The sequence below is a fragment of the Streptomyces sp. NPDC101181 genome, from assembly GCF_044767975.1.
Classification (GTDB): Bacteria; Actinomycetota; Actinomycetes; order Streptomycetales; family Streptomycetaceae; genus Streptomyces.
In genome coordinates, this window is record NZ_JBIWOX010000001.1 from 1 (window position 1) to 230,686 (window position 230,686).

The following is a 230,686-nucleotide window of genomic DNA, read 5'->3' on the forward strand; positions in this document are numbered from 1 at the left end:
TTAAGCACGCCGCCAGCGTTCGTCCTGAGCCAGGATCAAACTCTCCGTGAATGATTACCCGTAATCGGGTGCACACACACGAGAGCGGAACAACCAGCCGGAATAAGACCAGTCGTTCACAGCGTCCTCGCTGTGTTCTTGCCTGCCCGGCCGCCGAAGCAGACCCGGCAGGGCTTTCAAAGGAACCACGTCCCAGCATGATGCTGAAGACGGGGTATCAACATATCTGGCGTTGACTTTTGGCACGCTGTTGAGTTCTCAAGGAACGGACGCTTCCTTCGACCCCGTATCACCGGGCCCTCCGGGCGCTTCCCTTCAGTCTTACCGTTCTTACGTTTCCGACTCTACCAGACACTTTCCAGTACCTGATTCCCGGCCGAAGCGGGCCATGCAGTTGCGCTTTCCAGGGAATGCACTTCCGCGCTTTTCCTTTCCGGCGATCCCGACTTTATCAGAGATTCTGCGTCGGAATTTCCGGCCCTTCGGGAGGCTTCCCGGCGCACGAGTGTGCGCGGCGCTTCCCGTTCAGGCGGAGCCGTAAACGTACTGGAGCGGGGCTCCTCGATGCAAATCGGGGGCCCCGCTCCAGGTCAGGCAGGCGTGAGGGGTCAGACCTCGACGACGACCGGAAGGATCATCGGGCGGCGGCGGTAGGTGTCGGAGACCCACTTGCCGACGACGCGGCGGACCATCTGCTGGAGCTGGTGGGGCTCCATGACGCCGTCCTGGGCCGACTTGTCCAGGGCATCCTGGATTTTCGGGGTGACGCCGACGAAGGCGCTGTCCTCGATGCCGGAGCCGCGGGCCTGGATGTGGGGGCCGCCCACGATCTTGCCGGAGGAGCTGTCGACCACGATGAACACGGAGATGATGCCCTCGTCGCCGAGGATGCGGCGGTCCTTGAGGGAGGTCTCGGTGACGTCGCCCACGGAGAGACCGTCGACGTAGACATAACCGGCCTGGACCTTGCCGACGATCTTGGCCCGGCCGTCGATGAGGTCGACCACCACGCCGTCCTCGGCGATGACGATGTGGTCCTTCGGGACCCCGGTCTGGGCCCCCAGTTCGGCGTTGGCCCGCAGGTGGCGCCATTCGCCGTGGACCGGCATCAGGTTCTTCGGCCTGCAGATGTTGTAGAAGTACAGCAGCTCGCCGGCCGAGGCGTGGCCCGAGACGTGGACCTTGGCGTTGCCCTTGTGGACGACGTTGGCGCCCCAGCGGGTCAGGCCGTTGATCACGCGGTAGACCGCGTTCTCGTTGCCGGGGATGAGGGACGACGCGAGAATCACCGTGTCGCCGGGAACGATCCGGATCTGGTGGTCGCGGTTGGCCATCCGGGAGAGGGCGGCCATCGGCTCGCCCTGCGAGCCCGTGCAGACCAGCACGACCTCGTCGTCCGGGAGGTCGTCCAGCGTCTTGACGTCGACGATCAGGCCCGCGGGGACCTTCAGATAGCCCAGGTCGCGGGCGATGCCCATGTTGCGGACCATCGAGCGGCCGACGAAGGCGACCCGGCGGCCGTACTCGTGGGCGGCGTCCAGGATCTGCTGGATGCGGTGCACATGGCTGGCGAAGCTCGCGACGATGATGCGCTTCTGGGCGTTCGCGAAGACCGTGCGCAGGACGTTGGAGATGTCCCGCTCCGGCGGTACGAAGCCGGGGACCTCGGCGTTCGTGGAGTCGGAGAGGAGGAGATCGATGCCCTCCTCGCTGAGGCGCGCGAAGGCGTGCAGGTCGGTGAGACGGCCGTCCATGGGGAGCTGGTCCATCTTGAAGTCACCGGTCGCCACGGCCATGCCCGCGGGGGTGCGGATGGCGACGGCGAGGGCGTCCGGGATGGAGTGGTTGACCGCGATGAACTCGCAGTCGAAGACGCCGATGCGCTCGCGGTGCCCCTCCTGCACCTCCAGGGTGTAGGGGCGGATGCGGTGCTCCTGGAGCTTCGCCTCGATCAGCGCGAGGGTCAGCTTCGAGCCGATGAGCGGGATGTCCGGCTTCAGGCGGAGCAGATAGGGGACGCCGCCGATGTGGTCCTCGTGGCCGTGGGTGAGGACGATGCCCTCGATGTCGTCTAGGCGGTCCCGGATCGTGGTGAAGTCCGGGAGGATCAGGTCGATACCCGGCTGCTCCTCCTCGGGGAAGAGGACGCCGCAGTCGACGATGAGCAGACGGCCGCCGTACTCGAAGACCGTCATGTTGCGGCCGATCTCGCCGAGGCCGCCGAGCGGGGTGACCCGCAGGGCGCCCTTGGGGAGCTTCGGCGGCGTACCGAGTTCGGGATGCGGATGACTCAAAAGACTCTCCTTACCACCCACGCCACGTACCGCTGAGGCACGTGGCGTGGGTGTCATTCGTGCACTTGCTGTTGTCTTGGGTGGTGCTGGGACGAGTCGCCTCGCCCGTCGTGCTGTTCAGTTGTGAAGTCTGTTGGTTACAGCTCTACCCCACCCGCGGCCAGGTCGATCTTGAGCTGGGCCGTCTCCTGGACGGTCAGTTCGACCAGTGGCAGGCGCAGGGGGCCGGCCGGGAGGCCCTGGAGGGTCAGGGCGGCCTTGGTGGTGATGACGCCCTGGGTGCGGAACATGCCGGTGAAGACCGGGAGCAGCTTCTGGTGGATCTCGGTGGCCTTCTGGACGTCGCCGCTCAGGTGGGCCTCGATCAGGGCCCGCAGGTCGGGGGTGACCACATGGCCGACCACGGAGACGAAGCCGACGGCGCCGACCGACAGCAGCGGGAGGTTGAGCATGTCGTCGCCGGAGTACCAGGCGAGTCCGGACTCGGCGATGGCCCAGCTGGCGCGGCCCAGGTCGCCCTTGGCGTCCTTGTTGGCGACGATCCGGGGGTGCTCGGCGAGCCGTACGAGCGTCTCGGTGTCGATCGGGACACCGCTGCGGCCGGGGATGTCGTAGAGCATCACGGGCAGGCCGGTGGAGTCGGCGATGGCCGTGAAGTGCCGCAGCAGGCCCTCCTGCGGCGGCTTGTTGTAGTACGGGGTGACCGCGAGGAGGCCGTGGGCTCCGGTGCGCTCGGCGGTCCGGGCGAGCTCGACGCTGTGGCGGGTGTCGTTGGTGCCGACGCCCGCGACGACGTGGGCGCGGTCGCCGACGGCTTCGAGCACCGCCCGTACGAGCTGGTCTTTCTCCGTGTCGCTGGTGGTCGGGGACTCACCGGTGGTGCCGTTGATGATCAGGCCGTCGTTGCCTGCGTCCACCAGGTGGGCGGCGAGCCGCTGGGCGCCGTCGAGGTCGAGAGCGCCGTCCGCCGTGAGGGGCGTGACCATAGCGGTGAGGACCCGCCCGAAGGGGGTCTGCGGAGTGGAGATCGGAGCCATGGGTAACACGCTACTCGCTGCTCATCGCCCGGGGTCCCCTCGGGGGGACGAGGAAGAGGAGCCCGGCACTGCCTGCTCGGGGGTTCAAGCAGTGCCGGGTCCGTTTGATCAGCCTAGATGAACTTCTTCAAACGCCGCAATACGGACACCGCCTATGGGGCGACCCGTCCATTTTTGTTGAAGGCGGCATGGGTGAGCGGCATGAGCTGCTGCCAGTGGGCTTCCATCTGCTCGCCCGCCATCTCGATCTCGCGCTGCGGGAAGGAGGGGACCTTCGCCAGCTCGTGCTGGGTGCGCAGGCCCAGGAAGTGCATCAGGGAGCGTGCGTTGCAGGTGGCGTACATCGAGGAGAAGAGGCCGACGGGCAGGACGGCGCGGGCGACCTCGCGGGCCACGCCCTCCGCGAGCATCTCCTGGTAGGCCGCGTAGGACGCCCGGTAGGAGTCCTCCATGGCGCGGGTCGTCACGTCGTACTGCTCCTCGGTGCCCGCGACGAACTCGTACTTGCCGGGGCGGCCCTGCTGGACCAGCTTGCGGGAGGTTCCGGGGACGTAGAAGACCGGTTCCAGCTCCCGGTAGCGGCCCGATTCCTCGTTGTAGGACCAGCCGACGCGGTGCCGCATGAACTCGCGGAAGACGAAGATCGGGGCGCTGATGAAGAAGGTCATCGAGTTGTGCTCGAAGGGGCTGCCGTGCCGGTCCCGCATGAGGTAGTTGATGAGCCCCTTGGAACGTTCGGGGTCCTTGGTGACCTCCTGGAGGGACTGCTCGCCGGCGGTGGAGACCCGGGCGGCGAACAGCACGTCCGCGTCGCGCGCGTCGCTCTTCACCAGCTCGACGGTGACGTCGCTGCGGAAGTGGGGCTTTGCGGGTTCGGGGGTGTCGGTCACCGACAGGGGTCCTTCCAGGGGCGGCGCGGGAGGCCCGGCGGCGGCTCTGTGGGCGCCGTTCGGGCGGCGACCACTTTACGGGGCGGTCCGGCGACGCATGCACGCGGCGGTCTCGGGCAGCCGTTCGTGGAGTTCCCCCAACAAGTACGGCGATTCGGGCACCGATTCGGCCGGTCGTACGTCTGACTCAATAGCAGCACCCGTCACTCAGATCAAGGAGAGCTTCCTCATGTTCCGCCGGCGTGAATCCGTCCCGTTCTCGTTCGTCGTGGAGTCCGAGCGGTTCCGCAGTAATGTCACTCCGCCTCCCGCCGCCCGTGCCTCCGTTCCCGAGCTGCTGGGGCGGTCCCTCGTCGGGCTGACCGTGGTCGGCGGTCTCGTGGGCTCCCTGTTGCTGGGGCTCCCGGCGCTCGACTCCGGGCAGGCCCCCGCGCACGGCAAGCAGTCCGAGGCGTCGCAGGGCCGCTGACCCGGACGGACCCCCTGGGGTGGTCGGGCCGGTGCGCCCTCGGTAGCCTCACCGGGCACAGCAAACGAGCGTGCTGGTGAGTGAGGATGAGTCGTGCCCCTGCCCTTTCTGACGGCCGACCGCGCATTCGACGCGAGCGCGGAGGACGCGGCGCTGCCGTTCGACGACCACGACAGCTGGCGGCGGCCCTACCGCCCGGGACCGTGGCGGGTCGCGGCGGCGGCCACCCTGTTGCTGCTGGCCTCGTTCGTGCTGCTCGCGGCGATGATCATCGCGTTCGCCGGGGCGCCGTCCGGTGCCCTTGTCTGTCTGCTGCTGGCCGGTGTGCTGATCGCGGCCGCGTTGCGGCTCCTGCGGGTCGGCGCGTGGGTCAGCAGGCACGGGGTGCGGCGCGTGGGGTTCTTCCGGACCTCCACGGTGCCGTGGAACGGCGCCTCCGCGGTGCGGACGGTCCAGCAGCCCGTGAAGTGGCTGGGCTTCCCCCGTACGGTGCAGGGCCAGGCGCTGGTCGTGGTCCGGCGCGGCGGTGAGCCGCTGCCGCCTCTGGTGACCGACCACAACGCGGACTTCCTCGGCCGTGAGGAGGCCTTCGAGCGGGCCACGGACGCGGTGGAGGCCTGGGCGGGCGAGTACCGCCAGGGGTGAGCGGAATCGTTTCACGGGTGAGCCCGGGGCCCTGACGGGTCCCGGGCTCAGTCGCGTACGGCGGGAGCCTTGTCCTCAGGCCCCGGACGGGCGGCCGGATGACGGGGCGGACGGGCCGGACACGCGGGACGGCCGGGAGCGGTGCAGGGCGATCGCCCGCTGCATGGCCTTGCGGGCCCTGGGGGTGTCCCTCGCGTCCTGGTAGGCGACCGCCAGCCGGAACCAGGCGCGCCAGTCGTCCGGGGCGTCCTCGGTCTCCTCGCGGCGCCGGGCGAAGACGGCGTCGGCGGCGTCGCGGTCGATGCGGCCGGACGGGGTGCGGGCCAGGTCGTCGACCGGCAGTCCCCCCTCGGCGTCCAGTTCGGCGGCGAGCGCGTTGGCGCGGCGGACGAACTGGGTGTTCTTCCAGAGGAACCAGACGCCGATCACGGGCAGGACCAGCACGGCGACGCCGAAGGTGATGGTGAGCAGGGTGCCGTGCCGGATGAGCATCAGGCCGCGGCCGCCGACCAGGACGAAGTAGAAGACCAGGACGGCGGCCGTGACGAGGTAGGTGATCTTTGCGCGCATGGTGGGCTCAGTCAGTTCAGGTCGAGGAAGTGTTCCAGGCCGAACGTGAGGCCGGGACTGGCCGGAACACGGCGGACGCCGAGCAGGATGCCCGGCATGAAGCTGCTGTGGTGCAGGGAGTCGTGGCGGATGGTGAGGGTCTCGCCCTCGCCGCCGAGGAGCACTTCCTGGTGCGCCAGCAGGCCGCGCAGCCGGATCGCGTGGACCGGGACGCCGTCGACGTCCGCGCCCCGGGCGCCGTCCAGGGCGGTGGCCGTGGCGTCCGGCTGGGGGCCGCTGCCCGCCCTGGCGCGGGCCGCCGCGATGAGCTGGGCGGTGCGGGTGGCGGTGCCGGAGGGCGCGTCGACCTTGTTGGGGTGGTGCAGTTCGACGACCTCGACGGACTCGAAGTAGCGGGCGGCCTGCTCCGCGAACTTCATGGTCAGGACCGCGCCGATGGAGAAGTTCGGGGCGATCAGGACGCCGGTCGCCGGGGAGTTCTCCAGCCGGGCGGTGAGCTGGGCGAGCCGTTCGTCGGTCCAGCCCGTGGTCCCGACGACGCAGTGGATGCCGTGCCGGACGCAGAAGTCGAGGTTGTCCATCACCGACGCGGGCGTGGTCAGCTCGACGGCCACCTGGGCGCCCGCGCCGGTGAGGGTTTCCAGCGTGTCGCCCCGGCCCAGGGCCGCCACCAGCTCCAGGTCGTCGGCGGCCTCGAGGGCCCGTACGGCCTTGGAGCCGATCCGGCCGTGAGCACCGAGGACGGCTACGCGCAGCTTGCTCATCTTGCTTCCTTAAAGGGGGGTGAAAGCGCTTCGGGTCAGGCGACCGCTTCGTGGAGCTGGTCCGCCTGCTTGTCCTTGAGCGGGCCGATGACCGAGAGCGAGGGGCGCCGGGAGAGGAGTTCGCCCGCCACTTCCCGTACGTCGTCGGGGGTGACCTCCGCGATGCGGGCCAGCATGTCGTCGACCGACATCTGTTCGCCCCAGCACAGCTCGCTCTTGCCGATCCGGTTCATCAGCGCGCCGGTGTCCTCCAGGCCGAGGACGGTGGAGCCGGAGAGCTGGCCGATGGCGCGGGCGATCTCGTCGTCGTCCAGGCCGTGGGAGGCGACCCGGTCCAGTTCGTCCCGGCAGATCTTCAGCACGTCGTGGACCTGGTTCGGGCGGCAGCCGGCGTAGACGCCGAAGAGGCCGCAGTCGGCGAAGCCCGAGGTGTAGGAGTACACGCTGTAGGCCAGGCCGCGCTTCTCCCGGACCTCCTGGAAGAGGCGGGAGCTCATACCGCCGCCGAGGGCGGTGTTGAGGACGCCGAGCGCCCAGCGGCGGTCGTCGGTGCGGGCCAGGCCGGGCATGCCGAGGACCACGTGGGCCTGTTCGGTCCTGCGGTCCAGAAGTTCGACCCTGCCCGTGGTGCGCAGGGTGCGGGATCCCTCGCGGGGCGCCGTGGGGACCGCGTCGTGGCGGGAGAGGGCACCGGCCTTCTCGAAGGCGCGGCGGACCTGGGCGACGACCGTGGCGTGGTCGACGTTGCCCGCGGCGGCGACGACGAGGTGCGTGGGGTCGTAGTGCTTCTTGTAGAAGCGGGCGATCTGGCCGCGGTTCAGGGCGTTGATCGTGTCGACGGTGCCGAGGACGGGGCGGCCGAGGGGGGTGTCGCCGAGCATGGTGTGCGCGAACAGGTCGTGCACGCAGTCGCCCGGGTCGTCCTCGGTCATCGCGATCTCTTCGAGGATGACGCCGCGCTCGGCGTCGACGTCCTCGGGGGCGATCAGCGAGCCGGTCAGCATGTCGCAGACGACGTCGATGGCGAGCGGCAGGTCGGTGTCCAGGACCCGCGCGTAGTAGCAGGTGTACTCCTTCGCCGTGAAGGCGTTCATCTCGCCGCCGACCGCGTCGATCGCGGCGGAGATGTCCAGGGCGGTGCGCCGGGCGGTGCCCTTGAAGAGGAGGTGTTCGAGGTAGTGGGTCGCGCCGTTGAGGGTGGGCGTCTCGTCGCGGGAGCCGACGTTCACCCAGATCCCGAAGGTGGCGGACCGGACGGAGGGCAGGGTCTCGGTGACGATCCGCAGACCGCCGGGGAGGACGGTGCGGCGGACCGTGCCGATGCCGTTGCTGCCCTGGAGAAGCGTTTGGGTACGGGCGACGGCCCGCCCCTCGGAGGAGGGGCGGGCCGTCGTCGCGGAACTACGGGACGTCACTTGTCGGTGTCGTCCTTCTTCTCGGACCCGGCGGCGGAGCCGCCATCGGACTCTTCGCCCTCGACGACGGGGATGAGGGAGAGCTTGCCGCGGGAGTCGATCTCGGCGATCTCGACCTGGACCTTGGAGCCGACGCCGAGCACGTCCTCGACGTTCTCCACGCGCTTGCCACCGGCGAGCTTGCGGATCTGCGAGATGTGCAGCAGACCGTCCTTGCCCGGCATGAGCGAGACGAACGCGCCGAAGGTGGTCGTCTTGACGACCGTGCCCAGGTAGCGCTCGCCGACCTCCGGCATGGTCGGGTTGGCGATCGCGTTGATCGTGGCGCGGGCGGCCTCGGCCTGCGAGCCCTGCTGGGCACCGATGTAGATGGTGCCGTCGTCCTCGATCGTGATGTCGGCGCCGGTGTCCTCCTGGATCTGGTTGATCATCTTGCCCTTGGGGCCGATGACCTCACCGATCTTGTCCACCGGGATCTTGACGGTGATGATCCGCGGGGCGTTCGGGGACATCTCGTCCGGGACGTCGATGGCCTCGTTCATGACGTCCAGGATGTGCAGACGCGCGTCACGGGCCTGCTTCAGCGCGGCGGCCAGGACCGAGGCGGGGATGCCGTCGAGCTTGGTGTCGAGCTGGAGCGCGGTCACGAACTGCTTCGTACCGGCGACCTTGAAGTCCATGTCGCCGAAGGCGTCCTCCGCACCGAGGATGTCGGTGAGGGCGACGTAGTGGGTCTTGCCGTCGATCTCCTGCGAGATCAGGCCCATGGCGATACCGGCGACGGCGGCCTTGAGGGGCACACCGGCGTTCAGCAGCGACATGGTGGAGGCGCAGACCGAGCCCATGGAGGTGGAGCCGTTGGAGCCCAGCGCCTCGGAGACCTGGCGGATCGCGTAGGGGAACTCCTCGCGCGTCGGCAGGACCGGCACGATGGCGCGCTCGGCGAGCGCGCCGTGGCCGATCTCGCGGCGCTTGGGCGAACCCACGCGGCCGGTCTCGCCGACGGAGTATGGCGGGAAGTTGTAGTTGTGCATGTAGCGCTTGCGGGTCACCGGGGAGAGGGTGTCCAGCTGCTGCTCCATGCGGAGCATGTTGAGGGTGGTGACGCCCAGGATCTGGGTCTCGCCACGCTCGAACAGCGCCGAGCCGTGCACGCGCGGGATGGCCTCGACCTCGGCGGCGAGCGTACGGATGTCCGTGACGCCGCGGCCGTCGATGCGGACCTTGTCCTTGATGACGCGCTCGCGGACCAGCTGCTTGGTCAGCGAGCGGTACGCGGCGGAGATCTCCTTCTCGCGGCCCTCGAAGGCCGGGAGGAGCTTCTCGGCGGCGATGTCCTTGACGCGGTCCAGCTCGGCCTCGCGGTCCTGCTTGCCCGGGACGGTGAGCGCCTGCTTCAGCTCGGAGGTGACGGCCTTGGCGAGCGCCTCGAAGACGTCGTCCTGGTAGTCCAGGAAGACCGGGAAGTCGCCCTCGGGCTTGGCGGCCTTGGACGCCAGGTCCGACTGCGCCTTGCAGAGGGCCTTGATGAACGGCTTCGCGGCGTCCAGACCGGCGGCGACAATCTCCTCGGTGGGAGCCTCGGCGCCGTCCTTGACGAGCTGGATGGTCTTCTCGGTGGCCTCGGCCTCGACCATCATGATCGCGACGTCGCCGTCCTCCAGGACGCGACCGGCGACGACCATGTCGAAGACGGCGTCCTCGAGCTCGGTGTGCGTCGGGAACGCGACCCACTGGCCCTTGATCAGGGCGACGCGGGTGGCGCCGATCGGGCCGGTGAAGGGCAGGCCCGCCAGGATGGTGGAGCAGGAGGCGGCGTTGATCGCGACCACGTCGTACAGGTGGTCGGGGTTGAGCGCCATGACCGTCTCGACGATCTGGATCTCGTTGCGCAGGCCCTTCTTGAAGGAGGGGCGCAGCGGGCGGTCGATCAGACGGCAGGTGAGGATCGCGTCCTCGGAGGGGCGGCCCTCGCGGCGGAAGAAGGAGCCGGGGATCTTGCCCGCGGCGTACTGCCGCTCCTCGACGTCCACCGTGAGGGGGAAGAAGTCCAGGTTGTCCTTGGGCCGCTTGGAAGCGGTGGTGGCCGACAGCACCATGGTGTCGTCGTCCAGGTACGCGACGGCGGAGCCTGCGGCCTGCTTGGCCAGGCGGCCCGTCTCGAAGCGGATGGTGCGGGTGCCGAAGGTGCCGTTGTCGATGACGGCCTCGGCGTAGTGGGTCTCGTTCTCCACTAGTGATGTCTCCATACTCGTCGTCTTTCGTCCTGCCGCCCGTGTGGCGGAGGACGGTGCGGGAGAGGCGCACCGTGGATGCGGGCCGGTCTTCGATCGAAGCTCCCGGGCGTTTTCCCGGGGGCCACTACCGAGGACCGGCGGCGGCGTCGCTGCGCCTCTCCCTCGTGTCGGTGTCCAGGTTACTGAGCTTGGCACCGGTCGTGCACGTACGGCAAAGGGAGCGGTCCCCTCAAACGCGGGAACCGCTCCCTTTCCACAGCGTCCTTACTTGGCGCCGCCGGCCGCGCCGCGGCGGATGCCGAGGCGGTCGACCAGGGCACGGAAGCGCTGGATGTCCTTCTTGGCCAGGTACTGAAGGAGGCGGCGACGCTGGCCGACCAGGATCAGCAGACCACGACGGGAGTGGTGGTCGTGCTTGTGCGTCTTGAGGTGCTCCGTCAGGTCCGAGATCCGGCGGGAGAGCATGGCGACCTGGACCTCGGGGGATCCGGTGTCACCCTCCTTCTGGGCGAACTCGGACATGATCTGCTTCTTCGTAGCGGCGTCGAGCGGCACGCGTACTCCTCTGGGTGTTCGAAGCGCCCACGAGTGCCCCTGGTCTTGTTCTCAGGGGAGCTTCCGTGACTCGGAGGCGGGGGTCCGATGAGCGCAGCCCCCAGGAAATCCGAGGACGCGTACACAAACGGCCACGGGCCAGGATACCAGCCGTTCGGGTCACGTCCGGCCGCTGATCAGCTGGTGAGGGCGCGAGCCCGGACGAAGACGTCGAGGACGGCCAGGCAGAGCGGGACCAGCGAGAGGAGCACGGCGCTCTCGGCCAGGTCCAGGAGGCGGCCCCAGAAGGGGGAGAGCCCCTTGCGCGGGATGACCAGGCCGACCGCGGTGAGCAGGGCGGCTCCCGCGGCGAGGGCGGCGCAGAGCCAGATCGTACGGAGGTCGAGGCCGCCGCGGTCGCCGTAGCGGGCCAGTTCGTGCAGCAGGCCGGCGGGCGGGTTCAGGGAGAGGCCGATGACGAGGAGGGCGAGGGAGCCGATGCCCGCCACCAGGACGCAGACCACCTGCGCGGTGTAGCGGAAGAGGCGGGCGCGCAGCAGCATGGCGAGCCCGGAGGCCAGGGCGAGGAGCCGGCCCCAGACGTTGTCGGAGAAGCCGAGGACGGCGGCGGAGGCGACGACGACCGCCGCGCAGCCGCCGACGAGGCCGAGGAGCATCTCATGGCCGCGGCGGGCCTGGGCGGCGACGCGGTCGGCGTCCACCGGCTCCGGGTCGCCCTCGGGGGCGTCCGGGTCGGCGTCGTCGTGGCCGGCGGGGGCGGTGCGCGGGGAGGCGTAGCCGATGGGCAGCCGGGCGAAGCGGGCGGAGAGGCCGGGCAGGAAGGCGACCAGGCCGAGGGCGACGGGGGCGCAGACGGCGGCGGTCGCGGTGGCGGAGGCCTCGGTGAGGATCGCGGCGAAGGTGGCGAGCGTCCCGGCGGTGGCCAGGAGGGTGGCCGCGACGAAGGGGGCGTCGCCGCTGGGGGTGAGGGCGACCAGGACTACGGAGGCGGTCAGCACGGCGACGCAGCCGAGCAGGAACTGGAGGCGGCCCATTCCCGCTCCGGCGTCGGGGCCGATGACGCCGGAGCCGGCGACGAGCACGAGCGGGAGGGCGCCGAGGCCGAGGGCGACGGCGGTGGGGCGGTCGCCATAGACCCGGGCGCGCACCCCGGCGAAGGCGGTGAGCAGCAGTCCGGCACAGCCCGCGATGACGGCGGGCAGGCCGTGCGTGTCGTGGCGCAGGGGGTCGGCGTACCAGAGGACGAAGGCCATCAGGACGAGCAGCAGGGCTCCGCCCACCAGGCCCGCGCCGCGCAGCAGTTCGTCGCTCCACAGGTGGCGGTCGCGGGTGACGGCGGAGGCCACGGCGTCGGAGACGTCGTCGAAGACCGCGGGCGGCAGTGACTGGGCGAAGGGACGCAGGCTGAGGATCTCGCCGTCGAGGACCCGCTGTCCGCCGAGGGTGCGGGCGCCGTCCAGGACGGTGCCGTCGCGGCGGACGAGGTGGTAGCCGGTGGGTGTTCCGGCGGCCTGGGTCTGGCCCGTGAGCCGCAGGATCTCCGGGTAGACGTCGGCGACGGCGATGTCCTCGGGGAGGGCGACATCGATCCTGCTGTCGGGCGCCACGACGGTGACGCGGCAAAAGCCCGTCGCTGCGGTCGTACTCACGTGTCCGGTCCCCCTGATTCGCGGATGCGCACGGTGCGCGCGTCACCCTACCGGGAGGGGTCCGGGCGGCCTGCCAGTAGGATCGCCGTCGCGCGGGGGCCGGTTGCGGGTACCCGCGGCAGCCACGGGGGCGTCGGCGCGGAGCAGGGCCGGCCTTCCGGCCGTCCGTACCGAGGGATTGATGTTCCGGTGAGCCAGATCGTCGTGAAACGGCCTCCGCGGGCCCTGCCGCCGGAGCTGCCGGTGGATGAGCTGATGCTGGAGGCCCCTCCGGAACTGCCGCGCGGGCAGCAGGAGGGCATGCTGATGCAGGTCCTGCCGGTGCTCGGCATGGGTTCGTCGGTGGTCTTCTTCTTCTCGCCGCAGGCCCCTCCGTTCATGCGGATCATGGGTGTGCTGATGCTCGTCTCGACGGTCGCCATGATCGTCGCCCAGCTGGTCCGCTACCGCCGGGGTACGCAGGGGCAAACGGCCGATATCCGCCGTGACTACCTCAAGTACCTGGCGCAGACGCGGCGTACGGTACGCCGTACCGCGCGCAGGCAGCGCGATGTGCAGTGGTATCTGCACCCGTCCCCGGAGCAGTTGTGGTCGGTGGTGGCGGAGGGGTCGCGGCTGTGGGAACGGCGGGTCGGTGACAAGGACTTCGCGCAGGTGCGGATCGGGCTCGGCGCGCAGGGGCTGTCGACGCCGCTGGTCGCCCCGGAGACGGCGCCGGTGGACGAGCTGGAGCCGATGTGCGCCGGGGCGATGCAGCGGTTCCTGGCGGTGCACGGCTCGCTGGACGGGCTGCCGATGGCGGTGTCACTGCGGGCCTTCTACCACGTGACGGTCTCCGGTCATCCGGAGTCGGCGCGGTCGGTGGCGCGGTCGATGGTGGCGCAGCTGGTCACGCTGCACTCCCCCGAGGACCTGGTGGTCGCCGTGGTGGCGGCCCCCGGGTCGGTGGAGCACTGGGAGTGGACGAAGTGGCTGCCGCACGCGCAGGTGCCGGGGCAGGTGGACGGGGCCGGGACGAAGCGGCTGTTCGGGGACGACCTGGGTGAGCTGGAGCAGTTGCTGGCGAGCCGCCTGGAGGGGCGGCCGCGGTTCGGGCGGGACAGCCGGCCGGTGCTGGACCAGCCGCACGTCGTGGTCGTCCTGGACGGCGGGGTGGTGCCGCCGGACTCGCTGTTCGCGGCGGCCGAGGGGGTGCAGGGGGTGACGGTCGTCGAGGTGGTCCCCGGCGACCTGGACGAGCCGCGCGGCGGTCTGTCGGTGGTGGCGCGGGCGGGGTCGCTGCGGCTGGAGTCGGGGGCGGGGCTGGCGTACGAGGGGGTGCCGGACACGCTGTCGCTGCCCGCGGCCGAGGCGCTGGCCCGGCAGTTGGCGCCGCTGCGGACGGGCGGGGGTGACGACGACGAACCGCTGCTGGCGAACCTGGACTTCACGGACCTGCTGGGTCTGGGGGACGCCGGTTCGGTGGAGGTGGGGCGCACCTGGCGGCCCCGGTCGGCCTCGGAGCGGCTGCGGGTGCCGATCGGGGTCGGCGAGGGCGGCCAGCCGGTGATGCTGGATCTGAAGGAGGCCGCGCAGGAGGGCATGGGGCCGCACGGGCTGTGTGTCGGCGCGACGGGGTCGGGCAAGTCGGAGCTGCTGCGGACGCTGGTGCTGGGGCTCGCGGTGACGCACTCGTCGGAGACGCTGAACTTCGTCCTCGCGGACTTCAAGGGCGGGGCGACGTTCGCGGGGATGTCGCAGATGCCGCACGTGGCGGCGGTGATCACCAACCTGGCGGACGACCTGACGCTGGTGGACCGCATGGGCGACGCGATCCGCGGTGAGCTCCAGCGGCGGCAGGAGCTGCTGCGGTCGGCGGGCAACTACGCCAACATCCACGACTACGAGAAGGCGCGGGCCGCGGGCGCGGCGCTGGAGCCGCTGGCCTCGCTGGTGCTGGTGATCGACGAGTTCTCCGAACTGCTCACCGCCAAGCCGGACTTCATCGACATGTTCATCCAGATCGGCCGGATCGGCCGTTCGCTGGGGGTGCACCTGCTGCTGGCCTCGCAGCGTCTGGAGGAGGGCAGGCTGCGCGGTCTGGACACGTATCTCTCCTACCGGATCGGGCTGCGGACCTTCTCGGCTGCGGAGTCGCGTACGGCGCTGGGGGTGCCGGACGCCTACCACCTGCCGTCGGTGCCCGGCTCCGGCTACCTCAAGTTCGGCACGGACGAGATGACCCGTTTCAAGGCGGCGTACGTGTCGGGGACCTACCGCGGTGGCGGGGAGGCGCCGCCGGTGGGGCAGTCGTCCGTGGAGCGGCGGCCCGCGGTGTTCTCCGCCGCGCCGGTGCCGGTGGTGTACCGGGCGCCGGACCCCGCACGGTCGGCGGCGGAGGCGGAGCGGGCGCGGGCGGAGGACGACGCGCTGGCCGACACCGTGCTGGATGTGATCGTGCGGCGGCTGGAGGGCCAGGGGGTGCCGGCGCATCAGGTGTGGCTGCCGCCGCTGGACCGGGCGCCGACGCTGGACCAGTTGCTGCCGGGGCTCGCGCCCACGGCGGACCGTGGGTTCTCGGCGACCGAGTACACGCGGCCGGGCGGTCTGGTCGTGCCGATGGGGCTGATCGACAAGCCGTTCGAGCAGCGGCGGGAGGTGCTGTACCGGGACTTCTCCGGGGCCGCCGGTCATCTGCTGATCGTGGGCGGCCCGCAGTCGGGCAAGTCGACGATGGTGCGCTCCCTCATCTCCTCGTTCGCGCTCACCCACACCCCGCACGAGGTGCAGTTCTACGGTCTGGACTTCGGCGGTGGCGGTCTGGTCTCGCTGGAGGGGCTGCCGCACGTCGGCGGGATGGCCTCGCGGCTGGATCCGGAGCGGGTGCGGCGTACGGTCGCCGAGGTCGTGGGCATCCTGAACCGGCGCGAGGAGTTCTTCCGCGCCCATGCGATCGACTCGATCGCCACCTACCGGCGCAGGCGCGCCCGGGGCGAGCTGCCCGGTGAGGCGTGGGGCGATGTGTTCCTGGTGATCGACGGCTGGACGGCGTTCCGGACCGAGTACGAGATGCTGGAGCAGACGGTCACCGATCTCGCCTCGCGCGGCCTCGGCTACGGCATCCACCTGGTCGCCACGTCGGCCCGGTACATGGAGGTGCGGGCGGCACTGAAGGACCAGATGCTGGGGCGGCTGGAGCTGCGTCTCGGGGACACCATGGACTCCGAGTTCGACCGCAAGGTCGCGGCGAACGTCCCGCAGGGGGTGCCGGGCCGCGGCCAGGTCGCGGAGAAGCTGCACTTCATGGGGGCGTTGCCGCGTGTGGACGGGGTCAGTTCCGCCGCGGACCTCGCGGAGGGCACGGAGGCGTTCGTCGCCACGGTACGGGCCCACTGGCCGGGTCCGGCCGCGCCCGCCGTACGGCTGCTGCCGCGGACGCTGCCGGCGGACCAGCTGCCCAAGGGGTTCGAGTTCCCGGAGCGCGGTATCGCGATCGGCATCGACGAGACGGCGCTGGAGCCGGTGTTCGTCGACTTCGAGACGGATCCGTTCCTCCTGGTCTTCGGCGACAGCGAGTCCGGGAAGACGAACCTGCTGCGGCTGATCGCCCAGCAGATCGCCGAGCGCTACTCCCCCGACGAGGCGAAGCTGGTCGTCGGCGACTACCGGCGGGCGCTGCTGGGGGCGCTGCCCGAGGAGCATCTGCTGGAGTACGCGCCGATGGCGAGCTCGATGCAGATGCACATGGAGGCTCTGGCGGGGGTGTTCTCCCGGCGGCAGCCGCCCACCGACGTGACGCCGCGGCAGCTGCGCGACCGCAGTTGGTGGACGGGTCCGCAGATCTTCATCATCGTGGACGACTACGACCTGGTGGCCACGAACGCGGGCAACCCGCTGGCCCCGCTCGCGGAGTACCTGCCGTTCGCCCGGGACACCGGGGTGCGGTTCATCATCGCGCGCAGTTCGGCGGGGGCGTCGCGGGCGATGTACGAGGGGTTCATGCAGCGTGTCAAGGAGCTGGGCGCCCAGGGCGTGGTCCTCTCCGGCGACCCGGCCGAGGGCGATCTCATCGGCTCGGTACGCGGCCGTCCGATGCCGCCGGGCCGCGGTTACTTCGTCTCGCGGCGGCGCGGGGCGCCGATGGTGCAGACCGGGTGGCTGCCGGAGCAGCGCTGAGAGGTCTCGCGGCAGGGGGCGGGCGGACCCGGCCGCGGGCGGTGCCGCTCTCTCCCGGAGGGACCTCCGCGGGGCGGGCGGCGGGGATAACCTGACGGCGGGGCGACGAGTACGTTCCCGCGGCACGCGAGAGAAAGGCGACTGATGGGCACCCAGCAGGAGAAGGACGAGCTGTACGCACTCGACATCTCGGGGGTGGAGTGGCTGAGCGCCCCGGGGACGGAGGAGGCGGAGGAGCGGGTGGAGATCGCTCATCTGCCCGGTGGCGGTGTGGCGATGCGGTCCTCGCTGGACCCGGAGACCGTGCTGCGCTACACGGAGGCGGAGTGGACCGCGTTCGTCCTGGGGGCGCGGGACGGGGAGTTCGACCTGAAGTAGCCGGGTGCGGCACGCGCGAGGGGCACGCTCCCGACGGAGCGTGCCCCTCTGCTGTGTCTCTGCCGCGCGCTGATGTCCCTGCCGCGTCCTGGTGCGGCTCTCAGCCGGACGGCGCCTCAGCCGGACGGCGCCCCGGCCGTTCGCGTCCGGGGACGCGAGCGGTGGCGCGAGCGGAGACTCAGAACGCTTCGGTGAACAGCTGCGAGGACTTGACGTCCGTGGCGCGGTAGCTGTCCTTGCCGCTCTCGATGATCTTCGCCACGCCTTCGAGGCGCTGCTGCATGCTGTCGGCCCGCCCCTTGTACTTCTTCTGGAGCTCGACGTACTGGGCGTGCGCCACACCGTCCCAGGTGGAGGTGACGACGCGCAGCGCGCTGTCCATCTCCTCCAGGTCCTTGATGATGCTCTTCGACACCAGGCGGATGCGGTTCGCCATCTCCTGGACGCTCTCGTACCTGACCTTGGTGTTGCCCGGGTCTGCGGCCATCGGTGTTCTCCTGTGTGTGCTGCGTGTGAGGTGGGCGGCGTGCGGGGCGAGGGCTCAGATGCTGTTGAGGCCCGAGGTGTTGCTGCCCCCGCCGGGAGAGACGACCGGGGCGAACGCCGCCCGGACCTCCTCGTCGTTGGCGTTGCTGAGGTTCTTGGTCTGGCCGACGGCGTTGAGGAGCACCTGGAGCAGGCGCCGGATCTCGTCGTGGTCCTCGTTGACGGTCAGCTGCGCCTTCTTGAACCCCTCGGCGCCGACGCCCGTCCAGCCCGCGCCGACGGTGGCGAGGATGTCGGCGAGTTCCCGGGCCTGCCGGCTGACCTGCTCGGCGGTCTGGGTGATGGTGTTCTTCGCCGTGACGATCGGGTCGTCGGCCAGTCCGAAACCGGCGGTGGGATTGGGGCTGCTCATCCGGAGATCCTCTCTGCTCACATTCCGGCCTGCTCGCGCCGCGCGTGCAGGCGTTCTCATTCCCCCGTGTGATCCGGATCAGGAGTGGGGTCCGGGCAGGTCCCGAAGGCACGTGGCAGTGTTCCCACGCTCCCGCGCGGGTCCGGCCGCTTCTCGTTCCCCCGTCACACACGTGAAGTCGCTACCACCCTAGTCACTTCGGCATCTCACCCCAACTGCGGTTTCCGGGGAGAGAGGTGTCTCACGCGGCGTCCCTCTCAACGCGAACCGCGCCGCCGCCGGACGTCGCGGACGACCGTCGCGGTGCCCGCCACGACGGAGACGATCACGGCCGCGAGGGCCAGTGCGTAGGTCGCGTAACGCTCGTCGCGTTCCTGCGGCGTCTCCGACACGGCCAGGTGGGCCGGTTCGGGAGCGGGGGGTCTGGGCATGGGCGGGTCGGGGCGCGGGGAGGGGACGGGGACGTCGTCCTCGTCCCCGGCCAGGGCGCGGACCGGGTCGACGACGCCCCAGCCGACGAACGGGTCGTGGCCGGTGATGGAGCGTTCGGCGGTCTGCTCGATGCGCGCGATGATCTCGGCGGGCTTCCAGGAGGGGTACTTGGCCACGAGCAGGGCGGCGACCCCGGCGACGTAGGGGGCGGAGAAGCTGGTGCCGTTGTCGCTGCACTGGCCGAAGCCGGGGACGGTGGAGATGATGTCGACGCCCGGTGCGGCGACCCCCACGAAGTCGCCGGACTGCGAGAAGGGCGCCCGTTCGTTGTTGCGGTCGGAGGAGGCGACGGCGAGGACGCCCGCGAAGGCCGCCGGGTAGGTGTTCCTGCGCTCGCCGTCGATGCCGTCGTTGCCCGCGGACGCGACGACCACGATGTCCGCCGCGACGGCCCGTGCGACGGCCCTGCCCAGGGCGGAGTCGGCGGTCAGCGGTCTGGTGGTGTCCTGGGAGATGTTGATGACGTCGGCCCGCTGCGCGATCGCGTGGTCGATCGCGGTGGCCATGGTGGTGTCCTTGCCGCTGTTCTTCTCGTCGTTCTGCCGGATGGGGATGATGGTGGCCTCGGGGGCCAGTCCCACGAATCCGGTGCCCTTTGCGGGTCGGGCGGCGATGATCCCGGCGACCTTCGTGCCGTGGCCGATCTCGTCGCCGGTGCCGTCCGCCGGGCCGCCCTTGAGGAGATTGCGGCCCGCGCCGGTGTCGACGGCGGGCTTGAGCTGGGGGTTGGTGTCGTCCACGCCGGTGTCGATGACGGCGACGCGGACGCCCTTGCCCCTGGTGTCCTGCCACAGTTCGTCGAGCAGCACCCGCTGGAGCGACCAGGGGCGCCCCTCGAACTGTCTCTCCATGGGGAAGGTGCACTCGCCGCTGCCGTTGACCCCGAAGTCGCCGCCGCTGCCCGGTCCGGGGGCCGCGTGGGCGGTGTGCGGCACGGCCAGGACCGCCAGGGCGGCGACCGCCGTCCCGGTCAGCCGTGCGGTCGTACGGTGCGGCATCTGTCCCTCTCCCCCGAGTAGTCCGGTGCTTCGCGTTCGTGCCCATCGGCCCGGCCGGTGCGGGCCGACGGGCGGTCAGGAACCCTGCGGCTGCCGGGCGCTGATGGTGTCGAGCCGAGGCCCCTTGGACAGCCAGTCCGACCACTCGATCGGTACGAGCGAGGGCGTCACCGTCTCGTAGCCGAGCCGGATCTGCGCCTGGCTGGGCTCGGGGCGGCCGTCCTCGGTCCGCCCGCCACCGGCGCCGATGTCGGACCGCTCGGCGTCGCTGTCGCCGTTGGCCTGCACGGCGTAGCGCAGTCCGGTGTCGGTGACCAGGAACAGCGATCCGTCCGGGCGGGTCTGCCCGGTCCGCGTCTGCGTGTAGAGGAGCCCGCTGCCCGGGGTGACGTAGGTGCTGGTGCCCCCGGCGTTGATGTCGGCGGGGTACTCCGTGCCCGCCCAGGTGGTCAGCGTGGTGCGCCCCCGGTCGTCCACATCGGTGAGGACGTTGCAGACGGTGTCCCGGCCGCCGGGGCCCCCGGTCGCGTTCGCCTGGACCGCCCGCAGCGCGGGCCAGCGCGACGGCTGCCCGGCGAACGTCCGCCCGTCGGGGACGAAGTCCTGGAGACCCACGGAGCGGGCCTCGCCCTCCAGGCCGAGCCGGGCGGTCTGCGGCGAGTTGATGAGCAGCCAGGCGGTGAACTCGGAGACGGGCTGGACCCTGCCCGCCAGGACCACGTAGTGCCGGGTGCCCTCACCGGTGCGGGTCCTCAGCACCATGCCGACCTGGTTCTCCTCGGCGGAGAGCTGCCCCTGGACGCCCGCGGGAACGCCGACGGCGCCGGGGATCCGCGGGAAGGCGATGGGGTCCCCCTCGTGCAGGGTGGCCAGCCAGTCGTCGGTGACGGGCTGCGGGGTCCGGCTGCCGACCAGGGCGTTGGTGAGGTGGCCCTGGTCGGCGGAGGCCTCGTCCACCAGGTACTTCGTGCCGCTCGCGTCGACCAGGTAGCGGGCCCGGTCCTTCTGCCCCTGGACGTACAGCACCTGGCCACCGCCGAGCCGCTGCCCGCCCTCGGTGAGCCGGTGGTCGCGGGCGGCGAGTACGAAGGCCGCCTTCTGCACGGTGTTGCCCTTGCCGCCGGGCTGCACGCAGACCGCCCAGCGCTTGGCCCGGCCGGCGTCCGACGGTTCCGGCAGCCGGTCGGGGGCGTAGGGGATGCCGAGGATCGGGCCGCGCGGCGGCTCGCCCGCGTCCAGGATGTCGTCGGCGACCTGGATGACCTCGAACTTCTGCGGGGTGAGCAGGAGGCGGGCCGAGGCCAGGTTCAGCACCGGGTGGAGGAGGTCCTTGCGCTCCTTGCCCTTGCCGGTGGGGAGCACCACGTACCGGGTGGTGGACTTCTCGCCCACGATCACGTTGGTGCCCGCCTTGTCCCAGCCCTTCGGGGCGGTGGGCTTGAACATGCCCCAGGCGCCGAACCCGGCGAGGATCAGCGCGCCGACGACCAGGCTCGGGACGACGGCCCGCAGCGGCCGGGGAGCGCCCTCCTCGGTGCCGGTGGCGGACGGTTGGAGGAAGGCGGCGACCGTGCGCTTCTTCGCGAAGGTGTACGCGTTGAGCTCGTCCCGCCGTGATGCCATGAGTCCGTCCGTCTCCCGTGTCTCCCCGCGTGGCCCGGGAGAGGGCGTCGCCCCTCGCTCCCGTGCCCGACCCCGGTCGCCGGACGCTGCCGCCGGACCGGCCCCCTACTATGCCTGCCGACGCCGGACCCCGGTGGGCCGGGTAGGGTGATCCAGCCTCCAAGCCCCCTGGCGGGGCAGGGGCGATCGGGTCGGCTTGGGGCGTGAGGAACGGGGGGATTCCGGAATGACGGCTTCCGCGACGCGGTCGCATCCGTCCGGGCGCCGGACCTCCCCGGAGCCCCCGGGAACCGGCGGACCGGCCGGCCGGGGCCGGGGGTCCGGGGCCACCGGGCAGGGCGTGCGGGGTGCCCCGGGCGGGGCCGGCGGACCGGTCGTCCTCCGGCTGAACGGACCCGCCGGAGCCTTCGGTTCGTTCCGACTGCAACAGCTCGTCCTCCTCCAGATCGCCGCCGGACTGCTGCTCACCGCCTGGGTCGTCGAACCGCTGCTGCTCGTCCCGGCCGGGGTGGTCGCGGCGGTCCTGGTCCCGCTGGCGGTGGTCCGCAGACACCGCCGCTCGCTGCCGGAGTGGCTGGGCACCGTCATCGCCCTGCGGGCGCGTAACCGCCGGGCGGCGTCCCTGGCACTTCCGCCGGACACCGAACCGGGGCTCGCGCCCGCCGTCGAATGCGAACCGGCCCTGCGGACCAGTTCCTTCAGCGACCGCGACCGGCGGCCGGTGGGACTGATCGGCGACGGTACGTTCGTCACGGCCGTCGTCCGGGTCGAGTCGGACGCCACCGCCCTGCGGCCGGACCGCTCGGCCCGCCCCCTGCCGCTCGCCCTGGTCCGGGACGTCCTGGAGGTCGACGGCATCCGGCTGGAGTCCGCGCAGATCGTCCAGCACACCCAGCCCGCCCCCGCCCCGCACCTTCCGCCGCAGTCCGTCGCCGCGCGCAACTACGCCCCGTTGCAGGCCCGGACCGGTTCACCGGCGCTGCGGATCACCTGGATCGCGCTGAAGGTCGACCCGGAGCTGTGTCCGGAGGCCGTCGCGGCGCGCGGCGGCGGTGTCGTCGGCGCTCAGAAGTGCGCGGTGCGCGCGGCCGACCAGCTGACCAGCCGGCTCACCGGTGCGGGCTTCCGTGCCACGGCGCTCACCGAACAGGAACTCACCGCGGCCGTCGCCACCTCGGCCTGTGTCAGCCCGATGGCGATGACGCACGCCAGCCGGGCCGAGACGCCGGGTCGGCGCACGCGGGAGACGGCCCGGACCTGGCGCTGCGACGACCGGCGGCACACCACGTACTGGGTGGCGCGCTGGCCCCAGTTGGGGGGCGGCGGCGCGTCGATGCCGCAGCTGGTGGCGCTGCTCACCTCGCTGCCCGCGCTGGCCACCACGTTCAGCCTGACCCTCGCCCGGGGCGACCGGTCCGGGGTCTCGGTCAGCGGCCATATCCGGATCACCGGCCGCAGCGACGAGGAACTGATCGCCGCGCTCCACGAGTTGGAGCGCACCGCGCGTGGCGTGAAGACGGCGCTGGTGCGGCTGGACCGGGAGCAGCTGCCCGGCGTCCTCGCCACCCTGCCGCTGGGCGGAACCCGCTGATGCCTCCGGGGCAGCCTTGGACGTACGGCGTCATGGCCACCGGCACACACGGGAGCAGGTACTGATGTCCCCTGCGGACAGGTCCGCGCCGACGGGCGGACGGCCCCGTCGCGGTTTCGGGCTGATCGGCCCGCGCCGCGACCGTCACACGATCCCGTCCGGCGACCTGGACGCGCTGGGCCTGCCCGTGGGCGACGACGGCACGGTGATCGGGGTCGACGCCCAGGGACGCCCCGCGGTCCTGGGCATCAACCGGCCCACCCCGTACGAGGTCACCCTCGTCGGCGGCCTCTGGACGGCACAGGTGCTGGCGCTGCGCGCCGCGGCGACCGGGGCGCGGATCGCGGTGGAGACGGGCCGGGCGCAGGTCTGGACCTCGCTCGCCCAGGCGGCGGGCGGCGGCCAGCCGTGCGTCTCGCTGCACGACGTGGGCCGGGTGCCGCCGCAGGGCGCGTCCGCCGGTTCGCCGGTCGTCGTGATCCGCGACTGCGGGATGCGCCCGCCCCGGGGCCGGGTGATGTCGGGGCCGTGGCAGTCCGTGGTGACCCTCCTCCCATATCTCAGCCCGGTGGCGCCGCGCCTGATGAGGAAGTCCGCGCTGGTGGGCGTCCAGCGGGTGTCCCCGGACGAGGCGGCGCAGGTCGGCCGGATCATGAACCTGTCGACGGCCGAGACCCAGGCCCTGTCCACCCTGGCCGACGGCGTGACGCTGTGGTGCACGGACCGCGACCGCCAGTTCGTGATGACCGAGGGGACGGACGCCGAGTCGGGACTGCTCGGCAGCGCCCGCCGGATGGACTGAGCGACCCCGGCGTAGGCGTGGGCCCCGAAGTCGGTGTGGGCGTCGGACGGGCGGGCCGGTCGGCCGGTGGTGCGGATTCCGGCGAAGTCCGGTGCATTCGACGGAGTTTTGCGCCTTACTTCCGCTCTTCACCCGTTCTCGCATGCTCTCTGTTCGTTCGCGGTCGCCGGATGACCTCACGGGTGACGTAACGGACAGGTTGAGCGATCCCGAACGCCCTGCCTGAGTCGACCCGATGGCGATTAGGGTGGGCGGGGGCGCGGCAGAGAACCTGGGAGCAGGTGATGCGCGCCGCGAGGGGGAGAGCCGGGCGGACCGGACCTCGGGAGCGGTCGCCCCCACCCACCACGGCACCAGGGTGCTCGACCACATCAGGAGGCAAAGTGAACGGCGATCGGGACGAGATCCGCGACGGTTGGGACACGCCCGTCGACGAGTCGTCCGACGCGGATCCCGCCGAGATGACGGGTGAGTTCACCATCGACTACACCCCGCCCGCCTGGTACACGCAGAACGCCTCGGGGGACTCCTCGGGGGGAGCGGGCTCGCACCTGGCCCCGCCCCCGCCGCCGAACGGGGCGCCCGTGTCCGCGCCCGGACTGCCTGCGCCGGGGGTGCCCCCTCAGGAAGCGCCTGCGCAGGGGGTGCCTGGGCAAGGCGTGCCTGGGCAAGGCGTGCCCCCTCACGGCGTGCCTGCGCAGGGCGTGCCTGCGCAGGGTGGCTTCGACCCCGCCTGGGCGACCACTCCCCCGCCCCCCGTGGACCCGGCCGCCCCGGCCGTCCCCCCGGCTCCGGCCTCACCGGCCGCGCCGGAGGCCCCCCACGCCCCCCATGGCCAGGCACCGGGCCGCTCGGCCGAGGAGCCCGGTGACACCGGTGCGTTCGGCGGCGGCGACGTGGAGAGCGGCGCGACGATGCGGTTCTCCCCGGCCGCGCTCCAGCGGGAGATCGCGGAGCGCGAGGCGGAGGCCGCCGCCGCACCGGACACCGGAGCCGACGTCACCGACACCGACGCCGCCACCCGGGCCGCAGCCGAGAGCGAGTCCGGGTCCGCGGCCGACGCCCAGGCCGAGGCCGGGGGCACCGGCTCCGGTTCCGCCTCGGGTAACGCCTCCGACGTGGACGCGGACGGTACGCCCTCCGACGACGCGTCCGGTGCGTCGGGCTCGTCCGGCACGATCTCCGCGTCCGGTACGTCCGGTACGTCCGGCCCGGACCCGGTGCCGGATTCGGCGGACGCCCCCGGGCCCTCGGACGCCCCGGCACCCGACAACGCCCCCGCACCCGAACCCGACGCCGCACCGGTGGCCGACGCCACGCCGCGAGACGCCGAGCCCCACGACGCCGCCCCGCAGGCCGCGCCCGCGGCTGGTGCGGACGCCCCGCAGGCCGCCGCCGCGCCGGTGCCGTGGTCGCCACCCGCCCAGGGCGGGGCGCTGCCGCCGCTGCCGCCCGCCTTCCAGCCCGCCGCCCCGGGGCCCTCCGCGCCGCAGCCCGCCGCGCAGTGGCCCGCCACCGGGCCTGCCGACGAGGTGCCCGGCGGCTACGGCTTCTCTCAGGGCGCCCCGGCGGACCAGGCCCCTCGGACACCGCACCCCCCGCAGGCACCCCAGGCCCCTCAGCCGTACCCCGAGCAGAGCGCACCGCTCCCGCCGCAGTCCCCGCCCCAGGCACAGCCCCAGCCCCAAGCCCCCCAGGGCGCGGGCGGCTACGGCTTCCCGCAGCCCGGACAGCAACCGGGACAGCCGGGACCCGGACAGCACCAGCCCGGACAGCACCAGCCGGAACAGCCGTACCCCGGACAGCACCAGCCGGGTCAGGCGCCTCAGCAGCCGCACCACCCGCACGCCCCCCTCCCCGCGCAGGTCCCCGGCACCCCGAACCTCCCCGCGCCGGTCGCGCACGCCAGCCCCGCGCAGCCCGCTCCGTATCAGCAGCCGCACCCGGCGCAGCCCCAGCCGCCGCACCTCCCGGCCCAGCAGCAGCCCGGCCGACAGCAGGCGGACCCCGGCGCACAGCCGCCGCAACAGCAGCCCGTCGACCCGCGTGCGGGCGGGGCCTGGCCCACTCCGGTCGCCCACGACCAGCGCGAGCGGTCGGTGCCGGGTGCCCCGCTCGGTTACACGGCGGCGGTCGAGCTGTCCTCCGACCGGCTGGTGCGGGGCAAGCAGAAGACGAAGAGCAGCCGCAATCCCTCCGCCGTCTCCCGGTTCAGGCTGGGCGGGAAGAAGGAGGAAGCCGAGCGGCAGCGCAAGCTGGAGCTGATCCGTACCCCGGTGCTGTCCTGCTACCGGATCGCGGTCATCAGTCTCAAGGGCGGCGTCGGCAAGACCACCACGACCACCGCGCTCGGCTCCACGCTGGCCACCGAGCGGCAGGACAAGATCCTCGCCATCGACGCCAACCCGGACGCGGGCACACTGGGGCGGCGGGTGCGCCGCGAGACCGGGGCTACCATCCGCGACCTGGTCCAGGCGATCCCGTACCTCAACTCGTACATGGACATCCGCCGGTTCACCTCGCAGGCGCCCTCCGGACTGGAGATCATCGCCAACGACGTGGACCCGGCGGTCTCCACGACCTTCAACGACGAGGACTACCGGCGCGCGATCGACGTGCTCGGCAGGCAGTACCCGATCATCCTCACCGACTCGGGGACCGGGCTGCTCTACAGCGCGATGCGCGGGGTGCTCGACCTCGCCGACCAGCTGATCATCATCTCCACCCCGTCGGTCGACGGCGCCTCCAGCGCCTCCACCACGCTGGACTGGCTGTCGGCGCACGGGTACGCGGACCTGGTGCAGCGTTCGCTCACCGTCATCTCGGGGGTCCGTGAGACCGGCAAGATGATCAAGGTGGACGACATCGTGCAGCACTTCGAGACGCGGTGCCGGGGGGTGGTCGTCGTGCCGTTCGACGAGCATCTGGCGGCGGGCGCCGAGGTCGACCTCGACATGCTGCGGCCCAGGACCCGTGAGGCGTACTTCCACCTCTCGGCCCTGGTGGCCGAGGACTTCGCACGGGCGCAACGGCAGCAGGGGCTGTGGACGTCGGACGGTCAGAACCCGCCGCCGCGGTACGCCCCGCCGATGCCCGGCCAGCAGGCCTACCCCGCCCCGGGGCAGCCCCGGCCGGGAGAGCACCAGCCCGGCCGGCCCGGCCAGGCGGCGCCGGGTGCGCAGGCTCCGGGCCACTTCCCCGGCCAGCAGGCCCCGGGGCAGCAGCCGTATGCTCCGCAGCAGCCCGGACCCGGCCTGCCCTACCCGCAGCAGCACCCCGGACAGCCGCAGGCCCAGGCCCAGCACCCCGGACAGCCCCATGCCCAAGCCCAGCCGCAGGCCCAGGCCCAGCCGCAGCCGGGCCACCCCGGAGCGCAGCCGTACCCCCAGCAGCCGTACCCCGCACAGCCGCCGTACGGGGGATATCCGGCGGCCGGTCAGCCGGGTGCACCCCAGGGCCCCTACCCCCCGCAGGGCGCGTGGCAGCAGACACCGCCCCCGCAGGGCGCGCCGGCCGCGCCCGGCGCCGACGCCCCGCAGCCGGGTCAGCAGGGCCGGCCAAAGGAGCAGGACGAGCAGGCCAACCCGGCAGGCCAGCCCGGTCTCCAGGGTCCGGTGCCTCCCGCCGGGTGGCGGCAGTCGCCTCAGCGGCCGCCGCAGACACCCCCGCGATAGGGGTCGAGAGGTAGAGACCAATGAGGGCTCGCACCGCTGACGCGGTGCGGGCCCTTCCGCTATTCCCGCAGCCCACACGCGGTTTGACAGACCGTTGACGAGGCCCGACCGCGCTGATAGACCTTCGCATCACCAACTGGCGAACCAGAGATCTGCCCGCCTTGTCCCAGCGAGTGATGACGCGAGGTCCCCGTCCATGGTCACAAGAGTCCCCGCCCGCTTCCTCCGGGCACACCGACGTCTGCGCCTGCTGGCAGGCTCCGGTGCGGTCGCCCTGGCGCTCGCCGCCGGGTCCGTCGTCCCGGGACATCCCCTCGCGCCCGTACCCTCCGAGGCCCGCGCCGACGACGGGAGGACGACGCTCACCGTCGCCGTCGCGCAGAGCGTCGACTCGCTCAGTCCGTTCCTCGCGCAGCGGCTGGTCAGCACGAGCATCCACCGGCTCATGTACGACTACCTCACCAACTACGACGCCAAGGACAACAAGGCGATCCCGGGGCTGGCCACCGCGTGGGAGTCCTCCGCGGACAAGCTGACGTGGACGTACACGATCCGCTCGGACTCGACGTGGTCCGACGGGCAGCGGGCCACCGCCGAGGACGCGGCCTGGACGTTCAACAAGATGATGACCGACGAGGGCGCGGCGACCTCCAACGGCAGCTTCGTCGGCAACTTCGAGAAGGTGACCGCGCCCAGCGAGGACAAGCTGGTCATCCGGCTCAAGGAGCCGCAGGCCACGATGACGGCGCTCGACGTCCCGATCGTCCCCCGGCACGTCTGGGAGAAGGTCGGTGACTTCTCGAAGTTCAACAACGACAAGGACTTCCCCGTCGTGGGGAACGGTCCGTTCATCCTGACGGACTACAAGGTCGACAGCTTCGTCAGGCTCAAGGCCAACAAGGACTTCTGGCGCGGCTCCCCCAAGTTCGACGAGCTGGTCTTCCGCTACTACAAGGACCAGGACGCCGCCGTGGCCGCCCTGCGCAAGGGCGAGGTGTCCTTCGTCGCGGGCAGCCCGAGCCTCACCCCCGCCCAGTCCGCTTCGCTGGAGAGCGCCCCGGACATCGAGGTGAACGACGCCCCGGGCCGCCGCTTCTTCGCGCTCGCCGTGAACCCCGGGGCCCGTACCAAGGACGGCACGAAGTTCGGGGACGGCCACCCGGCGCTGCTGGACCAGAAGGTGCGGCACGCGCTGTTCATGGCCGTCGACCGCAAGACCATCATCGACAAGGTCTTCCAGGGCCACGCCGTCGAGGGCGAGGGCTACATCCCGCCGCGCTTCGGGGACTACTTCTGGAAGCCGTCCGCCGGCCAGAAGCTGGCCTACGACCCCGGGAAGGCCGCCGCCCTCCTCGACGAGGCGGGGTACAAGAAGAACGGCCAGGGCAAGCGGGTCGGCAAGGACGGCAGGCCGCTGGACTTCCGCATCCTGTGCCACGCCACCGACCCCAATGACAAGGCGATCGGCAAGTACCTCCAGGAGTGGTGGGGCGAGCAGGGCATCGGGCTGAAGGTCGACTGCCTCGACAACGTCTCCGACCCCTGGTACGCGGGTGAGTACGACCTCGCCTTCGACGGCTGGTCCGTCAACCCCGACCCCGACTTCGTCCTCTCCATCCACACCTGTGCCGCCCTGCCGTCCAAGGCGAAGGAGTCGGCGGCGACCGACAACTTCATCTGCGACAAGCAGTACGACGAGCTGTACAAGAAGCAACTGGCGGAGTACGACCCCGCCAAGCGGGCGGATCTGGTGAGGCAACTGGAGTCGCGGCTGTACGACACCGGGTACATGAACGTCATGGCGTATCCCAATGCCGTCGAGGCCTACCGCACCGACCACATCAAGTCCATCACCACCATGCCGTCGGCCGCGGGCAACATCTACGGCCAGGACGGCTACTGGAGCTGGTGGTCGGCCGAGCCGGCCGCCGGGGCCTCCTCGTCGGCGTCCTCGGACTCCGGGGGCTCCTCCACCGGGGTGCTCGTCGGGATCGGGATCGCCGTCGTCGTCCTCGCCGGTGGCGGACTGCTGTTCGCCATGCGTCGCCGCTCCACCGCGGAAGACCGTGAATAGTCCATGAGCACTCAGAGCACTCCCGCGCTCCTGAAGGGCGCGGCGGGCGTGGAGAGCGACGGTCCGGCTCCGGCCGGGCCGTCGGGCCGCGGGCCCCGTTCCCGTACGACCGCCGCCTACGCCCGCTACGCGGCGGGCAAGCTCGCCGGGGCGGCCGTCTCCCTCTTCGCCGTCCTCGTCACCAGCTTCTTCCTCTTCCGGCTGATCCCCGGCGACCCGGTCAAGCAGATGACCGGCGGCCGTCAGGTGTCGACGGAGCAGATCGCGGCGATGCGCCGCGAGTTCGGGCTCGACCTGCCGCTGTGGCAGCAGTTCACGCAGTACTGCGGCAAGGCGCTGACCGGCGACTTCGGTACGTCGTACCAGTTCCGCGCCCCCGTCATCGACAAGATCACCGAGGCGCTGCCCGCGACCCTGCTGCTCACCGGCACCGCCTTCGTGATCTACACCCTGCTCGGCATCTGGCTGGGCGCCCGCTCCGCGTGGCGCAACGGCGGCGCCGGGGACCGGGCCAGCACCGCGTTCGCCCTGACGCTGTACTCGGTGCCCTCGTTCTGGCTCGGGCTGCTCCTCATCATCACGCTGTCGGTGGGGGTGGGGCCGCTCCCGGGTCTGTTCCCGACCGGAGGCATGGAGTCCGGGAACACCGAGGGCCTCGACCGGGTGCTGGACATCGCCCACCACCTGGTCCTGCCGGTCGTGACCCTGGTCGCCGTGGAGTACGCGCGCACCCTGCTGGTGATGCGGTCCTCGCTGCTGGACGAGATGGGCAGCGACTATCTGACGACCGCGCGCGCCAAGGGGCTGCGCGACGACCTCGTACGCCGCAGGCACGCCGTGCCGAACGCCCTGCTGCCCACCGTCACCCTGCTCTTCGTGAACCTCGGTACGACGGTGGCGGGGGCGATCCTGGTGGAGACGGTGTTCTCCTGGCCGGGGCTCGGCGGGCTGTTCTACCAGGCGCTGAGCGTGCCCGACCTGCCGTTGGTGCAGGCGCTGTTCTTCGTGTTCGCCGCCGCGGTGATCCTGATGAACACCCTCGCCGACGTGATCTATCCGCTGCTCGATCCCCGGGTGGGCCGATGACGACATCGATGGAGAAGTCCGCGGACACCCCCGGGACCCCGCCGGCGGAGGGCCCGCGCGCCCTCGCCCGCGCCCGGCGGCGGCAGGCCGCGCTGCGCTTCTGGCGGCAGTACCGCACGCACCGGGCCGGGCTCGTCGGCCTCGGCGTGCTCGTGGTGATCGCCCTGCTGGCGGTGGCCGCTCCGCTCCTGGTGGGTGAGGAGTCCCGGAGCGTGACCGGCGCGCCGGGCGGGCCGCTGGAGGCGCCCAGCGGGGAGTTCCCGCTCGGGACCGACCAGTTCGGCCGCAGCCTGCTCGCGCTGATGCTCTGGGGGACCCGGGTGTCGCTGACCGTCGGGCTGCTCGCGGCGTTCCTCTCGGTGGCGATCGGCACCCTGATCGGGATCACCGCGGGCCACTTCAAGGGCTGGTACGCCACGATCGTCATGCGGGTCACCGACTGGTTCCTCGTCATGCCGACGCTGGTGCTGGCCATCGCCCTGGCCACGGTGCTGTCCCGGTCGGTCTGGACGACGATCCTCGCGATCGGCGTGACGACCTGGCCGACGACCGCCCGGCTGGTGCGGGCCCAGACGCTGTCGGTGGAGTCCCGCCCGTACATCGAACGCTCGCGGGCGCTCGGCGGCGGGCACGGCCACATCATGACCCGGCACGTGCTGCCCAACGTGATGCCGCTGGTGCTCGCCCAGACCACGCTGGTGATCTCCACGGCCATCCTCACCGAGGCGACCCTCGCCTTCCTCGGGCTCAGCGATCCCACGATCGTCTCCTGGGGCGGGCTGCTCCAGGACGCCCGGGAGGCCGGGGCGGTCAGCTCCGGCAACTGGTGGTACCTCGCCCCGCCCGGACTCGCCATCGCCGTCGTCGCCCTCGCCTTCACGCTGTGCGGCCGTGCGATCGAGTCCGTGCTCAACCCCAAGCTGGGAGCGTCCCGTTGACGGCGACGACCACGACGGCCACTGCGCATCCGGACCCCTCCGCCGAGCCCGGTACATCCGGGCCGGTGGGCGATCCCCCGCTGCTGGAGGTGCGGGACCTCACCGTCACCTACGGCGGCGGGCCCGACGCCGTCCCCGCCGTGCGGGGCGTCGATCTGCGGGTCGAGGCGGGGCAGAAGCTGGGCATCGCCGGGGAGTCCGGCTGCGGCAAGTCCACGCTGGCCCTGGCGCTGCTGCGGCTGCTGCCCGCGACGGCGAAGCTGACCGGGCAAATCCTGCTGGACGGCGAGGACGTCCTGACCATGAAGTGGGGGCGGCTGCGGGCGGTCCGCTGGGCGGGCGCGTCCATCGTCTTCCAGGGCGCGATGCACTCGCTCAACGCGGTGCACCGGGTCGGCGACCAGATCGCCGAACCGATTCTGCTGCACAGCGGGGCCACCCCGGCCGCCGCCCGCGAGCGCGCCGGTGAGCTGCTGGAACAGGTGGGACTACCCGCCGCCCGCGCGCGGGCCTACCCGCACGAGCTGTCCGGCGGCCAGCGGCAGCGCGTGATGATCGCGATGGCACTGGCCTGCGATCCGCGGCTGATCGTGGCGGACGAGCCGACGACCGCGCTGGACGTGATGATCCAGGCGCAGATCCTGCGGCTGATCAACCAGCTGGTCGCGGATCAGAACGTCGGCCTGATCATGATCAGCCACGACCTCGCGGTGCTCGCGGACACCTGCGACCGGCTCTCGGTGATGTACGCGGGCCGGGTCGTCGAGGAGGGCCCCGCCCGGCAGGTGTACACCGACGCCCGCCATCCGTACGCCCAGGCGCTCTCCGCCGCGTTCCCGAGGATCGGGGACCCCGCCTCCCGGCACGCTCCGCGCGGGCTGCCGGGCGATCCGCCGGACCCGGCGGCGCTGCCGGGCGGCTGTACGTTCCACCCCCGCTGCCCGGTGCCGCTGGACTCCTGCGCCACCGAGGACCAGGAGCTGCGGGAGGCCGGAGGCGAGCGCCGGGCCGCCTGCGTACGGGTGGACGCCCCCGGGGCCCCGGACCCCGCCGCCCCGGCCCCGGCCTCTTTGGGGGCCGACGACACGAGGAGCACGACATGAGCACCGCCCCTCCGGCCGGCGCCGCGCCCCAGTCGGACGCCCCTCCGGCCGATGCCGCCCCCCTGCTCAGCGCCGAGGCGCTGGAGGTCGCCTTCCCCGGCCGCCGCGGGGCCGCCACCGCCCGCGCCGTCGACGGCGTCGACCTGGACATCCGGCCCGGCGAGATCGTCGCCCTGGTCGGGGAGTCCGGCTGCGGCAAGACGACGCTGGCGCGGTCCCTGCTCGGCCTGGTCCCGCCGACCGCCGGACGGGTCGCCTTCGCCGGGGCCCCGCTGGATTACACGGGCCGGGCGCTGAAGGCGTACCGCAAACGCGTGCAGCTGGTGCTCCAGGACCCCAGTGGCTCGCTCAACCCCCGGCACACGGTGTACGACGCGGTGGCGGAGGGGCTGCGCATCCACGGGTACGGGGGCGACGAGCGGGCGGCCGTCGCGCAGGCCCTCTCCCGGGCCGGACTCCGCCCCCCGGAGCGGTTCTTCCTGCGCTTCCCGCACGAGCTGTCGGGCGGTCAGCGCCAGCGGGTGGTGATCGCCGGGGCGCTGGTGCTGGAGCCGGAGCTGATCGTGGCCGACGAGCCGGTGGCCTCACTGGACGCGTCGGTCCGGGGCGAGATCCTGGCCCTGCTGCTGCGGCTCCGCGACGAGCTGGGCCTCTCGGCCCTGGTCGTCACCCACGACCTCGGTCTCGCCTGGAACATCGCGGACCGGGTGGCGGTGATGTACCTGGGCCGGATCGTGGAGACGGGCCCGGTCGAACAGCTGCTCACGGCCCCTCAGCACCCGTACACCCGGGCCCTGCTGTCGGTCCTGCCCGAGGCGGAGGGGGAACCGGTGGTGCTGGCCGGTGAGCCGCCGGACCCGTCGAAGGTGCCCGCCGGCTGCCGGTTCCACGTGCGCTGCCAGGTCCTCGCCTCGGGCGTGGCGGAGCGGGCCGGAGTGGCGGAGTCCTGCCGCACGGTGGACCTGCCGGTGCTGGGCGGCGGGGCGGACAGCCAGGTGGCGTGCCACTGGGCGGCGGCGCATGGCGGGGAGAGCTGAGGAGGAGCCCCCGAAGACTGCAAAGACTTCTTGGCAAAAAAACTTTGCAAAGAACTCTTTGCGGTCTACGCTCCCGGGTATGACCGACGCACCGGAAGGAGCGGGCTGCCCGCCTGCCCGCCCACGAGGACGCGCGGACACCGCGACGGGGAAAGCGCCGGCCGGTTCCGGCAGCCGGTCGTCGGCGCCCCTGGCCGGGGTGCTGGCGGCCATTGCCGTGTCCCTGACCGGCACCCGGGTCTCCCTGGTGGCCCTGCCCTGGTTCGTGCTCGTCACGACCGGCAGCGCCGCCCAGACCGGTCTCGTCGCCTTCTGCGAGATGACCCCCTACGTGGTGGTCAAGGCCCTCACCGGTCCCCTGGTGGACCGGATCGGCGCGAGGGCCGTCTCCTGGACCACCGACCTGGCGAGCGCGGCCGCCGCCGCGGCGGTCCCGCTGCTGCACGCCCTGGATCTGCTGTCCTTCCCGGTGCTGCTGGCGCTGGTCGCGCTGATCGGCGCGGCGCGCGGTCCGGGCGATCTGGCCAAGGAGGTCATGGTCCCTGAGGCGGCCGAATGCGGCCGGATCCCGCTGGAGCGGGCCACCGGACTCTCCGGCGTCGTCGAGCGGCTGGCCTCCACCGTCGGCCCGGCGGTGGGCGGCGCCCTGGTGGCGCTGCTCGGCCCGATGACCGGCCTGCTCCTCAACGCCGTCTGCTTCGCCCTCGGTTCGGTGATCGTCGCCGTGGTGCTGCCGCGCGGCATGGGACGCCCGGCCGCCGAGGAGTCCGCGCCGGGCGAGGACGGAGACCCGGGCTACTGGCGGCGGTTCGGCGAAGGCTTCGCCTTCCTGCGCGGTGAGCGGCTGCTGCTCGCCGTCGTGATCATGGTCGGGATCACCAACCTGCTGGACGCGGCGCTGACCTCCCTGCTCATTCCCGTCTGGGCCAAGGAGTCCGGGCACGGCCCGACGGCCGTCGGCCTGATCGGCAGCGCGATGGGGGCCGCCGCGGTCGCCGGGAGCCTCATCGCCGCGATGGCCGCGCACCGGCTGCGGCGCCGGGTGGTGTTCCTCGGCGGGTTCCTGCTGGCCGGGGCGCCGCGCTTCCTGGTCCTCGCCGTCGACGCCCCGCTGGGCGTGGTCCTGGCCGTCTTCGCCGTCAGCGGTTTCGGGGCCGGGTTCCTCAACCCCGTGCTGGGGGCCGTCCTGGTCGAGCGGGTGCCGCGCCGGATGCTGGGCCGGGTCAACGCCCTCGGCGACTCACTGGCCTGGTCCGGCATCCCCCTCGGGGGGCTGCTCGCCGGAGCGGCGGTGACCGCCGCCGGGCTCACGCCGGTGCTGCTCGTCTGCGGGGCCGCGTACTTCCTCACCACGAATCTGGCCGGACTGCGCCCCGAGTGGCGGGAGATGGACCGCCGGGACCCACCCGGCCCTCCGGCTCCCGGGGGTGGATCGCCCCCGTCAGCCCGCCCAGCGGCCGTCCCGTCCCGCCCCAGCGGTGCTGGATGATCTCGGCCGCGATGGAGACCGCCGTCTCCTCCGGCGTACGGGCCCCGAGGTCGAGGCCGACCGGGGAGGCGAGCCGGGCGAGCCCGGCCTCGTCCACCCCGGCCGCGCGCAGCCGCGCCAGCCGGTCGTGGTGGGTGCGGCGGCTGCCCATCACGCCGATGTACGCGGCGGGGGTGCGCAGGGCGGCGCGGAGGAGGGGCACGTCGAACTTCGGGTCGTGGGTGAGTACGCAGATCACGGTGCGGGCGTCGACCTCGGTGGACTCCAGGTAGGTGTGCGGCCAGGCGCGGACGACCTCGTCCGCCGTGGGGAAGCGCTCGCGGGTGGCGAAGACCGGACGGGCGTCGCAGACGGTGACCCGGTAGCCGAGGAACGAGCCGATGCGGGCGGTGGCCGCCGCGTGGTCGATGGCCCCGAAGACGAGCATCCGGGGCGGCGGGGCGTACGTCCGGACGAAGACGGCGACCTCCCGCATCCGGCGCTGCCCCCGCGCCCCGTACCACCGCACGCCGGTGCGCCCCTGGGCCAGGAGTCCTCTGGCGTCGTCGGTGACGGCGGCGTCCAGATCCGCCGCCCCGAGCGTGCCGGTCGTCCGCCCCCGGCCGCAGGGGCGGACGGTCAGCCGGGCCCCCGTCCGAGCCCCCGACAGGACCGTGGCCTCGGCCACCGGCTCGTCGGCGGCGACGAGGTCCAGCACCGCCGCCAGCTCCGCGCGCTCCGCGTCGGCCGCGTAGCCGCGCACCAGGACCTCGATCGTCCCGCCGCACGTCAGCCCGGTGGCGAACGCCTCGTCGTCGCTGATCCCGTACGCCACCACGCGCGGCCCGGCCCCGGCCAGCACCTCGCGGGCCACCTCGTACACGTCGCTCTCGACGCAGCCCCCGGAGACACTGCCGACGACGGTCCCCGCGGCGTCGACGGCCATGACCGCCCCCGGGTCGCGCGGCGCGCTGCCGCGCACGGCGACGACGGTCGCCAGGGCGAAGGGGACGCCGTCGGCGCACCGGGCTCGGAGGTCGGGCAGGATGTCGCGCACCCTGTCAGCATCGGCCGTCCCGGGGCGGGCCGCACGGGGAAGCGGGCCGGGTCAGTGGGTCCGGGCGTAGGCGGCGGTCAGCTCGCTGGAGCGCTTGACGTCGGCGGCCATCGCCACCAGCAGGTCGTCGATGGAGTCGAACTTCAGCATGCCGCGGACGTAGGCGAGGAAGTCGACGGCCACGTGCAGCCCGTACAGATCGAGGTCGACACGGTCGATGGCGTACGCCTCGACCGTCCGCTCGACCCCGTCGAACTGCGGGTTCGTGCCGACGGAGATCGCGGCGGGCATCGACTCGCCGTCCACCTCCAGCCAGCCCGCGTAGACGCCGTCGGCGGGGATCGCGGTGTGCGGCAGGGTCTCCACGTTGGCCGTGGGGAATCCCAGCTCGCGGCCGCGCTGCGCGCCGCGCACCACGATGCCCTCGACGCGGTGCGGGCGGCCCAGGATCTCGGCGGCCCCCGCGACGTCGCCCTCGGCGATCAGGGTGCGGGTGAGGGTGGAGGAGAAGGGCTGTCCGCCGCCCGCCTCGCCGGTGACGTACAGGTCGACGACCTCGACGGTGTAGTCGTAGGTGGCGCCCAGCTCGGTCAGGAAGGCGACGTTCCCGGCGGCCCGGTGGCCGAAGCGGAAGTTCGGGCCCTCGATGACGGCCTTCGCGTGGAGCCGGTCGACCAGCACCTTCGCGATGAAGTCGGCGGGCGACAGCTGGGAGAACTCGGTGGTGAAGGGCAGCACCAGCACCGCGTCCACGCCCAGTTCCGCCATCAGCTCGGCACGGCGGTGGTGCGGGGCGAGCAGCGGCGGGTGGCTGCCGGGGCGGACGACCTCGCTGGGGTGCGGGTCGAAGGTCACGACGACCGAGGGGATGCCCAGCTCACGGGCGCGCTCGACGGCCCGGCCGATGATCAGCTGGTGGCCGCGGTGCACGCCGTCGTAGGAGCCGATGGTGACGACGCTGCGTCCCCAGTCCTGGGGGATGTCCTCCAAGCCACGCCAGCGCTGCACTGTGACCGCTCCTCGCCCGAACCTGTGTACGTGTCGTCTGTCCCTTACGCAGGTCTAAGACTGCCATGCTCACGCCCCGCCGCCTGCATCGGCATCGGCATCGGCGGACGTGATGTCTCCAACGCCTCGACCGTGCGCCGGGCGCTCGGGCCGACGACCGCCGCCCACTCCTGCGGCGCGTCGGCGAGCCAGCGGGTGACGAGAGCGGCGAACCCGGGAACCTCCCGGGCCGCCGCGACCAGGCCCCGGTCGAAGCGGGCGGCGCCCTCGGAGGTACGGACGAGCAGCATCCCGGTGCGGTGGACGAGGGCGCGGGTACGGATCTCCGGGCGGCGCCCCGAGCCCTCGGCGGCGGCCCGCAGCAGGGCCTCCAGCACGCCCGGGTCCCGGCCGGTGGTCTGCTCGAACTCCAGCAGCACCTCCAGCAGCTCGGCCCGCAGCGGCCGGGAGTCGGCGCTCCCGGCCCCGGCCAGCACCCGGGCGAGCGCGGCCCGTACCGGCGGGGGCGCGGGACGGTCCCGGAGCAGCCCGGTCACCAGCGGCAGGAGCAGGGCGCGGGCGGCCGGGCCGTGCTCTAGGCGGAGGTCCACGTACTCCGCAGCGTCCGTGCCGTCCGCGGGGTGGGCGTCGATGTACTCCCGGACGAGCCCGGCGACGTGCAGGGCCAGCGCGGGCGTGTCGAGTCCGGCCAGGGCCCGCAGCACCGCTCCCCCGCCCTCGCCGGGGCGGGCCAGCCGGGCGCGGAGCGCGGCGATGACCGGCTCGGGGTGCGCGGGGAAGACCTCGGCGAGCAGCACGACGGGCAGCCGGGGGTCTCCGGCGGCGAACACCCGCAGGGCCACCGGCAGGTGGCGGTCCCGGGTCGCCGGGTCCCGGACGAGCAGGGTGAGCGCGGCCGCGTGCAGTTCACCGTCCTCCGGGCGGTCCAGCAGGATCTCGGCGGCCGAGCGGAGCAGGGCCCGGTCGCCCTCGGCGGCGACCCGGGGCTGGAGCAGTCCGGCGTACCGGGCGGCGGCGGAGCGGCGCGCGGGGCGGTCCTCGTCGCGGGCCCAGCGCTCCACGGCCCGGCAGAGCACGGTGGGCTCGTCCTCCGCGAGGGCGGCGAGCAGCTCACCCGCGCGCGGATGCGGGGTGGCGATCAGCGCGTCGGTGAGGACGTCGGGGGCGAGCTCGCGGCGGGCGTACAGCAGGGCCTGCGCGGCGGCGGCGACCGTGGGGCGCAGCGGCACCTCCGGCGCGCCGGGCCCCGCCATCAGGGGCCGCTCGTCGGTGAACCAGCGGCAGAGCAGCGGCATCACGGCGGCCGCGTCCAGCGCGAGGCGGCGGGCCACCGCGTCGAGATGCCGCTCGTCGCCGTCGGTGCGGGGCAGCCCGTCGGCGGGGACGAGGCGCCGCAGGAGGTCGATCCGGTCCTCCTCGGGCAGCCGCAGCCGCCGCCAGAACCAGGGGCCGAACTCCCCGTACGGGCCCGGCCCCCGCGGTCCGTGGGCGGCGGCGCCGCGGGTGATGCGCCCGGCGAGGACCCGCAGGACGCCGAGGTACGGGCGGGCGTCGGCGACCCGGAGCAGGCTGCCGCGGAGCAGGTGGGCCGCCCACCAGGCGGCGTCCTCGTCCCGGGGGCCGTCCTCTCCCCACAGCCGGTCCAGTGCCTCGATCAGATCGGCCATCCGGTGCGCCAGGGCGGCCGTGCCCTGACGGCGGCCCAGGAGGACCATGGCCTGGATCACCGGCCCGATGCGGTGCCGGGGCACCGGCAGGCTGCGGGGCTCCCGTTTGGCGCCGGAGCCGGTGTCCGGGCCCGGCTCGCCGCTCTCGCGGGGCGCCGCCGGGTCCGGGCCGGTGCTTCCCCGGTGCCAGCGGTGCACCAGGGAGCGCAGGGCCGCGTCCAGGTCCAGATGGGCGCCCTGGACCCAGTCGCCCAGCTCCTCGTGGGCGAAGCGGTAGCCCGCCCCGGCGGGGACGAGCAGGCCCTCGGCGAGGACGGCGGAGGCCCAGCCGGTGCGCCAGGGGAAGATCTCCTCGAACGCGGCCCGGTCCAGCTCCCCCTGGCCCGGTCCCAGGCAGCGGCGGGCCGCCTCGTGGACCTGGCCCGCCACCCGGGCGGCCAGCCGTCGCACGACGGTGCCCCGGGGTTGCTCGTCACCGTCGGCCGCGATCCGGACGGCGGCGCGCACGCACAGCAGGTCGAGGTGGGCGCCGAAGACGTCCTCGGTGTCGGGGCGGCCGGGGACCCCGGTCGGCAGGGCGGCGCGGACCTCGGCGAGCAGCCGCAGGGTGAGCGGGTGCCGGTCGTGGCCGGGTGCGAGGGCGGTGGCCGGGATGGCGAGGCGCTCCTTGGCCCGCTCGGCCTGCTCGGGGGTGAGGTCGCCGAGGCGGAGAGCGGGCGGCAGCCCCCGTGCGGGTCGGCTCGGGCGGTGCAGCGCGTGCGGCGGGTAGAGGGCGCCCGCGGTCTCCCAGTGCTCCGGGCGGCAGGCCACGACGAGCCGGACCCGGCGCTCCCGGAGCCAGGCGGCACTGGCGGCCGTCCACTCCGCGAGGCGGTGGGCCAGCAGGGGCGGCATCTCCTCGGGGCCGTCCAGGACCACCAGGAGGGGATGGCCCGCGTCGGCGGCGAGCCGGGCGACGCGCTCCGGGGTGGCCGTCGCCATGTCGCCGCGGGCCCCGGCGGCGGTGACGATGCGCGCGGACCGGTCGAGCGTGCGGCGGGCGGCGTCGGCGACGGTGGCGTCCTCGGCCAGCAGGTCGGCGCCGCGCAGCCAGAGCGTGGGAGCGGGCGCCGGGCCCTCGGCGCGGCGGGCGGCGAGGGCGGCCAGCTCGGTGGTGCGGCCGGTGCCGGGTGCGCCGACGAGGCCGAGCACCAGCCCCGTACCGGCCTCGAAGGCGGACAGCTCCGCGTGCACGTCCTCCCGGTCGACCGGGGCGGTAGGGGCGTCGGGGCCGCCGGCCGAGGCGACGGAGGTGGCGGTGAGCTGGAGCGCCCCGGCGAGGTTGAGGTCGGGGCCGAAGCCGGGGGCGGCCAGCGCGTTGCGGCGCAGCAGGGCGTCCAGCGTGTCGTCGGCGCCGCGGCTGATCGGCAGGGCGAGTCCGGCCGCCTCGTGCGGGGTGGTGAGGGCGGTGCACAGCACGCCGAGGACCGCGCCGGTGACCGGGTCGGTCACCGGTCCGCCGACCGCCGCGCCTCCGGAGCGCAGGGCGTCCCGGCCGTCGGTGCCCAGCGCCAGCTCCAAGGCGGCGGGGACCGGGTGGCCGCCGTCCGGGGTGGTGTAGGTGGCGGGGGTGGTGCCGAGCACCCGGGCCTCACGCCGTCCATGGGCGGCGATGTCGACGTAGCCGCCGGGCCCGGACCCGTCCCGTACGGCGATGGGCAGCGGCTCCGCGTCGAGCGCGTCGGGGCCGCCGGTGCGCAGCAGGGCCAGGCCCATCGCGGGCAGTGCGGTGATGTCGTCGGGGCCGACGGTGCAGGTGCGGCCGCCGGTGCCGTGCAGGAGGAAGGGGGCCGGGGAGACGACGGCCTGGTGGGCGGTGACGACCGTGCCCCGGTCGTCCGCGACGAAGCCGGTCCCTCGCGGCCGGCCGGCCTGATCGCAGATTCGTACCAGCTTCGACCGGTCCCCGCTACCCATGGTTCGACGGTAGGCGGCCGGTGATCCGCGCAGGCGCGCGGAGAGGGAAAGCGCCCCCCACGCCCCCGGCATTCACTCCGAGCGCCCGTCCATTGGGGTGAATGAGCGTGTCCCCCGGCGAGCAGGGATGGTGCCGGGGAGGGAAAGGTGAAGCGGGCACCGGTTGGGGGGTGGTGCCCGCTTCACACCGGACGGGCGCACGCCACCCGGGGTCCGCCGCCGGGGGGGGGGGGGCGGGGCGCGTCGGCCGGAGGTCAGGCGAAGACGGCGAGGCTCTTGGCCCTGCCCTTCTCCTGCTCCACGAGCACCAGGAACCTTCCGTCGGGTCCGAAGACGGCGACCGGTCCCGGCGGGTGGGCGGGCATGTCCAGCCGTACGCCGTTCAGGAGCAGCCTGGCCCGCTTCTCGTCCACGTCCCAGCGGGGGAAGGCCGCGGCGGCCGCCTCGGCGACCGGCATCACCGTCAGCTCCTCCTGGTGCTGGTCGAGCGTGCGAGCCGCGTCCAGGCCGTAGGGGCCGACGCGGGTGCGGCGCAGCGCGGTGAGGTGCCCGCCGACGCCGAGTCCGGCGCCGAGGTCCCGGGCGAGGGCGCGGATGTAGGTCCCCGAGGAGCAGACGACCGAGACGACCAGGTCCACCACCGGGGTGCCGTCCTCGGCGACGGCCTCGCGGACGTCGTGGACGCGGAAGGAGGAGACGGTGACCGGGCGGGCCGGGATCTCGAACTCCTCGCCGCCGCGCACCCGCGCGTAGGACCGCTTGCCGTCGATCTTGATGGCGCTGACCTTGGACGGGACCTGCATGATCGCGCCGGTCAGCGCGGCGACCCCGGCGTCGACGGAGTCCCGGGTGACGCCGGAGGCGTCGGTGGACGAGGTGATCTCGCCCTCGGCGTCGTCGGTGACGGTGTCCTGGCCGAGCCGGATCGTGCCCAGGTACTCCTTCTCGGTGAGCGCGAGGTGGCCCAGCAGTTTGGTGGCCCGCTGGACGCCGAGCACGAGGACCCCGGTCGCCATCGGGTCCAGCGTTCCGGCGTGGCCGACGCGTCGCGTACGGGCGATGCCGCGCATCTTGGCCACGACGTCGTGCGAAGTGAAGCCGGACGGCTTGTCGACAATGACAAGGCCGTCCGGCGTGGTGGTCTGCTCGGTCATGCGGAGGCCGGGCCCTCGCTCTTCTCGGAGGGTCCGTCGGTCTCGTCGTCCTCGTCCTCCGGCTTGCGGTACGGATCGGCCTCGCCCGCGTACTTCGCGCCCGTGGACACCTCGCGCACCTCCGCGTCCTTGGCCCGTGCCTTGTCCAGGAGGTCCTCGATGGTGCGGGCGTTGTCCGGGAGGGCGTCCGGCACGAAGGCCAGGGACGGCGTGAACCGGACCCCGGTCTGCCGGCCGACCTCGGAGCGCAGCACGCCCTTGGCGCTCTCCAGCGCCGCGGCGGAGGCGGCGCGCTCCTCGTCGTCACCGTAGACCGTGTAGAAGACCGTGGCCTCCCGCAGGTCGCCGGTAACCCGGGCGTCCGTGATCGTCACGAATCCCAGCCGCGGATCCTTGATTCGCCGGTCCAGGGTCTCCGCGACCACGACCTGGATGCGATCGGCCAGCTTGCGGGCCCGCGCGTTGTCGGTCACCGGTCCGTCACTCTTCCTTCTGATTTCGCTCGACTGTCAGTCTTCGTCACTGTGCAGCCGCCGTCTCACCGACAGCAGCTCCACCTCGGGGCGCGCGGCGACCAGCCGCTCGCACCGGTCCAGTACGTCCGTCAGGTGTCCGGTGTCCCCGGAGACCACGGCGAGGCCGATCTCGGCCCTGCGGTGGAGATCCTGCCCGCCGGTCTCGGCCACGCTCACCGCGTACTTGCGCTGGAGCTCGGCCACGATCGGGCGGACGACGGAACGCTTCTCCTTCAGCGACCGTACGTCGCCGAGGAGCAGGTCGAAGGACAAGGTCCCCACATACATGTGTTTCCGGATGTCCCGCCGGTACGGGTTCATGCCCCGCCGAAGCCTGCCGGGGACACCAGAACCGTACCGGAACGGCCGGGGCCGATCGACGGAAATTCGACCCGTCGACCGGCCCCGACCGTGGTGGAAGGGGCCGGGAGCACACTCCCGGAACCCCCTTCCGAAGCCCTGCGGGTCCTTTTGGACCCGAGGTCGATCAGCCTCGCGGCTTCTCGCGCATCTCGTACGTCGCGATGACGTCGTCGATCTTGATGTCGTTGAAGTTCCCGAGGTTGATACCGCCCTCGAAGCCTTCGCGGATCTCGGTGACGTCGTCCTTGAAGCGGCGCAGACCGGAGATGTTGAGGTTCTCCGCGACGACCTTGCCATCGCGCAGCAGGCGCGCCTTGGTGTTGCGCTTGACCTCGCCGGAGCGGACCAGCACACCGGCGATGTTGCCCAGCTTGGACGAGCGGAAGATCTCGCGGATCTCCGCCGTGCCCAGCTCGACCTCTTCGTACTCCGGCTTGAGCATGCCCTTGAGGGCCGCTTCGATCTCCTCGATCGCCTGGTAGATGACCGAGTAGTACCGGACGTCCACGCCTTCGCGCTCGGCCATCTGCTCGGCGCGCCCGGCGGCGCGCACGTTGAAGCCGATCACGATGGCGTCCGAACCCGTCGCCAGGTTGATGTCGGACTCGGTGACCGCACCGACGCCGCGGTGCAGGACCCGGATGTCGACCTCTTCACCGACGTCGAGCTGGAGCAGTGAGGACTCCAGGGCCTCCACCGAACCGGACGCGTCGCCCTTGATGATGAGGTTGAGCTCCTGGACCAGACCGGCCTTGAGCGCCTCGTCCAGGTTCTCCAGGGAGAACCGGACGCCCTTGCGGGCGAAGTTGGCGTTGCGCTCACGGGCCGCGCGCTTCTCGGCGATCTGACGGGCCGTACGGTCCTCGTCGACGACCAGGAAGTTGTCGCCCGCGCCCGGGACGTTGGTGAGACCGAGCACCAGGACGGGGGTCGAGGGACCCGCTTCCTGCACGTTCTGACCGTTGTCGTCGAGCATGGCGCGCACGCGGCCGTAGGCGTCGCCCACGACCATCGTGTCGCCGATGCGCAGCGTTCCGCGCTGGACCAGGACCGTCGAGACGGCACCGCGACCGCGGTCGAGGTGGGACTCGATGGCGATGCCCTGCGCGTCCTGGTCGGGGTTGGCCCGCAGGTCGAGCGAGGCGTCGGCGGTGAGGACGACGGCCTCCAGCAGCGCCTCGATGTTGAGGCCCTGCTTGGCGGAGATGTCGACGAACATGGTGTCGCCGCCGTACTCCTCGGCCACCAGACCGAACTCGGTGAGCTGACCGCGCACCTTGGTCGGGTCGGCGCCCTCGACGTCGATCTTGTTGACCGCGACCACGATCGGCACCTCGGCCGCCTTGGCGTGGTTCAGCGCCTCGATCGTCTGGGGCATCACACCGTCGTTGGCCGCCACCACGAGGATCGCGATGTCGGTCGACTTCGCACCACGGGCACGCATGGCGGTGAACGCCTCGTGACCCGGGGTGTCGATGAAGGTGATCTTGCGCTCTTCCTCGTTGACCTCGGTCGTGACCTGGTAGGCACCGATGTGCTGGGTGATGCCACCGGCCTCGCCCGCGACCACGTTGGTCTTGCGGATCGCGTCGAGGAGCCGGGTCTTACCGTGGTCGACGTGACCCATGACGGTCACCACCGGCGGACGGGAGACCAGGGCCTCTTCGCCGCCCTCGTCCTCGCCGAACTCGATGTCGAAGGACTCCAGGAGCTCGCGGTCCTCCTCCTCCGGGCTGACGATCTCCAGGACGTAGTTCATCTCCTCGGCGAGGAGCTTCAGCGTCTCGTCGGAGACGGACTGCGTGGCCGTCACCATCTCGCCGAGGTTCATCATCACGGCGACGAGCGACGCCGGGTTGGCGTTGATCTTCTCCGCGAAGTCGGTGAGCGAGGCGCCGCGCGACAGCCGGACGGCCTGTCCGTTGCCGCGGGGCAGCATGACGCCGCCGACCGACGGGGCCTGCATGGCCTCGTACTCCTGGCGCCTCTGCCGCTTCGACTTGCGGCCACGACGCGCGGGCCCGCCGGGACGGCCGAACGCACCCTGCGTGCCACCGCGGCCACCGGGACCACCCGGACGACCGCCGAAGCCGGGACGGCCGCCGAAGCCGCCGCCGCCACCGGGACGACCGGCACCGCCGCCGCCACCCGGACCGGCCGGACGCCCGGCGAAGCCGCCGCCACCGCCGCCACCGGGACGACCGGCGAAGCCGCCGCCACCACCGGGACGACCGCCGCCGCCACCGGGACGACCGCCGCCACCGGGACCACGGCCACCGCCGGGGCCACCACCGGGACGCGGGCCCGCGGCGGGACGCTGCGGCATCATGCCCGGGTTGGGGCGGTTACCGGCGGGGCCGCCGCCGGGACGCGGGGCCTGCGGACGGGGCATCCCGCCCGGAGAGGGACGGGCGCCGCCCTGTCCCTGACCACCCTGCGGACGCGGGGCGCCGCCGGGGCCGCTGCCCTGGGGGCGCGGGGCGCCGGGGCGCTCCGAGCCGCCACCGGGGCGCGGGGCACCGCCGGGACGGGGCGCCGAGGGGCGCGCCATGCCGGTGGAGCCGCCGGAGGTGAAGGGGTTGTTGCCCGGACGGGGACCGGCCGGACGGGCGCCGCCGGGGCGCGGGGCGCCCTGGCCCGCGGGACGCGCGGGACGGTCGCCGCCACGCTCGGCGCCGCGCTGGCCACCGTCGCGCTGACCGCCGGCCGGGGCCGGACGGGCGGGGGTGGGACGCGGGCCCGGGGTGGCGCCGGCGGGGCGCGGGGCCTGCGGGGCCGCGGGCCGCTCCGGGGCCGGTGCCGAGAACTCGGCGGCCGGGACCGGGGTGACGGGGGCCTTCGGCGCGGGCTTCGGGCCCGGACGGGGACCCGCCGACGGCGCGGAGGGCGCCGCGGGGGTGCTGCTCGGGGCCTCGGCGGCGGCCGGCTTGGGGGCCGGTGCGCCGGGCTTGGGGGCAGCGGGACGTGCCGCGGCGGCCGGGGAGGGCGCCGCGGGCTTCGCGGGCGACGCCTTGCGGGGCGCGCCAGGCTTCGCAGCGGACTTGCCGGCGTTGCCGCCGGGCCCCTGCAGTGCGTCGGTCAACTTGCGTACAACCGGCGCCTCGATCGTCGAGGACGCCGAACGGACGAATTCACCGAGTTCTTGGAGCTTGGCCATGACGACCTTGCTCTCGACGCCGAACTCCTTGGCGAGTTCGTATACCCGGACCTTAGCCACTTCGCTCCTTTTAGGTCCGGGTTACCGCCGGACCGTCGCTACTTCATGGGCGTACTCATCGCGTACTCATCGAGTGCTCATCGCAATCTCGACCTACTTCCAACTCGCGAGGTACCTGACCGCACGGGGTCCCGTGCCGTTCACTTTCCTACGGTGTCACCCGCTCGACGAACCGCGTCAGTGCCGCGGTGTCGAACGGCCCCTTGGCCTTGAAGGCCCGGGGGAACGCCCGGCGGCGGACCGCCAGGTCGAGACAGACAGAGGCGGGGTGCAGATAAGCACCCCGGCCGGGCAGCGTACCGCGTGGATCAGGGGCGCAGACGCCCTCGTCCACCACGATGCGCAGCAGCTCGCTCTTGGCCACTCGCTCCCGGCATCCCACACAGGTTCGCTCGGGACAAGCGCCAGCTTGCGTCCGGCCAGACACGTTTAAGTCTACCTCCCCGCACCGACCTCACCCCTTCGGGGCAAAGATCGAACGGATGTTGTCGTGATCTCAGCGGCGTACGGACCAGAACTATTCCCCGGACCGGCTCCGGGTCAACGCCTTTCCGAGCGCTCCCGGGCCCGCTCGGCCCGCTCGCGGTCGGCGGTCTCCCGCTCCGCGTCGGTCTCGGTGTCGGGCCGGATGTCGATGCGCCAGCCGGTGAGGCGGGCGGCGAGGCGGGCGTTCTGGCCCTCCTTGCCGATGGCCAGCGACAGCTGGTAGTCCGGCACGGTGACCCGGGCGGACCGGGCGCCGAGGTCCACGACCTCGACCTCGCTCACCCGGGCGGGCGACAGGGCGTTGGCGACCATCTCGGCCGGGTCGTCGGACCAGTCCACGATGTCGATCTTCTCGCCGTGCAGCTCGGCCATGACATTGCGGACGCGGCCGCCCATCGGGCCGATGCAGGCGCCCTTGGCGTTGAGACCCGACCGGGTGGAGCGGACCGCGATCTTGGTGCGGTGACCGGCCTCGCGGGCGATCGCGGAGATCTCGACGGAGCCGTCGGCGATCTCGGGGACCTCCAGGGCGAAGAGCTTCTTCACCAGGTTGGGGTGGGTGCGCGAGAGCGTCACCGAGGGGCCGCGTACGCCCTTGGCGACCCGGACGACGTAGGTGCGCAGCCGCAGGCCGTGGGTGTACTCCTCGCCGGGGACCTGCTCCTGCACCGGCAGGATGGCCTCCAGCTTGCCGATGTCGACCAGGACGTTCTTGGGGTCCTTGCCCTGCTGGACGACGCCCGTGACGACGTCGCCCTCGTGACCCGCGTACTCGCCGAAGGTCTTGTCGTCCTCGGCGTCGCGCAGCCGCTGGAGGATGACCTGCTTGGCGGTGGACGCCGCGATCCGGCCGAACCCGGAGGGGGTGTCGTCGAACTCCTTGGGCTCCTGGCCCTCTTCGAGGTCGGCGGGGTCCTCCGTGGCCCAGACCGTCACATGGCCGCGCTCGTCGATCCTGACGCGCGCCCGGCGGTAGCTGCCGTCGGTGCGGTGGTAGGCGATGAGGAGGGCCGATTCGATCGCCTCGACGAGCACGTCGAAGGGGATCTCCTTGTCCTGCGCCAAGCCCTTCAGAAGCTTCACATCGATGTCCACGGCTACGCCTCCTCTTCCTTCTTGTCCTTGCGGTTGAATTCGATCTCCACGCGCGCCTTGGCGATCTCCTCGAAGGCGAGGCGGCGGGCGGTGGGCTTGCGGCCCTTGACGCCGGGGACCTCCAGGTCGAGCCCGTCCTCGTCGACGGCGAGGACACGGGCGACCAGCTCGTCCCCCGCGGTCAGCTGGAACCGGGCCAGCCGGCCGGTGGCGCGTACGTAGTGGCGGTGCTCGGTGAGCGGGCGGTCCGCGCCCGGGGAGCTGACTTCGAGGACGTACTCGCCCTCGCCCATCGCGTCGGTCTCGTCCAGCTTCTCGGAGACCGCGCGGCTCAGCTCCGCACAGGCGTCCAGCTCCACGCCCTCGTCGGAGTCCACGATGATCCGCAGCACCCCGCGGCGGCCCGCCCGGGACACCTCGATCTCCTCCAGGTCCAGCTGGCGCGCGCTGACGAGCGGTTCCAGCAGCCCGCGCAGCCTCTCGCTCTGGGTGGTGCTCATCCGGGTGACTCCTCGGCCGCGTGTGCTGTTGTGGGATCGTCGTGCGTCAGGTCAAAGGGTATCCGGTCGTCAGGGGTGTTGCCGTCCGCCTCCCGCCGGTCACGGGTACGCTCACGTGCGGTGATCACATCAGGACAGATCCGGTCAGGACCGGTCCAGGCCCGAAGGAGAGACGTGCGGCGCACGGGGACGACGCGCAGGGGGGCGCTCACCGCGACGGGAGCCCTCGCCCTGGGTGCGGTGCTGACCGGCTGCGGGGGCGACGACGGGGCGGCGGACGGCGGTGGCTCCGCCCGCTCCGGCGGCCGGGCCGACGCGGTCCGGGAGGGGAACAGCCTGCGCCGGAAGGCGGCGCGCGATGGCGCCCAGCTGCTCGCCCGCTACGACCTGGTCGCCGAGGCCCACCCGGCCGCCGCGGCGGGCCTGGCACCCCTGCGGGCGGCCGTGGCGGCGCACGGGAAGGCACTGGCCCCGCCGCACGCCGATGACGCACCGGACGAAACCCCTCCGCCCGCTCCCGGCCCGGTCTCCGCCGACCTCGAGGCCGCGGTGCGGGAGCTGGCGGCGGCCGAGCGCGGCCGGGCCGACGCGCACACCGAGGCGCTGCTGACCGCTGAGCCCGAGCTGGCCCGGCTGCTGGCCTCGGTGGCGGCAGCCGCCGCGGCGCACGCGTACCTGCTGACCGAGCTGGCCGAGGAGACCGCCGCATGAGCATCCATAACGCCCGGCCGCCCGCCGGGGACGACGCCGACTCCCCCGCGCTGACCGCCGCCCAGGCGGCCCTGGCGGCCGAGCACGCCGCGGTCTACGGCTACGGCGCGCTGGGCGGCCGTCTCGACGGGAAGCGGCGTTCCGAGGCGAGCGCGGCGTTCGACGGGCACCGCGCGAGCCGGGACGCGCTGGCGCGGGCCGTCCGGGACCTGGGCGGCAGGCCGGTCGCCTCGGACGCCGCGTACGCCCTGCCGTTCGCGGTCGCCGACGCCCCCTCGGCGGTGCGGCTCGCCGCGGTGCTGGAGGACCGGGTCGCGGGCGCCTACGCCGATCTCGTACGGGCTGCCGAGGGCCCGCTGCGCGGCCGGGCCGCGGGCGCGCTGCGCGAGGCGGCGGTGCGGTCGGCCCGGTGGCGGGGCGGCAACGTAGCCTTTCCGGGGCTCGCCGAGCGGGCCGCAGGCGCCGACCCGGCCGCGACGGCCCCCGTCGAGGCCGCCGGGGCCGGCGGGACGCGCTGACACGAGGAACCGGAAAGGGACCACACGACGTATGGGTTGGGAACCGCCGCAGCGCCTGGTGCGCGCGCTCGGTGAGATGTACGGGGACGAGGCGACGGCCGACTGGCTCGACGGGCTCCCCGCACTGGCCGGACGGGCGCTGGCGGCCGGGGACGGCCTCACCGCGGAGCGGGTCGCCGCCCCCGGCGGGCGCAGCTCGATGGTGGTTCTGGTGCGGCGGGCCGACGGGACCGGGGCAGCGCTGAAGATCGCCCCGCCGGCCGCCGGGATCGAGCAGGAGCGGGCGGCCCTGGAGCACTGGAACGGCTGGGGCACGGTGCGGGTGCTGGACGCCCCCGGCCCGGACGTTCCCGGTGCGCTGCTGCTGGAGCGGCTGCACCACGAGGTGTCCCTGCGCTCGCTGCCGGAGGCGAAGGCGCTGCTGGAGGCGGCGGGCACGGTGCGGCGGCTGTGGGTGGAGCCGCCCGCCGGGCACCCCTTCGAGAGCGTGGCGGAGCGGACCGGGCGGCAGAGCGCCGGGATGCGGGCGGCCGCCGAGGCCGATCCGGAGCTGGCCCCGCTGGTCGACGCGGCACTCGCGGCGCGTGCCGAGCTGATCGAGGCGCCCGGCGAACTCATCCTGCTGCACGGCAACTTCCGGCAGAGCAAGGTACTGGCCGGGGAGCGGGCACCGTGGCTGACGGTGGGCCCGGAACCGGTGGTGGGAGAGCGCGCCTACGACCTGGCGCGGCTGGTGCGGGACCGGGTGGAGGATCTGATCGCGGCCTCCGGCGGACCGGCGACGGCGCGGCGGCGGGTCAAGAGGCTGGCGGAGTCGCTGGAGGTGGAGCAGGCGCGGCTGCACGGCTGGACGCTGTTCCGGGCGGTGGAGTCGGGGACCCGGGCGCTGGCCGAGGGGCGGCGGCAGATGGGCGAGGTCAACCTGGAGTTCGCGGGCTGGCTGTAGTCCTGTCCTGCGGCGAGGCCCCCCGCGCCGGGACGCGGGGGGCCTCGCCGCAGGGGCTGGTCAGCCCAGGTCGGACGTGAGGCGGGCGACGGCCTCCTCGACGGTCAGCTCCTCGCGCTCGCCGGTGCGGCGGTCCTTCAGCTCCAGCACCCCGTCGGCGGAGCGGCGACCCGCGACGAGGATCCGGGGCACGCCGATCAGCTCGGAGTCGGTGAACTTCACGCCGGGCGAGACGCCCGCCCGGTCGTCGACCAGGACCCGCAGCCCGGCCTCGCTGAGCTTCTCCGAGACCTCCAGGGCCAGTTCGGTCTGGAGTGCCTTGCCCGCGGCGACGACGTGGACGTCGGCCGGGGCGATCTCCCGGGGCCAGCACAGGCCCTTGTCGTCGGCGGTCTGCTCGGTGAGGGCGGCCACGGCGCGGGAGACGCCGATGCCGTACGAGCCCATCGTGACGCGGACGGGCTTGCCCTGCTGGCCGAGGACGTCGAGCTGGAAGGTGTCGGCGTACTTGCGGCCGAGCTGGAAGATGTGGCCGATCTCGATGGCGCGGTCCAGGGTGAGACCGGTGCCGCACTTGGGGCAGGGGTCGCCCTCCTCGACCACGACGACGTCCAGGTACTGGTCGACCTCGAAGTCCCGGCCCGCGACGACGTTCCTCGCGTGCCTGCCGTCCTTGTTGGCGCCGGTGATCCAGGTGGTGCCCGGGGCGACGCGGGGGTCGGCGAGGTAGCGGACCTTCTCCAGGCCCTGGGGGCCGACGTAGCCCCGTACGAGGTCGTCGCGGCCCACGAAGTCCTCGGCGGTGACCAGTTCCACGACGGCGGGCGCCAGATGCTCGCCGAGCTTGCCGAGGTCGACCTCGCGGTGGCCGGGGACGCCGACGGCGACGATCTCGCCGTCCACCTTGACCAGCAGGTTCTTCAGGGTGGCGGAGGCGGGCACGCCCAGGTGCGCGGCGAGGGTCTCGATGGTCGGGGTGTCGGGGGTGTCCAGCTCCTCGACCGGGCCGTGCGCCGAGCCGTCGACCGGGGCGAGCGCGAAGGTCACGGCCTCGGTGTTGGCGGCGTAGTCGCAGTTCGGGCAGTCCGCGAAGGTGTCCTCACCGGCGGCCGCGGGGGCCAGGAACTCCTCCGAGGCGGAGCCGCCCATCGCGCCGGAGACGGCGGAGACGATGCGGTGGTCCAGACCGAGCCGCTGGAAGATCTTGATGTACGCGGCCCGGTGCAGGGCGTAGGAGTGCGCGAGGCCCTCGTCGGTGGTGTCGAAGCTGTACGAGTCCTTCATCTGGAACTCGCGGCCGCGGAGCACGCCGGAGCGGGGCCGCGCCTCGTCGCGGTACTTCGTCTGGATCTGGTAGAGCATCACCGGCAGGTCCTTGTAGGACGTGCACTGGTCCTTGACGGTCTGGGTGAAGATCTCCTCGTGGGTCGGGCCCAGGAGGTAGTCGCCGCCCTTGCGGTCCTTGAGGCGGAAGAGCAGGTCGCCGTACTCCTCCCAGCGGCCGGACGCCTCGTAGGGCTCCTTCGGCAGCAGGGCGGGGAGCAGGACCTCCTGGGCGCCGATGGCGTCCATCTCCTCGCGGACCACGTTCGAGATGTTGTCCAGGACCTTCTTGCCGAGCGGCAGCCAGGTCCAGATTCCGGCCGCGTTACGGCGGACGTAACCGGCGCGGACCAGCAGCTTGTGGCTGAGCGTCTCGGCGTCCGCCGGGTCGTCGCGCAGTGTCTTGATCATCAATCGGGACATGCGCTGGACCTGGGCCATGGTGAACTCCTGCTCGCGAAAGTGGTGAGCCCGAGGTTAACCGGGGGGCGCGGGCGGGCGGAAATCCATTCGGCCCGGGGGGCGGAGCAGCGGCAGGGGCGCACCCATGACCGCGTACGGCTGCGGGGCGCTGGGGAACACGACCTGGCGGGCCAGGTCGCGGTAGCCGAGGGAGCGGTACAGGGCGCGGGCCGGGCTGTCCTTGTCGATCGCGGAGAGGATCGAGCGGGGCTGCGGGACGGCGTCGGTGATGGCGGTGATCAGCGTGCGGCCGATGCCGTGCTGCTGGTGGCGGGGGTGGACGTGGAGTTCGGTGATGACGAAGGAGTCGTCCAGCCAGTCGTCGGAGCCGGTGGCGCGCAGGTAGGGCTCGACGACGGTGGACCACCACTGGGCGCGGTCGTTGGGCAGTCCGTAGACGAAGCCGACGAGCCGCCCGGTGGGGGTGAGGGCACCCAGCGCACGGGCGTGCGGGTGCTCCAGGTGGCGCAGGACGATGTGGCGGCGTACGTCGATCTCGTCCTGGGTGAGCCCGAAGGCGGCGGCCTGGACGAGCAGGGCTTCGTCGACGCGGGCGGCCAGGTCGACGGGGCCGATCTCGACGTCGGGTGCTGCGGGGCCTTCTCCGGGGGCTGCCATGCCGGAACCCTACTGGCCGGGGCGGGCGCCCGGGTGGGCGAGGCTCAGGCGAGCGGCCCGCTCAGAACAGGACGCTCATGAACGCGCCGGTCTCGCGGAAGCCGACGCGTCGATAGGCCTTGCGGGCAGGGGTGTTGAAGTCGTTGACGTACAGGCTGACGACCGGGGCGACATCGGCCAGGGCGAAGCGCACGACGGCGGCCATACCGGTCTCGGAGAGCCCCTGGCCCCGGTGTTCGGGGGCGACCCAGACGCCCTGGATCTGGCAGGCCTGGGGGGTGGCGGCGCCGATCTCGGCCTTGAAGACCACCTTGCCGTCGTCGATCCGGGCGAAGGAGCGTCCGGCACCGATGAGTTCGGCGACCCGGGCCTGGTAGAGGAGTCCGCCGTCGCCGGCCAGCGGGGAGACGCCGACCTCCTCGGTGAACATCGCGACGCAGGCCGGCATCAGGACGTCCGTCTCGTTCTTGCGGATGCGCCGGACCAGCGGGTCGGGGGTGACGTCGGCGGAGAGGCTCTCGGTGACCATGAGCGGCTGGTTGGCGCGGACTTCGCGGGCGGGGCCCCAGCTCGGTTCGAGGTGCCGCCACAGCAGGGCGGTGGGTTCGGCGGGGCCGACGATGGAGGAGCAGCGGCGTCCGGCCCGGCGGGCCCGGTCGGCGAAGGCGCGGACGGCCTCGGGTCCGGCGCAGATGGGGACAAGGTTGGCACCGGAGTAGCACAGGGAGCGGAGCCTGCCGTCCGCGTACCAGCCCCACATCTCGCCGCCCAGGCGCCAGGGGTCGAGCCCCGCGACGTGGACGCGGGACGTCACGAAGGCGTTGGCCACGGGCTCGCTCTCCAGGATGGCGAGCGCTGCGCCGAGGTCGCTGGGTTCGAGGACCCGGGTGGTGGTCTGCGTCAACACGAGGGGGCCTCACCATGCGGTCTGCTGATTTCCGCACTGTAACCGACCCGGCTGTCGAACGCTGCCCGAGTCCGGGAGCCCGCTTCCGGACGCACGACCGCCCCGCCGGGCGCGGGCCCGGCGGGGCGGTCGGAGCGGGAGGGGCGGGGCCTGCGGGGCCCGTGGTCAGCTGATGGAGACCTCGGGTTCGCCGGACAGGACGCCGTCCTTCTCCATCTGCTCGGCGATCTTCATGGCCTCTTCGATGAGGGTCTCGACGATCTTCGACTCGGGGACGGTCTTGATGACCTCGCCCTTGACGAAGATCTGGCCCTTGCCGTTACCGGAAGCGACGCCGAGGTCGGCCTCGCGGGCCTCCCCGGGGCCGTTGACGACGCAGCCCATGACGGCGACGCGGAGCGGCACCTCCATGCCCTCCAGTCCCGCGCTGACCTGGTCGGCGAGCTTGTAGACGTCGACCTGGGCGCGGCCGCAGGACGGGCAGGAGACGATCTCCAGGCGGCGCTGCTTGAGGTTCAGCGCCTCCAGGATCTGGAGACCGACCTTGACCTCCTCGGCGGGCGGGGCCGAGAGGGAGACGCGGATGGTGTCGCCGATGCCCTCGGAGAGCAGCGCGCCGAACGCGACGGCCGACTTGATGGTGCCCTGGAACGCCGGTCCGGCCTCGGTGACGCCGAGGTGGAGGGGGTAGTCGCTCTGCGCGGCGAGCTGGCGGTAGGCGTTGACCATCACGACCGGGTCGTTGTGCTTGACCGAGATCTTGATGTCGCCGAAGCCGTGCTCCTCGAAGAGGGACGCCTCCCACAGGGCCGACTCGACGAGGGCCTCGGGGGTGGCCTTGCCGTACTTCTTCAGGAGCCGCGCGTCCAGGGAACCGGCGTTGACGCCGATCCGGATCGGCGTGCGGGTCTCGTTCGCCGCCTTGGCGATCTCCTTGACCTTGTCGTCGAACTGCTTGATGTTGCCGGGGTTGACCCGGACCGCCGCGCAGCCCGCGTCGATCGCCGCGAAGACGTACTTCGGCTGGAAGTGGATGTCCGCGATCACCGGGATCTGCGACTTCTTCGCGATGGTGGCGAGCGCGTCGGCGTCGTCCTGCGTGGGGCAGGCGACCCGGACGATCTGGCAGCCGGACGCCGTCAGCTCGGCGATCTGCTGGAGCGTGGCGCCGATGTCGGAGGTGCGGGTCGTCGTCATCGACTGCACCGACACGGGCGCGTCACCGCCGACCGCGACCGTGCCGACCTGGATCTGTCGGCTGACCCTGCGGTCGGCGAGCTTGGTCGGAACGGCCGGCATTCCGAGAGAAATCGCAGTCATGCGCTGTGCATCCCCAAGGTGTGGATCGAGGTCCCGAGATCGGCGGGCTCCGGCCTTCGAGGTTACGGCACCGGAGCCGGAGCGGACGCACCCGTGTCGACATGTCCACCGCTCGGTGAGCGGCCGGACACCATGGGTGTGCCCGGCCGTCACCTGAGGGACGGGTGGGGTGCGTGGGACGGTCAGCTGATCTTGACCGGGTTCACGATGTCGGCCACCAGGACCAGCAGGGTGAAGCAGATGAAGAGTCCGGCCACCACATAGGCGACCGGCATCAGCCGTGCCACGTCGAACGGGCCCGGGTCGGGGCGCCGGAAGACCTTGGCCGTGTTGCGGCGCAGCGACTCCCACAGGGCCCCCGCGATGTGCCCGCCGTCCAGCGGGAGCAGCGGGAGCATGTTGAACAGGAACAGCGAGAGGTTGAAGCCCGCCAGCAGGAACAGCATCATCGCGACCTGGTTCTGCGCCGGGATGTCGAGGTTCATCACCTCGCCGCCGATCCGGGCCGCGCCCACCACGCCCACCGGCGAGTCGTCGGCGCGCTGGCCGTCGCTGAAGGCGGCGTCCCACAGTGCCGGGATCTTGGAGGGCAGCGCGATGATCGAGTCGACGCCGTTCTGGATCATGTCGCCCATCCGGACGACGGAGTCGCCGAAGGAGAGCGGCACGATCTCGGTCTGCGCGGCGAAGCCCAGGTAGCCCGCCTTGACGAACTGGTCGGGGACGACCTCGCCCCGGGAGTCCTTCTTGGCGACGGCGTTCTCGCGCAGGACGGCGTCGAGGGTGATTTCCTGGCCGCCGCGCTCGACGGTGATGGTGGCGGGGCCGATGGTCTCGCGGATGCGGTCGGAGAGCGTCGCCCAGTCGTCGACCCGCTGCCCGTCGAAGGCGACGATCTTGTCGCCCTCCTGGAGACCGGCGGCCTGGGCCGGGGAGACGGGGTCGGTGTCCTTGCAGGTGTCGCGCTTGTCGCTCTGCGAGATGACGCACCGCTGGACGCCCGCGACCTCGGTGGTCTGGGTCTGGAAGCCGAAGGTCATCGCGACGCCCATGAAGATGGCGACCGCGAGGATCAGGTTCATGAACGGGCCGGCGAACATCACGATGACGCGCTTCCACGGCTTGCGCGTGTAGAAGAGCCGCTTCTCGTCGCCCGGCTCCAACTCCTCGAACGCGGCGGAGCGGGCGTCCTCGATCATGCCCCGCCACGGTGAGGTGGAGCGGGCTTCGAGACGGCCGTCGGGGCCCGGCGGGAACATCCCGATCATGCGGATGTAGCCGCCCGCCGGGATGGCCTTGATGCCGTACTCGGTGTCGCCCTTCTTCCTCGACCAGATCGTCGGGCCGAAGCCGACCATGTACTGCGGGACCCGGATGCCGAACATCTTGGCCGTGGAGAGGTGGCCCAGTTCGTGCCAGGCGATGGAGAAGAGCAGGCCCACGACGAAGACGGCGATCCCCAGGACCGTCAGCAGGACCGAGGTCAGACTCATGCGCGCGCCTCCGCTGTCGCTTTCGCCGAGAGTTCCCGGGCCCGTGCGCGGGCCCAGGTTTCCGCTTCGAGGACGTCCGCGACGCTGAGCGAGGTTCCCGGGGCGGGGGTGCCGTGTTCGGACACCACAGCGGTGACCGTATCCATGATTCCGTTGAACGGCAGCCGTCCGGCGAGGAACGCGTCGACGCATTCCTCGTTGGCCGCGTTGAACGCTGCGGGCGCGGTGCCGCCGAGGGCGCCGACGTGCCGGGCGAGGCCGACGGACGGGAAGGCCTCGGTGTCCAGCGGGAAGAACTCCCAACGGGAGGCCTGGGTCCAGTCGAAGGCGGGGGCGGCGTCCGGGACCCGCTCGGGCCAGCCGAGGCCGATGGCGATGGGGCCGCCCATGTCGGGCGGGGTGGCCTGGGCGAGGGTGGAGCCGTCGCTGAACTCGACCATGGAGTGCACGTAGGACTGCGGGTGGACCACGACCTCGATGCGGTCGAAGGGGATGTCGTAGAGGAGGTGCGCCTCGATGACCTCCAGCCCCTTGTTGACGAGCGTCGCGGAGTTGACCGTGATGACCGGGCCCATGGCCCAGGTCGGGTGGGAGAGGGCCTGCTCCCGGGTGACGTCGGCCAGTTCCTCACGCGTACGGCCCCGGAAGGGCCCGCCCGAAGCGGTGACGACGAGCTTGCGGACGTCGGCGCGGGTCCCGGCCGCCAGGGCCTGGAAGAGCGCGGCGTGCTCGGAGTCGACCGGGATGATCTGCCCGGGGGCGGCCAGCGCCTTCACCAGCGGGCCGCCGACGATCAGCGACTCCTTGTTGGCGAGGGCCAGCGTGCGGCCCGCCTTCAGCGCGGCGAGGGTCGGGGCGAGCCCGATGGAGCCGGTGATGCCGTTGAGCACGGTGTGGCACGCGCTCGCGGCGAGGGTGGCGGCGGCGTCGGGTCCGGCGAGGATCTCGGGAAGCGGCTCCCCGGCCCCGTACCGCGCACCCAGCGCCTCGCGCAGGGCGGGAACCGCGTCCGGGTCGGCGACGGCGACCGTGTCCACTCGCAGCAGGCGGGCCTGCTCGGCGAGGAGGGCGGTCCGGCCGCCGGCGGCCGAGAGCGCGGTGACCCGGAAGCGGTCGGGGTTGCGCAGGACCAGGTCGATGGCCTGGGTGCCGATGGACCCGGTGGAGCCGAGGATCACCAGATCCCGGCGGCCGGCCGCGGCGTCGAAGACGAGATGCGGATCGGCGAGGGGGGCGGGGCTGTCGCTCATGCCCCCCATTGTTGCCGCTCCGGCTGTGTACGGGGACAGCGCGTCCCGGTGGGGCGGGGATTCGTCCGCGCCCCGGCCGGAATCGGGGCGGCGCGGAAGCGGTACGGAGGAGGGGGCGGGCCTGGTGGGCCGGAAGCGGTACGCAGGGGGCGCGCCGGACGGGCCGGGAGCGGTGCGGAGGAGGGGGCGGCGCCGAGACGGTACGGCGGAGGGGGCGCGCCGGGCGGGCCCGGGGGCGGCTGGACGCCACTGGACGCGCCCCCTCCGGGGCGTACGTGGTCAGCGCACGGGCCGGTGCTGGTTGTCCTGGGCGGAGGGTCCGGGGGTGGCGTCCGCGATCCAGGGGCCTTCGCCGCTGGGGTCCACGACGCCCTCCTCCAGCCAGGTGTACGTCCCCGTCAGGACGCCGTCCACGACGCGCCCATCGAGGTCGTCGGTGTTGGACCACAGGCGGGTGAACAGCTCCTCCACCCGGATGCGGGCCTGCTCGCAGAAGGCGTCCGCGAGCTGGTAGGCCTCCCGGCCGTGGTCTCCCGCGCCGCGCAGATGCTCGGCGCGGACGCAGGCGGCGCTCATCGCGAACAGCTCCGCGCCGATGTCGACGATCCGGCCGAGGAAGCCCTGTTTGGTCTCCATCCGGCCCTGCCAGCGGGACATGGCGTAGAAGGTGGAGCGGGCGAGCTTGCGGGAGGCCCGCTCGACGTACCGCAGATGGCCGGAGAGGTCCCGGTGGCCGGAGGGGTGGAACGCGGCGTACGCCGTCGGCAGCAGGCCCGGACCCGTGACGAGCTTCGGCAGCCAGCGGGCGTAGAACCCGGCGGCGTCGGCACCCGCCCTGGCCTTGGCGGACAGCGGCTTGTCGGGGTCGATGATGTCGCCCGCGACCTTGAGGTGGGCGTCGACGGCCTCGCGGGCGATCAGCAGGTGCATGATCTCGGTGGAGCCCTCGAAGATCCGGTTGATGCGCATGTCGCGCAGCATCTGCTCGGCCGGGACGGCCCGCTCCCCGCGCGCGGCCAGCGACGCGGCGGTCTCGAACCCGCGCCCGCCGCGGATCTGGACCAGTTCGTCGGCGATCAGCCAGCCCATCTCGGAGCCGTACAGCTTGGCGAGGGCGGCCTCGATACGGATGTCGTTGCGGTCCTCGTCGGCCATCTGCGAGGAGAGGTCGACGACGGCCTCCAGGGCGAAGGTGGTGGCCGCGATGAAGGAGATCTTCTTCCCGACCGCCTCGTGCCGCGCGACCGGCCTGCCCCACTGCTCGCGTACGGCGGACCACTCCCGGGCGATCTTCAGGGACCACTTGCCGACGCCGACACACATCGCGGGCAGCGACAGCCGCCCGGTGTTGAGGGTGGTGAGGGCGATCTTCAGCCCGGCGCCCTCCGGTCCGATCCGGTGCGCGCCGGGCACCCGCACCTGGTGGAAGCGGGTGACGCCGTTCTCGATGCCGCGCAGCCCCATGAAGGCGTTGCGGTGCTCGACGGTGACCCCGGGAGCGTCCGCCTCGACGACGAACGCGGTGATGCCGCCGGGGTGGCCCTCGGATGCGGGGACCCGGGCCATGACGACCAGCAGGTCGGCGACGACGCCGTTGGTGGTCCAGAGCTTGACGCCGTCGAGGAGGTAGTCGGGCCCGTCGGGTACGGCGGTGGTGGCGAGGCGGGCGGGGTCGGAGCCGACGTCGGGCTCGGTGAGGAGGAAGGCGGAGATGTCGGTGGTGGCCAGCCGGGGCAGGAAGACGTCCCGTTGCTCCTGGGTGCCGAAGATCTTCAGGGGCTGCGGTACGCCGATCGACTGATGCGCGGAGAGGAGGGCGCCGATCGCGGGGCTGGCGGAGCCGACGAGCGCCAGCGCCTTGTTGTAGTACACCTGGGTGAGGCCCAGCCCGCCGTACTTGGTCTCGATCTTCATCCCGAGGGCGCCGAGCCGCTTGAGCCCGTCGATCACCTCATCGGGGATCTTCGCCTCGCGCTCGATGCGGGCGCTGTCGATCTCCGTCTCGCAGAACCGCCGCAGCCGCGCCAGGAACTCCTCGCCGCGCCGGACGTCGTCGGGCGGCGGCTGGGGGTGGGGGTGGATCAGATCGAGCCGGAAGCGGCCGAGGAACAGCTCCTTGGCGAAGCTGGGCTTGCGCCAGTCCTGCTCCCGGGCGGCCTCGGCGACCCGTCGCGCCTCGCGCTCGGTGACCCGGGGGGCCTTGGGGACCTGCGGTGTGTTGTGTGGTGCGGACATGAGGGACCTCACCTCGTCGCGCGTCGCGGGACGGGGGCCGCCCCCGGACACACGGGTCGCTAGTCGCTGCTACTGGTCCGTATGTAACCCCTGTACCCGCTGTTCGGCACCCGCACCGGCGTTCACGCGGGGGCGCGGTTCCCGTCCGCCGCGCCCGGCGCACGCGAACGGCCCGAGCCCCCGCACAGCGGGCTCGGGCCGCACTCCCCCGCCCGCCCCCGCTGTCCGGGCGGGGTGCGGGGGTGGGGGTGTCGCGCGTCGTTACAGGGCGAGGCCCGTGAGGACCAGGACGCGCTCGTAGGTGTAGTCGTCCATGGCGTAGCGGACGCCCTCGCGGCCGACGCCGGACTGCTTGGCACCGCCGTACGGCATCTGGTCGGCGCGGTAGGAGGGGACGTCGCCGATGATCACGCCGCCGACCTCCAGGGCACGGTGGGCGCGGAAGGCGGCCTGGAGATCGTGGGTGAAGACGCCCGCCTGGAGGCCGTACGGGGAGGAGTTGACGGCGGCGAACGCCTCGGCCTCGCCGTCGGCCCTCTGGACGGACATGACCGGCCCGAAGACCTCCTCACCGGCGAGCCGGACGCCCGCGGGGAGGTCGGCGAGCACGGTCGGCGCGTAGCTGGCCCCGTCGCGCTTGCCGCCGGTGAGCAGCTCGGCGCCGCCCCGGACGGCCTCGTCGACCCAGGACTCCACCCGCTCGGCCGCGTCCTCGCTGACCAGGGGCCCGACATCGGTGGCGTCGTCGGCCGGGTCGCCGGTGGCCAGGGCCTCGACGGCCGCGACGATCCGGGGCACGAGCCGGTCGTACACCGAGGCGTCGGCGATGACGCGCTGGACCGAGATGCAGGACTGGCCGCCCTGGTAGTTGGAGAACGTGGCGATCCGGGTGGCCGCCCAGTCCAGGTCCTCGTCGGAGGCGTAGTCCCCGAGGACGACCGCCGCGCCGTTGCCGCCCAGCTCCAGGGTGCAGTGCTTGCGCGGCACCGAATCCATGATCGCGTAGCCGACCGGGCCCGAGCCGGTGAAGGAGATGACCGGCAGCCGCTCGTCCTGGACCAGGGCGGGCATCCTGTCGTTCGGGACCGTCAGGACGGACCAGGAACCGGCCGGGAGGTCCGTCTCGGCCAGCAGCTCGCCCAGGATCAGCGCGGAGAGCGGGGTGGCCGGAGCGGGCTTGAGGATGATCGGGGCGCCGACGGCGATGGCCGGGGCGACCTTGTGGGCGCTGAGGTTCAGCGGGAAGTTGAAGGGGGCGATGCCGAGGACGGCCCCGCGCGGGAAGCGCCGGGTCAGCCCGAGGCGGCCGGTGCCGCCGAGGTCGGTGTCGAGCCGCTGGGCCTCGCCCCCGTTGAAGCGGCGGGCCTCCTCGGCGGCGAACCGGAACACGGACACGGCCCGGCCGACCTCGCCGCGCGCCCACTTGATCGGCTTGCCGTTCTCCGCCGAGATCAGCTGGGCGATCTCCTCGGTGCGCTCCCCCAGCCGCCGTACGACGTGGTCGAGAGCGGCGGCCCGTACGTGCGCCGGGGTCGCGGCGAACTCGTCGCGCACGGCGTGCGCGGCGGCGACCGCCTCCTCGACCTGGGCGTCGGTCGGCACACTGACGGTCCCGACGAGACGTCCGTCGTACGGGTTGGTGACGTCGAAGCTGTCGGCACCGGTGGCCTGGCGGCCGGCCACCCAGAAGGCGTGGGGCGAAGTCATGGAGTTCCGGCCCTTCGGAGGTCGTGAGGGGGTCCTGAGGAGGTCGTGACGGGGCGACGGGCTCCCCGGAGGGTGCCGCCGTGGTCCCACGGTAGGACGGGGACGCGGCCGGGGCGTTTGTCCGGCGTGTAGCGGAGGCGGGGCCGGGTGCTACGAAATGGCGGAGGCGCTGGCCGGGGAAGCCGGGTTCACCCCAACCCGGGCGGACCGGCCGGCGCCGGCCGGTCCGGCCCCAGCCGGGCGGGGTGCCGACGTCGGCCGGTCCGGCTCCGCCCCGGCGGGCCGCGCCCTCTTGGCGCCCTGGGCGGTCGGCTCCGGGCGCCCTCTTGGCGCGCTGCTCCGCCCGTGGGCGGCCCGCTACCCCTGGGCGGCCTGATCCCCTTGGGCCGAGGCCGCCGTCTCCGTCGCCTTCAGTGCGAGCCACAGCTCCATGCGGACGTCCGGGTCGTCCAGCGACCGGCCCAGGATCTCCTCCACCCGGCGCATCCGGTAGCGCAGGGTGTGCCGGTGCACCCCGAGGTCGGCGGCGGCCGCGTCCCACTGGCCGTGGCGGGAGAGCCAGGCGCGCAGGGAGGCGACGAGGTCGCCGCGCCCCTTGGCGTCGTGCTCGTGCAGGGCGCGGAGCATGCCGTCGGCGAAGGCCCGTACCGCGTCGTCGGCGAGCAGCGGGAGCACCGAACCGGCGGCCAGTTCCTCGTGCTCGACCAGCGCCCTGCCCCGGCGGCGGGCGACGGAGAGGGCCTGTTCGGCCTGCTTGTACGCGGCGGAGACGGCGACCGGACCGGCCGGGGCGGAGAGGCCCACCACGAGGTCGCCGCCCTCGGCGCCCCCGTCGCGCGGGGCGCGCTCGTCCTGGGCCTCGGCGTAGGCGGCGCAGGCGGCGACTGCGGCCCCGCCGTCCGCCGCGAGCACGACGACGCGCTCCCCCTCGGGGACCAGGAGCAGCGCCTCGCCGGAGCGGGCGGCGGCGGTCTCCATGGTCTCGGTGAGCGGTTCGGCCCCGGCGGGTGCGGCCGACTCGGCGATCAGCAGCCGGAAGGGGGCGTCGAGCAGGTCGCCGTAGAGGTCCCCGGCGACCGCCCGCGCGTGGTCGGGCTGCCCGGCGAGCAGCATGCGCAGGACGGCGGCGCCCAGGCGCTGTTCGGCGCCCTGGAGGGAGCGGGACCGGGCGGTGGTGAGGGTGAGCAGCGCGACGGCGGAGTGCACGGCGTACCGCTCGGCGGTCCCGAGCGCCGCGCCCGTACCGACGGCCAGCGCGCCGCGTGCGCGGCGCCCGGCGCCCAGCGACTGGAGCTCCACCCGGTCCTCGTTGTCGCCGACGACGACGCTGGCGGGCGCGGGTCTGTCCCGGAGGCGTCGGACGTCCGGGGTGAGCCGGGCGGCGCGGCGGGCGGCCCAGTCGGGGGCGGCGGCCAGCACCGCGCCGGAGGTGTCGTACAGGGCGGCCCAGCCGTCGATGTGCGCGGCGAGCCGGGCCAGCAGCCCGGCGGGCCCGTCCCCGGCGACGGCGGCCTTCGTCAGCTCGCGCTGGGCCTCGAAGCCCGCGGTGACCGCGCGGTACTGGTCGGCGGCGATGGCGGCCGACACGGCCTTGCTGATGGCGAGGAACGGGGTGCGGCGGGGCACTTCGAGGAGCGGCAGGTCCGCCTCCTCGGCGGCGTCGACGAGGGCGGCCGGGATGTCGTCGTAGGTGACCCCCACCGCGAACCCGACCCCGGCGACCCCGGCCCCGGCCAGCCGCCGTACATACCGGCGCATGGCCTCGGCGTTCCCGGCGTCCAGGTTGGTGGCGGCGACCAGGAGCAGTTCGCCGCCGTCCATGTACGGCACGGGGTCGGCCAGCTCGCTCGCGTGGGCCCAGCGCACCACCGTAGCGAGCCGGTCCGCGCCCGCCCGCACGGTGAGCTTGAGCGCCGGGTGCTGGACGAGCGAGGCGAGCGTGGGGGGCATGGGCCGGGCACCCTTGGGTCGGGGACGAGGTCGACGGACCGGCACGCGTGGGCGCCGCCCGCGGATTTCGCCGTCGCGTATGAACGGCTGTACCCGATTCTGCCAGGGCGGCAGGGTGCGGGTCACGGCCCTCGGGGGTGCCTGCTGACTGGTGGCGGTTATCAGTCGCCCAGGCGCACGAGGAGCGGAGGCGCGTGCTCTCCCTCGACCGTGGCCAGCCGGACGACGGCGTGCCCGGCCGGGACGGAGTACGCCAGCTCCGAGGCCGACCACCGTTCCTTCTCCACCTGCCGCACGGTCACCGCGTCCGTGGTCACGGCCTTGCCGGTGACGAGCTTGCGCAGGGCGTGCAGGGCCCGGGTGAAGGGCTGGTCGGCGAAGACGGTGTGCTGGGCGACCTCGCGGGTCTCCACCCACTCCTTACCCCAGGACTCCGCGAAGCGTTTGCCGTCCCAGGTGGTGATGCCGGAGAAGGCGGCCGTGCAGCCGACCGCGCCGAGCAGCGGGGTGTGCAGGGCTTCGGGGACGTCATCGACGGTACGGAGGGCGAGGACGGCCCCCGCGTTGACCGAGCGGAGCCGGCGGATGCCGCGTACGGTCTCGGCGGTGACCGCGTGGGTGGCGTCGTCCAGGACCAGGCAGGCGAAGAGCGTGGTGTCCGTGCGGGCCGCCGTGATCGCGGTGAACTGGGCGAGAAGCAGCCGGGTGAGCAGCCGAGACGCTTCGGCGTGGCCTCGCTCCGGGAGGTCGACGCGGACCCGCAGCGGGTGCTGGCCGAGCGAACGCAGCGCGAAGGGGCGGGCGTTCGGTCCGGTGGCGAAGAACCCGGCGAACGCGGGGCGGTCGAGGAGCGCGACCCGGTCGGCGAGGACGGGTCCGGGGTCGCCCGGACCGCCCGCCTGACGGGCCCGGACGTCCAGTTCGCGGAGCATCGCCCGGTGCCCGGCGGCTTCCAGGGCGGCGCGGAGTCCGGCGAGGGCTGCCGGGGTGGCGTCGAGCAGTTCGCGCAGTTCGGGCACGGACGGGAAGTGACCGTGGGCCGTCCGGTAGGGGCCGAGGAGCTGGGCGAGCACGGTGGCGGCGCGGCGGCTGTCGAGGCTGCCGACGTCCCCGACGAGCCCTTCGGCCAGCACCGCGGCGGCCTCGTCGGGGTCGCTGGTGCCCCCGTACAGGTCGATGTCGTGGGCGGACGCGGGGTCGCCGACGCGGACGACGACGTCGAAAGCCTCGTCCGGGCCGAGCGGCTCCCCGGCCGCGCCGACGGCGAGGACCGCGGCCTGTCCGGCGAGGGCGCGCAGCGCGAGGGCTTCGACGACCGGCCGGATCAGCCGCGTGGACTTCCCCGCCCCCGGCGGTCCCACGGCGAGCAGTGAAGTGCCCAGCAGGGTGGGGTCAAGGGCGAGGCCGGTGCCCCGGCGGATGTAGGGGTTGTGGTCGTCCTGGGCGCACCGGCCGATCCTGACCTGTCCGGTGAGGACGTCGTGGCGGGCGGTGCGCCGGGGCAGGTCCCGGTGGCCCGAGGGGTGCGGGGCGGCGGCGCCGCCGGTGCGCAGGACGGCCTCGGCGAGCGGGGCGAGGCGTTCGGGGCGCCGGGTCGCGTGCGTCCACGCGTGGCGCAGCCGGGCCACGTCCACGTCGTTCATGCGGCCGGTGCGGACCTCGGCGGTGAGGGCGTCCGCCGCGTCGCTCCAGCCCGCGGCGCGCAGTTCGGGCCACTGGTCGGCGGAGCTCGCGGTGGCGGGGCCCGGGGCGTCGCCGGGCGCGAGGGCGGCTCCGCCACGGCGGGCGGCGATCACCTCGCGCCAGCGGCCGAGGAGGGCGAAGGGCCAGAGCGCGGCGGCGGCGATGAATCCGTAGATCACGTTGACGACGGTCTGGCTCTGGTAGATCTCGCCGCCCGCGACGGAGGCGACCAGGACCAGGACCGGGCGGACGACCGGCAGGGTCTCCTTCCAGACGAGCAGCTGGGTCAGCCCCGCCGCCACGGCGGCCGCGACCGCGAGGAACGGCTGCCCCCGGCCCGCGACATGGCGGCGGAACAGCTCGGCGAAGTTGCCGATCCGGGCGCAGCCGTAGGCCAGCAGCCCGAACAGGATCGCCTCGTACACCGTGAGGGCGTCGCTGCCCTCGATGGTGCGGGGGCCGCCCGAGGTCCCCGGGTTCCACCACTCCCCGGGGGTGAAGAGCTTCAGCGGGACGAGCCGGTAGGGGAGGTAGCCGTTGCGCCACAGCGACCAGAGCAGCAGCGCGGAGAGCAGCGCGATCAGGGCCCCGACCAACAGCGACCGGTCGGAGACCCGCTCGGACGCCTCGGGCGGGGGCGGCGTGTATCCGAACCGCCAGACGCCCGGCTCCTCGGGCGGCCGGGGGGTGCGCAGCCAGGCGTCCACCGGCGCCCCGGGGGCCGGCTGCTCGCCCGGCGCAGCCCCGGCGGACCGCGGCGGGCGCTGTCCCGGCGCGGTCTGCGGGTACGGAGAGGGCCCGGCGGGTGCCGCGGCGGGAGGTGGTACCCGGGGCGGGGCTGTGGGCGGGGGCGGCACCGCCGGACCGGGGACCCTGTCCGCGCTCGTGCCCCGTGCGTCCCGCGTGCCGTCGTCTGCCATGAACCTCTGCCCCCTGACCTGCCGGTCCGTCCGCTGCCCCGGCCAATCTAGTGCGCGCGCACGGGGAGTTCAGCAACGCGCCCGGATGGAGTCCGTCCGGGCCCTCTCCGGACCCCCGCCGCTCCGGGTCGGTCAGCGCCGTGCCGGATCGGACAGGACCACACCGCCACCTGTCCGCAGCGGACAACGACACGCCCCCACCACTCCCGATCGGAGCATGCCCGCACCCCTCCCCCGCCCCTAGCCTGCGATGAGATAGAGCGTCCGCAACACCCCCAGGAGCCCCTCATGACCGCAATCCCGCAGGAGCGCCGCGTCGTCACCGCCATCCCCGGCCCGAAGTCGGTCGAGCTCCAGGCTCGTCGCAGTGTGGCCGTCGCCGCAGGTGTGGGCTCCACCCTGCCGGTGTTCACCGCCCGTGCGGGCGGCGGGATCATCGAGGACGTGGACGGCAACCGGCTGATCGACTTCGGGTCCGGGATCGCCGTGACCTCCGTGGGCGCGTCCGCCGAGGCCGTCGTGCGGCGGGCGACCGCGCAGCTCGCGGACTTCACCCACACCTGTTTCATGGTCACGCCGTACGAGGGGTACGTCGAGGTCTGCGAGCAGCTCGCCGAGCTGACGCCGGGCGACCACGCGAAGAAATCGGCGCTGTTCAACTCGGGCGCCGAGGCCGTCGAGAACGCGGTGAAGATCGCCCGCGCCCACACCAAGCGCACCGCCGTCGTCGTCTTCGACCACGGCTACCACGGCCGGACCAACCTCACCATGGGCATGACGGCGAAGAACATGCCGTACAAGCAGGGCTTCGGCCCGTTCGCGCCCGAGGTCTACCGCGTCCCGGTCGCCTACGGCTACCGCTGGCCGACCGGCGCCGAGAACGCCGGGGCCGAGGCGTCCGCGCAGGCCATCGACGCGATCACCAAGCAGATCGGCGCCGACAACGTCGCCGCGATCATCATCGAGCCGGTCCTCGGCGAGGGCGGCTTCATCGAGCCCGCCAAGGGCTTCCTCCCGGCGATCGCCCGGTTCGCCAAGGACAACGGCATCGTGTTCGTCGCGGACGAGATCCAGTCCGGCTTCTGCCGGACCGGACAGTGGTTCGCCTGCGAGGACGAGGGCGTCGTCCCGGACCTGATCACCACCGCCAAGGGCATCGCGGGCGGCCTGCCGCTCTCCGCCGTCACCGGCCGCGCCGAGATCATGGACGCCGCGCACGCGGGCGGCCTCGGCGGTACGTACGGCGGCAACCCGGTCGCCTGCGCCGGTGCGCTCGGGGCCATCGAGACGATGCGCGAGCTGGACCTGAACGCGAAGGCCAGGCGGATCGAGGAGGTCATGAAGGGCCGCCTCGCCGAGATGCGGGCCAAGCTCCCGAACGGCGAGATCATCGGCGACCTCCGCGGCCGCGGCGCGATGATCGCGATCGAGCTGGTGAAGTCCGGTACGAAGGACCCGCACCCGGAGGCGGCGGGGGCGCTCGCCAAGGCCTGCCACGCCGAGGGGCTGCTCGTCCTGACCTGCGGCACGTACGGCAACGTCCTGCGCTTCCTGCCGCCGCTGGTGATCGGCGAGGACCTGCTGAACGAGGGCCTGGACATCATCGAGCGGGCGTTCGGCACCCTCTGAGCCCGGTGGATGGCAGCGGAGTCCGGCAGGAATCGAAGGATTCCCGCATCCGGGTGACGGCCTGTGAAGAACGTGTGCGGGGGCGATGGCGGGTCGCCGGGGCCGCTGTCGGCCGCCCCGGCGCTGCCGTACGGTTCCTGCGGATGAGAGAAACACCTCGCCCGCGGGAAACCGTCGGCGAATCCGGGCCGGAGCTTCCCCTGCGTCGTCCCGGGCGTGCCTTCGCGCGCACCGGAGCCTCGGGCTCCGGGACTTCTCACCGATCGGACGGCCGCCCGCCCCACACCCCCCGGGGCGCGCGGCGAACCGGTCCCGTCGGCCACCCCGGAACAACCCCCCCTGTTCCCGGGTGGCCGGCCTCTTCCGTTTCCCGCGTCCTCGCGCCGCTCGGCCTGCTCGCGGCGGCCTTCGCGGTGATCACCTGGCAGGTCGTCGCCGAGGGGCCCCTGGTCCGGCTCGACGAGCGGCTCGGCGGGGACCTGTTCGGGCGTGGCCCGGCCGGGCTGACCCAGCTCCTCTCCGATCTCGGCGCTCTGCCGGTCGCGCTCCCGGTGCTCGGCTGCGCGATCGGGTTCGCGCTGTACCGCGGCGCCCGGCGGCTGCCCCTGTACGCGGCCCTCACCATGGTGGCGGTGCCCGCGGTGGTGATCCCGCTGAAGGTGGCCACCGCCCGGCAGGGGCCGCTCACGGAGGCGGTCAACTACTACCCGTCCGGCCATACGGCGACGGCCGCGGTGGCGTACGGGGCCTCCGCCCTGCTCCTCCTGGCCGTCCGCCGCCCGGCGTGGCCGCGCGCGTGGGTCCCGCCGCTCGTCGCGCTCCTGCTGACCGCGGCGACCGGCCTCGGGCTGGTCCTGCACGGCTACCACTGGCCCTTGGACGTGCTGGCGAGCTGGTGCCTGGGGCCGCTGCTGCTCGCGCCCCTGGGGTGGGCCTGCCGCAGGCGTCGGCACCGGTGATCCGGAGTCCGGCCCGCCGGTCCGGCTCCTGACCCAGAGCGCCCCGGGCGCGGGTCCGGGGCACGGGTCCGGCGTGACGGCATGGGTGATGCCCGTCGCCGCGATCCTCTTCACCCCGGCGACGGGCATCGGTTCGGTGGGGGCGCGGAGTTACGTCCGCGCCCCGGGCGGGGCGGTCGCCCCCTGGTGGGTCAGTTGCCGAAGTAGGAGTCGAAGTTGCGGCTGAACTCCTCGTTGTTGAAGCGGTCCCAGTTGATGGACCAGGTCATCAGGCCGCGCAGGCCGCTCCAGGTGCCGTGGGTCTGGTAGGAGCCGCAGTCGGTCTTCTTGATCAGGCAGTTGAGCGCCTTGTTGACCTCGGCCGGCGGGGTGTGGCCGTTGCCCGCCTGGCTGGAGGCCGGGAGGCCGATGGCGACCTGCTCGGGGCGCAGGCCCGGGAAGACGCGGCTGGTGTCGCCCGCGACCGGGAAGCCCGCGAGCAGCATGTCGGTCATCGCGATGTGGAAGTCCGCGCCGCCCATGGTGTGGTACTGGTTGTCGAGCCCCATGATCGGGCCGGAGTTGTAGTCCTGGACGTGCAGCAGGGTGAGGTCGTCGCGCAGGGCGTGGATGACCGGGAGGTAGGCCCCGGCGCGCGGGTCCTGGCCGCCCCAGGGGCCGGATCCGTAGAACTGGTAGCCCAGCTGGACGAAGAAGGTCTCCGGGGCCATCGTGAGGACGAAGCCGGAACCGTACTTCGCCTTGAGGGTCTTGACCGCGGAGATCAGGTTGACGATCACCGGTGACGTCGGGTTGCGGAAGTCGGTGTCGCCGGTGTTCAGCGAGAGCGAGTGGCCCTCGAAGTCGATGTCCAGGCCGTCCAGACCGTAGGTGTCGATGATCTTCGAGACCGAGGTGACGAAGGCGTCCCGGGCGGCGGTGGAGGCGAGCTGCACCTGGCCGTTCTGGCCGCCGATGGAGATCAGCACCTTCTTGCCCGCCGCCTGCTTGGCCTTGATCGCGGCTTTGAACTGCGCCTCGGACTCGACGTTCGGGCACTCCGCGACCGGGCAGAGCGAGAAGCGGATGTCGCCGGAGGTGACGGTGGTGGGCTCGCCGAAGGCGAGGTTGATGACGTCCCAGGAGTCGGGCACGTCGGCCATCCGGGTGTATCCGGAGCCGTTGGCGAAGCTGGAGTGCAGATAGCCGACGAGCGCGCGGGCCGGGAGCTGGGCCCCGCCGCCCCCACCGCCCGCCGTGGTGGTCGCGGTGACGGCGGCCGACTTCGCGGACTCACCGGCCTGGTTGGTGGCGGACACCTGGAAGCTGTACGCGGTGGAGGCGGTCAGTCCGCTGACGGTGGCCGAGTTCCCGGTGACCGTGGCCGCCTTGGTACCGCCCCGGTAGAGGTGGTAGCCGGTCGCGCCCGGTACGGCGTTCCAGGACAGGGTCACGGAGGAGGAGGTGACGGCGGTGGTCCGCAGACCGGCGGGGACTGCGGGGAGGGTGACGGGGTCACCGCCGGGGCCGACGAGGGTGAGGTCGTCGACGTAGTGGGCGGGGGTGCCGTACCAGCCGTGGGTGTAGACGCTCACCGAGGTGGTGCCGGGGCCGGTGGTGAAGGTGGTGGTGAGCTGCTTCCAGGCTCCGGGGGACTGGGTCCAGGTGGAGACGTCGGTGGTGCCGGTGCCGGTGGCGCCGAGGTAGACGTGGCTGCCCTGCACCCAGGCGCTCAGCGTGTAGCGGGAGTTGGGCTTCACCGTCACGCTCTGGGAGCACTTGGCGTTGTCGCTGCCCGCCGGGGTCGCCTTCAGCGCCTTGGTCCCGCCGTGCACCGGGGTGGAGACGACCGCCCCGCTCGCGGCGGTGCAGCTCCAGCCGTCGAGCCCCGACTCGAAGCCGCCGTTGCGGGCCACGTCCACGTCCGCCGCGCTAGCCGCCGGGGCCGTGGCGACCAGGGCCCCGGCGGCGAGCACCGCGGCCGTACAGGCGGCCAGCAGTCCGGAAAGTCTGACGGTTGGTCCGGTGCGTTCCACAACAGCCTCCGCGCAGGGGGAATTCGGGGAGTAGCGTGCGCACAACATGGTCCAGACCAATCGGGTTGTCAAGACCTCTGGCGGTCCGCCTCAGCCCTCGGTGTCACGCTCCTGGCGGGCGTCCCGGGCCGCCGCGCCCGCCGCCTCGTGCATCGCCAGCTCCAGCAGCCCGGCGTCGGTGAGGGTGCCCGAGCCGTCCGGCGGGATCAGCCACCGCACTCGCCCGGTGGCGCGGCCCGGGTAGGGGACGACGATCCAGGTGCCCGGCCCGCAGCCCCTGATCCCGGTCCCGACCCAGCGGGAGACGGTCCCCGGCTCCACGAAGAAGCCCATGCGGGACTCGCCGAAGTCGGCGAGGACGGGGCCCAGTCGGTCGATGAGGCGGGTGAGCACGTCGAGTGTCGGATAGCCCAGCTCACCGGGGAGGATCAGCACGTCCCAGCGCCTGCCGGCGGGGAGAAGAGCGACCCCTCGCGGGTTGCGCTCCCATTCCCACCGGCAGGCGCTGGGGTCCGGTGCCACCGATGTGAGCCAGTCGACCGCGGCTTTGGTTTCCGGTCCCGTCATGACCTGCCTCCCGTTGACGTGGGCACCGGCGGGGTTCCGCCGGTGCGTACACGTGCGAGAGCGCGCTGGGCCGCGACTATGACGCGGATTCGGCCCACCAGTTGGCAGTGAAGTGGGTCACACTGTTGGACAGCGTGTCAGCTGTCGAAGCCGAGCCCCGCCTTGTCCATGGCCCTGAGCCACAGGTTGCGCCGCCCGCCGTCCCTGTCGGCGCGGGCCAGGGAGCGCTTGGTGAGCTCGATCCCGGCCCAGGCGAACGGCTCGGGCGGGAAGGGCATCGGCTTGGAGCGGACCATCTCCAGCCGGGTCCGTTCGGTCTCCTCGCCGGCGAGGAGGTCGAGCATCACGTCGGCGCCGAACCGGGTGGAGCCGACGCCGAGACCCGTGTATCCGGCGGCGTAGGCGACCCGCCCCTGATGGGCCGTACCGAAGAAGGCGGTGAACCGGGCGCAGGTGTCGATCGCGCCTCCCCAGGCGTGCGTGAAGGTCAGCCCGGAAAGCTGCGGAAAGCACGTGAAGAACTGCTCCGCGAGTTTCAGGAACGTCTCCGGCCGCTGGTCGAGATCGGCGTTCAGCTTTCCGCCGTACGGATAGATCGCGTCGTATCCGCCCCAGAGAATCCGGTTGTCCGCGGAGAGCCGGAAGTAATGGAACTGGTTGGCGCTGTCGCCGAGCCCCTGGCGCCCTTTCCAGCCGACGGATTCCAGCTGCTCGGGCGTGAGCGGTTCGGTCATCAGCGCGTAGTCGTAGACCGGCACGGTGTACGGCCGGACCCGCTTGACCAGGGAGGGGAAGATGTTGGTGCCGAGCGCGACCCGGCGGGCGAAGACCCGGCCGTAGGGGGTGCGGACCGCCATGCCGGGGCCGGAGCGCGCGAGGTCCAGGCCGCGGGTGGACTCGTAGATCCGTACGCCCAGCTCCCGGCAGGCCCGCTTGAGGCCCCAGGCGAGCTTGGCCGGGTGCAGCATCGCGACGCCCCGGCGGTCCCAGAGGCCGCCGAGGAAGGTCGGCGAGTCGACCTCGGCGCGCAGGGCGTCGCGGTCCAGGAAGTCGACGCCCGTGATGCCGAGCTTCACGATCTCCTCGTGCCATTCCCGCAGCTCTTCGAGCTGGTGGGGCTCGGTGGCGACGTCGATCTCACCGGTCCGCTCGAACTCGCAGTCGATGCCGTAGCGGGCGACGGCGGCCTCGATGGCGTCGAGGTTCCGATCCCCCAGCTCCTCCAGCGTCGCGATCTCCTTCGGCCAGCGCTCCACCCCGTTGGCCAGGCCGTGGGTGAGGGAGGCGGCGCAGAAGCCGCCGTTGCGGCCCGAGGCGGCCCAGCCCACCTCGTGTCCCTCGATGAGGACGACGTCCCGGCCGGGGTCGCGCTCCTTGGCGATGAGCGCGGTCCACAGCCCGCTGTAGCCGCCACCGACGACCAGCAGGTCGGTGTGCTCGTCGCCGGTGAGGGCGTCAAGCGCGTCGGGTCTGGCCGGGTCGTCGAGCCAGTAGGAGACCGGCCTGGCGCCGGAGAGGGATTCTGCGGCGGTACGCATGGCAGCTGGGGCCATGGTTTCCAACTCCTTCAGGATTTCAGGTTCGAGCGTTGCTCTTGCGGCGGCTCGCGATGAGCTGTCCGACAAGAACCATCAGTACCGCAAGGACGAACATGGCGGTTCCGATGACGTTGATCTGTACGGGCGTGCCGCGCTGCGCCGATCCCCAGACGAACATGGGGAAGGTGACCGTGGAGCCCGCGTTGAAATTCGTGATGATGAAATCGTCGAACGAGAGCGCGAAGGCGAGCAGCGCTCCCGCCGCGATGCCGGGGGCGGCGATGGGAAGGGTCACCCGTACGAAGGTCTGCACGGGGCCCGCGTACAGGTCGCGGGCGGCTTCCTCCAGTCTCGGGTCCATCGACATGACGCGCGCCTTGACGGCGGTCACCACGAAGCTGAGGCAGAACATGATGTGGGCGATCAATACGGTCCAGAAGCCGAGCTGGGCACCCATGTTCAGGAAGAGCGTGAGCAGGGAGGCGGCCATGACGACCTCGGGCATCGCCATCGGCAGGAAGATCAGCGAGCTGATCGCGCCGCGCGCCCGGAAGCGGTAGCGGACCAGGGCGAAGGCGACGGCCGTGCCGAGCGCGGTGGCCCCCAGGGTCGCCCAGAACGCGATCTGGAGGGAGAGGGAGAGCGAACCGCACAGGTCGGCGACGCCGCAGGGGTCCTTCCAGGCGTCCAGGGAGAACCGCTGCCAGGCGTAGTTGAAGCGCCCGTTGGGTTTGTTGAACGAGAACACCATCACGACGATGTTCGGCAGGATCATGTACGCGAGGGTCAGCAGACCCGCGATGACGACCAGGTTCCGGCGTATCCAGCGCAGCACGGGCATCAGACCAGGTCCTCCGTCCCGGAGCGGCGGATGTAGAAGGTGACCATCAGCAGGACGACCGCCATGAGGATGAACGAGAGCGCGGCGGCCGTCGGATAGTCCAGGACCCGCAGGAACTGGCTCTGGATGACGCTGCCGACCATCTTGGTGTCGGTGGAGCCCAGCAGTTCGGCGTTGACGTAGTCGCCGCTGGCCGGGATGAAGGTCAGCAGGGTGCCGGAGACGACCCCGGGCATGGAGAGCGGGAAGGTCACCTTGCGGAAGGTGGTGGCGGGGGTGGCGTAGAGGTCGCCCGCCGCCTCGTGCAGCCGTCCGTCGATCCGCTCCAGCGAGGTGTAGAGCGGAAGGATCATGAACGGCAGGAAGTTGTACGTCAGACCGCAGACGACGGCCATCGGGGTGGCCAGGACCCGGCCCGGCTCGGTCCAGCCGAGCCAGCTGGTGACGTCCAGGACGTGCAGGGTGTCCAGCACGTCCACCACCGCGCCGCCGTCGGCGAGGATCGTCTTCCAGGCCAGGGTGCGGATGAGGAAGCTGGTGAAGAACGGGGCGATGACCAGCACCAGCACCAGGTTGCGCCAGCGGCCCGCCTTGAAGGCGATGAGGTAGGCGAGCGGGTAGCCGAGCAGCAGGCAGAGGATTGTGGCGGTGCCCGCGTAGAGCAGGGACCGGATGAACTGCGGGTAGTACTCGCGCAGCGCGTCCACGTACGTCGGGAAGTGCCAGGTGACCTCGAAGCCCTGCTCCAGGGAGCCGGTCTGTACGGAGGTGGAGGCCTGGTAGACGAGCGGCAGGGCGAAGAAGACGAGCAGCCAGAGGATGCCGGGGAGCAGCAGCCAGTACGGGACGAGCCGTTTACGGGTGGAGGGTTTGCGGACCACCGGGTCCCCGGGCCGGGCGGGGGGCGCGGGCGGTGCCTTGGTGGCGCTCACTCGGCGTCCTCCACGCTCAGCGCGCCCGCGTCGATGTCCTGGGCGGCGTCCAGGCCGAAGGTGTGGGCCGGGTTCCAGTGCAGGACGACCTCGGCACCGGGGCGCAGTCCCGCGCGCCGGTCGATGTTCTGCTCGTACACCTGGAGGGCCGCTCCGGCCGGGCTCTCGACCACGTACTGCGTGGAGACGCCGATGAAGCTGGAGTCGGTGATGCGGCCGGTGACCCGGTTGCGGCCGGCGGGGACGGCGTCGGCGTCGTCCGCGGGGGCCAGGGATATCTTCTCCGGCCGGATGCCGAGGAGGAGCCGGCCGCCCGCGGCCGTGGCGGAGGCCGAACATCGCTCGCGGGGCAGGGTGAGCTTCCCGCCGCCCGCGGCCACCACCAGGTCCTCGCCGGTGGAGACGATCTCGCCCTCGATGAGGTTGGAGGTGCCGAGGAAGTTGGCGACGAAGGTGGTGCGGGGGTTCTCGTAGAGGTCGGCGGGGGCGCCGAGCTGCTCGACGCGGCCGCCGTTCATCACCGCGACGGTGTCGGCCATGGTCATGGCCTCCTCCTGGTCGTGGGTGACGTGCACGAAGGTGATGCCGACCTCGGTCTGGATGCGCTTGAGCTCCAGCTGCATCTGGCGGCGCAGCTTGAGGTCGAGGGCGCCCAGCGGTTCGTCGAGCAGCAGGACCTGCGGGTGGTTGATGAGCGCGCGGGCGACGGCGACGCGCTGCTGCTGGCCGCCGGAGAGCTGGTGGGGCTTGCGGCGGGCGAAGTCGCCGAGCTGGACCAGCTCCAGCATCGCGTCGACCTGCTTCTTCACCGACTTGACGCCGCGCCTGCGCAGCCCGAACGCCACGTTCTCGGTGATGTCCAGGTGCGGGAAGAGCGCGTAGCTCTGGAAGACGGTGTTGACGGGCCGCTTGTACGGAGGCAGGTCGGTGATGTCCCGCTCCCCGAGGAAGACCGTGCCGGTGGTGGCCTCCTCCAGGCCCGCGATCATCCGCAGGGTGGTGGTCTTGCCGCAGCCGGAGGCGCCGAGCAGGGCGAAGAACGAGCCCTGGGGGACGGTCAGGTCGAGCGGGTGGACGGCGGTGAAGGAGCCGTACGTCTTGCTGATCCCGGCGAGGCGGACATCTCCGCCCGCGGTCTGCTGCTGCTGTGTCATGGGTCGCGGTCCCAGGGGTTTCGGGGGGTACGGGGAGGGGTCGGGCCGGCCGGGGGCGCGCCGGAGCCGGGTCAGGCGCCGATGAGTTTGGCGAACTTCTCTTCGTACGCCGTCTCTTCCTCCGTGGTCAGGGAGCGGAAGGAGCGGGACTTCGCCGCCATCTCCCGGTCGGGGAGGATCAGGGTGTTGGAGGCCATCGACGTGTCGATCTTCGCGAGTTCGTCGCGTACGCCGTCGACCGGACAGACGTAGTTGATGTACGCGGCGAGCCGGGCGGCGACCGGGGGCTCGTAGTAGTAGTCGATGAGCTTCTCGGCGTTGGCCTTGTGCCGGGCCTGGGCGGGGACCAGGAGGCTGTCGCTGGAGGTGATGTATCCGGCGGCCGGGATGGCGTACGCGATGTCCGGGTTGTCGGCCTGGAGCTGGATGACGTCCCCGGCCCAGGCGACGCACGCGGCGATGTCTCCCTTGCTGAGGTCGGCGGTGTAGTCGTTGCCGGTGAAGCGGCGGATCTGCTTCTTGTCGACGGCCTTCTGGAGGCGGCCGATCGCCCCGTCGAAGTCGGTGTCGGTGAACTTCCCCGGGTCCTTGCTCTGGTCGAGGAGGGTCATGCCGACGGTGTCGCGCATCTCGGAGAGGAAGGAGACGCGGCCCTTGAGCTTCGGGTCGTCGAGCAGCTGGGTGACGGAGTCGACCTTGCGGCCGCCGGTCGCCTTCTTGTTGTACGCGATGACGGTGGGGATGCCCGTCCAGGGATAGGAGTAGGCGCGGCCGGGGTCCCAGTCGGGGCTGCGGAACTGGGCGGAGATGTTGGCGAAGGCGTGCGGGAGGTTCGACGGGTCGAGCTTCTGCGCCCAGCCGAGCCGGATGACGCGCGCGGCGAGCCAGTCGGTCACGCAGATGAGATCGCGCCCGGTGTCCTGCCCGGCCGCCAGCTGCGGCTTGATCTTCCCGAAGAACTCGACGTTGTCGTTGATGTCCTCGGTGTACTTGACCCTGATCCCGGTGCGCCTGGTGAACGCCTCCAGGGTGGGGCGGCTCTTCTCGTCCTCGCTGACGTCCATGTACTCGGTCCAGTTGGAGAAGTTCAGCACCTTCTCCCTGGCCGAGTGGTCGTCGGCGGCCGCCGCTCCCCGGGCACGTCCGGCGGGCGGGATGCCGCACGCGCCGAGCGTGGCCGTGCCGCCGATCGCGAGGGCGCCCATGCCGGAGGCGCGCAGCAGGGAGCGGCGGGTGAGGGCGCCCCGGCCGCCGGTCAGGGATCGCCTCATGGCCGCCAGCTGGACGGGCGTGAGGCGCTCGGGCTCGTAACTCTCCATACGCGTGTGCCCTTTCGGGTGGGAGGCCGCTCGGGCCGTACGGCCCTGGTCGCGCGGCAGCTGCTATCGGTCCCCGAAGATCGTGCGGTGCCACTCCTTGCGGGCGACCGCGGTGTTGTCGTACATGACGTGCTTGACCTGGGTGTACTCCTCGAAGGAGTACACCGACATGTCCTTGCCGAAACCGCTGGCCTTGTATCCGCCGTGCGGCATCTCGGAGAGGATCGGGATGTGGTCGTTGACCCACACGCAGCCCGCCTGGATCTCGCGGGTGGCGCGGTTCGCGCGGTACAGGTCGCGGGTCCAGGCGGAGGCGGCCAGTCCGTAGGGGGTGTCGTTGGCGAGCGCGATGCCCTCGTCGTCGGTGTCGAAGGGGAGGACGACCAGGACCGGGCCGAAGATCTCCGACTGGACGGCCTCGCTGTCCTGGGCGGCGTCCGCGATGAGGGTCGGCCGGTAGTACGCCCCGTCCGCGAGCGCCCCGCCGGGGGCCTCGCCGCCGGTGACGATCCGGGCGTGGCCGCGGGCCCGCTCGACGAAGGCGGCGACGCGGTCGCGCTGGGCGTGGCTGATGAGGGGGCCGAGGTCGGTCGACGCGTCGAAGGGGTCGCCGAGCCGGACGGTCTCCATGAGCGCGGCGACGTCCCGGACGAAGGCGTCGTAGAGGGGGCGCTGGACATAGGCGCGGGTGGCGGCGGTGCAGTCCTGGCCGGTGTTGATGAGGGACCCGGCGACCGCGCCGTGCACGGCCGCCTCCAGGTCGGCGTCGTCGAAGACCACGAAGGGGGCCTTGCCGCCGAGCTCCAGGTGGAGGCGTTTGACGGTGGCGGTGGCGATCGCGGCGACCCGCTTGCCGACGGCGGTGGAGCCGGTGAACGAGGTCATCACGACGTCCGGGTGGCCGACGAGGTGTTCCCCGGCGTCCTCGCCCGCGCCGGTGACGATGTTGACGACCCCGTCGGGGATACCGGCCTCGGTGGCGGCCTGGGCGAACATCAGCGAGGTCAGCGGGGTCAGCTCGGCGGGCTTGAGGACGATGGTGTTGCCCGCGGCGACGGCCGGGAGGATCTTCCAGGCGGCCATCTGGAGCGGGTAGTTCCAGGGGGCGATGGAGCCGACGACCCCGATCGCCTCCCGGCGTACGTAGGAAGTGTGGTCGCCGTCGTACTCGGCGGCGGCCCTGCCCTCCAGGTGGCGGGCCGCCCCGGCGAAGAAGGCCGCGTTGTCCACGGTGCCGGGGACGTCGAACCCGGTGGAGAGCTTGAGCGGCTTGCCGCACTGGAGGGACTCGGCGTACGCGAAGTCGTCGGCCTGCCCGGCCAGGACGGCGGCGAACCGGTGCAGGGCGTCGGACCGCTCGCCGGGGGTGGCGGCCGACCAGCCGGGGAAGGCGGCGCGGGCGGCGGCGACGGCCGCGTCCACGTCCTTCGGGCCCGCCAGCTCGTAGCGGAACACGCTCCGCCCGGTGGCCGGGTCGACCACCTCGTGATGGCGGCCGGACGTGCCGGGGACCAGCCTGCCGCCGATGTACTGCGCGCCTTCCGCGAAGCGGTCCTGAACTGCGAAGCCCTTGCTCATGACGCTCTCCTCCGCCGCTGGACCCGGGGTGGGGCGGCGTAGCTTCTTCGTGAATTGAGTGCCGATCCTGACAGAGGGGTTCCGGCCCAACAAGTGATTCCGTTGTTGCCTTTTGGTTACGCGACGGAATCTGTCGACCATGTGTCGTGTCGGTACGGAAATCCCCGTACGGAGTGTCAGTGGCGGATGCCACCCTCACATGTCATGGGGCCGATGGCCGGGCTCGTGGCGGCCGTGGCGCGGGGCGGGCGGGTGACGTACCCGCGGCCTCGGGGGCGACGCGGGGTCGCGCCGTGCCTTCGGGGAAGCTCCGGCTCCCGGCCGGATCCGCATGCGCCACTGCCCGGGGTGCGGGAAGGGATTGCCTTCCCGCACCCCGGGCAGTGGCGCAGGGCACGTGGCGCGTGGGCCTCAGCGACCGCCCCCGACGACCAGCGATGTCGCGAACGGGTCGTCGTCGTTCGGGTCGTTCTCGTCGTAGCCGCCGCCGTCCTCCGAGTTCGCGGCGGCCCAGATGATGATCCCGAGGAGCACCGAGCCGATCACCATGCCGATGCAGCCGAGGATGACCCCCGCGAGCGCCATGCCCCGGTTGGTGGCCTCGCCCCGCTTGGCCCGGCCGAGACCGATGATGCCGAAGATCAGCGCGAGGATGCCGAGGACGATGTTGAGTCCGTACAGGCAGAAGCCGACCACGGAGATGATGCCGAGCACCATGGCGGCCGTGCCGAGGCCGTTCGACGGGGCGGGCGCCCAGCCGGCCGGGCCCATGCCGTAGCCCCCGTACCCCGGGTAGCCGCCGTAGGCGGGCGGGGGCGGCGCCGGGTAGCCGTAGTGCCCGGCGGACGGCGGAGGCGTCGGGTGGCCGTGGCCAGGACCGGCGCCGGGATTGGGGCCGTGCGGGGCGATCGGCGGCGGGGGGACGGAGGACGCCGGGCCGAAGCCGCCGCCCGCGGGTGCCGGGCCGGGGCCTTCCGCGGGCCCCGCGCTCGGCATCGACGTCACGGTCGGCTGCTCGTGGACCGTGGGCGGCGGGGTGTTCGCGCCCGGCTTGTCCAGCTCGACCCGGCTGTCCGGCGGCGCCCACGGGTCACGCGGTGCGGCCCCGCCCCCGGGCTGCTCTGTGTTGTCTGACATGGGCCTCCCCCATCGTGGTCCCTGCATGCTACGACCCGGCTCCCCGGCCCCGGACCCCGCCTACGATGATCGGTGCAGCCGGTACGCCCGGCAGACGTCACGCCGAACCGGGAGAATTCCGATGACCGATCCGCACCCCTTCATCGCCGGGCTGCCCAAGGCCGAACTCCACGTCCACCACGTCGGTTCCGCCTCGCCCCGCATCGTGGCCGAGCTGGCCGCCCGCCACCCGGACTCCCGGGTCCCCACCGATCCGGAGGCGCTGGCCGACTACTTCACCTTCACCGACTTCGCGCACTTCATCGAGGTGTACCTGTCGGTGGTGGACCTGGTCCGCACCCCGGAGGACGTCCGGCTGCTCACCTTCGAGGTGGCGCGGGACATGGCCCGGCAGCACATCCGGTACGCCGAGCTGACCGTGACCCCGTACAGCTCGACCAAGCGGAACATCCCCGAGGTCGCTTTCATGGAGGCCCTGGAGGACGCCCGTACGGCGGCCGAGGCCGAGCTGGGCGTCGTGCTGCGCTGGTGCTTCGACATCCCGGGCGAGGCCGGGCTCCAGGCCGCCGAGGAGACGACCCGGCTCGCGGTGGAGCGGCGCCCCGAGGGGCTCGTCTCCTTCGGGCTGGGCGGGCCGGAGATCGGGGTGGAGCGCCCGCAGTTCAAGCCCTACTTCGACCGGGCCATCGCCGAGGGCCTGCACTCGGTGCCGCACGCCGGGGAGACCACCGGGCCGCAGACGGTCTGGGACGCGCTGACCGAGCTGCGCGCCGAGCGCATCGGGCACGGCACCAGCTCCGTTCGGGACCCGAGGCTGCTGGAGCACCTCGCCGAGCACCGCATCCCCCTGGAGATCTGCCCGACGTCGAACATCGCCACCCGCGCGGTCACCGACATCGAGCGCCACCCGATCCGGGAGATGGTGCGGGCCGGGGTGCTGGTCACCGTCAACAGCGACGACCCGCCGATGTTCGGCACCGACCTCAACAACGAGTACGCGGTGGCCGCCCGGCTGCTGGAGCTCGACGAGCGGGGCATCGCGGACCTCGCGAAGAACGCCGTGGAGGCGTCCTTCCTCGACCCGGCGGGCAAGCGGAAGCTGGCCGAGGAGATCGACACGTACACGGCGAACTGGCTCCGGACCCCCGGCCGCTGACCCCGGTCGTCACAATGGCCCCATGGCCAACATCGTCTCCCGTGTCACCGCCGTCGCGCACCGCGGCGATCCCTACCGATTCCGCGAGAACACCCTGCCCTCGATCCGCTCCGCCGTCGAACAGGGGGCGGACGCGGTCGAGATCGATGTCCGGGTCACCCGCGACGGGGTGCCGGTCCTGCTGCACGACGCGACGCTGGAGCGGCTGTGGGGCCACGACCGGCGGCTGGAGAGGATCGACCACGCGGAGCTGAAGGAGCTGACCGGCGGCGGGGTGCCCACGCTGCGCGAGGCGCTGCTGGCCGCCGGGGCGCACCGGGTGATGGTGGACCTGCCGGGGTCGACGGACGCCTCGGTGAGGACGATCGTGGGCACGGTCCGGGAGTGCGGGGCGGGTGAGCGCGCGTACTACACCTCCGGGACGGCGGCGATGCTGCGGGTGCGGGCCGCGGACCCGTCCGCCGAGATCGCCCTGACCTGGACGACGCTGGCCCCGCCCCGCCCGGAGCTGCTGGCGGCGGTGCGGCCGCGCTGGCTGAACTACCGGTTCGGGCTGGTCAGCCGGGAGCTGACGGACCGGGCGCACCGGGACGGGCTGCTGGTCTCCGCGTGGACGGTCGACACGAAGCGCTCGATGCGCCGGCTGATCGAGCGGGGCGTCGACTCGATCACCACGAACCGGATCGACGCCCTGCACCGGCTGCGCGGCCCGCGCACCGGGACGGATCCGGAGCGCTGAGCCGGGCGGTCGCGAGCGGGGCTCACAGGCCGACGACGGCGTTCCACTTCTTGGCGAAGTCCAGCCGTTCCCCGGAGGTGATGTCGCGCGCGATGGCGAGCCGTTCGCGCATCGCGCCGTCGGGGAAGATCAGCGGGTCCTCGGCGAGCGCGGCCCGCTCCGCGTCCTTCGACGCGGCGAGGACGTCGCGGGCGGCGGGGACCGGGCAGACGTAGTTGACCCAGGCCGCCAGTTCGGCGGCGACCTCGGGCCGGTAGTAGTGGTCGACCAGCCGCTCGGCGTTGCGCTTGTGGCCGGCGAGGTTGGGGATCATCAGGGATTCGGCCCACAGTTCGGCGCCCTCCTCGGGGACGACGAACTCGATGTCCGGGTTGTCGGCCTGGAGCTGGATGACGTCGCCGGAGTACGCCTGGCAGGCGAGCACGTCCCCGGTGGCGAGGTCCTTGATGTAGTCGTTGCCGGTGAAGCGGCGGATGTGTTTCGAGCGGACCCGCTTCTCGACCTGTTCGCACATCGTGTGGAAGTCGTCGGCCCTCCAGCGGGTGATGTCGACGCCGTTGCCCTGCATGAGCAGGGCGAAGGACTCGTCGAGCCCGGCGAGCAAAGTGACCCGGCCGCGCAGGTCGTCCGCCCACAGGTCGGCCGTGGAGCGGAGCTCGCGGCCCAGCTTCCGGCGGTTGTAGGCGATGCCGGTGATCCCGGACTGCCAGGGGACGCTGTGGCGGCGGCCCTCGTCGAAGGCGGGGTGGCGCAGCTGCGGGTCGAGGTGGCGGGCGACGTTGGGCTGCTCGGCCCGGTCCATCTCCTGGACCCAGCCGAGCCGGACGAAGCGGGCGGCCATCCAGTCGCTGATGACGATGAGGTCGCGGCCGGTGGCCTGGCGGTTCATCAGGGCGGGGCTGATCTTCCCGAAGAACTCGTCGTTGTCGTTGATCTCCTCGGTGTACGTGACGGAGATCCCGGTCCGCCGGGCGAAGGCGTCCAGGGTGGGGCGCCGGGACTCGTCCTCGTCGTCGGTGTCGATGTAGAGCGGCCAGTTGGCGAAGTGCAGGGTGTGGTCGGTGTCCGAGCTGTCGCGCCCGGCCCGGTCCCCCGGCTCGACGAAGGCGGCGGGGACCCCGCAGCCGGCCAGGGCGGCCCCGGCGGTCCCCGCCCCGAGGGCGCGGAGCAGGGAACGGCGGGTCATGGTGGGGTTCTTCGGGATCGCTCGCACCCGCGCAGGATGCCGGGCGGGCGGCGGGGCGGGCAATGGACCAACCGTCCAGCGGGGCGGCCCCGTTCCGCACACCCTGTACATCCGTGCGCCCGCTTCCCCGCCGGGAGCCGCGGGCGCACGGCAGCGGCCCCGGGCCTCAAGCCCGGGGCCGTGCGCGGCGTCGACGCGGAGGTCAGCCCTCGATGGACGTCATCACGTGCTTGATGCGGGTGTAGTCCTCGAAGCCGTACGCGGAGAGGTCCTTGCCGTAGCCGGACTTCTTGAACCCGCCGTGCGGCATCTCGGCGACCAGCGGGATGTGGGTGTTGATCCACACGCAGCCGAAGTCGAGGTTCTTGGAGAGCCGCATGGCGCGGGCGTGGTCCTTGGTCCACACCGAGGAGGCGAGCGCGTACTCGACGCCGTTGGCGTAGGTGACGGCCTGCTTCTCGTCGGTGAAGGACTGGACGGTGATGACGGGGCCGAAGACCTCGTTCTGGATGATCTCGTCGTCCTGCTCGAGGCCGGAGACGACGGTCGGGGCGTAGAAGTAGCCCTTGTCGCCGACGCGGTGGCCGCCGGTCTCGACCTTGGCGTGGGCGGGGAGCCGCTCGATGAAGCCGCTGACCTGCTTCAGCTGGTTGGCGTTGTTGAGCGGGCCGTACGCCACGTCCTCGTCGTCCGGCTGTCCGGTCCGGGTGCCGGCGGCGGCCTCGGCGAGCGCGGTGACGAACTCGTCGTGGACGGACTCGTGGACCAGCACGCGGGTGGCGGCCGTACAGTCCTGGCCCGCGTTGAAGAAGCCCGCCTCGGAGATGCCCGCGACGGCGCCCGCGATGTCGGCGTCCTCGAAGACCACGCAGGGCGCCTTGCCGCCGAGCTCCAGGTGGACCCGCTTGACGTCCTTGGCGGCGGACTCGGCGACCTGCATGCCCGCCCGTACCGAACCGGTGATGGAGGCCATCGCCGGGGTGGGGTGCTCGACCATGGCGCGGCCGGTGTCCCGGTCCCCGCACAGGACGTTGAAGACGCCCTTGGGGAGGATCTGCCCGATGATCTCGGCCATCAGGACCGTGGAGGCCGGGGTGGTGTCGGACGGCTTGATGACGACCGTGTTGCCCGCGGCGAGGGCCGGGGCGAACTTCCACACGGCCATCATCATCGGGTAGTTCCACGGCGCGACCTGGGCGCAGACACCGACCGGCTCGCGCCGGACGATGGAGGTCAGGCCCTCCATGTACTCGCCCGCCGACCGGCCCTCAAGCAGCCGGGCGGCACCCGCGAAGAAGCGGATCTGGTCCACCATCGGCGGGATCTCCTCGCTGCGGGTGAGGCCGATCGGCTTGCCGGTGTTCTGCGACTCGGCGGCGATCAGGTCCTCGGCCCGCTCCTCGAAGGCGTCCGCGATCTTCAGCAGGGCCTTCTGGCGCTCGGCGGGCGTGGTGTCGCGCCAGGCGGGGAACGCGGCCGCGGCGGCCTCCATGGCGGCATCGACGTCGGCCCGGCCGGAGAGCGGGGAGGTCGCGTAGACCTCTTCCGTGACCGGGCTGACCACCTCGATGGTCCGCCCGTCCGCGGCGTCCCGGAACTCTCCGTTGATGTAGTTGCGCAGACGGCGCACCTCGGTGGTCACAACCACCCCTCCTGTCGGCTGTCCGATGGGTGAGACATCCACCCTAATCGCTCCGGTGACGCTTTCGACATACCCAACCGTCCCCAACTTCGGATTCAGTCAGATCCAAGCATCGATACAACGAATTTCATCGATCTGGGGTTGCGAGACGGAGGAGGAGCGGTGCACAGTGGAACTGTGGCCAGTCGCAGCGCAGACTCCAGGAACGGGAACGGATCGCCGTCAGCGGTCGATGCCGTGTCCCTCGCGATCATCGAGCAGCTCCAGGAGGACGGACGCCGTCCGTACGCCGCGATCGGCAAAGCCGTCGGCCTCTCCGAGGCGGCCGTGCGCCAGCGCGTGCAGAAGCTGCTCGACCAGGGCGTGATGCAGATCGTCGCCGTGACGGACCCGCTCACCGTGGGATTCCGCCGCCAGGCGATGGTCGGCATCAACGTCGAGGGAGACCTCGACCCGGTGGCCGAGGCCCTGTCGGCGATGGCCGAGTGCGAGTACGTGGTGATGACCGCGGGCTCCTTCGACCTGATGGTGGAGATCGTCTGCGAGGACGACGACCACCTGCTGGAGACCATCAACCAACGCATCCGGACCCTTCCCGGGGTGCGCTCCACCGAGAGCTTCGTCTACCTCAAGCTCAAGAAGCAGACCTATATGTGGGGAACCCGATAGCCGTGAGCAAGGACCTCAGCCGAACCGCGTACGACCACCTGTGGATGCACTTCACCCGCATGTCGGACTACGAGAACGCGCCCGTTCCCACCATCGTGCGCGGCGAGGGAACGTACATCTTCGACGACCGGGGCAAGCGCTACCTGGACGGCCTCTCCGGCCTGTTCGTGGTCAACGCCGGTCACGGCCGTCACGAGCTCGCCGAGACGGCGTACAAGCAGGGCCAGGAGCTGGGCTTCTTCCCGGTGTGGTCCTACGCCCACCCCAAGGCCGTCGAGCTCGCCGAGCGGCTGGCCGGCCACGCCCCGGGCGACCTCAACAAGGTCTTCTTCACCACCGGCGGCGGCGAGGCCGTCGAGACCGCCTGGAAGCTGGCCAAGCAGTACTTCAAGCTCAAGGGCAAGCCCACCAAGTACAAGGTCATCTCGCGCGCCGTCGCCTACCACGGCACCCCGCAGGGCGCCCTGTCCATCACCGGCCTCCCCGCCCTGAAGGCCCCCTTCGAGCCGCTGGTTCCCGGTGCGCACAAGGTGCCGAACACCAACATCTACCGCGCCCCGCTCTTCGGCGACGACCCGGAGGCCTTCGGCCGCTGGGCCGCCGACCAGATCGAGCAGCAGATCCTCTTCGAGGGGCCCGAGACCGTCGCGGCCGTCTTCCTGGAGCCCGTGCAGAACGCGGGCGGCTGCTTCCCGCCGCCGCCGGGCTACTTCCAGCGGGTCCGCGAGATCTGCGACCAGTACGACGTCCTGCTCGTCTCCGACGAGGTCATCTGCGCCTTCGGCCGGCTCGGCACGATCTTCGCCTGCGACAAGTTCGGCTACGTACCGGACATGATCACCTGCGCGAAGGGCATGACCTCCGGCTACTCCCCGATCGGCGCCTGCATCGTCTCGGACCGGATCGCGGAGCCGTTCTACCGGGGCGACAACACCTTCCTGCACGGCTACACCTTCGGCGGCCACCCGGTGTCCGCGGCGGTGGGCCTCGCCAACCTCGACATCTTCGAGCGCGAGAACCTCACCCAGCACGTCCTCGACAACGAGAGCGCCTTCCTCACCACGCTCCAGAAGCTGCACGACCTGCCGATCGTCGGGGACGTCCGCGGCAACGGGTACTTCTACGGCATCGAGCTGGTGAAGGACAAGGCGACCAAGGAGACGTTCACCGAGGAGGAGACCGAGCGCGTCCTGTACGGCTTCCTGTCCAAGGCGCTGTACGACAACGGCCTCTACTGCCGGGCCGACGACCGCGGCGACCCGGTCGTCCAGCTCGCCCCGCCGCTCATCTCCGACCAGTCCACGTTCGACGAGATCGAGGGCATCCTGCGGAACGTGCTGACGGAGGCCTGGTCCAAGCTCTGACCACCGCCGCACCTCCTGGACGATCACCGTCCAGCGGTCATTTCATACGGTCCACCGGCCCGGATACCCCCCGTTCGAGTGAGAAGGGGGTATCCGGGCCGCGTGCCGTGCGCCCGGACCGGTCCGACTATCTACGGTGCCCAGTGACCGATCGGCCGCGTCTTCGTTCCCCCGTACGGGGGAACGGGAAATCTGACCTGAACCGAGGTGTACGCCATGGTGGCCCCGCCGGACAACGACGTGATCTGGGCGCGTTCCCTGCACCACTCCCACAACGGCTCGCCCGGTCTCGGCGGTGTCTCGGTCGGTGTCCGGGACGCCGAGATCCTGGCCGTGACCGGCCCGCGCGGCAGCGGCAAGACCACCCTGCTGCACTGCCTGTCCGGCCGGCTCGTACCCGAGCAGGGCGAGGTCTGGTTCAACAGCGTCCCCCTCCACACCATGTCCGCCCGGCTGCGCGAGCGGCTGCGCCGTGAGCGCTTCGGCTGGATCGGCGCCGACCCGGAGCTGGTCCCGGAGCTGACCGCCTGGGAGAACACCGCCCTGCCCCTGTTGCTGCGGGGGGTCTCCCACCGAGCCGCCCGGAAGGCCGCCACCGAGTGGCTGGAGCGCCTGGACATCGCGGCCTTCGCCAAGAAGCGGCCGCACGCCCTGCTCCAGGCGCAGCGCCAGCGGATCGCCGTGGCCCGCGCCCTGTGCGCGGCACCGACCGTGATCTTCGCCGACGAGCCCACCGCGACCCTGTACCGCGCCGACCGCACCCAGGTGCTGCGCACCCTGGCCGCCGCGGCCCGCTCGCACGGCATCACCGTCGTCCTGGCCACCCATGACGCCGAGGTCGCCGCGCTCGCCGACCGGACCGTCCCGCTGCTGGACGGCCGCCGCGTCGCCACGGCCTCCCTGCCCGCGGAACCGGAAGCGGAGGGCCGCGCGGCGTGCTCGCTCTCCGTCTAGCCCGCGGCTCGCACCCCCTCGTCCTGGTCCGGCGGCTGCTGGTCGCCGCCGCCTCCGCCGGGGTCGGCTTCCTCCTGCTGGCCGCCCTCGGCTACGCCTCCGCCCACCCCGCGTCCTCCGGTTCGGTGCTGCGGCTGCTGTGGTGCTTCGTCCCGCTGGCCGCGACGGTGCAGTTCGCCGTGGCGGTGGCCCGTACGGACCCGAGCACCCGGCCCCGGCCGGGGCTGTCCTCGGTGGGGCTCGGCCCGGTGCGGCTCTCGGTGCTGGCCGCCGTGTCCACGGCCGTGTCCACCACGCTGGGCTCGGTGGTGGCGCTGCTGTTCTTCCTGCACCTGCGGGGCGAGCTCAGCGGAATGCCCTTCGACGGCGGTGCGGCGGAGTTCCTCGGCGCGGGCACCCCGCTGCCGCCCGCCGCGGCGCTGATGCTGCTGGCTCTCGTCCCGGCCGCGTCCGCGGCGGCGAGCGCGCTGGCCCTGCGGTCCCGGCCCGACCCGGCCCGGGACGCCTCCGGCTCCGAGGAGCCGCCCGCCCCCGCGCCCGCACCGGCCGGGCTGCCCTGGGGCGTGGCCCTGACCGCCGCCGGGCTCGCGGTCGAGGCGTACGCGTCACGGGAGGCGACGGGCAGCGCGTTCCCGCTGCCGGGCCGGTTCGACTCCACCCCGGTCGCGGTACTGGCGGGGTGGACGCTGACCGCGATCGGCCTGGCCATGGCCGGACCGGCGCTGACCCACCTGTGCGGCAGGGCGCTCCAGGCGGTGCGCCCGGGTGCGGCGCGACTGCTGGCGGGCCGGGTCCTGATGGACGAGGCGCGCCGGATCGGCCGCCCGCTCGGGGTGGTCTGCGCGGTCCTGTCCGCGGGGATCGCCGCCCTGGCCCTGTACGGCGGCGACGAGCGCCCGTACGGTCCGCTGACCGCTCTCGGCGCGGTGCTGGTCCTCGGCTGCACGGCGGCGACGCTGCTCACGACGGCCCTGGAGGCCAAGCACGCCCGCGCGCACACCGCGCAGGCGCTGCTCAGGATGGGCGCCCCGGCCTCGACGCTGCGCGCGGCGACGGCGCTGCGGGCGGGGGCGCTGCTCGCCCTGTTCGCCCCGCTGACCTGGGTGATCGCCGAGCTGGCGGCGCTTCCGCTGGCGAAGTGAGCCCCGCGTCCACGTGACCGGCGGCCCTGCGGGCACGCCCCGGGCCGCCGGTCACTCCGGTGGCCCGGGGCACCCCGCCGGAAGGAGTCCGCAGCGCCGGGCGTCGGCCCAGAGGGCGGCCGGAACCGGGTGGGCGAGCCAGTCCGCGCTCTGCTCGACCTGCTCCGGCGTCCGCGCGCCCACCACGACCGAGGCGACCGCCGGGTGCCCGAAGGGGAAGCGCACCGCCGCGGCGAGCAGCGGCACCCCGAACCGCCCGCACAGCTCCCGCCAGCCCTCGATCCGCGCCGCGGTCCGCGGCGGCACCGCGGTGTGCGCGTGCGGGGTCCCGGGACCGGCGTCGGCGAGGAGACCGCCGTGGTAGACGCCCGCAGCGAGCACGGCGACGCCGCGTTCGGCGCAGAGCGGCAGCAGTTCGTCCAGGCCCGACTGGTCCAGCAGCCCGTACCGGCCCGCGAGCAGCACACAGTCCGGGCCGGGTGCCGCGGCCTCCCGCAGGAAGCGGGCCGCGACCGGGGCGTGGTTGACGCCGATCGACACCGCGCCGACCGTGCCGCGCTCCCGGAGTTCGGCGAGCGCCCGGTACGCCTCGCCTACCGCCGTGCCGAACTCCTCGTCGGGGTCGTGCACATGAAGGACGTCGACCCGGTCCAGCCCCAGCCGGTCCAGACTCTCGGTGACGCTGCGGAGCACCCCGGCGTAGGAGTAGTCCTTGCGCGGACCCACCCCCGGTGGCGGGTCCGCCCAGATCGGCTGGGTGTCGGGCCCGCCCGGTTCGATCAGGCGGCCCACCTTGGTGCAGAGCACGAACGCGTCGCGCGGACGTCCGGCGAGGGCCGCGCCCACGCGCCGCTCCGAGCGGCCGTAGCCGTAGACCGGGGCGGTGTCGTAGAGCCGGATGCCCAGCTGCCAGGCCCGCTCCAGCACCGCGGCGGCCTCCGCTTCGCCGACCGGGGCGAAGAGGCCGCCCAACGAGGCGAGCCCGAGCCCGAGCCGGCTGACCCGCAGCCCGGTGCGGCCCAGCGGCACCCGTTCGTCCGCGCGCATCGCTTCCCCCCTCCGCCGACGTCACGATAGTCCGCGGACCGGCGGAACGGGGCGGGAAGAGCGGGGCAGGCGGAACGGGGCAGGCACCGCGAGAGATCTTCGGTCCGCCTTCGGTCCGGCCGGGCCGGACGCCGCGCCGTTCTCAGGGGTGCGCGGCGAGGCGCTCGGCCAGGGCGTCGAAGAAGGCCTCCCAGCCGTCCTCGGCTGCCGCGTACTGCTCGGGGGTGAGGTTCCCGCCGCGCTGCTGGAAGGCCAGCTCGGTCCGGCCGGCGCCGAGGTCGCTGAAGGTGACGGTCACACTCTCGCCCTCGGCGTCCTCGGGGCCGGAGCCGTCCTTCAGGGTGAAAACGAGCCCGTCCGGTTCGCTGACCTCCTCATAGACCCCGTGGAAGGGCATCTCGACGCCCGGCAACACGATGACCAGGCTCCATGTCCCGCCGGGCCGCACGTCCATCGCCACCCGGTCCAGCGGCACGTCCGCGTCCCCGCCGTACCAGGCGGCGAAGTCCTCGGGCGACGTCCAGGCGGCGAAGACCCGCTGCTGGGGGGCGTCCAGGACGCGGGTGAGGTCGATGCCCTCGCGTATGCCACCGGTCATGATCACGGTCCTTGTCGCCGTCGGTGCCGCTGCCCGTGCCGTACGGCGTCGTGAGCGGTGCCGTACGGTCCTCGGCCACGGGGTCCGGATCTCCAGCTTGCCGGGCCGCGGGCGCGCTGTCGCGGCGTGCGGTGCGGCGGCGGGGTCAGGGTGAGGGCTCCCCGGAGCGGGCCGGGGGCGGGCCCTGGTCCGCCAGCACCACCGTCTCGTCGGCGTCGAACCGGACGCCGACGACCGCGCCCTCGTCCGGGGTGTCCCGCAGGGCGCAGGCGGCCTCCAGCACGGGCGCGTTCTCGGGGACGAGCCGCACGGTCACGTGGTTCCCGCGGAAGGTGCGCACGCCGACCGTGCAGCGCAGGCCGTCCTCGGGGTCGCCGATGAGGACCCCGGCGGGGCGGACCAGGAGGTCGGCCTCGCCCTGCGGGGAGCCCTCGGGGACCGGGACCTTGCCCCAGACGGTGGCGGCGGCCTGCCCGGTGACCGTGGCGGCGGTGACGTTGTCGAAGCCGAGGAAGCGGGCGACGAACGCGGAGGCGGGGCGCTGCCAGACCTCCAGCGGGGTGCCTTCCTGGGCGATCCGGCCGTCCCGCATCACGACGACCCGGTCGGCGAGAGCGAACGCCTCGCCCTGGTCGTGGGTGACGGCGAGCACCGTCGTACCCAACTCGCTGAACAGCGTGCGCAGTTCGACGACCAGCCGTTCGCGCAGGCTGCGGTCGAGCTGGCCGAGCGGCTCGTCCAGCATCAGCAGCTTCGGGCGGGGGGCGAGCGCGCGGGCCAGGGCGACGCGCTGCTGCTCGCCACCGGAGAGCGCGGCGACGGCACGGCGTTCGGCGCCCGGCAGCCCGACCAGCTCCAGCAGTTCGCGGACCCGGCGTCCGGCCGCCTCCCGCCCGGCGCCGTGCATCCGCAGCCCGAAGGCCACGTTGGCGCCGACGTCCCGGTGCGGGAAGAGCTGGTGGTCCTGGAACATCAGGCCGAGGCCGCGCCGGTGCACGGGGACGCCCGCCTGGTCCTGTCCGGCCAGCAGCACCCGACCACCGTCCATGGGCTGGAGTCCGGCGACGGCCCGCAGCAGGGTGGACTTGCCGCTGCCGCTGGGACCCAGGAGGCAGACGATCCGGTGGTCGGCGACCTCCAGGTCCACGCCGTCGAGCGCGGTGCGCTCCCCGAACCGCACGGTGGCGGCCTGCAAGCTCAGCATGTCGTTCAGAACTCCCCGGATCGGTCGGTGCGGATACGTTCCAGGAGCAGCAGCGAGAGAGCGCACACCAGCATCAGGATGGTGCTCAGCGCCATCGCCTGCCCGTAGTTGAGCTCCCCCGACCGGCCCAGCAGCCGGGCCACGGCGACCGGCAGTGTCGGGTTGTCGGGGCGGGCGATGAAGACGGTGGCGCCGAACTCCCCGAGGGACACGGCGAACGCGAAGCCCGCCGCCACCAGCACCGCCCGCCGCACCAGGGGCAGATCGACCTCGCGCCAGGCCCGCAGCGGCGACGCGCCCAGTACGGCGGCGGCCTCGCGCAGCCGGTCGTCGACCGCGCGGAGCACGGGCAGCATGGTCCGTACGACGAAGGGGACGCCGACCAGCGCCTGGGCCAGCGGCACCAGGATCCAGGAGGTCCGCAGGTCCAGCGGCGGCCGGTCGAGGGTGATGAGGAAGCCGAAGCCGACGGTGACGGCGGAGACCCCGAGCGGCAGCATCAGCAGCGCGTCGAACCCGCGGACCAGCCGTCCGGCCCGGCGGGTCAGGGCCGCGGCGGCGAGCCCGCCGACGACCAGGGCGATGAGCGTCGCGACGAGCGCGTACCGCAGGGAGTTGCCGACGGCCTCCAGCGGCGGCACCAGGAAGGTGGAGGAGCCGCCCGACCCGGCGGACTGGAGCGCCCGGTAGTAGCCGAGGCCGTAACCGCCCGCCCCGCCCGCTCCATCTGCTCCGTCTGCTCCATCGAAGGAGCGCTCCACCAGCACGCCGAGCGGCAGCAGGATCAGCAGCAGCGCGGTCAGCAGGACCCCGCCGAGCAGCGTCCACTGCCCGGCGCCGCGCGGCCTGCGGGAGGTCTGCGCCGGGTCGGCCAGCTTCAGCGCCCGCTCCCGGCGGCGTACGGTCGCCGCGTGCACGGCGAGGATCGCGCCGACCGCGGCGAACTGCACCAGGGTCAGCACGGCGGCGGTCGGCAGGTCGAGCAGTTGCGCGGTCTGCCGGTAGATCTCCACCTCCAGGGTGGAGTACGCAGGTCCGCCGAGGATCTGCACGACGCCGAAGGAGGTGAACGTGAAGAGGAAGACCATCAGCGCGGCGGCCGCGACGGCGGGGGCGAGGGCGGGCAGCGTCACCCGGCGGAACGCGGCGAGCCTTCCGGCTCCCAGCACCCGGGCGGCCTCCTCCTGGCGCGGGTCCAGCTGCGACCAGAGCCCGCCCACGGTGCGGACGACCACGGCGTAGTTGAAGAAGACGTGGGCCAGCAGGATCGCCCACACGGTGGTGTCGAGGCGGACGCCCCAGAGCTCGTCCAGGAGCCCGCCGCGCCCCAGCAGCGCCAGGAACGCGGTGCCGACGACGACGGTCGGCAGCACGAACGGCACCGTGACGACGGCTCGCAGGACCTGTTTGCCCGGGAAGTCGAACCGGGCGAAGACATACGCCCCGGGCAGCGCGATCAGCAGGGTGAGCGCGGTCGAGGCGAGGGCCTGCCAGGCGGTGAACCAGAGGACGTCGAGGATGTCCGGGCGGCCCAGCACCTCGCCGATCCGCCCGAACTGCCAGACACCGTCCGCCTTCACCCCGCGTCCGACGATCGCGGACACGGGGTAGGCGAAGAACACGGCGAAGAACGCGACGGGCACGGTCATCAGGCCGAGCCGCACCGCGGCCCCGCGTCGCCCGGCGCCCCGGCGGGACCGGGCGGGGGTCCTGCCGGGGTCTGCCTCGGGCCCTACTTCAGGACGAGCGACTGCCACGACTGGATCCACTGCTCACGGTTGGCGGAGATCTTCTCGGGCGTGACGGTGGGGGGCGTGCCGACCTTCTCGCCGAACTTCGTGAAGAGTTCGGGCAGTGCCGCGTCCGTGACGACGGGGTTCACGAACATGGTCAGCGGCATGTCCTCCTGGAAGGACGTGCCGAGCAGGAAGTCCAGCAGGGCCTTGCCGCCCTTCTCGTTCTTCGCCCCGGTCAGCAGCCCGGCGTACTCGGTCTGCCGGAAGCAGGTGCCGGTGGCAACCCCGGTGGGGGCCTCCTCGGGCTGCGGGTCCGCGTACAGCACCTCGACGGGCGGGCTGGAGGCGTAGGAGACGACGAGCGGCCGGTCCGCCTTCGCCTTCCTGCCGCCCGCGGAGCCGGAGAACTCCTCGTTGTACGCCTGCTCCCAGCCGTCGACGACCTTCACGCCGTTGGCCTTGAGCTTCTTCCAGTAGTCCTGGTAGCCCCCCTCGCCCTGGGTGGCGATGGTGCCGAGGAGGAAGCCGAGGCCGGGCGAGGAGCTGGCGGCGTTCTCCACGACGAGGAGGTCGCGGTACGCGGGCTTCAGCAGGTCCTCGAAGGTGCGCGGCGGCGCGAGCTTCTTGTCGGTGAAGTACTTCTTGTCGTAGTTGACGCAGATGTCACCGGTGTCGACGGGCGTCACCCGGTGCTTCCCGTCCCGCTGGGTGCCCTGGGCGACCCGGTCCAGGCCCTTGGCCTCATACGCGGTGAAGAGCCCGTTGTCGAGGGCGCGGGAGAGCAGGGTGTTGTCCACCCCGAAGAAGACGTCGCCGCGCGGGGAGCCCTTGGTCAGGATCTCCTGGTTGAGCGCGGCCCCCGCGTCACCGCTCTTGAGGACCTTGACGGTGTAGCCGGTCTCCTCGGTGAACTCCTTCAGCACCTTGTCCGAGGCGTTGAAGGAGTCGTGGCTGACCAGGGTGACGGTCCTGGATCCGCCGTCCCCGGACGAGCCCGAGCCGTCGTCGGAGCCGCCGCAGCCCGCGAGCGCGGTGACGCCGAGCACCGCGGCGAGCGCCGTCGCCGCGTATCTCGTGGTGGTGTTCATGTGATCCTCCTGGGGGTGGCCAGGAAGAGACGCGGCCCCGCCCGCCGCCGGAGACGTACCGGAAGCGGGCAGGGCGCAACAGCTTGAGTAAGGTCCGAACTTCCTACCCGGAATGACCCGGGCGAGGTTCAGAGGGTCTGCGGCCAACCTGTCCTTGGTGCCGCACTCTCAGCGCTGTGGCGCTCCCCTGTCGGAATATGCAGTTGATTCCCGGCCCAGGCTACACCGGCGGTTTCCGGCCGCCCCGCGGCACCGGCCGTTCCCCTGGGCGGCCGCCTCGGGACCTGCCCGGGACGGGGTGCCGGGGCAGCCGCCCCGGGGAGCGGTCCGGGCAGCCGTGCCGGGGAACGGTCCGGGCTGGGGGCCCGTCCGGGCAGCCGTCCCGGCTAGCGTTCGGAGGCCGCGAGCTGTCCGCAGGCCCCGTCGATCTCCTGACCGCGGGTGTCGCGGACGGTGACGGGCACGCCGTGGGCCGCGATGGCCTCGACGAACGCCTTCTCGTCCTCGGGGCGCGAGGCGGTCCACCGGGAGCCGGGGGTGGGGTTCAGCGGGATGAGGTTGACGTGCACCCGCTTGCCCTTGAGGAGCCTGCCGAGCAGATCACCGCGCCAGGCCTGGTCGTTGATGTCCCGGATCAGGGCGTACTCGATGGAGACGCGGCGGCCGGACTTCTCCGCGTACTCCCACGCGGCGTCCAGGACCTCGCGGACCTTCCACCGGGTGTTGACGGGGACCAGGGTGTCGCGCAGTTCGTCGTCCGGGGCGTGCAGCGAGACGGCGAGGCGGCACTTGAAGCCCTCGTCGGCGAAGCGCAGCATGGCCGGGACGAGGCCCACCGTGGAAACGGTGATCCCGCGCTGCGAGAGCCCGAGGCCGTCCGGCTCGGGGTCGGTGAGGCGGCGGATGGCGCCGACGACCCGCTTGTAGTTGGCGAGCGGCTCGCCCATGCCCATGAAGACGATGTTGGAGAGCCGCGCGGGGCCGCCCGGCACCTCTCCGTCGCGCAGGGCCCGCATACCGTCGACGATCTGGTGCACGATCTCGGCGGTCGACAGATTCCGGTCGAGTCCGGCCTGTCCGGTGGCGCAGAAGGGGCAGTTCATCCCGCAGCCGGCCTGCGAGGAGATGCACATGGTGACGCGGTCCGGATAGCGCATCAGGACGGACTCGACGAGGGTGCCGTCGTGCAGCTTCCACAGGGTCTTACGGGTGGTGTCGTCGTCGCAGCTGATGTGCCGGATCACCGACATCAGCTCGGGGAACAGCGCCTCGGCGAGCTTGTCCCGCGACCCGGCGGGAATGTTGCTCCACTGGGCCGGGTCGTGGGTGTACCGCGCGAAGTAGTGCTGCGAGAGCTGCTGGGCGCGGAACGGCTTCTCGCCGGTCTCGGCGACCGCTTCCTTGCGCTCGGCGGGCGTGAGGTCGGCGAGATGCCGCGGCGGCTTCTTGGCTCCGCGGGGCGCGACGAAAGTGAGTTCTCCGGGCTTAGGCATGGTTCATCCAGTGTCGCAGAAAGCGGAGTGAGGGCCCGCCGCCCTGTGGACAACGTGCCCTCACTCGTGAAAGTCGCAGGTGGGACGGTACGCGTTCGAGTCCGCGGCTCAGCCGACGCCGACGAAGAGCACCATCAGCAGCCACACCACCGGTGCGGTGGGCAGCAGCGAGTCCAGCCGGTCCATGATGCCGCCGTGACCGGGCAGCAGGGTTCCCATGTCCTTGATGCCGAGGTCCCGCTTGATCATCGATTCGCCGAGATCACCGAGGGTGGCACTGGCCGCGACCGCGAGGCCCACGAGCAGCCCCTGCCACCAGGCGCCGCCGTCGATCAGGAACTCCATGCACAGCGCACCGCCGGTCATCGCGAAGACGACCGCGCCCAGCAGGCCCTCCCGGGTCTTGCCGGGGCTGATGCGGGGGGCCAGCTTGTGCTTGCCGAAGCGCCAGCCGACCGCGTACGCCCCGGTGTCGCTGACCACGGTGAGGACGAGGAACGTCAGGACCCGCCAGGGCCCGTCGTCCGCCGCCAGCATCAGGGCGACGAAGGTGGCCAGGAAGGGGACGTAGAACGCCGCGAACACCCCGGCCGTGACGTCCTTCAGATAGCCGTCGGGCGGTTCGGTCATCCGCCAGACCAGCACCGCGAGGGCGGTCAGGGCCATCGCGACCCACGCCCCCTCCGCGCCCCGGGCGTACCCGGCGACGACCATCGCGGCACCGCCGACGGCCAGCGGGACGAGGGGCGCCCTGATGCCCTTGCGCTCCTTGAGGCGGGAGGTGAGCTCCCAGAGGCCGACGACGACAGCGACCGCTATCACACCGATGAAGACGGCTTTCACGATGAACAGCGAGGCGACGATGACGGCGCCGAGACCCACGCCGACCCCTATGGCGGCGCGCAGATCACGCCCCGCGCGCTTCTTCTGCGGCGGGGGCGGCAGCGGGGTGGACATGGGCTCCTGCGGCATCTCGTCACGGAACAGGGGGCCGCCGACAAGAGCGGCGTCCCTGTCCCGGTCGTCGCGGTCGACTGCTCCGTCTCCACCTGCGTCGGGAGCGTCCGGCACGTTGGGCATGGGCCGAGTCTGCTGGGCGTCATGCACATCGTGGGCAGGACCCGCCGGGGCAGCCCTCATCTCGGGCGTGCCCCAGTAACCGGCTCCTTGCGGGGCGCCCCAGGAAGAGTCGTTCATCAGACTTCGAGCAGCTCGGCTTCCTTGTGCTTGAGCAGCTCGTCCACCTGCGCGACGTACTTCGCGGTGGTGTCGTCGAGCTCCTTCTCGGCGCGGCGCACCTCGTCCTCGCCGGACTCCTTGTCCTTGACGAGCTTGTCGAGGGTCTCCTTGGCCTTGCGGCGGATGGAGCGGATCGAGATCTTGGAGTCCTCGGCCTTGCCCTTGGCGACCTTGATGTACTCCTTGCGGCGGTCCTGGGTCAGCTCGGGGAAGGTGACCCGGATGATGTTGCCGTCGTTGCTCGGGTTGACGCCGAGGTCGGAGTCGCGGATCGCCTGCTCGATGTTGCGCAGCGCGGTCTTGTCGAACGGCGTCACCACGGCCATCCGCGGCTCGGGCACCGAGAACGAGGCCAGCTGGTTGATCGGGGTCAGCGCGCCGTAGTAGTCGGCGACGATCTTGTTGAACATCGCCGGGTGCGCGCGGCCGGTACGGATCGCGGCGAAGTCCTCTTTCGCGACGACGACGGCCTTCTCCATCTTCTCCTCGGCCTCGAGGAGGGTTTCTTCGATCACCACGTGCTCCTGCGTGTCTCGGGCGGGCCCGGCATCGTCATCGTCGGGCCCTGCGGGTCCTGCGTCGCGTCCTCACCTGCACGGTGTCCCACCGGGCAGGCCGTTGTCCATCCTGGGGGGCCGTCAGGCCCGGGTGCTCGCGTCGCTCACAAGCGTGCCGATCTTCTCACCCTTGACCGCGCGAGCGATATTGCCCAGTGCGGTCAGCTCGAAGACCAGGATCGGCAGCTGGTTGTCACGGCAGAGCGTGATGGCGGTGGCGTCGGCGACCTTCAGGTTGCGGGCGATGACCTCGCCGTACTCCAGGGCGTCGAACTTCACCGCGTCGGGGTTGGCCTTCGGGTCGGAGTCGTAGACCCCGTCCACGCCGTTCTTCCCCATGAGCAGCGCCTCGGCGTCGATCTCCAGGGCGCGCTGGGCGGCGGTGGTGTCGGTGGAGAAGTACGGCATGCCCATCCCGGCGCCGAAGATGACGACGCGGCCCTTCTCCAGGTGCCGGACGGCACGCAGCGGGATGTACGGCTCGGCGACCTGGCCCATGGTGATGGCGGTCTGGACGCGCGAGTCGATGCCCTCCTTCTCCAGGAAGTCCTGGAGCGCCAGGCAGTTCATGACGGTGCCGAGCATGCCCATGTAGTCGGACCGGGCCCGGTCCATGCCGCGCTGCTGGAGCTCGGCGCCACGAAAGAAGTTGCCTCCCCCGATGACCACCGCGATCTCGGCGCCGTCGCGGACGACGGCGGCGATCTCGCGGGCGATGGTGTGCACGACGTCGGGGTCGACGCCCAGACCCCCGCCACCGGCGAATGCCTCACCGGAGAGCTTCAGCATGAAGCGCCCGGAAACCTTGTCGTCGTCGCGCCTCTGGTCGGCCTGGGTGGCGTCCGCGCCCTTGTCCATGGAAATTCTCCTCGTGCACATACGAAGAAGGCCATTGCCGGTGGGTCCGATGTCCCTACAGCGGCAATGGCCTCCTCGTCAGATCTGCGGTCGTCCGGCGTGGGTGCGGCCGTCGACTGCACCAGACCCTATCGGGTCCGGTGCCGTTCGCCCGGACGGACTCAGATGCCGACCTTGATGCGCGAGAAGCGCTTCAGGGTGACACCGGCCTCGTCCAGCACCTTCTGGACGGACTTCTTGGCGTCCAGCGCGTACGGCTGGCCGAGGAGGGTGGCCTCCTTGAAGAAGCCGTTGACGCGACCCTCGACGATCTTCGGGAGCGCGGCCTCGGGCTTGCCCTCGGCGCGGGTGGTCTCCTCGGCGACGCGACGCTCGGCCTCGACGACCTCGGCCGGGACGTCCTCGCGGGAGAGGTACTTCGGGGCGAACGCGGCGATGTGCTGCGCGATGCCCTTGGCCAGCTCGGCGTCGGCCTTGTCCAGCTCGACCAGCACACCGATCTGCGGGGGCAGGTCGGGCATGGTGCGGTGCATGTACACGGACACGAACGTGCCGGTGAACTGCGCGAAGCGGTCCAGGACGATCTTCTCACCGAGGTTGGCGTTGGCCTCGTCGACGTACGCCTGGACGGTCTTGCCGGCCTCGATCTCGGAGGCGAGCAGCGCCTGGATGTCGGCCGGGGAGGTCGCGGCGACGTGGGCGGCGAGCGTGTTGGCGACGGCCTGGAACTTCTCGCCCTTGGCGACGAAGTCGGTCTCGCACTTGAGCTCCAGCAGGACGCCGGACGTCTGGTCCTCGGAGACGAGGGAGACGACGGCACCGTTCTCGGCGGAGCGGCCCTCGCGCTTGGCGACGCCCTTCTGGCCCTTGATACGGAGCGCCTCGACGGCCTTGTCGACGTTGCCGTCGGCCTCGTCGAGCGCCTTCTTGCAGTCCATCATGCCGGCGCCGGTGAGCTCGCGGAGCTTCTTGACGTCAGCGGCGGTGTAGTTCGCCATGAGTCTGTATGTCTCTCTCGAAGTCTGAAAGATCTACGGGTGAACGGCGGGGGCGACGCTCAACGCGCCGGCCCCCGCCGTCAGCAGCCGTGACGGGTGTCAGGCCTGCTCGGCGTCCGCGTCGGCGGCCGGAGCCTCGGCCTCGGCGACGGCCTCGGCCGGCTTCTCGGCGTCGGCGGCCTTCTCGGTCTCGGCGGAGGACTGGACATCGGCGACAGCCGGGGTCTCGTCCTTCTTGTCGCCCTCGAGCAGGTCGCGCTCCCACTCGGCGAGGGGCTCACCGGCGGCCTTCTCGCCCGGCTTCGAGTCACCGGTGGCGGCACCGGAGCGGGCGATGAGGCCCTCGGCGACGGCGTCGGCGATCACGCGGGTGAGCAGGGTGACGGAGCGGATCGCGTCGTCGTTGCCCGGAATCTTGTAGTCGACCTCGTCCGGGTCGCAGTTGGTGTCGAGGATCGCGACGACCGGGATGTGGAGCTTGCGCGCCTCACCGACGGCGATGTGCTCCTTCTTGGTGTCGACGATCCAGACGGCGCTGGGCACCTTCTGCATCTCGCGGATACCACCGAGGGTCTTCTCCAGCTTGGCCTTCTCGCGCGAGAGGACCAGGAGCTCCTTCTTGGTGAGGCCGGAGGCGGCCACGTCCTCGAAGTCGATGAGCTCAAGCTCCTTCAGACGCTGAAGGCGCTTGTAGACGGTGGAGAAGTTGGTGAGCATGCCACCGAGCCAACGCTGGTTGACGTACGGCATGCCGACGCGCGTCGCCTGCTCGGCGATGGCCTCCTGGGCCTGCTTCTTCGTACCGACGAACATGATGGAACCGCCGTGGGCGACGGTCTCCTTAACGAACTCGTAGGCGCGGTCGATGTACGACAGCGACTGGAGCAGGTCGATGATGTAGATGCCGTTGCGCTCGGTGAAGATGAAGCGCTTCATCTTCGGGTTCCAGCGACGGGTCTGGTGACCGAAGTGGACGCCGCTTTCCAGCAGCTCCCGCATCGTGACGACGGCCATGGCCGTACTCCTTGAGGTACTCGGTTGTCGCGACCGCAGGTTTGCGCTCGCGCCTGACGCCCCGACGCGCCGTGCCACAAGGGACCGAGGAGCGCGGCCACCTCCACGAGGGGGAGGCGGCGGGGCGTGCGAAGTCGACCCGGTCACCCGGATCGCCGTAAGAAGTGTACGGGACCCGCTGAGCGCCGGATGACGGCGATGTCCACCACCAGGTGACGGCGATATCCACAACCGGCGAGTAGTCCACAGGAAACGGCCCGCCCTCCCCGGAATCCCGCCCTCCGGGCCATGGTGACGTCATGCGCATCCACGACGGCCGAGGCCGCTCCCCCGCCCCGCACCCGCCGCCCCGCCGGAACCGGCGAAAACGGCAGCACTCGAAGAACAGGCAGATCAGGCAGGACAGGCACAGCTGGGAGGACACGCAAGGTCGGCAGGACAAGCACAGCTGGGAGGACGGGCAGGGCAGGGAGGGCGAGGTGCCTTCGGTGTCCCGGGCGCCCCGGCTCCCCGGAATCCGCCGGATGCGCTGGTCGCTCCTGGCCGGGGTCTCGGCGCTGGCCGGGATCCTGGTCCCGGCCGGGGCGCTCGCTCTCCCGGGCCCGGGACATACGGCCGCCACCCCGGGCCCCGCCCCGCCCGCGGACACCGGCCCGCTGGAGGCGGGCGCGGGAGAGGGCGGCGGGGACGCCCCGGGCGGGGACAAAGCCGGTGGGGGCGCCCCGGGCGGGGACGAGGCCGGTGGGGACGAGGCAGATAGGGACGAGGCCGGTGGGGCGGGCGGCATCGACGAGGGCCCGGACCAGGGCGGCCGGAGCTGGCCGCTGGCCGGGAGACCAGCGGTGTTGCGAGGCTGGGAGCCGCCCGCCGGTCCGTACGGGCCCGGACACCGTGGGGCCGACCTCGCGGCACGACCGGGGGCCAGCGTACTGGCCGCCGCCGGGGGCCGGGTCTCGTTCGCCGGGCGGGTGGCGGGGCGCGGGGTGCTGGCCATCGAGGTGGAGGGCAGCGGATCGCCGCCCTTGCGTACGACGTACGAGCCGGTGCGCGCGGTGGTCGAGCGGGGCGACCGCGTACGGGCGGGACAGCCGGTGGCGGTCCTGGAGGACGGACCGTTCCACTGTCCAGCGGGCTGCCTGCACTGGGGGCTGCGGCGGGGCGACGCCTACCTGGACCCGCTCTCGCTCCTGCCGCCCGCGCTACTGAGGAGGGGGCCATCACGCCTCCTGCCGGTCTTCGGCGTACCCGAACCGGATCAACCGGCGGCTGAATCGGAAGGAGGACCACACCCACGGTGACGCCCTACGCCGGGAGCGCGGTGAGTCCCGCCGCTTATGCGGGTGACGCCGTGGCACCTCCGAGTGGCGACAGCCCAGGGCGCCTTCCGGGCGGGCCGGGCGTGGGAAGCGCGGCCGCTTCCGGCAGGGCAGGGGGCCGGGACGGGGAGCAGGGCACCGCCGCTTCCGGCCTGGCGGGAAGCAGATCGCCGTCACCCTGGCAGAGCGGGAGCAAGGCGCTGCCACAGGGCCCCGCCGGACCGGCGGGGCGGAAGGAGGGTGCGGCAGGTGCCAGAGAGGAAGGGTCTACGGCCATTTCCAGCGCGGGGCGGGGCGGGGAGGGCGGGGGTGGGGGGGGAGGGGGAGGGCCCCCGAGGCTTCCTCAACCAGACAGGTCACCCCCGCGCACCGCCCCGCCCCCGCACTCCCCCGGTAGCTCCGCCCGGGTCAGCCGGCCACGCCGCGCAGCACCATCGCGACGGCGGTGTCCGCGATGACTCCGGGCTCTTCCGCGACTCCGAGTTCGATGCGGCGTACGGCGGCGTCCACCGAGCCCTGGAGGAGCATGGCGGCCAAGCGGGGCTGCTGGTGGCCGAGGTCGCCCAGGGCTTCGACGATCATGGCGATCAGCCCGCCGTGCGCGGCCCGGATCTTCTCCCGGGCCCCGGCGTCCAGTTCGCTCGCGGAGATCGCGACGACGGCGCGGTGGCGGCGGTCGCCGACGAGGTCCAGCTGGCGGCGTACGTAGGCCTCGATCTTCGCCTCGGGCGTATCGGCGCGCTCCATGGCGTTCTCCACCTCGGCCGCCCAGACGGGGAAGTCGACGGCGCACAGCTCTTCGACGACCGCGGCGCGGGAGCGGAAGTACTCGTAGACGGAGGACCGGGCGAGGCCCGTGCGCTCGGCGAGTGCGGGGAAGGTCAGCGCCTCCGTACCACCCTCGGACAGCAGGGAGCGCGCGGCGTCCAGGAGGGCGCCGCGCTGCATGGTCCGGTGCTCGGCCACGGAGGCCGCTCGAATCCTGGGCACGTGTCCACTCTACGGCGAGGGGGGTCCGGCAGAGGGGCGCGGTCTCTGATCGTGTGGCCGGAGAATTCGGGGCAGAGCCGGTCAGAGGTGGTCAGCGGGCAGAGGTGGTCAGCGGCCCGCGTCGGCCAGCTTGGCCCGGAGCTGGAGAACGGACTTGGTGTGGATCTGGCTGACGCGGCTCTCCGTCACCCCGAGAACGTTGCCGATCTCGGCGAGCGTCAGGCCCTCGTAGTAGTAGAGGGTCACCACGGTCTTCTCCCGGTCGGGGAGGGTGTTGATCGCGCGGGCGAGCAGCCGTCTCAGCTCTCGGTCCTCGGCCACCTCGACCGGGTTGTCGGCGGCGGTGTCCTCCAGGGTGTCCATCAGGCTCAGCCGGTCGCCGCCCTCTCCGCCGACGTGCAGCAGCTCCTCCAGGGCGACCACGTTGGCCAGGGACAACTGGCTGAAGACGGCGTGCAGATCCTCCAGGGCGATGCCCATCTCCGCCGCGACCTCGGCCTCCGAGGGCGTACGCCTCAGCTGGGCCTCCAGCGTGGCGTAGGCGCGCTCCACGTTCCGCGCCTTCTGCCGGACGGAGCGGGGGATCCAGTCCAGGGCCCGCAGTTCGTCGATCATCGCTCCGCGGATCCTGGTGATCGCGTACGTCTCGAACTTGATGGCCCGCTCGATGTCGAACTTCTCGATGGCGTCGATCAGTCCGAAGACCCCGGAGGAGACGAAGTCCGCCTGCTCGACGTTGGACGGCAGCCCCACGCTCACCCGGCCCGCGACGTATTTGACGAGCGGGGAGTAGTGCAGGATCAGCTGCTCCCGCAGCCGCTCGTCGCCCGAGGTCTTGTAGGAACGCCACAGTTCGTCGAGCGAGGAGGGGGCGGAAGGGCGCACGGTGCCACGCGCGACCGGTGGTACTGCCGCGCGGTCAGACCCGGAGGTGTGCTGGGGCATGTGGTGCCTTGAGCCGTTCTGCTGTGAAGTGCTGGGGGACTTTTGTCTGGGGCGGAATCCTTGTGAGCGTAGCGTGACTGGAGCGTCGCAGTCCGCGCAGGACGGTGGACCGATGCCATGTGATGGCGTTCTGCCGTTCACGCTGTTCGTGCCTGCCGGTGCCCGGGGCGCTCGCCGCGGGCACCGGCCCCGAGCAGGTCACCGATCGGTCGTGCGAGGTCGTCGCGCTTACCTTTTCACCCGAATGCTCCAGGTCAAGTACCGCCTCGCCGCGCGTCGTCGTTGCGTGCCGACGGGTTCGTCAATCGCCAGCTGTCGCCTTCGCGTTCGACGAACCCCAGTGAGCGCAGTTCGTACAGCCGCCCGAGGGTTTCGTCCGTGGAGGATCCGGCGCTGCGCGCGAGGTCACGGGGGTGGACGGCGCCGTGGTAGGGAAGGGCGTCCAGGACGCGTGCGGCGGACGGGTCCAGCCGGTCCCGGGGCAGGACGGGCCCGTGTCTGACCGGTGCGAGGTCACCGATGTCCCCCACCATCTCGACGACTTCGGCGGCGTCGGTGACGAGCACGCCCTCCCCGCGCAGCAACTCGTGGACGCCGGCGGACAGTCCGCTGGTCGCCGGGCCGGGAACACCCATCGAGACCCGGCCGAGGCGCTGCGCCTGGCGGGCGGTGACCAGCGAGCCGCTGCGGTACTGCGCCTCGACCACGACCGTTCCTCTGGTCAGTGCGGCGATGACGCGGTTGCGCAGGACGAACCTTCTCTGCACCAAGTCAAGGAGGACCGACCAGGCGAGGGAGGCGGCGCGGGTGCTTGCCCCGCGTCTCGCCTCCGGTCACGCCTAACGGCCGGCGAACAGTGCGGCTGCCCCAACACGATCGAGTTTCTTCCGCGCGGCAGCAATGTGGGTGGCGACCGTGCCCATGGAGAGCCCCATCACCGTGGCGATCTCTGAGTGCGTCATGCCCCAGGCCATAAGAAGGACAGCACGACACTGCTGATCGGAAAGATGCTCCTGAAGGACCTCCTGCAGGCCGTTGTAGAAGTCGTCAGCGCCCATCACTCTCGCCGGGGGACTGACTTGCTCCAGCACGTCGTGGTCGACCGAAACCTCGCGGGCGTTCCGCGCCTTGCGGTAGTAGTCGATCCGGCGGTTACGCGCGGACGCAAATACGTAGGAACGGTTCTGTGCGCGCGCCCTCACGTCATCCCACTTGTGAGCGAACGAGATGAAGAGGTCCTGGGCGATGTCGCGTGCGTCGCTTTCCGGGGTTCCCAGCCTCACGAGGTAAATGACCACGTCCTCGAAGCGGTCAGCGTAGAACTCCTCGAAGCCGTGGCCCCACGACCGGTGACGGTCGCGGGGCTCGCGGGCATCTGGCTGGTCAGGCACCCTCATGGGTTTCCCGCTCGGGCTGGCGCGCGCCCCGCTGCCCATCGTCACGCCGACGCTGTCCGCTCTGGCCGCGGTCGCGCTGGTTCCGGCGCGTGCCGCGCTCGGCCTGAGGTCCGGCCGCCGGGCGGCCCTGACCCAGGCTGCGGGTAGGGGGCCGGTTGTCACGGACGGGCGGCTGTCGGTCCTGGCCGCCGGAGTGCCGCTGCCGGGCCTCCCCACGCGTGTACTCATCGCGCTGCGACTTCCGCACCAGGCGGAACTCGAAGCCTTCGACGGTCTCGAGCTTCTGCTTCACGGCGATGAAGCCCGTCACGACGAGCTGGATCCCGAGGGCCCAGATGGCCCACGTCTGGACACGTTCCGCGTCGGTTCCCCAGCCGGTGCCGGGCTCGACGAAGTGCTGGACCGCCTCGGTCGTCACGACGACCGTGGCGAGGCCCCACCGCTTGAAGCGGCTGGCGAGCCCCACCGCAGCGGCGGGAGTGTTGCTTTCCGAGCTCATGATCTTCCCAGAGGTGTGAAGTGACAGGGTGACCCCTTCGAGGTCCGGGCGGGCCTCTTCGAGATCACCGACCAGAGTCTCCGGAAAGCCCATTAAGGGCAATACGCAAAGGAGACGCCCGACCACCCTCTGTGATGTGGGTAGCAAAAATACGCCTGCGTCTACTTGCGACGAGGCGTCATCGTCCAGTATGGGCTGGCCGACTGGCCGACTGTTGGTAACTCTTTGCCCGGAGCCAACAGTCGGACCAGCACGACGCGTTCTGTTCAACACACCTCTGGGAAGGCGCGTCCACCCTCTATACGAATCTCAAGGCCTGTTTTCTTGATGCCTCTCCAAGGTTTCTTGGAGAGGCGGCTGCGTGGGACCCTTCCGCGGCAACTCATAGCCGCCTGACCAGCGACGATGCCTCTCCGGCGAGGTCCCCGGCCCAACTTTCTTAGCGTGCCAGAGCGAACGGCTTGTTCGCTGCCGTTCTGCATCCGGTAACGCACCCCTCCAAGCCTCTGAACTGCAGTTACTCCGGCCTCCGCCACCCCAGAGGCCCGCTCAGTTCAGCAGGCTTGTGAGTAGCTTCCTGGCAACGCTGGCTGCCGGCCGGGACAGGCAGCACTCGGCTCTGTCTGTCGGCGTACTCGTCGAAGTACTCAACGAGGTACGGATGAACGTGCCCAGCCGGTCAGCCACCAAGCTGTGGGCCTTCTCTGCACCAAGTCAAATGAAGCCTTAAGACTTCTCGATCTTGTTGAGCAGGCGCATGAGCAGGTCGGCCAGGAGGAGGACCTCGGCAGCCTCGGTCGGATCGGTGTAGTCGACTCGACGGTGACTGGGCGGGTTCTTGAAGAGTCCGATGGCCCCCTTGAACAGCTCCATCATGCCGACCGCCTCACCACCGTCAACTGTGGTGTCGGACAGCGGGCCGGCTGCCTGGTCCCCCTTCCCCGGCCGGAACGCCTGCTGCATGAGGGCTGTGCCCGTGAGGGAGTCGGGGAGATCGGCCATCGTTCGAACGCGGAGTTCGACCTCCTTCATCGCCAGCAGTGCTGCGGCCTCGAAGTCTCCTCGCAGGAACTGTGGCCGGGCCTTGGCTTCGAGCACGGGGACGAGTTCGATGTCGAGTCGTTGAACGGCCCTGATCCAGCGCAGCCCTCGGTCGAGTGCGTCGTGCCCTTGTCGGCTGACGAGGAACGACCCTGCCGAATCCTGCTGGACGTTCCAGACAACCAGTCCTCGGTTGAGCAACCACGTCCACGCCTCTGTCAGTGCGAGCACTGCCTGGGGGATCTGCTGGTAGGCGACGCGAGCACGCTTGAGCCAGTTATGCCAGTTTCACTCGTTGTTGTCCCGAGCGTCCTTGAGTACCCGCAGAGCGAGATCGTCGACTGGTAGGGCAACGATCTCATCGGCTTCCAGGGTCCAGTCGGCTCCAGGCATGCGTTCTCCTGTTGATCGGGGTCCAATGCCAGTGGATCACGGGGGTGCGGGCTCAGGAAGTCCTAGATCACTGGTCGCCAGCCCGTTCTGGTGGCGTCTGCCTGCTGCCAGGGCCGTGCTGATTCCGTCGACGTCGCCGAGCCGTAACTCGGTTCCGGCTTCGCGTCGCGGCTGCAGACGAGTTTGCCCGGGTGAGCTGAGCCCTGGGCACCGTCTCTACTCGTTCTCCGGCACCTTCCAGACATGATGCGTCCCGGAGTGCCACGTCCCCGGCTCCGGACTGTTGATGGCCCGGTGCTCGTCGCGGATCTGAAGGGCTGCCTCCGCCCGAGCGGCTTGGAGGGCTGCTTCGATGACAAAGTGTCGACCAAACTCAAAGTGGGCCCGGGTCAAGGTCCGGTTTTGGGCCTCAGTTGCATGGAAGTGGTACTGACACTGCGGTCCCGAGTAATGCCGACTAACTTTCGGACACAAGACATCAAACTGCGCATACCGGCTGTAGTCGATACCGAGCGCGATGATGCGCATTGCTGTCTGCATGGCGCCGAGGGCCTGGGACATCGGAGACAGCACCTTCGACAGCGCCGTCGTCACAGGGTCAGCCAGGAGCGGTTCAGTTGGAGTGATGCTGGGTCCGAACCGGAACGGCTGCTTGTTGTCGTAGGTGCCCCGCTCACCATAGTGATCAAGCAGCTCAATGAAAGCGATCATGAGACCGGCCATCGCCATGGGCAGGTTGCCCTTGTCCGCGTGCCCTTGAGCCGCGCGCAAAGTCGTCGCGACCTGAGGATGCGCAACAAGATTAAGCATGTCGACACTCTCGAAGTCGATGCCGAACACGAGCGGGACAGCGTCGGTGAAGAAGGTCACTGTGTCCGACCTTGACTGCTCGATGGCGGTCTTCGAGGGGAAGGTCCCATGGTGCTTGAACGCGACACGAAGGTTGTTCATCCGGTTCATCGCGGCCTTGCTGGGCAATGGAGCCTGGCCGGGGGTGTGGGGCTCGATCTCACTCCAGTAGCCGGTGAACGTCACATTCCTCGATAGCGAGACCCCGAGGTGGTCGGCGGCGAGCCGGAGGAACTGTTCGACCGCGTCATGGAAAGACAGCACCGCGGTCGCAGACAGCGGCTCGGGCTGACGCGCCTGGGCGATGCCCTGATCAAAGAGGAATCGAACGAACGCTAGCCGCTCAATCTCCAGGGCAGTCATGGGTGTGGTCATGGCTTCTCCTGCTTGCGGGGACGAGGTAGCCAATGCGTCGGGCGGAGTTCGGTGAGGTTCTGCTCGCTGGTCATGGCGGGCAACCTCGCTGGTGGCGGTGCCTTCGTGCCATGGCACGAAGGCACCAGTTGTCCATCCACGATTCGTCCGGATCTCCGATCCTCAGGATCTCATTCGGGCCGGCGAGCGGTCGGGATGCCGAGGGCGACGGGTGACCGCTGGGCGAGCCTGGCGGCGTCGGCCTGCTTGGTTCGGACGAAGGTCAAGGTCATGTCGATGCCCTCGATCTCGCCGAGCCACTGTTCCTCCTCGGCCCGCTTGCGGCGGAGGACCAGGTCCTTCTCGATCTCGGCCAGCCGCGGCAGCATCTTCGGGTTGACCTGCAGCATCGGGCATCGGATGCAGGCGTGCTCATGCTGGCAGGGTGACCCGTAAGGTCGAGCACAGTTCCCGAGCTCGACCTTGCGCTTGTCGAAGTGCTCCTCGAACTCGTCCCACTCCTCGGCCGTGACGTCGACGTACTCGCCCTCGGGCCGCAGGGACCGGCGGTGGTTCAGGAACTTCTGGTAGTGCTGGACGATGTCCTCGGCGAAGACTGCGACGTAGCCCTGAGTGGTCTGGAGATTCAGGTGTCCGAGCAGGGCCGCGCCGATGTGAATCGGCAGTCCGCCGTTGACGATCTCGGTGGCGAACAGCCGCCGGAAGTCGTGCGGGGTGAACTTGGTGCCGGCGAACGCCGGGTTGGTCGCCGCGATCTCCTCGCAGCTCCGGCCGATCATGTGGAGGACCGTGCCGGGGGCGATGACGCCGCGGACGGTGCCGAGCTGTCGCTGGAAGAGGAACGGCATGGGCTCTGACCAGGTCTTTTCGTGCGGGTCATAGCGGGTCAGCAACGGGATCGCCTGCCCGGCGCGGGTCTGGCGCCGGATGATCTGGGCGACCGCGTGGAACAACTCGGCGGACATCGGGATGACACGCTCACGCTCGCTCTTCGACGGAGCGACGACCAGCAGGGCGATAACCTCGCCGTTCGGCCGCTCGTATTGCCGGATGCTGAGGTGGCTCAGCTCCACCAGTTCCTCGACCCGAATCCCGCTGTGCCGCAGGACCTCGACCGCCGTCCACTCCCAGAACGCCGCCGCCTCCGCCATCGACACGTGCGTCAGCTCGCCCGTCGCCTCGTCGATCACCCGGACGGTCGGCTCGGCCAGGATCTTCGCTCGTCGGCGGTCCTCGCGTGAGTCGGTCCGCCGGTAGCGGCGGCCATCGTGCTCGAACGCGCCGCCCAGCGGGACCGGCTCGGCGGCCGCCAGCAGGGCGGCCAGCCGCTCGTGACGCTCCTCGACGTGCCGGACCAGGACGGGCAGCAGGGGCTGCCGGACCCGGGTGCGGTCGGCCATCCGCCGGTTGATCTCCCGCCGGCGCTTGCCGAATCCCTTCAGGTCCCGCGGCAGGACCGGGCAGGGAGCCACCCAGTGGGCCCACCGCTCGGGCTCGGCGACGGCCCAGCTGTGCAGGTCGACATAGAGGCCGCGGACGGCCAACAGAACGGATGCGGTGTCCTTGCGGAGCCGGCTGCGGTCGGCCTTGCCGTCCTTGCGCCAGAACTGGATCTCCGCCCGCCACTGGTCGTAGAGCTCTGGGCTGAGGTTCAAGTCCTTCTGGCCGGGGTTGAGCTCCTCGATCACCGACCAGAACAGGCTCGCCAGCTGGCGGGCGAGTCCTTCGACGGTGATGTAGTCGGTGTCCGACTTCCGCCGGGTCAGGTAGTCGATCAGCAGCTGCCGGACGTCCTGGTTCTTGATCGCGTAGCGGTCGACGAGCTCCTCGATCGTCCGCTGGCCGTCGTAGATGAACGTCCGCAAGGTCGGCGGCGAGCCCGGCGGGAAGTGCCCCATCTTGTGAAGGATCTCCCAGGCGCCCAAGGCCGCGAAACGGGTGGTGTCCTTGTTCGCGCCGTGGGTGACGCCCAGGCGCTTGTTCTCCAGCGAGTAGTGCAACAGGGCCGACTGCGTCAGGTCCTCAAGGGCGATGCCCTGCGTGGTCAACGCGCAGGTCACGTCGAACTTCGCCCGGTGCCGGTGCACCGCCGTGAGCTTGTGCTCGGAGTCGACCACCCTGAAGAACTCGTCCAGCCCCGGGTCCTTCTGGACCTGCCGGAACGGGTCGGCGTAGTCGATGAACTTGTTCGCCCGGAACCCCGCGAGAGAGGGCTGGATGATCCTTGCGGCGAACGCCATCCGAAGCGCGGACGTCAGGTTGCTCCGGTCGTAGCGGACCTCCGGGCGGCCCAGGATCCCGACCGGCTGGGCGTCCTCATCGTCGAACCCGCTGGCCTCCCATCGCTCCTGCCAGGTTTCCCCCGGCAGCGTGGCCAGGTGCCCGAACAGCATCCGGACCCCGGCCCGGCGCTTCTCCGCCCCGGACCGGGTCTGGCCGGGCCAGACATGCCGGGCAAGCTCACACAGTTCGACGATGCCCGCCCGCGACAGGTCCCCGAACGGCGCTGGCGGCTTTTCGGGCCGGGGTGCCGGGGCCGCTTTCGTCGCCGCCCTGGTGAACCGCGATGGTTCCTTGGCCCGGGGCATCTCCTCGTAGTTCTGGCGCCGGTTTCGGACCGTGTAGGTCTCCACTGTCGTGCGGCTAGGCACCGAACACCGCCTTGACGTCCTCGGGGTCGTAGCCGGGTGCGAAGGACCTCTGGACCCGCGGCCTGTTGTAGTGGGCCTGCAAGGCATCGAAGAGGTCCTCGATCCGCGCGTTCAGGTAGCGGCCCGTGGTCGCCAGATCGGTGTGCCGCAGGATCGCGCGGACCTGGGCGAGCGTGAGGTTCGGGTCGTTCGCCATCCGGGTCGCGGCGGTGTGCCGCAGGTCATGCAGCGTCCAGTTCGTGCCGAGCTTGTCGTTCACCCTCTGGATCACCCGCCGCATCGCCCAGTAGGTCAGCGGCCGGTCCGGGCCCCGTCGGGTGCGAAGGACCGGCTGGTCGGCCGGCGGCAGCCCGATGTGGTCGAGGTAGGCCGCCAGGACCGTCAAAGCCTGCGGACTGGCCGGGACGGCCTCGCGGTCGTCCGTGCCCTTGGTGACCACCCAGAACAGCTGCTTGGGCCAATCGATGTCTCCGGGCGTGACCCCGAGGAGCTCGCTGGCCCGCGAGCCGCTGGAGACGTAAAGCAGGACGGCCGCCCGGTCCCGGTCGCAGGTCAGGCCGGCGAAGAACTCGTCCCACATCGCGTCCGGAATCGAGCGCGGATCGGACCTGCGGACCTTCTGGCGGAGCCGTGCCCGGCGAAGCGGCTGAACCTCGCCGTCCGGAGCCCGGTGGGCCAGGGCCCGGCGCATGGCCAGCGATTCGGGCACCGGGTTGACCAGAGGACCGCGGTTGTAGTGCCGGTGGTAGGCGTAGAAGCTGCTGACCACGGTCAGGCAGTGGTTGATCGTCGAGGGCGCGTAACCCGTCCGGAGGTAGGGCTTGCCCGTTCGCGGGTTGACTGACCCTGGCCGCGGCGCGTCCGGGTTGCTCCGGCGGCGCTGCGGGTTCGGGGCGGTGCGGAGCCATCCGACCAGCGCGGAGGCGTCCGCCTCGGTCGCCCGGTCCCACGAAACGTCCAGGAACCACAGCAGCCGGTGCCAGCGGAGAAGGTCGTAGGCGTAGCTCTTCGCAGTCGGCGGACGGTTGTCGTCCAGGATCAGGCCGCGGAGGTACGGAACGACGGGGGCGACGACGGTCTCGTCAGGGCCGACGACGGCGTACCAGGGGATGGTGTCCAGCTCGATCACTGAGCCGATGCGGGGCACGTCGGCCCGGCCTTCGATCAGCTCGCGGTGTAGGTCTAACAGAGGCATTAGTGCAGTTAACACACCTGCTGCGGGTGGGGTGCGAGGAGGGGGGCAACTCGGCGACGACGAGACCTTGTTGGGCCAGTCTTTCCAGCAGCTCGGTGTGTCCGCGCGGGTAGGGCACGTCGACTCCGCAGGCCAGCACCGCCGTCGTCGCCCCGGCCGCGGCCAGTGCCCCGCGGTGCGCTGCTCCGTCCACGCCGAACGCCGCGCCCGACACCACGACCCAGCCCCGCTCGGCGAGCCCGGAGCCGAGGGCGGCCGCCATGTGGGCTCCGTACGGGGTGCAGGCCCGCGCGCCGACGACCGCGACCGACCGCAGGGACCACAGGCGCAGGTCAGGCCGTCCGCGTACCCAGAGTCCGACGGGCCGCCCGTCGCCCAGGTCGTCGAGCTGGCTCGGCCACTCCCGGTCACCGGGGCAGACGAAGCGTCCGCCCACCGCGGCGACCGCGGCCAGGTCCCGCTCCGGCTCGGCGTCGGCTGCCCGGAGCCGGTAGCCCCCGAGCCGGGCGGCGGTCATCCCGGGCAGCCGCTGGGCGGAGCCGTCCTCTACGGTGAGGCGCCGCAGCAGTTCCACGGGCCCTACCTGCCGGAGCCAGCGCCCGGCCCGCTCGTCGCCCGGCTCCAGCACCCGCGTCAGCGCGGCCCTCGCCGTCCGCTCCTCTTCTTGGCCGCCCCGGGACTGGTCTCCCCCGGACTGGTGGGGCTGTCCGGCGCCCTCGGTGCGGCCGTCCCCGTCGCCCTGCCTCCGCTCCCGGTTAGGGCCCTCCTCGCTCGGGTGGGTCCGGCCGGCTCCCCGCAGTTCCGTCATCGTCGGCTCGCCCCCATCGGTGCTCCGCGCTGGATGCCCGTCCGCAGCTCCAGGGCCACGGCCACGTCGGAGGCGTCCGGACGCTCCGCGCCCCGCAGGTCGGCCACCGTCCAGGCGACCCGCAGCACCCGGTCCAGGCCCCGGGCCGTGAGGAGTCCTCGTTCCAGGTCCCGCTCGGCCTCGGCCAGGGCCCCCGGGGCCGCGAGCAGCCGGGTCCTCAGCTCATGGCCGGGCACCTCGCTGTTCGTGGTCCACGGGGTGCCGGTCAGGCGCTCTGCCGCCCGGGTGCGGGCAGCCCGGACCCGGGCGGCGACCTCGGCCGTCGGTTCGCCCCGGCCGCCCTGCCCCAGGAGGTCGGCGCGGTCCACGGGCTCCACCTCGACGCGGAGGTCGACCCGGTCCAGCAGGGGGCCGGAGAGGCGTGCCTGGTAGCGGCGGACCACCGAGGGCGGGCATTCGCAGCCCGCGCCGGTGAGGGTGTGCCGTCCGCAGGGGCAGGGGTTGGCGGCCAGGGCCATCAGGAACCGGGCGGGCAGCCGCACCACTCCGGCCGCCCGTGCGACGACCACGTGTCCCGACTCCAGGGGCTGGCGCAGCGCGTCCAGTGCCTTGCCGGAGAATTCGGGTGCTTCGTCGAGGAAGAGGACTCCGCGGTGGGCCAGTGAGACCGCTCCCGGTCTCGGGATTCCGTTGCCGCCGCCGACCAGGGACTGCATGGTCGCCGAGTGGTGCGGGGCGCAGTAAGGCGCGCGGGCGACCAGGGGTTCACCCGGGGGGAGGATGCCGGCCACGGAGTGGACCGCCGTCACTTCGAGGGATTCCTTGCGGGTCAGCGGCGGCAGGATGGCGGGCAGCCGTTCCGCGAGCATGGTCTTGCCCGCGCCGGGAGGGCCCGACAGCAGCAGGTGGTGTCCTCCGGCGGCCGCCACCTCCAGGGCCTGGCGGGGGCGCCGCTGGCCCGCGACATCGGCCAGGTCGGGCCGGTGGCCCTCGCCCCGGGCGGCGGCCGGGGCGAGTCCCGTGCCGAGGCCGCTGCCGGGGATCAGGAGACCGGCCAGTATGGCGTCGGGGCGGCCCTGGCCGTCGGCGGGCTCCTCGGGCACGGGTTCGTCGCAGAGGACGGCGATGAGCTGGCGCAGGCTGCGGACGCCGAGGACGGAGATTCCCGGCACCAGCGCGGCCTCCCCGGCGGTCTGCTCGGGGACCACGACCTGTTCGTATCCGGCCTCGGCCGCCGCCAGGACGGCGGGGAGCACGCCGCGTACGGGGCGTACCCGGCCGTCCAGGCCCAGTTCGCCGATCATGACGATGTCGGCGATGGCGGCGGGGTCGATGCGTTCGGCCGCGCCGAGTACGGCTGCCGCGACGGCGAGGTCGAAGCCCGAGCCGCTCTTGGGGACCGAGGCCGGGGAGAGCCCGACCGTGAGCTTCTTCTGCGGCCACTCGGCGCCGGAATTGACGACGGCGGCGCGCACCCGGTCCCGGCTCTCGATCAGGCTCTTGTCCGGCAGGCCGACCAGGGTGAACGCGGCGACGCCTGGTTCCAGGTCGGCCTGGACCTCTACGACCACGCCCTCGACGCCGACCAGTGCCACGGAACACGCTCGTGCGAAGCCCATCAGGCCACCCCTCGTGCGTGCTCGGTGACCGGGGCGCCGCGCCGGGGCACGATCACTCCGACCAGGTCGATGCGTACTCCGCCGGGGGGTGGTCCGCCGTGCCGGTCGAGCCAGATCTCGGCGAGTCGGCGCAGCCGGTCGGCCTTGGCCGGGCCGACCGCGGCCATGGGGTGTTCGTACGTTCCTGATCTGCGGGTTTTCACTTCGCAGAGGACCAGGGCCTGGCCGTCCCTGGCCACGATGTCGATCTCTCCGGCCCGGCAGCGCCAGTTGCGCCGCACGATGGTCATTCCGGCTCCGGTCAGCAGCCGTGCCGCCAGATCCTCGCCGTACCGCCCGAGTGCCCCTCGTGCGTTCATCCGGCATCACCTCCGGCACCGACTCTGAACCGGGCCGCCGAAAGATGTGGATCTTGGTGGACAACTCCGTGGATGGGGAAAACCCGGTCACCCACACGGGTGACCGGGTCTTCGTCCCACGTCGCGCGCGTACCGGCGGCCCCTGCGCCGCGGGCCGCGCGGGGTCAGCCTCCCGGAAGTTCCAGATCGCTCTTGTTGAGCTCTTCGATGTTGACGTCCTTGAAGGTCAGCACGCGGACCTGCTTGACGAATCTCGCGGGCCGGTACATGTCCCAGACCCAGGCGTCCGCCATGGACACCTCGAAGAAAACCTCGCCCTGGACGGAGTGCACCTGCATCTCGTAGTCGTTGGTGAGGTAGAAGCGCCGTTCGGTCTCGATCACATATTTGAACAGACCGACGACATCGCGGTACTCCCGGTAGAGCTTCAGCTCCATCTCGGTCTCGTACTTTTCGAGGTCCTCGGCGCTCATGGCATGTTTCCCCTTCAGCCGTGCGTTCCCCCATTGTGCGTCAGTCTCGGACGCCCCTGGACGATGAGACGATTTCGGGGGTCAGAGCCAACGGATCACGCGGAGGGCCCTCGTCGAGGAGCGTGCGCAGCAGCTCGGCGAGTCTGGTCGGGTACACCGTCTCACGCGTCGCGGACAGTTCGGCGGAGGTCCACCACCTCAGACCGGAGACGCTGCGCAGCTCCAGGTCGGTGAGGCCCTGCGGGGCGGTGGCGGTCTGGGCCGTACGGGCGAGGTAGTACCACTCGTCCTGGTCCCAGCGGCGTCCGGCGAACGGGAAGGAGCAGGTCCGGGTCCACAGCAGCGGGCCCAGCTCGATGTCCGTGATGCCGGTCTCCTCGGCCAGCTCACGGCGCGCCGCCTGCTCGCGGCTCTCGTCGCCCTCCAGGCCGCCGCCCGGGGTGAACCACCAGGTGTCGGCCGGGTCGTCCGGCTCGTGGCCGTGGAGCAGCAGCACGCGGTCGTCGGGGTCCAGCAGGACCACCCGGGCGACCCGGCGGATTCCGGAGGTCACCGGGCCGCTCCGGCGGCGGGCCTGCGGCGGCCGAGGCGGGCGGCCACCGGCCCGTACGCAGCCCCGCCCAGGATGAGCGCGGCACCGATCACGATCGCGCCCAGCTGGAGCGGCAGGGGGCCCTCGGCGGAGACTCCGCCGGGCAGCGCGGCGAAGGACGCCGGGCGGCCGATCATGCCGTCCAGGGGCCAGGCGACGGCGTCCACCCGGGCCTGCACGGCGCTCAGCGGGACGGAGCCCTGGCCGGGGTCGTCGAGATGGACGCGGGAGTCGAGCGAGGTGGCGCGTTCGTCGCCGAGCAGGAAGATCTGGCCGCGGGGCACCTCGGCGGTGAAGTCCTGCGGCGAGGCGGGCGCCCGCTCGCCCCGGGCGGCGGGGCCGCGGTGGAGGTAGGGCTCGTCGACGGGGGTGTCGTTGACCGTGAGCCGTCCCCGTTCGTCGCAGCAGACCACCTGGTCGCCGCCGACGCCGACCACGCGTTTCACCATCGGGGCGGCCCCCCAGACCTCGTCGGTGAAGACCACGACGTCACCGCGCCGGACCTCGGAGCCCTCTATCCGCTCGGCGAGCACCCGGTCGCCGGGGTTCACCGTGGGGGACATGGAGGCGGTCGGGACGGTGTAGGGCTGGTAGACCAGCGCCGCCCAGACGAACCCGCCGAGGAAGAGCACGCAGCCGACGGCCACGGCCAGGCCCGACACCATGGCGCCGGTCCGGCCGTGGCCGTCGTTCTTCCGCTTCGTACCGCTCATCCCAGCGCTCCCCCGTCGGAGATCGGTCATCGCTGATCCGAGTGGGCACCCTACCCGGCGGTACGCCCGCCGGTCAGCCTCCTGCGGCGCCACAACACGATGGGCACCGCTCCGGCTACGCCCAGTGCCGCGGGTGCCATGGCCGCGGCGGCGTTCAGGCCGGGCTGGTCGAAGGTGTCCGGGACGGGCAGGGTCGCCCAGCGTCCCAGGGGCCAGGCGACGGCGACGGCGCGGCCGACGACCTCGTCGTTGGAGACGGTGCCCTGGCCGGGGAGCTCCTGGTGGTAGCGCGAGTCCAGGGAGTTCTGCCGGTGGTCGCCCATGACGAAGATCCGGCCGTCGGGCACTTCGATCGGGCCGAAGGGCCGGTCGTTGCACGGGGTGTTGCCGGGGAAGATGAACGACTTCTCGTCCAGCGACTTCCCGTTGACCGTGACCGGACCGTTCTCCTTGCACTCCACGGTGTCGCCGCCGACCGCGATGACCCGCTTGATCAGGTCCTTCTCCTCGGAGGAGGGCATCAGACCGATGAAGCTCAGGAACTTCTGCACGGCGTTGGGCTCGGGGGTCACGGTGTCCTCCAGCCAGCCGCCCGGGTCGTGGAAGACCACGACCTCGCCGCGCTCCGGCTCGGAGCCGAACCAGGGGGTCAGCTTGTCGACCAGCACCCGGTCGCCCCGCTGGAGGGTGTTCTGCATCGAGTCCGAGGGGATCGAGAACGCCTGGACCAGAAACGTCTTGATCAGCAGGGCGAGAACGAGGGCGATACCGACCAGCAGCGGCAGCTCCACCCAGAAGGAACGATGCTTCTTGGGCGGCGCGGCGCCGCTGTCCGCCGGGACGGAATCATCCGCCGTCCCGTCCGCTCCTCCTGCCGCGGGGGACTCGTCGCGCCCCGGCCCGTCCTCGGGTTCCTCGTGTCCGGATCGTGCGCCGACCGCCAAATCCCCCACATCCACTCCTCAATCCGTGCCACGGCCCGCGCCCGATCCGGTGCAGGCCCACCACTCCCATAACGAGCGGGAGTTCCGCAGGGGTCGGGAGCCGGACCATTCCGTGTCGATCCGGAGGTGCCACACTATGCGACGGGTCCGCCCCGGCGGCCGCCGCGTCACGTGCGTCCGGGACCGCGCTGAAGGCGTCGCGCTGTTCGAGTGTGCTCCAGTGTCCGAAGGGCCAGGCGATCACGACGGCCCGTCCCACGACCTCGTTCTCGGCGACCGTGCCGCGGTCGGGTTCGTTCAGGTGGAAGCGGGAGTCGGCGGAGTCGGACCGGTGGTCGCCCATCATGAAGAGGCGCCCCTGGGGGACCTTCACCTCGAACGGGATGGTCGAGGGGCGGTCGTCGGGGTGCAGATACGTCTCCGCCAGCGGTACGCCGTTGACGGTGACGCGGCCGTCCTCGCCGCAGCACTTCACGGTGTCGCCGCCGACCGCGATGACCCGCTTGATCAGGTCCTGCTCGTCGTCGGAGGGCAGCAGTCCGATGAACGTCAGCAGTTGCGTCGCCTGTTTCACGCCGACCGGCGGGTCCTTCTCCTGTCCGGGGTTCTCCCGCTGGAGCCAGCCGCCGGGGTCCTTGAAGACGACGACGTCGCCGCGCTCCGGCTTCGACCCGAACCACGGGGTCAGTTTGTCGACCAGGACCCGGTCGCCGATCCTGATCGTCTGTTCCATCGACCCGGACGGGATGACGAACGCCTGGACCAGGAAGGTCTTCAGGACGAGCGCGATCATCAGCGCCACGACGACGAGGACGGGAATCTCCTTCACCGCGGACCTGCGGCGCTTGCGCCGGACCTTCTTGGCGAGCCTGCGGCGCTCCGCCCGGGTGGGCAGGGAGCGTGGCGTGGCGGGTCTGCCGCCGGTGGGGCCGGCCGCGTCGGGGCCGCGTGCGCCGCGCGGGCGGCCGCGGTTACCCATGCGCCCCGCCGGGTCCCCGTACGCCGTCGAAGGCGCCGGTCCCCTCCAGCGAGCCGATCCGGGCCGGGGGCCAGCCCAGCCAGTCCACGCGGCCGGTCACCCGGTCGACGGGGACCATGCCGCCGCCGGGCGATCCGAGGTGGTCCCGGGAGTCGCTGGAGCGGCTGCGGTGGTCGCCCATCATCCACAGGGTCCCGGCGGGCACGACGATGTCGAACGGCACCCGGGAGGCGGTGTCACCGGGGTGCAGATACGGCTCGTCGACGGCGGTGCCGTTCACCTCGGCCCGCCCCCGCGCGTCGCAGCAGACCACCCGGTCACCGCCCACGCCCACCACGCGTTTCACGAAGTCGGTGTCGGCGGGCTCGGTGAGGCCCAGGGAGGCGGCCGCGCCGCGCAGCAGCCCGGCCACCGGGTTGGTGGCGGGGTCCTCCCGTACGAAGGAGCCGGTCCCGTCGAAGACCACCACGTCGCCCCGGCGGGGCTCCTCGCCGAAGCGGTAGGCCAGTTTGTTCACCAGGAGCCGGTCGCCGACCCGCAGGGTGGGTTCCATCGAGCCGCTGGGGATCAGGAAGGGCTGGACCACGTAGGCGCTGAACAGCAGCAGGGCGAGGACCGCCGCGATCGTCCCGGTGAGCACCCGCCGCCAGGAGAGGACGGAGGCGATCCGGCCCCGGACACGCGAGAAGCGCGATCGCGCCCCAGGACCCGTGCCGGGTTCCGGGGCGCGACCGCGCTTCGAGTGCTCTGCTTGCGTGTCCATCGCGGCCGAAGCTTATCCGGCCGTCCTGTGGACGCGTGCGGCAGCTCAGTTGTCGCGCTTCTCCTTGATCTTCGCGGCCTTGCCGCGCAGCTCACGGAGGAAGTACAGCTTGGCGCGGCGGACGTCACCGCGGGTGACCAGCTCGATCTTCTCGAAGATCGGGCTGTGCACCGGGAAGGTGCGCTCGACGCCGACGCTGAAGGAGACCTTGCGGACCGTGAAGGTCTCGCTGACGCCCGCGCCCTGGCGGCGGATGACGACGCCCTTGAACTGCTGGATACGGGAGCGGTTGCCCTCGATCACGCGCACGTGGACGTTGACGGTGTCACCGGGGCGGAACGCCGGGACGTCCGTACGGAGGGAGGCGGCGTTGACGCCATCGAGCAGGGAGGTCATGATGTCTGCTTTCTTCGCCGATGCCACAGGTCATCGACGGCAAGGTCGTTGAAGAGTTCGGGCGCTGATCGCGTCGGGCGGGCGTCTTTCCCCCTGTGGCAGGGGCGCACACCGGACGTACAGCAGCGGCCTATTGTTCCACGGCACCGGGCCTGCGCCAAAATCGGCCGCCGGGCTCCGGGGCGAAGCCCAGGATGGAGAGGATCTCGCGGTCCTTCTTGTCGAAGACGCCCGCCTCGCACCGCTCGATCAGGTCCGGCCGGTTCAGGGCGGTGCGGGCGAAGGCCTGGTCCCGCCGCCAGCGCGCGATCCTGCCGTGGTGGCCGCTGAGCAGGACGTCGGGGATGGACCGGCCGCGCCACTGCGGGGGCTTGGTGTAGACGGGACCTTCCAGGAGGTTGGCCATGGCGCCCGGGGCGAAGGAGTCGTCCTGGTGGGACTCGGCGTTGCCGAGGACGCCGGGCAGCAGCCGGGCGACGGCCTCCGTGATCACCAGGACGGCGGCCTCGCCGCCGGCCAGCACGTAGTCCCCGATGGAGACCTCGACGACCCGCAGCCGGGTGGCGTACTCGTCGGCCACCCGGCGGTCGATGCCCTCGTACCGCGCCGGGGTGAAGACCAGCCACGGTGCGGCGGACAGTTCGACGGCGAGCTCCTGGGTGAAGGGGCGGCCGCTGGGGGTGGGCACGACCAGCACCGGGTCGTGCGCCCCGCTCTCGTAGCCGTCGGCCAGGATCTGGTCCAGCGCGTCGCCCCAGGGCTCGGTCTTCATGACCATGCCGGGGCCGCCGCCGTAGGGGGTGTCGTCGACCGTGTTGTGCCGGTCGTGGGTCCACCCGCGCAGGTCGTGCACGTGGACGTCGAGGACGCCGCGGGCGCGGGCCTTGCCGACGAGGGAGACGTTCAGCGGGTCCAGGTACTCGGGGAAGATCGTGACGACGTCGAGCCGCATCAGGCGTCGCCCTTCGGCGTCTCGCCCCGGTCTCCCGGCGCCTTGTCCCGCTCCTCCGGTGTCTCGTCCCGGCCTTCCGTCGCCCTGTCCCGCTTCTCCGGCGCCTCGTCCCGGCCTTCCGGCCTCGCGTGCTGGTCCTCCGGCGTCGCGTCCTCGTCGCGCGCGGACGCCACCACGGCCTCGCTCTCGTCGATCAGGCCGGGCGGCGGGGCGATGACGGCACGCTGCTCCTCCAGGTCGATCCCGGTGACGATCTCCTCGACGAAGGGGATCATCACCTCGCTGCCGTCGGGGCGCTCCACGATGAACAGGTCCTGGGAGGGCAGGTGGGAGATCTCGGTGATCCGGCCGATCTCCGTGCCGTCGGCGAGCACCACATCGAGGTCGATCAACTGGTGGTCGTAGAACTCGTCCTCTTCCTCGGGGAGTTCGTCGGGGTCCACCTCGGCGATGAGCAGGGTGTTGCGCAGTGCCTCGGCGGCGCTGCGGTCGCCCACGCCCTCGAAGCGCAGCAGCAGCCTGCCGCTGTGGACCCGGCCGGACGCGATGGTCAGCGGACCCGTCGCCGCCGGTTCGGTGGCGAGGACCGCGCCGGGGCCGAGCCGCAGCTCCGGCTCGTCCGTTCGTACCTCGACGGTGACCTCGCCCTTGATGCCGTGGGCGCGGCCGATCCGCGCGACTACCAACTGCACGCTGTTCTCCGAATTGATGGGGTGCGGACGCCGTGGCGCCCCCGGTGGCCGACGACAAAGGCCGGGGACGGCCCGAAGGCCCTCCCCGGCCCTGGCCGGTGTTCGACTTCTCTCAGCGAACCTGGTCCACATCGACGAGGTCGACGCGGATCCCACGGCCGCCGATGGCACCCACGACCGTACGCAGGGCGCGGGCGGTGCGGCCGTTGCGGCCGATCACCTTGCCGAGGTCCTCGGGGTGGACCCGGACCTCCAGCACGCGCCCGCGGCGCAGGGTGCGCGAGGCGACCTGCACGTCGTCGGGATTGTCGACAATGCCCTTCACGAGGTGCTCGAGAGCCTCCTCGAGCATGCTCAGGCCTCGGTCGACTCGGTGGACTCAGCGGCGTCAGCCGCCTCGTCCGCCTTCTTGTCGGACTTCTTGGCCTTGGGGGTGATGGCCTCACCCTTGGCCTCGTCGCCGTCCGCGGACAGCGCCTCGAACAGTGCGCGCTTGTCCGCCTTGGGCTCCGGCTGGAGCAGCGGCGCGGGGGCCGGGAGACCCTTGTGGGCCTGCCAGTCACCGGTGAGCTTGAGGATCGCGAGGACCGGCTCGGTCGGCTGGGCGCCGACGGACAGCCAGTACTGCGCGCGCTCCGAGTTGACCTCGATGCGCGACGGGTTCTGCACCGGGTGGTACAGGCCGATCTCCTCGATGGCCCGGCCGTCACGGCGGGTACGGGAGTCGGCGACGACGATGCGGTAGTGAGGCGAACGGATCTTGCCCAGACGCTTCAGCTTGATCTTGACTGCCACGGAAGTGGTGTCTCCTGGTCTCTGACGTGGTTGGGCACAACGAAGATGCCACGTGGGGTTGCGGTACTCGGGTGCCCGATGGACGCGTCAGCCGGAGGAGAGAGGGGTCCTGTGCGGCTGTCGAGTACAGCTGGTTATTGTGCCACACCACGCGGACTCACCCCACCGCGACCGCCGCTTCCGGGATCCGGAAGGGCTTTCCGCAGCCGCCGCACACGATCGGCGCCTGCGCCAGGACCGAGGGCACGACGCGGACGTTGCGTCCGCAGTCGCAGACGGCCTTGACCCGCACGCCGCCTCCGGAGGAGCCGTGCCGGGCGGCGGGCCCGCGGAAGGAGCGCTTGGTGTCGGCGGCGGTGGCGACGGTGTGCGCCTTGAGCGCGCGGTGCAGCCGCTCGATGGTCGGGCGGTAGCGGCGCTTGGCTTCCGGAACCAGTGTGACCAGGGAGAAGCCGCTGCTGGGGTGGGGTTCCTCGGCGTGATCGAGGCCCAGCTCCTCGGCGATCGCGAGGAAGCGTCGGTTGTGGTAGCGGCCGGCGCGGGAGGTGTCGCGGACACCTCTCGCGGCAGCGATGCCGTGGACTGCCTCGTGGAGCAGTCGCTCGAAGGAGAGCTCGGCGCCACAGGCGGACGAGGACTCTCCGATCAGGGACTCGGGCGCGGCGAGATCGGGCAGCTCGGGGTGGTGCCGCTGAATGTCGGCCCACGCCTGTGCCAGCTCTGCGGCAAGTACAGGTGGTGTCGTGCTCACGTCGTGATAACGAGCCCGGGTGCCCCGGTGTTCCTATTCCGGGGCATCCCAAATAATTTGCACGTACCAGTCAGTTGCCCTGGATGTGCCCTTGATGCGTCCGGACGCGGGCGCGTGGGCGGAACTGCGGAGAAGACACACAGCTCGCACCAAGGTGGTGCGTAGCGTCCGCCGCGCGCCGGGGACCGGCCGAGCGGTGCGCCGGGGCCCGGCGGTTCGCGTGGAGCCGCCGGTGAGACTACCCCTCGCCCCGTTCGAGGTGCCCGGCGCGGGGTGTCGGGTCAGACTGTTCGGAGACCGGACGCGGGGCGGGGCGCACGACCGGGGTACGCGGGCAGTGCTCCACGCCCCCTGGACGGGACGGCGGATGCGCAGTTCCCTGGCATACGGGGTGCGTGCGGGCGACGCACGCGGGGGGCCTTCCACTCGGGCACGATCGATCTCTTGGCGGATTGGGGCGCTTTCCATGACACCAACGCTCGTCCGGAACCTCCGGCACGCGGATTCCTCCGCGGCGGCGGGCGCCGGTACCCGCGCACGCGACTGGGCCGAGATCCAGGAGCGCATGCTGGCACCGCTGCACGAGGCGGTGTACGACCGGCTGGAAGTCGGGGCCGCCACCCGGATGCTGTCGCTCGGCTGCGGTTCCGGGCTGGCGATGCTCGTCGCGGCGGCCCGGGGGGCGCAGGTCACGGGGGTGGACTCGGACCGGGAGCGGCTGGCCCTGGCGCGGGCGCGGCTGCTGCCGGAGGCGGACCGGGAGGAGGCGCCCGCGCACTCCGCGGGTCCGGCCCGGCGTCGGGCCCGGCTGCTGGAGGACGGCGGTGCCGCCGGGGCGGAGGGGGCTCCGTACGACCTGATCACGGTCTTCGAGCCGATCGGCTGCGTGGCCGGTGACTCCGAGGGGCTGGTGCCCGCGCTGGAGTCGGCCGTGCCGCTGGCCGTCCGGGGCGCGAGCGTGGTGCTGACCGGATGGGGTCCGCCGGAGCGGTGCGCCACGGCGGAGGTGCTGCGGGTGGCCGCCCGGATGGCGGAGTCCGCGCGCCCGTCGCGTACGGCTGAGGGAGGCTGGCGTCCCACGCTGCGGGACGACCTGGAGGACGTGGCGGCGCGGGCCGGTCTGAAGCCGGACGGTTCGGGGCGGGTGTCCTGCCCGTTCGGCTACGCGGACGTGAACAGCGCGGTGCGCGGGCTGCTGTCGACGGGGCTGTTCGACGCCGCCGTACGGGCCACGGACCGCTCCCAGGTGGAGAAGGAGGTCGCGGAGGCCCTGCATCCGTACCGGCGGCAGGACGGCACGGTGTGGATGCCGAACGTGTTCCGCTACCTGGTGTGCGTGACCTGAGGGGGCTTCGCCGGGGACATGGGTAAGGGGCGCCCTCTCTCAAGGGCGCCCTTTACCCGTGCTCACCTGCTGCCCATGCTCGCCTGAGCGGGTCCTACATGAACTTCTTGAACTCGTCCGGGAGCTCGAAGTTCTTGCCGTCCTGGGCGGGCAGGCCGAGCGCGCCGCCGCCCTGGGCTGCCTTCTCGCGGCGCTCCGCGGCGGCGGCCTCCTCGGCCTTGCGCTTCATCGGGTTGCCGCTCTTGCGCTTGCCCTTGGCCTGCTTGACCTGCTTCTTCTGACGGCCGGGGCCACCGCCCATGCCGGGAATCCCCGGCATCCCGGGCATGCCGCCGCCCTGGGCCATCTTCGACATCATCTTGCGAGCCTCGAAGAAGCGCTCCACCAGGCTCTTGACGACGGAGACCTCGACGCCCGAACCCTTGGCGATCCGGGCCCGGCGGGAGCCGTTGATGATCGTCGGCTCGGCGCGCTCCTTGGGCGTCATCGACTTGATGATCGCGGCGGTGCGGTCGACGTCGCGCTCGTCGATGTTGTTGATCTGGTCCTTGATCTGCCCCATGCCGGGCAGCATTCCGAGCAGCTTGGAGATGGAGCCCATCTTGCGGACCTGCTCCATCTGGGCCAGGAAGTCGTCGAGGGTGAAGTCCTTGCCACCCTTGCTCGACTGGAGCTTCGAGGCCATTTTGGCGGCCTCTTCCTGGCTGAACGTCTTCTCGGCCTGCTCGATCAGGGTGAGCAGGTCACCCATGTCGAGGATGCGGGAGGCCATGCGGTCCGGGTGGAACGCGTCGAAGTCCTCCAGCTTCTCGCCGTTCGACGCGAACATGATCTGCTTGCCGGTGACGTGGGCGATCGACAGGGCCGCACCACCGCGGGCGTCGCCGTCGAGCTTGGAGAGCACCACGCCGTCGAAGCCGACGCCGTCGCGGAAGGCCTCGGCGGTGTTGACCGCGTCCTGACCGATCATCGCGTCGACCACGAAGAGGATCTCGTCAGGGCTGACGGCGTCGCGGATGTCCGCGGCCTGCCGCATCAGCTCCTGGTCGATGCCGAGACGTCCCGCGGTGTCCACGATGACGATGTCGTGGACCTTGGACCGGGCGAACTCGATGGAGTCCTTGGCGACCCGCACCGGGTCGCCGACGCCGTTGCCCGGCTCGGGGGCGTAGACCGCGACCCCGGCGCGGTCGGCGACGACGCTCAACTGGTTGACGGCGTTGGGCCGCTGGAGGTCGCAGGCGACGAGCAGCGGGGAGTGGCCCTGGCCCTTGAGCCAGAGGCCGAGCTTTCCGGCCAGCGTCGTCTTGCCGGCGCCCTGGAGACCGGCGAGCATGATCACGGTGGGCGCGGTCTTGGCGAACCGCAGCCGCCGGGTCTCGCCGCCGAGGATCGCGACGAGCTCCTCGTTGACGATCTTGACGACCTGCTGGGCGGGGTTGAGGGCCTGGGAGACCTCGGCGCCGCGCGCCCGCTCCTTGACGTTGGCGATGAAGGCCCGGACCACGGGCAGGGCGACGTCGGCTTCCAGCAGGGCGATACGGATCTCGCGTGCCGTGGCGTCGATGTCGGCCTCGGACAAGCGGCCCTTGCCCCTGAGGTTCTTGAAAGTCGCGCTAAGGCGGTCGGAGAGAGTATCGAACACGGCGCTCGTCGGTCCTCGGGGTCGGGGGCGGGGCAGGTCGGTCGCCCTCCAGGGTATCCGGCCCCCGGAGAACACCAAGCCCTCGCCCGGAACCCGCCGGGCGAGGGCCTGTCGGTACGGGGTCAGCCAAGGCCCTTCTCGATCTCCCGGGCCACTTCGGCGGCCCGGATCTCCGGCAGGGGTTCGCCGTCGGTGCCGGTGACGTAGAAGGCGTCCACGGCGTTGGCGCCGAGGGTGGAGACGTGGGCGCTGCGCACCCGTACGGCGCTGCCCTCCAGGGCGTTGCCGATGCGGTGCAGCAGCCCCGGGGCGTCCTGGGCGCGGACCTCGATGACGGTGGCGCGGCGGGAGCCCGCCGCGGCGACGGTCACCCGGGGCGGCGGGGCCTTCACCCCGCGCCTGCGCGGGTAGGCGGCCTCCCGCTCGGCGAGGCGCGCCCGGATGTCCAGGGAGCCGTCCAGGGCGCGTACGAGGTCGGCGCGGAGCCGGGCGGCCTGCGGGAGCGACCCGTACTCGGCCGCCACCCGCCAGCTGAGCAGCAGCAGGTCCGCCCGCTCCCCCACCTCGTTGGGCAGCTCCACCGCGCGCAGGTCGGCGGCGCGCACGGTGAGGCGGTGCAGGGCGAGGACGCCGGCGGCGGCGGGCAGCACGCCGGGGCGGTCGGGCAGGGCGATGAGGAGTTCGACGCCGACGGGCGGGGCCTCGCCGTCCTCGGCGGGCTCCTCGGGCCGGGTGTGCAGGGCGAGGGCGGGTTCGCCGGTGCGCAGGGCCTTGATCGCGAGCCGTTCGTGCTCGGCGCTGGGGGCCGCCTCCTCGGGTGCCTCGGGGGCCTCCCCGGCGAGGACGGCCCCGACACGTTTGACCAGGTCGGTGACGAGGGAGGCGCGCCAGGCGGACCAGGCGGCGGGGCCGGTGGCCAGCGCGTCGGCCTCGGTGAGGGCGTGCAGCAGCTCCAGGGTGGAGGCGCTGGAGACGGCCCCGGCGACGGCCCGCACGGTGGCGGGGTCGTCCAGGTCGCGCCGGGTGGCGGTATCGACGAGCAGCAGGTGGTGGCGTACGAGGGTGGCGATGACGCCCACGTCGTGCTGGTCGAAGCCGATCCGGGTCGCCATGTCCCGGGCGATGACCTCTCCGGCCACCGAGTGGTCGCCGGGCCAGCCCTTGCCGATGTCGTGGAGGAGGGCGGCGACCAGGAGGAGGTCGGGGCGGTGGACGCGGCGGGTGAGGGAGGCGGCGCGGACGGCGGTCTCCACCAGGTGCCGGTCGACGGTCCAGGTGTGGACGGGGTTGCGCTGGGGGCGGCAGTGGACGCGTTCCCAGTCGGGCAGCAGCCGGGTGATGAGCCCTTCCGCTTCGAGGGCCTCCCAGACGGCGACGGTGGCCTCCCCGGCGCCGAGCAGGGTGACCAGCTCCTCGCGGGCCTCGGGCGGCCAGGGGACGGGCAGCGGCGGGGCGGTGGCCGCCAGGTGCCGGACGAGGTGGCGGGAGAGCGGCAGCGCGGCCTCGGCGGCGGCCGCGGCGGCGCGCAGGGGGAGGACGGGGTCGCGCTCGGGGCGGGCGGCGCGGGCGAGGACCACTTCGCCGTCCGCCTCCACCACGCCGTCGGCGAGCGGGGTGCGCTCGGGGGCGGGCCGGGCGCCGAGGCCGCCGCCGAACAGGGCGCGGAGCCTGGGGCGGGCGGAGCGGGCGCGCAGGACCCGGTTGACCTCGCGCCAGGTGACGTCGGTGGCGTACGAGACCGTCCGCGCGGCCTCGTAGACCTGGCGCAGCAGGACGTCGGCGTCGAGCAGGCCGAGGGCCTGGGCGACCTGGTCCTGTTCCTGGAGCGCGAGGCGGTCGGTGGCGCGCCCGGTGGTGAGGTGGAGGGCGTCGCGGGCGTCCAGGAGGGTGCGGCGGGCCCGGTCGAGTCCTTCACGCGGGGCGTCGGCGACCCAGGAGGCGGCCACGGCGCGCAGGGCGGTGGCGTCGCGGAGGCCGCCGCGGGCCTCCTTCAGGTCGGGTTCCAGGAGGAACTGGAGCTCGCCCGTCCGTGCCGCCCGCTCCTGGCACAGCTCGTGGAGGGCGGGCAGACGTCGGGGGGCCTGGTTGCGCCAGTCGGCGAGGACCGCGGTGCGCAGGGAGGCGACGAGGCCGAGGTCCCCGGCGACCGGGCGGGCGTCCAGCAGCCCGAGCTGGACCTTGAGGTCCTCCCCGGCCGTCTTCCGGGCCTCGCCGGGCGTGCGTACGGAGTGGTCGAGGGCGAGGCCCAGGTCCCAGACCGGGTACCAGACCGCGTCGGCGAGGGCGGAGATGGCCGCCGGGTCGGCGCTGCCGTCGTGCAGGAGGAGCAGGTCGAGGTCGCTGCGCGGGGACAGCTCGCCGCGGCCGTAGCCGCCGACGGCGACCAGGGCGGCGCCGCGCACTCCGGCGCGGTTCGCGGCCGCGGTGAACAGGCCGGTGAGCCAGTCGTCGGTGAGGCGGGCGAGGGCCGCACGGCGCGGCGGCCCGGACCGCGCCTCCTGCTGGAGGAGGCGCAGCCGGGCCGCCGCGTAGCCGCTGGGTCCCGAGTCTTCGCTTTCGGTGATCGCTTCGGTGCTCGTCACCCAGGTGCCTTCCGTTCGGTGGGGCCGTCGGTCAGAGGGCGTCCGGGCCGCGTTCGCCGGTCCGCACGCGGACGGCGGTGTCGACCGGGACGCTCCAGACCTTGCCGTCTCCGATCTTGCCGGTCCGGGCGGCCTTGACGACGACCTCGATGAGCTGTTCGGCGTCCTCGTCCTCGACCAGGACCTCGATGCGGATCTTGGGGACGAGGTCGACGGTGTACTCCGCGCCCCGGTAGACCTCGGTGTGGCCGCGCTGACGCCCGTAACCGCTGGCCTCGGTGACGGTGAGCCCCTGGACGCCGAAGGCCTGGAGGGCCTCCTTGATCTCGTCCAGCCGGTGGGGCTTCACGACCGCGGTGATGAGCTTCATGCGTCCACCTTCTTTGCCTTCGGTACTGCTGTGGTGTCGGGGGCGGGGGCGGGGGCGGTGGTGCGGGAGACCGAGCCGCCGCCGGTGCCGCTGAAGTCGTACGCGGTCTCGGCGTGCTCGACCTGGTCGATGCCGGAGACCTCGTCGTCCTCGGGGACCCGCATCCCGATGGTCTTGTGGAGCACCAGGGCGATGAGGCCGGAGACGACGAGAGAGTACGCGAGGACCGCGACGACGCCGACGACCTGCTTGCCGAGCTGCTCGACACCGCCGCCGTAGAAGAGGCCCGCGGCGTCGGACTGGACGCCTCCGGTGGCGAAGAAGCCGACCAGGATCGAGCCGATGACACCGCCGACGAGGTGGACGCCGACGACGTCCAGGGAGTCGTCGTAGCCGAACTTGTACTTCAGGCCGACCGCCATGGCGCACAGGACACCGGCGACGACGCCGATGGCGAGGGCGCCGAGCGGGGAGACGGAACCACCCGCGGGGGTGATGGCGACGAGCCCGGAGACCGCGCCGGAGGCGGCGCCGAGGGTGGTGAAGGAGCCGTGGCGGAGCTTCTCGTAGATCAGCCAGCCGAGGACGGCGGCGGCGGTGGCGACCTGGGTGTTGAGGAACATGACGGCGCCGACGCCGTCGTCGTTGCCGAGCCAGGACCCGGCGTTGAAGCCGAACCAGCCGAACCACAGGAGGGCCGCGCCGAGCATGACGAGCGGCAGGCTGTGCGGGCGCATCGGGTCCTTCTTGAAGCCGATGCGCTTGCCGATGACGAGGATGACGCCGAGGGCCGCAGCGCCCGCGTTGATGTGCACCGCCGTGCCGCCGGCGAAGTCGATGACGCCCATCTCGAAGAGCCAGCCGCCCGAGCCCCAGACCCAGTGGGCCACGGGGAAGTAGACGACGGTGACCCACAGGACGATGAACAGCGCCCAGGCGGTGAACTTGACCCGGTCGGCGAGCGCCCCGCTGATGAGGGCCGGGGTGAGGACGGCGAACATCAGCTGGAAGGCGGCGAAGACGTAGACCGGGATGGTGTAGCCGTCCCAGAGTTCGGTGACGCCGATCCCGCTGAGGCCGACGTAGTCGCCGCTCCAGCCGATGACCGAGCCGATGTCCGTGCCGAAGGCCATGCTGAACCCGTAGAGCACCCACAGGACCGTGACGATCCCGAGGCTGATGAAGCTCATCATCAGCATGTTGAGGGTGCTCTTGACCCGGACCATGCCGCCGTAGAAGAAGGCGAGGCCGGGGGTCATGAGCATCACCAGGGCCGTGCAGATGAGCATGAACCCGGTGTTGGCGGCAGACAGCTCGGGGGCGTCTGCGGCAAGCGTCGTGATGCCTGGGGGCATCGGCGTCTCCTTGTCGTCGGAGCGGCCGCGGCGTGCGGGGGATGCTGCGGGACCACTGGAACAGGGGTGCGGGCCGGTCGGGGGCGTCCGCCGGACACCCTCCGTGGGCCACGAGACTGACCGAACGCCGTTTCCGGGGATGCCGCACGATGTTTCGCGAGCGTGACGAAGAGGGAGCGCGTGTTACGGCCGAATGAATACGGGGTGGCGCGTCCGGCGCCCTGCCTACCATGCGGCGCGGGCCGCATACGGTGCGGCCGAAACGCCCGGGGCGGCGGAACGGGACCGGCCACGGCGTCCTTCCGGGTGACCAGGCGATGGGGGAGCCGAGTCGGGCTGTACGGAAGGGCGCCGTGGCCGGGGCCTGGTGGTGCCGGTCAGACCGCTTCGGCGGTCTCCGGCAGCTGTTCGTGGAGCAGTTCGGTGAGCCGGGCGACGTCGGCGACGTCGCCGAAGTCCCTGGCGGCGGTGTCGACGGTCTTGCGCAGCCGGGTGTTGACCCGCTCGGAGCGGACCTTCTTGGCGATCTTCAGGGCCTGCCCGGCGAGCACGGTGGACTGCTCCGGCTCGCGCTGGAGGAGGTGGACGGTGGCCATGCCGATGAGGTTGAGCGCGTAGGAGCGCTGGTGCTCGTCGTCCTCGCCGAACAGCTCGACGGCCTTCTCCATGACGGGCTCGGAGAGCGAGGCGTAGGTGGGGCTGCGGCCCGCGACATAGGCCAGGTCACGGTAGGAGTGGGCGTTCTCCCCGTTGAGTTCGGCCTCGGAGAAGAAGCGGATCCAGTCGGGCTCGGGCTCGCCGTCGAGTCCGGCGTCCAGGAAGGTGTCCTCGGCCATCCGCACGGCCCGCTTGCACTTGCTGGGCTGGCCCATGTTGGCGTAGGCGCGGGCCTCCATCGCATACAGCATGGCCTGGGTGCGGGAGGTGGCGCACTCCCGGCTGCCGTACTGGGCGAGGTGGATCAGCTCCAGGGCGTCGTCGGGGCGGCCGAGGTGGATCATCTGGCGGCTCATGCTGGAGAGGATGTAGCTGCCGAGCGGCTTGTCCCCGGCCTCCTTGGCGGCGTGCAGGGCGAGCACGAAGTACTTCTGGGCGGTGGGCTGGAGTCCTACGTCGTAGCTCATCCAGCCCGCCAGCTCGGCCAGTTCGGCGGCGCAGCGGAACAGCCGCTGGGAGGTGGGGCCGGGCTGGGGCTCCTGGAGGAGGTCGGTGACCTCGTGGAGCTGTCCGACGACGGCCTTACGGCGCAGTCCGCCACCGCACTGGGCGTCCCACTGCCGGAACATCGCGGTGGTCGACTCCAGCAGGTCCAGCTCGGGCGGGGAGAGGCGGGAGGGCCGGCGGGCGGCGGCCGGGGACTCCTGTTCGCCCGGCCCCTGGGCGGGCGCGGGCACCAGCCAGCGCTGCATGGGTTCGATGAGGGCGGGGCCCGCGGCCAGCGCGAGGGAGCTGCCGAGGAAGCCGCGCCGGGCGAGCATCAGGTCGCTGCGGGAGAACTCGCTGAGCAGGGCGACGGTCTGCGGACCCGCCCAGGGCAGGTCGACTCCGGCCACCGAGGGTGACTGGTGCGCGGTGCGCAGCCCGAGGTCCTCGACGGCGACGACGGCGCCGAAGCGTTCGGAGAACAGCTCGGAGAGGATGCGCGGGATCGGCTCCCGCGGCTGCTCCCCGTCCAGCCAGCGCCGCACCCGGGAGGTGTCGGTGCTGATGTGATGGGCGCCCATCTGGCGTGCCCGCCGGTTGACCTGTCGTGCCAGCTCGCCCTTCGACCAGCCGCTGCGCACGAACCATGATCCCAACTGCCCGTTGGGACGCTTGCCGGCATCCGTGTCGCCTGCGCCGCTGCCACTCACTGGAACGCCCCCCATCCCGCCGAAACCTCTTCGCGCGAACCAACTGTCAGAATGCCGTGCATCGGTGCCGCCCGTGAGGAATCCGGCCACCGTCGAACAGGAAATCGGGTTGCCTGCGGCATACCCGTGGCGCCCATACTCCCAGGTTCGTGTACCGACGGTAATCCTACGATCACCCCTCTCGCGAGGGGAATTGCAGAAACGCCACCATTCGCCACCCCTTCGAATGAACCCGACTGCCGCCGGGCGCGCTTGACTTGGACCACCACGAGGGAGAGCGGGCGGACGGAAGCGTTCGGGAGCGCACACGCCGTGCCGCACTCCCTCGCGTACCACCGCGCGCACCACTCAATCGCGCTCAACCGCGTTTCAGCGACGGAGGGTTACCCGATTACAGCGGTTCGTAACCACCGGCCAGTCGGACCCGTTGGAGGGGGCATGGGCTTCACGATCGGCGGTATCCGGGAGATGCGATCCGGCGCGCGGCGGCGCGGCCGCGGCGCCGAGGGCATGGCGGTGGCCGAGTACACCGGACTGTGGGGGTGGGCCGTCGCCCCCGGGGCGCGGGCCGCGGCCGGCGCCTGCTCGTGCGGCGATCCGGTGTGCCCCGCGCCCGGCGCCCACCCGCTGGGGTTCGCCCGGGAGGTCCCGGCGGGCACCGGCCTGGACCGGGCGGCGGACGCCTGGGCCGAGACCCCGGGCGCGGCGATGCTGCTGCCGGTGGGCCGCTCCTTCGACGTGCTGGAGGTCGCGGAGCAGGCCGGACGGCGGGCACTGGTGCGGATGGAGCGGATGGGGCTGCCGCTGGGTCCGGTCGCGGTGACCCCGACCGGGCGGGCGCAGTTCTTCGTCGCCCCGGGCGCCGCCGCCGAACTGCCCGCGCTGCTCTACCGGATGGGCTGGGACGACGCGGGCCTGGACCTGCGCGCCCTGGGCCCCGGGGCGCACATCACCGCCCCGCCCTCCGACCTCGGCGGCCTGGGCCCGGTGGCCTGGCTGCGCCCGCCGGTGCTGGACACGGCGGCCGCTCCCCCGCAGGCACGGCTGCTGCTGGGGACCCTGGCCTACGTCAGCCACCGGCTCTAGAGCCGGTGGCTCCACCGGCCTCCGGGACCGAAGACGGCGGACGGGGGGGGGGGGGGCCGGGGGGGGCGCCCCCCCCCCCCCCGGCGCCGGGGGGGGGGGGCCCGCGGCCCCCCCGCCCCCCCCGCCCCCCCGCGCGGCCCCCCCCCCGCCCCCCCGGGGGCCGGCCCCCCCCCCCCCGCGCCCCCGGGCGGGCCGGGGGGGGGCGGCGCGGGGGCCCCCCCCCCCCCCGCCCCCCGTGCCGGGGTGGAGTCAGTCGCCGATCAGAGCGTCCACGAAGGCCCCCGACTCGAACGGCGCCAGGTCGTCCGGGCCCTCGCCGAGACCGATCAGCTTCACCGGTACGCCCAGCTCGCGCTGGACCGCGATGACGATGCCGCCCTTGGCGGTGCCGTCCAGCTTGGTCAGGACGATGCCGGTGATGTCCACGACCTCCGCGAAGACGCGGGCCTGGACGAGACCGTTCTGGCCGGTGGTGGCGTCGAGGACCAGCAGCACCTCGTCCAGCGGGCCGTGCTTCTCCACGACGCGCTTGACCTTGCCCAGCTCGTCCATCAGGCCGGTCTTGGTGTGCAGGCGGCCCGCGGTGTCGATGAGGACGACGTCGGCGCCCTCGGCGATGCCTTCCTTCACCGCGTCGTAGGCGATCGACGCGGGGTCGCCGCCCTCGGGCCCGCGGACCGTACGGGCTCCGACGCGCTCGCCCCAGGTCTGGAGCTGGTCGGCGGCGGCGGCGCGGAAGGTGTCGGCCGCGCCGAGGACCACGCTGCGGCCGTCGGCGACGAGGACCCGGGCGAGCTTGCCGGTGGTGGTGGTCTTGCCGGTGCCGTTGACGCCGACGACCATGACGACGCCGGGGGTCTCGGCGCCGCCCTCGGTCCTGACCTCGCGGTCGAGGTCCGGGCCGAGCAGGGTGATCAGCTCCTCGCGGAGCAGGGCGCGCAGGTCCTCGGGGGTCCGGGTGCCGAGCACCCGGACGCGCTCGCGGAGCCGCTCGACCAGTTCCTGGGTGGGGGCGACGCCGACGTCGGCGGTGAGGAGGGTGTCCTCGATCTCCTCCCAGGTGTCCTCGTCGAGGTTGTCCCGGGAGAGCAGGGTCAAGAGCCCCTTGCCCAGGGAGTTCTGCGAGCGCGCGAGGCGGGCCCGCAGCCGGACGAGCCGCCCTTCGGTGGGCTCGGGGACCTCCAGCGCGGGGGCCGCGGGCTCCTCGGCGACCGGGGGTTCCGCGACGGGGGCGGTGGCGTCCGGAAGGCCGACCTCGTCGATGGTGCGCCGCGCTTCGTCGCGCGGCGTCTCGGCCTCCTCGCCGACGTGCGGCTCGGCGGGAGGGGTGATGGTCGGCGCGGACGGCGGCGGGGGCGGCAGCTGCTTCTTCTTGCGGCTGCTGACCACGAGCCCGCTGATCAGGCCGACCGCGACCAGGGCGATGACTACAACAAGGATGACGATTTCCATAACGGATCCAGTATCGGCCACGGCCGCCGGACGGGCGCCGCCCCGGCGGCCACCTGGCGATCCGGGGAAGCCTTATGCACCTTTTGGCGGCAATCGGGGCGCCGGGGCCCTACCTTTCTGACGCTACGTCAGCTACGGTGCGTCCCGCCCACTGCCCCGTCCGCTGCCCCCGCACGCACTCAGGCGAAGGGACGCCCCTGATGGCCTTCACCGTGGTCCGGTTCAATCTCGTCGAGCCCGACGCCACCCCCGTATCCCTGTCGGCCCGCTACCGCGCCGCGCTGGAGATGGCGGCGTACGCGGACGAACACGGCCTCGACACGGTCCAGACCGAGGAGCACCACGGGGCGGCGAACTCCTGGCTGCCCTCGCCGTTCACCTTCGCCGGGGCGGTCCTCGGCGCGACCCGCCGGATCACGGTGACCGTCTCGGCCGTCATCGGGCCGCTGCACGACCCGCTGCGCCTCGCCGAGGACATCGCGGTGCTCGACCTGCTGAGCGCGGGGCGGCTGGTGACGGTGGCGGGGATCGGCTACCGCCCCGAGGAGTACGAGCGGGCGGGTGTGGAGTGGGGGCGGCGCGGCAGGCTCCAGGACGAGCTGCTGGAGACGCTGCTGTCCGCGTGGACGGGTGAGCCCTTCTCGTACCGGGGCCGTACGGTACGCGTCACCCCGCGCCCCTGCACGCGGCCGCACCCGATGCTGCTGGTCGGCGGCAGCTCGCGGGCGGCGGCGCGGCGGGCGGCGCGGCTGGGGCTGCCGCTGTTCCCGAGCGCGCATCTGCCGGAGCTGGAGGCGTACTACCGGGAGCGGTGCGCGGAGTACGGCACGGAGGGCTTCTGCATGATGCCCGCGGAGCGCACCCAGCTGCTGCACGTCTCGGAGGATCCGGAGCGGACGTGGGCGCTGTACGGGGAGCATCTGCTGCACGAGGCGCGGACGTACGCGTCCTGGCAGTCCAAGGACATCCGCTCGGCGGTGCGCTCGGCTGCGGCCACGGTGGCGGAGCTGCGCGAGGAGGGGGTGTACCGGATCGTCACGCCGCGGGAGCTGGCGGCGCTGGACGCGGACTCCCTGGTGCTGCATCCGCTGTGCGGCGGGATGCCGGTGGAGGAGGGGTGGCGGAGCCTGCGGCTGTTCTGCGAGGCGGCGGGAAAGCCCGCCGCCCCGGCTCGGGAGTGAGCCGGGGCGGCCGGTCGGAAAGCGGGGCCGCGGAGGTCAGCCCATCTCCTCCAGCGACTTGCCCTTGGTCTCCTTCACGAACTTGAGCACGAAGGGGATCGAGAGCACGGCGAAGCAGGTGTAGATGATGTACGTCCCCGAGAGGTTCCAGTCGGCCAGGCTCGGGAAGCTGGCGGTGATCGCCCAGTTGGCGATCCACTGGGCGAAGACGGCGACGCCGAGGGCCGCGGCGCGCAGGCGGTTGGGGAACATCTCCCCCAGGAAGACCCAGACGACGACACCCCACGACAGGGCGAAGAAGAGCACGAAGACGTGGGCGGCGACCAGCGCGACGACACCCTGGGTGGTGGGCAGCTTGCCGTCGACCAGGTCGGCGGAGAAGGCCCAGGCCTCGACGGCCAGCGCGAGCGCCATGCCGACGGAGCCGACGAGGGCGAGCGGCCTGCGGCCCACCCGGTCCACCAGCACCATCGCGATCACCGTGCCGATGATGTTGATGATCGAGGTGGTGAAGGAGTAGAAGAACGACCCACTCGGGTCGATGCCCACGGACTGCCACAGCGTCGCCGAGTAGTAGAACGCCACGTTGATGCCGACGAGCTGCTGGAACATCGACAGACCGATGCCGACCCAGACGATGGGCAGGAAGAAGAAGCGGTTGCCGAGCAGGTCCTTGAAGGAGGGCTTGTGCTCGCTGTGCATGGCCGTCTCGATCTCGGCCACCCGGGCGTCGAGGTCGATGTTCTCGCCTTCGACCTCTCCGAGGATCTTGCGCGCCTCGGCCTTCTTGCCGACCGAGATGAGGAAGCGCGGCGACTCGGGGATCGCGAAGGAGAGGACCCCGTACAGGACGGCCGGGACGACCATCACGCCGAGCATCCACTGCCAGGCCTCCAGGCCGAGGATCTCACCGCGCTGGTCGCCGTCGGCGATCTGGAGGACGGCGTAGTTGACCAGCTGGGAGACGGCGATGCCGATGACGATCGCGGCCTGCTGGAAGGAGCCGAGGCGGCCGCGGTAGGCGGGCGAGGAGACCTCGGCGATGTAGGCCGGGCCGATCACGGACGCCATGCCGATGGCGAAGCCGCCGATGATGCGCCACACCGCCAGGTCCCACAGGGCGAACGGCAGGGCGGAGCCGATCGCGCTGGCGGTGAAGAGCACCGAGGCGATCTGCATGCAGCGGATACGGCCGATCCGGTCGGCGATCCGTCCGGCGGTCGCGGCGCCGATGGCGCAGCCGATCAGCGCGATGGCGATGACCTGGGCCAGCGTGCCGGACCCGATGTCGTAGCGGTCGCGGATGGCCTCGACCGCCCCGTTGATGACGGAGCTGTCGTAGCCGAAGAGGAAGCCGCCCATCGCCGCGGCCGCGGTGATGAAGATGACGTGGCCGAGGTGGTCCGGATGGGCCGCTCGGGTTCCGGACGCCGGTCCGTTCGCTGCGCTGGTCACATGAACTCCTGATGCCTGGCCGCAAGTCAGACGTGGGGGGTGAGCCTTCCCAGTGGGGCACAACATTCGCCCCGCCACCACTTGAAGGCAAAATCAACTTCGCAGAGGCTATGCCTTCAACAAACGAAGCCAAACAGCGGGTCCGCCGCCGTCTGCACGGGAGCGCGCGACGGGTGTCGTGCCCCTCCGGCGCACTCCGGCGTAAGGCCGGGCGTCAGCGCAGCCGCTGGCTGATGACCTTGGAGACCCCGTCGCCCTGCATGGACACGCCGTACAGCGCGTCGGCGACCTCCATCGTCCGCTTCTGGTGCGTGATCACGATCAGCTGGGAGCTCTCCTGGAGCTCCTCCATGATCCGGATCAGCCGCTGGAGGTTGGTGTCGTCGAGCGCGGCCTCGACCTCGTCCATCACGTAGAACGGGCTGGGCCGGGCCTTGAAGATCGAGACCAGCAGCGCTACGGCCGTCAGGGACCGCTCGCCGCCGGAGAGCAGCGAGAGCCGCTTCACCTTCTTGCCCGGCGGACGCGCCTCGACGTCCACCCCGGTGGCCAGCATGTTGTCCGGGTCGGTCAGGATCAGCCGCCCCTCGCCGCCGGGGAAGAGCCGGGCGAAGACGCCCTCGAACTGGCGGGCGGTGTCGTGGTAGGCCTCCGTGAAGACCTGCTCGACCCGCTCGTCGACCTCCTTGATCACCTGGAGCAGATCGGCCCGGGTCTTCTTCAGGTCTTCGAGCTGCTCGGAGAGGAACTTGTGCCGTTCCTCCAGCGCCGAGAACTCCTCGAGGGCGAGCGGATTCACCTTCCCGAGTTGCTGGTACGCCCGTTCGGCCGCCCGCAGCCGCTTCTCCTGCTCGGCCCGGACGAAGGCCTTCGGCTGGTGACGCGAATGCTCCGGATCCTCCGGCAGTTCCTCGCCCTCGGCGGCGGGCGACGGCGGCACGGGCTGGTCCGGCCCGTACTCGGAGACCAGCCCCGCCGGTTCGACGCCCAGCTCCTCCAGGGCCTTCGTCTCCAACTGCTCGATGCGCAGCCGCTTCTCCGCGCCCAGCACCTCGCCCCGGTGGACCGAGTCGGTGAGCTTGTCCAGCTCGGCCTTCAGATCACGGCCCCGTACCCGCTCGGCGTCCAGCCCGCGCTCGCGTCCCGCCTTCGCCGCCTCGGCCGACGCCCGCTCCTCGTCGGCGCGGACGAGGGACACCTCGACGTGGGCCAGCAGCTGCCGGGCCCCCGAGGCGACGGCACCGGCCACGGCCGCCTCGTGGCGCAGCCGGGCCCGGCGCTGCTCGGCGCGGGCGCGGGCCTCCCGTTCGGCGCGGGCCGCCCGGTCCAGCGAGTCGGCGCGCCCGGCCAGCGCCTTGACCCGCTCCTCGTGCGTACGGGCCTGGAGCCGGGCCTCCATCTCGGTCTGGCGGGCGTTGGCCCCGTCGGCGGCGAGCCGGTCCCGTACGGAGGTGTCGGGCTCCTCGTCGACCGGGGCCTCCTCGGCGACCAGCAGCCGCTCCGCCAGCTCCTCGGCCTCCTCGGTGGCCCGCTCCAGGGCCTCCTCGGCGCGGGCGGCGGAGGCGGTCATGCGCTCGGCCTCGCCCGCCGCGCCCCGGGCCTGCCCGGCGAGCCGCCCGAGCTGCTGGGCGTACCCGGACTTCTCCCGCTCGGCCGCCCGGCGGCGCTCCCCCAGCTCCTCGACGAGCGCGGCCGACTCCGTGCGCCGCTCCCCCGCCAGCCGCTGGGCCTCGGCCAGCTCCTCGCAGCGCACGGCCAGGCCGGCCAGCTCGGCCGCCGCCTCGTCCACAGAAGCCTGCACCTCCAGGAGGCTGGGCGCCCCGGCGGACCCGCCGTGCGCGAAGTGGGCGGAGAGGACGTCCCCTTCCCCGGTCACCGCGGTCAGCTCCGGGTGCGTGGCGACGAGCGCCTCGGCGTCCTCCAGAGTGGCCACGACGACCATGTCCCGCGCGAGACGGCGTACGGCGTCGACCAAGGCGGCGGGTCCGCTCACCAGGTCCGCTACAGCGGGGGCGGTGACGGCGGGGGCGCGGCCGGTACGGCCCTGCGCGGGCAGTGGGGCGGACGCGGCTTCCGCGGTCGCGCCCCGGCCGTGCTCGCCGGACTGCTCCGGTACGGGAAGGGGGCGGCCGTCCGCACCAGGGACAGGGACGGGGGCGGGGACGACCGGGGCTTCGACACCGGCGGCGGCACGGACACCGGAACCGGACGCGTCCCGAGCCTCGCCACCGGAACGGGACGCGAACCGGGCGTCGGCATCGGCACCGGACGCGGACGGCATCCCGGCCCCGGCACCGGACCGCGCCCCCGGCCCGGACGGCTCGTCCGCCGCTCCGCTCGCGAGCAGCATCGCCGCGCGCCCCGCGTCCCGCTCGCGCAGGAGCCGGATCGCGTCGGCGGCCGTGGCCGGGTCCGCGACCGCCACCGCGTCCGCCGCGGCGCCGAGGGCGGCGGCGACCGGGACCTCGTGGCCGGGCGCGACGGTCAGCAGTTCGGCGGCCGGGCCGAGCAGGCCGGTCAGCCGGTCCCGGGCCCCCAGCAGCGCCCCCGTACCGTCCTTGCGGCGCAGCCCCAGGGCCAGCGCCTCGTGCCGGGCCGCGACCGCCGCCCGGCTGCGTTCGGCGGCCGTGGCCTCGTCGCGGGCGGCGCCGTGGGCGCTCTGGGCGTCGGCCAGGGCCCGTTTGGCGGCCTCGTGGCGGGCGGCCAGCTCCTCGTCGTCCGCGTCCAGGCCGTCCACCTCGGCCTGGAGCTGCTCGTACTCCTGCTGTGCGGTCCGCGCGCGCTCCTGGGCCTCGTCGCGGGAGGCGGCCAGCCGGTCGATCTCCGCCTGCGCCGAACCGGCCCGGCTCCGGGCCGCGTTGACCTGGCCGCTGAGCCGGGCGAGCCCTTCGCGGCGGTCGGCGATGGCGCGGGCGGCGTCCTTGAGCCGGCGCTCCTCGGCGGCCAGTTCCCGCTCCAGGTCGGCGCGGTGGGCGGCGGTGTCCTCCAGCGCGTGCTCGGCCGCCTCCAGGGACGCCGTCAGCTCCGCCTCCTGCTCGCGGACCCGGGCGGCCTCGCGCTCCAGGTCCTCCGGGTCGCGGCCCCGGCGCTCCTCGGCGGGGACCTGGGTGGCGCTTCTGACCCGGGCGTCGGCCAGCGAGATCGTGCCGCGGACCCGCTCGGCCAGCTGGGACAGCTCGTACCAGGTCTGCTGGGCGCGCTGGAGCCGGGGCGCGAGGCGGCGCACCTCGCCCTCCAGCTCGGCCTCCCGGGCCAGCGCGGCCCTGAGGTCGCTCTCCGCCGCCTCCTTGCGCTTCTTCAGCTCGGCCTCGTCGGCGATCTCGTCGCGGAGGGCGTCCCGCAGGATCACCAGGTCGTCCGCGAGGAGCCGGAGACGGGCGTCGCGCAGATCTGCCTGGATGACGGCGGCCCGGCGGGCGACGGCGGCCTGGCGGCCGAGCGGTTTGAGCTGGCGGCGCAGTTCGTCGGTGAGGTCCTGGACGCGGGCGAGGTTGGCGCCCATCGCGTCCAGCTTCCGCAGCGCCTTCTCCTTGCGCTTGCGGTGCTTGAGCACCCCCGCGGCCTCCTCGATGAACGCCCGGCGGCCCATCGGGTCGGCGTGCAGGACGGAGTCCAACTGGCCCTGGCCGACGATGACGTGCATTTCCCGGCCGATGCCGGAGTCGGAGAGGAGTTCCTGGATGTCCAGCAGCCGGCAGGTGTCGCCGTTGATCTGGTATTCGCTGCCGCCATTGCGGAACATGATCCGGGTGATCGTCACTTCGGCGTACTCGATGGGCAGCGCGCCGTCGGAATTGTCGATGGTCAGCGATACTTCGGCGCGGCCGAGCGGGGGCCGCCCGGTGGTCCCGGCGAAGATCACGTCTTCCATCTTGCCGCCGCGCAGCGATTTGGCCCCCTGTTCCCCCATGACCCAGGAGAGCGCGTCCACCACATTGGACTTTCCTGATCCATTGGGCCCGACGACGCAGGTGATCCCCGGTTCGAACCGCAGGGTGGTGGCGGACGCGAACGATTTGAAACCACGCAGGGTCAGGGCCTTGAGGTGCACGCCGCCGGACTCTACCTTTCGCCGTCGGTTTCGCTGATGAAGGTGCAGGGCACATCAGACGGTAAGCGACGACCGGTACGCCAGGGGTGGGGGCCGGGCACAGAAAAAGGGACGCCGAGGCGTCCCTGTGGTTCTGCTCGTGGTCGTGCGGCCCTGCGCGGCGCATGCCGACACGCGGACATGCTGATGCCGGTGCGCAGGGCTGATCAGAGAGATGTTCCGAGGCTACTGAGCCGTGGTCCGGCCCGACCGGCCCGTGAGGGCCCTCGTGGTCAGGTCAGCGCGGGCTCGCCCTTGGGTACGTCGAGGTCGATGCTGTCGAGCAGCGACTCCTGGTGCTGGGCGGCGGCGTTCAGCGCGTCGTTCTCGTCCTGGATCCGGGTGAGCTCGGATTCCAGGTCCTGGACGCGCTGCTGGAGCCGTCGCATCTCGGCGAGGAGTCGCGGGTCGGAACCGCCGACGTAACCGAGAAGCGCCTTTGCCATGATGGATGGTCCTCCACAATGAGTGACCGACCGATGCGGTGTGGGTCGTCGTCAGGGAATCGCACCCGCGGCGCTCGGCAGGGCTCTTCAATACTGCGGTTCTGCTGGTGACCAGCTCTACCGAACAGCTCAGGTGCGCGGGGTTTTCAGCGTCTCACCAAAAAGTTTGACGGTCAACACGATCACACCCCGTGGGCTCGGACACCCCGGGGCGCGCGGCCGGACGATCATGCGGCGCGGCTCTCCTGCGGGGCCCCGAGGGGCGTGGAGATCTTCGTCAATGCCGCAGCCTTGCACGACATCCGCCATCTGGCAACCATCGGTCGCCGCCGGGCCCCTTCGCAGGTCATTTCGGGTGCGGAGGCACGGACGCGGGCCGCGGCGACCGTGCGGAACGCTCCGTTCACCGAGTGGGCCGCCGCGCTCTCACGGGCGGGGGTCAGCGGATGGCGAATCCCTCGTATCCACCGCGCGGCGTGTCCCAGATCTCAGTGACGCCGTCCACGCGCCCGGGTGTGTCGTCGGAGCGCAGCCAGTCCAGCAGACGGTGGCAATTCTCACGTGTCCCTTCGGCCACGATCTGCACTCTGCCGTCGTCGAGATTGAGGGCGAAGCCGATGAGCCCGCCGATCTCCAAAGCATTTGCCCTGGTGAACCAGCGGAAGCCTACTTGCTGTACTCGACCGCGTACCCAGACGACGAGGCGCGCATCTTCGTTCATGCCCGAACGCTAACCGGTCAATTGATCGGGATGCACTCCACCCCCTTTAGGCCATGGGCTACAGTCCGGACGCAATAGCTTCACTCGATCGGGTGAGTAATGGATCAGGGTCGACTAATAGTCGATCACCGGGCATTCGATCACCAGGCAGTCGAACGGCGTCACCGCGACGTCCGGAGCATCAGGAAGGCACAGCGCATGGGACGCCACCGACGATCCGCCGCAGGCCCCGCCGCTGAAGAACCCGTGGCCCGGACCTCCTCGCGGCACAAGGGCACGCGCCGGAAGAAGTCCTCCGTCCCCGTGCGCACCGGTCTCCTCGGCGCCTCGGCGGCCGTGGCCGTCGGGGCCGTCGCCGTGGCCTCGGGCCTGCTGCCCGGCGGCGGGTCCTCCACCTCCGGTGACGTCAGCGCCGCCGACCAGGTGCACACCGACGGCGTACCGGACCTGCTCACGCAGGGCGGCAGCTCCACGGCGCCCGCCGACCGGTCCTCCTCCCCCGCCGACCGGGGCAGCGAGCGCCCGCAGGCCCCGGCCGGGACCCCGTCGAAGTCGCCGTCCACCAGTGCGTCGCCCTCCGCCGGTCCGTCGAAGTCGGCGTCGCCGTCCAGGACCCCGGCCGAGAAGCCGTCCGCCGTCCCGTCGCAGCGGACGAAGGCGCGCACCACGGCCCCGAAGCCGAGCACGCCCCCGGTGAGCAAGGCCCCGGCGCCCTCGAAGACCCCCGCCGCCCCGACGCCGACCAAGAAGCCGACCCCCTCCCCCACCGACGCCACCGCCCGCTCCGAGGTGCTGGCGCTGGTGAACCAGGAGCGCGCCAAGGCCGGCTGCTCCCCGCTGAGCACCAGCGCCCCGCTCACCTCCCTCGCCCAGAACTTCAGCGAGGACATGGCCGCGCGCGGCTTCTTCGACCACACCGACCCGGACGGCGACAGCCCCTGGGACCGGGCCGCGCAGGCGGGCGTCCAGGGCCTCGCCGCGGAGAACATCGCCCGCGGCCAGGCGGACGCCCGAGCGGTGATGGAGGGCTGGATGAACAGCGACGGCCACCGCGCGAACATTCTCAACTGCGACTACAAGACCATCGGCATCGGCGTCCACGAGGGCTCCGGCGGCCCGTGGTGGGTCCAGAACTTCGGCTTCTGACCCGCCCCCCGCGCACCTCCGCTTACTCCTGTGCAGCGCTCACCCCGAGGGAGCGCTGCACAGGAGTAAGCTTTTGATATGGCCAGTGACACGGATACCGGCAGCCTCGCGTTCGACGTCTTCTCCCGTGCGTGCCCCTCGCGTACGACGCTTGAGCATGTCACCGGGCGCTGGGGCGGGCTGACGCTGGGCGCGCTGTACGAGGAGAGCCTGCGGTTCAACGAGCTGCGCCGCCGGGTCGACGGGGTCAGCGAGAAGATGCTCTCCCAGACCCTGCATGCCCTGGAGCGGGACGGGCTCGTCCTGCGGGAGGCCCAGCCGGTCAATCCGCCGCGGGTGGACTACGAACTCACCCCGCTCGGCCGCGAGGTCGCGGAGAAGCTGCTCGGGCTGATCCACTGCGTCGAGGGGCGGATGGACGAAGTCCTGGCCGCCCGGTCGCGTTACGACGAGACGCGCGGCGGCCGCTGACAGCGCGGGCAGTAGTAGCTGGAGCGGTTCATCCAGGCGCGGCGGCTCATCGGGGTGCCGCAGCGGTGGCAGGGCTCGCCCTCCCGGCCGTACGCGTCGAGCGACCGGTCGAAGTAGCCGGACTCGCCGTTGACGTTGACGTAGAGGCTGTCGAAGCTGGTGCCGCCCTGGGCGAGGGCCGCGTTCATGACGTCCCGGGCGTGGCCGAGCAGTTCGGCGGACTTCGGGCGGGTCAGGGTCGCGGTCGGCCGGTCGTAGTGCAGCCTGGCGCGCCAGAGCGCCTCGTCCGCGTAGATGTTGCCGACCCCGCTGATCAGCGACTGGTCGAGCAGGGCGCGCTTGACCGTCGTACGGCGCAGCCGCAGGGCCGTGTGGAACGCCGCGTCGTCGAAGAGCGGGTCGAGCGGGTCCCGGGCGATGTGCGCGATGGTGTCGGGCAGCCCGTCGGGGGTGAGGTCGTTCAGCGAGAGTCCGCCGAAGGTCCGCTGGTCGACGAAGCGCAGTTCGGTGCCGATGGTGTCGTCGAAGCGGAGCCGGACGCGCAGGTGCTTCTCGTCGGGCGCGTCCGCGGGCTGTATCAGCAGCTGACCGCTCATGCCGAGGTGCCCCAGCATCGAGGAGGCGGCCTCCTCGATGGGGACCCAGAGGTATTTGCCGCGGCGCATCGCCGTACCGAAGCGGGCGCCGCGCAGCCGGGCGGCGAAGTCGACGCCGCCCGCGAGATGACGGCGGACCGAACGCGGGTGCAGGACCTCGACCTCGGTGACGGTGCGGCCACTGACCCAGCGCTCAAGGCCTCTGCGGACGACTTCGACCTCGGGCAGCTCGGGCACGGTGGACCACTCCAGACACGACAACGGACCTACGGCGGGGAGAGGGGCGGGGACCGCTCCCGGGGACAGGGAGAACCCCCCGGTGCGCGCGGCACCGAGGGGTTCTCGTACAGCTTCAGGCCGGAGCGGCGTCCGTGCTCGGCGACGGCTCGGCAGGGGTGTCGGCGTCCCCTCCGTCGACCGCGGACTTCTCCGCGGCCTGCCGCGCCTCGGCGGCGGCGCTGATCTCGCGCCAGGCGGACTCGGCCGCCTGCTGCTCCGCTTCCTTCTTGCTACGGCCGGTGCCGGTGCCGTACGAGACACCACCGACGCGAGCAGCAGCAGTGAAGGTCTTCTCGTGGTCCGGGCCGGTCTCCGTGACGAGGTACTCGGGGACTCCGAGGCTCTCGCTCGCGGTGAGCTCCTGGAGGCTGGTCTTCCAGTCCAGGCCGGCGCCGAGGTTGGAGGACCTGTCGATCAGCGGGTCGAAGAGCCGGTGGACCAGCTCCGAGGCCGCGCTGAGGCCCTGGTCGAGATAGACCGCGCCGATCACCGCTTCCAGGGTGTCGGCGAGGATGGAAGCCTTGTCCCGGCCCCCTGTGCCCTCTTCACCGCGGCCGAGCCGGATGAAGGAGCCCAGTTCGAGGCCGCGGCCCACTTCCGCAAGCGCACGCGAGTTGACCACCGCGGCCCGCAACTTGGCCAGCTGGCCTTCGGGCAGGTCGGGGTGGGTGCGGTACAGCGTGTCCGTGACCACCAGGCCGAGCACCGAGTCCCCGAGGAACTCCAGCCGCTCGTTGGTGGGCAGACCGCCGTTCTCGTACGCGTACGAACGATGGGTGAGCGCACGCACCAGAAGGGCGGACTCCAGGTGATACCCGAGCCGCCCTTCCAGAAGCGTGTGGGACGAGGCTGTGTTGACGTTGTCTGCCTGCTTCTTGGCGTTGGACAACTCAGACATCGGGCCTCTCACCAGCCGCTCAGACCTCGAGAACCTGGCGCTTGTTGTAGGTGCCGCAGCTCGGGCACGCAATGTGCTGGAGCTTGGGCTCCTGGCAACGCTCGCACGAAACCAGGGTGGGGACCGCAGCCTTCCACTGCGACCGGCGGTGGCGCGTGTTGCTGCGCGACATCTTCCGCTTCGGAACAGCCACGGCTACTTCTCCTGCTTCTCGTCGACGCCCGGTTCGGCGCCGCCCATGTTGTCCTTCTCGCCGTCCTGAACGGTCTCGGCGAGTCCTTGCAGTGCCGCCCAACGAATGTCGACGGCGTCGTGGTGGTGGCCCGGATTCTCCTCCAGCCTGATTCCGCATTCGGAACACAGACCGGCGCAGGTCTCCTTGCACACCGGCTGCATGGGCAGTGCGAGCACTACCGCGTCACGCAGCACCGACTCGAGGTCGAACAAGCCGTCCTCGAGGAAGAACCTGTCCTCGTCGTCCTCGGCGTCGTCGGCCGGGTCCGCGGTGGGGCGGCCCCGGTCATCGGCGTCAGGGTACGAGAACATCTCCTGGAAATCCGCGTCGACCTCTACGGTCAGCGGCTCCAGACACCTTACGCACTCCCCCTCGGCCGTCGCACGGGCGGTGCCTGTGACAAGCACCCCTTCCATGACCGATTCGAGCCGCAGGTCCAGCTCCACGGGTGCGCCTTCCGGCACACCGATGACGCCGTCGATCCCGAGAACCGGTGAACCGGGTGCGTCCACCGAGCGGGTCAGCCGCCTCATGGCACCGGGACGCCGGCCCAGCTCGTGCGTGTCGAACACGAGGGGGTTGCGGTGGTCGAGGTGGCCGTTCAGGGCTTTTCCTGCTTTCGAATCATGAAAATCGTGCGTGCTGCGGGGGAAGGGGCCGCCCTGCTTCGGAGTCGAAACGGGCAGCCGGGATCGCGGACATAGGCGCGACCGAAGATTTAGGATACTGGACGGACCGCTCAGCACCCAATCGGGCCAGTCCGGCCCTTAGCTGCGGGGGCGGTCCCGCTCGGAACGGCGCTCCGGCGCGGGTCAGCGGCCCTGTTCGTACCGGCGCAGCTGTTCCAGGTCGATCATGCTGGTGTCGAAGAGGCTGGTCTCGTCCAGCGCGCCTCCACCCTGCTGCTGACCGGCCCCTTGTCCCTGCCCTTGTCCCTGGCCGTGCGCCTGGCCCTGCTGCCCGCCGTGGCCCTGCTGCTGCTGCCAGCCGTAGTCGGGCTGTCCGGCGGGCTGGGGCGGGTAGCCGTTCGGGTCGTAACCCCCCTGCTGCTGGTACGCGGCGTAGGGATCGGGCTGCTGCTGGTACGCGGCGTAGGGGTCGGGCTGCTCCTGGTAGCCGTACGCCGCCTGCGCGTAGCTCGGCTCGGGCTGCTGCGGCTGCTCCGGGTAATGCGGCTGCTGCTGGGGCTGCTGGGGCGCCTGCCGGGGGTCAGGGGTGGCCAGCTCGGCGAGTCCGGCCAGATAGTCGGCGTCGCTGGTGTGACCCTGCCCGCCCGCGGCGTCCTGGGCGGCGATGTGCGCGCCGAGGTCGTCGGAGGCGACCCGGCCGTGCAGCTTCTGCCGACCGCGGCCGACCGCCTCCAGGGTCTTGGCGAGGACGGCCTCGAAGGCGCCGAACTTGGCGTCGACGTACGCGTCGGCCCGCTGCCGCAGGGTCTCCGGGTCGGCGCTGCGCTCAGGGGCCTCGGCGAAGTCGGGGTCCTGGTAGCCCTGCTCGTCCAGACCCTGGCCGCGGCCGAGGAGCTTCTCGCGGCCCCGGTCCACGGAGCCGATGGTCTTGGTCAGGACCACCTCGAAGTTGGCGAGCTTGCTGTCGACGTAGTCGTCGGCCTCGGCCCGGACCTCCTCGGCCTCGCGGCGGGCCTCGGACAGGATCCGGTCGGCCTCGCTCCGCGACTGGCGGGCGACCTCGGTCTCCGAGATCAGGGAGGTCGATCGGGCGTGCGCGGACTCGATGATCCGCTCGGCCTCCTGCCGGGCCTGCTCGGCGATCTGCGCGTGGCCGCCGATCAGCTCCTGGGCCTGGGCGAGGGAGCCGGGCAGCGCCTGGCGCACCTCTTCGAGCATGGCGAGCAGCTCGGCGCGGTTGACCACGCACGAGGCCGACATGGGCATGGAGCGGGCGTTACCGACCGCTTCGACGATCTCGTCGAGCTTCTTCTGCACGTCCACCGTGTGCTCGCCACTCTCTGCTGCTCTGTGGGAACCGCTGCTCCCCTGGAGACGGACGGGTCGACTGTACGGCCAGTCGGCCGCCACCCGACACCTGGTGACGGCCGGTCAGCGATTCAGGGTTTCCCCAGGCGCCCCATGAGCGCGGCGTGGACCGGGGGCGGCAGCAGGTGGGAGACGTCGCCACCCCAGGTGGCGACCTCCTTGACCAGCGAGGACGACAGGAAGCTGTAGGTGGGGTTGGTCGGCACGAAGAGGGTCTCGACGCCCGAGAGGCCGTTGTTCATCTGGGCCATCTGGAGTTCGTAGTCGAAGTCGCTGACGGCCCGCAGGCCCTTCACGATCGCCGGGATCTCCCGCTGCTTGCAGAAGTCGACCAGCAGGCCGTGGAAGGACTCCACCTCGACGTTGCCGAAGTCCGCGGTGACCTCGCGGATCAGCTCGATCCGCTCGTCCACGGTGAACAGCCCCTTCTTGGACTGGTTGATCATCACCGCCACGTGCACCACGTCGTACAGCTTCGAGGCTCGTTGGATGATGTCGAGATGTCCGTTGGTGATGGGGTCGAACGACCCCGGACAGACGGCGCGGCGCACTGTGATTCCCTCGCTCTCCGGTCCGGTCATCGTGCGTCTTCGCACGTAGCGGCGGCGCGACCGTACCAAAGCGTTCCCTCGCCGTAGCGACGGGCCCGCAATGGCTCGAATCCGGCGGGCCAGCCGAATTCTCCGCCCCGGGTGCTGCGTTCCACGGTGACGAGCGCGCCGTCCGTGAGCCACCCCTGAGCACGGAGTGTGAGCAGGATCTCGCGAAGATCGTCGTCGGTGACGGCGTAGGGCGGGTCCAGGAAGACGATGTCGTAGGGGTCGGCGGGCGCGGGCCCTGTCACGGTCTGCTCCGCCCTGCCGGTGCGCACCTCGGCACCGGGCAGACCGAGGGTGCGGACGTTGTCGCGGACGGTGCGGACCGCCTTCGGGTCGGCCTCGACGAGCAAGGCGTGGGCCGCGCCCCGGGAGAGTGCTTCGAGGCCGACGGCGCCGGATCCGGCGTACAGATCGGCGACCCTGGTCCCTTCCAGGGTGCCGAGCAGCGCCTGCCAGGTGGAGAACAGCCCCTCGCGCGCACGGTCGGAGGTGGGCCGGGTGCCGGTGCCGGGCGGTACGGCCAGGCGGCGTCCACCGGCCGAGCCGGCGATCACGCGGGTCATGGGTGTGGGGTCCTCGGGGTCGCGGGCGGTCGGGAGGCGGCGCGCGGCAGGCTGATGCCGCCGCCCGTCCACGATATGGCGTGCGCCCCGCACCGGCAGGGCGGCCCGGCGCTCAGCCCTTGTCCAGATACTCCTCCCGCTCCTTGTCCAGCAGGGCGGCCAGCACCGTGCGCAGTTCCGGCAGGTGTTCCAGTTCGGGGTCGGCGGCGACGATCGCCACGGCCTCCTCGCGGGCGGCGGCGATGACCTCCTCGTCGTCGATGACGGTGAGCATCCGCAGCGAGGAGCGCACCCCGGACTGCGCCTGGCCCAGGACGTCGCCCTCGCGGCGCTGCTCCAGGTCGATCCGGGAGAGCTCGAAGCCGTCGAGGGTGGCGGCGACGGCGGAGAGCCGGGCGCGGGCGGGGCTCGCCTCGTGGGCCTCGGTGACCAGCAGGCAGAGCCCCGGGGCCGCGCCACGGCCGACGCGTCCGCGGAGCTGGTGGAGCTGGGAGACGCCGAACCGGTCGGCGTCCATGATCACCATGGCGGTGGCGTTGGGGACGTTGACCCCGACCTCGATGACGGTGGTGGCGACGAGGACGTCCACCTCCCCGGCGGCGAACCGGCGCATGACGTCGTCCTTCTCCTCGGGCGGCATCCGCCCGTGCAGGACCTCGACGCTCAGCCCGGCCAGCGCGCCCGTGCGCAGCTGCCCGGCGATCTCCAGGACGGCCAGCGGCGGCCGCTTGTCCCCGTCCTCCTCGGGAGCCGCCTTCTTCGCCTTGCTCCGCTTGTTGTCCTTACCGCCCTTGCTGCCCTTGCCGTCGGTCTCCTCCGCGTCGTCGCCGATGCGGGGGCAGACCACGTACGCCTGGTGGCCCTTCTCCACCTCCTCGCGGACGCGTTCCCAGGCGCGGCTGAGGAAGTGCGGCTTGTCCTTGGCGGGGACGACATGGCTGGCGATCGGGGAGCGGCCGGCCGGGAGCTGGTCCAGGACGGAGGTCTCCAGGTCGCCGAAGACCGTCATCGCGACCGTACGGGGGATGGGGGTGGCGGTCATGACGAGGAGGTGGGGCGGCTGCTTGCCCTTGGAGCGCAGGGCGTCGCGCTGTTCCACCCCGAAGCGGTGCTGTTCGTCCACGACGACCAGGCCGAGGTCGTGGAACTGGACCTTGTCCTCGATGAGGGCGTGGGTGCCGATGACGATCCCGGCCTCCCCGGTGACCAGGTCGAGCAGGGCCTGGCGGCGGGCGGCCGTGCCCATGGAGCCGGTGAGCAGCACGACCTTCGTCCCCAGGTCGGAGCCGCCCAGCAAGCCGCCCTCGGCCAGATCGCCCATCATCTCGGTGATCGAGCGGTGGTGCTGCTGGGCGAGGACCTCGGTGGGGGCGAGCATCGCGGCCTGGCCGCCCGCGTCGACCACGGCGAGCATCGCGCGCAGGGCCACCATCGTCTTGCCCGAGCCGACCTCCCCCTGGAGGAGGCGGTGCATGGGGTGCTCGGTGGCCAGTCCGTCGAAGATCTCCTTGCTGACCTTCCGCTGGCCCTCGGTGAGCGTGAAGGGCAGCTTGGCGTCGAAGGCGTCGAGCAGGCCGTCGGCCACGGGGCGGCGGGCGATGGCGGGCAGCTGGGTGTCGGCGTAGCGGCGGCGGGCCAGGGCGACCTGGAGGACGAACGCCTCGTCCCATTTGAGGCGCGCCTTGGCGTCCTCGATGTCGGCCTTGGTCTGCGGCCGGTGGACCTTGATCAGGGCCTCGGGCAGCGGCGTGAAGCCGCGGCCCTCGCGCAGGGCTTCGGGCAGCGGGTCGACCGCCTCCCGGGCGCTGGGCAGCACGGCGTCGACGGCTTTGGCGATCCGCCAGGAGTCGAGCTGTTTGCAGGCCGGGTAGATCGGCAGCAGTCGTCCGGCGAAGGCGTCCACGGCCTCGGTGGCCTCGTCGGCGTCGGAGGCGTCGAGCAGTTGGTACGTGGGGTGGGCGAGCTGCATCTTGCGGTTGAAGACGGAGACCTTGCCCGCGAACATCGCCTGGCGGCCCGGGAGCAGCTCCTTGTGCGGCTTGTGCACGCCGTGGCCGAAGAAGACCAGCTGGAGGCGGCCGCTGCCGTCGGTGAGGGTGACCTCCAGGCGTTTGCCCCGGCCGTTGTTGAACATCAGGATGCGGGCGTCGGCGACCTGGGCGACCACCGTGACGTGCTCGTCCAGCGGGAGGTCGGCCAGCGCGGTCAGCTTGCCGCGCTCCTCGTACCGCCGCGGGTAGTGGTGCAGCAGATCGCCGACCGTGTGCAGGTCGAGGTGTTCGGCCATCACCTTCGCGGTGGCTCCGCCGAGCAGCTTCAGAAGAGGTTCATCGAACGAGGACACGTGGTCCATTGCACACCACGCCACTGACAGCGCCCCGCCGGGCGCGGCCGCGGGCGGCTACTCGACGCCGATCAGCAGCGGCGCCCGCTGGTGGCCGCCCCGGTAGACGACCGTGTCCACGGCGAGATGGCCCTCGCGTACGTACTCCTCCAGTGCGGCGGCGAGCGCGTCCGGGACGTCCTCGCCGAGGACGAGGGTGACCAGTTCGCCGCCCGCCGCGAGCATCCGGTCCAGCACGATGCGGGCGGTGGCCGGGACGTCGGCGCCGATCACGGCGACGTCGCCGTCGATCAGGCCGAGGATGTCCCCGGCCTGGCAGACCCCGGCCATGGTCCAGGACTGGTGCTCGGCGACGGCCAGTTCGGCGTAGCGGGTGGCGCCGGCTGCCGAGGTCATGGCGACCACGTCCTCGTCGAAGCCGCGGTCCGGCTCGTGGACGGCGAGGGCGGCGAGCCCCTGCACGGCGGCGCGGGTGGGGACGAGGGCGACCCGCACCCCCTCGGTCCTGGCCTGTTCGGCGGCGGCGGCCGCGGTGTGGCGCAGGGCCGCGTCGTTGGGCAGCAGCACCACCTCGCGGGCGTGGGCCCGGCGGATGGCGTCGACCAGCTCACCGCTGGCGGGCGGTTCGCCGGGGCGGGCGATCACCGTGGTGGCGCCGGCCTCGGTGCACAGTCCGGACAGCCCGTCGCCGGGGACGACCACGACGACGGCGCGCTGGGCGGGCTCGGCCGGGGGGCGCGCGTCGTGGCCGCTCTCGGTGGCGAAGTGGGTGATCCGGATCCGGTACGGCCGCCCCGCCTCGACGCCCGCCTCCACGGCGGCCCCGGCGTCGTCGACGTGGACGTGGACGTGCCAGAGCCCGTCGCCGCCCACGACGACCAGGGAGTCGCCGAGCGCGTCCAGCCGGGTGCGCAGCCGGGTCACCCGGTCGTCCTCGGCCTCCAGGAGGTAGATCACCTCGAAGGCGGGTGCGGCGCCCCCGTCCTCGGGGCAGTCGAGCGGGCCCTCCACCGCGGGGTCCGCGGGAGCGCCCGTCGGCGCGAGCTCTCCCCCGCTGACGCCCGGCACTGCGGTGCCGCCCCCCGGCAGCCCGGCCACGGCCCCCCCGGCCCCCTCGTCTTCGGGCCTGGGTGCCTTCTGGGACCCGGTACGGAGCCCTCGTGCCGGAGCCTGCCCGGTGACCGTCTCCACCAGCGCGCCGAGGACCGTCACCAGTCCCCGGCCCCCGGCGTCCACGACTCCGGCCCGGCCGAGGACGGCGAGCTGGCCGGGGGTCTTCGCGAGAGCTTCGCGCGCCCCCTCGTACGCGGCGTGCACCACGGCGCGCAGCTCCGGCTCCGCGCTCCGGGCGGCGTCGGCGGCGGCCGAGGCGACGGTGAGCACGGTGCCCTCCACGGGGTGGGCGACGGCCTGCCGGGCTGCGTCGGCGGCCCGGCCCAGGGCGAGGGGCAGCCGGGCGGGGTCGCCCCCCTCGGCCAGTACCCCGGCCATGCCGCGCAGCAGCTGGGCCAGGATCGTGCCGGAGTTGCCGCGGGCGCCGATCAGCGCTCCGTGTGCCATGGCGCGTACGGCGTCGGCGGTGGCGGGCACGGTGGTGCCGGTCTCATGGGCGGCGAACACCGCCTCGACGGCAGCGGCGGCGGACTCGACGGTCAGGTAGAGGTTGGTGCCGGTGTCACCGTCGGCGATCGGGTAGACGTTGATCGCGTCGATCTCCGCGCGCTCCCGGCCCAGGGCCTCCAGGGCCAGTGAGCACCAGGTGCGCACCGCGACGGCGTCCAGATCGTCGGGGGGCTGCGGCACCGATGGTCCTCCTTGAAGCGGCCGTGGCTGCTGGCTGCACCGCAGGTTAGCCCGCCTGCCGGGTCCCCGGCGGGCGCAGGGGGGCGGGGCGGGGGCGGGTGAACCCGTGGTAGTTTCGTATCTCCGAAGCAGGCGTTGTATGCTGCTCCGGTTGCCCGATGAGAGTCGGGCCATTCCTCCGGTACCGCCACTTCAGTCACATGAATCCGGCGCGCCGGAATTCACTGTAAGTGCATCTGAAGTCTTTGGAGTGACCCGTGGCTGCCAACTGCGACGTTTGCGGCAAGGGGCCGAGCTTCGGCAACAACATTTCGCACTCGCACCGCCGTACGTCCCGTCGCTGGAACCCCAACATCCAGCGCGTGCGTGCCGTGGTCGGTCGGACGCCGAAGCGGCTCAACGTCTGCACCTCGTGCATCAAGGCCGGCAAGGTCGCGCGCTGACGTCCCCGTCGTAGCGCAGCCTTCCGGTTGCCCGAAAAGCCGGTCCACCTCGGTGGACCGGCTTTTTGCTGTGCCCGGACGCCGGTGCTCAGGCGCCGGTGCGGCTAGCCGGGGGCCGGCCGGTCCGCCGGACGGGTCAGCCAGCCGTGGTCGACCGGGCCGATGCCGCCGCCCAGCGGGAATCCGGCCTCGATCGCGCCGGTGACGTACGCCTTCGCGCCGCGTACCGCCGTGGGGACGTCCTGCCCCAGCGCCAGGCCGCAGGCGATGGCGGAGGCGAGGGTGCAGCCGGTGCCGTGGGTGTGCCGGTTGTCGTGCCGGGGGGCGCGCAGCCAGTGCTCCGCGCTCCCGTCGGTGAGCAGGTCCACCGCCTCGCCGGGCAGGTGGCCGCCCTTGACGACCACCCAGCGCGGTCCGAAGCCGAGGATCGCCTCGGCGGCCCGGCGCATCCCGCTCTCGTCGGTGACCCGGACCCCGGTGAGCTGGGCGACCTCGTCAAGGTTCGGGGTGGCGACGGTGGCCACCGGCAGCAGCTTCGTCCGTACGGCGTCGAGGGCTTCGGCGGCGAGCAGCGCGTCCCCGTGCTTGGAGACGCCGACCGGGTCGACGACGACCGGGGCACCGGTGGTCGTGAGGAGTGCGGCGACGGTCTCGACGAGGACGGACGAGGCGAGCATCCCGGTCTTCACGGCCTCGACGCCGATGTCGTCGACGACACTGCGGTACTGGGCGCGCACGGCGTCCGCCGGAAGCTCCCACGCGCCCTGCACACCGAGGGAGTTCTGCGCGGTGACGGCCGTGAGCACGCTCATGCCGTGCACACCGAGGGCGAGCATGGTCTTCAGGTCGGCCTGGATCCCCGCACCGCCGCCGGAGTCGGATCCGGCGACGGTGAGCACGCGGGGCGGGGCAACGGTACGTAGGGGCATACGCAGCAATCTAGGGCCCGGCGCGAGTGCCCCGGGTTCAGGGGGTGCCCCTCAGCGCTCAGGGGGTGTCCTCGATGGAGCCGAAGTGGTCCCAGCCGCCCTTGCTGGTCCAGGGCGCCCCGTCGACGGTGACCTGGGGCAGGGCGGAGGGGTGGAGGACCTCCCCGATCACCTTCCAGCGGGCGGGGAGCTTCACGTCGGGCGGGAAGGTCGCCACGATGGCGTGGTCCTCCCCCCCGGTCAGCACCCACTGGAGCGGGTCGACGCCGACGGCCTGACCGATGTCGGACATCTGCGAGGGGATGTCGATCCGCCCGGAGCGCAGGTCGATGCGGCACTGGCTCGCCTCGGCGATGTGCCCGAGGTCGGCGACCAGTCCGTCGCTGACGTCGGTCATGGCGGTGGCGCCGAGCCCGGCGGCCGCGGGGCCCGCGTGGTACGGGGGTTCGGGGCGGCGGTGGGCCTCGACGAAGGCGCGGGGCGAGCGGAAGCCGCGGGAGAGCACCGCGTACCCGGCGGCGGACCAGCCGAGCCAGCCGGTGACCGCGACGACGTCGCCGGGGCGGGCGCCGGCCCGGGTGACCGGTTCGTGGTCGCGCAGGTCGCCGAGGGCGGTGATGGAGACGGTGATGGTGTCGCCGCCGACCACGTCTCCGCCGACCACGGCCGCCCCCGCCACCTGGCACTCGTCGCGCAGGCCGTCCATCAGCTCGGCGGCCCAGGTGACGGGCAGATCGGCGGGGACGACCAGGCCGAGGAGCAGCGCGGTGGGCACGGCGCCCATGGCCGCGATGTCGGCGAGGTTCTGGGCGGCCGCCTTGCGGCCCACGTCGTACGCCGTCGACCAGTCGCGGCGGAAGTGCCGCCCCTCCAGCAGGATGTCCGTACTGGCCACGACCCTCCGGTCGGGAGCGGCCACGACCGCGGCGTCGTCGCCGGGCCCCAGCCGCACCGCCGGGGTGGTGGTGAGCCGGGACGTGAGCTCTCTGATGAGCCCGAACTCCCCCAACTCGCCCACGGTTCCCTTCACCGAGTCCCACCTCTCCTTTATCGCCCCGGACACCCGTCCGGGCTCCCGGTCGCGAGCCGTCACTGCTGTCGGTACCGTCAAGAGACACGTCAACGTCTGTGCCCTGTGCGCCACGCTGTCGACGTCATCCGGCCCGCAGGTCTCCCCGTCGTGCTCGGCGACGCGATAACGTGGCGTCCCTTTCCCCCACATGATCCTCGTGGCCGCCCTGGAGGTTCCGTGGTACAGGCGTACATCCTCATTCAGACCGAGGTGGGCAAGGCGTCGATCGTCGCCGAGACCATCTCCAGGATTCCGGGAGTCATCAAGGCAGAGGACGTCACCGGTCCCTACGACGTGATCGTGCGGGCCGAGGCCGACACGGTCGACGCGCTCGGTCGCATGGTGGTCGCCAGAGTGCAGCAGGTGGACGGCATCACCCGTACCCTGACCTGCCCGGTCGTCCACCTCTGACTCCCGTCTAGGCTGGGCCGGTGACGTCATCCGCCCGCCGGTCCCCCCGCTCGATATCCGTCCTCGGCCCGTCCGCGGCCGTGCTCGTGCTGGCCGCGGCGGGCTGCTCCCCCGGTGCCGCGCAGCCCTCGGTCCCGGTTCCCGCGCCGTCCCCGGAGGCCGCCGCGTACTGCGAGGCGCTGGACCGGGAACTGCCCGGGACCGTCCTCGACCGGGAACGCACCGACCCCTCCCCCGACTCGGCGCTGACCGCGGGGTGGGGCGACGGGGCGATCGTACTGCGCTGCGGGGTCCCGCGGCCCGCGAAGATGGACGACCCCCAGGCGGAGGCGGTCGAGGCGGACGGGGTGAACTGGATGCTGGAGCAGCCCGAGGGCTCCGGCCCCCGGTTCACCACCACCTACCGCAAGGCGTACGTCGAGGTCACGTTCTCCGAGGAGTACGCGATGGACATCACGCCGCTCAGCGCCTTCGCCGGTCCGGTGGCGAGGACGGTCCCGGACCGGCTGTGACCCGCCGCGTCGTGGCGGTGGGCCCGGCGGTTCGACGGAGCGGGTCAGCGCAGTCCGGTGGAGCGGGTCAGCGCGGCCTGGATCAGCCGGTCGACCAGCTCCGGGTAGCCGACGCCGCTCTCCTGCCACATCCGCGGGTACATCGAGATCGGGGTGAAGCCCGGCAGGGTGTTGATCTCGTTGATGACGAACTCGCCGTCCTCGGTGAGGAAGAAGTCGGCGCGCACCAGTCCCTCGCAGGAGGCGGCCTCGAAGGCGGCGACGGCGAGCCGCTGGACCTCGGCGGTCTGCTCGTCGGTGAGCGGGGCGGGCACCAGGCCGGTGGCCGAGTCGATGTACTTGGCCTCGAAGTCGTAGAAGTCGTGGGCGGTGACCGGGGGGATCTCCGCGGGCACGCTGGCGCGCGGCCCGTCCGCGAACTCCAGCACCCCGCACTCGATCTCGCGGCCGCGCAGCAGCGACTCGACGAGGAACTTGGGGTCGTGGCGGCGGGCCTCCTCGATCGCCTCGTCGAGACCTTCGACGCCGTCGACCTTGGTGATGCCCATCGAGGAACCGCCGCGGGCGGGCTTCACGAACAGCGGCCAGCCGTGCTCACCGGCGAAGTCCACGATCCGCTTGCGGGCGGCGGCCGGGTCGTTCTCCCACTCGCGGGGGCGGATCACCTCGTACGGTCCGACGGGCAGCCCGAAGGAGTGGAAGACGCGCTTCATGTACTCCTTGTCCTGGCCGACGGCCGAGGCGAGGACGCCCGCGCCGACGTAGGGCACACCGGACAGTTCGAGCAGCCCCTGAAGGGTGCCGTCCTCCCCGTACGGGCCGTGCAGCACCGGGAAGACGACATCGACCTCGCCGAGCGCCTTGGGCACCGAGCCGGGCTCGCTGTAGAGGACCTCGCGGCTGCCCGGGTCGACGGACAGGGCGACGCTGCCCTCGGCGGACTCGGCGAGCTGGGCCACGTCGGGGACCTTGCGGTCGGTGATGGCCATGCGTTCGGGCTCGTCCGCGGTGAGCGCCCAGCGGCCGTCCGTCGTGATGCCGATCGGCAGCACGTCGTACGCCGTCCGGTCGATGGCCTTCATGACGGCGCCGGCCGTGACGACCGAGATGCCGTGTTCGGAGCTTCGGCCGCCGAACACGACAGCCACGCGGGGCTTGCGGGGCCGCTGCGGGCTCTCGGCGCGCTCAGGGCTCTGGGGGAGGTTCTCGCTGCTCATATCGCGATGAGCGTACCTGCTGGTAGAGGAGGAGTCAGCGTCGCTCGGCCTTGGCGCTGCGCGACATCAGCTCCTTCACCGCGACGACCGGGGACTTGCCCTCGTGGACGATCGAGACGACGGTTTCCGTGATGGGCATGTCGACCCCGTACCGACGGGCCAGGTCGAGGACCGATTCGCAGGACTTGACGCCCTCGGCGGTCTGCCGGGTGACGGCGATCGTCTCCTGGAGCGTCATCCCGCGGCCGAGGTTGGTGCCGAAGGTGTGGTTGCGGGAGAGCGGCGAGGAGCAGGTGGCCACCAGGTCGCCCAGGCCGGCGAGTCCGGAGAAGGTCAGCGGGTCGGCGCCCATGGCGACGCCCAGCCGGGTGGTCTCGGCGAGGCCCCGGGTGATCAGGGAGCCCTTGGTGTTGTCGCCGAGGCCCATGCCGTCGGCGATGCCGACGGCGAGACCGATGACGTTCTTCACGGCGCCGCCCAGCTCGCAGCCGACCACGTCGGTGTTGGTGTACGGCCGGAAGTACGGGGTGTGGCAGGCGGCCTGGAGGCGCTGGGCGACGGACTCGTCGGCGCAGGCGACGACGGCGGCGGCGGGGCGGCGCTCGGCGATCTCCTTGGCCAGGTTGGGGCCGGAGACGACGGCGACCCGGTCGGCGGAGACCTGGGTGACGTCGGCGATCACCTCGCTCATCAGCTCGGCGGTGCCCAGCTCGACGCCCTTCATGAGGGAGACCAGCACGGTGTCGGGGCCCAGGTGCGGGGCCCACTCGGCGAGGTTGGCGCGCAGCGTCTGGGAGGGCACGACGAGGAAGGCGAACTCGGCTCCGCGCAGCGCCTGCGCGGGGTCCGTGGTGGCGCGGATCCCGTCCGGGAGCGCGATGTCCGGGAGGTAGTCCGGGTTGGTGCGGGTGGTGTTGATGGCCTCGACGGCCTCGGCGCGGCGGCCCCAGAGGGTGACCTCGCAGCCCGCGTCGGCGAGGATCACGGCGAAGGCCGTACCCCATGAGCCGGTTCCGAAGACGGCCGCTTTGACGGGGTGCGTCACGTGGATCCCTTTCCCTGCGCCCTGCGCCGTTGTTCAGCACGGGCTTTACGGTGATCGTAGAGCTCGGCGGGGGCCTTCTCCCCGCGCACGTCCTCCAGCTCACGGGTGATCGCGGCCATGATGACCTCGGTCGCCCGGCGCAGCACGTCGGGCGTCGGCTCGACGTCGTAGAAGGGGCTTAGGTCGACGGGCGGGCCCGCCTGGACCGTCAGCGTCCTGCGGGGGAACAGCCGGAGCTTGTTCTCCTTGGCGTACGGCGGCATCACCTCGTTGGCGCCCCACTGGGCGACGGGGATGACCGGGGCCCGGGTCATCAGCGCGACGCGGGCGGCTCCGGTCTTGCCGGCCATCGGCCACATGTCGGGGTCGCGGGTGAGGGTGCCCTCGGGGTAGAAGGCGACGCACTCGCCGCGTTCGATGGCGTCGACGGCGGCCCGGAAGGCGCCCAGCGCGTCGGTGGTCTCCCGGTAGACGGGGATCTGTCCGGTGCCGCGCAGCATCATCCCGACGAAGGGGGTGCGGAAGAGGCCCGCCTTGGCCAGGAGCCGGGGCACGCGTCCGGTGTTGTACTGGAAGTGCGCGTAGGAGAGCGGGTCCAGATAGGAGTTGTGATTGACGACGGTGATGAATCCGCCGTCGGCCGGAATGTGTTCCGTCCCCCGCCAGTCGCGCTTGAACAGAACCACCAGGGGCGGTTTGGCGATTACCGCCGCCAGGCGGTACCAGAAGCCGATTCTGCGGCGCGGCACGAGAACACCTTTCTCTCAGGACGTGACCTGCTGCCTGGCTACTGACGGTCAAGTCTCGCCCCAGGCCCCTGCTCTGTCGAGAACACCGTACGCCTCGGCTTCGGGACCAGCCCTCCGGGTTGTCGTACCGGCAGGCGAGAATAGGGGGCGACGAGCAGGGAGGAAGAGATCGCCACGAACACCGATCCGCCGGGGGCCTGGTCCCTGGTCGTTCCGCTGAAGCCGCTCGCACGGGCCAAGAGCCGCCTGGGACGGGCGGCGGGCGAGGCGGCGCGGCCCCGGCTGGCGCTGGCCTTTGCGCAGGACACGGTGGCCGCGGCGCTGACCTGTGCCCGGGTGCGGGATGTGGTGGTCGTCACGGACGACGTCGCGGCCGGGCGGGCCCTTTCGGCGCTCGGCGCGCGGATCGTGGCGGACGCTCCGGGGGCCGGGCTCAACGCCGCGCTGGCGCACGGCGCCCGCCAGGTGCGGGGGCGCAGGCCGGCCGCTTCGGTGGCCGCGCTCAACGCGGATCTGCCCGCGCTGCGGGCCGGCGAATTGGCGCGGGTGCTCGATTTTGCCTCCGCTTTTCCCCGCGCATTTCTCCGGGACGCGGCGGGAATCGGCACGACTTTCCTGTCGGCCGCCCGGGGTGCGGAATTCCGTCCGGCTTTCGGGGGCCCGTCCGCTGCCCGGCACCTGGCGACGGGCGCGGTGGAAATAACGCTGTCCGGTCTCGACTCGGTGCGCGGGGACGTGGATACGGGCGAGGATCTGCGGGCTGCCCTGGCGCTGGGGGTGGGGGCGCACACGGCGCGGCTGATGGCCGCGCTGGCCCCGGCTGGTGACCGATAGGCTGCCGCCCATGCAGGCGACCTCATACACCTACGACCCCGAGACCCGGACCGGCAGTGTGCTGCTGGACGACGGCACTCCGGTGGAGTTCGACGCCCCGGCCTTCGACGCGGGCGGTCTGCTGCTGCTGCGCCCGGGGCAGCGGGTGCGGATCGAGGGCGAGGGGTCGGGCGCGGCCCTGCGGATCACCCTGGTGACGCTGCAGACGTTCTAGACGCGTCAGGCGTCCCGGACGGCCCGGTCGCACCGGTCGCTCCGGGCCGAGCGGGGGGAGAGTTGCCGGACAGCCCGCGGGCCGGGCTCCCCCAGAGGGGAGCCCGGCCCGGCGCGTGTGAGGAGCGAGCGGGTGCCCGGTCTCACTTCTTGCGTGCGGTGGCCTTCTTGGCCGTGGTCTTGCGCGCCGTGGTCTTCTTCGCGGGCGCCTTCTTCGCCGTGGTCTTCTTGGCGGGCGCGGTCTTGCTGGCGACGGCCTTCTTCGCCGTGGTGGCCTTCTTCGCCGGGGTCGCCTTCTTGGCGGCCGCGGTCGTCTTCTTGGCCGTGCTCTTCGTCGCCGCGGTCTTCTTGGCGGTGGCGGCGGTGGTCTTCTTCGCCGGGGTCGCCTTCTTGACGGCGGCGGTCGTCTTCTTCGCGGTGGCCTTCTTGGCGGCCGACTTCTTCGCGGTGGCGGCCTTCACCGTCGTACGGGCGGCGGAAGATCCGCCCGTCAGGCTGCCCTTGGGGGCCTTCTTGACGGCCACGTCGTTCTTCGGGAGCTTCTTGGAGCCGCTCACCAGGTCCTTGAAGCCCTGGCCCGCGCGGAAGCGGGGCACCGAGGTCTTCTTGACCCGGACGCGCTCACCCGTCTGCGGGTTGCGGGCGTAGCGGGCGGGGCGGTCCACCTTCTCGAACGAACCGAAGCCGGTGACCGAGACACGGTCCCCGGCGACCACGGCACGGACGATGGCGTCCAGTACCGCGTCGACGGCGTCCGCGGCCTGCTGACGGCCGCCGACCTTGTCGGCAATCGCTTCTACGAGCTGCGCCTTGTTCACGTCTTCCCCTTCGGAGACATTGCCAGAACGAAAGTGTTCAAGCTTTTTCGCACGTTAGGCAGATATATACCGCAAATCAAACACGAAACGGGCTAATCACCCTAGTGCCGCAACGAAGTCGACCGATGCGCAGTTCCACGTGTCAGTCACCTTCGGGGAATCGGCCCTCGTCGAGGTCCTTCATCAACCGGTCCAGACGCCTTGCCGCGTCCGGGAGATCGTGCTTCGCCGCGGCCGTGACGACCAGCAGCTTCCGGGTCAGCGCCATCCGTACGCTCTCCGGGACTTGCAGTGCGCGCACCTTCGCGTGCGCTTCCTTCAATTGGTCGGCGACTTGGCCATAGAGCTTGAGTTGGCTGTCGCGTTCCATGCACCGATTGTGCCATCTGGGGCGAGTTGTCGCCCGACGGGGTCTCAACAAGCGACTGCGCCCCCTGCCCGGAGGCAGGGGGCGCAGTCGTGGAAAAGCGCTGCTCAGGCCGTAAGGGTACGCGGTTTGAAGGCGGGTCGGGCCGCCTCGTACGCGGCGATGTCGGCTTCGTTCTGAAGGGTGAGGCTGATGTCGTCGAGGCCGTTGAGCAGTCGCCAGCGGGCGTTCTCGTCCAGCTCGAAGGCGGCCGTGATGCCCTCGGCGCGGACCTCGCGCGCCTCCAGGTCGACGGTCACCTCGGCGGTCGGGTCGGCCTCGGTCAGCTCCCAGAGGGCGTCGACGACCTTCTGCTCCAGGACCACGGTCAGCAGGCCGTTCTTCAGGGAGTTGCCCCGGAAGATGTCCGCGAAGCGGGAGGAGACGACGGCCTTGAAGCCGAAGTTCTGAAGGGCCCAGACGGCGTGTTCGCGCGAGGAGCCCGTGCCGAAGTCGGGACCGGCGACCAGGACCGAGGCGCCCTGGCGCTCGGGGCGGTTGAGGACGAAGTTCTCGTCCTTGCGCCAGGCCTCGAACAGCCCGTCCTCGAACCCGTCGCGGGTGACCTTCTTCAGCCAGTGGGCGGGGATGATCTGGTCGGTGTCGACGTTGCTGCGGCGCAGCGGGACGACCCGGCCGGTGTGCGTGGTGAAGGCTTCCATGGCTATCGGACTCCGGCGGGGGTACGGGCGTCGGACAGATCGGCGGGCGAGGCCAGATGGCCCAGTACGGCGGTGGCGGCGGCGACCTGGGGTGAGACCAGGTGGGTGCGGCCGCCCTTGCCCTGCCGTCCCTCGAAGTTGCGGTTCGAGGTGGAGGCGGAGCGCTCGCCGGGGGCCAGCTGGTCGGGGTTCATACCGAGACACATCGAGCAACCCGCGTGCCGCCATTCGGCGCCGGCCTCGGTGAAGACCTTGTCCAGCCCCTCGGCGACGGCCTGGAGGGCGACCCGGACCGAGCCCGGCACGATCAGCATCCGTACGCCGTCGGCGACTTTGCGGCCGTCCAGGATCGCGGCCGCGTTGCGCAGGTCCTCGATGCGGCCGTTGGTGCACGAGCCTACGAAGACGGTGTCCACGCTGATCTCGCGCAGCGGCTGTCCCGCGGTCAACCCCATGTACTCCAGGGCCTTTTCGGCGGCGTGGCGCTCCGACGCGTCCTCGTACGAAGCCGGGTCGGGGACGCGGGCCGACAGGGGCGCGCCCTGGCCGGGGTTGGTGCCCCAGGTGACGAACGGGGCCAGTCGGGCGGCGTCGATGACGACCTCGGCGTCGAACACCGCGTCGTCGTCGGAGCGCAGGGTCTTCCAGTACGCGACGGCGGCGTCCCACTCCTCGCCCTCGGGGGCATGGTCGCGGCCCTGGAGGTAGTCGAAGGTGGTCGCGTCGGGGGCGATCATCCCGGCGCGGGCCCCGGCCTCGATCGACATGTTGCAGATGGTCATCCGGGCCTCCATCGAGAGCTTCTCGATGGCGGGGCCGCGGTATTCGAGGATGTAGCCCTGGCCGCCGCCGGTGCCGATCCGGGCGATGATCGCCAGGATCAGGTCCTTCGCGGTGACCTCGTCGGGCAGTTCGCCCTCGACCGTGATGGCCATGGTCCTGGGCCGGGCCAGCGGCAGCGTCTGGGTGGCCAGGACGTGCTCCACCTGGCTGGTGCCGATGCCGAAGGCCAGCGCGCCGAACGCGCCGTGCGTGGAGGTGTGGGAGTCGCCGCAGACCACGGTGGTGCCGGGCTGGGTCAGCCCCAGCTGGGGGCCGACCACGTGCACGACGCCCTGCTCGACGTCGCCCAGCGGGTGCAGCCGGACGCCGAACTCCGCGCAGTTCTTGCGCAGCGTCTCCAGCTGGGCGCGCGAGACGGGGTCGGCGATCGGCTTGTCGATGTCGAGGGTCGGGGTGTTGTGGTCCTCGGTGGCGATGGTGAGGTCGAGGCGTCGTACCGGACGTCCGGCCTGGCGCAGTCCGTCGAAGGCCTGCGGGCTGGTCACCTCGTGCAGCAGGTGCAGATCGATGAAGAGAAGGTCGGGCTCGCCCTCCGCGCGACGAACGACGTGGTCGTCCCAGACCTTTTCCGCGAGTGTCCTACCCATCGCTTTCCCTCCGGCCGGCGTCGTCGCCGGCCCAACTAGAGATTCGGTGTGCCTCCGTCCGGACCCCCGTGCGGGGCGGTGGCGGCGGTCCCGTCTGCGGCCGCTCCTACAGGTTCGCAACTTCCTCCGGAAATTGAACTTGCGTTTCACAGAGTGAGACGGGAGTATCGTCGTATGGACAACTCTAGCGGCGTCGGCGTTCTCGACAAGGCGGCTCTGGTACTGAGCGCCCTGGAGTCCGGTCCGGCCACCCTCGCCGGGCTGGTCGCGGCGACCGGGCTCGCACGGCCCACGGCCCATCGGCTGGCCGTGGCACTGGAACACCACCGGATGGTGGCGAGGGACATGCAGGGCCGGTTCATTCTCGGCCCCCGGCTGTCGGAACTGGCGGCCGCGGCGGGCGAGGACCGCCTGCTGGCCACGGCCGGACCGGTGCTCACCCACCTGCGCGACATCACCGGCGAGAGCGCCCAGCTCTACCGCCGGCAGGGCGACATGCGCATCTGCGTGGCGGCGGCGGAACGGCTGTCCGGACTCCGGGACACGGTGCCGGTCGGCTCCACGCTCACGATGAAGGCGGGATCCTCGGCCCAGATCCTGATGGCCTGGGAGGAGCCCGAGCGTCTGCACCGCGGCCTCCAGGGCGCCCGGTTCACCGCCACCGCGCTCTCCGGTGTACGGCGGCGGGGCTGGGCCCAGTCGATCGGCGAGCGCGAACCGGGCGTCGCCTCGGTCTCGGCCCCGGTCCGCGGTCCCTCGAACCGGGTGGTCGCCGCGGTCTCGGTCTCCGGACCGATCGAGCGTCTGACGCGCCACCCGGGTCGGATGCACGCCCAGGCGGTCATCGACTCGGCGGCCCGGCTGAGCGAGGCCCTGCGCCGCACGGGCTGACCCGCCCGCACCTCCCGCTCCCCTTTGTCCGGAAGGCCGCCCCAGCGCCGTGGCGGCCCCCTTACCGCCTCCCTGCCGCCTTGGCCGCCTCCTTCCCTCCGTCCGCCCAACAGCGTTACGAGGCAGGCGAATTGACTCGGGGCGCTTCGGTCCGGGTACGCCAGAAGGCCCCCCACCGAGGTGACGGGCCTTCTGCTGTCGCTCTGTTGTACCCCCGACCGGATTCGAACCGGCGCTACTGCCGTGAGAGGGCAGCGTGCTAGGCCGCTACACAACGGGGGCGTGGTTACTGCTGAGGTGCGCTGGGCTACCAGGACTCGAACCTAGAATGACGGTACCAGAAACCGTAGTGTTGCCAATTACACCATAGCCCATGGTGTGACAAGTACCCCCGACCGGATTCGAACCGGCGCTACTGCCGTGAGAGGGCAGCGTGCTAGGCCGCTACACAACGGGGGCCCTGGCGATCCTGCATCGAAAACGTGGGTGCGACCCAGGTGTTCTCGCGGGAAGGATCTGTACCCCCGACCGGATTCGAACCGGCGCTACTGCCGTGAGAGGGCAGCGTGCTAGGCCGCTACACAACGGGGGCTTGTCCTGCTGGTCTTACTTCTACTGCGCTGGGCTACCAGGACTCGAACCTAGAATGACGGTACCAGAAACCGTAGTGTTGCCAATTACACCATAGCCCACTGAAACGCAACCCCTGGCGGGGGCTTCATCTCTGTCGCGCTTCCCGTCCGGATCTTCCGGCCCGCTCGGGCGGCGCAGAAAGAACATTACCCGAAGGTGTCCGGCGGTCCAAAACGGGTATCGCCCGCCAGCAGGCCGGGGAGCTGGTCGAGCCCGGTGATCGTCACGAGGTCCGCCCGTCCGCCCCTCCCCCGCCGGTCGAGCCAGATCCCGGTCAGTCCGGCGGCCGAGGCCCCGCTCGCGTCGATGTCCGGCTCGTCGCCCACGTACGCCACCTCGTGCGGCTCCAGCGCGAGCGCCTCGCAGGCCGCGTGGAAGGCGCCGGGCTCGGGTTTGGAGACGCCGAGTTCCACGGCGCAGACCATCGCCTCGAACCGGTCCCGGACGCCGAGCGCGGTGAGTTTGCGGTGCTGGTTGTGGCTGCTGGAGTTGGAGAGGACCGCGTGCCGGTAGTCGGCGGCCAGCCGGTCCAGGACCGGCAGCACGTCGGGGAAGAGCGCCCAGGCGGCCTCGTAGTGGACCAGGTGGCCGCCGAACCAGTCGTCGGCCTCGTCGTCCGTCAGGGGCCGTCCCAGGAACTCCCGTACCCGGTCCCGGCGCTGGCCGAGGAAGTCGGTCTCCCCCGCGGCGACGCGGGCCCAGTGCACGGCGGTGATCGCCTTCCAGGCGGCGAGGGCCTCGTCGGCGGAGGCGTACGCCGGGGGCAGGCCCACGGCCTCCAGGTGGAGCCGCATACCGGTGCGGTCGGCGCTCGCGTAGTCGAAGATCGTGTCGTCGATGTCCCAGAGCACGGCGCGGATCGGCATGTACGCCACCGTAGCCGCCCGCGCCCGGCGGCGCCGGGGGAAAACGGGAGGGCCGCGGCTTCACGGCCGCGGCCCTCCCGGGGATGTTCGCCGTTACGCGGTCAGCCTGGCCAGCGCCGCGTCGACGCGGGCGAGGCTCTTCTCGCGGCCCAGGATCTCCAGGGACTCGAAGAGCGGCAGGCCGACGGTGCGGCCGGTGACGGCGACGCGAACCGGCGCCTGGGCCTTGCCGAGCTTGAGCCCGTGGGCCTCCCCGGCGGTCAGGACGGCGTTCTTCAGCGACTCCGCGTCGCTCCAGTCGGCCTCCGCCAGGTTGGCGCGGGCGGTGGTGAGCAGCGCGGCCGGGTCGCCCTTCATCGCCTTGGTCCAGGACGCCTCGTCCGCCACCGGCTCGTCGAGGAAGAGGAAGTCGACGTTGTCGGTGATGTCGGAGAGCACCGTGACGCGGGTCTGGGCGTACGGGGCGATCCGCGTCCACTTCTCCGCGTCGAAGGACTCCGGGGCCCAGGGGGCGAAGGGGGCCGTGAGCCAGGGGCCGCAGGCCTCGGTGAAGGTCTTCACGTCGAGCATGCGGATGTGCTCGGCGTTGATGTGCTCGGCCTTCTTGAGGTCGAAGCGGGCCGGGTTGGCGTTGACGTCCCCGATGTCGAACGCGGCGACCAGTTCGTCCATCGAGAAGATGTCGCGGTCCTCGGCGATCGACCAGCCGAGCAGGGACAGGTAGTTCAGCAGGCCCTCGGGGAGGAAGCCGCGCTCCCGGTAGAGGTTGAGGGAGGCCTGCGGGTCGCGCTTGGAGAGCTTCTTGTTGCCCTCGCCCATGACGTACGGCAGGTGGCCGAAGGCGGGGGTGTCCTTGGCGACGCCCAGCTCGATGAGCGCCCGGTACAGGGCGATCTGGCGCGGGGTGGAGGAGAGCAGGTCCTCGCCGCGCAGGACGTGGGTGATCTCCATCAGGGCGTCGTCGACCGGGTTGACCAGCGTGTAGAGCGGGGCCCCGTTGGCGCGGACGATGCCGTAGTCCGGGACGTTCTCCGGCTGGACGGTGATCTCGCCGCGGACCAGGTCGGTGAAGGTGATGGCCTCGTCGGGCATCCGGAAGCGGACGATCGAGCTGCGGCCCTCGGCCTCGTACGCCGCCTTCTGCCCGGCGGTCAGGTCGCGGCAGTGGCCGTCGTACCCGGACGGCTTGCCGGCGGCGCGGGCGGCGTCACGGCGGGTGTCCAGCTCCTCGGTGGTGCAGTAGCAGGGGTAGGCGTACCCGGCGGCGAGGAGCTTCCCGGCGACGTCCCGGTACAGGTCCATCCGCTGCGACTGGCGGTAGGGGGCGTGCGGGCCGCCGGTCTCGGGGCCCTCGTCCCAGTCCAGGCCCAGCCAGCGCATCGAGTCGAGCAGCTGCTGGTAGGAGTCCTCGGAGTCGCGTGCCGCGTCGGTGTCCTCGATCCGGAAGACCAGGGTGCCCTGGTGGTGCCGGGCGAAGGCCCAGTTGAACAGGGCCGTGCGGACCAGGCCCACGTGGGGGTTGCCGGTCGGGGAGGGACAGAAACGGACGCGTACAGGGGGGTTAGCCACGCTTGATCACCTTGTTGGTGAGAGTGCCGATGCCTTCGATGGTGACGGCGACCTCGTCGCCGACGTGCAGGGGTCCGACCCCCGCGGGGGTGCCCGTGAGGATGACGTCACCCGGGAGCAGGGTCATGGCCTCCGTGATGTGGACGACCAGGTCCTCGACGGAGCGCACCATGTCGCTGGTGCGGCCCAGCTGCCGCTGCTCGCCGTTGACCGTCGCCTGGATGGTGAGGTCGTGGGGGTCCACACCGGTCTCCACCCAGGGGCCCAGCGGGCAGGAGGTGTCGAAGCCCTTGGCGCGGGCCCACTGCTTCTCGCGCCGCTGCACGTCGCGGGCGGTGACGTCGTTGGCGCAGGTGTAGCCGAGGATCACGTCCCGGACGCGCTCGCGCGGGACCTCGCGGCACATGCGGCCGATGACCACGGCCAGCTCGGCCTCGTGGTGCAGCTCTTCGGAGAAGGAGGGGTACTCGATGGCGTCACCGGAGCCGATCACCGAGGTGGTGGGCTTGAAGAAGGTGATCGGCGCTTCGGGGACCTCGTGGCCGAGCTCGGCGGCGTGCTCCGCGTAGTTGCGGCCGACGGCCACGACCTTGTTGGGGAGCACGGGGGGCAGCAGGCGGACCTTGTTCAGCGGGACCTTGGTGCCCGAGAGTTCGAAGTCGGCGTACGGGATGCCCTTGATGATGTCGAGGACGAGGTCACCGGATTCGACGGTGCCCTGTCCCTCGACGACGCCGAAGGCGACATTGCCGTCGATGGAGAACCTGGCGATGCGCACGGGATGCTGTCGCCCCTCACTTGCTGGCTGAAGACTGACGCTCCAGGCTAGCGCCTCGCCCGGCGCGGCCCGCCCGAGCGGGAACGCCGTGCGGGGCGGGCGGTCGCAAGGCGGCCGGGGGCCCTGGCAGCTGAGCTGCCAGGGCCCCCGGCCGGCGCGCGTCCCGCGACGCTGGTCACGGGGTGGTCGCGACCGGGGCTTCCATGAGGATGGTGCGGCGGGGGTTGGCCGTCACGTTGGGCAGGTCGGCGGCGTGCTCCGGCGCCAGGGGCGCGCCCAGCGCGTCGGCGTCCTTGAGGTGCGCCAGCGTGGTGCGCCGGGGGTTGGCAATGTTGCGGAACATCGTCGTCGTCTTCATCTGCCGTCAGGACCCTGTTCGGTGAGGGCGCCGCGTCGGCGGCGCCGGCTTGTCGGATACGCCATCCCTGTAAAGCGTCAGGCTAAACATCCGATTCCCCGCCGGAGCCGGGACGAGGCGACGATCATCATGTGAGTTTGCTCACGAAGTAATCGACAATTGACTCATTCCGGGCAGTGGATCATGCCCGTGAAAACGGACATTGCACCACTGAATCCACCATTCCGCTCCCGATCATCGCGACTGGGACACCCCCCACCCCTCCGAGACTCATCCGCAATAGTCCGCTTTACCCACGATCACTCTCCACTGCTGGTTACTCGGTCATCACACCGTGTCACCCAGGTCACAGCCCGGTACATGGGCCTTGTTGGAGATCCTGCACTGTGCTGGAATTCCTCGCACCGCCGCGGGTCTCGTGACCGGCGCGCAGGGGCGCGACGCAGCGCCGAGCGGCGGCGGGAGGGGAAGTTCGCCGGTCGCTCAACGACCACCAAGGGGGCGCGTCCAGCGCCCCACGACGCCGACACCGTTCTGTCCGTTCGCGCGGGGGGAACGCCTGGTCCAGAGGTTGCGACGCTAGTGCAGGGACGTTTCAAGAGGGATGGCAGCGCTCCGGCGGAACAGGAGCCGCGCGGCGGCACCGACCGCGGATCCTCGCCCCAGCACGCCCAGAACCCCGGGCCGGGCGGCGCCGGCGACAGCGGTGACCGCGCGCAGCGCCCGGCCTCCACGCCGGGTGAAGCCGCGGAGCCGAAGACGCCCGCGCCCGCCGGCGGCCCGGTCGACACCGGCTCGCGGATGGCGCTGCGCAACTGGCGCATCAGCACGCGCCTCGTCTCGCTCCTCGCCCTCCCGGTGGTCGCCGCGACCAGCCTCGGCGGTCTGCGGATCCAGGAGTCGATGAACGACATGCAGCAGCTGGAGCACATGCAGCTGCTGACGAAGATGACCAAGCAGGCGACCAACCTCGCCCAGGCGCTCCAGGAGGAGCGCGACCAGTCCGCCGGTCCGCTGTCCAACAAGTCCAAGGCGACCGACTACAAGGTCAGCGGCCCCCGGGAGAACACCGACCGGGCCGGTGACGCCTTCCTGAACGAGACCGACGCGATCGGCGACGTCCAGGGCGACGAGGCGCTGGAGGGCATCCACGCGAGCATCTCCTCGATCGCCTCCCAGCTCGGCACCATCCGCACGATCCGCAAGACGGCGTACGAAGAGGGCGCGCCGAGCCTCAACACCGTCGACCAGTACAGCCAGCTGATCACCTCGCTGCTGAGCCTCTCGCAGGACATGGCGCAGGCCACCAGCAACCCGGACATGATCAAGCGGACCCGGGCCCTGGCCGCGTTCTCCTCGGCCAAGGAGTACGCCTCGGTGCAGCGCGCGATCATCGCCGCGGCCCTGCCCGGCGGATCGGTCAAGGAGCCGCACCTCAACCCGAACGACCGGCAGTTCGGTGACGGCGCGCTCCAGAAGGAAGCCCGCGCGATACGGGCGTTCAAGACGATCTACGGGACCACCGGCCAGAGCGCCGAAGAGCTGATGCGGTCCCTGGACAACGGCAACCCGGAGATCAACGCCGGGAACATGTACGCCAAGCGCGTCCTGTCGACCACCAACGGCATCGAGGGCAAGCAGGTCCGCTCCTACCTGGACTGGTACGACCAGAGCACCATCAAGATCAAGGCCATGGAGACCATCGAGGCCACCCTCCTCAGCGACATGGAGGCCAAGGCCCGTGAGCTGCGGCAGGCCTCCCAGCGCGACGCGATCATCAACGGTGCGGTCATCCTCATCGTGCTCGGCGTCTCGCTCGTCGGCGCCTTCGTGGTGGCCCGCTCCATGATCCGCTCGCTGCGCCGCCTCCAGGACACCGCCACCCGGGTCGCCCAGGACCGGCTGCCCGAGCTGGTCAAGCAGCTCTCCGAGACCGACCCTCAGGACGTCGACACCTCCGTCGAGTCGGTCGGTGTGCACTCCCGGGACGAGATCGGCAAGGTGGCCGCGGCCTTCGACGACGTGCACCGCGAGGCCGTCCGGCTCGCCGCCGAGCAGGCCCTGCTGCGGGGCAACGTCAACGCGATGTTCACCAACCTCTCGCGCCGCTCCCAGGGCCTCATCCAGCGCCAGCTCTCGCTCATCTCCGAGCTGGAGTCCCGCGAGGCCGACCCGGACCAGCTGTCCTCGCTCTTCAAGCTCGACCACCTCGCGACCCGTATGCGCCGGAACGGCGAGAACCTCCTCGTCCTCGCGGGCGAGGAGCCCGGCCGCCGGTGGACCCGTCCCGTCCCCCTGGTCGACGTGCTCCGCGCCGCCGCCTCCGAGGTGGAGCAGTACGAGCGCATCGAGCTGTCCGCGGTGCCCGCCACCGAGGTCGCCGGGCGCGTCGTCAACGACCTCGTGCACCTGCTCGCCGAGCTGCTGGAGAACGCCACCTCGTTCTCCTCGCCGCAGACGAAGGTCAAGGTCACCGGTCACGCGCTGCCCGACGGCCGGGTCCTCGTCGAGATCCACGACACCGGCATCGGCCTCTCCCCCGAGGACCTCGCCGCGATCAACGAGCGGCTCGCGCAGCCGCCGACCGTGGACGTCTCGGTCTCCCGCCGCATGGGCCTGTTCGTGGTCGGCCGGCTGTCGCTGCGCCACGGCATCCGCATCCAGCTGCGGCCGTCCGACTCCGGGGGCACGACGGCCCTGGTCATGCTGCCCGTCGACGTCGCGCACGGCGGCAAGCAGCCGCCCTCCAAGCAGGGCCCCGGCACGTCCGGCGCCCCGGGCGGTCTGCTCGCCGGGAACGGCAACGGCAACGGCCAGCGCGCGGGCCTCGGCGGCGGACCCGGAGGACCGGGCGCCAAGGGCCTCGGCTCCGGGCCCGGCGGCCAGCGCGGCCAGGTCGGCGCGGGCTCGGGACCCCGGGCGGCGCTGCCCTCCCGCGACAGCTCAGCGGGCGGCGGTCAGCCGGGCAACGGCGCCTTCGGGGACTTCCCGGCCCAGGGCCAGGAGCCGCAGCGCCAGGGCGGCGGCCTCGCCGGTGCCTTCGGCAACAGTGCCCGGCTCGGCGCCCGCAACGGTGCTCAGGGCGATCAGGGGCGTGGCGACGCGGTCCAGCCGAACCTGTTCGGTCACGCCGCTCCGGCCCCGGCCGGGCAGAGCGGCCGGACGAACCAGTTCGCCCCGCAGAACCAGCAGAACCAGCAGGCCCAGCAGCCGGTCCGGGCCGACCAGCAGGGTCCGGGCGCGCCGCAGAACTACCCGGGGCCCCTCCCGTCCCGTCAGGAGCAGGGCGGCTTCCAGCAGCCCGGCGGCCCCGGCCGTCAGCTCCCGCCGACCGGAGGTCCGCGTGCCGAGCTGCCCGGGGGCAGCCCGCAGCCGCAGCGTCCGGAGGCCACGAGCTGGGGCGCCGACGCGCCGCGCGGCCACGACGAGCACCGGACGACCGTGCCGTTCGGGCCGGGACCCGCGGGCCCCGGCCCCGGCCAGGGCTTCGGCCACCAGGGCGACCACGACCAGCGGCAGCCGCTGGACGACCGTCAGGGTCCGGGCGCCACCGCCGAGTTCGCCCGGCCCGACTTCTCGGCTCCCGGGGGGCCGCAGGGCGGCTCCTACCCGCAGCAGGCTCCGCGGGGCGAGGACCCGGCGAGCACCGCGCAGTTCGCGCGGCCCGACTTCGGCGCCCCGCTCCAGCAGAACCAGTACCAGCAGGGACCGGGCTCCTACCAGCAGGACCAGCAGCTGCCCGCGCCGCGTCAGCAGGGCTCGAACGGCGACGGCTTCGGTGCGCCGCGCCGCCCCGAGCTGCCGGAGGCCCTGCCGCCCGCCGGTCCCGGGGACGGCCGTACGCCGCTGTACGACACCCTGGAGACCAACTGGTTCCACGGCGCGGGCCAGGGCGGTCAGCGCCCCGCCGAGCCGCAGTCCCCCGCGGTCGCCGAGCCGGGCGGCGCACCGGTTCCGCCGCTGCCTCAGCGGGGTGGTGACCAGGCTCCGGTCACCAGCTCCTGGCGTGCCTCGCCCAACGACGAACTCGTACGGCAGGCCGAGCGGGTGAAGAAGCCCGCCGCCGGCGGGGTGACCACGTCCGGGCTGCCCCGCCGGGTTCCCCGCGCCAATTTGGTACCGGGGACCGCCCAGCAGCAGAATCACCAGTCCGGACCTCAGGTTTCGCGTGCGCCCGATGACGTACGCGGTCGTCTGACCAATCTCCGTCGGGGCATCCAGCAGGGGCGGCAGGCCAACAACGGCCCGTCGACCGGCAGTTTCCATCTCGGCCCCACTCACCAGCAGGAGCGTTAGTTGAGCCCCATGAGTCAGGCCGCGCAGAATCTGAACTGGCTGATCACCAACTTCGTGGACAACACCCCGGGGGTGTCCCACACGGTGGTGGTCTCCGCGGACGGCCTGCTGCTGGCGATGTCCGAAGGATTCCCGCGCGACCGCGCCGACCAGCTCGCCGCCGTGGCCTCCGGGCTCACGTCGCTGACCGCCGGAGCGTCCCGGATCTTCGAGGGCGGCGCCGTGAGTCAGACGGTGGTGGAGATGGAGCGGGGATTCCTCTTCCTCATGTCCATCTCCGACGGTTCCTCACTGGCCGTGCTCGCCCACCCGGACGCCGACATCGGTCTGGTCGGTTACGAGATGGCGCTCCTGGTCGACCGTGCGGGGACCGTCCTCACGCCCGACCTCCGCGCCGAACTCCAAGGCAGTCTGCTCCACTAGACGGCCGTCCAGCGGTTTCACGACACGATCCCCTCAGGTAATGCCCACAACCCTCACCCGTCAGGCCGACTTAGCCCTCGCACCGGCCCCTTGCAGACGGCAAGCCGCGAACCTGTCGTCACGCCCGGAGGATTCATGACCCCGCCACCCGCCTCACCTGATCCGTACGGCGCCCTGCACCACGCGTCGTACGACGGGGAGGGCGACCAGCCGCTGGTCCGTCCGTACGCCATGACCGGCGGCCGGACCCGACCGCGCTACCAGCTCGCGATAGAGGCGCTGGTCAGCACGACGGCAGACCCGGCGCTCCTGGGGACCCTGCTCCCCGAGCACCAGCGGATCTGCCACCTCTGCCGTGAGGTCAAGTCGGTGGCGGAGGTGTCGGCACTGCTGTCGATGCCGCTCGGCGTCGCCCGGATCCTGGTGGCGGACCTGGCGGAAGCCGGCATGGTGGCCATCCACCAGCCGGGCAACGGAGAGACCGGCGGCGCGCCGGATGTGACACTGCTCGAAAGGGTGCTCAGTGGACTTCGCAAGCTCTAGCGGCGGTACGGGCCGCGCCACCACCTCGGCGAAGATCGTGGTGGCAGGGGGCTTCGGCGTGGGCAAGACCACGTTCGTCGGTGCCGTGTCGGAGATCAACCCGCTGCGCACCGAAGCCGTCATGACGTCCGCGTCCGCGGGCATCGACGACCTGACCCACACCGGGGACAAGACCACCACGACGGTGGCCATGGACTTCGGCCGCATCACCCTGGACCAGGACCTGATCCTGTACCTCTTCGGCACCCCCGGCCAGGACCGCTTCTGGTTCATGTGGGACGACCTCGTCCGCGGCGCCATCGGCGCCGTCGTCCTCGTCGACACCCGCCGCCTCGCCGACTGCTTCCCCGCCGTCGACTACTTCGAAAACAGCGGCCTCCCCTTCGTCATCGCCCTCAACGGCTTCGACGGACACCAGCCCTACACCCCCGACGAAGTCCGCGAAGCCCTCCAGATCGGGCCCGACGCCCCGATCATCACGACGGACGCCCGGCACCGCGCCGACGCCAAGAGCGGGTTGATCACGCTGGTCGAGCACGCCCTGATGGCCCGCTTGAAGTAGCCGGTCCACCAGGCATAAGTCGTTATCGGTATACGGAAGTTGCGGTAGTCACGCGGGGGCGGCCTGTGTCGTTTGACACGATCCGCCCCCGTGTTCATAACGTTTCGACAGAGAATTGCCCGCGCACCACCACCCGACGCATCCATTCGGTGCCACTGCGCTCACATGAGCCCCGCCTTTTGGTGGGGCTCATTCTTTATGCCCGATTTATCTGAGGAATCGGCCACCCGGAATGAGTCATTCCGAGTGTTTGGAACGGGGCCCGTCTCCGTGCTGCAATGCGTCCGACTCCCGAGTAGTACGGCTCCTGAACGAAATAATCCGGCACACCGTAGGTGCCGACGCCGAGAGGTTGTTGGTCGAGTGAGGCGAAGCAACGAGGGCTCCGCGGTACAGCCCGAACGGGGCAACTTCACCCCGCCGACGCGCGCCGCGGTGTCACCCGCCCGTGCGCCCGACCCGGAGCCGGCCCGCGGCAGCACCAGCCGGCTGGCCCCGCGCAACTGGCGGGTGGCCACCCGGCTGAACGCGATCCTCCTGATCCCCGTACTGGTCGGCCTGGTCATGGGCGGCTTCGAGGTGAAGGGGTCCGTCGACACCTGGAGCGAGGCGCAGGAGGCCGAGAAGATCGCGGTCGTCGTACGCGCGGCGTCCGAGTACGGCCAGGCGTTGCAGAAGGAGCGCGACCTCACAGCGCAGCCGCTGCTCTCGGGTGACCGGAGCGCCGATGTCGTCGAGCAGATGCGGTCCACCACGGACCAGGCCGCCAGGGACTTCGACGCCGCGGTGGAGCGGATGCCCGCGAAGCCGGGGCTGCAACGCCGCCTCCAGCTCTTCAAGGCCGAGGAGCCGGGACTTCCCGAGCTGCGCAAGGTCGCCTACTCCGGCGCTCTGGACCCGGTGAAGACCGAGGAGGGCTACACCCGGGTCCAGCACTCGCTGATGCAGTTCGCCAACGAACTGGGCCTCGGCACCGGCAACGTCACCAGCTACGGCCGTACCGTCTACGCGCTGGAGCTGTCCAAGGCAGCAGAATCGCTTCAGCGCGCGATCGGCACACATCTGCTGGTCCGTCCGAGCAAGAAGCCCGGCACCTTCGACGAGCAGGTCAAGGCGTTCGGCTCGTACAACTACCTGGAGCAGATCGCCCTCGGCGAGTTCAACTCCGGCGGCACCCAGGCCGACGTGGACCGGCTGAAGCAGGTCATGGCGGGCAAGGCGGAGGAGGGCGCCCGGCAGCTGAAGGCCGCCAAGGACCGGGCCGAGGCCGCGGGCGATCCCTTCGTCTCCCCGCCGAGCGTCGACGGCTCGGTCTTCGACGGCATGGCCCAGGAGATCGGCAAGGGCCAGGACCCCGAGGCGCTCGCGGCGAAGGGCATCACGCCCGAGACCTGGATGGCCGCCGCCACCGCCAAGTACGAGGGGTACGCCACCGTCGAGGACGAGCTGGTGGGCAAGGCGGTGAAGGAGGCCGCGAACATCTCCTCCGACGCCAAGACCGACGCCGTCGTCAACGGTCTCATCGTCGTCGTCGCGCTGCTGGCCGCCTTCATCCTGGCCGGGCTCATGGCCCGCCAGATGAGCCACGCGATGCGCCGGCTGCGTACCGCCGCCTTCTCCATCGCCGAGCAGCGGCTGCCCAGCCTCGTCGACCAGCTCTCGCGCACCGACCCGGGCCGGGTCGACACCCGGGTGCAGCCGATCCCGATCACCACGCAGGACGAGATCGGCGAGGTCGCCCGCGCCTTCGACCAGGTGCACCGCGAGGCCGTCCGGCTCGCCGCCGAGCAGGCGCTGCTGCGGGGCAACGTCAACGCGATCTTCACGAACCTCTCGCGCCGCAACCAGTCGCTGATCGAGGGCCAGTTGACCCTCATCACCGGCCTGGAGAACAACGAGGCCGACCCGGACCAGCTGGAGAGCCTCTTCAAGCTGGACCACCTGGCCACCCGGATGCGCCGCAACGGCGAGAACCTCCTCGTGCTCGCGGGCGAGGAGCCCGGCCGCCGCTGGGACCAGCCGGTGCCGCTGGTGGACGTGTTGCGGGCCGCCTCCTCCGAGGTGGAGTCCTACGAGCGCATCGAGCTGTCCGGGGTGCCGGAGGCCGACATCCACGGCCAGGCCGTGACCGACCTCGTGCATCTGCTGGCCGAGCTGCTGGAGAACGCCACCACGTTCTCCTCACCGCAGACCAAGGTCCGGGTCACCGCGACCCGGCTGCCGGACGGCCGGGTGATGGTCGAGATCCACGACAAGGGCATCGGTCTCACCGCCGAGGACTTCGCCGACATCAACCACAAGCTGGCCAACCCGCCGACCGTGGACGCCGCGGTGTCGCAGCGCATGGGCCTGTTCGTGGTGGGCCGGCTGGCCGACCGGCACGGCATCCGGGTCCAGCTGCGCCCCTCGGGCGAGCAGGCCGGAACCACCTCGCTGGTCATGCTGCCGGAGGTGATCACCCACGGTGGCGGTGGCGAATCCGGCCCCGGCCGGAACGACTTCACCGTCTCCTCGATCATCCCCGAGCAGCAGCACACCTTCGAGAGCCCGCAGCAGACCCCGATACGCACCGCGGCCGAGCTGGGCTTCGACGACTCGCGCTACGAGACCCCGGCGGATCCGGCGCAGCTGGACCCGGTCGGGCGCTCGTTGATGCGCGAGGAGCGCAGGGCGGCGCTGGAGGCCCAGACCGGCGGCAACGGCGCGTTCGGGGACCACACCCAGGAGCAGCAGGGTTACGCGCCGGAGGCGTACGCCGGGCAGGACCAGTACGGCGGGCAGCAGGGCTACGGCCCGGACCCGTACGGGCAGCAGCAGGAGGCGGCCTACCCGGCGCCCTTCGGGCAGCAGGGGTACGACGGTCAAAACGGCTATCCGCAGCAGCAGGAGCACCCGGGACACCAGCCGTCCGGGAGTGATGGCTATGCGCCATCGGCATATGCCGGTCCGGACGGCGGCCAGGGCGGGTACGCCGACGCGTACACCGCTGCGACGGACGCTCCCCAGCCTTCGCCCCTCCAGGACGATTGGCCTGTTCAGAGCGGTTTCCGGAACGGTTTCGAGCCGACCGCCCCGGCGGAATCGGAATCTCTTCCGAGCGCTCCCGCGGAGCCCGCGGAACGCGTAGGCTTCGACCATCCGGGATCCACTCCGACCGTCGGCCCTGAACTGACCGAGGCCGGTCTGCCGCGGCGCGGCGGTCAGCAGCACTGGCAGCCCGGTCCCGGCGGCCGCGGCGGGGACCGGTCCGCTCCGGCCGAGCAGCGGCCGCCGCGACAGGAACAGCGGCAGGCTCCGCAGCCGGACGGGGACGGGTCCGACGACTGGCGCTCGACGAACGACGAGCGCTGGGAGCGGGCCGAGAAGCTCCGTGAGCCGAAGGCGGGCGGCATCACCCCCTCCGGTCTCCCCCGGCGCGTGCCCAAGGCCAACCTGGTCGAGGGCACGGCGGAGCAGACCCAGCAGGGCGGCCCACAGGTCTCCCGCGCCCCGGAGGACGTCCGCGGCAGGTTGAGCAACCTGCGGCGGGGGATCCAGCGGGGACGCAGCGCGGGGTCGGACAGCAGTACCACCTACAACCAGGAGCGTTAGTGTGAGCCCGATGAGCCAGGCGGCGCAGAATCTGAACTGGTTGATCACCAACTTCGTGGACAACACCCCCGGGGTGTCCCACACGGTGGTGGTCTCCGCCGACGGACTCCTGCTGGCGATGTCCGATGGATTCCCGCGTGACCGTGCCGACCAGTTGGCGGCCGTCGCCTCCGGTCTGACCTCGCTGACCGCGGGCGCCTCGCGGATCTTCGAGGGCGGTGCCGTGAACCAGACCGTGGTGGAGATGGATCGGGGCTTCCTCTTCCTCATGTCCATCTCGGACGGTTCCTCACTGGCCGTGCTCGCCCACCCGGACGCCGACATCGGTCTGGTCGGTTACGAGATGGCGCTTCTGGTCGACCGCGCGGGCAGTGTCCTCACCCCGGACCTCCGCGCCGAGCTTCAGGGAAGTCTTCTTAACTAGCAGACAGACAGTGCGTTTCTCGCCACCGCGCCATAAGGTGCGGTGGCGCGGCCCCACTGGGATCGGCGACCGGCAGTCGGAGGAGGAAACGTGGCAGCACCCACAGGCGGACACCCATACGACGGTGAGCAGCGGGTTCCGGGTGAGCACGGTGACAACCGTTTCGGCTTCCCCACCGCGCCCGGCGGACAGGGTCCCGGCCGGCACCAGCCGTACCAGCAGCCGCAGCAGGCCGCCTGGGGCGCACCGGGGTCCGAGTGGCCCGCGCAGCAGCCGGGGCACGGCTGGCCCCAGCAGCCTCAGCGGTACGACGCACCCCAGCAGCCCCGCGTCCAGCCCGTGCAGCAGCGACCGGCCCCCGAGGACCCGCAGCCCGCCGCACACAACCCGCTGGTCCGCCCCTACGCCATGACCGGCGGGCGGACCCGGCCGCGTTACCAGCTCGCCATCGAGGCGTTGGTGAGCACGACGGCCGATCCGGCCCGGCTGCAAGGGCAGTTGCCCGAGCACCAGCGGATCTGCCGGCTCTGCATCGAGATCAAGTCGGTCGCCGAGGTCTCGGCGCTTCTCTCGATCCCCCTCGGCGTTGCCCGAATCCTCGTCGCCGACCTGGCCGAGGCCGGACTCGTCGCCATCCATCAGCCCGGCGGCGACGAGGCCGTCGGCGGTCAGCCAGACGTGACACTGCTCGAAAGGGTGCTCAGTGGACTTCGCAAGCTCTAGCGGCGGGGCGGCCCGCTCCACTACCTCGGCGAAGATCGTGGTGGCAGGGGGCTTCGGCGTGGGCAAGACCACGTTCGTCGGTGCCGTGTCGGAGATCAACCCGCTGCGCACCGAAGCCGTGATGACCTCCGCCTCGGCGGGCATCGACGACCTGACCCACACCGGGGACAAGACGACGACCACCGTCGCCATGGACTTCGGCCGCATCACCCTGGACCAGGACCTGATCCTGTACCTCTTCGGCACCCCCGGCCAGGACCGCTTCTGGTTCATGTGGGACGACCTGGTCCGCGGCGCCATCGGCGCCGTCGTCCTCGTCGACACCCGCCGCCTCGCCGACTGCTTCCCCGCCGTCGACTACTTCGAAAACAGCGGCCTCCCCTTCGTCATCGCCCTCAACGGCTTCGACGGACACCAGCCCTACACCCCCGACGAAGTCCGCGAAGCCCTCCAGATCGGGCCGGACACCCCGATCCTGACCACGGACGCCCGGCACCGCGCCGACGCCAAGAGCGCGCTCATCACACTGGTCGAGCACGCCCTGATGGCCCGCCTGCGCTAGGACCCGCGCCCGTCCCGCACGCGAAAGGTCCCCGCACTCCTGAGGAGTGCGGGGACCTCTCGCCGTACGGGACCGGCCTCGGGCGGTCAGCCCTGCCAGCTGTGCGGGGCGCGGAAGCCCGGGGTGCGCTCCAGGCGGCGCCAGCCCGCGGTGTCGCGGCCGCGCGCGGGGGCGGCGGCGGGCTGGGTGGCGGCGCGGGCCATCAGGACGGCGGTGATGGCGGCCAGCTCCTCGGGGTCGGCGTGACCCTTCTCGACGCGCAGGACGGACTCGGGGGAGGTGAGGCTCATGGCGGGGTGTCTCCGTCTTCTCGGCAGGAGGTCGTGGACCGGGCGGCGGATCGCGCCGCGGCGGTGGACTACTGCGGGGGGTTGCCGTGCTTGCGGGACGGCAGGTCGGCGTGCTTGCTGCGGAGCATGGCGAGCGAGGCGATGAGCACCTCGCGGGTCTCGGCGGGGTCGATGACGTCGTCGACCAAGCCGCGCTCGGCCGCGTAGTAGGGGTGCATCAGCTCGGCCTTGTACTCCTTGACCATGCGGGTGCGCATGGCCTCGGGGTCCTCGGCGTCCGCGATCTGGCGGCGGAAGATGACGTTGGCCGCGCCCTCGGCGCCCATCACGGCGATCTCGTTGGTGGGCCAGGCGTAGGTGAGGTCGGCCCCGATGGACTGGCTGTCCATGACGATGTACGCGCCTCCGTAGGCCTTCCGCAGGATCAGCGAGATCCGCGGCACGGTGGCGTTGCAGTAGGCGTAGAGGAGCTTCGCGCCGTGGCGGATGATCCCACCGTGCTCCTGGTCGACGCCCGGGAGGAAGCCGGGGACGTCCAGGAGGGTGATGATCGGGATGTTGAAGGCGTCGCACATCTGGACGAAGCGGGCGGCCTTCTCGGACGCCTCGATGTCCAGCACCCCGGCGAGCGCCTGCGGCTGGTTGGCGACGATGCCGACGACCTGGCCGTCCAGGCGGGCCAGCGCGCAGATGATGTTGCGGGCCCAGCGCTCGTGGATCTCCAGGTAGTCGCCGTCGTCGACGAGCTCCTCGATCACCTGGTGCATGTCGTACGGGCGGTTGCCGTCGGCCGGGACCAGGTCCAGGAGCACGTCGCCGCGGCGGTCCGCCGGGTCGTCGCTGTCGACCGTGGGCGGGTTCTCGCGGTTGTTGGAGGGGAGCATCCCGATGAGGTAGCGGACCTCGGCGATGCAGGTCTCCTCGTCGTCGTACGCGAAGTGCGCGACGCCCGAGGTCTCGGCGTGCACGTCGGCGCCGCCGAGGCCGTTCTGGGTGATCTCCTCGCCGGTGACCGCCTTCACGACGTCCGGTCCGGTGATGAACATCTGGGAGGTCTCGCGGACCATGAAGACGAAGTCGGTGAGCGCGGGGCTGTAGGCCGCGCCGCCCGCGCACGGGCCGAGCATCACCGAGATCTGCGGGATGACACCCGAGGCCCGCGTGTTGCGCTGGAAGATCCCGCCGTATCCGGCGAGCGCAGAGACGCCCTCCTGGATGCGGGCGCCCGCGCCGTCGTTCAGGGAGACCAGCGGGGCACCGGCCGAGATGGCCATGTCCATGATCTTGTGGATCTTGGCGGCGTGCGCCTCGCCCAGCGCCCCGCCGAAGATCCGGAAGTCGTGCGCGTAGACGAAGACCGTACGGCCCTCGACCGTGCCCCAGCCGGTGATGACACCGTCGGTGTACGGCTTCTTGGCCTCCAGGCCGAAACCGGTCGCCCGGTGCCGGCGCAGCTGCTCGACCTCCTTGAACGAGCCCGGGTCCAGCAGCAGCTCGATCCGCTCCCGGGCGGTCAGCTTGCCCTTGGCGTGCTGCGCCGCGGTCGCCCGCTCGCTCGGCCCGCGCCGCGCCTGCTCGCGCAGGGCCAGCAGTTCTGCCACCCGGCCTCGGGCGTCGCTCGGCTCACCCTGGGTTTCGTCCACAACGGTCATGTACCGACCCTACGAACCCGCACCCAGAAATCGTGCCGTCGACTCCGTACAGTCTCCCGCTCGGTTTCGTGGTGGGAGTGAACAGAACCGTTGCGCCGTGCAGGCGATCCACCAGCGGAACGCCACTTCCCGTTGTGAGGTCTCCACAAAGGGGCGGTGTGCGGTGAGCCACACCCGGCCGTGGCGCGCGGGGGCCCACCCCAGTATGGCCCGGCGCCCCGGCGCGGACACCCGAAGGGGCTGTCACCGGACGCTTCCGTTCCGGTGACAGCCCCTCCCCCCGTACCGTCCGGGCTCGTCAACTCCCGCAGTGGAAGCGGGCGTTGCCCCAGTCGGCGTGGTCGTTGCCGTTGCCGTCGCCCGCGTCGTCGACGATCAGCTCGACGTAGCGGGCGCCGGTGACGTCGGCGGTCAGCTTCCAGGCCGGGTCGGCGACGCCCAGGACGGGCGACACCACCGTGCGCGTGCCGTCCGCGGTGACCGAGAAGCGCACGCTCCCCCGGGTGGTCTGGACGTCGTCCACGCCCACTTCGGCGGTGAGGGAGGAGCACTTCCCTCCCAGGTAGTAGCGGACCGTCGCCGGGGCGTGGGTGCCCAGCCCCTTGGCGTAGGTGACCCCGCCGATGGTCAGCGGACTCCCGTCGCCGGTGCCCGTCTCCCCGTTGGACCGGTCGCGCTCGACGGGCCCCCAGCCGTTCTCCGAGGCCGTCCACTCCAGGTCGCTCGCCCAGCTGTCCTTCGCGGGCGGCGGCGGGAGCGTGCGGACGGCGGTCCCCCCGCCGAGCGTGCGCCCGGCGCCCTCGACGGTGTACGTGGCCTTCGCGTCCAGCGTGTACGTGTCGTGGGGGGCGTCCGCCGGTGGGGTGACCCGCCAGCTGCCGGTGACCTTCGCGCCCGGGGCGACCGTGTCGAAGGCGACCGGGCCCGCGGCCTCGGCCTTCCACCCCTCGGGCACGGCGAGCGCCAGCTTCACGTCGGTGGCGGGTCCCGCCTCGTCGTTGCCGAAGGTCGCCTTCACGGTGTTCGGGGCCCCCGGCTCCAGGGTCTGCGCGTCGGCGGCCACGTCGAGCGTGCCGCAGACGGCCTCCTCCCCGGCGGGGGCGGGGCCCAGGTCGGTGACGGTGAAGTCGTCGAGCACGAAGTCCGCGCCCGCCGGCGCCCCGGCCCGCTTGCGCAGCCCGGTCCAGGTGTCGCCGCAGCCCGCGGTGAGCGTCTGGCGGAAGTGGCCGGTGGTGCGCTGCTGCCCGATCGGGGTGGACCGGGTCTCGGTGGAGACGGCCCCGCTGCCGTTGACCCGGTCGTAGCCGTCGACCCAGCTGTAGGCCCCGGCGTGGCTGGACTGGTAGGCGAACTCCACCCGGTAGCGGTGGCCGTCCTTCATCGGGACGGTCCAGGGGGCGGTCCGGTGGACGAGGCCGGTGTTCTCCTCGTGCGACTTCAGCGACTCCTTTCCGCCGAGGACGTCGTCGGTCAGCTTCCCGTTCCAGCCGGCCTGGGTGTAGGGGGCGTTGCGCTGGGAGATGTGGGTGCGGGGGTCGGTGGAGCCGCCCGCGTCGCCCTTGAGGAAGGGGCCCCAGCCCTGGTCGACGGCCTCGAAGTCCTCGTAGACCACCGTGCCGGGCCGGGTCGCGGGGGCGTTCTCCACGATCCGTACGTCATCGGCGCGGACGGACGCCGTGGAGCCCGCCGCCGCCTCGATCCGCAGGGGGGTGCGGCCGTTGGCGGGGGCGGTGAAGGTGACCTTGGCGCGCTGGAAGTAGGTGCCGTGCCAGTCGGAGGCGGCGAGCTGGTCCTTGGCGGTGGAGCGGTCGACCGCGACCGTCCTCCCGCCCGCGCCGAGGGTCGTGCGGCGGCTCTGGCCGGGCTCCACCTCGATGAGGGCGGAGGCGGTGTAGCGCTTGCCCGGCCGGAGACCGGTGAGGTCCTGGGCGAGCGCGGCCCGCGGGGAGCCGGAGAGCTTGACGCTGTTGCGGCCCTGGTCGTCGGTGTCCCGGGTGACCGTTCCGGTCGTCGTCCAGCCGTTCAGGGCACGGTCGTTGAAGCCGGGGTCCTTGAGCCCGGTGCCCCGGCCCCAGTCGGCCGGGGTCTGGCGGGGGGCGCGGTCGGGGTAGAGGACGTAGGGCACTCCCGCGGTGGCGGTGAGGGTGACCCGCCCGTTCACCGGACGCACGGTGGCGGTCTTCTTCCGCCCGTTGTCGGACAGCTCGTAGACGGTGTACGGGCCCTTGCCGGGCACCTCCCAGCTGCTGGTGCCACCCGTCTCGCTGTAGTGGTAGAGCTTCTTGCCGCCGTCCCAGGGCAGCAGGTAGCCGGTGCCGCTGAGCACCTTGCGGCCCTGCTCGTAGAAGGTCCGCCGGCCGTCCTCGACCGTGCCCCGCACCCCGCCGGTGAAGGTGATGTCGTTGCCGTTCCAGCGGGTGATCCTCTGCTGCTGGAGGTACTTGGCGGGGAGGTTCTTCTGCCAGACGTTGGCGGTGAAGGCGTTCCAGTCGGTCTCACCGGTCCAGCCCTCGAACTCCTCCAGGGCGCTCTGGCCGAGGACCGGGTGGTCGTTCCAGATGTCCTTCTCGCCGTTGCGGATGAACCGGATGATCTGCGAGTTCAGTCCCTTGTTGGTGGCCCCGCCGTAGTTGAGGTCGTTGGCCCAGTGCGACCAGAGCGAGGCGCGCTCGAACTTGTCGGACCACTCGGTGCCGACGGTCCAGCCCTGTTTCTGGACGGCCTGGATCGTCTTGTCGGCGATCCAGCCGTGGGAGTAGTAGACGTCGATGTAGAGGAAGTCGAGGTTCTTGTCGGTCTCGTCGCGCAACTGCTGGAAGCGCCGGGCGAGGTCGCCGCTGTTGATGTCGCGGCGCTGGTCGATGTAGTAGCTCTGGTTGAGCCAGTTCCAGCCGGGCTTGGATCTGTCGACGAGCTGCTCGGAGAAGGCGTTGGCCTCCGGGTAGGACTCGGTGGCGTTGACGTGGACGCCGAAGTCCGCGCCCCACTTCCCGCCGTCCTTGAGCAGGGTGTTGAGGTCCTTCAGGCCGCCCGCGCGCTTGTTGTAGTTGCCGCCGTAGTCCGGGTGGGCGGAGTCGTGGCCCTCGGAGCCGTACCCCTTGAGGACGGCGAGCTGGCCGAGGCCGTCGGTGGCCTTGGAGATCCGCTTGACGTCGTCCAGGGTGCGCAGGAAGGGGTGGGTGGCCTGGCTGGCGAAGTTGAACGGGATGTGGGTGACGACGCGCCTGGCGGTGTCCTCGCTGCCGGGGGCGGTGACGCCGATGGACCGGAAGGCGATCGCCCCGTCCTGCCAGTCGACGGCCCGGTCCCCGTTGGCGTCGGGGGTGACGACGACCTTGGCCCACGGCAGGTTCTCGCCGCTCTCGGGCTTCGGGGCGCCCTCGCCCCGGTAGGTCCACTGGCCGGACCAGACGCCGACCCGGACGCCGCCGTCCTGCTCGGTGCGGGCCTGGTGCCAGAAGCGGGCGTCGTCGCCGCCGGTGGGCCCGGAGGGCTTGTCGTACGAGGAGTTGGACTCGATCGAGGCGGCCAGCGAGCCGGTGTTGAGGATCGCGTAACTGGCCCCGACCGGCGCGGAGTCGGGCTCGGTCTCCGCGGTGACCTCGGCGAACCGGTCGGCGGTCCGGGTGGAGTCGGGGTCGAGCGTGGTGAACGCGGTGGCGGCCCCCGCCTCGGCGGACCCGACGGAGATCAGGTCGTGCCCGGGGATGTCGATCGTGCCCACCCGGAACGCGGCGGTGTCCCGGACGGCGGTCACCCTGAACGTGGTGGTGCGGCCGGAGACGGTGAGCGAGGCGTCGATCTCCACGCCGGGGAGCCCGTCGAAGGCCAGCGTGTAACGGGCGGTGGAGGCGGTCAGCCTCGGCGCGCCCTTGAGCTTCACCGGGTGGGCCGTGCCGTTGAGGGTGACGGCGGTGACGGGCCGGGTGGAGCCGAGGAGCCGCTGTCCGCCCGCCCGGTCGGTGTAGGACAGGACGCGCGGGAAGTCCTCGGCGACCGCGACGGTCAGCCGGTCGGAGCCGATGGTGGCGGCCGGGGCGCCGGGCTCCGCCGCCCCGGCCGGTGCGGGGGACGGGTCGGCGGCTGCGGCGGGCAGGGCGGTCCCCGCGAGCGCCAGGACGGCGGCTGAGGCGACGGCGACCAGGCCGGCGGAGGGGAATCGTGGCGACATGGCCCCTGAGTAGTCGCCGTGCCGGGACACCGTCAACGCATGGCGGCCGCGGGGGGCGACTCCGTCCAACAACCCCGGTGCTTAAGTCCAAGTGGGGAGCGCGGGGGTCAGAGCGGGGCACCGTTCACCTCTTGGTCCAAGACGGACACCGGCGGTCACGGTTCGCACCCGCCTGGTTCCGTCACGTACCACTTGCGGATATCGAGTTGTGAAGACCGGTAATTTTTGAGAGCGCTCTCAGTCACAAGTCTTGACGCTCATCGCCGCGCTGGCGAGAGTGGGGCGCACCGCAGGCACCCCCACGGTCCGGCATCCCCCCATCACCTCCGCCACCATCCGGCCTGCGGCCCCCACACACCGGGAGTTCTCTCGTGATTTCACGCCGCATGTTCCTGACCGGCGCCGCCGCCACGGCCACGGCGCTGACGTACCCCGCCTGGGGCACCGCCCTCTCGCCGCGCGCGTCGGCGGCCCCGGCCACCTGTGAACTGGCCCTGGAGAACAAGTCGTTGCCGGGCTCGGTGCACGCCTATGTGACCGGCCGCGAGCTGGGAACCGACCGCTGGGTGCTGCTGCGCCCGAACGGCGAGGTCTACCGCCCCGAGTCGCCGGGCGCCCCGGAGACCCCGCTGCCCGTCGACTGCGCGATCCCGCTCAACGCGGCGGGCGCGGCGCCGGTCGTGCTGACCCTGCCGCAGATGTACGGGGCGCGGGTCTACTTCGTCCGCGACGACAAGCTGGACTTCTTCCTCAACCCGGGCCCGTCCCTGGTGGAGCCCGCCTTCGCGACGCCGACGGACCCGAACTACGGGCGGACCTGGGCGTTCGCCGAGTTCACCTTCAACACCGAGCAGCTGTACTCCAACATCAGCTACGTGGACCTGATCACCGCCCTCCCGATCGGCATCACGCTGGAGGGCGACGGGACGCACACCGTGGCCCCGCACCCGGAGGACGCGGTGGAGCGGATCGCGGAAGGCCTCACCGCCCAGGCGGCCGCCGACGGGCAGCCCTGGGACAAGCTGATCACCCGGGGCGACGACGGCGCGGTGCTGCGGGTCGTCTCGCCGCAGAACATCATGGCCCCGTACTTCGACCGGCCCGCCGAGATGCCGTTCCGGGGCCTGTTCGAGGCGCAGATCGACGAGGTGTGGGCGAAGTACAGCTCCGAGGACCTGCGCATCGACCTCCAGGGCGGCCGGGGCACGCTGGCGGGCCGGGTCAGCGGGGACACGCTGACCTTCGAGGGCGGCCACACCTTCACCAAGCCGGAGACCAAGGACATCTTCACCTGCAACCACGGTCCGTTCACCAACAACCCGGGCGACTCCGACGAGAAGAAGGCGATCCTGGCCCGGCTCGCGGCGGGCTTCAACCGCTCGATCATGCTGAGCCACCCGAGCCAGCCGAACGGCACGTCGACGTCGGACTACTACAAGACCGAGGTGACCAACCACTGGTCCCGGGTGGTCCACGCGAACAGCCCGATCGGCTACGCGTTCCCCTACGACGACGTCCGCCCCGACGGCGAGCCCGACGTGTCGGGCGCGGCGCACGACGGGAACCCGCGCCGCTTCACGGTGAGCGTGGGCGCCTGACGCTCCTCGGCCCCCGCCGCTCCCGGTGCCCCCGTCCGTCCGGACGGGGGCATGGCGCTGCCCGGGAGCCGGTGCCCGATACCTCATCAATTGACACGGTGCGCGGCGTTCTTGACTTCGCCTCGGCGGCCCGCGACGGTTCCCTATGCGAAAGATCCCTCTCCCAGATTCCTCCCCGCGGGCGGACGCCGCGCGCTCCGGCACCGCGCGGACGGCCCGGCTCCCCCGCCGTGTGCTCGCGGCGGTCGCCGCCGGATTCCTGCTGACGGCCGCGGCCCCGGCGCACGCGGACCCCGCTCCCCCGCCGGCCCCCGGCCCCCAGGCGCCCGGCTCCCCGGGCCTGCGGGACTTCCAGCAGCGCTACGGGCTGACGCCGACCGGCGAGGTGGACGCCCTCACCGCGCGGCTGCTCAGGGCGGCCCCGGACAGTGAGCGGCGGGCGGTGTTCGCGGCCCCGGCCGACCTCGGTCCGAAGCAACTGGCCAACGCCCGCACGGTCATCGGCGTCGGGAAGGGGGCCGAGCTGTCCGATGAGGCGCAGATCATCGCCCTGATGACGGCCATGCAGGAGTCGACGTTCGTCAACTACACCTCCGCGGTCGACCACGACTCCCTCGGCGTCTTCCAGCAGCGCCCCAGCATGGGGTGGGGCACTCCGGCCCAGATCACCCACGTGCCGACGGCCGCCAAGTCCTTCTACGGGCTGCCCTCGCCGAGCACCAACCCGGGGCTGCTCCAGACCGACGGCTGGGAGTCCATGGACCCGGGCGACGCCTGCCAGGCGGTGCAGCGGTCCGCGCACCCGGACCGGTACGCACAGTGGGAGGACTTCGCCCGGGAGCTGCTGGAGCAGGAGGGCTCGGACGCCGACCCGATCCCGTGACCCGGTGGGGGCCGCCCGCCACGGGTCGGCCCCCGGCACCGGCGCGCGCCGTCGCCCCGGGCGCCGAACAGGTGGGGACGCCGCTCACCCAGTCGTTCGGGCGGCCGCTCCTGACGAAGTCCGGCTCGCGGCCGTTCCCGAGGGAGTACATGCCCGCCGACACGGACCGGAAGATGTTGAACTTTGAACGGAATGAAGCTACAGTCCATCTCGTTGAAGGTTAAACAAAACATTCGGCGACCGGTCACCGGCGTGCCGATCCCTTTCGCCCCGCGCCCGCGCAGGACACCCCGAGGAGGAGCCATGGCTCTGTTCAACCGCAAGTCAACCGCTGACCCCGTCGCCACCGACGCCTCCCCCGTGGACCCGGCGCTCGCCGCCCTGACCGGCACGTACACCCTGGACCCGGCGCACAGCAGCATCGGCTTCACGGTGCGCCACGCGATGGTCACCAACGTGCGCGGCTCCTTCGGCGAGCACGAGGGCACCCTGGTGCTGGACGGCACCGACCCGGCGAACTCCACCGCCGCCATCGACGTGAAGATCGCCAGCATCGACACCGGCATCGCCGACCGCGACGGCCACCTGGTCAGCGGCGACTTCTTCGACGCGGAGAAGTACCCGCTCATGACGTTCCGCTCGACGAAGGCGGAGCAGGTGGGCGGCGACACGTTCCGCGTCACCGGCGACCTCACCATCAAGGACGTCACGCGCCCGCTCTCCATCGACCTGGAGTTCAACGGCGCCGCCACCGACGTCTACGGCAACGAGCGCGTCGGCTTCGAGGGCAGCACCGACATCCTCCGCTCGGACTGGGGCCTGACCTGGAACGCGGCGCTGGAGACCGGCGGCGTGATGGTCAGCGACAAGGTGAAGCTGACGTTCGACATCTCGGCGATCAAGGCCGCGGCCCCGGCGGCCTGACCCCGCAAGCGCCCGCGAAAGCGCCCCGTCCCCCGGGTCCTCCGGGTGACGGGGCGCTTTCGGCCTGGGCGGGCGGGGTTACTTCTTGACCTTGTCCGCGAAGAGCGGGACGACCTCGTCCAGCGCGTACGCGACGGACAGCAGGGAGTCCGTGGCGAAGGCCTGGGAGACGGTGCCCTCCGTGAAGACGACCGCGTTGCCCGCCTTCACCGACGGGACGGCCTGGTAGAGCGGGTCGTCGGTGATGTCGGTCTTCGGGATGCCGATCGGCCCCATGACCGTGAGATCCGCGTCGATGAGGTCCAGGTTCTCCTTGGACACCGGGACGGAGAAGCTCTCGCCGGCCTGGGCCTCGGCCTTCGGGTTGTTCTTGAAGCCGAGCCGCTCCACGAAGTCGATACGCCCGGTGCCGCCGACGTAGACGCCGTAGCCCTCCGAGGTGCGCGAGCCGACCGTGATCGTCTTGCCCGCGAACTCCGGGTGCGCCTTCGCGGCATCCGTGAACTTCTTCTCGGTCTCCGCGATGAGCTTCTCGCCCTTCTCCGGCACGCCCATGGCCGCGGCGATCATCGTGGTCTGCTGCTTCCACGACGACTTGTACTGCTCGCTGCCCTTGGCGACGCCCACCGTGGGCGCGATCTTCTTCAGCGTGTCGTAGCGGTTCTGGTCGCCGCTGGACTTGACGTCCAGGATCAGGTCGGGCTGGAGCGAGGCGATCTTCTCGAACTCGGGCTCCAGCGTGCCGATCATCTGCGGCTTCTTCTCGTAGCGCCCCTTGGCCCACGGGCCGACACCCTCGCCGCCGAACGCCAGCCAGTCGCTCGCCCCGACCGGCTGGCCGCCGAGCGCGAGCACCGTCTCGGCGTCACCCCAGCCGAGCGCGACGATCCGCTGGGGCTGCTTGTCGACGGTGACCTCGCCGAACTTCGTCGCGACCTTGGCGGGGAAAGCGCCCTCGGAGGCCGGGGCGGCGGACTCGGACGAGCCGGAGTCGTCCGAGGAACCACAGGCGGAAAGGCCGACGAGCAGGGCGGCGACGGTACCGGCGACCAGGACAGGGGTGCGGCGGAGGCGCCGGGCACGAGGAGCGGAAGCGTTCATACCCTTTAGGTTAGCCTCACCTAATGGTGGTGGTGTCGGCGGGTCGAACTCATTTCGATAACCCTGCCCCCCACCGGAACCGGCCACCCGCGATCCGGCGCCCCGTCCCCGTACATCCTGCCGCCGCACGGTTCAGACGGCCGGGTCCTTCACGTGGTGGCGGCCCAGCGGCACGACCATCGGAGTGGCCGACGCCGGGTCCTCGATCACCGAGCAGCGCATCCCGAAGACCTCACCGACCAGTTCCTCGGTCACGATGTCGACGGGCCGCCCCTCCGCGACGATCCGCCCCGCCCGCATCGCGATCATGTGGTCCGCGTACCGGCAGGCGAGATTCAGGTCGTGCAGCACCGCGACCATGGTGACACCGCGCTCGCGGTTGAGGTCGGTGAGCAGGTCCAGGACGTCCAGCTGGTGGCTGGCGTCCAGGAAGGTCGTCGGTTCGTCGAGCAGCAGGACGTCGGTGCGCTGAGCCAGCGCCATGGCGATCCAGACCCGCTGGCGCTGGCCTCCCGAGAGCTCGTCGACGGAGCGGTCGGCGAGCTCCAGGACGTCGGTGGAGAGCAGGGCACGGGCCACCGCCTCGTCGTCCTCGGTGCTCCAGCGGCGGAACCAGCCCTGGTGCGGGTAGCGCCCGCGGCCGACGAGGTCGGAGACGGTGATGCCCTCCGGTGCGACGGGGCTCTGCGGCAGGATGCCGAGCACCGACGCAACCTGCTTGGTCGCCATCTCCTGGATGGACCTGCCGTCCAGCAGCACCGCCCCCGCGGAGGGGGCCAGCAGCCGGGCCATCGCCCGCAGCAGGGTCGACTTGCCGCAGGCGTTGGGGCCCACGATGACCGTGATCCTGCCGGGGGGCACGGCCACGCTGAGACCGGAGACGATCTCGCGGTCACCGTAACCGAGCCGGACGTCCCGGGCTTCCAGAGTGTGATCGGCCACGACCGGCCCACGCCTTTCCTCGTCGTCCCGCACGGGGTCCTTCTCGAAGGTCGTCATCTCAGCCTCCGCTGCCCACACGGTTGGCGCGGGCCAGGAGCAGGAGCAGGTACGGAGCGCCGATGAGGCTGGTCACCACGCCGACCGGCAACTGGGCGGAGGGCAGCGCGTGCTGGGCCGCGAAGTCGGCGACCAGGACCAGCAGCGCCCCCGTCAGGGCCGCCTGCGGCAGCGCCGCGCCCCGGCCCGGGACCAGTCTGCGGGCGATCGGCGCCGCGATGAAGGCCACGAACCCGACGGGTCCGGCGGCCGCGGTCGCGACTCCGGCCAGGGCGGTGGCGCAGCCGAGCAACGCGAGCCGTCCCCGCTCCACCTTCGCCCCGAGCCCCGCGGCGGCGTCGTCCCCGAGCTGGAGGGGGCCCAGTGCGCGCGCGGCGAGGACGGTGAGGGGGGCGAGCACCCCGAGGGCGATGACCATCGGCCACGCCTGGTTCCAGGAACGGCCGTTCAGGCTGCCCGCGAGCCAGCGGAAGGCCTCCTGGGCGTCGGTCACGTCGGAGCGGGCCATGACGTACCAGACGAAGCTGGTGAGCCCCATGCCGACACCGATACCGACCAGGACCAGGCGCTGCCCGGCGACGCCCTGCCGCCAGGCGAGGAGGTAGATCGCCGCCCCGGCCAGCAGCGAGCCCACCAGGGCACTGGCCGACAGGGCGAGCCCGCTCACCTGGAAGAGCAGGGCCGCGCCGATGGCGGCCACGCTGGCGCCCGCGCTGATCCCGATGAGGTCGGGGCTGGCGAGCGGGTTGCGCAGGACGGTCTGGAAGACCGCCCCGGAGAGGCCGAAGGCGGCGCCGACCAAGACGGCGAGGAGGGCCCGGGGCAGCCGCAGCTCCAGGACGACGAACCGCGATCCGCCGTCACCGCCTCCGAACAGGGTCGCCACGACCTTGCCCCAGGGCAGAACCATGTCGCCGAAGCTCAGCGAGAGGCAGAACATCACGGCCGAAGCGACCAGCAGCACGGCCCCCACGAGCACGGAGCGCCGCAGACCCCGGCCGCGTACGGCCGTCACCTGCCGTACCGCTTCGGCCAGCCGCGCGTCGGCGGCGGGGGCGGGGGTCTTGTGGAGGGACCCGGTCACAGCTCCACCAGCTTCCTGCGCCGGACGAGCCAGATGAAGGGGATGCAGCCGATGGCCGCCGTGACGACGCCGACCTGCACCTCACCCGGGCGGGCGACGACCCGGCCGACGATGTCGGCGACCAGCAGCATGACCGGCGCGAGCACCATGCTGTACGGGAGGACCCACCGGTAGTCGGGTCCGGTGATGAGGCGGGCGGCGTGCGGGACGGCGAGCCCGACGAAGCCGATGGGACCGGCGACGACGGTGGCCGCGCCGCACAGGACGACCACGGCGAGGGCGGACACCATCCGGGTCACCCCCACGCGCTGACCGAGCCCGCGGGCGAGGTCGTCCCCGAGGGACAGGGCGTTGAGCTGCGGCCCCAGGGCCAGGGCCAGCAGGACGCCGACCGCGATGAACGGGGACACCTGCCACAGCACCTCGGAACTCCGCGCGGTCAGCGCGCCGAGCTGCCAGAAGCGGAACTTGTCGTAGCTCTCCCGGTCCTGGAGGAGAACCGCGCTGGTGACGGAGGTGAGTACGGCGGCGGTCGCGGCGCCCGCCAGGGCCAGCTTCACGGGGGTCGCGCCTTCGCGGCCGAGCGAGCCGACCCCGTAGACGACGAGTGCGGCCAGGAGCGCCCCCAGGAAGCCGAACCAGATGAACTGGTTGGCCTGGGTGATGCCGAGGAGAGTGATGGAGAACACCACGGCCACGGACGCGCCCGCGTTGATGCCGAGGAGCTGGGGGTCGGCGAGGGGGTTGCGGGCGACGCCCTGCATGACCGCGCCCGCCAGCCCGAGCGCGGCCCCGGCCAGGAGCCCGGCCACGGTGCGCGGGATACGGACCTCCTGGACGATGAGCTGGCCCTTGACCGACAGATCCGGGTCGAGGACCCCTTGGACCACGTCACGGAAGGCCACGTCCCCGGAGCCGATCGCGAGGCTGGCGACCACGGCCAGGAAGAGCACGCCGAGCCCGGCGAGCAGCCCCAGGGCGAGGACCGGCCGGCTGCGCCGGGGCCGCCTCTCCTCGTCCACGGGGCCGGTTTTCCCCTTCGCCAGGAGGACCGGGCCGCTCACGGCACGGCCACCGGGGCAACCGGTATGCGGTGGTGCACTGTTCCTCACCTTGCTCGTCGACGTCCTCGGGCGGGACCCGGTGGATCCGGCTCCCGCCCGGAGGGGCTCACGGCGGACGCACCCGCCGACCCCGGACGGGGAGCGTGAGGGGGCCCAAAGTAAGGTCACCCTAACAGTGCTGTCCCTCCCGCGCGCCGCTGCACCCCCTCAAGGTTCGGAGCCCTTCCCTTGCCGCACACCACCGACGCCGTGTCCCCCGCCGGGCCGCCTGCCGGTCTCGCCGGCCCCCTGGCCGGAGCGGTGCCCCTGGCCTCGGCGGACGAACTGCGCGAGATCCTCGGCACCCCGCACCCGATCGTCATCGACAAGGTCCACGACCGGCTGACCGAGGACGACCTGGCCCTCCTGGCCCGGTCCCCCTTCTGCGCCCTGTCCACGTCCGACGCCTCCGGCCGCTGCGACTCCACCCCGCGCGGTGACGTCCCCGGCTTCACCCACGTCCTGGACGACCGGACGATCGCCCTCCCCGACCGTCCGGGCAACCGCCGCGCGGACAGCTTCCACAACATCCTGTCCAACCCCCGGGTCGGCCTGCTCTACCTGATACCCGGCGCGATGGACGTCCTGCGCGTCAACGGCCGCGCCCGCATCCTCACCGACGCCCCGTTCTTCGACGCGCTGGCGCTGAAGGGCCAGCGCCCCAAGCTCGCCCTGGTCGTCGAGATCGACGAGATCTTCCGCCACTGCCCGGCGTCGCTGAAGCGCTCGGGGCTGTGGGCGCCGGAGACGTGGGAGTCCGGCCCGCCGTCATGACCTCCGCGCGGGCCGGTCAGGCCGACAGGCGCCGCCCCTCCGTCGGTCGCGGAGGGGCGGCGCCTGTCGGTTCGGTGCTCCGGTCTCAGGCCTTGTGCTGCATGGAGCTGCGGGCCGGGTTGCCCTGCTCGTCGGCCTTCGGGTCCTTCTCGTCGGCCTTCGAGCGGACGCCCTGCTCGATGCGCTCGCCGAGCGTGGCGTCGATGTTCGTCCAGTACTGGAACGCCCGCTTCAGGATCGGCTCGCTCACCCCGTTGAGGAGGTGGCCGACCACGTTGTCCACCAGTCGTTCGCGCGCCGCGTCGTCCAGGACCTCGCGGACCATGGTGCCCGCCTGCCCCCAGTCGTCGTCCTCGGCGTGGTCGACGTAGGCCGCCCTGGTGATGTCGCCGTCGGCGTACCAGCTCGGCGGGGTGCCGTACCGCTCGGTGTCGGCCGCCGGGCCGCCCTTGGAGTTGGGGGCGTAGACCGGGTCCGAGGTCTTGCGGTACGCCATCGCCCCGTCCTTGGAGTACGTGTGCAGCGGCGCGACGGGGGCGTTGACCGGCAGCTGCTGGTAGTTGCCGCCGATGCGGTAGCGGTGCGCGTCCGCGTAGCTGAACAGCCGGGCCAGCAGCATCCGGTCCGGGCTCGGGCCGATGCCCGGGACCAGGTTGTTCGGCTGGAAGGCCGCCTGCTCGATCTCGGCGTGGTTGTCCGTGGGGTTGCGGTTCAGCGTCATCCGGCCGACCTCGATCAGCGGGTAGTCGCCGTGCGGCCACACCTTGGTCAGGTCGAACGGGTTGAACCGGTAGTCCTTGGCGTCCTCGTACGGCATGACCTGGACCTTCAGCGTCCAGCTCGGGTACTCCCCGTCCCGGATGTGCTCGAAGAGGTCACGCGTGTGGTAGTCCGTGTCCGCGGCGGCCATCTGGTCCGCCTCGTTCTGCGTGAACGTCTCGATGCCCTGGTCGGTCTTGAAGTGGTACTTCACCCAGAACCGCTGACCCGCCTCGTTGATCCACATGTACGTGTGCGAGGTGTAGCCGTTCATGTGACGCCAGGTGCGCGGGATGCCCCGGTCACCCATCAGCCAGGTGACCTGGTGGGCCGACTCGGGCGAGAGGGTCCAGAAGTCCCACTGCATGTCGTGGTCGCGGAGGTTGTTGTCCGCGCGGCGTTTCTGGGACCGGATGAAGTGCTGGAACTTCATCGGGTCCTTCACGAAGAACACGGGGGTGTTGTTGCCCACCATGTCGTAGTTGCCCTCGCTGGTGTAGAACTTCACCGCGAAGCCGCGCGGGTCCCGCCAGGTGTCCGGGCTGCCCCGCTCCCCCGCCACGGTGGAGAACCGGGCGACCAGCTCGGTCGTGGTGCCCGGCTGGAAGAGCGCCGCCTTCGTGTAGGCGGAGACGTCCGCGGTCACCTCGAACGTGCCGAACGCGCCACTGCCCTTGGCGTGCGGCTGGCGTTCGGGGATGCGCTCGCGGTTGAACTGGGCCATCTGCTCGATCAGGTAGAAGTCCTGGAGCAGGATCGGCCCGCCGGGGCCGACGGTGAGCGAATGCTCGTCGCTCTCCACCGGGGCGCCGGAGTCGGAGGTGGTCGGCTTGCGCGAGGTCTCGGTCATGTCGTCGTGTCCTCTGGTAGGTCTGGCGCGGGCGTATCGGCGTCGGCACTGCTCCGCGGCTGCCCGGGTCGCCCCTCTGCCAATGTAGGCATCTGTGCGCGAACCGCACCTTCGAGCCGTGGGGCCGTCGTCGCGGCCCCGGTCAGCGGGTCTTGTTCCCCGTGACGAGGCGGTAGAGGACGAGCACGATCACCGAACCGACGATGGCGGCGATCCAGGTCGAGAGGCTGAAGAACCCGTCGATCGAGTCGACCCCGAAGATCACCTTGCCCAGCCAGCCGCCGAGAAGTCCGCCCACGATCCCGATCACCATCGTGATCAGGCAGCCCCCCGGGTCCTTGCCCGGCATCAGCGCCTTGGCGATGGCACCCGCGAGCAGGCCGATGAGAATCCAGGCGATGATGCTCACGAAAAATCTCCCTCTACGTGTCGGCTCCCGGCGTCCTCGTTGCCCCGGGCACCCTTCGCGTATCCCCACAATCGGACCTCACACATCCGCGGGGCGGTCGCACTCACTCCGGGACCGCCTCCGGGACGACCATTCAGCGCTCGGCGTTACGCCGACCGGGGGCGGGCGCGAAGGAGGGCGGGCGCGGGACGGGCGCGCCGGCAGCGCGGCGAGCGTGCGTGCCGGACGCCGCGCGGCAGGCGGCAGACGGCAGACGGCGGTTTGACGACAGGCCCTACGAGGCCTGCCGCCGGGCCGCCACCGCCATCCGGGTGTCCTCGGCGATCAGGTCTCCGTTGATCGCCCCGGCGGCCCGGAGTCCGGCCGCCGCCGCGCCGATGACCTGCTCGGTGAGGTCCGTGACGTTGCCCGCCGCCCAGACCCCCGGCACCTCGGTGGCCCCGCCCGGGTCGGTCGCGACGGACGAGCCGACCACCGCGCCGCCCATCTCCCGCACCTCGGGCTCCAGCCCCAGCGACTCCAGGACCGCCGAGCGGGCGGTGAACCGGGCCTGGACCACCAGCGCCTCGCGCGGAACCACCCGGCCGGACTCCAGCCGTACGCCGGTGAACCGGTCGTCCGAGATCTCCAGGCCCGCCACCGCCCCGTCCACGACCGCGACGCCTCGGGCGGCCAGCTGCTCGTACTCCTCCTCCGTGGGTTCCGGGCCCGTGTGGAGGAAGAGGGTGACGTCGTCGCTCCACTGCCGCCACATCAGCGCCTGGTGCACGGCGAGGGGGCCGGTGCTCAGCACGCCGACCGGGCGGTCCGCCACCTCACGGCCGTGGCAGTACGGGCAGTGCAGCACCTCCCGGCCCCAGCGCTCCGCCAGTCCGGGCACCGGGGGGAGTTCATCGACGAGCCCCGTCGTCACCAGGAGTCTGCGCGCCTCGACCGTGCCGCCGTCGTCGGTGGCCACCCGGAAGCCCCGGTCCTCCGGCAGCCGCTCCGCCGAGACCACCCGGCCCGCGACGATCTCCGCCCCGTACCCGGCCGCCTCGCCCCGGCCGATCGCCAGCAGCTCACCGGGCGGGGTGGACTCGCGGCCGAGGTAGTTGTGCACGTGGGACGCGGGGGCGTTACGGGGCTCTCCGGCATCGATCACCAGGACGGAGCGCCGGGCCCGCGCCAGGGTCAGCGCCCCGCTCAGACCGGCCGCCCCGCCACCCACGATCACCACGTCGTACCGCTGCCGCTTCGTTTCCATGCCGCATCCTCCTCGTCACCGCCGCGCGGATCGGCTCCGCACGGAGGACGAGGGTGCGCCGAACCCGGCGCCGAGCGCAAACATGCTTGCCGGAACGGCAAGTCACACGACGCTGAACTCGCACCACACGACCTTGCCGGGGTCCCGGTCCACCACTCCCCACTTGTCCGCCATCGCGGCCACGAGCAGCAGCCCGCGCCCGCCCTCGTCGTCGGCCTCCGGCGGCCCGTCCGCCGCGCGCACGACGCCTCCCCCGCTGTCGTGCATCTCGACGCGGATGATTCCCTCGACCCGCTCCAGGTAGATGTGGAGCTTGAAGCCCCGCCCCGGAGGTACGCCGTGCCGGAGCGCGTTGGTCGCCAGCTCGGTCACGCAGAGCAGTACGTCGTCGGCCCGCTGCTCGCACTCCCAGTCGACCAGCGCCTTGCGGGCGAACCTGCGTACGACCGGGATCGACCTGCGGTCACGGCAGTAGAAGGCGGCTCGGAAGTAGGGGAGTTGGGTTGCCTCGTTCATGCTTCCACGCTCACACGGTGTGACTAGGCTGAGGCAGAGCGGAAGCGCGTACAAAAGCTTTTGTACGGGTTCTGACGGGTAGACAGCGGGCTCAGACGGGGGATAGCCATCTCATGCAACCGGGAGCACACAGCATCAGGCGAGTTACTTCATGGCAGTTGATCGGCGCCCAGTTGCGCCACTTCCGCAAACTCGCCGGGCTGACACAGGCCGCCCTCGCGGCACAACTCGGGGTGGGCGAGGTCACCATCGCCTCGATCGAGCAGGGACGGCGGGCGCTGCAACTGGACCTGGCCGTCCAACTCGATGAACTACTGGACACCAAAGGGGCGCTCAAGGTCGCCGTGGAGCGGGTACCGAAGAAGGAGCGGTATCAGGCGCTGGTCAAGGACTTCGTACAGTACGAGCAGGGCGCGGTGAGCCTGTTCTCGTACCAATCACAGCTCATCCCGGGGCTGCTCCAGACTGAGGCTTACGCGCGGCTGGTCTTCTCCAGCCACTACCCGCCACTCGAAGAGGACGTGATCGAGGAACGGGTGGCGACCCGCCTCAATCGGCAGAGGATCCTGGAGCGCAAGCCCCGCCCCATCCTCCACTTCATCCTGGAGGAGAGCATCCTGCACGCCGAGTTGGGCGACCCTGAGGTCATGCTCAAGCAACTCCTCCACCTGCGGCACTGTATGGACCTGCCCTTCATCAGCATCCAGATCATGCCGCGGAAGACGCCGAAGCACGCGGGACTCGCGGGGCCGCTGGTCCTGTTGGAGACGCCCGATCACGATCAGCTCGCATACGTCGAGATGCATCTGCGAGCAGAGCTGTATGACGATCCAGCCGACGTCAGCGCTCTCATGCAGAAATATGGGATGCTGCGGACGCAGGCGCTGACCGCCGAGGAGAGCGCCCGGCTTCTGGACGCACTGCTCGCAGCTCTGCTTGGAGAGACATGAACCGCGCCGCCCTGCCCGTCTCCCTTCCCGCCGCCCTCGACTGGTTCAAGTCGAGCTACAGCAGCGATCAGGGCGGCGACTGCGTCGAAATCGCCGCCCACCCCGCCGCCGTCCACGTCCGCGACTCCAAGGTCACCGACGGTCCCGTCCTGACCGTCGGGCCCACCGCCTGGAGCGCCTTCCTCCACGGCAGCGGCGCCTCCCTCTGACGAACCGGCACCGCCCCGTTTCCGGGCCGCAGACGCGGCCCGGAAACGGGGCGATTCGCTCTCCGCCGACCAGCTCAGTAGCGGATCCACAGCTCGTAGACGCCCGGCTTGCCCGCGAACGGGTTGCAGATGAAGGTGCGGCTCCAGAGGCCGTTGTCGGCGCCGGAGTTCCCCACCGCCTGGCACTCCGCCAGGCTGGCGTGGTGGCTGCGGAGCCAGTAGCCGGGGCCCGTGGCGGAGGCGGTCGAGGCCGTGCCGAGGAGCATCGCCCCGGCGGTCGCCACGGTCACCGCGAGGGCGGCAATACGTCTGTGCATGTCGGTAACTCCGTTTCCAGTAGACGCACATGACTGTGCGTCAGTGAGGTGGTAGAGCCGAACCGATCAGCGCGCGCCGCCACAGGAGAAGCTAGCGAGTGGAGCACGCTCGCACAATAGGTCTGGACCAATAAGGCGGCGCATATGCCCCCTGGCCGTAAACCTGTGATGTCTCGCGCTCTCGTATCAGGCCGCACCCCCGGCCGCCGACCGCTCCACCGGAATCCACAGCTCCGTCTGCGCCCACGTCCCGTCGTCGGAGGGCTCGATCCGCAGGATCTCCGGGCTGGGCCGGGAGACGTACGGGTTCGACGGGAACCACTGGGTGTACACATCCCGCCATAGGTACTGGATGGCCTGCGGGAACGCGCCCTCGTTGGTGAAGACCGCCCAGGTGCCCGCCAGCACGGACAGGGCGTCCATGTCCTGCGGGGCCTCCGCGTTCGTCACCACCGCCTGGTAGTAGTCGAGTTCGGTGCCCTCCTCCCGGTTCGGGCCGAGCCGGTCGCTGACGGCGACCAGTCCCCTCGGCTCCTGGTCGGAGAGCGCCCCGATGCGGTCCAGCGTCTCCTGGCCCAGACCCCGGACGAACTCCACGATGGCCGGATTCAGACCCTCGTGCACCAGTGGGACGCGGGCCTTCCTGCCCACCACCCGGAACTCCTCCTTCTCGACCAGCCTGTATCGCATGGCACTGCTCCCTTCGACGACGAGTCGGAAGGTCAGCCGTTGCTGGGAGCGCAGGACCGCGCCGGTACGCCGGGCCTCGCCCGGTCCGACGCCGTGCACGGACCGGAAGGCGCGGGCGAACCCCTCGCCCGTGTCGTAGCCGTAGCGCACCGCCACCTCCAGCAGGGTCCGGTCGCCGCCGACCACCTCCGCGCCCGCGACCGTCATCCGGCGGCGGCGGACGTACTCCGACAGCGGGAGTCCCGCGAGCGCGGAGAACATCCGGCGGAAGTGGTACTCCGAGGTCATCGCGACACGCGCCAGTTCGGCCGCGTCGACGCGGTCACCGAGGTGCGCCTCGATGTGCTCCATGGCCTCGTTCAGTCGCTCCAGCAACCCGGCCTCCTTCCCTCTTCTCTTTCCGTCCACCGTAGGAAGCGGTGCGGGCACCGGACCCGACCGTCGGTGCCCGGTTCGGTCGGTGCCGCCCGGCCGGAGGGCGAGGGCCCGGATCCGCCGCCTTGACCCTGACGCAGGGGCACGGTTTCTCCTCGGACCGCAGGACACCACGCGACACCGAACCACCACGGGACGGGCCCCCGGCCTGTCCGCGTCTGCCGCGGCGTGCCCACGCGCCGCCCCAGGAGGGAACCATGCTGAGAATCCTGCCCGCCGCTCTCGCTCTCGCTGCCGCCGCCGCCTCGATGACGGCTCCGGGGTCCGCCCGGACGACCGCCCCGGAGACGTCGCCGCGATGGGGTGCCTGCCCGGAGGGGGTCGCCGCGCCCGGACTGGAGTGCTCCCGGCTCGACGTGCCGCTGGACTACCGCGAGCCGGACGGGAGGACGATCTCGATCGCGGTCTCCCGGCTGGCGAGCCGGAACCCTGAGAAGCGCCGGGGGGTGCTGCTGACCAACCCCGGCGGACCGGGCGGGTACGGGCTCGGGCTCCCCGCCGAGCTGAAGGCCGCCGGGCTGCCGCGGTCCGTCCTGGACCGCTACGACATCATCGGCTTCGACCCGCGGGGCGCGGGGCGCAGCACCCCGGTGACGTGCGGTCTGCCGGAGGAGGAGATCTGGGGCAACATACCGCCCTACGCACGGGACGCGGCCGACGTCGCCCGGCACGCGAAGAGGGCGCGGACGACCGCCGAACGGTGCGCCGCCTCCCGCACGGCGGACATGCTGCCGCACATCTCCACCCGCAACACGGCGCGGGACATGGACCGCGTCCGGGCCGCGCTCGGCGAGAAGAAGCTCTCCTATCTCGGCTACTCCTACGGCAGCCATCTCGGCGCCGTCTACACCACGTTGTTCCCGGGGCGCAGTGACCGCATCGTGCTGGACAGCAACATGGTCCCCGGCGGCCTGGACGTCACGGGTGCGCGGCTGATGGCCCGGGGCATGGAGGACCGGTTCCCCGACTTCGCCGCGTTCGCCGCCGCCCGCCCCGCGTACGGCCTGGGCAGCACCCCGGAGCAGGTGACCGCGAAGTACCACGAGCTCGCCGAGCGTCTGGACCAGCACCCCGTCCGGGGTGTGGACGGCTCCTACTTCCGGCTGCTGACCCTCACCCTCCTCTACCGCGACAGCCGTCTGCCGATCGTGGCGGAGGCCTGGCGGGCGCTCGACAACGACCGGCCGCTGCCGCCCGCCGCCGACCCGTCGCAGCGCGACCCCGACGTGGAGAACAAGGTCGCCAGCCATCTGTACGTGATCTGCAACGACTCCCGCTGGCCGCGGTCGGTCCGCTCCTACCAGCGGGACGTCGCCGTCGACCGGCAGCGCTACCCGATGTTCGGGGCGGCCGCGGCCAACATCCGGCCCTGCGCGTACTGGAAGTCCGAGCCGGCCGAGCCGCCGGTGCGGGTCGGTGACCGGGGGCCGTCGAACGTGCTGATGGCGCAGAACACCCGTGACCCGGGCACCCCGCTGGTCGGCGCCCGGCAGATGCGGCAGGCCCTCGGCGACCGGGCCCGGATGGTGACCGCCGACCAGGGTGGGCACGGCGTGTACGTGCTGAGCGGCAACGCCTGTGTGGACAGGATCGTCACCGGCTTCCTCGCCGGGGGTGAGCGCCCGGCGAGGGACCTGACCTGCGCGGCGAAGTCCTCCTGACCGGAACGCCGCGGCAGGACACCGCGTCTCCCCCGGGCCGGCTCGCGCGACGACGGCCCGGGGGACCGCCCTTGACGCTGCCCCTGGGGCATGGTCTTCACTCGGGGAGCCGGGCGGGTGCGCGATCCGCCGGGAGGCGTCGGCGTCGGGGAGGTCCGCGGTGGGGAACGCCGGGTGGAGCACCCGTCAGCTCGCCGAGCTGGCCGGGACCACGGTGCGCGCCGTGCGGCACTACCACGCGGTCGGTCTGGTCGCGGAGCCCGAGCGCCGCACGAACGGCTACAAGAGCTACGGCGTCCACCACCTCGTCCGTGTCCTGCGGATCAGACGGCTGTCCGGACTCGGGCTGTCGCTCCCCCGGGTCGCCGAACTCGGCGAGGCCGACGGTCACCCCCGGGAGATGCTGAGCACCCTGGAGAAGGAGCTGACCGCGGAGATCGACCGGCTGCGGCGGACCCGGGAGGAGGTCGCCTCGCTGCTGCGGCAGTCCGCGCCCATCGATCTCCCTCCCGGTCTGGGGCGTGCCGTCGCCCAGGCGGACGTCCCGGCTGCGGAACGGCTGCTGACCGTGGTGATGGCGCAGGTGCTCGGCCCGTCCGTCATCGACGCCTACGCCCGGACCCTGCGGGCGGGCGGGGCGGGCTTCCGTATCCCGGCGTTCGACCGGCTACCGCCGGACGCCGAGGAGCGCACCCGCCGGGAACTGGCCGAGCGCTGCCGCCTGAATCCGCGCCTGCGCCGGTTGCTCGCCACCTTTCCGAGCCCCAGAGAGCTGTGCGCGGACGCGCCCCGCGGCGAACGCCACGCACGACGCGCGCTCACCCTGGCCCTCCTCGACCTGTACAACCCCGCCCAGATCGACGTCCTGCTCCGGGTGCACGCGCTGGAGGTCCCCCGGTCCCCCGCGGTCCGCCGGGCGGGACCGTGACCCGCCGAGCACGCGAGAGGCGGCCCACCGGTTCCTTCCCGGTGGGCCGCCTCATGGGGGTGCGGTTCAGCTGAAACGGGCCTCGGAGAGCGTCGTGGTCACCGTGCCAGCGGTGGAGGACGTGGTGTCGGCCGCACCGTCGACCAGCTTGCCGAGGTCGCCGACATCGTCCAACGCACCGAGCGATACGGCCGGTTCGGCCGCGTGCGCGGCGTCCCCGCCTCCCGGGGGCGGGCTGATGGCGGCGATGACGGCGCCGGTGGCGAGGGTGACGACGGCGAGTACGCTTCGCTTCTTCATGCCCGGTTCAACGGCTCGCGCCCGGAAAGGGCACGCTCCTGCCTCGGGCACGCTCCTGCCTTCCCCGGAGCCGGGCCTCCGGGTGCGGGGCCTCGTGTGGGGGCCGCTGTCGGCCGTGCCCGCCGCCTCCCTACGCTGTGCCCATGGTGGTCTACGCCCCGGCGGCGCTTCTCTTCCTGGTGTTCTGTGTGTGCGTGGCGATCGAGCGCCGCAGGTTCAGCAATGCGGTGGTGCTGGGCCTCGCCGTGCTCTGCGCGCTGGGGGCTCTGCTGTACCGGCTGGTCGACTCCGGTTCGGCGGCGGTTCCCTACGTGGTGGGGGCGCTGCTGGCGCTGGGAGCGGTGGCCTTCCTGGTGCTGGTGTGCTTCCTGATCCTCAACGGCGTACGCATGCTGCGCAAGGAGGGGCGGAGCCCGGCCCATCTGCTGTCCCTGCTGGCCGCGTTCGCCGTGCTCGGCGTGGTCGCCCTGCTGGTCACGGCCGCCGTGCTGCGGACCCCGGTGCTGACCGGCGCGGCGGTGGCGGCCGGTGGGCTGGCGCTGTACTTCTCGTTCCTGTTCCTGTGCTTCGTCTGCTACGCGTTCCTCTACGGACGGCTCCAGGTGCGGCGCAGGGCCGACTTCGTGGTGGTGCTCGGCTCGGGGCTGATCGGCGGGTCCACGGTGCCGCCGCTGCTGGCGGGGCGGCTGAAGCGGGGGCGTGAGGTCCACGCGCGGCTCTCCCGGCGCGGCGGGTCCCCCGTGCTCATCACCTCGGGCGGGCAGGGGCCGGACGAGAAACTGCCCGAGTCCCACGCGATGGCCGACCACCTGGTGGCGGAGGGGTTCCCGGCCGACCTGATCCAGCGGGAGGACCGTTCGCGCAACACCGAGGAGAACCTGCGGTTCAGCAAGGAGATCATGGAGGCGGCGAAGCCCGACTACCGGTGCGTCGTCGTCACGAACAACTACCACGCCTTCCGGGCCGCCCTCATCGCCCGGCGGGTCCGTATCCGGGGGCAGGTGGTGGGCTCCCCCACCGCCGCGTACTTCTGGCCCAACGCGATGCTGCGCGAGTTCACCGCGATCCTCGTGGACTACCGGCAGAGCAACGCGGCGATGTGCGTGATCATCGTCCTCGGCGGGGTGGCCGCCTGGTACGCGAGCTAGCCTCGCCCGCTCCGGCACATCCGCGCCGACGCACAGCCCCCGGACCCCTGCCCCCGGCCGAGGGGATCTGCCGGGGGCAGGGGCGTCCGCTCAGAATCCTCCGCCGTCGAAGCCGCCGCCTCCGAGGCCTCCGCCGTCGCCGAAACCGCCCCCGCCGAAGCCGGAGGAGTCGAAGTCGGAGCCGGAGAAGTCGCCGCCGCCCCAGTCGCCGCCCGCGCCGCCGTCGCCGAAGTCGCCCCCGCCGTACTCGGCTGCGTACGCCGGAGTGGCGAGCATCGAGCCGAGCATGGTGCCGACGAGGAGGCCGGGGAGCAGGCCGCCGCCGAAGTAGCCGCCCGCCCAGGGGCCGTAGGCCGGACCCGCCTCCCAGTACGGGCGGCGGTTGCCGTCGCCGACGTCGACCGTGCGGCTCATGGGGTCCTCGCCCCGGCTCAGCCGTGCCTCGTCGGCGCCGCAGACCGGGACCTCGCGGGGCGCCCCGCCGGACGGGGTCCAGCGCACGTCGGCGACGGCGGGGCCGTGGCGCGGGTCGAAGAAGCACGGCGGGCGGCGGGCGGGGATCTTCGTACCGGTGCGGCGGGCCGCGAGGACGGCGAGGGAGTAACGGCCGTCCTCCAGGGACTCGGTGACCCCGCGCACGTCCGAGGGGCGGGCCGCGCGGGCCATCCTGGTCTTGGCGCTCTCGTAGGAGTCCAGGGCCCGTTCGTAGTCGGCGCGCATGGCGTCGTCCGCGCCCTTCTCGGCGGGGTGGAAGTCCAGCCGCTCCAGCGTCTCGCCGTAGGCGGTGATGTCCTCGTCGACGACGACCCGGAGCTTGTCCAGGGCGGCGCGCTCCTCTTCCTCCTTGCGGCGCTTGGTGCGGCGGGAGATCGCGTACGCGCCCGCGCCGCCCGCCGCCACCAGGGCGCCGAGCGTGATCAGGCCGCCGACCGGGGCGCCGGAGGAGCCGTCCGCACCCGAGCCGCCGGACCAGGAGGCGGGGGCGGTGCCCCGGGCCTGTTCGACGGCGCGGTCGACGAAGGCGTTGAGCTGGGCGGCGGCGTCGGTGTCCGTGGCGGGGTTCTCGACCGAGGCGGTGAGGTTGTCGACCGCCCGCACGGGCATGACCTGCGGGTCCGCGCCCGCGTCGAAGCGGTCGCCGAGGCGGACCGCGTAGACGCCGGTGACTCCGGTGTCGTTGCGCAGGGTCCGCAGCAGATCCCGCGCGGGGAAGGCGCTGGTGTTGGGCAGGACGGCGACGAAGACGGGCTTGCCAGCGTCGGTGATCTTGTCTTCGAGGGCCTTCTCGTCAGCGGCGGAGAGCTGGTCGCGGGCGCCCGGGTCCACGTACACCGGGTCCTCGCGCAGGGCCTGGGCCGCGTCCTGGACGGTCGTGGCGGGGGCCGCCGAGGCAGTGGAGGTCAGGGCGAGCCCGGCCGCTGCGGTGCTGAGCAGCAGGCCCGCCGACAGCGCGGGGAAGAGCCTTTTCCTCATACTTCACGCTACTCCAGGCGGGCGACGAACGCCGTCGCCCGCCGGGAGGCCCCGGGTGGGTCACTCGGTGGGCTCGACGCCCGCGCGCAGCAGCCCGTAGGTGTAGGCGTCCTCCAGCGCCTGCCAGGAGGCGGCGATGACGTTCTCGGCCACGCCCACCGTCGCCCAGTCTCCCGCGCCGTCGCCGGTGGTGATGAGTACCCGGGTGGTGGACTCGGTGCCGGTGCGGCCTTCCAGGATGCGGACCTTGTAGTCGACCAGCTCCAGCTTGGCGAGCTGGGGGTAGATCCGTTCCAGGGCGACGCGCAGCGCCCGGTCCAGGGCGTTGACCGGCCCGTTGCCCTCGGCGGTGGCGACGATCCGCTCCCCCTTGGCCCACAGCTTCACGGTGGCCTCGTTGGCGTGGGTGCCGTCGGGGCGGTCCTCGACGATCGCGCGCCAGGACTCCGTACGGAAGTAGCGGCGGGCCCGGCCCTCGACCTCGCCGCGCAGCAGCAGTTCGAAGGAGGCGTCGGCGGCCTCGTAGGTGTAGCCCTGGAGTTCGCGTTCCTTGACGCGCTCCACCACCCGGCCGACCAGGGCTCGGTCGTCGCCGAGGTCGACGCCCAGCTCCTTGCCCTTGAGCTCGATGGAGGCGCGGCCCGCCATGTCGGAGACCAGCATCCGCATGGTGTTGCCGACCAGCTCGGGGTCGATGTGCTGGTACAGGTCGGGGTCGACCTTGATGGCGGAGGCGTGCAGCCCGGCCTTGTGGGCGAAGGCCGAGACGCCCACGTACGGCTGGTGGGTGGAGGGGGTGAGGTTGACGACCTCGGCGATGGCGTGGGAGATCCGGGTCATCTCGGCGAGCGCGCCTTCGGGCAGCACCTTCATGCCGTACTTGAGTTCCAGGGCGGCGACGACCGGGAAGAGGTTGGCGTTGCCGACCCGCTCGCCGTAGCCGTTGGCCGTGCACTGGACGTGGGTGGCGCCCGCGTCGACGGCGGCCAGGGTGTTGGCGACCGCGCAGCCGGTGTCGTCCTGGGCGTGGATGCCGAGCCGGGCGCCGGTGTCGGCGATGACGGTGGCGACGACGGCCTGGACCTGGGCGGGCAGCATGCCGCCGTTGGTGTCGCAGAGGATGACGACCTCGGCGCCCGCCTCGTACGCGGTGCGCACCACGGCCTTGGCGTAGGTGGCGTTCGCGCGGTAGCCGTCGAAGAAGTGCTCGCAGTCGACGAAGACCCGGCGGCCCTGTCCGGTCAGGTGGGAGACGGTGTCGCGGACCATCTCCAGGTTCTCGTCCAGGGTGGTGCGCAGGGCCAGTTCGACGTGGCGGTCGTGTGCCTTGGCGACCAGCGTGATCACCGGGGCCCCGGAGTTCAGGAGCGCCTTGACCTGCGGGTCCTCGGCGGCGCTGCCACCGGCCCTGCGGGTCGCGCCGAACGCAACGAGCTGGGCGTTCTCGAAGGTGATCTCCTGCTGGGCGCGGGCGAAGAACTCGGTGTCGCGGGGGTTGGCGCCGGGCCAGCCGCCCTCGATGTAGCCGACCCCGAAGGTGTCCAGATGCCGGGCGATGGTCAGCTTGTCGGCGACCGTCAGGTTGATGCCCTCACGCTGCGCACCGTCGCGCAGGGTGGTGTCGAAGACATGGAATCCGTCGTCGGTGGCGTGGGCCTTGGTGGTCATGCTGGTCTGGCTCCTGTCGGATGAGTGGACCGGACGATCTGGTTCCACTTGCCCCCATCATCCCGCGCGCCCGGTTCGGCCCCGGTTCGGGCCGGAAAACAAAAAACCCCTCGCGGGTGCGAGAGGTCTGCGCGCGGGTCTGGGGCACGGTGGCCGCGCCCGTACGTGGTGGTACGGCACGGTCACTGCGGACCGGCGCGCCTGCTGCCAATAATCATGACGAACGAGGACACGGCAGCAGTCTGGCACAGCGCGGGCCGCCTGACGCCGGTGTCTCAGGATGCGGTCGTGACGCCGGTCGCATCCTCACCCGGTGCCCGGTGACAGCGACTCGTCCAGGAACTCCGCCGCCTGGGCGAGCACCTGCTCCCGGCCCGTCCCCGGGATCCCGACCGTGACGTGGACGCTGAACCCGTCCAGCAGCGCCCGCAGCCGGGCGGCGAACCGGTCCGCGTCCACCGGCCGGAACTCACCGCGCGAGATCCCCTCGGCGAGCAGCGCCACCAGGTCGCGGTGCCAGGCCCCCTCGATGGCGGCCTGCCGGGCGCGGGCGTCGTCGTCGGCGTTCTGCGAGCGGCCCCACACCTCCAGCCAGAGCGTCCAGTGGGGGTCGCGGTGCCCGGCGGGGAGGTAGAGGCCGATGTAGGCGTCCAGCCGTTCGCGGGCGCTCGCCGGCCGGGCGAGCAGGGCGCGGCGCTCGGCCCCCAGACGGCTCTCGCTCCACTCCAGGGTCCGCAGCAGCAGTTCGTCCTTGGTGCGGAAGTAGTAGAGCAGGTGCCCGCTGCTCATCCCGACGTCCCGCCCGAGGCCGGCCATGGTCAGCCCGTCGAGCCCGCGCTCGGCGACGGTGGCCATGGCGGCGGCGAGGACGTCCTCGCGGGGCGGGGCGGCGTGGTGGGTGCGGCGGGGGGCGGGGGTCACGGCTTCGCTCACACCTTCGGCTGCTGCTGGGTGATGCAGTGGATGCCTCCACCGCCCGCGAAGATCGTACGGGCGTCGACCAGGGTCACCGTACGGTCCGGGAAGAGGCCCCGGAAGATCGCGGCGGCCTCCTCGTCGCGCGGGTCGCCGAAGGCGCAGAGGACCACGCCGCCGTTGCAGAGGTAGTGGTTGATGTAGGAGTAGTCGGCCCACTCGCCGTCCTCGTCGCGCAGCACGGTGGGCGCTGGCACCTCGACGACCTCCAGCCGCCGCCCCCGGGCGTCGGTGGCGGCGCGCAGCACGGCCAGCAGCTCCGAGGTGACCTCGTGGTCGGGGTGGGCCGGGTCGGGCTGGACGTGGGCGACGACGGTGCCCGGCCGGACGAAGGCGGCGACGATGTCGACGTGGCCGAGCGTGCCGTACGTCCCGTAGTCGCCGGTCAGCCCACGGGGCAGCCAGATCGCCTTCTCGGTGCCGAGGCGGGCGTGGACCTCGGCCTCCACCTGCTCGCGGCTCCAGCCGGGGTTGCGCTCCGCGCCGAGCTGGACGGTCTCGGTGAGCAGGACGGTGCCCTCGCCGTCGACGTGGATCGCGCCGCCCTCGTTGACGAGCGGGGAGCTGAGGGCGGGGGCCCCGGTGAGCTCGGCGACGGCGCGGGCGATGTGCTGGTCGTTCTCCCAGCGGGCCCAGCCCTGGGCCCCCCAGCCGTTGAAGGTCCAGTCGACGGCGGCGAGGCGGTGGCCGTCGGTGACGAAGGTGGGCCCGATGTCCCGCATCCAGGCGTCGTCGAGCGGCCGGACGACCAGCTCGACGCCGGACCCGAGGAGGGCGGCGGCGCCCTCTTCCTGGCCCGGCCCGACGACCATGGTGACCGGCTCGAAGCGGCGTACGGCGCGGGCGACGGCGGCCCAGGCGCGGCGGGCCTCGTCCAGTTCGGCGTCGGAGGCGAAGGTGGGGTTGGGGCCGGGCCAGGCCATCCAGGTGCGCTCGTGCGGGGCCCACTCGGGCGGCATACGGAAGGGGGCGGGGGTGGTGGACATGGGGGCTCCAGGAACGATGAATTAGAGCAGCACTCTAACGCGTTTCACGGGCCTTATCACCGATGTGTGGCCATTACTTAGAGTGCCGTTCAATGTTTCGGAGACGGAAAAGGCCGCACCGGGCGCTGGGCCCGGTGCGGCCTTCGGGGCCGGGCAGTCGCTCAGCCGAGGGGGTGCATCCAGCCGTGGGTGTCCTCGACGGCGCCGCGCTGGATGTCGAGCAGGCGCTCGCGCAGCTTCATGGTGACCTCGCCGGGCTCGCCGCCGCTCTGGGTCCACTCGCCGCCCTCGGACTTGACGACGCCCACCGGGGTGATGACGGCGGCGGTGCCGCAGGCGAAGACCTCCAGCAGGGTGCCCGTGGCGGAGTCGTCGCGCCACTGGTCGATGGAGACGCGGCCCTCCTCGGAGCCGTAGCCGAGGTCCTGGGCGACCTTGAGGAGGGAGTCGCGGGTGACGCCCGCGAGGAGGGAGCCGGTGAGGGAGGGGGTGACGATCCTCTTGGAGCCGTCCTCCTGGGCGTACACGAAGTAGAGGTTCATGCCGCCGAGCTCCTCGACCCACTTGTGCTCGACCGCGTCGAGGTAGGCGACCTGGGCGCAGCCGTGCTCGGCGGCCTCGGCCTGGGCGAGGAGGGAGGCCGCGTAGTTGCCGCCGGTCTTGGCGTCGCCGACACCGCCGGGCACGGCGCGGACCCGGTTCTCGGAGAGCCAGATCGAGACGGGCTTCACGCCGCCGGGGAAGTAGGCGCCCGCGGGCGAGGCGATGACCAGGAAGAGGTACTCGTTGGCGGGCTTCACCCCCAGGCCGACCTCGGTGGCGATCATGAACGGGCGCAGGTACAGCGACTCCTCGCCACCGTGCGCCGGGACCCACGCCTTGTCCTGCTGGACCAGCGCGTCGCAGGCCGCGATGAAGGTCTCCACGGGCAGCTCGGGCATGGCGAGCCGGGCGGCGGAGCGCTGGAAGCGGCGGGCGTTGGCGTCGGGGCGGAAGGAGGCGACCGAGCCGTCGGGCTGGCGGTAGGCCTTCAGGCCCTCGAAGATCTCCTGCGCGTAGTGCAGGGTCATGTTGGCCGGGTCGAGCGACAGCGGGCCGTAGGGGACCAGCTCGGCGTCGTGCCAGCCGCGCCCTTCGGTCCAGCGGATCGTCACCATGTGATCGGTGAAGTGGCGGCCGAATCCCGGGTTGGCCAGGATCGCCTCGCGCTCCGCGTCGGACAGCGGGTTCGAGGAGGGCTTGAGCTCGATCGTGGGCGTCGTCATGAGTGCGTGTCCTTCACCGGTCTTGTGTGTGATGGACCGCGCCCACGCCCGCCGGCACCCGACGCTTTCCGGTCAGGTCCTAGGACGTCCGAGCTTCACCGCGAGCAACGGCCCCGCGTTCGATTATCGCTTGCGGGGGGCCGAGCACGAAACGGGGTGGGTGCGGTCCAGGGGTCGATGGTGGCACCCGGGGCCGCACAGGTGAAGCCGCCGGGCGCTGACGCGACCCGGCGGCTTCTCGGTGGAGTCGTCGGGTCAGCTCGCTACGCGTACCGCGAGGGCGTCGCCGATCTCGTCGGTCGTCCGTGCGACGGCCCCGTCGCGCTCCGCGAGATCGGCGGAGACGGCGTCCTCGACGCGCGCGGCCTCGGTCTCGTGGCCGAGGTGACGCAGCAGGAGGGCGACGGAGAGGATCGTGGCCGTCGGGTCGGCCTTGCCCTGCCCGGCGATGTCCGGGGCGGAGCCGTGGACCGGCTCGAACATGGACGGGAACGCGCCCGTGGGGTTGACGTTGCCGGAGGCGGCCAGGCCGATTCCGCCGGTCACGGCGGCGGCGAGGTCGGTGAGGATGTCACCGAAGAGGTTGTCGGTGACGATGACGTCGAAGCGCTCCGGCTGGGTGACGAAGAAGATCGTCGCGGCGTCGACGTGCAGATAGTCGGTGGAGACCTGGGGGTACTCGGCGGCGACCCGGTCGAAGGTGTTCTTCCAGAGGTGACCGGCGTAGACGAGGACGTTGTTCTTGTGGACCAGGGTCAGCTTCTTGCGCGGGCGGGCCGCCGCACGCTCGAAGGCGTCCCGGACGACGCGCTCGACGCCGTACGCGGTGTTGACGCTGACCTCGGTGGCGACCTCGGCCGGGGTGCCGGTGCGCAGCGAGCCGCCGTTGCCGGTGTACGGCCCCTCGGTGCCCTCACGGACGACGACGAAGTCGATGTCCGGGCGGCCGGCGAGGGGGGTCGCAGTGTTCGGGAAGAGCTTGGAGGGCCGCAGGTTGATGAAGTGGTCGAAGGCGAAACGCAGCTTCAGCAGCAGCCCGCGCTCCAGGACACCGGACGGCACGGACGGGTCGCCGATCGCGCCGAGGAGGATGGCGTCGTGGCTCTTCAGCGCCTCCAGCTCGGCGTCCGGAAGGGTCTCCCCGGTCCGGTGCCAGCGCCTGGCCCCGAGGTCGTACTCCTTGGTCTCCAGCTTCACGTCCTGCGGGAGGACGGCGCTCAGGACCTTGAGGCCCTGGGCCACCACTTCCCGGCCGATTCCGTCGCCGGGGATCACTGCGAGATCGATGCTGCGAGACATGGGGGGGAGCCTAACCGCGCGTCCCACCCCATGACATCCGACGTCCATCATGCGGACACTCGGCGTGGATGTCAGGGGTGGGTGGCGCTCCGGGACGGGCCCGCCGGGTCGCCTCCGGACAGGGGACGACCCGGCGGGCCCACTGTGCGACGGTGACCGCGAGCGCGGCTCAGTGGCCGGTCTCGCCGCCGTTGTCGCGGCGGTCCAGGGCGCGCTGGAGGGCGGCGGCGGCGTTCTTGCGCTCGGCCTCGGCCTGGCGGGAGGTGTGACGGACGCGGCGGGCGGTGATGGGGGCCATGATGATCGACTCCTTGAGATTCCTTGAGATCGCGTGACACCGGGCGGGCGGCAGAGCGCCGCGCGGTGGTGGGGACCGGGATCGGATTCCGAGGTGCCGGAAGGGGCGGGGAGCGTACGCCGCAGGGGGTGACCTGCTTCAGGGCGCGCGCCCGCATCCGCCGCAGTCGCTCGATCGAGCGGTTCGTTCGGCTCCTACCAAGCTAGGACAGCCGGACCGCTCTGTCTCTACAGTTAGTCGGACTTCCTACTATCTGAGACGGCTCCCCCGCCGTGACCCGCCCGCGACTCCCGCCGAAGAGCCCGGCGGGGAGGGCATCGCCCCAGTTCGGAGGCGGTACGACCGCACAGCAGGTCTCGCAGCGGGTCACGCGGCGGGTCTCACAGCAGGTCGCCCTCGCGCCAGTCGAAGGCGAGCGGGTGGGCGGGCGTGGGCAGCGGGTGCCCGGCCGCCGGGCGGACGTAGGCGGCGCCCTCCTCCTCGGGGAGCGGGAGCGGCCCGTGCGGGCCGAGGGCGGTGAGCCGGCCCGGCCAGACCTGCCAGCCGCGCGCCGCGTACAGGGCCGCACCGGCGTCGGACGCGGACAGGGCGCCGAAGTCGTGGGCCGCGTCGATGACGTGTTCCAGGGCGGCCATGACCCGGTGGCCGAGACCGCGGCGGCGGTGGTCGGCGCGGACGGCGACCGCCTCCACGTAACCGGCGCGGTAGGAGCGGTCCGCGTGCAGGACGCGGCGCTGGACGACGCTGCCGTGGGCGAGCAGGAGTCCGTTCCGGTCGCGGACCAGGGCGTGCGCGCCGCCGAGGGCGTGCTCCCAGTCCAGGTCCGCGAAGTCGCCCTCGAAGGCGGTGTCGAGCAGGGCGCGGATCTCCGCGCGCTCGGCGGCGGTCAGCTCGAAGGTGGGGGCGACGCGCATGGGGGTGGGCTCGGTCATGGGGCCCATCCTCGCGTGCGGGGGCCGCCGGCGACAGGGCCGCGTGCGTCGGCGTGATCGGCCATCCTCGCGCGCGGGGGCCGCCGCCCGCACGAGGATGACCCGCCCGGACCGGGGCGATCGGCGGTCCGGGCGGGTATCGGGTCCCCGCGGTGCGGGAGAGGGCACCGCGCCCCGGGAGGGGCGTGGGTGGCCCGGTCGGCCGTCACGTCGTGCGTGGCACGGGCCGGACGGCCTTCACGTCGTGCGGACCGTGGCTCAGTACACCGTCACGCCGTACGCGGACAGCGCCTCGGTCACCGGCTGGTGGATGGCCGAGCCGTTGGTGCCCGAGCAGCCGGAGCTGCCGGAGTGGATGCCGAGGGCGACCGATCCGGCGAAGTGCGCGCCGCCGCTGTCGCCGCCGGCCGAGCAGGCGGTGGTGCGGACCATGCCGTAGACGGGTCCGTCGCCGTAGTTGACGGTGACGTTGACCGCGGTGACCGTGCCGGAGGTGACCTTCGTCGTGGAGCCGCTCTTCTGGATCGCCTGGCCGACGACCGCGTTGGCAGCGGAGGAGATGTCCCGGGTGGAGCCGTTGTAGAGGTCCACGGTCCCGGCGGGCGAGGAGCCGTCGGTGTAGCGGACGATGCCGTAGTCGTTGGTCGGGAAGCTGGTGCCCTCCCGGACGCCGACCGCCGGACCGCCGGAGCTGGCCGACCAGTTGGCGGAGAGGTTGGTGCAGTGTCCGGCGGTCACGAAGTAACGGGCACCGCCCTTGGTGACGTTGAAGGCGGCCGAGCAGCGGCTGCCGCCGCCGTAGATCGCTCCGCCGCCCAGCACCTCGCGGCGGAACTCACCGGGGACGCGCTTGACGGCGACCGCGCCGTCGAGCCGTTCGGCGACGGCTTCCAGGCGGGCCATGTCCCGGGCGGAGACGGAGGAGTCGGCCTCGACGGCGACCCGGTTGGTGCGCGGGTCGACACCCCAGGAGGTGCCGGTGATCTTGGCCTCGGCCTCCAGGGTCGCCATCGCCGCGTCGAGCTGGGCGGCGCTGCGGGCCACCCGGCGCACGGTGGCGCCCGCGGCCTCGGCCTGCTCCTCGGCCCGGTCGGTGGTGACGGTGACGACCAGCTCGCCGGTCTCGCGGTCCAGGTAGCTTCCGGCGCTGCCCGCGCCGAGGGTGCGTTCGACCTTGGCGTCGAGCGCGTACGCGGACGCGGCGGGGACCGCCGAGGGGGTGGGGGCGGAGGGGCCTGCGGCGGTGGAGGGGGCGGCGCCGAGGCCCAGCGCGCCTGCGACGAGCAGCAGGGAAACACCGACGCGCGCGCGGGAGTCACGTCTCATGGGGGAACTCCTTCTCGGGTGACGTGTGGGGACGTACCGAGAAGGAATTTGACATGCCCATTACCTAGACCACAAGACCGCGTGACCTGATGGCCGGACGCTCCGCCGGGAATATCGACAAAGCTCCGGACAGGGGGCCGGAGACGGAAACCGCCCCCCGGCCGGCAGGGGGGCCGGTCGGGGGGCGGTGCTCGGACGGGCCCACGGTGCGGGACCCGGGAGACCCGGGGCGTCGCGCTCGGCGCCCCGGGGAGGGCGTCAGCCCTGGTGGGGGTAGGTGTAGTCGGTCGGCGGGACCAGCGTCTCCTTGATGGCCCGGGTCAGGGTCCAGCGCTGGAGGTTCTGCGGGGCGCCCGCCTTGTCGTTGGTGCCGGAGGCACGGCCGCCGCCGAAGGGCTGCTGGCCGACGACGGCGCCGGTCGACTTGTCGTTGATGTAGAAGTTGCCCGCGGCGTAGCGGAGCTTGTCCATCGTGTACGCGGCGGCCGCGCGGTCGCCCGCGATGACCGATCCGGTCAGCGCGTAGTCGGAGACCGACTCCATCTGCTCCAGCATGGCGTCGTAGCTGCCGTCGTGCCCGTCCTCGTAGACGTGGACCGCGAGGATCGGGCCGAAGTACTCGGTGGTGAAGACCTCGTTCGTCGGGTCGGAGCACTCCACGACGGTCGGGCGGACGAAGTAGCCGACCGAGTCGTCGTACGTGCCGCCCGCGACGATCTCGCACGCCGGGTCGGCCTTCGCGCGGTCGATCGCGGCCTTGTTCTTGGCGAACGAGCGCTCGTCGATGACGGCCCCGATGAAGTTGCTCAGGTCGGTGACGTCACCCATCGTGATGGCGTCGACCTCGGCCGCGAACTCCTCCTTAAAACCGGAGTTCCAGATGGAGGCGGGGATGTACGCCCGGGAGGACGCGGAGCACTTCTGGCCCTGGTACTCGAAGGAGCCACGGGTCAGCGCGGTCTTCAGGATCGCGCGGTCGGCGCTGGGGTGCGCGACGACGAAGTCCTTGCCGCCGGTCTCGCCGACCAGCCGCGGGTAGGTGCGGTAGTTGGCGATGTTGTTGCCGACGGTCTTCCACAGGTGCTGGAAGGTGGGGGTCGAGCCGGTGAAGTGGATGCCCGCCAGGTCGCGGTGGTTCAGCGCCACCTCGGAGACGGCCTTGCCGTCGCCGGTGACCAGGTTGATGACGCCCTTGGGCAGCCCGGCCTCCTCCAGGAGCCGCATCAGCAGCACGGCGGCGTGGGTCTGGGTCGGGGACGGCTTCCACACCACGACGTTGCCCATGAGGGCGGGGGCGGTGGGGAGGTTGCCCGCGATGGCGGTGAAGTTGAACGGGGTGATCGCGTAGACGAAGCCCTCCAGCGGGCGGTGGTCCATGCGGTTCCACACGCCCGGGGAGTTCGCCGGGGGCTGCTCGGCGAGGATCTGGCGCGCGTAGTGCACGTTGAAGCGCCAGAAGTCGATCAGCTCGCAGGGGGTGTCGATCTCGGCCTGCTGGGCGGTCTTGGACTGGCCGAGCATGGTGGAGGCGGCCATGGTCGCGCGCCAGGGGCCCGACAGCAGCTCGGCGGCGCGCAGGATGATCGCGGCGCGGTCGTCGAAGGACATCGCGCGCCAGGCCGGGGCGGCGGCGAGGGCCGCGTCGATCGCGTCCCGGGCGTCCTGCTCGGTGGCCCCGGCGAAGGTGCCGAGGACGGCCTTGTGGTTGTGCGGCTGCACGACGTTCACCCGCTCACCGCCGCCCATCCGCTTCTCGCCGCCGATGGTCATCGGCAGGTCGATCGGGTTGTCGGCGAGCTCCTTGAGCTTCACCTCCAGGCGGGCGCGTTCCGGGGAGCCGGGCGCGTAGGAGTGGACCGGCTCGTTGACCGGAGCGGGGACCTGGGTGACGGCGTCCATGGTTGCCTTGTCTCCTTGGTGTCGGCGGGGGTGTGTGTCGGCCCGGGGGCCGCTCAGCCCTTGGTGAGGATCGAGCGGCCGAAGAACAGCAGGTTGGCCGGCTTCTCCGCGAGGCGGCGCATGAAGTATCCGTACCAGTCGGTGCCGTACGCCGTGTAGACGCGCATCCGGTGGCCCTCGGCCGCGAGCCGGACGTGCTCGTCGCTGCGGATGCCGTACAGCATCTGGAACTCGTACTCGTCCAGTTTGCGCCCGCTCTGGCGGCCCAGCTCCTGGGCGATGGCGATCAGACGGGGGTCGTGGGACCCGATCATCGGGTACCCCTCGCCCTCCATCAGGATGCGGACCACGCGGACGTACGCCTTGTCGATCTCGGCCTTGTCCTGGTACGCCACGGTGGCGGGCTCCTTGTAGGCGCCCTTCACGACACGCACCCGGCTGCCGGCGGCGGCGAGGCGGCGGGCGTCGTCCTCGGTGCGGAAGAGGTAGGACTGGATGACGCAGCCGGTCTGCGGGAAGTCCTTCCGCAGCTCCTCGTGGATGGCGAACATCGAGTCGAGGGTGGTGTGGTCCTCGGCGTCCAGGGTGACCGTGGTGCCGATGGCGGCCGCCGCCTCGACGACCGGGCGGACGTTGGCGAGTGCCAGCTCGTGGCCGTTCTCCAGCGCCTGGCCGAACATGGAGAGCTTGACGGACATCTCGGCGCGGGTGCCGAGCTCCAGGTCTTTGAGGCGGCCGATCAGCTCCAGGTAGGCGTCGCGGGCGGCGGCGGCCTGGGCGGGGGTGGTGATGTCCTCGCCGACGACGTCGAGCGTGACTTCCAGGCCCTTGTCCGCGGCGTCCACGACGACCGGCACGACCTCGTCGACGGTCTCCCCGGCGATGAAGCGGTCGACGACCTGCTTGGTGCCGGGCGCGGCCGAGACGAACCGGCGCATCTTGTCGCTGCGCGATGCGGCGAGAATCACGGGACCCAGCACGGGGCACCTCCACGAAGGGACGGACGAGGAGCCGTAACGGTACGAACGTGAACGGACCGGTACGGCACGGATAACCACTGTGAAATCTAGGTACCCCGAGCGGGCTGTGCCATCGACACCTGTCACGCATCCGTGGCCGCCATCTCATACATCTGTATGAAGAAAGCCGTGCAGAGGTGCAGAATGGCAGCGTGACAGGCGACTACCAGGAACTGGTCGACGAGATCTCCGCCCTCCTCGGCGCCCCGGCCACCCTGGAGGACCGGGATTTCGGCCTGGTCGCCTTCGGGGCCCACGACAGCGACGACGACAGCGCCATGGACCCGGTCCGCACCCGCTCGATCATGACCCGGCGCTCCACCCCCGCCGTGCGCGCCTGGTTCGAGGGCTTCGGCATCACCCGGGCCACCGGCCCCGTCCGGATCCCCGCCGCCCCCGAGGCCGGAGTGTTCCGCGATCGCATCTGCCTGCCGGTACGCCATCGGGGTGTCGTCCTCGGTTACGTCTGGCTGCTGGACACCGATCCGGGGCCCGGCGACGAGCGGCTGACCGCCGCGATGGAGGTCGCCGCCCGCGTCGGGGCGCTGCTCGCCGACGAGGCGCGGGCGGGCGCGGACCTGTCGCGGGAGTTCGCCGCGGTCCTCGGCGCCGGACCCGGGCGGCAGCACGACACCGCGGTCGCCGCGCTGCGCGAGGCGCTGGGCCGGGACGCGGAGGGCCTGCACACGGTGGTGTGCGTGACCCCGTGGACGGACGACACCCCCTCGGTACGGGGCGTGGCGTCGGCGGCCGCGCTGGCGAGCGTCACCGCGCCGGGGGACGCCGGGGGTACGGCGCTGGCCGCGCTGATCCGGCTGCGCTCGGCGGACCGGCTGGACCCGGCCCTGGGCGCGGCGGACCGGCTGCGCGCGAGCGCCCCGGCGGCGGCCACCGGCGGGATCGCCGGACCGCGCCGGGGGCTGGCCGAGCTGGCCGTCTCCTGGCGGGAGGCGGCGGCCGCCGCCCGCGCGGCGCGGGCGGAGTCCCGCTTCGGCCCCGTCGCGCGCTGGTCGGCGATCGGTCCGTACCGCCTGCTGACCGCACTCCCGGGCACCGGCACGGACCCGGGGGACCCGGCGGTCGCCTCGCTGCTGACCCCGCTGCACCGGGAGCTCGCGCACACGGCGGAGGTGTTCCTGGACTGCGCGGGGCAGGCGAGCCGGACGGCCGCGGCGCTGGGCGTCCACCGGCAGACGCTGTACTACCGGCTCTCCCGGATCCAGCAGATCACCGGCCTCGACCTGGCCGACGGCGAGGACCGGCTGCTGCTGCACATGGCGGTGAAGCGGGCCCGGCTGTGACACCGCCTTTACGGCCGGGCCCTGTCAGCGGCCGCCGCGCGCACTCGGCTGTGACACCGCCCTTCCGCCGGGCCCTGTCAGTGGCCGCCGCGCGCGCCTGCCGGATCCGGGTGCGGCCGGGGCGGGCCGGACCACGGTCCGGGCGTGCCGGTGTGGGCGACGCCGGATCCGGCTGCGGCGGGGGCGGATCTCACAGCATCCCGTCGGCGTCCGCCGGTTCGGGGACAGGGCGGTCGGTGACCAGGGCGGCGAGCACGAACGGCGCGTCCCCGTCGCTGTGGCCGAGGATCAGGGCGATCCACCGGCCGCCGGGGCCGACCGGGCCCCAGACCTCCAGGTCCCCGTACAGATCATCGGCGAACAGCGCCTCGAAGAGCGGCTCCACCGCGAAACCGGCCTGCCGTCGCATCAGCGGCCCGTCCAGCCGCACCCGGCGGTGCGGCCCCCAGCGTGCGTCCAACGTCCGGGCCAGCTCGGCGAGATGAGCAGCGGCGGCCTCCTCGGCGTCGTTCCACTCGGGGGCGTACACGCCGGTGAGCGGGTCGTCCTCCCAGAGCGGCACGATGCGGAAGCCCGCGCCCGTGGTCGCCGTCCACTCGCCGGTGGCCGGGTCGCCCTCGGCGGCGGTGGGGCCGGTGGCCGGTACCGGGGCGGCGAGGAGCGCGGCCACCTCCGCCGCCGAGCGCTCCGCGTCGAAGAGTTCCCCGGCGCGGGCGGTCACAGCACGGCCCGGTCCATCGGGCGGGGCAGCGGGGCCAGCGCCCCGGCCTCCCGCAGCTGTTCGTAGACCCGGACCACCGTCGCGCTGTCCCCGGGCGCGGCGATGCTCAACAGCTCGCCGCCGTCGTGGAGCCGCTGCCGGACGATCTCCAGCCCGTCGGGGACCAGGGCGGCGCGGGCCGGGGAGAGGTAGCCGGTGCGGCCGACGACGGGGTCGCCGACGGAATACCCGGCGTCGTCCTCCAGCGCGTCCAGCACGTCGTCGTCGCTCACGTCGCCGAAGTCCGGTTCCCACTCCCGGGCGATGAGGGCGAGGACGTCCTCCTCCGGCACCACGGCGAGGTCCGGTGAGTGGAGGACGATCGCGAGCGACTGGAGCAGGAACTGCGGGGAGCCTCCGGCCAGTGAGCTGACCTCCGCCTGCCAGCCCGCCGCCCCGGTGCCGACCAGCCGCAGTCCGGTGCCGGTGAGGTCCGACCAGTCGGCCGCGCTCTGGGCGGTGCGCAGCGCGTCGCGCAGGGCGTCGCCGTCCGCGGCGAAAGCGGTCGCGGGACCCTTCCCGTGCACCTGGCTCCAGACGTCGGCCGCCTGCGGGACCAACTCGGCGAACCCGTCCAGGGTCCGCTGCCACCGTTCGGCCAGGGCGTCGACCGGTTCGGGCCTCGGACCCCAGAAGCCCCGCACTACACGTCGCATGCTCGTCTCTCCTCCGTGTCGGCCGGCCGCGTGACGCGGCTCCCCCGGCCCGGCCGCGGCCGCAGGGCGCCCCGCGTTGCAGGCTACAAGTCCCGAAGTCCCGTCGGGCGCCTCGCCGGTCACGCCGGGCTCGTGTGCCCGCCAGGGATTGCGGGACACCCCTCAGTCGAAGGCCTCCGGCTTTCTGGTGCTGTCGCCCGGGTGCGGCTTGCTGTGGATCACCTTGACCGGCAGTCCCTCCTCGCGGAACGCCCTGCGGGCGGCCCTGGCCACGTCCGGGTCGGAGAAGTGCCACTCCACGGAGCGGCCGCCGGACGCCTCGACCTGGGCGCGGGCCTCGGCGACGAACTTGTCCTTGCCGGACGCGGTGAGGGTCCCGCTGTCGGTCCTGGAGAGATAGCTGCCGTACCCGTTCTTCGCCTCCAGGAACGTCTGCCGGGAGGAGTCCCAGCCGTCGTACTCCACCGCGGGCTTGCCCTCACGGGGGTGCGGGACCACGTACTCCTGGCCCCTGTTCGTCCCGGTGATCTGCTCCTGGTAGCGGAGCCAGGACTCGTTCTTCCAGTTCGGCGCGGGGTTGCGGTCCCGGCCGGCCCAGTAGCCGTCGCCCGCGTCGGCGTCGCCGAGCGTGCGGTCCCTGAGGTCGTCGGCCCAGGACGGCGGGTTGTAGTTGCGCGGGTCGGAGGTGTCGTTGCGCTGCGCCTGCGGGTACTTCTTCTTCTCCAGCTCGGCCTTGCGCGCCCGCTCCGGCTCCTCCAGCCGCTTCTGGTCCAGGTGCGCCTGCCGTTCCGCCGCCCGCGCCTCCTCGGCGGCCTTCTTCGCGGCCTCGTCGCAGCCCTGGGCGAGGACGACCCGGCCCGTGGATCCGCTCGCCAGCACCGCCGTCCCGGAGCCGGGCGCTCCCCCGCCCCGGCCCCCGCCGTACCGCACCAGGGGCGGCCCGCCCGCGATGGCGCAGCCGGTCCGGCGCGCCGCGTCCTCCGCGCTGTCCGCCGCCTCGTCGGCCTCCTTCGCCGCCCTGCGTACCCCGTCGAGATCCCCCGCCTCCGCGGCCTGCCGGGCCCGGCGGGCGGCCGTGCTCGCGTCGCCCGCCACGTCGGCGACCTCGGAGGCCACACGGCCGAGCTTGCCGAGTTTCCCGCCCTTGCCGACCACCTTCGCGACGTTGTAGCCGGGGATGAACAGCGAGCCGACGTTCCAGATCACATCGGTGACGGCCCGGGTCTTCTCGCCGTTGTTCCAGCGCTCGCGGACGTCGTCCCCGACGAAGATGTCGTCGCCGACGGTGACCACGGTGCCGAGCGAGGCCCCGAACCAGTCCCCGAGCGCGCCCAGGTAGTCGCCGTCGGCCCACTTGTCGGCCGCTCCCGCGGAGTCGGCGGCCCACTGACCGCCGAGCTGCTTGCCGTAGTCGACCAGCCCCGACCAGGTCTCCGGCTTGAACAGGTCGATGATCCCGGTGATGTCGCCCCAGATCCCGTCGACCACGAGTCCCTTGACGACCTGGGTCGTCCGGTCCCAGGCGCAGCCGAAGAAGCCCCAGCCGCCGCAGTCCTCCTGGTCCTGTGCCTGTTCGCCGCCGCTTCCCCCGGCGTGCCCCGCGTCGGAGGCGGGGACGTCGTAGGCGGCCTCGGGCTCCTCGTGGTCATCGGGGAAGGTGTCCTCCCCGGTGCCGGGACGGCCGGCGTCGTCGGGACCTCCGGTGCCGCCGGTCGCGGAGCCGGTGCCGCCTTCCGTGCCGCCGGTGCCCTGGGTGTCTCCGGAGCCTTGGGTTCCGCCGGTGCCCTCCGTGCCGCCGGTGCCCTCCGTGCCGCCGGTGCCCTGGGTTCCGCCCGAGCCTTCGGTGTCTCCGGAGGCTCCGCCTGTGCTTCCCGTGCCTCCGGTCGCGTCGCCGCCGGTGGTCCCGCCGGTGGTCGTGGAACCACCGTCCGTCCCGCCGTCCGCGCCGCCCGTGGTCGTCGAACCACCGTCGGCGGCACCGCCGTTGGCGCCGCCGTCCGCGCTCCCCGACGTACCCCCGTCGGCTCCCCCGTCCGCGCCGCCGCCCGGATCGTCCCCCGCGACGGTGTCGCCGCCGGGCGACACCGGGCAGGAGCTGCCGGTCAGGGAGCAGATCGCCGACTGGAGGCCGTCGGTGATCCGGCCGCCCAGTCCGCCCACCGTCAGGGCGGCGATCAGCGCGACCACGATCAGGACGAGGCCCAGGTACTCCAGGGCGGTCTGCCCGCGGTCCCGCTTCCACGTGATCAGGTGCGGGAGCGAGAACTTCGGCGGCCGGCCCCGTTCGGCGGGCGGCAGCCGGAACCACGCACGGCTCTCCGCCCGGCTCAGCAGGACGATGATCAGGACCGGCAGCACCAGCTGGGTCAGCCCGTCCGGCGACCCGTTCCCGAGGTTGCCGAGCCCGCCGAGGATCAGCCACACCTGGACGGCGACGATCCCCCACCGGACCCGTGGCCCGCCGGTCCGGACGTGCCGGGCCAGCAGCGCCCCGGCCACCCCGGGCGCGGAGGCGTACAGCACGACGGCGAGCACCTGGGCGCCCATCGCGTCCACGGCGAGCGCGGAGCCGGACAGCCCGACCGCGCCCAGGACGGTCGCGCCGAGCAGGACGAGGAGCAGCGCCCGTACGAGGACGAGCGGGCCCGGGAGTTCACGCCGGGGGGCGACGGCCGGGGCCGGGCCTCCCGCTACGGGTATGCCACCGACAGCAGACATACGTGATCCGACCCCCGGTGCCGCTGAGTGACCTGACAACCGGTCACCCTAGAGCCGGGTGCCGCCGGTCGTCGTGGGCCCCAGGACCCAACAGCGGGCCCAGCCGGTCGCGTCGGCGGACACGCGAAGCGCCGTACCCGGCGGCCGGGCCCGCTCGCAGGGGACGAGGGACCGGCCGCCGGGTACGGCGCGCGGGTGGTGGTGGTGCGGGGGCGGTGCGTCAGTCGGTGAGGTTCACCGAGCGGGCCGAGGAGGCGCCGATCCCGTCCGCGATCTCACCGAGCACCGGCTGCGGGACGGTCTCGTCGACGGTGAGGACGACCAGTGCCTCGCCGCCCTCCGCGGCCCGGGACACCTGCATGCCCGCGATGTTCAGCCCGGCCTCGCCGAGGATCTTGCCGACCGCGCCGACCACACCGGGACGGTCCTGGTAGCGCAGGACGACCATGTGGTCGGCGAGCGCCAGGTCCACGTCGTGCTCGCCGATGGCCACGATCTTCTGGAGGTTCTTGGGGCCCGCCAGGGTGCCGGAGACCGCGACCTCCTCGCCGCTGGAGAGGGTGCCTCGCACGGTGACCACGTTGCGGTGGTCGGGCGACTCGGAGCTGGTGGTGAGGCGGACCTCGACACCGCGCTCCTGCGCGAAGAGCGGGGCGTTGACGTACGACACGGTCTCGTCGACGACGTCCTCGAAGACGCCCTTGAGCGCCGAGAGCTCCAGCACCTTGACGTCGTGCTGGGTGATCTCGCCGTACACCTCGACGTCCAGACGGGCCGCGACCTCGCCCGCGAGCGCGGTGAAGATCCGGCCGAGCTTCTCGGCGAGCGGCAGGCCGGGGCGTACGTCCTCGGCGATGACGCCGCCCTGGACGTTGACCGCGTCCGGGACCAGCTCACCGGCGAGGGCGAGGCGGACGGACTTGGCGACCGCGATGCCCGCCTTCTCCTGGGCCTCGTCGGTGGAGGCGCCGAGGTGCGGGGTGCAGACGACCTGGTCGAACTCGAAGAGCGGGGAGTCCGTGCAGGGCTCCTTGGCGTACACGTCGAGACCGGCCCCGGCGACGCGGCCCTCCTTGAGGGCGGAGTACAGCGCCTCCTCGTCGACGATGCCGCCGCGCGCGGCGTTGACAATGCGGACCGAGGGCTTCACCTTGTGCAGCGCCTCGTCGCCGATCAGGCCGACCGTCTCGGGGGTCTTGGGCAGGTGCACGGTGATGAAGTCGGCGGCCTCCAGCAGCTCGTCGAGGCTGAGGAGCTTGACGCCCATCTGCGCGGCGCGGGCGGGCTGGACGTAGGGGTCGTAGGCGACGACCTTCATACCGAAGGCCGACATGCGCTGGGCGACCAGGACGCCGATGCGGCCGAGGCCGACGACGCCGAGGACCTTCTCGCTCAGCTCGACGCCGGTGTACTTGGAGCGCTTCCACTCGCCGTTCTTCAGGGCCGTGTTGGCCTGCGGGATGTTGCGCGCGGTGGCCACCAGCAGACCGCAGGCCAGCTCGGCGGCGGTGACGATGTTGGAGGTGGGGGCGTTGACCACCATCACGCCGGCCTTGGTGGCCGCGGAGACGTCGACGTTGTCCAGACCGACGCCCGCGCGGGCCACGACACGGAGCTTCTTCGCGGCGGCGACGGCCTCGGCGTCGACCTTGGTGGCGGAGCGCACCAGGATGGCGTCGACGTCGGCGAGCGCGGGGAGCAGCTCGGCGCGGTCCGCGCCGTTGCAGTGCCGGATCTCGAAATCCGGACCCAGAGCGTCGACCGTGGCGGGCGACAGTTCTTCAGCGATGAGTACGACAGGCTTCGAGCTCACGTGAGTCCTCACAAGTCCAGTGCGGACGGCCGTCCCGACGGCCGCAGGCGGTGGAGGGGCTAGCCGCGTGGAAGACGCACGACACTGTGGGCCCTGACGCGTATATGTGTTGGGAAGTGTAGTCATGCGAAGGGCTCTGTGCGGTGCTCTCGTGGAAGGATCACTCGCACGGGGCGGACGAAGCGCACATCCGGCACGGAGCGCCACCTTCCGGTGATGCCGCGTTGGTACGGGGCGGGGCGGGCCCGTCCGGACCCGCCCCGCTCCCGAGGAGGCCTAGGCCTCCTCGTCGTTCACCCAGCTCATGAGCTTGCGCAGCTCACGTCCGGTGGTCTCCAGCAGGTGGTCGCTGTCGGCCTTCTTGTACTCGTTGTACTTGGGCAGACCGTTGTGGTACTCGGCCATCCAGTTCTTGGCGAAGGTGCCGTCCTGGATCTCGGCGAGGACCTTCTTCATCTCGGCCTTGGTGGCGTCGGTGATGATCCGGGGTCCGGTGACGTAGTCGCCCCACTCGGCGGTCTCCGAGATGGACCAGCGCATCTTCTCCAGGCCGCCCTCGTACATGAGGTCGACGATGAGCTTCAGCTCGTGGAGACACTCGAAGTAGGCGATCTCGGGCTGGTAGCCCGCCTCGGTCAGCGTCTCGAAACCGGCCTTCACCAGGGCGGCGGTGCCACCGCAGAGGACGGCCTGCTCACCGAAGAGGTCGGTCTCGGTCTCCTCGGTGAAGGTGGTCTTGATGACCCCGGCCCGGGTGCCGCCGATGCCCTTGGCGTACGACAGGGCCAGCTGGAGGCCGTTGCCCGAGGCGTCCTGCTCGACGGCCACGATGCAGGGGACGCCGCGGCCCTCCTCGTACTGGCGGCGGACCAGGTGGCCGGGGCCCTTGGGGGCGACCATGCACACGTCGACGCCTGCCGGGGGCTTGATGAAGCCGAAGCGGATGTTCAGGCCGTGGCCGAAGAACAGCGCGTCGCCGTCCTTGAGGTTGTCCTTGACGGACTCCTCGTAGACCTGGGCCTGGATCGGGTCCGGGACCAGGATCATGATGACGTCGGCCTCGGCGGCGGCCTCGGACGGGGTCACCACGCGCAGGCCCTGCTCCTCGGCCTTGGCCTTGGACTTCGAGCCCTCGTGCAGGCCGACGCGGACGTCGACGCCGGAGTCACGGAGCGACAGGGCGTGGGCGTGGCCCTGGCTGCCGTAGCCGAGAACCGCGACCTTGCGGCCCTGGATGATGGACAGGTCGGCGTCGTCGTCGTAGAACAGCTCGGCCACTGGGTCTTCTCCTTGGTGTGCAGGTGTTGCGTCCCACCGTACGGCGGGGTGCGTCATGGGTGTGGTCGGGTCTCGCCATGCGAGCGGGGCGCCTGGGCCGCGCCCGGCCGGAGGCTCCGGCTCAGGCCGAGCGGTCGAGGGCGCGCAGGGACCGGTCGGTGATCGAGCGCGCGCCGCGCCCTATGGCGATGGTGCCGGACTGGACGAGCTCCTTGATGCCGTACTGCTCCAGCATCTTGAGCATCGCCTCCAGCTTGTCGGCCCCTCCGGTCGCCTCGATCGTGACGGCCTCCGGGGAGACGTCGACGGTCTTGGCGCGGAACAGCTGGACGATCTCGACGATCTGGGAGCGGGTCTCGCTGTCGGCGCGCACCTTCACCAGGACCAGCTCCCGCTGGATCGCGGCGGAGGGCTCCAGTTCGACGATCTTCAGGACGTTGACCAGCTTGTTGAGCTGCTTGGTCACCTGCTCCAGGGGCAGGCCCTCGACATTCACGACGATGGTGATGCGGGAGATGTCGGGGTGTTCGGTGGTGCCGACCGCGAGCGAGTCGATGTTGAAGCCGCGGCGGGAGAACAGGGCGGTGATCCGGGCGAGGACACCGGGCTTGTTCTCGACCAGGACGGAGAGCGTGTGCTTTTCGGACATGGGAGTCGTTCTCTCTCTGTCTCTCAGTCGTCTTCGTTGTCGCCGAAGTCGGGGCGGACGCCGCGCGCGGCCTGGACCTCGTCGTTGGAGGTGCCGGCGGCGACCATCGGCCACACCATGGCGTCCTCGTGGACGATGAAGTCGATCACGACGGGGCGGTCGTTGACGGAGTTGGCCTCTTCGATGACCTTGTCCAGGTCGGCCGGGTCCTCGCAGCGGATGGCGTGGCAGCCCATGGCCTCGGACAGCTTGACGAAGTCCGGGACGCGGGTGCCCTTGGCCGGGGCGCCGTCGCCGCCGGGGCCGGAGTGCAGGACGGTGTTGGAGTAGCGCTGGTTGTAGAAGAGGGTCTGCCACTGGCGGACCATGCCGAGGGCCCCGTTGTTGATGACGGCGACCTTGATCGGGATGTTGTTGAGCGCGCAGGTGGTCAGTTCCTGGTTGGTCATCTGGAAGCAGCCGTCGCCGTCGATGGCCCAGACCGTGCGGTCGGGCGCTCCGGCCTTGGCGCCCATCGCGGCGGGGACCGCGTAGCCCATCGTCCCGGCGCCGCCGCTGTTGAGCCAGGTGGCGGGCTGCTCGTAGTCGATGAAGTGGGCGGCCCACATCTGGTGCTGGCCGACGCCCGCCGCGAAGATGGTGCCCTCGGGGGCGAGCTTGCCGATGCGCTGGATGACCTGCTGCGGGGAGAGGCTGCCGTCCTCGGGCAGGTCGTAGCCGAGCGGGTAGGTGTCGCGCCAGCGGTTGAGGTCCTTCCACCAGGCGCTGTAGTCGCCGGTGTTGCCCTCGGTGTGCTCGGCCTGGACGGCCTGGACCAGGTCGGCCAAGACCTCGCGGGCGTCTCCGACGATCGGCACGTCCGCGGTGCGGTTCTTGCCGATCTCGGCCGGGTCGATGTCGGCGTGGACGATCTTGGCGTACGGGGCGAAGCTGTCCAGCTTGCCGGTGACGCGGTCGTCGAAGCGGGCTCCGAGGGCGACGATCAGGTCGGCCTTCTGGAGGGCGGTGACGGCGGTGACCGCGCCGTGCATGCCGGGCATTCCCACGTGCAGCGGGTGGCTGTCGGGGAAGGCGCCGAGCGCCATCAGCGTGGTGGTGACGGGCGCTCCGGTCAGCTCCGCGAGGACCTTCAGCTCGGCGGTGGCCCCGGCCTTGAGGACGCCACCGCCGACGTAGAGGACGGGGCGCCGGGACTGGGTGATCAGCTTGGCGGCCTCGCGGATCTGCTTGGCGTGCGGCTTGGTCACCGGGCGGTAGCCGGGCAGGTCCTGGGAGGGCGGCCAGCTGAAGGTGGTCCGCGCCTGGAGGGCGTCCTTGGCGATGTCGACCAGGACCGGTCCGGGGCGGCCGGTGGAGGCGATGTGGAAGGCCTCGGCGATGGTGTGCGGGATGTCCTCGGCCTTGGTGACCAGGAAGTTGTGCTTCGTGATCGGCATCGTGATGCCGCAGATGTCGGCTTCCTGGAAGGCGTCGGTGCCGATGGCCTTGGAGGCGACCTGGCCGGTGATCGCGACGAGCGGCACGGAGTCCATGTGCGCGTCGGCGATCGGGGTGACCAGGTTGGTGGCGCCGGGGCCCGAGGTCGCCATGCAGACGCCGACCCTGCCGGTGGCCTGCGCGTACCCGGTGGCGGCGTGACCGGCGCCCTGCTCGTGGCGGACCAGGACGTGGCGGACCCGGGTGGAGTCCATCATCGGGTCGTAGGCGGGGAGGATCGCGCCGCCGGGGATGCCGAACACCGTGTCGGCGCCGACTTCCTCGAGAGAACGGATGAGGGACTGCGCGCCCGTGACGTGCTCAACGGCGGCGGACGGCTGTCCGCCGGTACGGGCGCGCGGCTGCGGGTGACGGGCCCCGGTGGCCTGCTCGGTCATCGGCATTCTCTTCTCGAAGCTGAGGGTTTTCGCGGGTGTTTTGCAGCGGTTTGAGCGGTGTCGGTGCAACAAAAAACCCCCCGTGCCATGAGGCAAGCGAGGGGAGCGCGCCGGGTGTGGTCCGCGGAGTGCCGTGGGGCGGCTCCGCTTCAGCCGACGCGCCTTCCAAGTACGAGAATTCGGGTGCGCATGGCATTGACCCTCTCTCCGGCACGCGTGACGTGTCAAGTGGGTGGGACGGACGTCTCAGTATGTGATCCGGTGAGCAGCGGGACGGAACTGCCCGCCATGACGGGCCGGGGGCCGGGGACCCCCGGGACGGGGAACTGGCCGCGGACCAGCGCCCGGCGCAGCCGGTACTCGTCCAGCGGCCCGGAGAAGGCCATCCCCTGGCCGTGGGTGCACCCCATGGCGCGCAGGGCGAGGACCTGTTCGGGGACGTCGACGCCGTCGGCTACGGACTGGAGGCCGAGGTCGCGGGCGATCCGCAGCAGACCGCTGGTGATCTTGTGCAGCCTGGCCGACTCGACGACGCCCTCGACGAGGTTGCGGTCCAGTTTGAGTACGTCGATGGGGAGCCGTCGCAGGGCGTTGATCGCCGCGAAGCCGCTGCCGAAGCCGTCGAGCGCGATCCGCACGCCGAGGCGGCGCAGGGCCACGAGGCGCTGCTCCAGGGCGTCGAAGGAGACGCGGGGGTCGCTGTCGGCGACCTCGATCATCAGGGCGCCCGAGGGCAGGCCGTGCCGGGTCAGGAGCGCTTCGATGGAGCCGAAGGGCGGGGCCGTGTCCAGCAGCCGGGCGGCGGAGAGCCGGACGGAGACGGGGACGGGGTGCCCGGCCCTGGCCCGGTCGGCGGCCTGGGCCACGGACTCCTCCAGGAGCCAGCGGCCCAGCTCGGCGGTGCGGTCGTCGTCGCCCGCGACCCGGAGGAACTCGGCGGGGGTGAACAGGATGCCCTGGGCGGAGCGCCAGCGGGCCTGCGCGGCGACGGCGGCCACGGAGCCGCTGGCGAGGTGGACCACGGGCTGGTGGAGCAGGGCGAACTCGCCGTCGCGCAGGGCGGTGCGCAGCCGGTTGGCCAGCTCGGAGCGGCGTACGACGTCGGCCTGCATCTGCGGGGCGTAGAGCTCGACCCGGTCCTTGCCGCCCGCCTTGGCCCGGTACATCGCGAGGTCGGCGTTGCGCATGAGGTCGGTGGGGCTGATGGCGGGCTCGGCGAAGGCGACGCCGATGGAGGCGGCCACCCGGACCTCGCTGGGGCCGATGCGGTAGGGCTGGGAGAGCG

Annotated in this window: 195 protein-coding genes, 5 tRNA genes, 3 pseudogenes and 1 riboswitch (1 of these 204 cut by a window edge); of the genes and pseudogenes, 54 read left to right on the forward strand and 149 right to left on the reverse strand. The window is 72.0% G+C overall.

What is annotated here, in order from left to right:
* Positions 1–608: 608 nt before the first annotated feature.
* From ACIRRU_RS00005 to thyX, 3 genes are all read right to left on the reverse strand, one after another.
* Positions 609–2,294, reverse strand: a complete 1,686-nt coding sequence (locus ACIRRU_RS00005; RefSeq protein WP_403674199.1) for a ribonuclease J — start codon at positions 2,292–2,294, stop codon at positions 609–611.
* Between the two features lie 137 nt (positions 2,295–2,431).
* A complete protein-coding gene (gene dapA / locus ACIRRU_RS00010; RefSeq protein WP_403674202.1) occupies positions 2,432–3,331 on the reverse strand; it encodes a 4-hydroxy-tetrahydrodipicolinate synthase in 900 nt (299 codons plus the stop codon).
* Positions 3,332–3,483: 152 nt separating this feature from the next.
* Positions 3,484–4,221, reverse strand: a complete 738-nt coding sequence (gene thyX / locus ACIRRU_RS00015) for an FAD-dependent thymidylate synthase (protein WP_363204297.1) — start codon at positions 4,219–4,221, stop codon at positions 3,484–3,486.
* A gap of 229 nt (positions 4,222–4,450) precedes the next feature.
* On the opposite strand from thyX, the gene ACIRRU_RS00020 reads away from it, so the two are divergent.
* Positions 4,451–4,690 carry a hypothetical protein gene (locus ACIRRU_RS00020; protein WP_363204298.1) on the forward strand — a complete coding sequence of 80 codons (240 nt, stop codon included), beginning with the start codon at positions 4,451–4,453 and terminating at the stop codon, positions 4,688–4,690.
* A gap of 93 nt (positions 4,691–4,783) precedes the next feature.
* Positions 4,784–5,335 (forward strand): hypothetical protein, encoded by a 552-nt coding sequence (locus ACIRRU_RS00025; RefSeq protein ID WP_403674207.1) that lies wholly within the window; start codon positions 4,784–4,786, stop codon positions 5,333–5,335.
* A 75-nt stretch (positions 5,336–5,410) separates the two neighbouring features.
* Here ACIRRU_RS00025 and ACIRRU_RS00030 read toward each other — a convergent pair whose 3' ends face one another.
* The 6 genes from ACIRRU_RS00030 to eccD form a co-directional block, all read right to left on the reverse strand.
* Positions 5,411–5,905, reverse strand: coding sequence for a hypothetical protein (locus ACIRRU_RS00030; RefSeq protein WP_403674210.1), 495 nt, complete (start codon positions 5,903–5,905; stop codon positions 5,411–5,413).
* Between the two features lie 11 nt (positions 5,906–5,916).
* Positions 5,917–6,669, reverse strand: a complete 753-nt coding sequence (dapB, locus tag ACIRRU_RS00035; RefSeq protein ID WP_403674213.1) for a 4-hydroxy-tetrahydrodipicolinate reductase — start codon at positions 6,667–6,669, stop codon at positions 5,917–5,919.
* A 35-nt stretch (positions 6,670–6,704) separates the two neighbouring features.
* A complete protein-coding gene (locus ACIRRU_RS00040) occupies positions 6,705–8,084 on the reverse strand; it encodes a M16 family metallopeptidase (protein WP_403674216.1) in 1,380 nt (459 codons plus the stop codon).
* Complete coding sequence (locus ACIRRU_RS00045; RefSeq protein WP_363204386.1) at positions 8,081–10,318, reverse strand: polyribonucleotide nucleotidyltransferase; 2,238 nt, start codon at positions 10,316–10,318, stop codon at positions 8,081–8,083. Before ACIRRU_RS00045 ends, ACIRRU_RS00040 begins: the two co-directional genes overlap by 4 nt.
* A gap of 267 nt (positions 10,319–10,585) precedes the next feature.
* Positions 10,586–10,876, reverse strand: coding sequence for a 30S ribosomal protein S15 (gene rpsO, locus ACIRRU_RS00050; protein ID WP_003965855.1), 291 nt, complete (start codon positions 10,874–10,876; stop codon positions 10,586–10,588).
* A 176-nt stretch (positions 10,877–11,052) separates the two neighbouring features.
* Positions 11,053–12,525 carry a type VII secretion integral membrane protein EccD gene (gene eccD / locus ACIRRU_RS00055; protein ID WP_403674219.1) on the reverse strand — a complete coding sequence of 491 codons (1,473 nt, stop codon included), beginning with the start codon at positions 12,523–12,525 and terminating at the stop codon, positions 11,053–11,055.
* Positions 12,526–12,714: 189 nt separating this feature from the next.
* Between eccD and eccCa the strand changes: the two genes are divergently transcribed.
* A complete protein-coding gene (gene eccCa, locus ACIRRU_RS00060; protein ID WP_403674221.1) occupies positions 12,715–16,680 on the forward strand; it encodes a type VII secretion protein EccCa in 3,966 nt (1,321 codons plus the stop codon).
* Between the two features lie 144 nt (positions 16,681–16,824).
* The gene (locus ACIRRU_RS00065) at positions 16,825–17,058 is read left to right on the forward strand and encodes a DUF397 domain-containing protein (RefSeq protein WP_363204305.1); all 234 of its coding nucleotides are present in this window, start codon (positions 16,825–16,827) and stop codon (positions 17,056–17,058) included.
* Positions 17,059–17,236: 178 nt separating this feature from the next.
* Here ACIRRU_RS00065 and ACIRRU_RS00070 read toward each other — a convergent pair whose 3' ends face one another.
* From ACIRRU_RS00070 to eccB, 4 genes are all read right to left on the reverse strand, one after another.
* The gene (locus tag ACIRRU_RS00070; protein WP_403674223.1) at positions 17,237–17,545 is read right to left on the reverse strand and encodes a WXG100 family type VII secretion target; all 309 of its coding nucleotides are present in this window, start codon (positions 17,543–17,545) and stop codon (positions 17,237–17,239) included.
* A 54-nt stretch (positions 17,546–17,599) separates the two neighbouring features.
* Positions 17,600–17,956, reverse strand: a complete 357-nt coding sequence (locus ACIRRU_RS00075) for a WXG100 family type VII secretion target (protein WP_403674226.1) — start codon at positions 17,954–17,956, stop codon at positions 17,600–17,602.
* 257 nt (positions 17,957–18,213) lie between these two features.
* Positions 18,214–19,446, reverse strand: a complete 1,233-nt coding sequence (gene mycP, locus ACIRRU_RS00080; RefSeq protein WP_403674229.1) for a type VII secretion-associated serine protease mycosin — start codon at positions 19,444–19,446, stop codon at positions 18,214–18,216.
* Positions 19,447–19,521: 75 nt separating this feature from the next.
* Positions 19,522–21,069, reverse strand: a complete 1,548-nt coding sequence (gene eccB / locus ACIRRU_RS00085) for a type VII secretion protein EccB (protein WP_403674231.1) — start codon at positions 21,067–21,069, stop codon at positions 19,522–19,524.
* Positions 21,070–21,295: 226 nt separating this feature from the next.
* On the opposite strand from eccB, the gene eccE reads away from it, so the two are divergent.
* From eccE to ACIRRU_RS00130, 9 genes and pseudogenes are all read left to right on the forward strand, one after another.
* Entirely contained in the window at positions 21,296–22,660 is a 1,365-nt protein-coding gene (gene eccE / locus ACIRRU_RS00090) for a type VII secretion protein EccE (RefSeq protein ID WP_403674234.1), read from the forward strand.
* Between the two features lie 64 nt (positions 22,661–22,724).
* Positions 22,725–23,462 (forward strand): hypothetical protein, encoded by a 738-nt coding sequence (locus ACIRRU_RS00095; RefSeq protein ID WP_403674237.1) that lies wholly within the window; start codon positions 22,725–22,727, stop codon positions 23,460–23,462.
* Between the two features lie 383 nt (positions 23,463–23,845).
* Positions 23,846–27,136 carry an SCO5717 family growth-regulating ATPase gene (locus tag ACIRRU_RS00100; RefSeq protein WP_403674240.1) on the forward strand — a complete coding sequence of 1,097 codons (3,291 nt, stop codon included), beginning with the start codon at positions 23,846–23,848 and terminating at the stop codon, positions 27,134–27,136.
* Between the two features lie 196 nt (positions 27,137–27,332).
* Entirely contained in the window at positions 27,333–29,210 is a 1,878-nt protein-coding gene (locus ACIRRU_RS00105) for an ABC transporter substrate-binding protein (protein ID WP_403674242.1), read from the forward strand.
* A gap of 3 nt (positions 29,211–29,213) precedes the next feature.
* Positions 29,214–30,296 (forward strand): ABC transporter permease, encoded by a 1,083-nt coding sequence (locus tag ACIRRU_RS00110; RefSeq protein WP_363204314.1) that lies wholly within the window; start codon positions 29,214–29,216, stop codon positions 30,294–30,296.
* The gene (locus tag ACIRRU_RS00115) at positions 30,293–31,234 is read left to right on the forward strand and encodes an ABC transporter permease (protein WP_403674246.1); all 942 of its coding nucleotides are present in this window, start codon (positions 30,293–30,295) and stop codon (positions 31,232–31,234) included. Before ACIRRU_RS00110 ends, ACIRRU_RS00115 begins: the two co-directional genes overlap by 4 nt.
* On the forward strand, positions 31,231–32,337 hold the full coding sequence (locus ACIRRU_RS00120) for an ABC transporter ATP-binding protein (protein WP_403674249.1): 1,107 nt from the start codon (positions 31,231–31,233) through the stop codon (positions 32,335–32,337). Before ACIRRU_RS00115 ends, ACIRRU_RS00120 begins: the two co-directional genes overlap by 4 nt.
* The gene (locus tag ACIRRU_RS00125) at positions 32,334–33,374 is read left to right on the forward strand and encodes an oligopeptide/dipeptide ABC transporter ATP-binding protein (protein WP_403674251.1); all 1,041 of its coding nucleotides are present in this window, start codon (positions 32,334–32,336) and stop codon (positions 33,372–33,374) included. The genes ACIRRU_RS00120 and ACIRRU_RS00125 overlap by 4 nt, the downstream gene beginning before the upstream one ends.
* 79 nt (positions 33,375–33,453) lie before the next feature.
* Positions 33,454–34,821 (forward strand): annotated as a pseudogene (locus ACIRRU_RS00130) (MFS transporter); the annotation flags it as partial.
* Here ACIRRU_RS00130 and ACIRRU_RS00135 read toward each other — a convergent pair.
* From ACIRRU_RS00135 to rimP, 10 genes are all read right to left on the reverse strand, one after another.
* A complete protein-coding gene (locus ACIRRU_RS00135) occupies positions 34,721–35,899 on the reverse strand; it encodes an XdhC family protein (RefSeq protein WP_403674254.1) in 1,179 nt (392 codons plus the stop codon). The pseudogene ACIRRU_RS00130 and the gene ACIRRU_RS00135 sit on opposite strands and share 101 nt — an antisense overlap.
* Positions 35,900–35,950: 51 nt before the next feature.
* On the reverse strand, positions 35,951–36,907 hold the full coding sequence (locus ACIRRU_RS00140; protein WP_403674256.1) for a bifunctional riboflavin kinase/FAD synthetase: 957 nt from the start codon (positions 36,905–36,907) through the stop codon (positions 35,951–35,953).
* Positions 36,908–36,951: 44 nt separating this feature from the next.
* Positions 36,952–40,530, reverse strand: coding sequence for a serine protease (locus ACIRRU_RS00145; RefSeq protein ID WP_403674257.1), 3,579 nt, complete (start codon positions 40,528–40,530; stop codon positions 36,952–36,954).
* A gap of 254 nt (positions 40,531–40,784) precedes the next feature.
* Complete coding sequence (gene truB / locus ACIRRU_RS00150; protein ID WP_403674260.1) at positions 40,785–41,684, reverse strand: tRNA pseudouridine(55) synthase TruB; 900 nt, start codon at positions 41,682–41,684, stop codon at positions 40,785–40,787.
* A complete protein-coding gene (rbfA, locus tag ACIRRU_RS00155; RefSeq protein WP_363204322.1) occupies positions 41,681–42,157 on the reverse strand; it encodes a 30S ribosome-binding factor RbfA in 477 nt (158 codons plus the stop codon). The genes truB and rbfA overlap by 4 nt, the downstream gene beginning before the upstream one ends.
* Before the next feature lie 36 nt (positions 42,158–42,193).
* The gene (locus ACIRRU_RS00160) at positions 42,194–42,487 is read right to left on the reverse strand and encodes a DUF503 domain-containing protein (protein WP_350688063.1); all 294 of its coding nucleotides are present in this window, start codon (positions 42,485–42,487) and stop codon (positions 42,194–42,196) included.
* A 199-nt stretch (positions 42,488–42,686) separates the two neighbouring features.
* Positions 42,687–45,779 (reverse strand): translation initiation factor IF-2, encoded by a 3,093-nt coding sequence (gene infB, locus ACIRRU_RS00165; RefSeq protein ID WP_403674264.1) that lies wholly within the window; start codon positions 45,777–45,779, stop codon positions 42,687–42,689.
* Between the two features lie 148 nt (positions 45,780–45,927).
* Entirely contained in the window at positions 45,928–46,206 is a 279-nt protein-coding gene (locus ACIRRU_RS00170; protein WP_363204324.1) for a YlxR family protein, read from the reverse strand.
* Positions 46,207–46,319: 113 nt separating this feature from the next.
* Positions 46,320–47,360 (reverse strand): transcription termination factor NusA, encoded by a 1,041-nt coding sequence (gene nusA, locus ACIRRU_RS00175; protein WP_403674267.1) that lies wholly within the window; start codon positions 47,358–47,360, stop codon positions 46,320–46,322.
* A 2-nt stretch (positions 47,361–47,362) separates the two neighbouring features.
* Positions 47,363–47,860, reverse strand: a complete 498-nt coding sequence (gene rimP / locus ACIRRU_RS00180) for a ribosome maturation factor RimP (RefSeq protein WP_363204326.1) — start codon at positions 47,858–47,860, stop codon at positions 47,363–47,365.
* A 174-nt stretch (positions 47,861–48,034) separates the two neighbouring features.
* Between rimP and ACIRRU_RS00185 the strand changes: the two genes are divergently transcribed.
* The 3 genes from ACIRRU_RS00185 to ACIRRU_RS00195 are packed head-to-tail and all read left to right on the forward strand — an operon-like array spanning position 48,035 to position 50,035.
* Positions 48,035–48,571: a hypothetical protein gene (locus tag ACIRRU_RS00185; RefSeq protein WP_403674271.1), complete on the forward strand. Its 537-nt coding sequence runs from the start codon at positions 48,035–48,037 to the stop codon at positions 48,569–48,571.
* The gene (locus tag ACIRRU_RS00190; RefSeq protein WP_403674274.1) at positions 48,568–49,089 is read left to right on the forward strand and encodes a ferritin-like domain-containing protein; all 522 of its coding nucleotides are present in this window, start codon (positions 48,568–48,570) and stop codon (positions 49,087–49,089) included. The genes ACIRRU_RS00185 and ACIRRU_RS00190 overlap by 4 nt, the downstream gene beginning before the upstream one ends.
* 31 nt (positions 49,090–49,120) lie before the next feature.
* The gene (locus ACIRRU_RS00195; protein WP_403674276.1) at positions 49,121–50,035 is read left to right on the forward strand and encodes an aminoglycoside phosphotransferase family protein; all 915 of its coding nucleotides are present in this window, start codon (positions 49,121–49,123) and stop codon (positions 50,033–50,035) included.
* Positions 50,036–50,095: 60 nt separating this feature from the next.
* Here ACIRRU_RS00195 and ACIRRU_RS00200 read toward each other — a convergent pair whose 3' ends face one another.
* The 10 genes from ACIRRU_RS00200 to ACIRRU_RS00245 all read right to left on the reverse strand — a co-directional run bounded on the left by ACIRRU_RS00200 (position 50,096) and on the right by ACIRRU_RS00245 (position 65,903).
* Positions 50,096–51,799 (reverse strand): proline--tRNA ligase, encoded by a 1,704-nt coding sequence (locus tag ACIRRU_RS00200; RefSeq protein WP_403674278.1) that lies wholly within the window; start codon positions 51,797–51,799, stop codon positions 50,096–50,098.
* Positions 51,800–51,835: 36 nt separating this feature from the next.
* Positions 51,836–52,438 carry a GNAT family N-acetyltransferase gene (locus ACIRRU_RS00205; RefSeq protein ID WP_403674281.1) on the reverse strand — a complete coding sequence of 201 codons (603 nt, stop codon included), beginning with the start codon at positions 52,436–52,438 and terminating at the stop codon, positions 51,836–51,838.
* Between the two features lie 61 nt (positions 52,439–52,499).
* On the reverse strand, positions 52,500–53,342 hold the full coding sequence (locus ACIRRU_RS00210; protein ID WP_403675567.1) for a GNAT family N-acetyltransferase: 843 nt from the start codon (positions 53,340–53,342) through the stop codon (positions 52,500–52,502).
* Positions 53,343–53,510: 168 nt separating this feature from the next.
* Positions 53,511–54,665: a flavodoxin-dependent (E)-4-hydroxy-3-methylbut-2-enyl-diphosphate synthase gene (gene ispG, locus ACIRRU_RS00215; RefSeq protein WP_363204332.1), complete on the reverse strand. Its 1,155-nt coding sequence runs from the start codon at positions 54,663–54,665 to the stop codon at positions 53,511–53,513.
* A 182-nt stretch (positions 54,666–54,847) separates the two neighbouring features.
* Positions 54,848–56,158 carry a M50 family metallopeptidase gene (locus ACIRRU_RS00220; RefSeq protein WP_403674284.1) on the reverse strand — a complete coding sequence of 437 codons (1,311 nt, stop codon included), beginning with the start codon at positions 56,156–56,158 and terminating at the stop codon, positions 54,848–54,850.
* Positions 56,155–57,408, reverse strand: a complete 1,254-nt coding sequence (gene dxr / locus ACIRRU_RS00225) for a 1-deoxy-D-xylulose-5-phosphate reductoisomerase (RefSeq protein WP_403674286.1) — start codon at positions 57,406–57,408, stop codon at positions 56,155–56,157. Before dxr ends, ACIRRU_RS00220 begins: the two co-directional genes overlap by 4 nt.
* A gap of 279 nt (positions 57,409–57,687) precedes the next feature.
* Complete coding sequence (locus ACIRRU_RS00230; protein ID WP_363204335.1) at positions 57,688–59,643, reverse strand: acyl-CoA dehydrogenase family protein; 1,956 nt, start codon at positions 59,641–59,643, stop codon at positions 57,688–57,690.
* 261 nt (positions 59,644–59,904) lie between these two features.
* Entirely contained in the window at positions 59,905–61,350 is a 1,446-nt protein-coding gene (locus tag ACIRRU_RS00235; protein ID WP_403674289.1) for an aldehyde dehydrogenase family protein, read from the reverse strand.
* Between the two features lie 357 nt (positions 61,351–61,707).
* A complete protein-coding gene (locus ACIRRU_RS00240; protein WP_403674292.1) occupies positions 61,708–63,300 on the reverse strand; it encodes a PucR family transcriptional regulator in 1,593 nt (530 codons plus the stop codon).
* Positions 63,301–63,461: 161 nt separating this feature from the next.
* Positions 63,462–65,903, reverse strand: coding sequence for an ATP/GTP-binding protein (locus ACIRRU_RS00245; RefSeq protein WP_403674295.1), 2,442 nt, complete (start codon positions 65,901–65,903; stop codon positions 63,462–63,464).
* A 288-nt stretch (positions 65,904–66,191) separates the two neighbouring features.
* Here ACIRRU_RS00245 and gabT point away from each other — a divergent pair, with 288 nt between their 5' ends.
* The gene (gene gabT, locus ACIRRU_RS00250) at positions 66,192–67,532 is read left to right on the forward strand and encodes a 4-aminobutyrate--2-oxoglutarate transaminase (RefSeq protein ID WP_363204339.1); all 1,341 of its coding nucleotides are present in this window, start codon (positions 66,192–66,194) and stop codon (positions 67,530–67,532) included.
* 143 nt (positions 67,533–67,675) lie between these two features.
* Positions 67,676–68,491 (forward strand): phosphatase PAP2 family protein, encoded by an 816-nt coding sequence (locus ACIRRU_RS00255; RefSeq protein ID WP_403674298.1) that lies wholly within the window; start codon positions 67,676–67,678, stop codon positions 68,489–68,491.
* Positions 68,492–68,682: 191 nt separating this feature from the next.
* Here ACIRRU_RS00255 and ACIRRU_RS00260 read toward each other — a convergent pair whose 3' ends face one another.
* From ACIRRU_RS00260 to ACIRRU_RS00300, 9 genes are all read right to left on the reverse strand, one after another.
* Positions 68,683–70,506 (reverse strand): chitinase, encoded by a 1,824-nt coding sequence (locus tag ACIRRU_RS00260; RefSeq protein WP_403674301.1) that lies wholly within the window; start codon positions 70,504–70,506, stop codon positions 68,683–68,685.
* Between the two features lie 90 nt (positions 70,507–70,596).
* Positions 70,597–71,073 (reverse strand): hypothetical protein, encoded by a 477-nt coding sequence (locus ACIRRU_RS00265; RefSeq protein ID WP_403674303.1) that lies wholly within the window; start codon positions 71,071–71,073, stop codon positions 70,597–70,599.
* Between the two features lie 137 nt (positions 71,074–71,210).
* Positions 71,211–72,626, reverse strand: a complete 1,416-nt coding sequence (locus tag ACIRRU_RS00270) for an NAD(P)/FAD-dependent oxidoreductase (RefSeq protein ID WP_403674306.1) — start codon at positions 72,624–72,626, stop codon at positions 71,211–71,213.
* 22 nt (positions 72,627–72,648) lie between these two features.
* Positions 72,649–73,452: an ABC transporter permease gene (locus tag ACIRRU_RS00275; RefSeq protein ID WP_403674308.1), complete on the reverse strand. Its 804-nt coding sequence runs from the start codon at positions 73,450–73,452 to the stop codon at positions 72,649–72,651.
* Complete coding sequence (locus ACIRRU_RS00280) at positions 73,452–74,384, reverse strand: ABC transporter permease (RefSeq protein ID WP_403674310.1); 933 nt, start codon at positions 74,382–74,384, stop codon at positions 73,452–73,454. Before ACIRRU_RS00280 ends, ACIRRU_RS00275 begins: the two co-directional genes overlap by 1 nt.
* On the reverse strand, positions 74,381–75,538 hold the full coding sequence (locus tag ACIRRU_RS00285) for an ABC transporter ATP-binding protein (RefSeq protein WP_403674313.1): 1,158 nt from the start codon (positions 75,536–75,538) through the stop codon (positions 74,381–74,383). Before ACIRRU_RS00285 ends, ACIRRU_RS00280 begins: the two co-directional genes overlap by 4 nt.
* A 71-nt stretch (positions 75,539–75,609) precedes the next feature.
* Positions 75,610–76,857, reverse strand: coding sequence for a spermidine/putrescine ABC transporter substrate-binding protein (locus tag ACIRRU_RS00290; RefSeq protein WP_403674315.1), 1,248 nt, complete (start codon positions 76,855–76,857; stop codon positions 75,610–75,612).
* A gap of 63 nt (positions 76,858–76,920) precedes the next feature.
* Positions 76,921–78,435 (reverse strand): gamma-aminobutyraldehyde dehydrogenase, encoded by a 1,515-nt coding sequence (locus ACIRRU_RS00295; protein WP_403674318.1) that lies wholly within the window; start codon positions 78,433–78,435, stop codon positions 76,921–76,923.
* Between the two features lie 411 nt (positions 78,436–78,846).
* Positions 78,847–79,572, reverse strand: a complete 726-nt coding sequence (locus ACIRRU_RS00300) for a DUF4190 domain-containing protein (RefSeq protein ID WP_403674321.1) — start codon at positions 79,570–79,572, stop codon at positions 78,847–78,849.
* A 121-nt stretch (positions 79,573–79,693) separates the two neighbouring features.
* Here ACIRRU_RS00300 and ACIRRU_RS00305 point away from each other — a divergent pair, with 121 nt between their 5' ends.
* On the forward strand, positions 79,694–80,728 hold the full coding sequence (locus ACIRRU_RS00305; RefSeq protein ID WP_403674323.1) for an adenosine deaminase: 1,035 nt from the start codon (positions 79,694–79,696) through the stop codon (positions 80,726–80,728).
* A 22-nt stretch (positions 80,729–80,750) separates the two neighbouring features.
* On the forward strand, positions 80,751–81,467 hold the full coding sequence (locus tag ACIRRU_RS00310) for a glycerophosphodiester phosphodiesterase (protein WP_403674325.1): 717 nt from the start codon (positions 80,751–80,753) through the stop codon (positions 81,465–81,467).
* 22 nt (positions 81,468–81,489) lie between these two features.
* On the opposite strand, the gene ACIRRU_RS00315 is transcribed toward ACIRRU_RS00310, so the two are convergent.
* Positions 81,490–82,653, reverse strand: a complete 1,164-nt coding sequence (locus tag ACIRRU_RS00315) for a spermidine/putrescine ABC transporter substrate-binding protein (protein WP_403674328.1) — start codon at positions 82,651–82,653, stop codon at positions 81,490–81,492.
* Between the two features lie 202 nt (positions 82,654–82,855).
* Entirely contained in the window at positions 82,856–84,295 is a 1,440-nt protein-coding gene (locus tag ACIRRU_RS00320; protein WP_403674330.1) for a gamma-aminobutyraldehyde dehydrogenase, read from the reverse strand.
* Positions 84,296–84,472: 177 nt separating this feature from the next.
* Here ACIRRU_RS00320 and ACIRRU_RS00325 point away from each other — a divergent pair, with 177 nt between their 5' ends.
* From ACIRRU_RS00325 to ACIRRU_RS00340, 4 genes are all read left to right on the forward strand, one after another.
* Complete coding sequence (locus ACIRRU_RS00325) at positions 84,473–84,964, forward strand: Lrp/AsnC family transcriptional regulator (RefSeq protein WP_403674333.1); 492 nt, start codon at positions 84,473–84,475, stop codon at positions 84,962–84,964.
* Positions 84,949–86,328, forward strand: coding sequence for an aspartate aminotransferase family protein (locus ACIRRU_RS00330; RefSeq protein WP_403674335.1), 1,380 nt, complete (start codon positions 84,949–84,951; stop codon positions 86,326–86,328). Before ACIRRU_RS00325 ends, ACIRRU_RS00330 begins: the two co-directional genes overlap by 16 nt.
* 216 nt (positions 86,329–86,544) lie before the next feature.
* Complete coding sequence (locus ACIRRU_RS00335) at positions 86,545–87,282, forward strand: ABC transporter ATP-binding protein (RefSeq protein WP_403674337.1); 738 nt, start codon at positions 86,545–86,547, stop codon at positions 87,280–87,282.
* Entirely contained in the window at positions 87,264–88,424 is a 1,161-nt protein-coding gene (locus tag ACIRRU_RS00340; RefSeq protein ID WP_363204357.1) for a hypothetical protein, read from the forward strand. Before ACIRRU_RS00335 ends, ACIRRU_RS00340 begins: the two co-directional genes overlap by 19 nt.
* Before the next feature lie 51 nt (positions 88,425–88,475).
* On the opposite strand, the gene ACIRRU_RS00345 is transcribed toward ACIRRU_RS00340, so the two are convergent.
* The 11 genes from ACIRRU_RS00345 to rpsB form a co-directional block, all read right to left on the reverse strand.
* Complete coding sequence (locus ACIRRU_RS00345; RefSeq protein WP_403674340.1) at positions 88,476–89,471, reverse strand: aldo/keto reductase; 996 nt, start codon at positions 89,469–89,471, stop codon at positions 88,476–88,478.
* A gap of 142 nt (positions 89,472–89,613) precedes the next feature.
* Positions 89,614–90,069 carry an SRPBCC domain-containing protein gene (locus ACIRRU_RS00350; RefSeq protein ID WP_403674344.1) on the reverse strand — a complete coding sequence of 152 codons (456 nt, stop codon included), beginning with the start codon at positions 90,067–90,069 and terminating at the stop codon, positions 89,614–89,616.
* A gap of 145 nt (positions 90,070–90,214) precedes the next feature.
* On the reverse strand, positions 90,215–91,273 hold the full coding sequence (locus ACIRRU_RS00355; RefSeq protein WP_403674345.1) for an ABC transporter ATP-binding protein: 1,059 nt from the start codon (positions 91,271–91,273) through the stop codon (positions 90,215–90,217).
* A 5-nt stretch (positions 91,274–91,278) separates the two neighbouring features.
* Positions 91,279–92,922 (reverse strand): ABC transporter permease, encoded by a 1,644-nt coding sequence (locus tag ACIRRU_RS00360; protein ID WP_403674347.1) that lies wholly within the window; start codon positions 92,920–92,922, stop codon positions 91,279–91,281.
* Between the two features lie 83 nt (positions 92,923–93,005).
* A complete protein-coding gene (locus ACIRRU_RS00365) occupies positions 93,006–94,097 on the reverse strand; it encodes a thiamine ABC transporter substrate binding subunit (RefSeq protein ID WP_403674350.1) in 1,092 nt (363 codons plus the stop codon).
* A gap of 82 nt (positions 94,098–94,179) precedes the next feature.
* A riboswitch (TPP riboswitch) is annotated at positions 94,180–94,296 on the reverse strand.
* A 187-nt stretch (positions 94,297–94,483) separates the two neighbouring features.
* Positions 94,484–95,590 (reverse strand): 23S rRNA (adenine(2503)-C(2))-methyltransferase RlmN, encoded by a 1,107-nt coding sequence (gene rlmN / locus ACIRRU_RS00370; protein ID WP_403674353.1) that lies wholly within the window; start codon positions 95,588–95,590, stop codon positions 94,484–94,486.
* A 108-nt stretch (positions 95,591–95,698) separates the two neighbouring features.
* Positions 95,699–96,787, reverse strand: coding sequence for a phosphatidate cytidylyltransferase (locus ACIRRU_RS00375; RefSeq protein ID WP_403674355.1), 1,089 nt, complete (start codon positions 96,785–96,787; stop codon positions 95,699–95,701).
* A complete protein-coding gene (frr, locus tag ACIRRU_RS00380; protein ID WP_363204365.1) occupies positions 96,787–97,344 on the reverse strand; it encodes a ribosome recycling factor in 558 nt (185 codons plus the stop codon). Before frr ends, ACIRRU_RS00375 begins: the two co-directional genes overlap by 1 nt.
* Before the next feature lie 123 nt (positions 97,345–97,467).
* Positions 97,468–98,244, reverse strand: coding sequence for a UMP kinase (pyrH, locus tag ACIRRU_RS00385; protein ID WP_363204366.1), 777 nt, complete (start codon positions 98,242–98,244; stop codon positions 97,468–97,470).
* A gap of 161 nt (positions 98,245–98,405) precedes the next feature.
* Positions 98,406–99,242 (reverse strand): translation elongation factor Ts, encoded by an 837-nt coding sequence (gene tsf / locus ACIRRU_RS00390; protein ID WP_403674357.1) that lies wholly within the window; start codon positions 99,240–99,242, stop codon positions 98,406–98,408.
* Positions 99,243–99,341: 99 nt separating this feature from the next.
* The gene (gene rpsB, locus ACIRRU_RS00395; RefSeq protein WP_363204368.1) at positions 99,342–100,256 is read right to left on the reverse strand and encodes a 30S ribosomal protein S2; all 915 of its coding nucleotides are present in this window, start codon (positions 100,254–100,256) and stop codon (positions 99,342–99,344) included.
* A gap of 479 nt (positions 100,257–100,735) precedes the next feature.
* Here rpsB and ACIRRU_RS00400 point away from each other — a divergent pair, with 479 nt between their 5' ends.
* On the forward strand, positions 100,736–101,554 hold the full coding sequence (locus ACIRRU_RS00400; protein ID WP_403674360.1) for a murein hydrolase activator EnvC family protein: 819 nt from the start codon (positions 100,736–100,738) through the stop codon (positions 101,552–101,554).
* A 426-nt stretch (positions 101,555–101,980) separates the two neighbouring features.
* On the opposite strand, the gene ACIRRU_RS00405 is transcribed toward ACIRRU_RS00400, so the two are convergent.
* The 24 genes and pseudogenes from ACIRRU_RS00405 to ACIRRU_RS00520 form a co-directional block, all read right to left on the reverse strand.
* Complete coding sequence (locus tag ACIRRU_RS00405) at positions 101,981–102,538, reverse strand: TetR/AcrR family transcriptional regulator (protein ID WP_403675570.1); 558 nt, start codon at positions 102,536–102,538, stop codon at positions 101,981–101,983.
* A 132-nt stretch (positions 102,539–102,670) separates the two neighbouring features.
* Positions 102,671–103,507 carry an RNA polymerase sigma factor WhiG gene (gene whiG / locus ACIRRU_RS00410; RefSeq protein ID WP_363204369.1) on the reverse strand — a complete coding sequence of 279 codons (837 nt, stop codon included), beginning with the start codon at positions 103,505–103,507 and terminating at the stop codon, positions 102,671–102,673.
* 254 nt (positions 103,508–103,761) lie between these two features.
* A pseudogene (locus ACIRRU_RS00415) lies at positions 103,762–104,265 on the reverse strand (DNA-processing protein DprA); the annotation flags it as partial.
* Between the two features lie 81 nt (positions 104,266–104,346).
* Positions 104,347–104,904 (reverse strand): RNA polymerase sigma factor, encoded by a 558-nt coding sequence (locus ACIRRU_RS00420; protein WP_403674363.1) that lies wholly within the window; start codon positions 104,902–104,904, stop codon positions 104,347–104,349.
* Positions 104,891–105,496 carry a hypothetical protein gene (locus tag ACIRRU_RS00425; protein ID WP_403674366.1) on the reverse strand — a complete coding sequence of 202 codons (606 nt, stop codon included), beginning with the start codon at positions 105,494–105,496 and terminating at the stop codon, positions 104,891–104,893. Before ACIRRU_RS00425 ends, ACIRRU_RS00420 begins: the two co-directional genes overlap by 14 nt.
* Positions 105,497–106,129: 633 nt before the next feature.
* Positions 106,130–106,675, reverse strand: coding sequence for a TIGR02391 family protein (locus ACIRRU_RS00430; RefSeq protein WP_403674367.1), 546 nt, complete (start codon positions 106,673–106,675; stop codon positions 106,130–106,132).
* Between the two features lie 378 nt (positions 106,676–107,053).
* Positions 107,054–108,061 (reverse strand): hypothetical protein, encoded by a 1,008-nt coding sequence (locus ACIRRU_RS00435; RefSeq protein WP_403674370.1) that lies wholly within the window; start codon positions 108,059–108,061, stop codon positions 107,054–107,056.
* A 170-nt stretch (positions 108,062–108,231) separates the two neighbouring features.
* A complete protein-coding gene (locus ACIRRU_RS00440) occupies positions 108,232–110,712 on the reverse strand; it encodes a tyrosine-type recombinase/integrase (RefSeq protein WP_403674373.1) in 2,481 nt (826 codons plus the stop codon).
* The gene (locus ACIRRU_RS00445) at positions 110,705–111,859 is read right to left on the reverse strand and encodes a tyrosine-type recombinase/integrase (protein WP_403674375.1); all 1,155 of its coding nucleotides are present in this window, start codon (positions 111,857–111,859) and stop codon (positions 110,705–110,707) included. The genes ACIRRU_RS00440 and ACIRRU_RS00445 overlap by 8 nt, the downstream gene beginning before the upstream one ends.
* Positions 111,860–111,917: 58 nt before the next feature.
* A pseudogene (locus ACIRRU_RS00450) lies at positions 111,918–112,715 on the reverse strand (DNA-processing protein DprA); the annotation flags it as partial.
* Positions 112,712–114,334, reverse strand: coding sequence for a YifB family Mg chelatase-like AAA ATPase (locus ACIRRU_RS00455; RefSeq protein WP_403674376.1), 1,623 nt, complete (start codon positions 114,332–114,334; stop codon positions 112,712–112,714). The gene ACIRRU_RS00455 and the pseudogene ACIRRU_RS00450, both read right to left, overlap by 4 nt.
* Entirely contained in the window at positions 114,334–114,693 is a 360-nt protein-coding gene (locus tag ACIRRU_RS00460) for a YraN family protein (protein WP_363204372.1), read from the reverse strand. The genes ACIRRU_RS00455 and ACIRRU_RS00460 overlap by 1 nt, the downstream gene beginning before the upstream one ends.
* A 164-nt stretch (positions 114,694–114,857) precedes the next feature.
* On the reverse strand, positions 114,858–115,166 hold the full coding sequence (locus tag ACIRRU_RS00465; protein ID WP_003965949.1) for a DUF2469 domain-containing protein: 309 nt from the start codon (positions 115,164–115,166) through the stop codon (positions 114,858–114,860).
* A 40-nt stretch (positions 115,167–115,206) separates the two neighbouring features.
* Complete coding sequence (locus tag ACIRRU_RS00470) at positions 115,207–115,719, reverse strand: NUDIX hydrolase (protein ID WP_363204373.1); 513 nt, start codon at positions 115,717–115,719, stop codon at positions 115,207–115,209.
* Positions 115,716–116,471, reverse strand: coding sequence for a signal peptidase I (gene lepB / locus ACIRRU_RS00475; RefSeq protein ID WP_403674378.1), 756 nt, complete (start codon positions 116,469–116,471; stop codon positions 115,716–115,718). Before lepB (ACIRRU_RS00475) ends, ACIRRU_RS00470 begins: the two co-directional genes overlap by 4 nt.
* Before the next feature lie 50 nt (positions 116,472–116,521).
* Complete coding sequence (gene lepB, locus ACIRRU_RS00480) at positions 116,522–117,415, reverse strand: signal peptidase I (RefSeq protein ID WP_363204390.1); 894 nt, start codon at positions 117,413–117,415, stop codon at positions 116,522–116,524.
* Positions 117,318–118,394 carry a signal peptidase I gene (gene lepB / locus ACIRRU_RS00485; RefSeq protein ID WP_403674379.1) on the reverse strand — a complete coding sequence of 359 codons (1,077 nt, stop codon included), beginning with the start codon at positions 118,392–118,394 and terminating at the stop codon, positions 117,318–117,320. Before lepB (ACIRRU_RS00485) ends, lepB (ACIRRU_RS00480) begins: the two co-directional genes overlap by 98 nt.
* Positions 118,387–119,157, reverse strand: coding sequence for a signal peptidase I (gene lepB / locus ACIRRU_RS00490; RefSeq protein WP_403674381.1), 771 nt, complete (start codon positions 119,155–119,157; stop codon positions 118,387–118,389). The genes lepB (ACIRRU_RS00485) and lepB (ACIRRU_RS00490) overlap by 8 nt, the downstream gene beginning before the upstream one ends.
* 45 nt (positions 119,158–119,202) lie before the next feature.
* Complete coding sequence (gene rplS, locus ACIRRU_RS00495) at positions 119,203–119,553, reverse strand: 50S ribosomal protein L19 (protein WP_363204377.1); 351 nt, start codon at positions 119,551–119,553, stop codon at positions 119,203–119,205.
* Positions 119,554–119,683: 130 nt separating this feature from the next.
* Positions 119,684–120,505, reverse strand: a complete 822-nt coding sequence (trmD, locus tag ACIRRU_RS00500; protein ID WP_403674383.1) for a tRNA (guanosine(37)-N1)-methyltransferase TrmD — start codon at positions 120,503–120,505, stop codon at positions 119,684–119,686.
* Positions 120,505–121,197, reverse strand: coding sequence for a ribosome maturation factor RimM (gene rimM, locus ACIRRU_RS00505; protein WP_403674386.1), 693 nt, complete (start codon positions 121,195–121,197; stop codon positions 120,505–120,507). Before rimM ends, trmD begins: the two co-directional genes overlap by 1 nt.
* A 112-nt stretch (positions 121,198–121,309) precedes the next feature.
* Positions 121,310–121,549, reverse strand: a complete 240-nt coding sequence (locus ACIRRU_RS00510; protein WP_066978740.1) for an RNA-binding protein — start codon at positions 121,547–121,549, stop codon at positions 121,310–121,312.
* A 2-nt stretch (positions 121,550–121,551) separates the two neighbouring features.
* On the reverse strand, positions 121,552–121,992 hold the full coding sequence (rpsP, locus tag ACIRRU_RS00515; protein WP_006127898.1) for a 30S ribosomal protein S16: 441 nt from the start codon (positions 121,990–121,992) through the stop codon (positions 121,552–121,554).
* A gap of 157 nt (positions 121,993–122,149) precedes the next feature.
* Entirely contained in the window at positions 122,150–122,743 is a 594-nt protein-coding gene (locus ACIRRU_RS00520; protein WP_363204380.1) for a hypothetical protein, read from the reverse strand.
* A 466-nt stretch (positions 122,744–123,209) separates the two neighbouring features.
* On the opposite strand from ACIRRU_RS00520, the gene ACIRRU_RS00525 reads away from it, so the two are divergent.
* Positions 123,210–124,088, forward strand: coding sequence for a methyltransferase domain-containing protein (locus tag ACIRRU_RS00525; RefSeq protein ID WP_403674390.1), 879 nt, complete (start codon positions 123,210–123,212; stop codon positions 124,086–124,088).
* Between the two features lie 94 nt (positions 124,089–124,182).
* Here the strand turns inward: ACIRRU_RS00525 and ffh are convergent, their stop codons facing one another.
* The 5 genes from ffh to ACIRRU_RS00550 all read right to left on the reverse strand — a co-directional run bounded on the left by ffh (position 124,183) and on the right by ACIRRU_RS00550 (position 131,893).
* Complete coding sequence (gene ffh / locus ACIRRU_RS00530) at positions 124,183–125,733, reverse strand: signal recognition particle protein (RefSeq protein WP_363204382.1); 1,551 nt, start codon at positions 125,731–125,733, stop codon at positions 124,183–124,185.
* Positions 125,734–125,855: 122 nt separating this feature from the next.
* Positions 125,856–128,315: a [protein-PII] uridylyltransferase gene (locus tag ACIRRU_RS00535; RefSeq protein ID WP_403674392.1), complete on the reverse strand. Its 2,460-nt coding sequence runs from the start codon at positions 128,313–128,315 to the stop codon at positions 125,856–125,858.
* A gap of 31 nt (positions 128,316–128,346) precedes the next feature.
* Positions 128,347–128,685, reverse strand: a complete 339-nt coding sequence (locus tag ACIRRU_RS00540) for a P-II family nitrogen regulator (protein WP_006127894.1) — start codon at positions 128,683–128,685, stop codon at positions 128,347–128,349.
* Positions 128,682–130,040, reverse strand: coding sequence for an ammonium transporter (locus tag ACIRRU_RS00545; protein ID WP_403674394.1), 1,359 nt, complete (start codon positions 130,038–130,040; stop codon positions 128,682–128,684). The genes ACIRRU_RS00540 and ACIRRU_RS00545 overlap by 4 nt, the downstream gene beginning before the upstream one ends.
* A gap of 377 nt (positions 130,041–130,417) precedes the next feature.
* Positions 130,418–131,893 carry a hypothetical protein gene (locus ACIRRU_RS00550; protein ID WP_403674396.1) on the reverse strand — a complete coding sequence of 492 codons (1,476 nt, stop codon included), beginning with the start codon at positions 131,891–131,893 and terminating at the stop codon, positions 130,418–130,420.
* A 438-nt stretch (positions 131,894–132,331) separates the two neighbouring features.
* Between ACIRRU_RS00550 and ACIRRU_RS00555 the strand changes: the two genes are divergently transcribed.
* Positions 132,332–132,979, forward strand: a complete 648-nt coding sequence (locus ACIRRU_RS00555; RefSeq protein WP_403674398.1) for a bifunctional DNA primase/polymerase — start codon at positions 132,332–132,334, stop codon at positions 132,977–132,979.
* A gap of 249 nt (positions 132,980–133,228) precedes the next feature.
* Here ACIRRU_RS00555 and ftsY read toward each other — a convergent pair whose 3' ends face one another.
* Positions 133,229–134,431: a signal recognition particle-docking protein FtsY gene (gene ftsY, locus ACIRRU_RS00560; RefSeq protein WP_363205226.1), complete on the reverse strand. Its 1,203-nt coding sequence runs from the start codon at positions 134,429–134,431 to the stop codon at positions 133,229–133,231.
* Between the two features lie 200 nt (positions 134,432–134,631).
* On the opposite strand from ftsY, the gene ACIRRU_RS00565 reads away from it, so the two are divergent.
* Entirely contained in the window at positions 134,632–135,612 is a 981-nt protein-coding gene (locus ACIRRU_RS00565) for an LLM class flavin-dependent oxidoreductase (RefSeq protein WP_403674402.1), read from the forward strand.
* 36 nt (positions 135,613–135,648) lie between these two features.
* On the opposite strand, the gene ACIRRU_RS00570 is transcribed toward ACIRRU_RS00565, so the two are convergent.
* The 4 genes from ACIRRU_RS00570 to ACIRRU_RS00585 form a co-directional block, all read right to left on the reverse strand.
* Complete coding sequence (locus tag ACIRRU_RS00570) at positions 135,649–137,067, reverse strand: sugar porter family MFS transporter (RefSeq protein WP_403674405.1); 1,419 nt, start codon at positions 137,065–137,067, stop codon at positions 135,649–135,651.
* 214 nt (positions 137,068–137,281) lie between these two features.
* Positions 137,282–141,118, reverse strand: coding sequence for an AAA family ATPase (locus tag ACIRRU_RS00575; protein WP_403674407.1), 3,837 nt, complete (start codon positions 141,116–141,118; stop codon positions 137,282–137,284).
* A gap of 272 nt (positions 141,119–141,390) precedes the next feature.
* Positions 141,391–141,603: a hypothetical protein gene (locus ACIRRU_RS00580; protein WP_363205223.1), complete on the reverse strand. Its 213-nt coding sequence runs from the start codon at positions 141,601–141,603 to the stop codon at positions 141,391–141,393.
* Between the two features lie 439 nt (positions 141,604–142,042).
* Positions 142,043–142,324, reverse strand: a complete 282-nt coding sequence (locus tag ACIRRU_RS00585; RefSeq protein ID WP_363205222.1) for an acylphosphatase — start codon at positions 142,322–142,324, stop codon at positions 142,043–142,045.
* 198 nt (positions 142,325–142,522) lie between these two features.
* Between ACIRRU_RS00585 and ACIRRU_RS00590 the strand changes: the two genes are divergently transcribed.
* Both ACIRRU_RS00590 and ACIRRU_RS00595 read left to right on the forward strand, forming a co-directional pair.
* A complete protein-coding gene (locus tag ACIRRU_RS00590) occupies positions 142,523–143,470 on the forward strand; it encodes a CAP domain-containing protein (RefSeq protein ID WP_403674410.1) in 948 nt (315 codons plus the stop codon).
* A gap of 78 nt (positions 143,471–143,548) precedes the next feature.
* Entirely contained in the window at positions 143,549–143,941 is a 393-nt protein-coding gene (locus ACIRRU_RS00595) for a winged helix-turn-helix transcriptional regulator (RefSeq protein WP_403674413.1), read from the forward strand.
* On the opposite strand, the gene mutM is transcribed toward ACIRRU_RS00595, so the two are convergent.
* From mutM to ACIRRU_RS00640, 9 genes are all read right to left on the reverse strand, one after another.
* Positions 143,914–144,774, reverse strand: coding sequence for a bifunctional DNA-formamidopyrimidine glycosylase/DNA-(apurinic or apyrimidinic site) lyase (gene mutM, locus ACIRRU_RS00600; protein ID WP_403674415.1), 861 nt, complete (start codon positions 144,772–144,774; stop codon positions 143,914–143,916). The two genes, ACIRRU_RS00595 and mutM, sit on opposite strands and share 28 nt — an antisense overlap.
* Positions 144,775–144,889: 115 nt before the next feature.
* A complete protein-coding gene (gene rnc, locus ACIRRU_RS00605) occupies positions 144,890–145,714 on the reverse strand; it encodes a ribonuclease III (protein ID WP_363205218.1) in 825 nt (274 codons plus the stop codon).
* A gap of 19 nt (positions 145,715–145,733) precedes the next feature.
* On the reverse strand, positions 145,734–145,907 hold the full coding sequence (gene rpmF / locus ACIRRU_RS00610) for a 50S ribosomal protein L32 (protein ID WP_003965982.1): 174 nt from the start codon (positions 145,905–145,907) through the stop codon (positions 145,734–145,736).
* Positions 145,908–145,909: 2 nt separating this feature from the next.
* Positions 145,910–146,521 (reverse strand): YceD family protein, encoded by a 612-nt coding sequence (locus ACIRRU_RS00615; RefSeq protein WP_403674418.1) that lies wholly within the window; start codon positions 146,519–146,521, stop codon positions 145,910–145,912.
* Between the two features lie 240 nt (positions 146,522–146,761).
* On the reverse strand, positions 146,762–147,901 hold the full coding sequence (locus ACIRRU_RS00620) for a cell division initiation protein (RefSeq protein WP_403674421.1): 1,140 nt from the start codon (positions 147,899–147,901) through the stop codon (positions 146,762–146,764).
* Between the two features lie 116 nt (positions 147,902–148,017).
* Positions 148,018–148,497 carry a pantetheine-phosphate adenylyltransferase gene (gene coaD, locus ACIRRU_RS00625; protein WP_403675573.1) on the reverse strand — a complete coding sequence of 160 codons (480 nt, stop codon included), beginning with the start codon at positions 148,495–148,497 and terminating at the stop codon, positions 148,018–148,020.
* Between the two features lie 26 nt (positions 148,498–148,523).
* Positions 148,524–149,108 (reverse strand): 16S rRNA (guanine(966)-N(2))-methyltransferase RsmD, encoded by a 585-nt coding sequence (gene rsmD, locus ACIRRU_RS00630; protein ID WP_363205216.1) that lies wholly within the window; start codon positions 149,106–149,108, stop codon positions 148,524–148,526.
* Positions 149,109–149,220: 112 nt separating this feature from the next.
* Entirely contained in the window at positions 149,221–151,461 is a 2,241-nt protein-coding gene (recG, locus tag ACIRRU_RS00635; RefSeq protein ID WP_403674423.1) for an ATP-dependent DNA helicase RecG, read from the reverse strand.
* Between the two features lie 48 nt (positions 151,462–151,509).
* Positions 151,510–153,255, reverse strand: coding sequence for a DAK2 domain-containing protein (locus tag ACIRRU_RS00640; RefSeq protein ID WP_403674426.1), 1,746 nt, complete (start codon positions 153,253–153,255; stop codon positions 151,510–151,512).
* 257 nt (positions 153,256–153,512) lie between these two features.
* On the opposite strand from ACIRRU_RS00640, the gene rpmB reads away from it, so the two are divergent.
* Positions 153,513–153,698, forward strand: coding sequence for a 50S ribosomal protein L28 (rpmB, locus tag ACIRRU_RS00645; RefSeq protein WP_026171429.1), 186 nt, complete (start codon positions 153,513–153,515; stop codon positions 153,696–153,698).
* 104 nt (positions 153,699–153,802) lie between these two features.
* On the opposite strand, the gene thiD is transcribed toward rpmB, so the two are convergent.
* A complete protein-coding gene (gene thiD, locus ACIRRU_RS00650) occupies positions 153,803–154,627 on the reverse strand; it encodes a bifunctional hydroxymethylpyrimidine kinase/phosphomethylpyrimidine kinase (RefSeq protein WP_403674429.1) in 825 nt (274 codons plus the stop codon).
* A gap of 58 nt (positions 154,628–154,685) precedes the next feature.
* A complete protein-coding gene (locus tag ACIRRU_RS00655; protein WP_403674432.1) occupies positions 154,686–155,657 on the reverse strand; it encodes a thiamine-phosphate kinase in 972 nt (323 codons plus the stop codon).
* Between the two features lie 219 nt (positions 155,658–155,876).
* On the opposite strand from ACIRRU_RS00655, the gene ACIRRU_RS00660 reads away from it, so the two are divergent.
* Entirely contained in the window at positions 155,877–156,110 is a 234-nt protein-coding gene (locus ACIRRU_RS00660; RefSeq protein WP_403674434.1) for an Lrp/AsnC ligand binding domain-containing protein, read from the forward strand.
* Positions 156,111–156,130: 20 nt separating this feature from the next.
* Positions 156,131–156,622 (forward strand): DUF3515 domain-containing protein, encoded by a 492-nt coding sequence (locus ACIRRU_RS00665; protein WP_403674436.1) that lies wholly within the window; start codon positions 156,131–156,133, stop codon positions 156,620–156,622.
* Positions 156,623–156,666: 44 nt separating this feature from the next.
* On the opposite strand, the gene ACIRRU_RS00670 is transcribed toward ACIRRU_RS00665, so the two are convergent.
* From ACIRRU_RS00670 to ACIRRU_RS00680, 3 genes are read right to left on the reverse strand one after another with little or no spacing between them, the layout of a single operon-like run.
* The gene (locus tag ACIRRU_RS00670; RefSeq protein WP_403674439.1) at positions 156,667–157,839 is read right to left on the reverse strand and encodes a D-alanine--D-alanine ligase family protein; all 1,173 of its coding nucleotides are present in this window, start codon (positions 157,837–157,839) and stop codon (positions 156,667–156,669) included.
* 34 nt (positions 157,840–157,873) lie between these two features.
* Entirely contained in the window at positions 157,874–158,884 is a 1,011-nt protein-coding gene (locus tag ACIRRU_RS00675) for an NAD(P)H-dependent glycerol-3-phosphate dehydrogenase (protein WP_403674442.1), read from the reverse strand.
* Positions 158,881–159,633, reverse strand: a complete 753-nt coding sequence (locus ACIRRU_RS00680) for a lysophospholipid acyltransferase family protein (RefSeq protein ID WP_363205207.1) — start codon at positions 159,631–159,633, stop codon at positions 158,881–158,883. Before ACIRRU_RS00680 ends, ACIRRU_RS00675 begins: the two co-directional genes overlap by 4 nt.
* Positions 159,634–159,801: 168 nt before the next feature.
* On the opposite strand from ACIRRU_RS00680, the gene cofC reads away from it, so the two are divergent.
* Together cofC and ACIRRU_RS00690 are read left to right on the forward strand one after the other, a co-directional pair.
* On the forward strand, positions 159,802–160,467 hold the full coding sequence (cofC, locus tag ACIRRU_RS00685; RefSeq protein ID WP_403675576.1) for a 2-phospho-L-lactate guanylyltransferase: 666 nt from the start codon (positions 159,802–159,804) through the stop codon (positions 160,465–160,467).
* Positions 160,468–160,477: 10 nt separating this feature from the next.
* Positions 160,478–160,681 carry a hypothetical protein gene (locus ACIRRU_RS00690; RefSeq protein WP_363205206.1) on the forward strand — a complete coding sequence of 68 codons (204 nt, stop codon included), beginning with the start codon at positions 160,478–160,480 and terminating at the stop codon, positions 160,679–160,681.
* 142 nt (positions 160,682–160,823) lie between these two features.
* On the opposite strand, the gene ACIRRU_RS00695 is transcribed toward ACIRRU_RS00690, so the two are convergent.
* From ACIRRU_RS00695 to leuC, 4 genes are all read right to left on the reverse strand, one after another.
* Positions 160,824–161,498 carry an HU family DNA-binding protein gene (locus ACIRRU_RS00695; protein ID WP_403674444.1) on the reverse strand — a complete coding sequence of 225 codons (675 nt, stop codon included), beginning with the start codon at positions 161,496–161,498 and terminating at the stop codon, positions 160,824–160,826.
* Between the two features lie 142 nt (positions 161,499–161,640).
* Complete coding sequence (locus tag ACIRRU_RS00700; RefSeq protein ID WP_363205204.1) at positions 161,641–161,868, reverse strand: hypothetical protein; 228 nt, start codon at positions 161,866–161,868, stop codon at positions 161,641–161,643.
* Positions 161,869–161,972: 104 nt separating this feature from the next.
* Complete coding sequence (gene leuD, locus ACIRRU_RS00705; RefSeq protein WP_363205203.1) at positions 161,973–162,566, reverse strand: 3-isopropylmalate dehydratase small subunit; 594 nt, start codon at positions 162,564–162,566, stop codon at positions 161,973–161,975.
* Positions 162,567–162,568: 2 nt separating this feature from the next.
* Positions 162,569–163,996, reverse strand: a complete 1,428-nt coding sequence (leuC, locus tag ACIRRU_RS00710) for a 3-isopropylmalate dehydratase large subunit (RefSeq protein ID WP_363205202.1) — start codon at positions 163,994–163,996, stop codon at positions 162,569–162,571.
* A 174-nt stretch (positions 163,997–164,170) separates the two neighbouring features.
* Between leuC and ndgR the strand changes: the two genes are divergently transcribed.
* Positions 164,171–164,887, forward strand: coding sequence for an IclR family transcriptional regulator NdgR (gene ndgR, locus ACIRRU_RS00715; protein ID WP_003966003.1), 717 nt, complete (start codon positions 164,171–164,173; stop codon positions 164,885–164,887).
* 209 nt (positions 164,888–165,096) lie between these two features.
* Here ndgR and ACIRRU_RS00720 read toward each other — a convergent pair.
* The 9 genes from ACIRRU_RS00720 to ACIRRU_RS00760 all read right to left on the reverse strand — a co-directional run bounded on the left by ACIRRU_RS00720 (position 165,097) and on the right by ACIRRU_RS00760 (position 169,091).
* A tRNA-Glu gene (locus ACIRRU_RS00720) sits at positions 165,097–165,169 on the reverse strand.
* A 20-nt stretch (positions 165,170–165,189) separates the two neighbouring features.
* A tRNA-Gln gene (locus ACIRRU_RS00725) sits at positions 165,190–165,261 on the reverse strand.
* A 12-nt stretch (positions 165,262–165,273) separates the two neighbouring features.
* Positions 165,274–165,346, reverse strand: a tRNA-Glu gene (locus tag ACIRRU_RS00730).
* A 60-nt stretch (positions 165,347–165,406) separates the two neighbouring features.
* Positions 165,407–165,479, reverse strand: a tRNA-Glu gene (locus ACIRRU_RS00735).
* Positions 165,480–165,507: 28 nt separating this feature from the next.
* Positions 165,508–165,579: transfer RNA gene (locus tag ACIRRU_RS00740), tRNA-Gln, on the reverse strand.
* Positions 165,580–165,666: 87 nt separating this feature from the next.
* Positions 165,667–166,386 carry an HAD family hydrolase gene (locus ACIRRU_RS00745; RefSeq protein ID WP_403674449.1) on the reverse strand — a complete coding sequence of 240 codons (720 nt, stop codon included), beginning with the start codon at positions 166,384–166,386 and terminating at the stop codon, positions 165,667–165,669.
* A gap of 93 nt (positions 166,387–166,479) precedes the next feature.
* A complete protein-coding gene (gltX, locus tag ACIRRU_RS00750; RefSeq protein ID WP_403674452.1) occupies positions 166,480–167,955 on the reverse strand; it encodes a glutamate--tRNA ligase in 1,476 nt (491 codons plus the stop codon).
* Complete coding sequence (locus tag ACIRRU_RS00755) at positions 167,948–168,733, reverse strand: fumarylacetoacetate hydrolase family protein (RefSeq protein ID WP_403674455.1); 786 nt, start codon at positions 168,731–168,733, stop codon at positions 167,948–167,950. The genes gltX and ACIRRU_RS00755 overlap by 8 nt, the downstream gene beginning before the upstream one ends.
* 175 nt (positions 168,734–168,908) lie before the next feature.
* Positions 168,909–169,091 carry a hypothetical protein gene (locus ACIRRU_RS00760; protein WP_363205198.1) on the reverse strand — a complete coding sequence of 61 codons (183 nt, stop codon included), beginning with the start codon at positions 169,089–169,091 and terminating at the stop codon, positions 168,909–168,911.
* A gap of 582 nt (positions 169,092–169,673) precedes the next feature.
* On the opposite strand from ACIRRU_RS00760, the gene ACIRRU_RS00765 reads away from it, so the two are divergent.
* The 8 genes from ACIRRU_RS00765 to ACIRRU_RS00800 all read left to right on the forward strand — a co-directional run bounded on the left by ACIRRU_RS00765 (position 169,674) and on the right by ACIRRU_RS00800 (position 180,215).
* Entirely contained in the window at positions 169,674–173,387 is a 3,714-nt protein-coding gene (locus tag ACIRRU_RS00765) for a nitrate- and nitrite sensing domain-containing protein (protein ID WP_403674457.1), read from the forward strand.
* A gap of 9 nt (positions 173,388–173,396) precedes the next feature.
* Entirely contained in the window at positions 173,397–173,810 is a 414-nt protein-coding gene (locus tag ACIRRU_RS00770; RefSeq protein ID WP_006127850.1) for a roadblock/LC7 domain-containing protein, read from the forward strand.
* A 135-nt stretch (positions 173,811–173,945) separates the two neighbouring features.
* On the forward strand, positions 173,946–174,353 hold the full coding sequence (locus ACIRRU_RS00775; protein WP_363205196.1) for a DUF742 domain-containing protein: 408 nt from the start codon (positions 173,946–173,948) through the stop codon (positions 174,351–174,353).
* Complete coding sequence (locus tag ACIRRU_RS00780) at positions 174,334–174,915, forward strand: ATP/GTP-binding protein (RefSeq protein WP_003966011.1); 582 nt, start codon at positions 174,334–174,336, stop codon at positions 174,913–174,915. The genes ACIRRU_RS00775 and ACIRRU_RS00780 overlap by 20 nt, the downstream gene beginning before the upstream one ends.
* Positions 174,916–175,278: 363 nt before the next feature.
* On the forward strand, positions 175,279–178,506 hold the full coding sequence (locus ACIRRU_RS00785; RefSeq protein ID WP_403674459.1) for a nitrate- and nitrite sensing domain-containing protein: 3,228 nt from the start codon (positions 175,279–175,281) through the stop codon (positions 178,504–178,506).
* Positions 178,507–178,516: 10 nt separating this feature from the next.
* Positions 178,517–178,930: a roadblock/LC7 domain-containing protein gene (locus tag ACIRRU_RS00790; RefSeq protein WP_363205347.1), complete on the forward strand. Its 414-nt coding sequence runs from the start codon at positions 178,517–178,519 to the stop codon at positions 178,928–178,930.
* Positions 178,931–179,020: 90 nt separating this feature from the next.
* Complete coding sequence (locus ACIRRU_RS00795) at positions 179,021–179,653, forward strand: DUF742 domain-containing protein (protein WP_403674462.1); 633 nt, start codon at positions 179,021–179,023, stop codon at positions 179,651–179,653.
* Positions 179,634–180,215, forward strand: coding sequence for an ATP/GTP-binding protein (locus tag ACIRRU_RS00800; RefSeq protein WP_014048542.1), 582 nt, complete (start codon positions 179,634–179,636; stop codon positions 180,213–180,215). The genes ACIRRU_RS00795 and ACIRRU_RS00800 overlap by 20 nt, the downstream gene beginning before the upstream one ends.
* Positions 180,216–180,301: 86 nt before the next feature.
* On the opposite strand, the gene ACIRRU_RS00805 is transcribed toward ACIRRU_RS00800, so the two are convergent.
* From ACIRRU_RS00805 to ACIRRU_RS00815, 3 genes are all read right to left on the reverse strand, one after another.
* Positions 180,302–180,505 carry an acyl-CoA carboxylase subunit epsilon gene (locus tag ACIRRU_RS00805; RefSeq protein WP_403674465.1) on the reverse strand — a complete coding sequence of 68 codons (204 nt, stop codon included), beginning with the start codon at positions 180,503–180,505 and terminating at the stop codon, positions 180,302–180,304.
* Between the two features lie 68 nt (positions 180,506–180,573).
* Positions 180,574–182,157: an acyl-CoA carboxylase subunit beta gene (locus ACIRRU_RS00810; protein ID WP_403674468.1), complete on the reverse strand. Its 1,584-nt coding sequence runs from the start codon at positions 182,155–182,157 to the stop codon at positions 180,574–180,576.
* 298 nt (positions 182,158–182,455) lie between these two features.
* Positions 182,456–186,328 (reverse strand): endo-alpha-N-acetylgalactosaminidase family protein, encoded by a 3,873-nt coding sequence (locus ACIRRU_RS00815; RefSeq protein ID WP_403674471.1) that lies wholly within the window; start codon positions 186,326–186,328, stop codon positions 182,456–182,458.
* 386 nt (positions 186,329–186,714) lie between these two features.
* Here ACIRRU_RS00815 and ACIRRU_RS00820 point away from each other — a divergent pair, with 386 nt between their 5' ends.
* The 3 genes from ACIRRU_RS00820 (at position 186,715) to ACIRRU_RS00830 (ending at position 189,733) form a co-directional block, all read left to right on the forward strand.
* Entirely contained in the window at positions 186,715–187,926 is a 1,212-nt protein-coding gene (locus ACIRRU_RS00820) for a glycoside hydrolase family 64 protein (protein ID WP_363201031.1), read from the forward strand.
* 232 nt (positions 187,927–188,158) lie between these two features.
* Positions 188,159–188,809: a peptidoglycan-binding domain-containing protein gene (locus ACIRRU_RS00825; protein WP_403675579.1), complete on the forward strand. Its 651-nt coding sequence runs from the start codon at positions 188,159–188,161 to the stop codon at positions 188,807–188,809.
* A gap of 303 nt (positions 188,810–189,112) precedes the next feature.
* A complete protein-coding gene (locus ACIRRU_RS00830; RefSeq protein WP_363200670.1) occupies positions 189,113–189,733 on the forward strand; it encodes a YceI family protein in 621 nt (206 codons plus the stop codon).
* 78 nt (positions 189,734–189,811) lie between these two features.
* On the opposite strand, the gene ACIRRU_RS00835 is transcribed toward ACIRRU_RS00830, so the two are convergent.
* The 4 genes from ACIRRU_RS00835 to ACIRRU_RS00850 form a co-directional block, all read right to left on the reverse strand.
* Positions 189,812–190,834, reverse strand: coding sequence for an iron-siderophore ABC transporter substrate-binding protein (locus ACIRRU_RS00835; RefSeq protein WP_403674473.1), 1,023 nt, complete (start codon positions 190,832–190,834; stop codon positions 189,812–189,814).
* 132 nt (positions 190,835–190,966) lie between these two features.
* Complete coding sequence (locus ACIRRU_RS00840; protein WP_403674476.1) at positions 190,967–191,833, reverse strand: ABC transporter ATP-binding protein; 867 nt, start codon at positions 191,831–191,833, stop codon at positions 190,967–190,969.
* A 1-nt stretch (position 191,834) separates the two neighbouring features.
* The gene (locus ACIRRU_RS00845) at positions 191,835–192,917 is read right to left on the reverse strand and encodes an iron chelate uptake ABC transporter family permease subunit (RefSeq protein ID WP_363200673.1); all 1,083 of its coding nucleotides are present in this window, start codon (positions 192,915–192,917) and stop codon (positions 191,835–191,837) included.
* Positions 192,914–193,981, reverse strand: coding sequence for a FecCD family ABC transporter permease (locus ACIRRU_RS00850; protein ID WP_403674479.1), 1,068 nt, complete (start codon positions 193,979–193,981; stop codon positions 192,914–192,916). The genes ACIRRU_RS00845 and ACIRRU_RS00850 overlap by 4 nt, the downstream gene beginning before the upstream one ends.
* A 228-nt stretch (positions 193,982–194,209) precedes the next feature.
* Between ACIRRU_RS00850 and ACIRRU_RS00855 the strand changes: the two genes are divergently transcribed.
* A complete protein-coding gene (locus ACIRRU_RS00855) occupies positions 194,210–194,794 on the forward strand; it encodes an MSMEG_1061 family FMN-dependent PPOX-type flavoprotein (protein WP_403674482.1) in 585 nt (194 codons plus the stop codon).
* An 85-nt stretch (positions 194,795–194,879) separates the two neighbouring features.
* Here ACIRRU_RS00855 and ACIRRU_RS00860 read toward each other — a convergent pair whose 3' ends face one another.
* The 4 genes from ACIRRU_RS00860 to ACIRRU_RS00875 form a co-directional block, all read right to left on the reverse strand.
* Positions 194,880–196,403 carry a catalase gene (locus tag ACIRRU_RS00860; RefSeq protein WP_403674484.1) on the reverse strand — a complete coding sequence of 508 codons (1,524 nt, stop codon included), beginning with the start codon at positions 196,401–196,403 and terminating at the stop codon, positions 194,880–194,882.
* Between the two features lie 142 nt (positions 196,404–196,545).
* Positions 196,546–196,812 (reverse strand): GlsB/YeaQ/YmgE family stress response membrane protein, encoded by a 267-nt coding sequence (locus ACIRRU_RS00865; protein ID WP_363200678.1) that lies wholly within the window; start codon positions 196,810–196,812, stop codon positions 196,546–196,548.
* Positions 196,813–197,086: 274 nt separating this feature from the next.
* Entirely contained in the window at positions 197,087–198,058 is a 972-nt protein-coding gene (locus ACIRRU_RS00870) for an NAD(P)/FAD-dependent oxidoreductase (RefSeq protein WP_403674487.1), read from the reverse strand.
* Between the two features lie 102 nt (positions 198,059–198,160).
* Positions 198,161–198,574: an ATP-binding protein gene (locus ACIRRU_RS00875; RefSeq protein ID WP_403674490.1), complete on the reverse strand. Its 414-nt coding sequence runs from the start codon at positions 198,572–198,574 to the stop codon at positions 198,161–198,163.
* Positions 198,575–198,732: 158 nt separating this feature from the next.
* Between ACIRRU_RS00875 and ACIRRU_RS00880 the strand changes: the two genes are divergently transcribed.
* Both ACIRRU_RS00880 and ACIRRU_RS00885 read left to right on the forward strand, forming a co-directional pair.
* Positions 198,733–199,524, forward strand: coding sequence for a Scr1 family TA system antitoxin-like transcriptional regulator (locus ACIRRU_RS00880; protein ID WP_403674492.1), 792 nt, complete (start codon positions 198,733–198,735; stop codon positions 199,522–199,524).
* Entirely contained in the window at positions 199,521–199,733 is a 213-nt protein-coding gene (locus ACIRRU_RS00885; RefSeq protein WP_403674495.1) for a DUF397 domain-containing protein, read from the forward strand. The genes ACIRRU_RS00880 and ACIRRU_RS00885 overlap by 4 nt, the downstream gene beginning before the upstream one ends.
* 74 nt (positions 199,734–199,807) lie before the next feature.
* Here the strand turns inward: ACIRRU_RS00885 and ACIRRU_RS00890 are convergent, their stop codons facing one another.
* Positions 199,808–200,050, reverse strand: coding sequence for a hypothetical protein (locus ACIRRU_RS00890; protein ID WP_363200683.1), 243 nt, complete (start codon positions 200,048–200,050; stop codon positions 199,808–199,810).
* Between the two features lie 186 nt (positions 200,051–200,236).
* Positions 200,237–201,115, reverse strand: coding sequence for a GyrI-like domain-containing protein (locus tag ACIRRU_RS00895; protein ID WP_403674499.1), 879 nt, complete (start codon positions 201,113–201,115; stop codon positions 200,237–200,239).
* 257 nt (positions 201,116–201,372) lie between these two features.
* Here ACIRRU_RS00895 and ACIRRU_RS00900 point away from each other — a divergent pair, with 257 nt between their 5' ends.
* Entirely contained in the window at positions 201,373–202,836 is a 1,464-nt protein-coding gene (locus ACIRRU_RS00900) for an alpha/beta hydrolase (protein WP_403674501.1), read from the forward strand.
* A 160-nt stretch (positions 202,837–202,996) separates the two neighbouring features.
* Positions 202,997–203,764, forward strand: coding sequence for a MerR family transcriptional regulator (locus ACIRRU_RS00905; protein WP_403674504.1), 768 nt, complete (start codon positions 202,997–202,999; stop codon positions 203,762–203,764).
* A gap of 66 nt (positions 203,765–203,830) precedes the next feature.
* On the opposite strand, the gene ACIRRU_RS00910 is transcribed toward ACIRRU_RS00905, so the two are convergent.
* Entirely contained in the window at positions 203,831–204,064 is a 234-nt protein-coding gene (locus tag ACIRRU_RS00910; RefSeq protein WP_363200689.1) for a hypothetical protein, read from the reverse strand.
* Positions 204,065–204,207: 143 nt separating this feature from the next.
* Between ACIRRU_RS00910 and ACIRRU_RS00915 the strand changes: the two genes are divergently transcribed.
* Complete coding sequence (locus tag ACIRRU_RS00915; protein WP_403674507.1) at positions 204,208–205,212, forward strand: YdcF family protein; 1,005 nt, start codon at positions 204,208–204,210, stop codon at positions 205,210–205,212.
* Between the two features lie 90 nt (positions 205,213–205,302).
* Here the strand turns inward: ACIRRU_RS00915 and ACIRRU_RS00920 are convergent, their stop codons facing one another.
* The 11 genes from ACIRRU_RS00920 to ACIRRU_RS00970 form a co-directional block, all read right to left on the reverse strand.
* Positions 205,303–206,685 carry a hypothetical protein gene (locus tag ACIRRU_RS00920; RefSeq protein WP_403674510.1) on the reverse strand — a complete coding sequence of 461 codons (1,383 nt, stop codon included), beginning with the start codon at positions 206,683–206,685 and terminating at the stop codon, positions 205,303–205,305.
* 60 nt (positions 206,686–206,745) lie between these two features.
* The gene (cimA, locus tag ACIRRU_RS00925) at positions 206,746–208,353 is read right to left on the reverse strand and encodes a citramalate synthase (protein WP_403674513.1); all 1,608 of its coding nucleotides are present in this window, start codon (positions 208,351–208,353) and stop codon (positions 206,746–206,748) included.
* A gap of 306 nt (positions 208,354–208,659) precedes the next feature.
* Complete coding sequence (locus ACIRRU_RS00930) at positions 208,660–209,274, reverse strand: TetR/AcrR family transcriptional regulator (RefSeq protein WP_403674516.1); 615 nt, start codon at positions 209,272–209,274, stop codon at positions 208,660–208,662.
* A gap of 8 nt (positions 209,275–209,282) precedes the next feature.
* Positions 209,283–210,314: an agmatine/peptidylarginine deiminase gene (locus ACIRRU_RS00935; protein WP_403674519.1), complete on the reverse strand. Its 1,032-nt coding sequence runs from the start codon at positions 210,312–210,314 to the stop codon at positions 209,283–209,285.
* 161 nt (positions 210,315–210,475) lie between these two features.
* Positions 210,476–211,579 (reverse strand): branched-chain amino acid aminotransferase, encoded by a 1,104-nt coding sequence (locus ACIRRU_RS00940; protein WP_363200695.1) that lies wholly within the window; start codon positions 211,577–211,579, stop codon positions 210,476–210,478.
* A gap of 255 nt (positions 211,580–211,834) precedes the next feature.
* Positions 211,835–212,878, reverse strand: coding sequence for a 3-isopropylmalate dehydrogenase (locus tag ACIRRU_RS00945; protein ID WP_403674523.1), 1,044 nt, complete (start codon positions 212,876–212,878; stop codon positions 211,835–211,837).
* A gap of 169 nt (positions 212,879–213,047) precedes the next feature.
* Complete coding sequence (locus tag ACIRRU_RS00950; RefSeq protein ID WP_363200697.1) at positions 213,048–213,176, reverse strand: hypothetical protein; 129 nt, start codon at positions 213,174–213,176, stop codon at positions 213,048–213,050.
* A gap of 380 nt (positions 213,177–213,556) precedes the next feature.
* On the reverse strand, positions 213,557–214,108 hold the full coding sequence (locus ACIRRU_RS00955) for a GNAT family N-acetyltransferase (protein WP_403674525.1): 552 nt from the start codon (positions 214,106–214,108) through the stop codon (positions 213,557–213,559).
* A 258-nt stretch (positions 214,109–214,366) separates the two neighbouring features.
* Positions 214,367–215,434, reverse strand: coding sequence for a S1 family peptidase (locus tag ACIRRU_RS00960; RefSeq protein ID WP_403674528.1), 1,068 nt, complete (start codon positions 215,432–215,434; stop codon positions 214,367–214,369).
* A 258-nt stretch (positions 215,435–215,692) separates the two neighbouring features.
* Positions 215,693–217,333, reverse strand: a complete 1,641-nt coding sequence (gene pruA / locus ACIRRU_RS00965) for an L-glutamate gamma-semialdehyde dehydrogenase (protein ID WP_403674531.1) — start codon at positions 217,331–217,333, stop codon at positions 215,693–215,695.
* A gap of 53 nt (positions 217,334–217,386) precedes the next feature.
* A complete protein-coding gene (locus ACIRRU_RS00970; protein ID WP_403674534.1) occupies positions 217,387–218,313 on the reverse strand; it encodes a proline dehydrogenase family protein in 927 nt (308 codons plus the stop codon).
* 191 nt (positions 218,314–218,504) lie between these two features.
* On the opposite strand from ACIRRU_RS00970, the gene ACIRRU_RS00975 reads away from it, so the two are divergent.
* A complete protein-coding gene (locus ACIRRU_RS00975) occupies positions 218,505–219,653 on the forward strand; it encodes a PucR family transcriptional regulator (RefSeq protein ID WP_403674536.1) in 1,149 nt (382 codons plus the stop codon).
* Between the two features lie 190 nt (positions 219,654–219,843).
* On the opposite strand, the gene ACIRRU_RS00980 is transcribed toward ACIRRU_RS00975, so the two are convergent.
* The 8 genes from ACIRRU_RS00980 to ACIRRU_RS01015 form a co-directional block, all read right to left on the reverse strand.
* Positions 219,844–220,374, reverse strand: coding sequence for a hypothetical protein (locus ACIRRU_RS00980; protein ID WP_403674539.1), 531 nt, complete (start codon positions 220,372–220,374; stop codon positions 219,844–219,846).
* Entirely contained in the window at positions 220,371–221,069 is a 699-nt protein-coding gene (locus tag ACIRRU_RS00985) for a hypothetical protein (RefSeq protein ID WP_403674542.1), read from the reverse strand. Before ACIRRU_RS00985 ends, ACIRRU_RS00980 begins: the two co-directional genes overlap by 4 nt.
* A 162-nt stretch (positions 221,070–221,231) precedes the next feature.
* Positions 221,232–223,787 (reverse strand): Tox-REase-5 domain-containing protein, encoded by a 2,556-nt coding sequence (locus ACIRRU_RS00990; RefSeq protein WP_403674544.1) that lies wholly within the window; start codon positions 223,785–223,787, stop codon positions 221,232–221,234.
* Between the two features lie 220 nt (positions 223,788–224,007).
* Positions 224,008–225,600 (reverse strand): phosphoglycerate dehydrogenase, encoded by a 1,593-nt coding sequence (gene serA, locus ACIRRU_RS00995; RefSeq protein ID WP_403674547.1) that lies wholly within the window; start codon positions 225,598–225,600, stop codon positions 224,008–224,010.
* A 276-nt stretch (positions 225,601–225,876) separates the two neighbouring features.
* Positions 225,877–226,878, reverse strand: a complete 1,002-nt coding sequence (gene ilvC, locus ACIRRU_RS01000; RefSeq protein ID WP_403674550.1) for a ketol-acid reductoisomerase — start codon at positions 226,876–226,878, stop codon at positions 225,877–225,879.
* Positions 226,879–226,999: 121 nt separating this feature from the next.
* Complete coding sequence (gene ilvN, locus ACIRRU_RS01005; RefSeq protein ID WP_006127785.1) at positions 227,000–227,527, reverse strand: acetolactate synthase small subunit; 528 nt, start codon at positions 227,525–227,527, stop codon at positions 227,000–227,002.
* A gap of 23 nt (positions 227,528–227,550) precedes the next feature.
* Positions 227,551–229,407: an acetolactate synthase large subunit gene (locus tag ACIRRU_RS01010; RefSeq protein WP_363200708.1), complete on the reverse strand. Its 1,857-nt coding sequence runs from the start codon at positions 229,405–229,407 to the stop codon at positions 227,551–227,553.
* Positions 229,408–229,625: 218 nt separating this feature from the next.
* On the reverse strand, positions 229,626–230,686 hold the 3' end of the coding sequence (locus ACIRRU_RS01015) for a putative bifunctional diguanylate cyclase/phosphodiesterase (protein WP_403675581.1). The gene runs 1,765 nt beyond the window's last position; only the last 1,061 of its 2,826 coding nucleotides appear in the window; the start codon falls outside the window, past its right edge — the gene reads right to left on this strand; the stop codon is at positions 229,626–229,628.

Excerpts from the sequence above, each read along its gene's own strand:
- dapA (WP_403674202.1), bottom strand. The coding sequence starts at position 3,331 with ATGGCTCCGATCTCCACTCCGCAGACCCCCTTCGGGCGGGTCCTCACC.
- ACIRRU_RS00020 (WP_363204298.1), top strand. The coding sequence starts at position 4,451 with ATGTTCCGCCGGCGTGAATCCGTCCCGTTCTCGTTCGTCGTGGAGTCC.
- ACIRRU_RS00030 (WP_403674210.1), bottom strand. The coding sequence starts at position 5,905 with ATGCGCGCAAAGATCACCTACCTCGTCACGGCCGCCGTCCTGGTCTTC.
- dapB (WP_403674213.1), bottom strand. The coding sequence starts at position 6,669 with ATGAGCAAGCTGCGCGTAGCCGTCCTCGGTGCTCACGGCCGGATCGGC.
- ACIRRU_RS00065 (WP_363204305.1), top strand. The coding sequence starts at position 16,825 with ATGGGCACCCAGCAGGAGAAGGACGAGCTGTACGCACTCGACATCTCG.
- ACIRRU_RS00070 (WP_403674223.1), bottom strand. The coding sequence starts at position 17,545 with ATGGCCGCAGACCCGGGCAACACCAAGGTCAGGTACGAGAGCGTCCAG.
- ACIRRU_RS00075 (WP_403674226.1), bottom strand. The coding sequence starts at position 17,956 with ATGAGCAGCCCCAATCCCACCGCCGGTTTCGGACTGGCCGACGACCCG.
- mycP (WP_403674229.1), bottom strand. The coding sequence starts at position 19,446 with ATGCCGCACCGTACGACCGCACGGCTGACCGGGACGGCGGTCGCCGCC.
- eccB (WP_403674231.1), bottom strand. The coding sequence starts at position 21,069 with ATGGCATCACGGCGGGACGAGCTCAACGCGTACACCTTCGCGAAGAAG.
- eccE (WP_403674234.1), top strand. The coding sequence starts at position 21,296 with ATGACGGCTTCCGCGACGCGGTCGCATCCGTCCGGGCGCCGGACCTCC.
- ACIRRU_RS00095 (WP_403674237.1), top strand. The coding sequence starts at position 22,725 with ATGTCCCCTGCGGACAGGTCCGCGCCGACGGGCGGACGGCCCCGTCGC.
- ACIRRU_RS00105 (WP_403674242.1), top strand. The coding sequence starts at position 27,333 with ATGGTCACAAGAGTCCCCGCCCGCTTCCTCCGGGCACACCGACGTCTG.
- ACIRRU_RS00110 (WP_363204314.1), top strand. The coding sequence starts at position 29,214 with ATGAGCACTCAGAGCACTCCCGCGCTCCTGAAGGGCGCGGCGGGCGTG.
- ACIRRU_RS00115 (WP_403674246.1), top strand. The coding sequence starts at position 30,293 with ATGACGACATCGATGGAGAAGTCCGCGGACACCCCCGGGACCCCGCCG.
- ACIRRU_RS00125 (WP_403674251.1), top strand. The coding sequence starts at position 32,334 with ATGAGCACCGCCCCTCCGGCCGGCGCCGCGCCCCAGTCGGACGCCCCT.
- ACIRRU_RS00145 (WP_403674257.1), bottom strand. The coding sequence starts at position 40,530 with ATGGGTAGCGGGGACCGGTCGAAGCTGGTACGAATCTGCGATCAGGCC.
- truB (WP_403674260.1), bottom strand. The coding sequence starts at position 41,684 with ATGACCGAGCAGACCACCACGCCGGACGGCCTTGTCATTGTCGACAAG.
- ACIRRU_RS00160 (WP_350688063.1), bottom strand. The coding sequence starts at position 42,487 with ATGTATGTGGGGACCTTGTCCTTCGACCTGCTCCTCGGCGACGTACGG.
- rimP (WP_363204326.1), bottom strand. The coding sequence starts at position 47,860 with ATGAGCACCACCCAGAGCGAGAGGCTGCGCGGGCTGCTGGAACCGCTC.
- ACIRRU_RS00190 (WP_403674274.1), top strand. The coding sequence starts at position 48,568 with ATGAGCATCCATAACGCCCGGCCGCCCGCCGGGGACGACGCCGACTCC.
- ACIRRU_RS00195 (WP_403674276.1), top strand. The coding sequence starts at position 49,121 with ATGGGTTGGGAACCGCCGCAGCGCCTGGTGCGCGCGCTCGGTGAGATG.
- ACIRRU_RS00200 (WP_403674278.1), bottom strand. The coding sequence starts at position 51,799 with ATGGCCCAGGTCCAGCGCATGTCCCGATTGATGATCAAGACACTGCGC.
- ACIRRU_RS00205 (WP_403674281.1), bottom strand. The coding sequence starts at position 52,438 with ATGGCAGCCCCCGGAGAAGGCCCCGCAGCACCCGACGTCGAGATCGGC.
- ispG (WP_363204332.1), bottom strand. The coding sequence starts at position 54,665 with ATGACTGCGATTTCTCTCGGAATGCCGGCCGTTCCGACCAAGCTCGCC.
- ACIRRU_RS00220 (WP_403674284.1), bottom strand. The coding sequence starts at position 56,158 with ATGAGTCTGACCTCGGTCCTGCTGACGGTCCTGGGGATCGCCGTCTTC.
- dxr (WP_403674286.1), bottom strand. The coding sequence starts at position 57,408 with ATGAGCGACAGCCCCGCCCCCCTCGCCGATCCGCATCTCGTCTTCGAC.
- ACIRRU_RS00230 (WP_363204335.1), bottom strand. The coding sequence starts at position 59,643 with ATGTCCGCACCACACAACACACCGCAGGTCCCCAAGGCCCCCCGGGTC.
- ACIRRU_RS00235 (WP_403674289.1), bottom strand. The coding sequence starts at position 61,350 with ATGACTTCGCCCCACGCCTTCTGGGTGGCCGGCCGCCAGGCCACCGGT.
- ACIRRU_RS00240 (WP_403674292.1), bottom strand. The coding sequence starts at position 63,300 with ATGCCCCCCACGCTCGCCTCGCTCGTCCAGCACCCGGCGCTCAAGCTC.
- ACIRRU_RS00245 (WP_403674295.1), bottom strand. The coding sequence starts at position 65,903 with ATGGCAGACGACGGCACGCGGGACGCACGGGGCACGAGCGCGGACAGG.
- gabT (WP_363204339.1), top strand. The coding sequence starts at position 66,192 with ATGACCGCAATCCCGCAGGAGCGCCGCGTCGTCACCGCCATCCCCGGC.
- ACIRRU_RS00255 (WP_403674298.1), top strand. The coding sequence starts at position 67,676 with ATGAGAGAAACACCTCGCCCGCGGGAAACCGTCGGCGAATCCGGGCCG.
- ACIRRU_RS00265 (WP_403674303.1), bottom strand. The coding sequence starts at position 71,073 with ATGACGGGACCGGAAACCAAAGCCGCGGTCGACTGGCTCACATCGGTG.
- ACIRRU_RS00270 (WP_403674306.1), bottom strand. The coding sequence starts at position 72,626 with ATGGCCCCAGCTGCCATGCGTACCGCCGCAGAATCCCTCTCCGGCGCC.
- ACIRRU_RS00275 (WP_403674308.1), bottom strand. The coding sequence starts at position 73,452 with ATGCCCGTGCTGCGCTGGATACGCCGGAACCTGGTCGTCATCGCGGGT.
- ACIRRU_RS00285 (WP_403674313.1), bottom strand. The coding sequence starts at position 75,538 with ATGACACAGCAGCAGCAGACCGCGGGCGGAGATGTCCGCCTCGCCGGG.
- ACIRRU_RS00290 (WP_403674315.1), bottom strand. The coding sequence starts at position 76,857 with ATGGAGAGTTACGAGCCCGAGCGCCTCACGCCCGTCCAGCTGGCGGCC.
- ACIRRU_RS00295 (WP_403674318.1), bottom strand. The coding sequence starts at position 78,435 with ATGAGCAAGGGCTTCGCAGTTCAGGACCGCTTCGCGGAAGGCGCGCAG.
- ACIRRU_RS00300 (WP_403674321.1), bottom strand. The coding sequence starts at position 79,572 with ATGTCAGACAACACAGAGCAGCCCGGGGGCGGGGCCGCACCGCGTGAC.
- ACIRRU_RS00305 (WP_403674323.1), top strand. The coding sequence starts at position 79,694 with ATGACCGATCCGCACCCCTTCATCGCCGGGCTGCCCAAGGCCGAACTC.
- ACIRRU_RS00310 (WP_403674325.1), top strand. The coding sequence starts at position 80,751 with ATGGCCAACATCGTCTCCCGTGTCACCGCCGTCGCGCACCGCGGCGAT.
- ACIRRU_RS00315 (WP_403674328.1), bottom strand. The coding sequence starts at position 82,653 with ATGACCCGCCGTTCCCTGCTCCGCGCCCTCGGGGCGGGGACCGCCGGG.
- ACIRRU_RS00335 (WP_403674337.1), top strand. The coding sequence starts at position 86,545 with ATGGTGGCCCCGCCGGACAACGACGTGATCTGGGCGCGTTCCCTGCAC.
- ACIRRU_RS00345 (WP_403674340.1), bottom strand. The coding sequence starts at position 89,471 with ATGCGCGCGGACGAACGGGTGCCGCTGGGCCGCACCGGGCTGCGGGTC.
- ACIRRU_RS00350 (WP_403674344.1), bottom strand. The coding sequence starts at position 90,069 with ATGACCGGTGGCATACGCGAGGGCATCGACCTCACCCGCGTCCTGGAC.
- ACIRRU_RS00355 (WP_403674345.1), bottom strand. The coding sequence starts at position 91,273 with ATGCTGAGCTTGCAGGCCGCCACCGTGCGGTTCGGGGAGCGCACCGCG.
- ACIRRU_RS00360 (WP_403674347.1), bottom strand. The coding sequence starts at position 92,922 with ATGACCGTGCCCGTCGCGTTCTTCGCCGTGTTCTTCGCCTACCCCGTG.
- ACIRRU_RS00365 (WP_403674350.1), bottom strand. The coding sequence starts at position 94,097 with ATGAACACCACCACGAGATACGCGGCGACGGCGCTCGCCGCGGTGCTC.
- rlmN (WP_403674353.1), bottom strand. The coding sequence starts at position 95,590 with ATGCCTAAGCCCGGAGAACTCACTTTCGTCGCGCCCCGCGGAGCCAAG.
- ACIRRU_RS00375 (WP_403674355.1), bottom strand. The coding sequence starts at position 96,787 with ATGAACGACTCTTCCTGGGGCGCCCCGCAAGGAGCCGGTTACTGGGGC.
- pyrH (WP_363204366.1), bottom strand. The coding sequence starts at position 98,244 with ATGGACAAGGGCGCGGACGCCACCCAGGCCGACCAGAGGCGCGACGAC.
- tsf (WP_403674357.1), bottom strand. The coding sequence starts at position 99,242 with ATGGCGAACTACACCGCCGCTGACGTCAAGAAGCTCCGCGAGCTCACC.
- rpsB (WP_363204368.1), bottom strand. The coding sequence starts at position 100,256 with ATGGCCGTCGTCACGATGCGGGAGCTGCTGGAAAGCGGCGTCCACTTC.
- whiG (WP_363204369.1), bottom strand. The coding sequence starts at position 103,507 with ATGCCCCAGCACACCTCCGGGTCTGACCGCGCGGCAGTACCACCGGTC.
- ACIRRU_RS00420 (WP_403674363.1), bottom strand. The coding sequence starts at position 104,904 with ATGAGGGTGCCTGACCAGCCAGATGCCCGCGAGCCCCGCGACCGTCAC.
- ACIRRU_RS00425 (WP_403674366.1), bottom strand. The coding sequence starts at position 105,496 with ATGGGCTTTCCGGAGACTCTGGTCGGTGATCTCGAAGAGGCCCGCCCG.
- ACIRRU_RS00435 (WP_403674370.1), bottom strand. The coding sequence starts at position 108,061 with ATGACCACACCCATGACTGCCCTGGAGATTGAGCGGCTAGCGTTCGTT.
- ACIRRU_RS00455 (WP_403674376.1), bottom strand. The coding sequence starts at position 114,334 with ATGGGCTTCGCACGAGCGTGTTCCGTGGCACTGGTCGGCGTCGAGGGC.
- ACIRRU_RS00460 (WP_363204372.1), bottom strand. The coding sequence starts at position 114,693 with ATGAACGCACGAGGGGCACTCGGGCGGTACGGCGAGGATCTGGCGGCA.
- ACIRRU_RS00465 (WP_003965949.1), bottom strand. The coding sequence starts at position 115,166 with ATGAGCGCCGAGGACCTCGAAAAGTACGAGACCGAGATGGAGCTGAAG.
- lepB (WP_403674378.1), bottom strand. The coding sequence starts at position 116,471 with ATGAGCGGTACGAAGCGGAAGAACGACGGCCACGGCCGGACCGGCGCC.
- lepB (WP_403674379.1), bottom strand. The coding sequence starts at position 118,394 with ATGGGTAACCGCGGCCGCCCGCGCGGCGCACGCGGCCCCGACGCGGCC.
- lepB (WP_403674381.1), bottom strand. The coding sequence starts at position 119,157 with ATGGACACGCAAGCAGAGCACTCGAAGCGCGGTCGCGCCCCGGAACCC.
- rplS (WP_363204377.1), bottom strand. The coding sequence starts at position 119,553 with ATGACCTCCCTGCTCGATGGCGTCAACGCCGCCTCCCTCCGTACGGAC.
- trmD (WP_403674383.1), bottom strand. The coding sequence starts at position 120,505 with ATGCGGCTCGACGTCGTCACGATCTTCCCCGAGTACCTGGACCCGCTG.
- ACIRRU_RS00510 (WP_066978740.1), bottom strand. The coding sequence starts at position 121,549 with ATGCTCGAGGAGGCTCTCGAGCACCTCGTGAAGGGCATTGTCGACAAT.
- ACIRRU_RS00525 (WP_403674390.1), top strand. The coding sequence starts at position 123,210 with ATGACACCAACGCTCGTCCGGAACCTCCGGCACGCGGATTCCTCCGCG.
- ACIRRU_RS00540 (WP_006127894.1), bottom strand. The coding sequence starts at position 128,685 with ATGAAGCTCATCACCGCGGTCGTGAAGCCCCACCGGCTGGACGAGATC.
- ACIRRU_RS00545 (WP_403674394.1), bottom strand. The coding sequence starts at position 130,040 with ATGCCCCCAGGCATCACGACGCTTGCCGCAGACGCCCCCGAGCTGTCT.
- ACIRRU_RS00555 (WP_403674398.1), top strand. The coding sequence starts at position 132,332 with ATGGGCTTCACGATCGGCGGTATCCGGGAGATGCGATCCGGCGCGCGG.
- ftsY (WP_363205226.1), bottom strand. The coding sequence starts at position 134,431 with ATGGAAATCGTCATCCTTGTTGTAGTCATCGCCCTGGTCGCGGTCGGC.
- ACIRRU_RS00565 (WP_403674402.1), top strand. The coding sequence starts at position 134,632 with ATGGCCTTCACCGTGGTCCGGTTCAATCTCGTCGAGCCCGACGCCACC.
- ACIRRU_RS00580 (WP_363205223.1), bottom strand. The coding sequence starts at position 141,603 with ATGGCAAAGGCGCTTCTCGGTTACGTCGGCGGTTCCGACCCGCGACTC.
- ACIRRU_RS00585 (WP_363205222.1), bottom strand. The coding sequence starts at position 142,324 with ATGAACGAAGATGCGCGCCTCGTCGTCTGGGTACGCGGTCGAGTACAG.
- ACIRRU_RS00590 (WP_403674410.1), top strand. The coding sequence starts at position 142,523 with ATGGGACGCCACCGACGATCCGCCGCAGGCCCCGCCGCTGAAGAACCC.
- ACIRRU_RS00595 (WP_403674413.1), top strand. The coding sequence starts at position 143,549 with ATGGCCAGTGACACGGATACCGGCAGCCTCGCGTTCGACGTCTTCTCC.
- rnc (WP_363205218.1), bottom strand. The coding sequence starts at position 145,714 with ATGTCTGAGTTGTCCAACGCCAAGAAGCAGGCAGACAACGTCAACACA.
- rsmD (WP_363205216.1), bottom strand. The coding sequence starts at position 149,108 with ATGACCCGCGTGATCGCCGGCTCGGCCGGTGGACGCCGCCTGGCCGTA.
- recG (WP_403674423.1), bottom strand. The coding sequence starts at position 151,461 with ATGGACCACGTGTCCTCGTTCGATGAACCTCTTCTGAAGCTGCTCGGC.
- thiD (WP_403674429.1), bottom strand. The coding sequence starts at position 154,627 with ATGCCCCTACGTACCGTTGCCCCGCCCCGCGTGCTCACCGTCGCCGGA.
- ACIRRU_RS00670 (WP_403674439.1), bottom strand. The coding sequence starts at position 157,839 with ATGAGCAGCGAGAACCTCCCCCAGAGCCCTGAGCGCGCCGAGAGCCCG.
- ACIRRU_RS00690 (WP_363205206.1), top strand. The coding sequence starts at position 160,478 with ATGCAGGCGACCTCATACACCTACGACCCCGAGACCCGGACCGGCAGT.
- ACIRRU_RS00700 (WP_363205204.1), bottom strand. The coding sequence starts at position 161,868 with ATGGAACGCGACAGCCAACTCAAGCTCTATGGCCAAGTCGCCGACCAA.
- leuD (WP_363205203.1), bottom strand. The coding sequence starts at position 162,566 with ATGGAAGCCTTCACCACGCACACCGGCCGGGTCGTCCCGCTGCGCCGC.
- leuC (WP_363205202.1), bottom strand. The coding sequence starts at position 163,996 with ATGGGTAGGACACTCGCGGAAAAGGTCTGGGACGACCACGTCGTTCGT.
- ndgR (WP_003966003.1), top strand. The coding sequence starts at position 164,171 with ATGGACAACTCTAGCGGCGTCGGCGTTCTCGACAAGGCGGCTCTGGTA.
- ACIRRU_RS00745 (WP_403674449.1), bottom strand. The coding sequence starts at position 166,386 with ATGCCGATCCGCGCCGTGCTCTGGGACATCGACGACACGATCTTCGAC.
- ACIRRU_RS00760 (WP_363205198.1), bottom strand. The coding sequence starts at position 169,091 with ATGAAGACGACGACGATGTTCCGCAACATTGCCAACCCCCGGCGCACC.
- ACIRRU_RS00770 (WP_006127850.1), top strand. The coding sequence starts at position 173,397 with ATGAGTCAGGCCGCGCAGAATCTGAACTGGCTGATCACCAACTTCGTG.
- ACIRRU_RS00775 (WP_363205196.1), top strand. The coding sequence starts at position 173,946 with ATGACCCCGCCACCCGCCTCACCTGATCCGTACGGCGCCCTGCACCAC.
- ACIRRU_RS00790 (WP_363205347.1), top strand. The coding sequence starts at position 178,517 with ATGAGCCAGGCGGCGCAGAATCTGAACTGGTTGATCACCAACTTCGTG.
- ACIRRU_RS00805 (WP_403674465.1), bottom strand. The coding sequence starts at position 180,505 with ATGAGCCTCACCTCCCCCGAGTCCGTCCTGCGCGTCGAGAAGGGTCAC.
- ACIRRU_RS00810 (WP_403674468.1), bottom strand. The coding sequence starts at position 182,157 with ATGACCGTTGTGGACGAAACCCAGGGTGAGCCGAGCGACGCCCGAGGC.
- ACIRRU_RS00815 (WP_403674471.1), bottom strand. The coding sequence starts at position 186,328 with ATGTCGCCACGATTCCCCTCCGCCGGCCTGGTCGCCGTCGCCTCAGCC.
- ACIRRU_RS00820 (WP_363201031.1), top strand. The coding sequence starts at position 186,715 with ATGTTCCTGACCGGCGCCGCCGCCACGGCCACGGCGCTGACGTACCCC.
- ACIRRU_RS00830 (WP_363200670.1), top strand. The coding sequence starts at position 189,113 with ATGGCTCTGTTCAACCGCAAGTCAACCGCTGACCCCGTCGCCACCGAC.
- ACIRRU_RS00835 (WP_403674473.1), bottom strand. The coding sequence starts at position 190,834 with ATGAACGCTTCCGCTCCTCGTGCCCGGCGCCTCCGCCGCACCCCTGTC.
- ACIRRU_RS00840 (WP_403674476.1), bottom strand. The coding sequence starts at position 191,833 with ATGACGACCTTCGAGAAGGACCCCGTGCGGGACGACGAGGAAAGGCGT.
- ACIRRU_RS00860 (WP_403674484.1), bottom strand. The coding sequence starts at position 196,403 with ATGACCGAGACCTCGCGCAAGCCGACCACCTCCGACTCCGGCGCCCCG.
- ACIRRU_RS00870 (WP_403674487.1), bottom strand. The coding sequence starts at position 198,058 with ATGGAAACGAAGCGGCAGCGGTACGACGTGGTGATCGTGGGTGGCGGG.
- ACIRRU_RS00875 (WP_403674490.1), bottom strand. The coding sequence starts at position 198,574 with ATGAACGAGGCAACCCAACTCCCCTACTTCCGAGCCGCCTTCTACTGC.
- ACIRRU_RS00885 (WP_403674495.1), top strand. The coding sequence starts at position 199,521 with ATGAACCGCGCCGCCCTGCCCGTCTCCCTTCCCGCCGCCCTCGACTGG.
- ACIRRU_RS00890 (WP_363200683.1), bottom strand. The coding sequence starts at position 200,050 with ATGCACAGACGTATTGCCGCCCTCGCGGTGACCGTGGCGACCGCCGGG.
- ACIRRU_RS00900 (WP_403674501.1), top strand. The coding sequence starts at position 201,373 with ATGCTGAGAATCCTGCCCGCCGCTCTCGCTCTCGCTGCCGCCGCCGCC.
- ACIRRU_RS00910 (WP_363200689.1), bottom strand. The coding sequence starts at position 204,064 with ATGAAGAAGCGAAGCGTACTCGCCGTCGTCACCCTCGCCACCGGCGCC.
- ACIRRU_RS00915 (WP_403674507.1), top strand. The coding sequence starts at position 204,208 with ATGGTGGTCTACGCCCCGGCGGCGCTTCTCTTCCTGGTGTTCTGTGTG.
- ACIRRU_RS00920 (WP_403674510.1), bottom strand. The coding sequence starts at position 206,685 with ATGAGGAAAAGGCTCTTCCCCGCGCTGTCGGCGGGCCTGCTGCTCAGC.
- cimA (WP_403674513.1), bottom strand. The coding sequence starts at position 208,353 with ATGACCACCAAGGCCCACGCCACCGACGACGGATTCCATGTCTTCGAC.
- ACIRRU_RS00935 (WP_403674519.1), bottom strand. The coding sequence starts at position 210,314 with ATGTCCACCACCCCCGCCCCCTTCCGTATGCCGCCCGAGTGGGCCCCG.
- ACIRRU_RS00940 (WP_363200695.1), bottom strand. The coding sequence starts at position 211,579 with ATGACGACGCCCACGATCGAGCTCAAGCCCTCCTCGAACCCGCTGTCC.
- ACIRRU_RS00945 (WP_403674523.1), bottom strand. The coding sequence starts at position 212,878 with ATGTCTCGCAGCATCGATCTCGCAGTGATCCCCGGCGACGGAATCGGC.
- ACIRRU_RS00950 (WP_363200697.1), bottom strand. The coding sequence starts at position 213,176 with ATGGCCCCCATCACCGCCCGCCGCGTCCGTCACACCTCCCGCCAGGCC.
- ACIRRU_RS00955 (WP_403674525.1), bottom strand. The coding sequence starts at position 214,108 with ATGACCGAGCCCACCCCCATGCGCGTCGCCCCCACCTTCGAGCTGACC.
- ACIRRU_RS00960 (WP_403674528.1), bottom strand. The coding sequence starts at position 215,434 with ATGAGACGTGACTCCCGCGCGCGCGTCGGTGTTTCCCTGCTGCTCGTC.
- pruA (WP_403674531.1), bottom strand. The coding sequence starts at position 217,333 with ATGGACGCCGTCACCCAGGTCCCCGCTCCGGTCAACGAGCCGGTCCAC.
- ACIRRU_RS00985 (WP_403674542.1), bottom strand. The coding sequence starts at position 221,069 with ATGCGACGTGTAGTGCGGGGCTTCTGGGGTCCGAGGCCCGAACCGGTC.
- ACIRRU_RS00990 (WP_403674544.1), bottom strand. The coding sequence starts at position 223,787 with ATGTCTGCTGTCGGTGGCATACCCGTAGCGGGAGGCCCGGCCCCGGCC.
- ilvN (WP_006127785.1), bottom strand. The coding sequence starts at position 227,527 with ATGTCCGAAAAGCACACGCTCTCCGTCCTGGTCGAGAACAAGCCCGGT.
- ACIRRU_RS01010 (WP_363200708.1), bottom strand. The coding sequence starts at position 229,407 with ATGCCGATGACCGAGCAGGCCACCGGGGCCCGTCACCCGCAGCCGCGC.